This window comes from Yoonia sp. F2084L, from assembly GCF_023015625.1.
GTDB lineage: Bacteria > Pseudomonadota > Alphaproteobacteria > Rhodobacterales > Rhodobacteraceae > Yoonia.
In genome coordinates, this window is sequence record NZ_JALKAH010000001.1 from 450329 (window position 1) to 680360 (window position 230032).

Here is a 230032-nt window from a genome sequence, read left to right on the forward strand (position 1 = left end):
TAAAGCCCAGGAAGGGCGGGAAACCGGCCATTGAGAAGGCAGCAATCGCTGCTGCTGTCGCCGTGATCGGCAGCGCGCGTGCCAAGCCAAACAGACTGTTCGCATCACGGGTTCCCGTTTGCGCGTCCAGAATGCCGACGACAAGGAACAACGCCGCCTTGTAGAGTGAGTGCACAACAAGGAATGTAGCGGCCGCTGTGATCGTATACCCGCTCTCGTTACCCAGCAGCAGGGTCAGCGCACCAAGCGCCATCAGGGTGGTGTACGCCAAAGCAAGTTTCAGGTCGGTTTGGCGCAGTGCCATAACAGACGCGAACACCATCGTGATGGCGCCAAAGATGGTCAGCGTCCAAAGCCAGAAATCCGTGCCCGCCAGCGACGGATGCGTGCGCGCCATCAGATAGACGCCTGCTTTCACCATTGTCGCAGAGTGCAGATAGGCGCTGACCGGGGTGGGGGCCGCCATCGCGTTGGGCAGCCAGAAATGGAAGGGCATCTGTGCGGACTTAGTGAATGCACCGGCCAAAACCAAAAGCGCGATCGGCAGATACATGACGCTGTCTTTCAACACGCCGTCCATCGCGTTGATTTCGGACATCTCAAACGTGCCGGCGGTCGTGCCGATCAGGATAATACCTGCCAGCAGGGCCAAACCGCCGATGCCGGTCATCATCAATGCTTGCAAGGCCGAACGGCGTGCTTTCACGGTGTCATGGCTGAACCCGATCAACAAATATGACGTAATCGTTGTCAGCTCCCAAAAAACGAATAGGGCCAGCAGGTTATCGGATATAACTAATCCGATCATCGCCAGCATGAAGCTGGTCAAGTAAAGCGAAAACCGCGCCTGATGGACGTGCCCGGCCAGATAGCGCGCAGAATACAGCATCACCAGCGCGCCAATGCCCGTGATCAAAAGTGCAAAGGTCAGGCTAAGCCCGTCAATATATATGCTGACGTTGACCCCAAGGCTGGGCACCCACTCCCAGACAAATCGCAGTGTATCACCGCCCCCGATGACAGGGATCATCTGCGCGAACCATACAAACAGGCTGCCAGCAACAACGACAGGAAGAAGGCCAGCGAGTGTCATCCAGCGGGTAGGCGTTGAAGTATCCAATTTGGTATTCCGGTCAGCAAATAGTTGATGCGTTTAAGTGAGGTAGCGCCTTAGGTCGTTGAAGCAACAGACCCTTGCGGACCGGGTGGTTTTACAGCGATCACCGAACACCGGGCCTGATTCAAGATGACCTGAAACGTGCTTTCCTCTTGCGGTTTTGGGCCATCGTGCCCGAAGTCGGCCCCCACAACGATGGTGTCGATATGATTGCCTGAGACGTATTCCATCACAGCTTCGATGTCTAGTGTGTTGATATCCTGTATATTTGCGCCATCGACATCGGACATAGCATCGTCATCAAGGCGCGCCACCTCGAGAGCATGGCGCAAATTCACGATATGCAGATTGGCGCTGTCGATTTTGGCAAGGCTAGAGGCAAGTTGCGTGACCATTGTGTTCACCGCCGACTGCGCTGGCGTTTGCGGTCCGGCATCGACAGCGATCAGCACTTCGCGGGCGGCTGCCGCATCGGTATCTTTGATCAGCCACACAGAACAGGGGCTTGCATGCAATAACTCCACTTGATTGCTTTGGACAAGCAGTTCGACCATTGCACCGCGCCCATTCAGTGTTGCGAGCAGAAGGTCATAATTGGCGGTCTTAATATGCCGGATAAGTTCAGAGCGATCTGAACCGTTCAGCAGCATGATGTCCGTTTCCACACCAGCATCACGCAGCATGCCTGCAAGGTCATTTAATCTGCTCTCATGATACGTGCGCAATTGACCAGTGTTCGTGACCGTGCGTCCTTGGTGGATTGACGCCACGAGCCGATCAATCTCTTCCGGAGAGGGCGTCACAACGCCAAGCAATGTGACCTTAGCCAGATTTGCCTTTGCCATGCGCAGCGCGCGCAAAAGGGCAGGCCGACTGTCACTTTCCTCGTCGCATAGTACGAGGATATCTTTGAACCGTTGCATTTTGTCCCCCGGACCGTACCGATCAGTGCCGACGCACAAACAGATACGGGCGCAGCATTTTTGTATTTACCCTGCGACTGGATGTAGCACCTCTTTTACTATAGTGAAGGCAATGAAGTTGTAACTTTTGATAGGAAATACCTATCGACTAGAGGTGCCATGACGAAATTGCCAAGCTTGCGCCAGCTGCGCTATCTCGTGGCGCTGTCCGAGGCGCGCCATTTCCGCAAAGCGGCCGAGGCGATGGGGATCAGTCAGCCGTCGCTAAGCTTGCAGATTGGCAATCTGGAAGACCTGCTTGGCGCTCGGCTTGTCGAGCGGGGGCGCGGCCCGGTGACGCTCACGCCTGAAGGGCGCGAGGTTGTGGCGCGTGCCGCCCGCGTCGTCGATGAGGTGCGCGGCATTGCTGATCTTACGGCGTCGTTGCAAACGGGGCTGGCGGGCACAATTCGACTTGGCACGACACCAACGATTGGTCCTTATCTGATGCCTTTCGTGGTGGAACGGCTTCACGCCAGATACCCTGATTTGCGGCTCTACATTCGCGAAGTTGTGCCACGCGACCTGCGCGGTGGGCTTTTGGAGGGCAGTCTAGATGTGATCCTCACGCAATTGCCCGAAGGCGGGGCCGATTTGACGACGCAGCGCTTGTTTCGCGAACCTTTGGTGCTTGCCATGCCCGATGATCACGCGCTTGCCCAAAAGGCCGCAGTGACCGAGGCCGATCTGGCTGATTTGAATGTCCTGTCGTTAGGGCCCGACTACGCGATGCACGCCCAAATCGCAGCGCTTTGTCATCAACACGGCGGATTGATCGCGCGTGATTATGAAGGCACCAGCCTTGATGCGATCCGTCAGATGGTGGGTATGGGAATGGGCGTGGCGTTCCTGCCGCGGCTTTATGCGCGGTCTGAAATTGATAGCCGGTCCAGCAACGTCACTGTACGCCCGTTCCGGCGCAGTACTGTGACGCGATCAATTGGGTTGGTCTGGCGTAGTGCGGCGGGGGCGGGGATGTTTGAACGATTGTCCGATGTGATCAAAGATGCGGCGCGGGCACACCTGCAGACGGGGACATCGCCAGTGATCCTTGATTGATTTTGGATTGTTTAGCCGCGCCAGCTGCGCACTTGACCACAATCCATATGCACGAAATTCGACCGGCTGTAGCGACCAACACCACCAGCGCGACAGGCAAGAGCCGCATTCGCCATTTGGGCAGTTGTGCGGCCTGTCAGACGCAAATCAGCGGCCTGACCACGTATGTGCAGCGAATTGCGTGCGACGCCACCGCTGCGAGAGCGGAGCATTTGATTTGTTTGCGGTGACCGGTAACCAGAGAGCAAAAGATATGGCTCGGTCGTGTCCATCAGGTTCAATGCGGCCGACATGATATCTATTGTCCGAAGATCCATCTGGATCGCTTCACCTGTGCGCCAGTCGCGCATGTGCATGTTGATTTCGCGCACAGCTTCGGCGATATATTCGCCTTCGATCCAGTAGATCGTCTGCAACTTCTCACCGGTGCGGCCAGAGTGCATGCCGATGCGGCGGATGTCGCCAGCACCACGCAGAAAGCCTGCAGCGTTTGAATATGTTGGCGCGGCGGCAACGGCTGTTGCGGCGAATGCACCCAATAGTCCACGACGGGTTAATCCCGAGGAGTTCGTCTGTTTCATGTGTTTGCGCCTGTCCCGTAGCCCAACTGATGTGGCCGCTTCAGCGACCCGTTTTGCCCAATATCTCCCCAGATGTCATGTATATGGCACAATTCGAATCGGGGACCAAGAGGGTGTTTAAGCAATTTGGCTTAACAAGTGGGAAATCGCCGACTTTTTGCGCAGATGTGGCTTTGATGATTCTATACCACACGTATTGGCTGCATCTGGGCAACACGCTTTGATTGCTTTTGCACCTCGCGCTTTTGTCAATAGACACCTGTCTGGGTAGGGATAAGCATACTGTAAAGTAACAAAAGTCTGCCATATCATTGTTCAATAATTCTTTGAGGAGATCCTAGAAAGATGTCTGCTTACCGAGTTCGCTCGCGTCCACTCGCCCATATACTTGGCGCTGTGATGGCCATGTTTGTTTTCCTGATCACTGCGCCGCAATCACAAGCGCAGGTGACTGACTTCCGTCAGGCTGTTGCCCAAGCTGCTGCAAATGATCCTGATCTTGTCAGCTTTTATCGCGAGCGTGGTTTCAATGGTATTTGGAGTACGAGTGGCGATCGCAATCGCCGCAATGCTCTGTTCGCGGCTTTCAATGCAGCCGCTGATCACGGGCTGCCCGCCGATCTTTATGATGCCAATGGGTTGATGGCGCAATTGCAGGCCGCATCTACCCCGCAAGAACAAGGTCGGCTTGAGGTCGAACTGTCACGCAAGTTCCTTGACTACGCGCGCGACGTGCAGACTGGTCTTCTGATCCCGTCGCGGATTGATCCTGCGATCCATCGTCAGGTGCCTTTGCGGTCGCGTCTGGGTACTTTGCGTGCTTTTGAACAATCGAACCCGGCGGCTTTCATGCGTGCGTTGCCACCAAGCGCGCCCGAATACACCCGCCTGATGGCCGAAAAGATGCGCATTGAGCGCTTGCTGGCTGATGGCGGCTGGGGTGCTCAAGTGCCGGGCCGCAAGTATGAGCGCGGCGACAGTGGTGCGGGTGTTGTCGCTTTACGCAATCGCCTGATCACGATGGGTTTCCTGCCGCGCACAAATACGCAAACCTATGACGACAGCATCTTTGGCGCGGTGCAGCGGTTCCAGCAGGCGCACGGTCTGGCCATTGATGGCACGGCTGGTCCCGGCACGCTGGAGGAAATCAACGTCCAGCCGGAACAGCGGTTGCGGTCCATTATTGTTGCAATGGAACGCGAGCGTTGGATCAACCGCCCACGTGGCGAGCGCCATATCTGGGTCAACATCACAGATTTCACCGCCAAGATCATCGACAACGGGGTCGAGACATTTTCAACCCGGTCAGTTGTGGGTGCGCGTGACCGCGACCGCGTGACGCCTGAGTTTTCCGATGTCATGGAATTCATGGTGATCAATCCCAGCTGGTATGTCCCACGCTCCATTATCACGAAGGAATATCTGCCGCAGTTGCGCAATAACCCACGCGCTGTCCGTAATCTGGTGATCACCGATAGCCGGGGCCGCGTTGTGGATCGCAGCACAGCAGATTTCAGCGGCTACACCGAGGCGAATTTTCCGTATTCGATGCGCGAACCCCCAAGTCAGGGTAACGCGTTGGGTCTGGTGAAGTTCATGTTCCCGAACCGCTATAATATCTATCTGCACGACACACCCGCCAAAAGCCTGTTTGGCCGCGAAACCCGCGCCTACAGCCATGGTTGCGTGCGCCTGGCGGATCCGTTTGACTTTGCCTATGCGCTGTTGGCCGCACAGGTCGGCAACCCTCAAGAGGTATTTCAAGGACACTTGCGGTCTGGTCGTGAACGCCGTGTCGATCTTGAGGCACCGGTACCGGTGCACTTGGTCTATCGCACAGCGACAGTGCCTGCCGATGGCCGCGTGCAGTATCGCCGCGACGTTTATGGCCGTGACGGACGTATCTGGAATGCGCTGTCACGCGAAGGGGTGGCTCTTCGCGCAGTTCGCGGGTAAATCTGGCCTCGGAATATAGCTCCGGGGACAGAATGGCACATTCGGTTAAGGAAATCGCAGCGGCGTTGGGGGCAGAGGCTTTCGGCGCCGTTGATCTTTTGATGGATAGTGCAGCAGAGCCTGCGGCGGCTGGCCCACGCGACCTCGCACTCGCGATGACGCCGGCTTATGAGAATGCTCTGGCGCAAGGTCAGGCCCGTGCGGCTGTCGTTTGGCCCGGTGCGGATTGGCAGGCCTTGGGTCTGGAGGCGGCAATCATCGCACCGCGGGCACGTCTTGCTATGTCGGGGCTGACGCAATTGTTGGACCAACCATTGCCGGGAAGCGGCATTTCGCAGTTTGCCGCCATTGATCCAAGTGCGCAGATTGGCGCGAATGCTGTCATTGGTGCGTTCAGTGTTATCGGTGCTGGTGCCGTCATCGGTGACGAATGTTGGATTGGGGATCATGTCACTATCGCCGCAGGCGTCAAAGTCGGCTCTGGCTGCACCTTGCATGCCGGTGTGCGTTTACAGCGGCACGTCACGCTTGGACATGGCGTTTGCCTGCATCCGAATGTTGTGGTGGGCGGCGACGGGTTTTCCTTTGTCACCGCCGAACCCTCAAACGTTGAAAAAGCACGCGAAACATTGGGCGAGGTCGACATGCAACCCCCCACTGATCCGACATGGTACCGCATCCATTCGCTGGGCGGTGTGAGCATCGGTGATGATGTTGAGATCGGTGCCAATTCCTGCATCGACGCAGGTACAATCCGCGCAACCCGCATCGGCCAAGGGACCAAGATAGACAGCCTTGTGCAAGTGGGCCACAACGTCATTGTCGGTGAACATTGTCTGCTGTGCGCCCAAGCCGGTGTCGCCGGGTCCACCGTGATCGGGGACCGGGTTGTTGTGGGCGGTAAGGCCGGTGTCGCGGATAATCTGATTGTAGGTGATGACGTGGTGTTGGGCGGCGCTGCCGTGGTTTTGTCAAATGTGCCCAAGGGGCGCATGATGATGGGCTATCCTGCCACCAAGATGAAAACACATATCGAGGGCTATAAGGCCTTGCGCCGTCTGCCGCGTGTCTTACGTGATCTTGCAAAGCGTTAATCGCCCGTTTCAAAGAGTGGCAAGAGTGACTACATCCGCGTCAAGCAACGAAGGCACCGTCAAATGAGCATCAAAGAACAGGTCATCGCGATCATTGCCGAGCAAGCTATGCTGGAGCCGGGCGATATCGCCATGGACAACACACTGGAGGATGTGGGCATCGACAGTCTTGGGCTGGTTGAAAGCATCTTTGCGATTGAAGAAAGCTTTGACATCACCGTTCCCTTCAACGCCAACGATCCCGCTGCGGGCGATTTCGATATCTCTTCTGTTGCCGCTATCGTGGCGGCTGTTGAAAAGCTCAAAGCAGAGCAGGCCAAGTAAATGAACCGCGTGGTGATTACCGGGGCAGGGACGATCAACCCGCTTGGCGCTGATGTGGCCACCACCTTTGCCGCGATGCGCGAAGGGCGCTGCGGGATTGGCCCGCTTGAAATTGACGACGTGGATCGGTTGTCGATCCAGATTGGCGGCCAGATCAAAGACTATGATGAGGCCACGCATTTCAACCGCCAGCAAATCGCCCTTTATGATCGGTTCACGCAATTCACGTTACTGGCCGCCCGCGAAGCGATTGGACAGTCGGGGCTGACCTTTTCAGGTGCATTGGCGGATCAATCCGGTGTGGTTCTGGGTACCTCTGGGGGGGGGTTGAACACCCAGGATGAAAACTACCGCGCTGTCTACGAGGCCGGCAAGAACCGCGTGCACCCCTTTATCGTGCCCAAGCTAATGAACAACGCAGCCGCCAGCCACGTGTCGATGGAATGGAACCTGCGCGGCCCGTCATTTACCGTGGCCACCGCCTGCGCGTCGTCCAATCACGCGATGGGGCAGGCATTCAACATGGTGCGTTGCGGCATGGCCAAGGTCATGGTCACTGGCGGATCAGAGGCGATGTTGTGCTTTGGCGGGATCAAAGCATGGGAAGGGCTGCGCGTGATGTCGCGCGATGCTTGCCGTCCGTTTTCCGCCACCCGCAACGGTATGGTCCAAGGCGAAGGCGCCGGTGTCTATGTCTTTGAGGATTACGCGCACGCCAAAGCACGCGGCGCGGAGATACTGTGCGAGGTCGCGGGCTTTGCGATGACGTCTGATGCCTCTGACATCGTGATGCCATCCAAGCAAGGGGCGGCGCGCGCCATCGCAGGGGCCATCAAGGATGCGCGACTGAACAAAGAGGACGTCGGCTATATCAACGCACATGGCACCGGCACAGCGGCCAATGACAAGACAGAATGCGCAGCCGTTGCTGATGTCTTTGGCGCGCATGCAGATAAGCTGATGATGTCATCCACCAAATCCATGCATGGGCATCTGATCGGGGGCACGGGTGCGGTTGAGCTTTTGGCCTGCATCATGGCGCTGAAAGACGGCATCGTCGCACCCACAATCGGCTATCAGGAACCTGACCCGGAATGCGCGCTGGATGTGGTGCCAAACGTGGCGCGGGACGCACAGGTCAATGTCGCCCTGTCAAACGCCTTTGCATTTGGCGGTTTGAACGCCGTGATTGCGCTGCGCAAGCATTAAGCGCAGCGCGCCGTAGTTATTCTTGTGTCGCTTGATCAGAGCTGTCGAACCCGGCAGTAAACCCAGTGAGAGAAACCGTCAGCACGACCTCTTCTGTTGGCGCAGCGGCGGGGACCAATCGCACCGATGCATTCGCACCGCGCTTGAATTCATCCACTTCTTCCTGGGTGAAACCCAGACGTGCAACACAGCCCGCACGGTTGCAGAATGTGAACGGATAGCGGCGCGGGTTCGCCCCATCGACGGAAATGGTCAGCTGCTGGGTCAGCAGTGTTTCAAGTGGCACCACGATCGTCGCGCCAGCAACGGCGCGTTGGCCTTCGGGCAGGCGGAACATATTAAATTCGGCCACGGCCACGCCGTCATTATTGCTGAGCAGCTGATAAAGGTTGCAGGGATCGCGCGATCCCTCATCGGCCTTGATGCAACGTAGCGCCCAATCACCAAATTCTTCGCGCACGTAGGGCTCACCGACCTTGGGCCCAAGCGGTTCGCCTAAGGCCAGATCGTTTGGTGTTGCGTCCGCCGCAGGGGCTGCGTCTTCGGCGGGTGCTGCCTCGGTCGTGGTCTCTTGGGCCGCGACAACGCTGCCGTGCGCCAACAGGGCGGCAAGAAAAACGGATTTCAGGATACTGCGCATAGGTCTTTTCCTTATTTCTTTTCCGGCGACTTAACATGCGGCTGGCGGGCTGTCAGCGCCAAAAACATCTGGTTTGGCTGTCTTCCGCTCACATTTTCGAAGGCCCGGACGTGAAGAAGGGCCCCCGAAAGGACCCTGCTTCTTTTTCTCCCTGCCGGACTTGGCCGACTAATTGTTGGGCAAGCTACGCAAAGCAAAACTAAGCGTCAACCGGAAACTTTTGACATCTTGGTGATGCATGCACCTGCTGTCAGCGCAGAAAAAAACCGTGCCCAAAGGCACGGCAAGTCTAACAGGGAGGAAGTATGGCAATCCGCAGAAGACCTGCGAACAGCCGCGCTTTGTTGTGGCATGAATTGGTTAACAATGTATTTTGCTTGGAAAATATAAGCAGGGAACGGTACTTATGTCTGAGAACATCTTTATTGGCGGCGGCGGCGACGCGTACGGCGCAGCGCAGAACCTTTTGCTTGATAAGGCGAACCGCCACGGGCTGATTGCAGGGGCTACCGGCACGGGTAAGACCGTGACCTTGCAGATCATGGCCGAGGGGTTTTCTGCCGCAGGTGTGCCGGTGTTCTTGTCTGACGTGAAGGGTGATCTTTCGGGTCTTGCTGTCAGCGGTTCACCTGATTTCAAACTGCACGAGCCGTTTATGTCGCGCGCCGAGACGATTGGCCTTGATCTGCAATACGATAGTTTTCCGGTCACCTTCTGGGACCTTTTTGGTGAAAAAGGCCATCCGATCCGCGCCACTGTGGCCGAGATGGGTCCGTTGTTGCTTTCGCGGCTGATGGACCTGACAGATGTGCAGGAAGGTGTGTTGAACGTGGCCTTCCGCGTGGCCGATGAAGAAGCTCTGCCGCTGTTGGACCTTAAAGACCTGCAGGCCTTGCTGGTTTGGGTCGGGCAGAACGCGAAGGCGCTGTCATTGCGCTATGGCAATGTGGCGTCATCGTCCATCGGGGCGATCCAGCGGCAGTTGCTTGTGCTTGAAAACCAAGGTGGCACGGCTCTGTTTGGTGAACCTGCAATGGACCTCGCTGACATGATGCGCACAAAAGACGGGCGCGGTGAGATCAATATCCTGGCCGCAGATCAACTGATGGGCAGCCCACGGCTCTACGCGACATTCCTGTTGTGGCTTCTGTCGGAACTGTTTGAAGAACTGCCCGAGGTGGGCAACCCTGACAAACCCAAACTGGTCTTCTTCTTTGATGAGGCGCACCTGCTGTTTGACGACGCGCCCAAGGCGCTGGTCGATAAGGTTGAACAGGTCGCCCGCCTGATCCGCTCGAAGGGGGTGGGGGTTTACTTCGTCACGCAGAACCCGGGCGATATTCCTGACGACGTGCTGGGCCAGTTGGGCAACCGGGTACAACACGCTTTGCGGGCGTTTACCGCCAAGGATCGTAAGGAGTTGAAAACCGCCGCTGAAACATACCGTGACAACCCCGCGTTCGACACAGCTGAGGCCATTCAACAGGTGGGTACAGGCGAGGCCGTGACCTCATTTCTTGATCGCAAGGGCATTCCGCAAGTTGTGGAACGGACTTTGATCCGTCCGCCAGCGTCGCAACTAGGTCCGATTGACGGGCCCACGCGCCAGGCGATCATGCAGGCGTCTGACATGGCCGGGAAGTACGACAAAACCCTGGACCGTGACAGTGCGTTTGAAATGCTGTCCAAGCGGGCCGAGGCTGCTGAAAAGGCCGCTGCCGAAGCTGAGGCCGAAGAAGAGCGGCTTGAACAGAAAGAGCGCGAATTCAAAGCGGCGCGGCGCTATGAAGGCGGGCGCAGCGCGCGTCGTACAACCACCGCCCGCACGTCCAATGGCGGCGGGTTTGGCGGTGCCTTGGCCTCTGTCGTGGTGAAAGAGCTCAAAGGCACCACCGGTCGCAGGTTGGTGCGCGGCATCTTGGGCAGCTTTTTCAAAGGCCGCTGAGCCGCGCTGTGATCATTCACCTAGGGCAATACCCTCGCGACGCGGGTCCGCGCCACCTTGCAAGGTGTCCCCGATGCTGATGGCGTGCAGGCCGGATGTCAGACCTCGGATGTTCGTCTCATATCCCAGTGCTTGCAGCGGTTCCTCAAACGCTACCGCATCGGTGCCTTCCTCAAGATCGTAGGTGCCAAAACGGTTGACCAGATGCGGCATCGAAACCGCAGCTTGCACGTCCATATCCCACGCCAAATGCGCCATGATGGTTTTGGCCACATAACCGATGATACGGCTGCCGCCCGGGCTGCCAACGACCAACACGGGTGCACCGCCTTCGGTTACGATCGTTGGCGACATGGATGACCGCGGTCGTTTGCCCGGCTCAACCCGGTTTGCGATGGGATAGCCATCGGCATGTGTGGCAAAGGAAAAGTCGGTCAGCTCATTGTTCAACAAAAAGCCGCGCACAAAAAGCCGGGACCCAAAGCCGTTTTCAATCGTTGTCGTCATCGACAGCGCGTTGCCGTCGCCATCCACGATTGAGATATGCGAGGTCGACGGAAATTCGATGCTGACATCATCGCCCCAAAGCTGGGCGTGATCCCATTCAGGGTTGCCGGGGCTGACCTCGGCAAGTGCATTTGTCTCAGCTTCGATCAAAGCGGCGCGTTCGCTCAGATAGGTCGGATCAACCAGCCCTTCGGTCGGCATGGGCACAAAGTCGCTATCGGCCATGTAGCGACCCCGGTCCGCGAAGGCGAGGCGCGATGCGTCGCCGATCAAACGCCAAACATCCGCATCTGCCGGATCATCAAAGGCAAGATTGTCCATCATGCCCAAAATCTGCCCCACAGTCAGCGCCCCTGATGAGGGCGGTCCCATGCCGCAGACTTCGTAGCTGAGGAAATCGACGCAGATCGGCGGACGCGCGACCACATCATAAAGCGCCAAGTCCAGGGTTGAGAGGACACCGGGGTTGCCGTCCGCATTGCGCACAGTTGCCACGATGTCTTCGGCAATAGGGCCTGTGTAGAAGGCATCAGTGCCGTGCTGCGCGATCTGGCGTAGTGTGTCAGCATAGGCGGGGTTTTGCAGGGTTTGGCCTTCTGCCAACGGTGTGCCACCGGGAAAGAAATAGGCCGCTGTTGCCGGGAAGCGTTGCAAACGCTCGGCATCATTGGCGATTGAAGTCGCCATGCGTGGCGATACGGCAAAGCCGTCTTCGGCCAGCGTGATGGCGGGTTCAAGCAGATCACCCCAGTTACTGCGGCCCCACAAACGATGCGCTTCTTCCATCAGTTTTGGCGTGCCGGGTGTGCCAACGGACAGACCGCCAACAACGGCATCAAAGAACCCAAGCCGCTCGCCGTTTTCATCCTGAAACAAGGTGGGCGTTGCAGCAAGCGGGGCGGTTTCGCGTCCGTCCAGCGTGGTGATTTCGCCCGAGGCGGCATCGTACCAGACAAGAAACGCACCACCGCCCAAACCGGACGACTGGGGTTCAACCAGCCCAAGCACGGCCTGCACGGCAACCATCGCATCGGCGGCGGTGCCACCATTAGCCAACACTTCAGCACCAGCTTCAACCGCCAGCGGGTTGGCGGCGGCGATCATCCAGTCATCGGCAACAACCGGTTCACCGGCCTCTTTTGTGGCCAGCGCGCTTTGCGCGGCATCAGAGAGATTGGCAAAGGCGGACACGCCGGTGTCTGCCTCTGGTTCAACGGCGTCAGCCGCTTGTTGGGCAAAACCCGGTGAAACCAGAAAAACCGTAAACACACATGATGAGAGAAAATGGCGCAGCAGCATGGTTGTCCTCATTTGGTTAGGAATGAGGCAAGAGTTGACCTAACGTCAGGCGATAGCAAGCCCTAAAGCTTGCGAATTTTCAGGGTGGCAAGGCGATTTTCGTCCTTGGTCAGCACTTCAAACCGGAAGCCGTGGAAGGAAAAAACCTGACCTTCAATCGGGATCATCTGCGCCTCATGGATCACCAGACCCGCGACAGTGTTCGCCTCATCATCGGGCAGGTTCCAATCGTGGGCGCGGTTCAGGTCGCGGATCGTCATCACACCATCAACGATATATGCACCGTCAGAGGTTGCCTCGATTTGCTTTTCTTCGTGGGTGTCGAATTCATCGGCGATTTCGCCGACGATTTCCTCAAGAATATCCTCAAGCGTGATCAGACCCTGTAGGGCACCATATTCGTCAACCACCAGCGCAAAGTGCGTCTTGCGCTTAAGAAAGTTGCGCATCTGGTCGTCAAGCGTTGTGGTTTCGGGAATAAAATAGGGCGGCATCGCCACTTTGGTCACGTCAAAGGCCGCAAGCCCCTGCGCGTTTTCCGTACCTCCGCCAAGCAGTTTGTACATCGCCCGCAGCAGGTCCTTGGAGTGGATCATGCCAACAATGTTTTCCTGCTCATCGCGGTAAAGCGGCAGGCGGGTGTGCGGGCTTTGCAAGATCTGGGCCAAAATGTCCTGCGGGGGCAGTGCGGCATTCACCATTTCAATACCTGAACGGTGCAACATGATCTCTTCCACGGTGCGTTCGTTCAGATCAAGCGCGCCAAGGATACGGTCACGGTCTTCTTTTTCCACGATGCCTTCGGAGTGGCCCAACGACAGAGCGCCAGCGATTTCTTCGCGGACGGCCAGAATGTTGCTGTCAGGATCGGTGCGGACGCCAAAGACAAACAAGACACCCCGCACCAGATAGCGCACGGCGGCCACGATGGGTGAGAACATAACCACCACCAACCCAATTGGGCGCGCGACCCTGGAAGCCACCGTTTCAGGGTAGGTGATTGCAAGGGTCTTTGGCAGCACTTCGGCAAAGATCAGAACAAGAAGCGTCATGATCAGCGTGGCCGCAGCGACCCCGTTTTGGCCAAAGAGTTTGGTCAGAACGGCGGTAGCCAGCGACGTGGCAAGGATATTCACCACGTTATTGCCCAGCAGCACCGACCCGATCAGCCGTTCATTGTCTTCGGTCACCGTCAGCGCACGATCCGCCCCTTTGGATCCCTTGTCAGCAGCTGAGCGCAGCTTGCCCCGCGACGCGGCGGTCAGGGCCGTTTCAGAGCCCGAAAAGAAGGCCGAGAGAACAAGAAGAATTAAAATAGAGCCAGCCGTAACCCAAAAGGCGGCGTCGAGAGGTGCGGTTTCCATCAGGTGCTTTCAAGCAAAATCATATGCGTTATGTAGGGTCTGCGCGTCAGCTTCAAGGTTTGGCTGCTTTCGCGAGGGGATGATGGTCCAGCACCAGCTCTTTCAGGCGTGCGTCGAGTACATGTGTATAAATCTCGGTGGTGGCCACATCAGCGTGGCCCAGCATGGTTTGGATCGACCGCAGATCAGCGCCACCTGCCAGCAGATGCGTCGCGAAAGCGTGGCGTAGGGTATGGGGTGTGACCTTGGCAGGGGATACGCCAGCAGCGACCGCAAACTCTTTGATCAACCCAAAGAACCTATGCCGCGTCAGATGGCCGGATTTGCCCCGCGATGGGAACAGAAACCTGGACGGTGGCGTGCCATCTTTGCGGGCATCGTCTTGCGCGGCATCGCGCGCTGTCAGATAGGTGGCTAATGCATCGCGTGCGGGCGGGGATAGCGGAACAAGGCGTTCTTTCCCGCCCTTGCCGCGTACCAGCAGCATCCTTGGATCACCCCTTGCCGCTGAAACGGGCAGGCTGACCAGCTCAGTCACACGCATACCGGTGGCATAAAGCAGTTCCATCAGGCAGGCGTTGCGCAGCGCTTCGCGTTTGGTGGTGCGTGCAGCCTCCAGCAGTCGGTCAACTTCGGCAATCGACAGGGTTTTCGGCAAGCGCTGTTCGCGGCCCGGCCCCTTGATCTGGATCGCCGGGTTGTCATCGCGCCAGCCTTCTTCAAAGGCAAAACGATACAGCTGTTTGATCGCTGACAGGCGGCGCGCGCGGGTGGATTTCGCCAATCCTTCCGCTTCGCAATCAATCAGATAGCTTTCGACATGGTCGCGTGTGGCGCTGTTGAAATGGAGCGACTTTGGCGTCAGCCAGCCCGCGAAATTCTGCAAATCCCGGGCATAGGCCAATTGGGTATTGGTCGCGGCATCCAACTCGGCCGCTTGCGCCTCTAGAAACACCTGCACCCAGCGGGCCATCGGTTGATCGGTTTGGGTCATGTGGCCCGGTCCAGGATCATCAATTGCAATGCCGCGCGCCGTGCTACGTCTTCCAACCCGACGGAGCGGAACAGCGCCAGCGCATCGGTGACTGATCGCAAATCGCCTTCCGCACCTGCGTCGAACAGTGCGATGGCACGCAACAGCGCCTCGCCCAGTTTGCCGTCATCGACCAACTGTTGCAGTTCGGCAGGCGGTGGCGTGCTGTCAAAGGCCTCTTGAATAGCCAGGGTGCGCGGCGAGGTAGCGGGCAGATTTTGCGGTGTTCCGCGTGCAATGCCTATTAGGAAGGGATCAAACCCGGCGTCTGCTGTCTCCGCAGCAATGGCCACGGCCTCATAATCGGGTGATAGTAGGCCGACCTCAAAGGCGATCACCGCAGCCGCACCCGACAATGGCAGTTTTTGCAATTCGGCGCCGTAAAGCTTGGCAAACTGGATCTCGGCGCGCGCTTGGCGCATCGCGGCCCATGCATCGGGCAATGTGCGTGCCACGCTCACCGGATCGCGCGCTGTCATCGCGACATCAAAGCGCTGGATCGCTTCGGCCCGGTCCCAGATACCACCTGATGCAGCGGGCGTGCGGGCGGTGTAGTTCTGGATCAGGACGTTTTCGGACACAGCGCCATGGCGGGCCAATCGTTCTGTCGCCTCAAGCTGTGATTTCCATGCAGCCGTCGATTGTAAATCAGCATGGGAAAACGCAAGTGGCAGGTTGGCGGTGATCAGCGGTTCGCCAATCGCCGCATGCATACGGAATGTCAGTGGGCTGACACGGGCCGGGGGGGTGAGTGGTGGTTCGCCTTCAAATAGTTCGGGGTCCAGAAAGCGGGCCAGCAGCGCCTCTTCCTGTTCGGTGATGTCACGCAGCACACGGTGAGTGTTCAAGGTAAGGGCCGCCGCGGCCCAGTCGCCGTTACGGGCCAGACAAAAGATGCGGGCGGCGAATGTGGGTGCGATAGACGGCGTGTCGCGCATCGCTTCGCATGCGGTATCCTCAGTCCCGGTCAGCAGGGCCACGTCAAACCAACGCCGAAACAAAGGACCCGTGTCAGGAGCGGCTTGCTCAATCAAGGACTGCGCCGGTTCCAATGCGCCCAAATCAAGCAACTTATCAACACGCGCCAGGAACAGCGCGCCGGCGCCATCGGCATCAAGTGGTGGTTCAGCTTCGGCGAGCATCAAAACCTTGAGAAAATCCTGAATGGCGGGCAGCGCATCAACACGTTCAGCGCGCACCAGATCGACTAGAACAGCCTCTTTGCTAGATGACCAGATAGTGGGCGGCAGGCCCGTCACCTCGGACGGCAGCAGGCCAAAGGGATCCTTTGACGGTCGATCAAGCGGCGTGACTGTGACATTGGGGGATGTAGCATCGCCCACAGCAGGGGTTTCGAACAGCGGTGCAGTTTCCACGCTACGCGAAAGCCAGTCGATGGCCGAAAGCGGCTCTCCCTGTGCGGCACTTTGCGATGGCAGGGCGGACCCGGCCAGACAGAGTGCTGCTGTCAGTGCCTTAGTTTGTTTCCAGCGTAACAGGGCGTGTTACCTCTTGTGAGGGGGCGGCAAAATCGCCTGGGAAAAACAACGGACCAACGTAGGCATAGGCCACAAGACCCACCCCCGCGAGAATGATCAAAAACAATAGCGCTTTGATTAACCGCCACATGACTTGGCCCCAATATGTCTGTTCTGCCTCAATATGTGGGTTCTTGCCCACTTGTTGAAGGGATTATATATGGCCTTTCGCGCAAGATCACGGCATTCATTCATTAATTTTTACGTTCGGCACAGCTTGGCCGAGATAAAAGGCGACTTTGCATGGCCGACGGGCAGCAATATCAGTTGAAACGGACCGTTGTGCTGGTGGGTATGATGGGCTCGGGCAAGACCGCGATTGGGCGGGCCTTGGCCACGGCGCTGGATGTTCCTTTCGTTGACAGTGATGCGGCCATTGAAGAGGCCGCCGCCGCCACGATTGCCGAGATTTTCGAACGCGACGGCGAGGCGTTTTTTCGCAAACGCGAGGCTGAGGTGTTGCGCAGGCTGTTGTCCGGTCCACCCGGAATTGTGTCCACCGGGGGTGGGGCGTTCTTGTCGGCAGATAACCGCGATGCGATTGCCCAAATGGGTGTGGCCGTTTGGCTGGATGCAGACCTTGATATCCTGTGGGATCGCGTGCGCCATAAAGACACGCGGCCCTTGCTGCGCACGGCTGACCCCAAGGCGACACTGACGGCGATCTATAATGAACGCACCCCGATCTACAGCCTTGCCGGGCTGAAGATTACCGTGAAGCACAACGCCAGCATCGAACAAACCATGCAATCGGCACGTGCTGCGTTGGCAAGCCGCCCTGATATTCTGGAGACCATGTAGATGACCGCAAAAGTTCACGTTGATCTGCCGGGGCGCGCCTATGACATCCTGATCGGACCGGGGGTTTTGGATCAGGCGGGCGCGCAGATCGCGGCGATGGATGGACGCCGTCATGTGTGTATCTTGACGGATGAGAACGTCGCGCACCTGCATTTGGGACAGCTACAGGCGGTTTTGTCGGACGCCGGGCTTACATCCGAGGCGTTGGCATTGCCGCCCGGTGAAGCCACGAAATCCTGGGCGCAGCTAGAGCGATCGGTTGAGTGGTTGCTGTCCCAGAAAGTCGAACGCGGTGATGTGGTTGTGGCCTTTGGTGGTGGTGTCATTGGTGATTTGGCAGGCTTTGCGGCAGCGATCTTGCGGCGTGGCGTGCGCTTTGTGCAAATTCCAACCTCGCTTCTCGCGCAGGTCGATAGCTCTGTTGGGGGCAAGACCGGGATCAATTCACCGAGCGGTAAGAACCTGATTGGCGCGTTTCATCAGCCAAGCCTGGTTCTGGCCGATACAGCTTTGCTGGGCACGCTGACCGCGCGTGATTTTCTGACGGGCTATGGCGAGGTTGTAAAATATGGGTTGCTGGGCGACGCCGCGTTCTTCGACTGGTTGGAAGCTGAAGGGCCAGCACTGGCAGCGGGCGATATGGATGCCCGCGTGCGTGCTGTGACCCGGTCCTGTCAGATGAAAGCCGACATCGTGCAGCGCGATGAGACCGAGCAGGGGGATCGCGCGCTTTTGAACCTTGGCCATACGTTTTGTCACGCGCTGGAGGCCGCAACCGGGTATTCCGACCGGCTGTTGCATGGCGAGGGCGTCGCGATTGGCTGTGCGCTGGCGTTTGAACTCTCGGCCCGCATGGGGCTGTGTAGCCAAGAAGACCCAAGCCGCGTGCGCGCGCATCTGCGCGATATGGGCATGAAGATCGATATCCGCGATATTCCGGGCGATTTGCCCGATGCCGCCGGGCTGATTGAGTTGATGGCGCAGGATAAAAAGGTGCTGGATGGAAAGTTGCGGTTCATACTGGCGCGCAGGATTGGCGATGCGTTTATTACGTCTGACGTGCCGCGTGATACCGTGCTGGGCGTACTGGAAGATGCACTGCGCAGGTCTTAGGGCCGTCTGATCACCATTGCAGTTTTGTCTTCGGCGCGAAACCCGACCGCTTCATAGAAACCCGCCGCACCCCGCTTGTTGCCGGTCATCAGCATGATCTTGAACGCATCTGCCGCCCAAGCTTGGGCGATGGCATATTGCATCAACTTCTTGCCGATACCGCGCTTGCGATGGGTGGCAGTTGTAACGACGTTTTCGACCAATCCGTAAGGCCGTGCATCCCAAGTAACATTCGGCAACAGATGCAACGTCAGCATCGCGACCAGTCCTGTACCCTCAAAAGCGCCGTAGATCGTTGTGCCCGGATGCCGCAGCACCGTACGGAACGCTTCCGCGTCATGCGATTTCGGGCCGAAGGTCAGCGCATTATAAAGCGCTAGTGCCGCCGACGCATCGGTCTGTCCCAAAGGGCGCAGCTCGATGTCATCTGTCACGCCGGCCCGTCGCTGTCATCGCCGTTCAGTTTTATGCCATGCACTTTGGCAAATTGCAGGAACAATGGGACTTCGATCAGCGCAAAGGACACGATGGTAAAAATGAACCAGTTCGTGTCGAACAACAGTAGATTAAAGCGGATGTCGGACCCCCAGAACAGCGCGCCTGCAACGGTTAACGCAATCGTCGACAGAATCATATCAACCGCCATCATGCGGTTGAGCGTCTTTTGTTCCATGCTGGGAAAAATGCCAAGATAGGCGACCCCCAGAATGACGCCGACAAGGATCAAAATCTGAACTTCGGGCGCGAATTGCATGTTTTTAGAACGGGATTTCGTCGTCCATGTCGCTGCCGCCACCGCCGCCAGATGGAGCACCGCCGCTGCCACCGCCGCCATAACCATCGGATGAGCCGCCACCGTATCCGCCGCTGGATGATCCGCCGCCGTAATTACCGCCGCCGCCACCACCGCCACCGCCGTCGCTGCGGCCATCAAGCATTGTTAGCGTGCCGTCGTAGCCGTTCAGCACAACTTCGGTCGAATAACGATCCTGACCGGACTGATCCTGCCATTTGCGAGTTTGCAGCTTGCCTTCGATATAAACCTTGGAGCCTTTTTTTAGATACTGCTCAGCGATACGCACAAGACCTTCCTGAAAGATCGCAACAGTGTGCCATTCAGTTTTTTCGCGCCGCTCACCGGTGTTTTTGTCTTTCCAGTTTTCAGAGGTCGCGATGCGCAGATTGGCAACCTTGCCGCCGTTCTGGAACGTCCGCACTTCGGGGTCAGCCCCCAGATTACCGATAAGGATAACTTTGTTCACTGATCCGGCCATACTGGCACCTCCGACGATTCTGCTTTGCCGCTTCTGCGGCACCCGACACATGGCGTAACAAGGTTAACGGCAGGTTTCTAGGGGTTTAGCTTGGCCGTTGGCCACAAAAGGACTAAGTATGCGGGATCGAAATGCGAAAGCTGCTCTTGTGACCCGACTGATCCTCATAATTTGCCTGACCACGGTGCTTTCAGCGCCGCCTTCTGTCGCGCAAGAACAGGTTTCAACGATGTCACGATCCGGGCTGCTGCAAAGCCAAACCTCTGTTTTGGATGGCCGCGCGGCTGAGCAATATGAAAATTCTGTTCGGTTGCTGCCACCACGCGCTGAGGGGTTCGCGATCGCGCCGACGTATGCCGGGGGTTACACCGGACCCTACATGCGCTTGGCCCAATCGGCGGCGACCAAACATGGTGTCCCGGTGGGGTTGTTCCTACGATTGGTTGAGCAGGAAAGCGGCTGGAACGCCACGGCACGGTCCGTGAAGGGCGCGCTGGGACTGGCACAGTTGATGCCTGCCACGGCGCAGGCGTTGGGGGTTGATCCACTGGATCCTGTGCAGAATCTGGAAGGCGGCGCGCGGTATTTGCGTGCACAGTTCGAGACGTTTGGATCATGGCCTTTAGCGCTGGCAGCCTATAACGCGGGGCCGGGGGCTGTAACGCGCCATGGCGGTGTGCCGCCGTTTGCCGAAACCCAGAATTACGTGCAGGTGATTTGGGGGCAATAGTGGCCCTTGCCGAAGGCTTTGCAGCCTCCGGCGCAGGTCTGAAGCCTATTCTGCCGCAATCTGGATCACAGGTTCCATATCAGCGAGGTCTGCATCGCTGAGGTGGCATTTGATCTGGTGACCCTCGGCCAGCATCCGGACCGGTGGGACTTCCTTTTCGCAAAGCCCGCCTGCGACCTTTGATTTCCAGTTGCACCGTGTCTGGAACGGACAACCGCTGGGCGGGTTCATCGCGGATGGGATGTCACCTTCCAGCACGATGTGCTTTTTCTTAACGCGGGTGTCGGCGATTGGCACGGCTGACAGCAGCGCCTCTGTGTACGGGTGATAGGGGGGCGAGAACACCTGATCGGTGCTACCCAATTCGACCACATGACCCAGATACATGACCATCACGCGGTCCGACAGATAGCGCACGATAGACAGATCATGGCTGATGAACAGCAGTGTCGTCTTATGCTCACGCTGAATTTCCATCAGCAGATCGGTGACCGCAGCCTGCACTGACACATCAAGCGCCGAGACCGGTTCATCCGCCACAACAATCCGCGCATCACCTGCAAAGGCCCGGGCAATACCGACGCGTTGCTTTTGACCACCTGAGAGTTGGCGCGGCATTCGGTCGGCGAAGGCGCGGGGTAGTTTCACCAGATCAAGCAGGTTGAGCATCCGCTCGCGTCGCTCTGCATCATTGTTGCCGATGCCAAAGATTTCCAGCGCACGCATGATTTGGCGCCCGACCGTCATGGATGGATTGAGTGTATCAAAGGGGTTCTGAAACACCATCTGGATATCCGCGATCGTCTTGGTGTCGCGCTTTTCGATCGGGATGTTGCCAATGGATTTATTGTCGAGCAGGATTTCTCCTTCGGTCGCTGTTTCCAGCCCCATCAGCACCTTGGCAAACGTGGATTTGCCGCAGCCGGATTCGCCCACTATCGCCAGCGTTTCGCTTTCACGTGCTTCAAAGCTGAGGGTTTCATTGGCTTTCACGACCTTCTTGTCGCCACCGCCGAAGAGTGCGTTTGCTGCAACCTCATAGTATTTCTTGAGGTTGTCCATTTTCAGGACAACTTGCCCCGGTTCGGGCTTTTCGGTTTGCGGGCCTACGTCAATAGGGGCCTGCCAGTCAATTTCCTTGAATTTCAGGCAGCGCGACTGGTGGCGGTCATTGCCGGGGACGGGTTCCATCGGGATGAAACCTGCATCACAGCGCCCGGCCTCGAAATAATCGCAGCGCGGGCCGAAGTTGCAGCCATTGGGCCGTTCATGCGGCAAGGGAAAGTTGCCCGGAATAGCAATCAGGGGCCGCGCGTTCTTGTCTGCGCCGGGCAGGGGGATCGAACGGAACAGCGCCTGTGTGTAGGGGTGCTGCATTTCGTCAAAGACGTCTTCGATGCTGCCGCGTTCCACCGCTTCGCCCGAATACATCACGCAAATGCGGTCGCAGGTTTCCAGCACAAGCCCAAGGTTGTGGCTGATGAACAGCATGGAGGTGCCGTATTTCTTGCCAAGGTCCTTGACCAGTTCCACAACCGCGGCCTCCACCGTCACGTCAAGCGCAGTTGTCGGTTCATCAAGGATGAGCAAGGACGGTTTCGACATCAGCGCCATCGCGATGACGATCCGCTGCTGCTGACCACCCGATAGCTGATGCGGATAGCTTTGCAGCATCCGTTCCGGGTCGGGCAGCTTTACGTCTGTGACGACTTCCAGCGCGCGGGCGTAGGCCTCTTTCTCGCCCACGCCTTCGTGGATCATCGGCACTTCCATTAGCTGTTTACCGATTTTCATGGCCGGGTTCAGGGACGCCATAGGTTCCTGGTAGATCATCGCGATTTCAGAGCCGCGAATGTCACGCAGTTCCTCTGGACTCATTTCATTGAGTTCACGGCCTTTAAACTTGATCGAGCCGCCGACGATGCGCCCGTTCACGCCAAGATCTTGCATGACCCCCAAAGCGACGGTGGATTTGCCGCAACCGGATTCGCCCACAAGGCCAAGCGCCTCACCGGGCATGACGGTGGCTGAAAAATCCATCACCGCAGGGATTTCACGCAGGCGGGTGAAGAAGGAAATCGAAAGCTTGTCGATCTCAAGGATTGGTTGATCAGTCATGATTAGTCCTTCAAGCTTTCTTCACGCAGACCGTCGGCCAGCAGGTTGAGGCCCAAGACAAGGCTCAAGAGTGCAGCCGCCGGTGGCAGGGCAGGGTGTGCAAAAATCAACAAAAGCTTACGGCCCTCATTGATGGTCGATCCCCAGTCAGGGCTTTCAGACGAAAGACCCAAGCCGAAGAAGCCCAAGGTACCCAAAAGGATGGTGGTGTAACCGATCCGCAGGCAGAAATCGACGATTAGCGGACCGCGTGCGTTCGGCAGGATTTCCCACAGCATGATGTACCAGGCACCTTCCCCACGGGTTTGCGCGGCGGCGACATAGTCGCGCGTGCGCAGGTCCAGCGTCAGGCCTCGGACGATACGGAACACGGTGGGTGCATTCACGAAGACCACCGAGACAAAGACCACAAGGATCGAGATATCAAAGAGGTCCATCCATGCAGGTAGGAAGTCGATCACTGTGCCTTTTTGGTTGATGACCGACAGATAAAGCCAACCCAAGATACCCAGGACCGGGATCAGAATAGCATTCCGTTTCGCCGGTTGCGTGTAGTAGCGCGAGTTCAGCAGCACGCCAAAAAAAATCAGCGGGAAGATGAACAGGAACGCGGCCATATAGGATGGGATACCTGTTTCGACGATCTCTGGCGTGACCAGCAGGTAGAACAGTAAGATCACGGGGAAAGCCAGGATCAGGTTGGCAACGAACGACAGGAACGTATCCAATTTGCCGCCGTAGAAACCCGCAGGCAGGCCCAGCGTGATCCCGACCATAAACGCAAAGATCGTGGCCAGTGGCGCAATGGCGATGACAAAGACAGACCCTTGGACCACGCGGCTAAAGATATCCCGCGCAAGGTTGTCGCCACCCAGCAGGTAGTGCGGAATCGCGCCCGTGGTGCCTTCTGGAACAGGGACACCGGGGCCCTTGTTCTTGAGGCCGGACACCTGAGACAGGTAATCATGGGTCGCGATCATGTCGAACATGCCGACAAAAAGTGCTGTGAACACCCAGAACATCACCAGACCAAAGCCGATCATGCCGACTGTGCTGTCAAAGAGTTTTCCGTAGAGGCCCAGCTTGCGCTTATAGACGATTGAAAGGGTGAAAAGCGCGATGAGTGACACCCAAACCGGCAGGAACCGTTTGGACACTTCGCCGACGATCCCGGCTGATCCATAAGGCATGACCTGTGGCACGACGATATAGGCGACCACAATCGCCAGCACGCCAAGAAAAGCGTATTTCACGCCGGTTTCAGCCAGCCCCAAAGGGCCAGTGGTTGCCGCTATCGTGCCGTCAGGATTGGATTGCAGCGTTTGTGCCGGGGCAAAGAACCCCAGAATGAGTTGCGCGACGATCGCTACGGCCAGTAACGCCAGCAGAACCATAAGCGCAGGGTTGAGGATGGTGCCGAGGCTGCCTGTCCATGTGAGAGCTTCCATGTCCTGTCCTCCTTTATGAAATGCGAATGCGTGGGTTCAGGAACACATAGCCGATGTCGGATATCAGCTGTGTGATCAGGACCACGAAGACGGAAACGATGGAAACACCCAGCAACAGCTCGATGTCGTTATTGCCAGCGGCCTGCACCAGCACCCAGCCAAAGCCCTTGTAGTTAAACAAGGTCTCGACGATGACGACGCCGTTCAGCAGCCAGGGGAATTGCAGCATGATCACCGTGAAAGGGGCGATCAGTGCGTTGCGCAGGGCGTGTTTGAGGACGATCTTGGGAAAGCTGACACCCTTGAGCCGGGCAGTGCGGATGTATTGGGCTGTCATGACCTCGGTCATCGACGCCCGCGTCATCCGCGCAATATAGCCCATGCCATAAAGTGCAATGGTAATGACAGGCAGGAAGAAGTTTTCAAACGTCGCATCTTCCATCGCGCTGGTGGCGGTGCCTTTGAACCATTGCATCCCAAAGGTCGCGGTCGCAAAGACCGAGATGAAGACAACACCGGATACATATTCAGGCGTCGCCGTGGACACGATGGACACTGTGGAAAGGCTGCGGTCTGTGCGTGATCCTTCACGCATGCCGGCCAGGACGCCAAGGATCAGCGCGCCGGGGACCATGACCACCATCACCCAGAACATCAATTTGCCGGTCAGGCCAAGGCGGGTGGCGACAATGGTGCCGACCTCATCCTTAAATACTGTCGAATAGCCCCAGTCGCCTTGCAGGATGCCGCAGAAGGTCGAGGCATCCTCAACTGCGACACCGGGTCCGGCGCATCTTGCGCGCGTCTCTCCGTCAGAGCCTTCAATGACGTAACCGGGTAAAACCCCTAACCATTGGCCGTATTTCACTGGCAAGGCTTGGCTGTAACCTCGGTTGTCAAGCCAGCTGACCACAGCGTCGTCCGACATGCGGGCGTTGCCTTGGGTTTTGGCAAGTTTTTCAAGGTTCGGTGCAAGGTTCGTCAGCCAGAACACAATGAATGTCAGGCAGAGTGCCGTGAGGAGCATGACCCCAAGGCGGCGCAGAATAAACAATCCCATAAAGGTATGAGCCCCTGTTGGTGAGCAGCGTCAGGACTTTGCCCGACTTGACGTAAATTGTGGCCCCGATTTGCCGGTGGTCCACATGTGATCGAAAAAGGGCCGCCCCAGCGGTGGGACGGCCCTGATCGGTTTAGGCTGCGAATGCCACCTTATACATCTGCGGCAGGTATGCGATATTCATATCCCAACCGACGATGCCAGGCTTGGAGTGACGGTAAAGCGAACGCCAGTAGGGCTGGATCGTCACACCTTCGTCGGTCATGATCGCCTGCAGCTTGGCCATCACTTCGCGGCGTGCATCTGCATCCGCGATTGAGTTGGCTTCGGCCAGAAGTGCATCAAACTCGGCATTTGCAAAGCCGCTTTCGTTCCATGCTTCGCCGGAACGATAAGCCAGACCAAGGATCTGGGTGTCCAGAGGACGGTGGTTCCAGTTGGTGGAAGAGAACGGATACTTCGTCCAGTCGTTCCAGAAGGTCGAGCCCGGAATGATTGTCCGCTTCACGTTGAAGCCAGCATCACGCAACTGGGCTGCGACAGCATCAGTTGTGTTCTTACGCCAGTCATCGTCGATGGACACGATTTCCATCTCAAAGTCCTGCATGCCTGCTTCTGTTAGCAGGGCAAGTGCGCCTTCTGGGTCGTATGGCATACCGGGAACGTCCGCCCATGCAGGGTGCATTGGGCCAACGTGCTGGTTGCGCGCAACGGCACCAAGGTTGGAATAGCCCAACTCAAGGCAGACCGCGTTATCAACGGCCATGGCAATCGCCTGACGGACGCGCTTGTCTGCATATGGTGTGATGCCATCCACTTCGGCCAACTGGTTTGGACGGATCGCAATGGTTGCACCCGATGCGACTTCAGAGCGTTCCCAGCCGATGCCTTCGACGATTTCGACAAAGTCGCCGACAGTTTCGTAGAACATATCCACTTCGTCAGCGGCGGCCGCAGCAACCCATGCGGATGGGTCTGTGCCGTAGTCGATGTATTCGATGCGGTCGAGGAATGCGCCTTTGCCTTCGGCATAGCCCCACCACTCAAAACCTTCGTTGCGGACCAGCACGCCTTTGACACCCACTTCAAGGCTTTCTGGCAGGTAAGGACCGGTGCCGACAGGGTTGCCGACCATGTTTTCGGCATCAAAGTCAGCAGGTACGATTGCGGCAGGATAATCCGCCATACCCGCGATCAGCGAGATATCTGAACCCGGCAGGTTCAGGCGCACTGTCAGGTCGTCAACAACCTCGATACCGCCTTCAACGGCTGTGCCTGTGGCTTCGTCGACCAAGATCGCAAAACGGCCGGCCATTGAGTTGCCTTCAAAGTTCTTGTCGCACCAGCCTTCGATATTGCGAGCAACATCTGCGGCGGTAAAGTCGCTGCCGTCGTTCCATTTCACACCCGGACGGACGTTCAACGTGTAAACGGTTGCGTCGTCGTTCACTTCCCAGCTGCTGAGCAACATTGGCGCAAAGGAACCGTCGTTGTTGTATTCAACAAGGTATTCCAGCCAGCCGTGTGAGAAATAGGCGATCTGCGTCCAGTCGTATGTGCGCGGATCTTTCAGCGCGCGCACTTCCATTTGCATGCGGACCGTACCGCCTTGCTGTGCGTGCCCGGCGGCTTGCGCGGGGGCAGCGGCACCGATCAGCCCGTAGGCTGCGGTCGCTGTCACACCAAGCGCGGTTGTGCGTGCGAGGAATTCGCGGCGATCAATTTTGCCGGCCTTTTCTTCCTCTGCGTACATCAACGCCGCTGGATGGATTGATTTTTGTGAGTGCGTCATTCGTTTCTCCCTGTGACACATTATTATTCTTGCCGGGAAACCGAACTGACGCATGATCGTCCATCACTCGTCTATACAGTATCCCGCCCGAACGCCATTCGGCACAATTTTTCATCACAGGTCAACCGGACCTTTGGGAAATCATGTAACAATTACGACAGGTAACCTGCACAAAAACGACATTTCGGGATATGCGTTCAAACCGCTTTGATGCTGCGTCGCGGCATTGCGATGTCGCTATATTCGGGCAGTACCGCCTTTTGCACGCCGAAATTCGGATGGGGTTTGCCCTGCTTTTTCCTGAAAACTGCGCGTGAAATAGGCAGGTGATTGAAACCCCAGCGTTTGCGCAATCTCTTGAATGGGCTTGGCGGTATCGCGCAGCAGGACGCATGCCTCAAAGTGGATGCGATCGTTCAGTAAAGACAGGGCAGAACGGTTACAGGTTTTGCGGCAACTCCGCGTCAGATGCGTTGGTGTTACCCCCAAAGCGGCCGCATAACTGGCCACGCTGCGATCAGATTGAAAGTCCTGTGCGATCATCGTGGTATAGCGCGCGATCAGCTTGGCCGCGGCGCTGTTGCGACGTGCGTCAACTGTGGCCGGGTCGCGTTGGCGCAATTGCCGCTCAACAAAGATCGTCAGTAGCCCGAGGTGACAATTCGCCGCGCGCAGGTCGCCTTGGGGTTGAAGCTCTTTTTCAATCGCTTCGATCAGCGTGACCAGCTCTTTTTGCGGCACCACATCCAACAGCCGCAGGTGAAACGGTGAATCAGGCCAACCGTCCGCGTCAGGCAGGGTAAGCATCTGGCCAAATACCGTTGGCCCAACTTCGATGCCGTACATCGTGTGGGGTGGTACGTAGATCAGATTGTTGGGCCCATAGCCGTTCGTCAGCCCGGCAACGGTCACCCGCCCTTGACCTTTGGTGATGTGGATCAGGCGTCCGTGCGCATGGCTGCGCATCGCCTCGGTCCGCCATCGCGATGCGGGTCCAGCATAGCTAATTGTGGCCAGCGCAAGCGCCGGAGGGACAGGTGTCATCATGCTCATCAACTTTGCCTCAATGTTGATTTTTGACAAGTCTGCGCAGAATTGCCTTTGACATCAATCCACTGGATGATTCGCAAAGCGCAGTGTTGCAGATAAGTCAGGGCTGTCGGCGGCAATATGATGCCATGTTTTATGCCGTGCGCGGAACCACGTGCGCTGACGTTTGGCGTATTGGCGCGAGGCAGTGATAGCGGCTTCGCGTGCCTGGGGCAAGGTCAGCTCACCCCGCAAGTGCGCGATCAGCTCGGGCGCTCCGATCGCCTTTGAGGATAGATGATCCGGGTTCCAGGCAGGAAGCATGGCGCGCGCCTCACCCAACGCCCCATGCTCCAGCATCATGTCAAACCGGCGGGCAATCCGATCATTCAACCAGTCCTTTGGTGCATCGAGCGTGATGCAAATGGCGGCGTCTGTAGGCAGCAACGGGGGCGGTGTCTCGTCTTGCCAGGCTGCCAGCGACTTGCCTGTGCTTTGCAAAACCTCCCATGCGCGCTGTACCCGCATCCGGTTTTGCATGTCGATACGTGCCGCCGTCGCGGCATCGAGTTCTGCTCGCAGTTGGTCTAGCGACATCTCATTTGCGTAATCGCGCATGGCAGGCGGTGTCGGCGGTATCTCTGCCAACCCCTGTGTGAGCGCGTTGAAGTAAAGCCCCGTACCACCGACAATGATTGGTCGTTCATCGCCCGACAGGAACGGTTTCACCTCGCGCAACCAATGCCCGACGGAATAAAATGCGTCAAAAGGCACGTGGCCATAAAGTGCGTGGGGCGCCTTTGCCAAGTCGTCACTATCAGGCCGCGCGGTCAGAATGCGCCAGCCGTCAAACACTTGCAGCGCATCTGCATTCACGATCACACCGCCTTGCGACCGGGCGATCTGTAGCGCCAGCGCGGATTTGCCCGATGCGGTTGGACCCGCAATCAGGACAGGCGTTTGCGGCGTGATGATGACGCGCGGCATCGGATGCGCGATTAGCGCAAGACAGCAAAGCCACCTTCGTTATATTCGGGTGCTCCGTCGCCAAGGCTGAGGTCGGCGTCGCCTGCGATCGCCTCAATCGTATCTGTACCGTTGAGAAAATTACCCTCCAACGCCACATTCGCGGCAAAGGAATTGCCGCCATTTGATAGGGCTCCGGTCATTGCCATGTCAAAATGGTTATCGCCGCCTGTCACATTGCGGTCGATCACACCATTGCCGGTCAAGGTGCCGACATAGTCGCCATCTGTGCTGTGGATGAAATTACCGGCGGTGCCGGATACGGTATTGGTATCAAAGGCCACATCCAGCTGTAATTGGCCAATCATGCGATCGGTGGTGCCGGTCTGTGAGGCGATGATCGCACCTTTGTAGGCGACACTGCCTGTTGCGGTGGCACCGAAGTCTGTTGCGGTGGAAATGTTGCCTGCATTGACCAAAGCGCCGTCCGTATTCACCAATGCCGCCGTTTGCGCCGAAAACGCGCTGTTAATATCGGCGAAAGTGGCAAAGGTGGGATCGAACGCGAAAGGCTCGGATACTTCTTCGCATGCGGCAAGGCCGATGACGCCAAGACCAAGGGCGATTTTTGTGACTGCTACGTTCATTTTTTTGTCCTTCTTGCAGGTGCGACCCTGACGTGCTGTGCCCGGCCAAAGGTCTGATAAAGCGTGAGAAAAACTCTGGCACTGGTCACTGCGGGCACCATAAGTCGCATCGCGTTGATGGGTCAACGTCGCGATCGGCGTTTTGTCGCGACTGTGCCATTGAACCTATGCCCGTTTTCCGACATTTTGCGCGGAAATCAGACAGAAGGTGGGATACGCCATGAGCGATACGGGAAAAACGGCATATAAACGTGTGATGCTTAAGATCTCGGGTGAGGCGCTGATGGGCGATACTTCATTCGGTCTGCATCCCCCAACGGTGCAGCGCGTCGCACGCGAAGTGAAGTCCGTGCATGATCTGGGTGTCGAGATTTGCATGGTCATCGGCGGCGGCAACATCTTTCGCGGGTTGCAAGGCTCGGCGCAGGGCATGGAGCGGACAACCGCTGACTATATGGGGATGCTGGCCACGGTGATGAACGCGCTGGCGATGCAGTCTGCCTTGGAGGAACTGGGTATTCACACCCGCGTCATTTCAGCCATCACAATGAACGAGGTGGCCGAGCCCTACATTCGCCGCCGCGCCGTCCGCCACCTAGAGAAGAAGCGGGTTTGCATTTTTGCCGCCGGAACGGGCAATCCATATTTCACCACCGATACGGCCGCGACATTGCGCGCCAGTGAAATGAACTGCGAGGCGATCTTTAAAGGCACCAAGGTTGATGGTGTCTACGATAAAGACCCCGCAAAACACGATGATGCGGTGCGCTATGAACAGGTGTCTTATGACGAAGTGCTGCAAAAGCATCTGGGGGTGATGGATGCCAGCGCCATTGCTTTGGCGCGCGACAATGACCTGCCGATTATCGTGTTTTCTTTGGATGAACCGGGTGGTTTCAAGGGTATTCTGGCCGGTGAGGGCACCTACACCATCGTGAAAGATTAGGCCGGGTGCCGACACCGCACTTGACTGGTCGGTCAAAGGTCTGCGCTTTAACTGCACAAAATGGTCAGATTTGCCTGACTATACAACTCCATCCCTTTGGCATAAAACGATGAAAACCCGGGCAAAGCCCGACGAGGAAGAGCACCGCAAGATATGTCTGACGATTTTGAACTTGATACCGATGATCTGACCCGCCGTATGGAAGGCGCTGTTGCAAACCTGCGTGTTGAACTTGCGTCTTTGCGCACAGGCCGTGCGTCCGGCTCTATGCTGGAACCGGTCATGGTCGATGCTTATGGTTCCATGACTCCGATCAATCAGGTCGGCACTGTCAATGTGCCGGAACCGCGGATGGTAACCATCAATGTTTGGGATAAAGGCTTGGTCGGCAAGGTTGAAAAAGCCATTCGTGAGAGTGGTTTGGGGATCAATCCTCAACTCAACGGTACGATTATCATGTTGCCCATCCCAGAGCTGAATGAAGAGCGCCGCCGCGAGCTAACCAAAGTTGCTGGCCAATACGGCGAAAGCGCACGGGTTTCAATTCGCAACTTGCGCCGCGATGGTATGGACCAGATCAAGAAGGCCAAAGCAGATGGGTTGTCTGAGGACGACCAGAAGTTCTGGGAAGCTGCTGTGCAAGAAGTCACAGACGCGCATATCAAAATCGTTGATGAAACTGTCGAGACGAAACAAGCCGAGATCATGCAGGTTTAATCCCGAACCGCGAACCAAAAGGGGGCCACCATGCCCAAGGATGCAAACGCCAAGACTGCCCCCGCCCATGTCGCGATTATCATGGATGGCAATGGCCGTTGGGCCCAGAAACGTGGTCGCCCGCGGCTTTTTGGTCATCATGCGGGCGCGCGCCGGGTTCGTGAAATCGTGGCGGCTTGTCCTGATCTGGGTGTGAAATACCTGACGATCTTTGCTTTCTCGACTGAAAACTGGAAACGGACCCAGACCGAGGTTGCCGGTCTGATGACGCTGTTTCGCAGATATCTTGAGCGTGAAGCCAAAGAGCTTTTTGAAAGCGGCGTTTGCGTACGGTTCATTGGCGACCGCGTACGCCTTGACGATAAGCTGGTGTCTTTGATGGATGAGTTGGAGTTGCGCACGGCAGACAATGATCGTGTGCATCTGACAGTCGCGCTGAACTACGGTGGTCGGGATGAGGTGACGCGCGCAGCCAAGCGTCTGGCATTTGAGGTAGAGCAGGGTCGTTTGACCCACAAAGATGTGGATGCGGAAACGCTTGCGCGTTTTCTCGATACTCATGTGCTGCCCGACCCGGATCTGGTGATCCGCACCAGTGGTGAGGCGCGCATTTCCAATTTTCTGCTCTGGCAATCGGCCTATGCCGAATATGAATTCCTGGACACACTGTGGCCTGACTTCAGTGCTGCGGAATTTGCGAAGGTCCTGGACGGCTATGGTCAGCGCGACCGCCGCTTTGGAGCTGTCCGAGCCTGATAATGAACACCCCCGCACCACCACCTGCCGCCAAATGGGATGATCTGACAGTCCGCCTGATTTCCAGTGCGGCGATGGTTTTTGTCGGTGCGATTGGTGTGATCCTTGGCGGGGTCTGGTTCCAGATGCTGGTGGTGTTTGTCACCGCCGTCATGGTTTGGGAACTGTGGATGATGATCCGCCCCAAAGAGCCGACCAAAGGGATGCTTTTGGCCGCTTTGGTGGCTTCGATTATGTCGGGGCAACTGGTTGAGAATAACCCTTGGGGCCTGCTTTTGTTCTTGGTGGTCCCGCTGATCGGTGTCACCCAGCTAAAAACGGAAATCAAAACCTTTTTCATCTTCGCTTTGGGCATTCAACTGGCGGGTTGGGGTCTTGTGCATTTCCGCATGGATTACGGGTTTTTCTGGCTGCTGTGGCTGATGTCGGTCGTGATCGTCACGGATATCTTCGGGTATTTTGCTGGGAAGTCCTTTGGCGGCCCGAAATTCTGGCCCAAGATCAGCCCCAAGAAAACATGGAGCGGAACCGTTGCGGGTTGGCTGGGCGCTGCTTTGGTTGGGTTTATCTTTACGCTTTTCACCAATGCGGGCGTTTGGCTTATCGTGATCTCAATGGTGCTCAGCTTTGCGGGCCAGATGGGTGATATTGCCGAAAGCGCACTGAAGCGCCGGATGGGCGTCAAGGATAGCTCCACGCTGATCCCGGGGCATGGCGGTCTGTTTGATCGCTTTGATGCGCTGTTGGGTGCGTCGCTGTTCCTGATTGTTGTCGCCGATATTGTCGATGTGCCCGGGGTCGTTTGGTGAGACGGATCACGGTGTTTGGCGCGACAGGGTCGGTGGGGCAAAGTGCGCTTGATCTGATTGCACGTGATGCGGATGCTTACGATGTTGTTGCCCTGACGGGCGGGCGTAATCTGGTGCAGCTGGCCGCAGATGCACGGCGGTTGCGCGCTGATCTGGCGGTGACCTGTTATCCTGAATGTTACAGTGAATTGAAAGACTTGCTGAGCGATACCGATATTGAGGTCGCCGCTGGCCCTGATGCGATTGCACAGGCGGCGGCGCGGCCGGTGGATTGGGCGTTATCGGCGATTGTTGGGGCTGCTGGGTTGGTTCCGGGGCTTGAGGCGCTGTCGCATGGCACGACGTTGGCGCTTGCGAACAAGGAGTCGCTGGTGACTGCTGGTCCACTGCTTTTGGGCCGTGCCAAAGCGCATGGTGCGACCGTGCTGCCAGTGGATAGCGAACATTCTGCGGTGTTTCAGGCGCTGGTGGGCGAACATATGGCTGCGGTTGAGCGTGTGATTATCACCGCAAGCGGTGGCGCATTCCGTGATTGGCCAATTGAAAAGTTGGCAACCGCGACTTTGGCCGAAGCGTCCAGCCATCCGAATTGGGATATGGGTCAGCGGATTACGATTGATAGCGCGTCGATGTTCAATAAAGCGATGGAGCTTATTGAAACCAAAGAGTTTTTTAACGTCTCACCCGATATGATTGAGGTGCTGGTGCATCGCGAAAGTCTGATTCACGCGATGGTCGGCTTTAACGATGGGGCACTGATGGCGCATGTGGGTCCGCCTGATATGCGGCACGCGATTGGCTATGCGTTGCATTGGCCGGAACGCAAGGCGCTGCCGGTCGAACGGCTTGATCTGGCCAAGATTGGCAGCCTGACATTTGAAGCGCCTGATGATGCGCGCTACCCCGCACTTGGGATTGCCAAGCGCGTGATGAAAGAGGGCGGGCTGTCGGGGGCTGTCTTCAATGCTGCGAAAGAACGCGCCTTGGACGGATTTATCGCGGGCGACATCGGGTTTTTGGATATGTCGCGGGTCGTTTCCGCGACGTTGGACAAAATGTCATCACAAACTGGGCTGCAAAACGCTGCGATTACCCTAGATAATGTATTAGAGACAGACCGGCTGGCGCGTATCTATGCCGCCGAAACCTTTAGCCAATTGGGATAACACTTTGGATCTGATGCAATTTGTGCCGATGTTCGGCAACTTCGCCTTCATGATTGTGGCCTTTGTGGTGGCGTTATCCATCATCGTCGCGATCCACGAATACGGGCATTACATCGTCGGGCGCTGGTGTGGCATCCATGCGGATGTGTTCTCGCTCGGCTTTGGGCCGGTGATTTACAGCCGGGTGGATCAGCGCGGCACCAAGTGGCAGGTCGCGGCTTTGCCTTTGGGTGGCTACGTAAAGTTCATGGGCGACGCGAATGCGGCCAGTGTCGGCAGCGATGGCGAAGTGGCCGAAGTTGATATGCGCCGCACGATGCTGGGCGCGCCTTTGTGGGCGCGCACGGCGACTGTTGCGGCGGGGCCAATTTTCAACTTCATCCTTGCCATCGCGATTTTCGCAGGCTCGATCATGTATCAGGGTCGTTCGGCTGATCCGCTGACATTCGGCGAATTGCGCCCGCTGCCGCCAAGCTTCGCAACCGAACTGCGCGAAGACGACGTTATGGTTGCGGTTGAAGGTATCATCTTCAACGACCCAGAGCGGGCAGAATCGATCGCTGATCTGGTGCCGGTACAAGAGCGGCTGACCTACACCGTGCTGCGCGATGGCGATCAGATAGACGTCGAGGGGCCATATTACTTTCCTGCTTCTGTTCTCAGTGTCAGCCCACGCTCTGCTGCTGATGATGCTGATATCAAGATCAATGACGTGATCACAGCGGTTGATGGCACACCGATTTACGCATTCTCACAGGTGCAAGAGATCGTTTTGGCTGCGGATGGTGCTGATCTGCAGTTCAGCATTTGGCGTGATGGCGGCAGGCTTGAAAAAACCATTGCACCGCGCCGCGTGGACCTGCCCACGCCTGAGGGTGGCTTTGAAACCCGCTGGCTGATCGGGATCACTGGCACGATATTCTTTAATGAAAAAACCGAAAGCGTCGGCGTGTTTGAGGCTGTGGGTTTGGGCGCTGAAGGTCTTTGGAATACGGTCACGACATCGCTATCGGCCATGCAACATATTTTGTTTGGCCAGATCTCGACTTGCAACCTGTCTGGCCCTGTTGGGATCGCTGAAACCAGTGGATCAATGGCAGAGCAAGGCGCGCAAAGCTTTATCTGGTTCATCGGTGCACTGTCGGCTGCCGTGGGCCTGATCAATCTTTTCCCAATCCCGGTGCTGGATGGCGGACACCTTGTTTTTTATGCCTATGAGGCCGTTTCACGCCGCAAGCCAAGCGACCGCGCCGTACAGGTCTTTATGTTTGTGGGGTTGTCTCTGATCCTGTCGCTGATGATGTTTACGATCCTGAACGACACCATCCTCTGCCCCTAGGAACACGATCACGCCAGATGCCAAAATGACATGCTTGTCGTTTTGACATCTCCCATCATTGTCGGTACTCCGAAGGAAACAATGAACTGGGCACGGGCGGTCGTTATGAAGACAGGTTTGAGGTGCGTCTTGGCGCAATTTAGTGCAGCGGTGCGATTGGTCTGGATGGCGTTTTGCATCGTCGTTCTAACGTCAGGTGTGGCAAGTGCGCAAAGCGTTGCTTTCAGCACAATCGAAGTCGAAGGCAACCAACGTGTCGCGGATGGTACGATCCTGACCTTTGGCGGGTTGCAGCCCGGCACGCGTCTTTCGACCGCCGAGTTGAACACAGCAGGGCAAAATATCCGCGCATCGGGTCTGTTTGAAACCGTTGATCTGCTACCCCAAGGCAACCGTTTGCTGGTACGGGTCGTCGAATACCCCACAGTCAATCGGATCAATATCGAAGGCAACGCGCGGCTACGTGATGCGCAACTGCTGCAAGTGGTTCAATCACAGCCTCGCCGGGTGTTTACGCCCGAACAAGCAGAGGCTGATACCGCCGCGATCACGCAGGCTTACGCGCAGCAGGGCCGCATCAACGCAACGGTCACTCCGCGCATTATCCCGCTCTCTGAAAATCGCGTTGATCTGGTGTTTGAGGTCGTGGAATCGGCCGTCACCGAGGTTGAACGTATTTCGTTTCTAGGCAACCGCACCTATTCCGAGCGTCGCCTGCGCCGTGTGCTTGAGACCAAGCAAGCCGGTATATTCCGCTTTCTGGTGGGTCGGGATACCTATTCGCCTGAACGTGTGGCACGGGACCGCGAAGTCTTGACTGACTTCTACCAGTCCCGCGGGTATCTTGACTTTGTCATCCAGAATGTTGACGTGTCCCTGACACGTGAACGAGACGCATACCTTGTGACATATAACTTGCGGGAAGGGCAGCGGTTCGCCTTTGGTGAGGTCACGGTTTCAAGCGAAATCACTGGCGTGGATGCGGCCGATTTTCGTGATAGCGTGCGTGTGCGCGCCGGTGCGACATACTCTCCTGTGCCGATTGACAGCGACATTAACCGGATAGAGCGGCTTGCCGTCCAGCGTGGTCTGAACTTTGTGCAGGTCGAACCGCGCACAACCCGTAACCCTCGCGATCAAACCATTGATATCGAGTATGTGTTGGTCTCAGGCGAACGCGTTTTTGTGGAACGGATCGACATCGAGGGCAATGGCACAACGCTTGACCGTGTTATCCGCAATCAGTTTCGCACGGTTGAGGGCGACCCGCTGAACCCGCGTGAAATTCGTGCAAGCGCGCGCCGTATTCGCGGGCTTGGTTTCTTTGAATCTGTTGCGGTCGATACCCGCGCCGGATCGTCCCCGAGTCAGGCCGTGATTGATGTTGATATCGTGGAAGGGCCGACCGGCACGCTGACGTTTGGCGCCAACTTTAACACCGACACAGGTCCCAGTTTGCTGGCCGCCTACCGGCAAAGCAACTTCCAAGGGCGCGGCCAACGTCTGGATTTTGATATATCGACCGCCGAAACCAATCGCAGGTTCAGTTTCGGCTTCACCGAACCACAATTGCTGGGCCGCAATCTGCGTGGCTCGATTGATTTGTCGTATAGCACGACGGACAATGAAAACGCGCTTTATGACACCGAGACCCTGCGCATCAGCCCCGCGATGAGCTTTCCGGTAAGTGATGCAGGGCGTCTGCGTTTGTTCTACGCACTTGAATATACCGACCTGAATGACGTCTCTGATCTTGCCAGTGTCATCATCCAGAACGAAGGTGACGCAGGCGGCATTTGGACCAACGCACTTGGGTATTCCTACAGCTTTGACAATCGGCGCACAGGGCTGAACCCCAACGCGGGGATTGTTTTGCGGTTCGGGCAGGAATTTGGCTTTGGCGATACGCAATTCATCAAGACCACAGCACTCGCCGGTGCAGAGACAAGCATTCTGAACGAAGAAGTTACATTGCGCGCTACGCTTGAAGGCGGACTGCTGAGCTATCAGGATGGCGACAGCCGCGTGACAGATCGCTTTTTCCTCGGCAGCCGTTTGATGCGCGGGTTTGATCCAGGCGGCATCGGACCTCGCGATGATTTGACGGATGATGCTTTGGGTGGCAACTCTTTTGCCGTTCTGCGCCTTGAGACAGAGTTCCCGCTTGGGCTGCCAAGTGAATACGGCATCACCGGTGGGGCTTTTATCGACTATGGCTCTGTCTGGGACGTGGGGGAAACATTTGGCGAAGACGTGATTTCGAATGATTTTATCGGCCGTTCGGTCGCTGGTCTGTCGATCTTTTGGACGACGCCGCTTGGCCCACTTCGGTTCAACTTTACCGAACCCTTGAACGTGCAGGACCGTGATAAAACGCGAAACTTCGATTTGACGATCTCGACGAGCTTTTAAATGGGACTATTGCGGGCCTTTATCATGTGGCTGGTGCTGGCGCTTCCCGTGTCAGCCCAGCAATCTGGTCCGCCGATCCTGATTGTCGATCAGGAACGCTTGTTTGTTGAAACGCTTTATGGTCGCAGGTTATCGGCGGAACTGTCAGAGCAAGCCATAGAGCTGCAAGCCGAGAATGATCGCATCGTCGAATCGCTGACCAACGAAGAACGCAGCCTGACCATCCGTCGCCCCAACATGAGCCCCGAGGAATTTCGCGCCGAAGCCGAGGCATTCGACACCAAAGTCCAAGAGGTACGCCGCGTGCGTGACGCCAAGAATGTTGAGCTGCAGGTCGCCACAGCCGAGGCCCGTTCGCGGTTTGAACAGCGTGTGCAAGGGATTGTGGCGAACATTATGCTGGAACGCGGTGCGGTGATGGTCATGGAAGAACGCAATATCATCCTTTCGGTGCGTGCCGCAGATATCACGGATGATGCGATTGTGCGCATTGATGCAGAATTGGGAACGGGCGGAGAGTAAGCGGCGCTTGCCCGGGTACTGCGGCCTTGTTAATCATGATCCCAAGGCGTCCAATGGGCCCCACCAAAAAGAAGATAAGGAGCCGCCCGGAATGACCGAAGCCGTCACAACCGCCGACATTCAACTGATCCAGAAAATTCTACCACATCGTTATCCGTTTTTGCTGGTCGACAAGGTGCATAGCATCAATGGGACCACATCTGCGGTGGGCATCAAGAATGTCACGATGAACGAGCCGCATTTCCAAGGGCATTTTCCGGGCAATCCCATCATGCCGGGTGTCACGATTGTCGAGGCAATGGCGCAGACCACGGCTGTGATGGTTGGTGCGTCACTGGGGCTGACTGACGGCAATCTACTGGTGTATTTCATGGCGATTGATGGCTGCAAATTCCGCCGCAAGGTTGTGCCGGGGGATGTGCTTGAAATGCATGTCGAAACCACACGCGGCAAACCCGGTGGAAAGGTCTGGCGCTTTAAAGGCGTGGCAACCGTTGATGGCGAAATGGCCGCCGAGGCCGAGTTCACGGCGATGATGGACATGCAAGGCTGATGGGGGTTCATCCTTCTTGCGTGATTGCTGAGGGCGCGCAAATTGGCGCGGACTGCGTGATTGGTCCGTTTTGTGTGATTGGGCCAGACGTTGTGCTTGGCGACCGGGTTGAACTGAAAAGCCATGTGGTGATTGATGGTGATACCCATATCGGTGCGGACACGGTCATTTTCTCATTCGCGGTAATTGGTGAAATCCCGCAGGATCTTAAGTTTGATGGCGAAAAGTCCCGCCTGCGCATTGGTGCCCGTAACCGCATCCGCGAACACGTCACGATGAACACCGGCACAGCGAACGGTGGCGGTGAGACTCGCATCGGTGACGATGGGCTGTTCATGGCAGGCTGTCACATCGCCCATGACGCGCAAATCGGCGACCGGGTGATTGTGGTGAATTCCTCTGCCGTGGCCGGCCACTGTATCATCGAGGACGATGTGATCATCGGTGGGCTTTGCGGTGTGCATCAGTTTGTCCGCATCGGGCAGGGGGCCATTATTGGCGCTGTGACGATGGTGACCAAGGATGTGGTGCCACATGGTCTGGTGCAGGGTCCGCGCGGTGCGTTGGACGGGCTTAATCTGGTTGGGTTGAAACGCAAAGGCGTGGACCGTGCGGATATCACAGCGATGCGCGCCGCATTCCAGATGCTTAAGGATGGTGAAGGCACGTTTCAGGATCGTGCGCATCGTTTGGCCGAAGAAAACGACAGCCCCTATGTGCAGCAGATGGTGGCGTTTATCCTTGGTGACACCGACCGCAACTTCCTGACGCCGGGCTGATGCTTGCACTGATTGCCGGCACCGGTGATCTGCCGCCCGCGCTTGTCGCGCGTTTGCCTGTGCGGCCTTTGATTTGCGCGATGGATGGGTTTCGGCCGGCGATCACCCCTGACCTGACGTTTCGGATCGAACAACTGGGCAGCTTTCTTGCGGATTTGACCGCGCGTGGCGTCACCGAAGTCTGCATGGCCGGGGCTGTCACACGCCCCCCCATTGATCCCAGTGCTATTGACAATGCGACAAAGCCATTGGTGCCACGGATCATGCAGGCAATTGCACAAGGTGATGACGGTGCCTTGCGCGCAATCATCGCGATATTTGAAGAGGCTGGCCTGACGGTGCGTGCCGCCCACGCGATTGCCCCTGATTTGCTGCCGGATTCCGGTGTGCTTAGCCGCAAGCCCGTGACAATCGACAACCGACAGGATGCGGTGACGGCCGAGCAAACGATCGCAGAGATGGGCCGCGCCGATCTGGGGCAGGCGTGTCTGGTGCGCAACGGCCGCGTGTTGGCGCGCGAAGGGCAGGCCGGGACCGATGCGATGCTGGGGCAGTTTGCACCCACCGATGATCCTTTGTGGAGCGCGGTTGACGGGTTTGGCGCTGTGCTGGGCAGTGCCGCTGAGTGGCTGAGTGGCGCAGATGGTGAGCCGACGGACGCACGCGGTGCGATCCTGTTCAAAGCGCCCAAGCCGGATCAGGACCGCCGGGCGGATCTGCCTGTGATCGGACCCCAGACCGCCAAGGGTGCTGTTGCTGCGGGGTTGGCCGGAATTGTGATTGAACATGACGGTGTGATGGTTCTTGGCTTGGATGAGCTGTTAGTAACCCTTGATAGGGCTGGCCTCTTTCTCTGGGTGCGTCCCAAGGGGGGTGCATGAAGGTCTTTGTGATTGCCGGTGAAGCCTCGGGCGACAAGCTGGGGGCCGCTTTGATGGCGGGGCTGAAGACCTTGCGCCCGGATATGGCGTTTGATGGTGTCGGCGGGCCGTTGATGCAGGCCGAAGGGTTGGACAGCCGTTTTGCGATGGAAGAGCTCAGCGTGATGGGCTTGGCCGAGATTTTGCCAAAGTATCGTGCGCTCAAGGCCCGGATCAGGCAGATGGCCGATGCGATCCTTGCGACAAAGCCGGATGTCTTGATCACCATCGACAGCCCGGATTTTTGCTTGCGTGTCGCACGGTTGGTGAAAGCCGCCAGCGATATCCGCACGGTGCATTACGTGGCACCGACGGTCTGGGCATGGCGGCCAAAGCGGGCGGAAAAGATGGCACGCCACATTGATCATGTGCTGGCACTGTTTCCGTTTGAACCGCCTTTGATGCAGGCCGCCGGTATGGCCTGCGATTTTGTCGGGCATCCGGTGGTGGCAGAACCCGTGGCGACCGATGCGGAGGCTGCGGCTTTGGGCGAGGGGACTGTCGTACTGGTCCTGCCCGGTAGCCGCAAAGGCGAAGTGTCGCGGCTAGCGGATCGGTTTGGTGAGGCGGTGGCGAAGATTGCAGCGGCGGTACCAGACGCGCAATTCGTCATTCCCACAACGCGCGGTGTGCATGATCTGGTGCAAACACGGGTCGCGGCTTGGTCGGTGCCTGTTACAGTGCTTGCGCCGGGATCTTCTGATAAGGCGGCATGGTTCAAGCGGGCTGATGTGGCGCTTGCCGCCTCTGGCACCGTGTCACTGGAGTTGGCGGCAAGCGGGACACCCATGGTGATCGCCTATGATATGGCATGGCTGTCGCGGATCATCATTAGCAGAATGCTGATGGTGGATACGGTCACCTTGGTAAACCTTGTCAGTGACACGCGCGTGGTGCCGGAATTCATAGGTGCGGCCTGCCAGCCGGGGCCGATAGCGGATGCTGTCCTTGATGTTCTCGCAAATCCAGATGCGCAAAAGGCCGCAATGGCCCTGACGATGGACCGGCTGGGGCAGGGAGGTGAGCCGCCGGGGCTACGTGCGGCGCTTGCGGTGTTGGACCGTCTTGAACAGCCGCCCGTCTAGGACCAGCAACCCCAAGGCCAATATACCAAATCCGATATAGGCGCGCAGTGGCAAGGCTTCGCCAAGCACGACCGCGCCCAGAACAATCGCGACAGGTGCGACCAGCAACGTGCACAGCATCAGATTGCCGCTGCCTGCCATCGCGAGCACGCGGTAGTAAAGCATATAGGCAATCGCCGTGGCGACGATGGCGTAATAGCTGATCGCGGCCCAGGTCTGAGGCTGCAATGACAGGCTGATCGGGCCTTCAACGAACCACGCGGCAGGGATGGTCATCAGGCTTGCGCCTGTCAGCATGCCTACGGCGGCGACCTGTGGTTTCAGATGCCCCAGTTTCTTGCGCGCCCAGACGCCCGCCAGCGCATAGCTTATCGTGCCGCCAATGACGGCCAACTGCCCTAGTGAGCGGATGTCGAAGTCTTTGAACGCGGCCAGACCAATGGCGGTTGAAACGCCGATAAAGCCAAGCGTCACGCCGACTGCCTTGCGCGCCGTCAGGCGTTCGTCCGCGAAAAAAATCGCGGCGGCAATAACGCCAAAGATCGCCGTGGCTGCGTTCAGGATTGAGGTCAGGCCGGTTTCGATATGCAGTTGTCCCCATGCCATCAGGCTGAAGGGGATCACGTTGTTCAGCAATCCCATGACAAGGAAAGCGCCCCAGACACGCAGGTCAGTGGGCGCAGATAGGCGGCGGACCAAGACGTAGGTCCAGAGGATCACCATTGCCCAGCCTGTGCGGTGCGCGACAGCCGTCAGCGGCCCGATTTCGTCAAGCGCTATGCGTATGGATAGAAAAGATGCGCCCCAGATCAGCGAGAGCATCAACAGTTCAGCCCAAGCGCGAGGCGATATGGTTTTCTGGACGGGTGCCATAGGGCGACATGATCGGTTTGGCGCGATCTACGCAACCCGGATCATGCGAGAGGGCAAAGAAAAAGCCCCGCCGAAATGGGCGGGGCTTCGTTGAACAGAGTTTTGGACTGAACTTTAGAAGTTGAAACCAATCTTGAAGCCAACCGCGATTGCGGTGTTGTCTTCCATTTCAGCAATGGCTGTGTCGACACCTAGAGGTGTATCCAACTCAGGGCGTGCGTCACCAACAACAATGTAGCGGACACCACCAGACAAAGTGATGTTATCGTCAACTTTGTACTGGCCACCCAAACCAATGGAGTAGTTACCATTGGTTGGTGCGAGCGGAGAAACCAAATCATCCTCACCTTCAGTATCCAGTGTGGCGCTCAACGAGGCAGAGAAAACATCACTAAATCTGCGACCAACCCCCAGTGTATATGTGAAACCGTCCTCAATATCCGTGATGGATACAGGAAGCGGGTCAGGTTGGACTTTGACGACGCTGTATTCTGCCCAACGCACCGATCCAAACACAAGGGTGTCCGCTGCGATACCAGTCTGAAAATCAAGATTGACCGCTTGCGGGGTTGTCACCTTGGTCTCGCTTTCAACAACACCGCCGACCGTTGCATCGAATTCATGCTCGATCTCAGAGATGTAAGTCAGCGCAACACGCAACGCGATATCTGGCCGCTCATAAGCACCACCAATTGTGTAGCCAAACGCCAGACTGTCTTCCAGCTCAACTGTCGTTGCACTAGATGGCAAAGTAATATCTGCGCTGACATTCTGTGCACGAATGCCGCCGTGCACGCTAAAGTTCTCGTCAAGTTTATACCTTGCCAGACCAGTCAGCGCGATTGCGTTCAATTCTGCGGCGGTTGGTTGTAGTAGACCCGGGGTATCGGATGGGTAGTCAATATTCGCGCCATAGGGTTCATCGACGATAATTGCAAATGACCACTGATCGTTGATGTCGGTCTTATAACCCAAGCTAAACTGCGAATAATCATCCGCGACGTCGCCAATGGAGCCACTTGGTTGGCCAAGCGGTGCTAGGTCAATTGCGTCGCCGGTCACTTCCGGCATGACATAGCCAAAGCTGAATTCGGCATAGTTGCCTTCTTCAAAGATAATGCCAACTGGTTGCCCGGACCGGTCGAGTCCGACTGCGTGTGCCAGGCTCGTTGTCATCAGCAGTGCTGCGCCTGCCGTTGTTAGGTTTTTCATGTCCTCATCCCTGTCATGAATAAATTATGTGCTGTCCACCCTATGGAGTGCGTAAGGTTTACGTCAATTAATGACGCCGCGTCAGTTTCAATCCGCTCCGCTGCGTCACAAAATTGCAATAACACTTGTTAACATTTCGTTTTGTTTCGCTGGCTTTGCTGCAGGTCAGGTCTTAGCGCTCTTGTTCGCCTGCGTGATATTGATGTAATTGGCCGCAAAAATCAGGGCCGCTCCGGCAAAGATCCAGACCTCGATGGGTTCGTCATAGATTAACATGCCCACGACCGCGATCGTGGGTAGTCGCACAAAGTCGATCGGCATCACGATGCTGGCCGGTGCGATGCTGAGCGCTTTGGTCAGGCAGAAATGGGCCAGCAGTCCGGCGCAACCAATCAGGATGACCCAAGGCAGGGCCGCCTGCGATGGCACCGCGATGTCGCCGTCGATCCCGGCACAGATCAGCCCGAAGACTGCTTGCATAACGGTCAGATAAAACAGGATCGTGGTGATGTTTTCTGTCTGCGTCAGCTTTCGCGTAAAGATCGCCGTCAGCGCAAAGAAGACCGCACAGCTTGCCGCCGCGACAAGACCGGCGTTGATGTTGCTGGGGTCTGGTCGCGCCACCATCAAGATGCCAACAAAGCCAAGCCCTGCGCAGAACAGGCCGATGGACGTCAGCCGTTCTTTCAGCAACAGCGGCGATAACAGGATCACCCAGATCGGTGTGGTGAATTCTAAAGCAAAAACCTGTGCCAAGGGGATGGTGGTGATGGCGTAAAACCACAGATTTTGCCCGGTAAAATGGCAGATGTTGCGTGTCGTATGCAGGCCCAGCCTGTTTGCGCTGATCTTTCTCAACGTCCCCACGTAGCTGGCCACACCAATCACAATTGCGATGCCTGTCAGGCTGCGAAACAGCATGATCTCGAAGGTATCAAGCTCAATACTGACCGTCCGCCCGGCAACGGCCATCAGCGTGAAAGAACAGATAGCGCCGATCATCCAAAGTGCGGCTTGCAAGGTGGTATTCATCAGCGCAGTTGTCATTGCCGCGCGGCGCTTTGCAACCCCTGCAATGATATGATTGGCTGGTGCAAAGCGATGGAGCAAGGCGATGCGGTTGATCATAACGTTTACGATGGTGGCACAAATGGCGTTAGCCGATTCTGTTACGAACTTGTCCGTTGTTGCCAAAGCCGCTTTTGACCGCATGCCAACCGTGCAACGGGTTGATCAGATGGCCGGGCAATGCGGCGCGGATAGCAGCGTGGACCCACGCGTGACCTATTGCACGACCGCCAACCGCATTTTGGTGGCCGATGGTTTCTGGAATACCCCGCAAGCGCCCTATCTGGTCGCGCATGCTTATGGCCATGCGGTACAGGTCCAGCATGGGGTTGCCGATTTTGCTTTGCGCGAAATTCGCAACCGCCGATCCGAAGAAACGATGTTGCGGGGGCTGGTCGAACGGCAGGTGGATTGCATTGCCGGGTTCCTGCTGGCGCGCGCGGATCTGGGCGATGTCGCGCCCACCGCGCTTTTTGCAGACGATCCTTTGGACCGCATCCACTGGGGGCGTGACCCCTTGCGGTTGAGTCCGCAGGTCAGCGGTGATCTTGCCGCAAGAGCCGAATGGGTGGCTATCGGTCAAGCCGGTGATCTGGCAGCCTGTTCCCCCGGAGAGTTTACTGCCGACTTGCTGATGGATGCCTTACGTCCGTAGCGCAAAGACATTGCCCTGCAGGGCGTCTGGTGTCGTAAGCGGTTGGCCGTTTTCGTCGCTGAGGTGAAAGCCCGCTTCGGTCAGCAGCGCAAAAACCGCTTGCTTGTCACGCGCAACCTCAACCATCACCGCACGCACCTGGGGAAGCGTTCTGAGTGCCCCACGCAGCACAGCCAGTTCGGCACCTTCGACGTCAATCTTCAGAATATCGGGTGTGCATCCGTGGCGCAGCGCATAGTTGTCCAATGTGACCGTCCGCACGGCACGCGCCCGTATTTGCATTCTGGCGTGCTGTGATGCTGCCAGATCGCTGCCTTGCGCAAAACCCTGATCAAGTGAGTTCATGAAACCGCCAAGATTTTCTTCATAGAATGTCGCCTTGCCATCGCGGTCGCTGACAGCGGCGTCGATATGCACGCAGTTATCAAAGCGGCGGATGTTTTGGCGTAAGAAAGGCTTGTTTTGTGTGCCGGGCTCGAAAACATGAACAGCACCGGTATGACCCGTTTGTTTGGCAAAAAACTGCGCGACAAAACCGATGTGGCCGCCGACTTCGAATACCGTGTCACCGGGCCGCGTCAGTCGTTTGAGCCGCTGCATGGTGGCAGCCTCGCGCGAGCGTCCGTAGAACCAGTACCCTTTATGCGTGTAGCTTAGAAGGTCAAAGCGCACCCCGGCGTAAGGGTTCTTGATGGACATCCGCCAATCGCACAGGCGCAACAGTGGCAAAGCCAGCGCGCGTAGTGTTTTGTTGCCAGCAAGGCCAGCGCGCAGACGGGGTGTCGGGATATGGGAAAGGGAAGGTTGCATAAGAAGCGTACTCGCAAAAAACAATTCCCATACAACTTATAGGCGAATGTATTTACAAATAGTTAATTTATTCTTGTGTTAACTTAACGCGGGCTGGGCTGATCATTCCCACTCAATCGTTCCGGGCGGTTTGCTGGTGATGTCATAGGTTACCCGATTGATGCCCTGCACTTCGTTGATGATCCGCGTCGCAGTTTCGCCAAGGAACTCGTGGCTGAACGGATAGTAATCCGCCGTCATCCCATCAACCGATGTCACAGCACGCAATGCGCAGGCAAAGTCATAAGTCCGCCCATCGCCCATCACCCCAACGGTGCGTACCGGCAGGATCGCACAGAACGCTTGCCAGATGTCATCATAAAGCCCGTGCTTGCGGATCTGGTCGATATAGACAGCGTCCGCTTTACGCAGAATTTCCAGTTTCTCGCGCGTGATCTCTCCGGGGCAGCGAATGGCTAGGCCGGGACCAGGGAAAGGGTGGCGTCCAATAAAGGATTTGGGCAAGCCCAGTTCGACACCCAAGGCGCGCACTTCGTCTTTAAACAACTCGCGCAGCGGTTCGACCAGTTTCAGGCCCATCTTTTCAGGCAGGCCACCGACGTTGTGGTGGCTTTTGATGGTCACGGAAGGACCGCCGGAAAAGCTCACGCTTTCAATGACATCGGGGTAAAGCGTGCCTTGCGCAAGGAATGCGGCATCTTCGATCTGGTCGGCGTATTTCTGGAACACGTCGATGAACAGTCTACCGATGATCTTGCGCTTGGTTTCGGGGTCGGATTGGCCCTCAAGCTCGCCCAGGAACAACTCGCTTTCGTCGGCGTGGATCACCTTGAGGTTCATGTGATCGCGGAACATGCCAACGACCTCTTCGGCCTCGTTCAGGCGCAGCAAACCGTGGTCGACGAAAACGCAAGTCAGCTGGTCACCGATAGCTTCATGCAGCAGAGCTGCGGCGACAGAGGAATCAACACCGCCAGAGAGGGCGCAAATCACATGGGCATTGCCCACCTGTTCTTTGATCGCCTCAATGGCCTGCTCGCGGTAGGCACCCATCGTCCAATCACCGGTGAAACCAGCGATACGCACGAAGTTCTCATAAAGTTTCGCACCGTTGGGCGTGTGGTGCACCTCGGGGTGGAATTGCACGGCATAGAAGTTACGCGCGACGTCCGCAGTGATGGCATAAGGCGCGTTGGGTGACGTGCCATATACCTCAAAACCCGGAGCGATTTCAGAGACATGGTCGCCATGGCTCATCCAGACCTGCTCTTTATCGGTCGCGAACCAGCCGTCAAGCAACGACAGCTTTCCATTTGGCGTGACGAAGGCGCGGCCAAACTCGGCTGTGCCATGTCCGGTGGTCACTTTGCCGCCCAACTGCTCCATCATCGTCTGCTGGCCGTAACAAATGCCCAGCACGGGAACGCCAAGGTCGAAAACGGACTGCGGTGCACGGGGTGATCCAATGCGGGTGACGCTATCGGGGCCACCGGACAGGATTACCGCCTTGGGCGCGAAATCGACTAAAAACGCGTCATCGACGTTCTGATAGGGATGAATTTCGCAATAGACGCTGAGTTCGCGCAGGCGGCGGGCGATCAACTGGGTGACCTGGCTGCCGAAATCAATGATGAGCAGGCGTTCGTGGGTGCTTTTTTCCATGCCGCGTGGGTAATCGCAGGGCCCGATTTGTGCAAGAGGGGCCGCGATATTCGAAAGTGGAAATCTGTGTTATGCTGTCTTCATTGTTTAAGGAGATTTATGAATGCAGATTTTTGAACACACGCTCGCCCGCGTGGCTGTCTGGAACCTTGCTGGTTTTGGCGGGATAAATATCGACCGGATGAAGCGTCAGGCCGAAGGATTGGCTTTGCTGGATGCAGAATTGGTGACCTTGGTTGAAGTGAACCCGGTCAGTTATATTGATGCGTTGGCCGCTGAAATCGGCACCTATGGGCTGCATTATGATACAACAATCATTCCCCAGCCCGGCAATTTGCATATTGGGTTCCTTCACAAGAAAGGCGTCGAGGTGAAAAACGCGACGCTGGTGCCGGGATCAGAGGGGGCCTATGCCGCCGGCCGCCGTGCCGTGTCTGTTGATGTGAAAATGGGCAAGTTCTCGGCGCATTTGCTGGGGGTTCATCTGAAATCAGGGCGCGATAAGCCGGAACAAAAGCTGCGCGACACGCAGTGCATCGCGATTGGGAATTACCTGACAAACCTGCGCAACACCCCCGGTTTCAAGCGCAAGACGCTGTTGTTGATGGGCGATTTCAACATGATCCCCGGACAGGATGTCAGCAATTTTCACCATCTTGGCGGCGATGATCTGATGGATTTCGTGTCCTCTTGGGATTTGCAGGATCGGTTTAGCCATATCCTTGATAAAGGTCGCGCGAACCTGCTGGACGGGTTTGCCGTGTCACGCACTTTTGCCACCGACTATGTGCGTGGCTCTTTGCGTTTGTTCCCAATGCATTGGACAATGGATATGGGGCGCGAACGGTTCAAGGATGAGGTGTCCGATCACTTGCCGTTTGTCGCCAGTTTCAAGGTCTACTGACGACACATGTCGTTTTCGCGTCTCAGGGGCCGCTTCTTTGGTAAGGCGCGGCTGGTTGGGGTTGTAATAAACGTCAAGCAGTCAGCTACCTCAAGGGAGACGGATCATGACGGATGCACCAGCCAAAGCAGGACGCCGCGCGCGCGGTGGCGGTGGTGCAGCGCGCCGGGCCGAGCGGACGGCGGTCAGTGTCGAGACGGCCAAGTATATAGAGCGTAACATCCCGAACTATGAAGTCCTGACCGAAGAAGCGCTGGACGTTATCGAGGCGAATGCCGAAACCGTGCTGGCAGAGATCGGCGTGAATTTTGTCGATAACCCAGAGGCGCTGGAGCGTTGGAAAGCGGCAGGTGCCGAGGTTGATGGCGAACGTGTCCGCATCCCGCGTGGTTTGGCGCGCAAGCTATGCGCGACGGCACCTTCTGAGTATACCCAGCACGCACGCAATCCAGAACGGAACGTGGTTGTAGGTGGCAAGAACCTTGTGCTCGCACCCGTCTATGGGCCCCCGTTTGTGCGTGATGCCGTAGGCGGCCGCCGCTATGCGACGATGGATGACTTCGAAAAATTCGTGAAGCTAGGGTATATGTCGAAGTGGCTACACCACTCCGGCGGCACGGTTTGCGAACCGACTGATGTGGCAGTGAACAAGCGCCACCTTGATATGCTGCTGGCCCATATGGTCTATAGCGATAAACCGTTTATGGGGTCGGTTACCGAACCCAGCCGCGCGCAGGATAGCATTGAGATGTGCGAGATTCTGTTCGGTAAGGAATTCGTGCGGGACAACACCGTGATGACATCGCTGATCAACATCAACTCGCCCCTGACATTCGACAGCATCATGATGGGCGCGTTGGAAGTCTTTGCGAAAAATAACCAAGCCTCGATCATCAGCCCCTTCATCGTGGGCGGGGCGATGGCGCCGGTTTCTGTTGCAGGGACACTGACGCAGGTTCTGGCCGAAGTGTTGGCGGGCGTGGCCTATAGCCAGATCATCCGCCCCGGATCACCGGTAGTGATGGGCACCTTTGTGACGTCTATCGATATGAACTCTGGCGCGCCAACCTTTGGCACACCAGAAGCCAGCCATATCACCTACGGGGCAGGGCAGCTGGCCCGCCGTTTGAACCTGCCTTATCGGTCCGCCGGATCGTTCTGCGGGTCCAAACTGCCGGATGCGCAGGCGGCCTATGAGACGGCCAACAGCCTGAACATGGGGCTGCTGTCGGGTGTCAACTTTATGTTGCATAGTTGTGGTTGGCTTGAAGGGGGTCTTGTTGCATCCTTTGAAAAGTTTGTCATGGATGCCGACATGCTGGGCACGCTGCACCACTTTGCGCGCGGCGTGGATATGTCCGAGAACGGGCAGGCGATGGAGGCCATCGCAGAGGTGGGGCCGGGCGGCCACTATCTTGGGTGCGAACATACGCAGGCGAATTTCAAAACAGCGTTCTGGCGGTCAGACTTGTTTGATTACAAACCGTTTGAAACCTGGGACGAAGAAGGCGCCCGCGATACGCAAACGCTGGCGACCGCGCGGGTGGCAAAGCTGCTGGAGACCTACCAGCAGCCCAAGCTTGACCCGGAGGTCGAGGCAAAGCTCCGCGCCTATGTGGCCGATAAGAAAGCCAGCATGCCGGACGCGTTCACCTAAAACTCATACCAATTGCGGGGCCGTGGCGCGCATCAACTGCGCCTCACCCAGTATTGCGATCAGAACGTCAACATGGCGCGCAGGCCGATAGTTGGCCGACTGATCGGTGCGCAAGGCGTCAATCTCGGCTTCAATATCAAGCAATTGCATGATCGCGTGACCATGCCGGGGCAGGGTGTCGGACTGCAGAATGCGCCGCAAATGTATGCTGCGGCGATAGTCATCAACGCCAAAACGGGCGGCGCGGGCCAGCAGGGTTGGGCGGCTCAGGGTGGCAATACGCGTGTGTAGATCAAGCATGTGTCAATGTTCCATTACATCAGTAAGAGTCGACACAACATGACACAACCCAGACGGGTGTTGCGGAATCGCCATGAGATAAGAACGCTCTGGTTAGACTTGTTTATCTTTTGGAAAGAATGGTTGACGGGCAAATTGTACGGTTAACTACTAAGTAACTATGCACGCTCCGGTAGTATTTCGTCATGTCGTGGGGGGATGTGAAGGCTGCCTGATGCGTTCGGTTATTTCGGCAAAAGGATGAGTTACTATGACAGCACCACAAGGGCGAACTGCTTCGCCTGATCTCCCACGTTGGGTTCCGGATGCAGCCCGCCACTATCTTGTTCACACAGAAACTGGCCTTTCGATACGCGCACTTGCGCGGGCCAGCGACTGTCACCCGTCAACGGTTCTGCGGCAGGTACGTCGTTTTGAAGGACGCCGCGATGATCCGCTGATTGATGCGGCATTGCGGGCGTTGTCTGCGCAGGTCTCTGCGCGCGATATTTTAAAAAAGGGGAATATGAAGACCATGAATATGCAGTGCGTAAAGAGTGAAATTCACCAGCCAGCCGGCTTGACACAAACGCGGATTGACCAGGAAGCAAAGCGGATATTGCGCCGTTTATGCGAACAAGGTGCCGTGTTGGCTGTCGCCCGCGAAATGGAAACAGCCGTGGTGGTGCGTGTCACGCCTGAGGGCGAGCAGGTGCGCACCGGTGTTGTGGAACGCGAGATCGCGCAGGCGATGGCATTGAAAGACTGGATCACATGCCCCGAACCGGACGGGCGCATTGCACGCTATTTCATCACAAATACTGGCCGCGCAGCCTTGCGCCGCCTGACGGCCGAGGACGAAAACCGGGCCAGCGGCTTTGCCGAGCGCAGCCTTGATGCGGATGGTGATGCCGGTTGGGACATTGCCGCAATCGAAGGTGGCAATCGTCCCACCTACCGCGCTTATGCCACCGAAAGCCCATTGGTGGGGTTGTCCCGTCGCAAGGATCGCGATGGCAAACCGTTTCTGCCCCGCGATCTGGTCGCCGTGGGCGAGCGCTTGCGCGAAGACTATGAATTGGTCGAGGTTGGCATGAGCGCCAATGACGGATGGGAAGGTTTCATGGCGGGCGAAACGCTGGATGCCGTGAAAGACGGACCCAAAGGGGCCGTTGCAGCACATGGCCGGATAAAGGATGCTTTGGCCGAACTGGGGCCAGGCTTGGGTGATGTGGTGCTACGGTGCTGCTGTTTGCTGGAAGGGTTAGAACAGACAGAAAAGAAAATGGGCTGGTCGGCGCGGTCCGGCAAGATCGTGTTGCGGATCGCCTTGCAGCGGCTCAAACGCCACTATGAAGAAACGCAAGGACGCTATGGGCCGATGATCGGGTAAACGCGCGGCCATGCACGGGGTGCAGTCCCGTCATGCGCTAACCCCAGAACATTGGACAAATGCGGGGGGCGACGTTAGGTAACTGGCAACAAGACCGGAGCCTGATATGCCCACACGCGATCTGAAAATTCCTGCACAGCGCCACCCTGAAAAGCAGCGCCGCCCGGATGCACCCCAGCCGAAGAAACCGGATTGGATCAGGGTAAAAGCGCCGGTGTCGGAAGGATATAAGAAAACCCGCGATATCATGCGCGACAATAAATTGGTCACGGTCTGCGAAGAGGCAGGCTGTCCCAACGTCGGCGAATGCTGGTCACAAGGCCATGCGACAATGATGATCATGGGCGAGGTTTGCACGCGGGCCTGCACCTTCTGCAACATCGCGACGGGCAAACCGCCAGAGGCGTTGGATGTGTTTGAACCGGGCCGCGTGGCGGATGCGGTGAAAAAACTGGGCCTGAAGCATGTCGTTATCACATCCGTGGACCGCGATGATATCGAGGATGGCGGGGCAGAGCACTTTGCCCAGACCATTCGCGCGGTACGACGCCAGTCGCCCGATACGACCATCGAAATCCTGACACCTGATTTTATTCGCTGTGATCCCAAAGTATTAGAGGTCGTTGTTGAAGCCCGTCCTGACGTGTTCAATCACAATCTTGAAACCGTACCGGGCCTTTATCCAGAGGTGCGCCCGGGGGCGCGTTACTTCCATTCATTGCGTCTTTTGCAGCGAGTGAAAGAGCTTGATCCGACAATGTTTACAAAATCCGGCATCATGGTGGGATTGGGCGAGGACAAACAGGCCGTCACCCAAGTCATGGAAGACATGCGGGCCGCTGACATCGACTTTCTGACGATTGGTCAGTACCTGCAACCAACGCCAAAGCACCATAAGGTGGATCGGTTTGTGACCCCGGAAGAGTTCAAGACCTATGAAAAGGCGGCCTATAACAAGGGCTTCCTGATGGTCTCGGCGACACCGTTGACCCGATCATCTTACCATGCCGGTGATGATTTCGCACAGCTGCGTGCGGCGCGCCAAAAGAAGCTGGGGCTGGCCTAGCGTCCGCGCCGCAGATCGTTCGGCGTCAACCACTCTGGCCATCCCCAGAGTCGTTCAATGCCGAATAAAACAAGGCAAACCAGCAAAATGCCCGCCACAAATCTGATCTTTGCAGGTGAGGGTGGGTTTTGCGCCCATCGCTTTGCCCTGAGAAGCCAGCGCGGGTTCATGCCTTTTCAACAAATCGGACTTTGCCGATAAAGCCCAGGTTCCGGTTGCGCTGCGCAAAATCAATCCCGTAGCCCACGACAAACTCATCAGGGATTTCAAAGCCGGTCCAATCGGCCTTCAAATCCACTTCGCGCCGCGCAGGTTTATCCAGCAAAGCGATGGTTTTCATGCGTGCAGGTTTGCGCGACCCCAGAAACTTGGTGACATGGGCAAGGGTGTGACCTGTATCGACGATATCTTCGACAATCAGCACATCACGCCCTTCGATCTGGCCGCGTAAGTCTTTGAGAATGCGCACTTCTCGTGTGCTTTCCATGCCGTCCCCGTAAGATGACGCCTCAAGAAAATCGACCTCGACGGGCAGGTCCAGTTCACGCACCAGATCGGCAATAAACACGAAGGATCCGCGCAACAGGCCAACAACGACAAGTTTGTCGGTATCGGCGAACTCAGTGCGGATCTCTCTTGCCAAATCTTCGATCCGGGCGGCAATGGCTTTGGCGCTGATCATTTCGTCGATCACGTAGTCTTGGTGCGGCATAGGGGCCTCAGTTTGGGGAAATGGGTTGATTTTCACCGCCAAGTTTACGACATCCTGTGCCGAAGTCACCCGTGAAAGCCCCGGTATGCCAAGTCATTTTGAGACCAAGTTTCTACCTTATACAGCCCAGCAAATGTATGACCTTGTGGCAGATGTGGCGAACTACCCGAAATTTCTACCGTGGACGGCAGCAGCCCGTGTGCGCAGTGTCACGGACAAAGGTGATCACGCTGAAATGCTGGCCGATTTGGTGATATCCTTCAAAGTGTTCCGCGAAAAATTTGGCAGCCGTGTCACACTTTGGCCGGAGGCCATGAAGATCGACACAGAGTATCTGGATGGGCCGATCCGGCATCTGGAAAGCCAATGGAACTTCAAGGATGTGGAAGGCGGATGCGAGGTATCATTCGAGGTTGATTTCGAATTCCGCAGCCGTTTGTTGCAAGGGGCTGCGGGGATGTTCTTTAACGAAGCGATGCAGCGGGTGGTGCGGTCGTTCGAGCGGCGGGCAAACGAACTTTATGCATAAGCATTCACGCCGCATCCGGTCACTGTCGCCGGAGCCTCCGGCGGGGTCTTTCAGGCAAGATGATAATATATGGCCTTCCCCGAAGCGTGGTTTGCCGGGGGAAGGCGCATCGGTTTTAGCTGTTGAACTCGTAGGCGCGTTCACCATGAACAGCGAGGTCCAAACCTGTGGTCTCGGTCTCATCATCCACCCGCAACGACGTCACCGCCTTGCAGATAAAGATCAGCGCGATGGTGACAACAATCGTGTAGATGCCGACAATCACAAGGCCACCCAACTGCGCCGCCCAAGTGCCCGCCCCGAAGACGGCGATCATGATGGTGCCAAAGATGCCACCGACGCCGTGTACCGCGAAGACATCCAATGTGTCGTCAATCTTGAACGTGGTGCGGATCAGATTGACCGCCTCTTGGCACAGGATGCCCGCGACAGAGCCGATGATCAGCGCTTCAACCGGGCCAACAAAGCCGGACGCTGGCGTGATCGACGCCAGACCCGCGATTGTGCCTGTCACCATACCAACGAGGGATGCTTTGCCGAACTTCACGCGTTCCCACAACGCCCAAGTCAGCGAAGCGGCAGCGGCAGAGATATGTGTGACCGTAATCGCCATTGCCGCCCCGCCATCAGCCGCCAGTTGTGATCCACCGTTAAAGCCGAACCAGCCAACCCACAGCATTGCGGCACCAATCATGACCATGCCGGGGTTATGGGGTGGTTTCGATGGATCGCGACGCGATCCAAGGAAGATCGCAAGGATGAGTGCCGCAAGACCTGCGGTTTCATGCACAACGATCCCACCTGCAAAGTCGCGCACGCCCACAACACCAAAGATACCGCCATCCGCAAGCATGCCACCGCCCCATACCCAGTGAACGACTGGCGCATAGCACAGCAGCATCCACAAAGAAGAGAACAGCAGCACAAAGCCAAACCCGATCCGTTCGACGTAAGCACCGACGATCAGGGCAGGGGTGATGATCGCAAAGGTCATCTGGAATGCAAAGAACAACACCTCGGGCAGGGTGCCTGACAGCGTGTCAGCGGTGATCCCCGACAGAAACATCTTGTCCAAGCCGCCCCAATACCCGCTGGTCCCGGACCCAAATGCGATGGAATAGCCAAAGGCAAACCACAGCAGGCTCATCAAACAGGCGATGGCGTAGCAGTGCATGAACACGCTCAGCACGTTGCGTGCGCGCACCAACCCGCCGTAAAACAGCGCCAGTCCCGGCAGTGTCATGAATAAAACAAGCGCCGTGGCCACGATGATCCACGCAGTATCCGCTCCGTTCATTGTCCCCTCCTTCAGGTCTTTTTGTGAAGGGCGTTAGGGCGGATTTGGGCTGCTTGTTAAATGTGCAAACGCAACAGGGATGGCTGAAAATGAGGGCGATTTGCGATGTGCTTAATAATTCAGCGAAAAATACCGTAGATGTCTACGAATTGCGCGTCATTGAATCGACGGCTTTCAAAAATAGCGCAAGCCCATGATCCCGCGCCGCAGCGCGTACCGCATCACGGCCCAGCGCCCCGAACTCGACCGTTTCCGTGGTGACAGTTGCGCCTGTTGCAAGGCCAAAACACACCCGACCTTCGGGCTTATGGTCTGACCCGCCTGGCCCAGCGATGCCGGTGATGGCCACAGCGATGTCAGCGTCGGAGTTGCGCAGCGCGCCTGCCGCCATTTCTGCCGCGACCTGTTCGGATACCGCACCATAAGCATCAAGCGTGGTCGACTGAACGCCCAGCATCTGCATTTTGGCGGCATTGGTGTAAGTCACGAATGCTCGGTCAAAGATCGCGGAACTTCCCGGCACATCGGTGATTGCAGCGCTAAGCATGCCGCCGGTGCAGCTTTCTGCGGTAGCAAGCATGACGGCCTTAGCTTTCGCCTTATTCAGAAGGGTTTTTGCATTCATATCAGCACGATGTGATACAGTACGGCGAGCAGGGCAACGCCGATGGCTGCAAAGACCCCCGCGATGACATCATCCAGCATCACACCTGTGGGTCCATGCAGCCGGTCTGCCCAACCAACCGGCCCCCATTTGGTGATATCAAAAAGCCGGAACAAGGCGAAGGCGGCGATCCAGCCGGGCCAAAGAGCGAGGATATCAACATCCTGCCGGGCGGCGCCGAAAGCGAGCGGTAATAGCGCGATCCACTGGCCGCAGACCTCATCAATCACGATCTCTGAGGGGTCGTGATTGTCCTTGCCTTTGGTTTCGATACCCGTCGCCCAGACGCCGAAAGCGTAGGACAAGACGATCCCACCGATGAGCCCCCAAGGGCCAAAGAGCGTGTAAACCAGCCAACCGGCGGGCAGGGCGGCCAGTGACCCCCATGTGCCGGGGGCCGGCCTTATGTGGCCCACGTAAAAGAAGGTGGCGATCAGATGCGTCATGCTTTGATCAACGTCACTGTGGCGAGAGAGGCAATGCCTTCTTCGCGGCCGGTAAAGCCCAGTTTTTCAGACGTCGTCGCTTTGACGCTAATTCGGTCGCTTTCAAGGCCCATATACGCGCCCATCACGGCTTTCATGGCGTCCTGATGCGGGCCGATCTTGGGGTGCTCGCAAACCAGCGTGCAGTCGACGTTGCTGATACCGAAGCCCTCGGATTGGGCAAGGTCCACCGCATGCTTGAGGAAGATATGGCTTTCTGCCCCTTTCCACTGAGGATCGGAGGGTGGGAAGTGTTGGCCAATGTCGCCTTTGCCCAGCGCGCCATAAATCGCATCCGTCACCGCATGCATACCGACATCGGCGTCAGAATGCCCCAGCAGGCTGCTTGTGTGGGGGATTTGCACGCCGCAAAGCCACACATGATCGCCCGGCCCAAAACGGTGCACATCATAGCCATTGCCTACGCGGATATCCATTGTGTGTCCCATCAGTTTGGCGGCCCGGGCAAAATCCGCGGGCGACGTGATTTTTATATTGTCTTCATCGCCCGCCACGACAGCAACGTCCAGTCCCGCTGCACGCGCCACTGCAACATCATCGGTTTCTTGCCCGGTGCTGGCTGCATGCGCGGCGACGAGCGGCGCGAGGTGGAAGCCTTGCGGGGTTTGGGCGCGAAAAAGGCCCTCACGATCCTGCACACCACCGACCGTCCCGGCCGTTCCTTGCCAAAGTGTGTCGGTCACCGCAACGGCAGGGGCGGCCCCTGTGTGCGTCTTAAGCGCATCAAGCACCCGATCAATCAGCGCAGTGCTTACCAAGGGGCGGGCCGCGTCGTGGATCAGAACAGTGACGACCCCGTCGGCGACCGCATTCAGCCCCGCCTGCACCGATGCCGCGCGGGTTGCGCCGCCAGCAACTACGGTTGCTGCTGGCTCGCGCGGCCAAAGATCGGTTTCGATATCATCAGGGTGCAGTACCAGAATAAGCTGCGTGATTGCAGGGTGTGCCGCAAAACGCGTCATCGCGTGGGCCGCCACGGGCAAGCCGCCAAGTGCTTGCCATTGTTTAGGAATATCACCACCAGCGCGTGTTCCACGCCCGGCGGCGACAATGATCGCCGCTGTTGTCATTTCGGGTCCGTTGTCATTTGTCACAGGTGTAGGGTGCCGCGCGGCGCGACGCAATTCGTCAGTTTATCGGGCATACTGCACAATAATTAGGCAAATGCTGATTAATCGGGAGTGAAACCCCGGTGTTTCGTTGAGACAGGGATGGTTTGGCCCTAAATCATTGAGAGCGCATAACAGTTAAGCGAACGATTATTCCTTTGGCACAAACCGAATCCTTGGTTCTTGACGATGTGGTTTTGACGCCACCGGTCGCACTTGCCCCTTTGGCCGGCATCACAGACCTGCCGTTTCGGCAGTTGGTGGCGTCGTTTGGCGCGGGCTGGGTTGTCAGCGAAATGGTCGCAAGTCAGGAAATGGTGCAAGCCAAACCGGGCGTGCGCGAACGGGCCGAACTTGGCTATGATCAGGCCGGGACAGCGGTGCAGATCGCCGGACGCGAGGCCTATTGGATGGCAGAGGCCGCGCGCATGGCTGCCGGCAACGGTGCCGCGATCATCGACATCAATATGGGCTGCCCTGCCAAGAAGGTGACGAACGGCTATTCCGGCTCTGCTTTGTTGCGCACGCCTGATCACGCGCTAAGCCTGATTGAAGCGGTTGTTGATGCCGTTGATGTGCCAGTGACGCTGAAAACACGGCTTGGTTGGGATGATGACAGCCTAAACGCTGCGGATGTGGCGAAACGGGCTGAGGATGCGGGTATCAAGCTGGTCACGATCCACGGACGCACCCGTTGTCAGTTCTACAAAGGTTCGGCTGATTGGGCCGCGATCCATCGGATCAAGGATGCGGTGACCATACCCGTCATCGCGAATGGCGACATCGTGGATGCAAAAACGGCGCGGCAGGCCTTGGCACTGTCAGGCGCTGATGGCGTTATGATCGGTCGCGGCGCGCAAGGGCGGCCTTGGGTGCTGGCGCAGGTGTCAGCGGCATTGCATGGCACCGCCGCCCCGATGATCCCGCAAGGGGCAGGACTTATCGACATGGTTTGCCTCCATTATGAGGCGATGCTGTCTTTTTACGGGGCCGAATTGGGCCGCAAAGTGTCGCGCAAGCATCTGGGTTGGTACATGGATGATGCGGGCACAGGGCCTGCACTGCGCAAAGCGATCCTGACACACGCCAACCCGCGGGACGTTCTGCGGGACCTGCCTGACGCTTTGAACATGCAGGTGGCGGCATGATTTTGGGACAGGCGCTTTGGTCATCCTTGCCGGTGCCGTCCCTGATGCTGGACGGCGACGACGTCATCACCATGAGCAATCCGGCGGCAGAGAGCTTTCTGAACCTGTCGTCCAAGGCGTTGGTCGGCGAAAAGCTGTGGGAAAAGGTTATGATTGATGCGCCGTTGGAGGCGCCGTTCAGCCGCGCGCGTGAAAACCGCACGTCGCTTTTCGTGAATGACGTCGATGTCGGCAGCGGTGAACGCGCGCCGATGTTGTGCAACATCCAGTTTGCGCCGTTGCAGGGCACAGATGACACGATGATCGTGATGATCAGCCCGCGCGAGATTGCAAGCCGGATCAACCAGAACCACTCGTCAGGCAAAGCCGCGAAGTCCGCGATCGGCATGGCCGAAATGCTGGCGCATGAGATCAAGAACCCGCTGGCGGGGATTACAGGGGCGGCCCAATTGTTGTCGATGGGGCTAAGCCCGGATGATCAGGAAATGACTGATTTGATCGTCGAGGAAAGCCGCCGGATCGTCAAACTGCTTGAGCAGGTCGAGCAATTCGGCAATCTGCGCAAACCAGTGCTGAAGCCGGTCAATATCCACGATATCCTTGACCGCGCGCGCCAATCTGCGGCCGTGGGCTTTGGTGCGCATATGCTGTTTGTCGAAGACTATGATCCGTCCTTGCCGCAAACGCTGGCAGACGGTGATCAGCTATTGCAGGTGTTCCTCAACCTTTTGAAGAATGCGTCCGAGGCCAGCAAAGATGCTGGAACAATCCGCTTGCACACGTTCTATGACACGTCTCTCAGGGTTCATCGCTCGGACGGAACGCATGCGCGTCTGCCTTTGCAGGTTGAGATTATTGATGATGGTCCCGGCCTGCCGCGCGAGATCGCAGACGACATTTTCGAACCCTTCGTGTCAGGCAAGGAAAATGGCACCGGGCTCGGATTGGCCTTGGTGTCCAAGCTGATCGGCGATGCCGGGGGCTGGATATCAGTGGACAGTGTACCGGGACGCACGGTGTTTCGACTGTCACTGCCGGTCGTGCCGAAAGACTATGAAACAGGAGAAGATTGATGGACGGGACCGTACTTGTTGCCGATGATGACCGCACGATCCGAACGGTATTGACCCAGGCGCTGACCCGTGCCGGGTGCAAGGTGCATGCCACATCTTCGCTTGTGACGCTGATGCGTTGGGTGGATGAGGGCAAGGGCGATCTTGTTATCTCTGATGTGGTTATGCCGGACGGGAACGGGCTTGAACAGTTGCCAAGCATCGCCGAGGCGCGCCCCGGTTTGCCTGTGATCGTGATTTCCGCGCAAAACACGATCATGACGGCCATTCAGGCCGCAGAAGCCGACGCGTACGACTACCTTCCCAAGCCATTTGATTTACCTGATCTGATGAAACGTGCGGCGCGCGCGCTTGAGGTGAAACGCCGGGCACCGGTCACACGGACCCCGGATATCAATGCGACAGAGCAGGGTGGTGATCTGCCGCTTGTCGGGCGCACCCCTGTGATGCAATCACTCTATCGTTTGGTTGCGCGGGTCATGAATACGCAATTGCCGGTATTGATCACGGGTGAAAGCGGCACAGGCAAATCGCTGATCGCACGCGCTGTCCATGACTTTTCGGATCGGCGCAGTTTGCCGTTTATCGTGGTTTCAGCGCCCGATCTGGAAGGGATGGACGGACCCTCAACCGTGCTAAGCCGTGCCAAGGGCGGGTCGATCCTGTTTGATGAGGTCAGTGATCTGTCCGAGCAGGCGCAGGCGCGGATCGTGCGGATGCTTGATAGTCTTGGTGACAATGCGCCGCGCATCATGGCGACGTCACAATCTGATCTGATGGCGCGGATGGAAGACGGTGAGTTCCGCGAAGATCTGTTTTACCGGCTGGGCGGCGTGACGGTTGATGTGCCGTCTTTGCGCGAACGCGTCGATGATATTCCGCTGTTGGCCGCGCACTTCCTGGCGCGGGCCGAACGAGAGGGCGCACCATTGCGCCGCTTTGGTGATGCGGCCCTTGATCTGGTGCGTGCCTACAGCTGGCCGGGCAACGTGCGGCAGTTGGAAAATGCGGTGCGTCGTCTGGTCTTTACCGCCGCGGAAGAAGAAATCACGCGACCTGAGGTCGAAATGGTGCTGGGCAATCAGCCCGCGATTGAGCCTTTGCGATCCGGTGGCGAGGGCGAAAAACTCAGCGCCAGCGTTGGCAAGCACCTGCGCCGTTACTTTGATCTGCACGGGGGTGTTTTGCCACCGCCGGGCCTCTATAATCGAATCCTCAAAGAGGTTGAGGGCCCATTGATCGAAATTGCACTGGATGCGACAGGTGGAAATCAGGCGAAATGCGCTGATTTACTTGGGATAAATCGCAATACGCTGCGCAAGAAGATCACAGACCTCGATATCCGCGTGACACGCCGCCGTAAGTTGATGTAAAACCGCAACAGAACCGTGGCACTGCTACGTCAGCGTAGCAGAAAAACCACAGCGATTGGCGGTATCGTGAGGGCAACCTCACCACAATAACAGGGCTTTGCGCGTGCGGCGTACCCTCATGGGACTAGATGTAACGCGATTGAACCGCTGGTTTCGCCAGCGGCATGTGCAAAGTGCGTTCACGATGGGCCTTGTGTTGGCCGCACCTGTGCTGGCGTTGCTGACTTATATCGTGGTCGGTCCGTTGGATCGGGGCGCATCATCGACATCACTGCGTTTGGTTCTGCTGATGGACCTGATCTATGTCCTGATCGTGGCGGCGTTGGTGATGCGGCTTGTGGCGCGAATGGTCTCAGCGCGCCGGGCCAAATCTGCCGGATCACAGCTTAGCCTGCGCCTGACGGGTGTTTTTGCACTATCAGCCTTGGTGCCAATCGTTCTGGTCGCAGTGTTCTCGGTCACGCTGATCTCAATCGCACTGGATGGTTTGTTTTCAGAACCGGTAGGGAATGTTCTGCGGACCTCACTGACGACAGCACAGGCCTATGAAGAGGAACACCGGCGCGAACTGACGCGCGACGGGCGCAGTTTGGCCAGCTTTTTGAACCGGCAACGGCAGGCCAATCTGTTCATGGATGATGGTGAGTTGCGCCGGGTGTTGGGCGGCGTGCAGGCGCGGATTGAACGCGGCCTGACCGAGGCCTTTGTGATCGACGGGTTGGGAACGATTGCGGCCCGCGGGCTCAGGTCATATGAATTTGGATATGAACGACCGTCGCCCGCGGATTTCACGCGGGCGGAACAAAACGGTCTGGCGATCATTCAGGACTTTGCCAACAACGAATTTCGCGCACTGATCCCTTTGACGGCGTTTCGGGATCGTTACCTTTATGTGACGCGTCCGGTGGATGGTAACGTGTTGTCTTTGTTGGATGACACCACCGAAACAGTGGCGCAGTATGAGGAGTTGCAAAATGAACGCGGGCAACTTCTGTTTCAATTTGGCCTGCTTTACCTTGGCTTTGCGGTTGTCTTGATCCTTGGTGCCATCTGGGGCGGGTTATGGTTTGCTGAACGGCTGTCGCGCCCCGTGGGGCGCTTGGTTTCGGCCTCGCAGCGTGTCGGCTCTGGCGATCTGGATGTGCGTGTGATCGAGGACGATGGCGAAGATGAGATTTCGCAACTCGGTCATTACTTTAACCAGATGACCAGCCGCCTGAAAGGGCAGCGTGATCAGCTGATTGAAACCAACAAGGCAACCGAGCGGCGCGGGCGCCTGTTTGACTCTGTGCTTTCCTCCGTGACGTCGGGCGTTGTCGGGCTTGATGCCGGGGGGCGCGTGACCTTTGTGAACCCATCAGCCCGTGGTTTGCTGTCTGTCGGCGCACACCCCGAAGAAACCGCTATTTCGGTCGCAATCCCAGAGTTTGCAGATCTCTTTGGTAAGGTCTGCGAATCTGACAATGAAAGTGTGCAGGAACAGATTAATCTGATCCGCAAAGGCCAGCAGGAAAGTTTGCTGGTGCGTATGGCGCAACGCCGCAACGTGGATGGGACGCTGGAAGGCTATGTTGTCGCCTTTGATGATGTGACCGATCTGGTCAGCGCGCAACGGATGGCCGCATGGGGTGATGTGGCGCGCCGGATCGCGCATGAGATCAAGAACCCGCTGACCCCGATCCAATTGTCGGCAGAAAGGATCAAGCGCAAGTTTCACTCTCAGGTGGGGCATGACTCTGATAAGCTTGAACAGATGACGGATGTTATTGTACGTCAAACCAATGACTTACGCCGCATTGTTGATGAGTTTTCCAAGTTCGCGCGGATGCCCGAACCAGAGCTGCACCTGAATGATCTGACGCAACTGGTGCATGACGCGCTGTCATTGCAGATCGTCGGTCAGCCCGAGGTGCATTTCGCCGCTAGCATCCCTGATGAAGCCGTGTTGGTGGATATGGATGACACGATGATTGGGCAGGCTTTGACCAATCTGTTAAAGAACGCGGGCGAGGCGACGGAAACCTATATCAAACGTCACGCGCCAGAGGGTTACCGGCCCGAAATCCAACTGCGTCTGTCTTATGATCCACAAAGCGTGACGATTAAAATCTCGGACAATGGGATTGGCTTGCCTGAGGACCGCGCGCGGTTGTTTGAGCCGTATGTCACAACACGTGGCGAAGGGACCGGCCTTGGCCTGCCCATCGTCAAGAAAATTGTCGAAGAACACGGCGGTACGCTCATCCTGACCGATGCCGCCCCTTTCGCAGGCTACGACCACGCCGGGGCCTGCGCCATCATCCAATTGCCTGCCGCGACGCAAGCCGCCCGGGCACCAAAAATTCCAGCATGAGGTAACACATGGGCGATATTCTGATCACAGACGATGAACGCGACATCCGCGAACTCATCTCGGAAATCCTGATAGATGAAGGGTTTACGACCCGGCTTGCCGGCACATCTGACGAATGCATGGCGCAGATCGCGGCAGAGCAGCCCGCGCTGATGATCCTGGATATTTGGCTGAAAGACAGCAATATGGACGGGATTGATATCCTCAAATCCGTGAAGCGCGATCACCCTGATGTGCCGATTGTCATTATCTCGGGCCACGGCAACATTGAAATTGCCGTCGCCGCGATCAAGCAGGGTGCTTACGATTTCATCGAAAAGCCGTTCAACATTGACCAATTGCTGGTGGTTATCCGGCGCGCGATGGAAACCTCGCGCCTGCGCCGCGAGAATGTTGAGTTGAAACGTGGTGAAACCCATAGCGCCGAGATGCTGGGCGACAGTGCAGCCTTTCGCATGTTGAAATCACAGCTTGATAAGGTCACGAAATCCAATGGCCGGGTCATGCTGACCGGTCCCGCCGGGGCGGGCAAGGAAATCTCTGCGCGTTATATTCATGCCAATTCAAACCGCGCCTCGGCCCCGTTTGTAACGGTCAACTCGGCCTCGATTGAGCCTGACCGCATGGAAGAAGTGCTGTTTGGCCGCGAAGATAGCGGGCGCGGCGTTGAACCGGGCTTGCTGGAAGAGGCAAATGGCGGGATCGTCTATTTCGATGAAATCGCGGATATGCCTCTGGGCACACAATCCAAGATCCTGCGTGTGCTGGTTGAACAACGGTTTCAACGCGTGGGCGGCGGTGACAAAATTCAGGTTGATCTGCGCGTGATTTCCAGCACCAACCGTGACCTGCCCGCCGCGATTGAGGCCGGGACATTCCGCGAAGAACTGTATCACCGTCTGAACGTTGTGCCGATTGCCGTGCCTTCTTTGGAAGAGCGGCGCGAGGATATCCCGTTGCTGGCAGAGCACTTCATCGAGGCCTGCAATAAGGCGCAGGGTCTGCCGTTGCGCAAACTGGCCGAAGATGCGCGCGCCTTGCTGCAAACGATGCTGTGGCCGGGCAATGTGCGTCAGTTGAAAAACGTTGTCGAACGCGTTCTTATTCTTGGCGAAAATAGCGGTGATATCACCGCAAAAGAGCTGCCAACCAGTGAAGAAGGTGGCGGTGAAGAAGGCCGTATCGTCTTGGCGGGTGGGCTTGCAACTTTGCCGCTGCGCGAGGCGCGCGAGCTATTTGAACGTGAGTATCTGCTGACCCAGATTAACCGCTTTGGTGGAAACATCAGCCGGACGGCATCATTTGTGGGCATGGAACGCTCGGCCTTGCACCGCAAACTGAAATCACTGGGGGTCGTCACCACCAATAAGGCAGGCGGACGTGTCGCTTATGTCGAGGACGACGTCGAATGAAGGTCATTATCTGTGGCGCAGGGCAGGTTGGTTGGCAAATCGCCCGCCATTTGTCGGGCGAAAACAACGATGTGACCGTCGTTGACAACAACCCTGAACTGGTGCGCCGCGCAACGGACACACTGGATGTTCAGGGGGTTGCCGGCAATGCCAGCTATCCCGATGTGCTGGACCGCGCCGGGGCGTCAGATGCCGATATGGTCATCGCTGCGACCTACTCGGACGAGGTCAATATGGTCACCTGCCAGGTGGCACATTCGGTTTTTTCAGTTCAACGCAAGATCGCGCGTCTTCGGGCGCAGAACTATCTCGATCCGGCATATGCGGACCTGTATCGCCGCAATCATTTGCCGATTGACGTCGTGATTTCGCCCGAGCGCGAGGTGGCAGAGGCAGCTTTGCAACGGCTTGCGGCCCCGGCGGCTTTTGACACAGAGAGTTTTCTGGAGGGGCGTGCGCAGCTTTTGGGCATCACCATTGATGAACACTGCCCAGTGATCAACACGCCGCTGCGCCAACTGACGGACCTCTTTTCGACCCTGCGCGCGGTTGTCGTTGGTATCCGCCGGGAAGGCGCGCTTTTTGTGCCTTCTGCCGGCGACCAAATTTTCCCGCAGGACGAATGTTACATCTTTACCGATAATCAAGATATGACGCGCACGTTGGAGATTTTCGGTAAAACGCAATCAAAACAAGAACGTATTGTTATCATTGGTGGCGGCAATGTCGGCCTTGGCGTGGCACAGGCGTTGGAGGCGCGCACAGAACGCGTGCGCGTCAAGATGATCGAAAACCGCCGTGAATGCGCCGAACGTGCGGCTGATGCGCTTGACCGTACGATTGTGCTGAATGGCGACGGTCTGGACAGCGCGCTGCTTGAAGAGGCGAATATCGCGACAGCAGATGCGGTTCTGGTCGTCACCGACGACGACAAGACGAATTTGCTGGCCGCGGTCCGCGCCAAGGAAATGGGCTGTCCGATGGCGATTTCTTTGATCAACGATCCCACGTTGATCCCCCTGATGGGCCCGCTGAATATTGATGCCTACATCAACCCGCGTGCAACAACCGTCAGTTCGATCCTGCGCCATATCCGGCATGGCCGGGTCCGTGGTGTCTATTCGATTGGCGACGCTGAGGCCGAAGTCATCGAAGCGCAGGTGCTGGGCACTTCGCCGATCGCAGGCCAGAAAGTGAAAGACATCGATTTCCCCGAAGGCGTTTTGATCGGCGCGGTCATGCAGCAGGGCAAAATCGTGCGCCCAACAGGTGAGACGCGTATCGAGGAGGGCAATGTGATTGCAATCTTTGCAATGTCCGATGACGTGCCCGAAGTGGAACGCCTATTGCAGGTCTCGATAGACTTCTTCTGATGGGTTGGATCGTCCGCCTGCCATTCTTTGTGATCCTGATGGGTCTGGGCGCGATTGCGATGATCGTGCCTGCGACGCATGCGGCGGTCATGGAGGATTTCATGACAATGCGGGTCTTCTTTTACGGATTCATCCTGTTTTCGATCCTGACGTTGATGATTGGCTTGGCAACCGCAGGGTATGAACCTCGCAGTGTCGCGCGCAGCCAGTTGGTGGCACTATTGGCGGCCTTCAGTGCTTTGCCCATCATGTTCGCAATCCCGTTTCATGCGGCGGTTGGTAACACGACGTTCCTGAACGCCTGGTTTGAAATGGTGTCCAGTTTCACCACCACAGGGGCTACGGTCTATGACACGGCAGGGCGATTAACCCCGTCGCAGCACCTTTGGCGCGGGCTTGTAGGGTGGCTGGGCGGACTGCTGGTTTGGGTGACGGCGGTGTCGATCTTTGCGCCGATGAACCTTGGCGGATTTGAGGTGCGCGCGACCGGCAATGCAGGCAAAGGGGCGGCAGGTCGGTTTTCTCAGATCGCGCATATTGCCGATCCGTCCGAGCGTTTGGTGCGCTACACGCTGACACTCACGCCGATTTATGTTGGGCTTACGGGGCTGTTGTGGATCGGCCTCGTGATTGCAGGCGAATTTCCCTACATCGCGCTGGTTCATGCGATGTCCACGTTGTCGACATCGGGCATTTCACCGATTGGCGGGCTATATTTTGCCGCTTCGCGGTTCTGGGGTGAGGTGCTGATTTTTTGTTTCTTCGTCTTTGCCCTGTCACGGTTGACCTTCAGCCGTGGTTTGATTGGTGAACGCGACCAAGGATTGCGCCGCGACCCTGAATTCATCACTGCACTGGTCCTTATTGGAACCGTGACATCAGCGCTTTTCCTGCGCCACTTTATCGGTGCTGCCGACGGGGTCGAACCTGCAAACCTGCAAGAAAGTGCGGCAGCCTTGTGGGGCGCGCTGTTCACGGTGACATCTTTTCTGACGACCACAGGGTTCGAGTCCCATTTTTGGGATGGTGCTGCGGAATGGTCTGGGCTGACCACACCGGGCCTTTTCCTGATTGGCATGGCCCTCATCGGCGGCGGCGTTGCCACCACGGCAGGCGGGGTGAAGCTGTTGCGTATCTACGCGCTCTATCGGCACGGCGAACGCGAGCAGGAACGTCTGCTGCATCCGTCCTCAATTGGTGGCGGGGGCAAGGATGCGCGGCGGATCCGTAAGCAGGGGGCCTATATCTCTTGGGTGTTTTTCATGCTGTTCGCTCTCAGCATTGCCGCTGTCATGTTGATGCTGTCCCTGACCGGCGTACAGTTCGAAACCTCGATGGTATTGGCGGTATCAGCGCTTTCAACAACTGGGCCGTTGGCAGCGGTAGCGGCAGAAACGCCGATTGCCTATTCAGGGATTCCAGATGCCGCCAAGGTCATTTTAGCCTTTGCAATGGTGTTGGGGCGGCTTGAAACACTGGCGATTATCGCGCTCTTCAATCCGGAAATCTGGCAGCGCTAAGCACCTCATTTGAATTGTGTTTTTGGGGTGGAAAGTCCTGATCACCCACGACATACTGTTTCACAATAACTCTGGGGGGCCGGACTGCGGCCGTAAGAACAAGAAAAAGGGTGTCGCAATGGCCGCCGATAAAGCAAATTTGCAAGATGCATTTCTCAATCATGTCCGTAAGACAAAAGTTCCGGTGACGATTTTCTTGGTAAATGGTGTGAAGCTGCAAGGTGTGATCACCTGGTTTGACAGCTTCTGCGTGCTTTTGCGCCGTGATGGTCAATCGCAGCTTGTGTACAAAAGCGCGATCTCAACCATCATGCCAGCACAGCCCATCAGCCTTTATGAAGGCGAAGAGTAGTATTGCTTGAACACGACCGCCCCATTACGCGGGCCTGGGTGCTGCACCCTGATCTGAAGTCTGACTATGGACGCCGTGCGGCAGAGCCTGCATTGGAAGAAGGCGTGGCCTTGGCCGCGGCCTTGCCGGATTTGCAGGTTGTCGGTGCTGATGTCGTGCGTTTGCCGCGTATTCATCCCGGCAAACTGTTTGGCAAAGGCAAGATTGCAGAACTCAAACAGGTGTTTCACGACGCAGAGGTCGAACTGGTTTTGATCGACGGTCCTGTCACTCCCGTGCAGCAACGCAACCTTGAGAAAGAGTGGGGCGTAAAACTGCTGGATCGTACCGGGCTGATTTTAGAGATTTTCAGCGACCGAGCGCGCACATCGGAAGGTGTGTTGCAGGTTGAGATGGCAGCACTGTCCTATCAGCGCACCCGGCTGGTGCGGGCCTGGACCCACCTTGAACGGCAGCGTGGTGGATTGGGCTTTGTCGGTGGCCCGGGTGAGACCCAGATCGAGGCTGACCGCCGGGCGATTGACGAACAACTCAATCGGTTGCGTAAACAACTGGCAAAGGTCGTCAAAACCCGCGAATTGCACCGCGCGTCCCGCGCCAAGGTGCCGTTCCCGATTGTCGCTTTGGTGGGCTACACGAATGCCGGCAAGTCAACGCTGTTTAACCGCCTGACGGGCGCAAAGGTCTTTGCCAAAGACATGCTGTTCGCGACCCTCGATCCGACAATGCGCAAGATCGTTCTGCCCACGGGTGATGAAATCATCATGTCTGACACGGTCGGTTTTATCAGTGATCTGCCAACCGAACTGGTCGCGGCCTTCCGTGCGACATTGGAAGAGGTGCTGGACGCCGATCTGATCGTCCATGTGCGCGACATCAGCCATCCACAAACCGAAGAACAGGCGCAGGATGTGCATGCGATCTTAGCCAGCCTTGGTGTCGCCGAAGAAGCGCCGATTATCGAGGTTTGGAACAAAACGGACCTGTTAGAAGGCGACGATCGCGACGCGGTGCTCACACAGGCGGCCCGCATGGACGATCTATTTGCGGTTTCTGCGATCACGGGCGAGGGGATGGAGCCGCTCTTGGCCGCGATCCCAGATAAGCTGAAAGACCCGCGGACAGAGGAGCAACTGACGCTGAAATACGCAGAAGGACGCAAACGCGCGTGGCTCTTTGATGCGGGGATCGTGACCGAAGAGGCGCAGACCGAGACAGGCTATGACCTGACGGTGTTCTGGACGAAGCTGCAGAAAGAGCGGTTCAGGCGGTTGTAGATCGTAAGGTCGGCTGAGCGGACGAAGCTGCCTTCTGGCTTGCCCAATCTAATGGCTCCTTCGTGAAAACGGCTTAAGCAAATTTGAAGACTGCCCCAAGTTGGATTTTCGATGCAGACCGCCTGCGTTTCGCTTATGTGGTTTAGCATAGATAATCTGAGAAGAGGCAGACGGGCATGACAAAGGGCAACAGAACGGCAATCGTTACTGGCGGGCTTTCGGGCATGGGGCTGGCGATTGCACGTCGCCTGGCGAAAGACGCCACGACTGTTATTGTGGGTGCGCGTAGTGCTGCGGATACTGCGCATGTGCGCGACATCCTTGGGGCTGATCACACGAACATTCATGCAGCCGCTTTGGATGTGCGATCCAGCGAAAGTGTTGACGCGTTCGTGGCCGATGTCGCAGCGACCCACGGCAGCGTTGACATTTTGATCAACGCAGCAGGTGTGTACGACGAGGCGGCGATCATCGATCATCCCGACAAGGTTTGGGACGATCATATCGACACCAATCTCAGCGGGTCCTTTCGCACCATCCGCGCAGTGATGCCACATATGAAGCGCGCAGGCTGGGGCCGGATCGTCAACATTGCGTCTGTCGCAGCCCACAACGGGATGGCGAATAACGCGGCCTATTGCACATCCAAGGCGGGACTCTTGGGGTTGGGCCGATGTGTCAGCCTTGAGGGTGCCGCACACGGGATTACCTGCGTTTCAATCAGCCCGACATGGGTAGAAACCGAAATGCTACGGCGGTTCATTGACGCGGATATGGCATCGACAGGTCAAAGCCTTGATGCGGTGCGCGCCGAGTATGCCAAATCAAATCCGCAAAACCAGCTTGTGCAGCCCACCGAGGTCGCAGAACTGGCTGCGTTTTTGGTCAGTGATGCGGCCCGCGCGTTGACGATGGAAGACTTTCAAATCAACGCAGGCGCGCTTTGGTAGTCCAATCCGCGCCGCGCCAGAAGCATGTCGCTGTCACTAATGGCGCTGTAGGGGCGATCAGATATGCGGGCCCAAGCATCGCGGGCAGCGGTGTTAATAAATGACGCATCGGCCTGCAAGGTTTCGGGAAAACTAGCAATGACATTTGCGATGCCGGGATCAAGATCGACTTTGGCCAACCAATCGCGCACCGGCAATGCATCTGCGTCATTGGGCGTGATAAGCGTATCTGCCATCAGGTTATAAATCGGGCAATCTGTTGCCGCGATAGGGCCAAGCAGAAACGCCGCGGCGGCGGTGACGTCGGTCATCGGAAACGTCAGCGATTGCGGCATGTGACCGGCCTGCAAAGAGGCCTCCATGATGATTTCATAAATGTCACGCGGGTTCGGGGCGTCCAGATCATAAAGCGACGGCAGCCGCACAATCGCAGCGGGAATGCCCGAGGCGCGGATCGCTGTTTCTGCCGCAATTTTCGCGGCACCATAGCCTGTGATCTCGTCCCACGGCGATGCAGGTGTCTCAGGCCACGGTCCGCCACGATCCGGAAAAACCGAACTGGACGAGGTGAACCGCAGGTCGGCACTTGCATCGCGACAGAATTGCAAAACGGTGTCCATGCCGCGCGCCGACCAATCCAGCATTTCTTTGCGCCCAATAGCGAGGTTGACCATCGCGGCACAATGGATGACCTGTGTGACAGAGGCCGCCAATGCTTTGATCGGGGACGCATCAAGGCCGAAGTCGGGCGCATCCAAGGTGCCGGGGACCATCACGTAACGATCGCTGGCGATCCCATGGGTCACTGCGACTTCGTCCAGCCGATCACGCGCGCCCCGGTTTTTGTCACGGACAAGACAATAGATCACCTCGCCTTCAGGCAGATCACGGGCCGCTTGGGCAAGAACTTGACCACCCAGAAACCCTGTCGCTCCGGTCAGCAAAATGCCGGGGCGGTCAAAGGTGTCGGTGGGTGCAGGCGTGTCGGCTTCTTGGGTCATTAACTGGTCAAGTCTATGCAACGGCACATTCATGGCCAATTCAAAGTCGATGGGTCGTCTGTAAGCCTTTTCCAGCTCAAGCATCAGGGTGACGCACATCAAGCTATCACCTCCCTGATCATGAAAGCTCAGCGCGGGATCAATCTGTGACGGCACGCATCCCATCGCGGTCGCAGCGGTCGCAATCACGGCGTCTTCGGCGGCATTTTCAAACTCGGCGTCATCTATGACGACGGGCAGCGCGCGCATATTTGCCTTGCCAGAGACAGGATGCAGGGGCAGCGCATCCATTTGCACCAAAAACGACGGCACACAATAAGCAGGCAACACCTCGCGCAATTCAGCGGCGAAGTCGGGCGGTATGCGATTTGTGCCCGCAGTCAGTCCCCATTTATTCGCATTCGCCTGTGCCTGACTGGCATCGGCGGCATAGTAGAAGATCAGGCTTTGGCCACGCGTCCCGACATCCGCCACCCAAGGTGCGGCACTGGAAAAGGCCAGTTTGTCGCGCAAGGTGTCGGTCAGTTCCCGTGTTTGGATCGAAAACCCACGGAGTTTGAGCATATGGGCAATGCGCCCTTCGATATGCAGCGCGCCTGTGTCATCGACCCAAGCCTGATCGCCAGTATCATAAAGCCGTGTTTTGCGTCCTTCGATGGTAAGTTCGCGAAACCGTAAACGCGTTTCTTCTGGGCGATTGATATACCCGCGCCCCAGCATCCTCGGCCCTTCAAAATGCAGTTGGCCGGATGTGCCGATGGGGCACGGTGTATCCGTTTCATCCAGAATGATCGCCCGCAAGTGTTCCATCGGGACACCGACGGATACAGGGGCATCGCCCGCGGGTTCAGTTAATTGCGACATGCAGACATCGTGGGTTTCGCAGATGCTATAGAGGTTCCACAATGCAGTGCCCGGCAACTTCGCAAGCGATGTCGTGATCAGATCGTCGCCCACGACCTCTCCGTTCAGAACAACGCGGCTTAGCGGCAGGAGCGCGGCCTTTTGTGTGTCAAGCGCTGTGAGAAACGTGTTGAAGAACGACGGCGTAAACAGCATTTCATCGACGTTGTGTTCGATCAGAAAATCCGCCAACTCACCTGGACTGAACAGCGTGCTGGCATCAGGAAACCACAATTCGGCCCCTTTGCGCAGCGGGCGAAACATTTCCCAAATCGCGAAAACATAGATTCCCACGCGCATGTCCCGATGGTAGGGCGTAAATTCGTCGCGCCATTCATAAGACAGAAACGCTGCGTCCTGGGCCACGGGAATGCATTTGGGCCGCCCTGTCGTGCCAGAGGTTGCCACCAGATAGATAGGGTCATCAGGGGACACATGGGCTGCACAAAGCGGTTCGGTAAATGCAGCATCCCCTTGCAACAGACCCCTGGCATCGACGATTTTACAATCGCCCGGTAAATGGCGAGCGGCGACATCTTGGCACGCAACCACGAGACTGACCTGCAATTCGGAAATGATATTGTGCAGCACCATTTGCGGCATAGCAGGATCTAAATGCACAAAAGGCCGCCCCCGGATGACACAGGCCACGGCGCTTGCGGCCATTGCCACCCCGGGTGATCCAAAAACACCCACGATCTGCGGTGTCTCTAAATGCTGTCCAAGATCTTGGACATAGGCTCCAAGCCTGCCGTAGGATATTGTACGGCTCTGGTCAGACAACGCAGGCGCATCATTGAATGCGTCAATAGCACGGACAAGATCATCGGCGACTGTTTGAGATGAGGTCATGGCAACTGTCCCTTTTGCCTTAAAGCAACTAACAAAATTGATCCAAAATGAAACCGTGTTCTCATGACTTTTTTGCACAAGCCAAATAGAAATGCCTCGTATCGACGATTTGTGCGACCATGTAACCAAAGCGGTCGTTTATGACCTGCGCGGTAGCCGCAACACGCATGCAGCACAACAAACTGGGTGTGGCACTGGCAAATAACCTGGCCCGCATTGCGTGGAGCGTCCTCAACTCGGGCAAAGACTTCGATTGGAATGAAAAGGAACTAGCGACTGCGATCTGATCACAGCCGCACACGATGTTCGTAAACCTCAAATGCATGGAACGGAATAAGGCGCACCCAAAGTCTGAGAGCCCAGATGGTCATTATAGATCAGGTCACTAATGAGACAGCGGCGCGTGCGTACTCCCAACAGGGCCACGGCAAAACACTTAGGGTCATGACCCATTAAATTCACACCATCAGCGGCATTTTCACTTCATCTCTGCGGCTTCCTCAAGACGTGCAATTGAACTCTTGCGAACAGCAGCCGGTACATACATTCGGGCTCAAAGCAGTCATTGATCTAACGGCCTCAACACCGTCACCCCCACTGCCGCTGCCCGCGCCAGATCAGGATCAAGCGACATCGGGATATACTCGCCCCGTCGCCACAGCTCGCCCAGGTTATCATAGTGCCGTGAAAGCGGGTGCCCGGATTGTCCGGTGGATGTGATGAAGACCGAACTGTCGGGGTCTGCAAAGTCATAGACCCCCCGAAACCCCGCCGCATGGACGTTGTGGAACGGGTTGGGGTCCATGCCGGATGTCTTGGCCCGTTGCAGCGTATGGTCGCCGCCGCTGGTGGATTGGCGGATGTTGACCACCCATTCCAAGATGGGCGTGTTGCCCAATACCGGGTGATCATGGGTCGCGACATGGGCATCGCCCCAGCGCACGGCCTCAACTGCTTCACCGTGGTTTTCCGCGATCCAAAGCAGGGCGTCGTCAAGCGATTGCCGGGCGATGTCGGTGCAGGTTTCGACAGGGGCGGACTGGATCACATCGCACCAGACGCTGGCCCCGTCTATATCGCGAAACACCCTTTCGATGAAAACCGGATCGACATGGGTAAACTCGGCGGCCAAGGGCCCCAGCTCATCCCGGATCAGCCGTTGCTGGAACGCGCGGGCCCAGGCCGAATAGATCAGCGGTTCGGGTAGGTGTTCGTTCATTTCGCCGTTCCATGCCGACAGCAGGTTCAGCGCGATCTGACGCCGACGCTGAGGGGTCCCGTCAGGTGCGGCATCGCCGGTGAACCACAGATCAGCCCCCATCAGCGTCGACAGGGTACGGGCGGCAAAGCTGACCGTGTCCTGCTGGGCTTCGATAAAGCTGTCGCGGGTGTGCACCTCGCGCGCTTGCATCAGACGCCGCCAGCGGTTGATCCTTTGGGTGTCACCCCAGTTGTAGCTGACGTGGCGCGGAAAGGGTCGGTCGACTGTTTTATTGTTCGTATTGCCGATGATGCCTCCGGGCGGATCAAGGAATTCGGGATTTTCCGCATAAGGAAAGCGGCCTTGCCAGCGGTTTTCCGGCAGGTAGCCAAAGGCGGGCAGGCGGCCCTGGCTTTGGTGATTGGCGTCGCGTGCGGGCAATGCGCCGATCGTTTTCATCGCGATCCTGTTGCTGTCGGCAAGGGTCAGGTTCAGAGCGGGTGCGATGAAATCCTGCCCTGCCGTGATGGCCTCTTCCACGCTGCGGCTGTGGGTGATTGAGAAGGCCGCCGACATGGATGTGTCGCGATCCGACAGGGCCGTCCAAGACAGTGCCGTCACATGGCCCGGCGGTGTGATCGTGCCAAGGTCATATTGCCCGCGCGGCAGCACCGGGCCGTTGGCCGTCCAGCGCAGGCGCAGGGTCACGGCTGACCCATCTTTGACGTTGATGATACTGTCGCGGGTTGTGAAAGGGGCCCAGCCGTTTGGGCTGCGGTATTGCGCGGTGTCGTCGGGGTTGACCTCTTCGATCATGATGTCCTGATCATCAACATAGGCGCTGGTCAGCCCCCAACCGACCGCGTCACTGCGTCCTGTCAGCACCACAGGCATGCCGGGGATCGTGCCGCCGATGATGCCGCCGCTGTCCAGCTCAAGTCGTGCAAGATACCAGATCGACGGGGCCGTCAGTCCCAGATGCGGATCATTGGCCAACAGCGTGGATCCTGTGGCCGAACGTGTCGCACTTGCCGCCCATGCGTTCGAGGCACCCGCAAGCGCGGCCGGCTTGACAGGCGATAGCGGATCATAGGCAAGCCGCATGTTGGGGGTATACTCCGGAACGCCGGGCACCAGGCTTGCATATTCGGGCAATGCTGCCACGCCCGTGGTTGGATCATCTGGCAAGATGTCTTGCAGCCGATCATTTTCCAGCAGAAGCGATGTACGTGCCCGCAGCACTTCGCTTTCAAGGCCGCTGGTCAGATCCAGCGCCATCAGTTTCAGGATGGCTATGGAGTCGGCTGCCTGCCACGGCGCGATAGGATGGTTGAACAGCCACATTTCCGGCGCGCCGCGTCCCAACGCGCCTTTGTTCACTTCTGCCAACCATGCGTTCACACCACGTGCATAGGCGGATAGATAGCCCTTAGCCTCTTCGGTTTGCGCGTTTTGCGAGGAGACAGATAGTGTGTAGATGTCCAACCTGCGCATCAGTTCGTCAATGCCAACAGTGCGTTCGCCGAACAGCTCTGACAGCCGCCCTTGGGCTGTGCGCCGCAACATCGTCATTTGCCACAACCGGTCTTGGGCATGGGCATAGCCAAGCGCGAAATAGACGTCGTTGTTGGTGTCTCCGAAAATATGCGGAACGTTGGCGTTGTCGCGCACGATCTCGACCGGTGCGGTAATGCCCGCGACCTCGCTATCGGCGCTATAGTCGGGCAGGGACCGCGAGGCAAAGTAATAGGCCAGCGCAATCGCTGCCACGCAAAGCACAATCAAGCCAGAGGCAAGCCGGATAAGCCAGCGAAAGATCAGCGCCATAGGGTCCTCGGGATGTTGGGTCTGCCCCGTTTTAGCAGGGCAGACAGTAAGGACAAGCTAGCGTTCAGGTATTAGCCCGCGCGGGCTGAAGCGCAGCACGAGCAGCAAGACCACGCCCATTGTCAACAACCGCATATGTGCTGCAGAATCGATCATCCGATCTTTCAGCGCGCTGCCATCTTCTAACCCCATGCTCAGGATGTTCATCAGCCCAAGGCCAAGCGGTTCAACCTGCACCCAAAGCCACCAAATCAGCATGCCACCCAGCACCGCACCAAAGTTGTTGCCTGATCCACCGACAATCACCATCACCCAGATAAGGAACGTAAACCGCAGCGGCTGATAGGTGCCGGGGGTCAATTGCCCGTCCAGCGTGGTCATCATTGCACCCGCAATGCCGCAGATAGCAGAGCCGAGGATGAAGATTTGCAGGTGCCGTCCTTTGACGTCCTTGCCCATTGCCTCAGCCGCAGTTTCATTATCGCGGATCGCACGCATCATCCGACCCCAAGGGCTTTGCAGCGCTTTTTGGGCCAGCCAAAGCAAGATCAGCAGCACGATTGTGAACAGGATCGCATAACCCATTTTGGTGTAGAGTGTTGAGGCTGTAACGGGGTCCAGTCCCAAACTTGCCGCGCGTTCCACGAAACCGGGGTCTTGTTGAAGGTCAATCTCATACGGGACAGGGCGATCAAGGCCGATGACGTTTTTGACGCCGCGCGCCAGCCAGTCTTCGTTTTTCAAAACAGCGATAATGATTTCGGCAATACCCAGCGTGGCAATGGCCAGATAGTCAGACCGCAGGCCAAGCGCGGTCTTGCCGATGACCCAAGCTGCCCCGGCAGCCAGCAGGCCACCCACAGGCCAGCTGAGCAGGATCGGCAGGTTCAGACCGCCCAAGTTGCCGCTGACGGCGGGGTTCACCGCCTCAACCGCGACTTTGCCGGGATCAAACACGGCGCGGTACAGAAAGAAGCCCCCAACAAGGATCACCAATGTGGCGATTGTCTTGGTCCGACCCTCAAGCCGCTTTTGCGCTTGGACGGCCGCAACGACCGTCAATGCGCCCAGCACAAGGCCTGCCATGATGCGCAGGCCGCCAGCTTGCCATGCCTCTGGCACAGGTTCGGTTGAAACCAGCACGGCGGCCAGTCCCCCCAAGGCCACAAAGCCCATGACCCCGATGTTAAACAGCCCTGCAAAACCCCATTGCAGGTTAACCCCCAGCGCCATGATGGCCGAAATCAACCCCATGTTCAGGATCAGCAAGGCCGAGTTCCAACCTTGGATCATACCCGTCCCGATCAGCAGGACAGCGACTAGGCCGAACAGCGCGGTATCTCTGACTGTGGTGCTCATACGGATTGCCCCTTGAATAGGCCGGTAGGCTTGAACAGCAGCACGATGATCAAGATCGCAAAGCTGACGGCGAATTTATAGTCGGTGGACAGAAGCTGAACGAGGCCATCAGGCTCCAGACTTTCCGGCATGAGGTAGACCAGCACTTTCTTCCACGCATAGGTGATGGTGACTTCGCTGAAGGCGATGACAAAGCCACCCGCGATAGCGCCCAACGGGTTGCCAAGACCACCGACGATGGCGGCAGCAAAGATGGGTAGCAGCAGTTGGAAATAGGTGAACGCCTTGAAGGATTTATCGAGGCCGTAGAGGACGCCCGCGGTGGTGGCGAGGGCCGCGACGATCATCCACGTGACCTTGACCACCCAATCGGGGTTGATGCCAGAAAGCAGCGCGAGGTCTTCGTTGTCCGAGAACGCGCGCATGGATTTGCCGGTGCGCGTTTTGTTGAGGAACCAGAACAAAAGCGCCATGACGATGAAGGCCACGACGACCGTAATCGCTTGCGTCGTCTTGATCGCCAACCCTTCGTCCAGTCCGGTCATCTCGCGGAATTCGCGGGCCGTGATGATAAACCGCTCACCATCGGCAAAGCGGATATCGCGCACACCGATGATGAAACGGACGACGCCGTTCATCACGAACATCACACCCATCGACACGATCACAAGGATCACTGGCGACGCCTTTTGTTCGCGGTAGAATTTGTAGACGGCCCAATCGGTGCCCAAGAGCAGCAGGATGGTCGCGCCGATCCCAAAGGGCAGGGCGAGCAGGGCGGTCGGTAGCGGACCGAAGGTGATCCCCATGCCGATAAAGGCCGTGGTGAACAGGATCGTAATCGCGGTGCCAAAGGCCATTGTGTCGCCGTGGGCGAAGTTCGAAAACCGCAGGATGCCGTAGATCATCGTGACACCCAGCGCACCGATGGCCAGCTGTGCACCGTAGGCAAGGCCCGGAACAAAAACAAAATTCGCAAAGGCGACGACGGCGTTGAGGAAGTCCATGTTCAGAGATCACCCTTAGAAATCAACAGATTGTTCATTGCAGTGCTTTGCGAGTGCCGGTTGGGCGCTTGTCCGCGCCGACCGCCCATCTGCACGGTTGTGACCCGTCGGCGCTCCGGTTCGTTATTGTATGTGGTGAAAGCAAACTGCGTGCTGTCGCCGCTGAACCCGGCGGGGATGCCGGACAGAGGACAGATCACATTCTGCGCCTTCGTGCGTGATGCGGCGACGGCCAAGGAAGCGGTTGCAAGGCGTGTTTCAAGAAAAGCCACTAGAACAATCCCTTACAAGCACCGTTGAAAACCACGCGTTCGGTGGTTGCCGTTTCATAGTCAGTGTATTTGTGTGGTATATTCACCGATGTCACCGTGACGGTATCGGGCAATTGTGCAGGGACAACTGTCACTGATGCCCGGCCCTTGTTCGCGAAAATCATTGGGCCCTGCACATGGATCGTATAGGTCACATCACCGCTGCGCATTTCGTCTAGGTCGGTCGGTTCAGTGATCCATTGTGCGGGGATTGCCACGCCATTCACCAAAATCTGAGTGTTGTTATCGGGCGACCAATCCAGAACCATCTGCGTGTCTTCAGAGGCGAGCGTGCAGCGCTCAGACCACGCGGCAGTAGCCAAGCAGATCATAACGGCGGACGCCGCAAACCGGGTGAGAGGTTGCGATAAAAGCATCATCCGCCCAAGAAACTCCGCCGGACTTGTTCGTCGGCCAGCAGTTCTTTCCCGGTGCCGGTGTGCGCATTGCGCCCTTGCACCAGAACATAGGCTTTGTCAGCGATTTCAAGCGCTTGCCGGGCGTTCTGTTCGACCATCAGGATTGGGATACCTGTGCGGGCAACCTCAATAATCCGGTCAAAGAGTTCGTCCATCACGATGGGTGACACACCGGCCGTCGGCTCGTCCAGCATCAGCACTTTGGGTTGTGTCATCAGCGCGCGACCCACCGCAACCTGTTGACGTTGACCGCCCGATAGCTCACCTGCCGCCTGATGACGCTTTTCTTTCAGGATCGGAAACAGGTCGTAGACCTGTGCCATCGTATCGCGGAAGTCGTCGCGACGGATAAACGCCCCCATTTCAAGGTTCTCTTCAACCGTCATCGAGGTAAAGATGTTTGAGGTTTGCGGCACAAACCCCATCCCCTTCACGACGCGCTGTTGCGGGGAAAGGTGGGTGATATCCTCTCCATCCAGCCGCACAGCCCCTTCGTTGACGTTCAACATGCCAAATACGGCTTTCATCGCCGTGGATTTGCCAGCCCCATTGGGGCCGACAATCACGGCGATTTCGCCTTTTTCGGCAGCAATCGTACAGCCATGCAGGATATCGGGGCCTTTGCCATAACCACCGGTCATGGCGTCCCCGATCAAAAACGGTTCACTCACGGATTGATATACTCTTCCAGGAAGGGCGCGTAGGTCGTCAGCGTGTCGCGCATCAGCGCTTGCTCTGCGATGTCCGCGTGGTTGACGTAGATGTAATAGAAGGTCGCAGCCGAGCCGAGGATGGCCCCGATCAACAGAATAATGAAGGTTTTCATGTCGCACTTACCTTGTCTTTGTTTTTCAACCCGGTGCCGAGGTAGGCCTCGATCACCTGCTCATTGGCCTTGATTTCATCCAAGGTCCCTTCGGCCAAAACGTGGCCTTCCGCCATACAAATCACTGGGTCACACAGGCGGCCGATAAAATCCATGTCGTGTTCGATGACGACGAATGTGTAGTTGCGTTCTTTATTCAGGCGAATGATGGCATCGCCGATTGTGTTCAGCAGAGTGCGGTTCACACCTGCGCCGACCTCATCCAAGAAGACGATTTTGGCGTCGACCATCATGGTCCGTCCCAGTTCGAGCAGCTTTTTCTGTCCGCCGGACAGGTTGCCTGCTTTTTCTTCCTTCAAATGATCAATGGTCAGAAATTCGATGACTTCATCTGCCTTGGCCTGCAAAGCGCGCTCTTCATCAGCGATCCGCTTGCGGCCAAACCATGTGTTCCACAGCGTCTCGCCCGATTGTCCACCGGGAACCATCATCAGGTTTTCGCGCACCGTCATGGAGGAGAATTCATGCGCGATCTGGAAGGTCCGCAGCAACCCTTTGTGAAACAGCTCATGTGGGGGCAGGCCGGTGATATCTTCGCCCATCATCGTCACACGCCCGGAGGTAGGTTTAAGAACGCCCGCGATCACATTGAAAAGTGTTGTTTTTCCAGCGCCATTTGGGCCGATCAAACCGGTGATTGTGCCTTGCTCAATGGTCATGGACGCCCCATCGACGGCACGGAAGCCCCCAAAGGTTTTGACCACATCTTCAACGACAATCATGTCTTATCCCCTTGCGCACGTCTGATACGTGTCTTGTTTTGCAAAACGGCGCGGGGAAAACCCGCGCCGTTCCGTTGTTAACTGATCCGATTAACGGTAGTTGATTGTGGAATAGACGCCATCGGCGAATTCGATTTCCTGATAGTTCCCCGCGCTTTCGCCGGGTCCGATCAGTTCCACCGCAGAAGCACCGACATAGTCGATGTCGAAACCAGCCGCGACCAGTGTCAGGCCTTCGGCCAACTGACCGGGCATGATCTGAATGCCGGGTGCGTTGGCAACATCAAAGACGTGGTCTTTGAAATCAGCCGAATCTTTGGATTCTGCCGCCTGCATCGCCAGCATGATCAGTGCCGCCGCGTCATAGCTTTCAGGTGAGAACGCGCCTGTGCCGTCAAAACCGGCCGCTGCGGCCAGTTCAACGAACATGCCAGCACCTGCATTATCGGTGCCCGGGTATGCGCCAAAGGAGCCGTTCAATTCAGCACCGAAGTTGTCGTTGAGCACTGCACCGACCATGCCATCTGGCAGGTAGAATGTGTCGAACGCACCGCTATCAAGGCTAGAGCGGATGATGCCAGAGCCACCTTGGTCAACGTAGCCTGCAACAACCAGAACTTCGCCACCAGCAGATGCCAGCGCACCTACTTCAGCAGAATAATCTGCTTTGCCGTCTTCGTGGGCCGCAGAGATTGTGACTGTGCCGCCAGCTGCTTCGAATTCAGCCTGGAACGCATCGGCAAGACCCTTGCCGTAGTCGTTGTTTGTGTATGTCAAAGCCACTTCGTTCACACCACGATCCTGTAGGATCTCTGTGATGATGACACCCTGACGCGCGTCAGATGGGGCTGTACGGAAGAACAGACCGTCGTCATCTGCTGTGGACAGACCGGGGGATGTTGCGGATGGCGAAATCATCGCAACGCCGTTGGGACGCGCTACGTTTTGCAAGATCGCACCTGTCACGCCGGAACAGTCAGCGCCCATGATGGCATCAACTTCGTCGGATGTGACCAGACGTTCAGCCGCAGCCGTTGCTGCACCTGCGTCAATACATGTGCTGTCACCGCGTACGGATGTCACAGTTGCACCGCCCAGCAGCGCGCCGCTGTCGGTGACTTCCTGCATGGCCAGTTCAGCACCGGCCCCCATTGCGGGTGTGATGGACTCAAGCGGGCCAGTAAAGCCCAGAATGACGCCGATTTTGACTTCTTCGGTGTGGCCTGCAGCGAATGCGCCGCCAGCCATCATTGCGACAGCAGATGTCGCCATAATTAGTTTTTTCATTTTTTCCGTCTCCCTAGTGGATGTCTTTATCCTGCCGCGCAGATTAGCAGGACGTTTCCAAAAGGAAAGTCGGAACGAAAGGTCAATTCGCCTTTCAGCCGACGTTCCAAAGGCGGATTCACTTTATCGTTCTTAAGCGCGGTAAAATAGGCGGTTTTAGGGGCTATTGATCCGAGATCGTCATCTCAACGGCGTCCCAATTTTGCGCCAACAGGTCTTCATCCGTGATCCAAAGCTGCAACACGCCGGTGCTGCCCCACGTCCAGTTTAACAACTGATCTGAATGAAACTGCATTAGCATGTGATGGTGCGTATGCCCGGCGGGGGCGCCTGACAGCCTTGAACCAAGACCGAACATCTGGTGCCAACGTCCTTTGGACGCCAACCGATATTTGGCGTCGATGTCATCACGGACTTTTTCAGGCAAAGTGCCATAGATATCTGGTGCAGCGTTTGCAGCGGCCAGCAATGTGGCTTGCGCGGCTTCTTCAACGCTGAGCAACTCACCTGGGGTGTTCTTATAGAAAGGCTCAAACACTGCTTTCTGCGCAGTTGTTCCTTTGACGCGATCAAAGTAGCGATGCAGTTGTTCCGCATCAGCCACCGACATCTTTTCCCACGGCTCGCGCGTGACAGCCCAGATGCTGACCTCATCGACAAATTGGGAAAAGGCTGTCTCTTGGCTGGTCAGAACATCAAGGCTGGCTTGGTGATGCCCGCCGAAGTCCTGCAACCGCTTGCGCGTGTCGTGGATCGTTTGGGGCACGTCATCGCGTGCGGTGCGCAGGGAATTGGTAAAACGATGCGCGGTGTCCCAGAAGTAGGGCCGCGCAAAGTCCGGCAATTTATCACGATAGTTCATTGGCGACAGATGCGTATCGGTTTGTAGCGGTAGCAGGTCCGCCACGATTTCATGGGCGTCATCGTCCTTGTTCTGATCGGCCATGGGCAGCAGGATCACGTCAACCGGCCAACGCGGAAAGGTATTTGGCGCGCCATCACGGGCGTGTCCCTTAACATGCAATCCCCATTCGGGGCCGGCATAGATCGGTTGCAAGTCCTGCGGTGGTTCCGTGGCAGTATTGCCGATCTGCGGCAGATGCAGCACTTTTGATTGCCGGGGGCCATCGGTTGTTGTTGTCATGAAAAAGGCCATGGCACCGGTGCGCGGCATGCCCTCTGGCAAGATGGGATCAGGAATTGTGGACAGATCAATCTGTCCCAGATGATGCATCGCTCGGCCAAAGTCATCGCGGGGCCAAGGTGTATCGCTCAGTGTCGGCAGCCCGCCCAGCCAGCTGACGCCGGCGTAGTCTACGTCAATCTCAGCGCGCATCTGGCGCACAAAAGCGATCCCAGAGGTGCGGATGAATGATTGCCCGCGCAGGTCTTTGGCATCAATGCTAGCCGCCATGCGGTCGATATCGTCGGCGCTGAGCGGGGAAAGATCATGCTCTTCGATGATCGTGTCGATGCGCTGGCGAAAATCTTCGCCGGTTTTCACACCGTCCAACCGGGCGAACACCATATAAAGCTGGTCTTCTGTCGGGCCGACGACGGGAAGGTCGTCAAGATGTTCATCGCGCGGATCGGTAGTCGGGGCGTTTGCTGCCGTCTGCGCAGTCGCGCGTCGGAAGACACCCAAACGGACGGCGCCCAGTATCGCGATCGCCAACCCGAACAGCGCTAAGGCGGCGAGCGCGATATCTTGTGTCAGATACCCGTAGACCGCAACACCGATCGCCACAAGAACGAACCCTGCAACGACCCGCTGCACCACTTTAAGCATGATTGCCCCCAATCAAACTGACAAACGCGCCGCATGACTGCCGCGTTCTCTGTAGGGCGTTGTATCATAATGCGACCGATAGCATTTAGAAAAATGCGACGGTGACGCAAAACCGCACGCCAAGGCCACATTGATCACGGTCATGTCTGTCTGCATCAGCAGATTGCGCGCCTTTTGCAGACGCAGTTCCATGTAGTACCTCTTGGGGCTGCGCGACAGGTAGCGCCGGAACAACCGCTCAAGCTGGCGTGTGGACATGCCGACATCTTTGGCCAAAATCGCGGGGCTGATGGGTTCTTCGATGTTCTGTTCCATCATCTGAATGACGCGGCTTAGCTTGGGGTGGCGCACGCCGATCCGGGTCGGGATAGACAGGCGCTGTGTGTCCTGATCGGTGCGGATCGCGGAATAGATCAGAATATCTGCGACCGCATTGGCAAGGTCTTCCCCGTGGTCATCCGCGATCAATTTGATCATCAGATCAATAGAGGCCGTGCCGCCTGCGGTGGTGATCCGGTTTCCATCGACCACGAAAACCGATTTGGTCAATTCGACCTCTTCAAACTCTTCAGCAAAGCTGTCCTGGTTTTCCCAGTGGATTGTCGCTTTCTTGCCGTCCAGTAATCCGGCCTTCGCCATCGTGAAGCCAGCGGTGCAAAGCCCCGCAATTGTCACGCCGCGGCGCGCTTCGCGCCTGATCCAATTCAGCGTCCGTTTCGTTGTTGCCTGCTGAACATCGACACCGCCGCACAACATGATGGTATCGTCGCGATCAAGTTCGGCCAATGCGCTGTCGACCCGAAAAACGCAGCCGTTTGAGCAGGTGGCCTCATCCCCGTTTTCCGACATGATCTTCCATTTGTATAGTTCTTTGCCCGCAGTGCGATTGGCAATGCGCAAGCTTTCCAATGCCGCTGCAAAACAAAGCATGGTAAAGTTGTCCATCAGTACGAAAACAAACCGTCGCGGCTTTCCGGCGTGGTCGACTTCTACAATTTGTGGTTCGATTGACATCGCCTTGATCCGTGGTCACCTATTGCCGAAGAACCACATCAGGTTTGTAAACCGCGTTCAAGAGAGAAAGCATGTCTTACGACATGTATTGTCGCATACAGTCTTGGGCATTTTCCGATTGGCCTGCCCAGCACTGCACGTTATATGCAACCACTGATATCGCTAACTTACCCGCAAGATGGAGCAAGATGATGACTGACTGGCAAAAATCTGACTGGCGCAAAAAGCCCCGGGTCCAGATGCCTGAGTATACCGACGAAAGCGCATTGAACGCTGTCGAAGGTCGTCTTGCCAGCTATCCACCGTTAGTTTTTGCTGGTGAAGCACGTCGGTTGAAGTCGGAACTAGCCGCGGTCAGCCGCGGCGAGGCGTTCTTGCTGCAAGGTGGCGATTGTGCCGAAAGCTTTGCTGAATTCAGCGCAGATGGCATCCGCGACACGTTCAAAGTCATGCTGCAAATGGCGATGGTTTTGACCTATGGTGCCAAGGTGCCTGTGGTGAAGGTGGGCCGTATGGCAGGCCAGATGGCCAAGCCGCGTTCGGCACCGACAGAAACCGTCAATGGTGTGGAATTGCCAAGCTACCGTGGTGATATCATCAACGGATTTGATTTTACCCCTGACAGCCGCATCCCTGACCCTGAGCGGATGAGCCAGGCCTACATGCAGGCCGCTGCGACCCTGAACCTGCTGCGCGCGTTTTCCACCGGTGGTTTTGCGAATGTGCATGAGGTGCACAAATGGACGCTTGGCTTCACCGACAGCAACGAAGTGCAAAAGTACAGCGATATGGCCGAGCGGATCAGCGACACGCTTGATTTCATGGAGGCCGCTGGTCTGACCACCGAAACCAACCACGAATTGCAAACGGTTGATTTCTACACCAGCCACGAGGCGCTGTTGCTGGAGTATGAAGAGGCACTTTGCCGCTTGGATTCTACTTCGGGCAAATGGCTTGCAGGCTCTGGTCATATGATCTGGATCGGCGACCGTACGCGTCAGCCTGACGGTGCGCATGTCGAATTCTGCAAGGGCGTGCAGAACCCGATTGGTCTGAAATGCGGTCCTTCGATGACCAGTGGCCACCTGAAGGCGCTGATGGCGTCCTTGAACCCTGAAAATGAAGCGGGTCGTCTGACTTTGATTGCGCGTTTCGGGGCAGGGTCCGTTGGTGAGCATCTGCCACGTCTGATCAAGGCGGTTGCGGAAGAGGGTGCTAACGTCGTTTGGACCTGTGATGCGATGCATGGCAACACGATAAAATCTTCGACCGGCTATAAGACCCGTCCGTTTGAAAGCGTGCTGCGCGAGGTCAAAGAATTCTTCGCGATCCATAACGCCGAAGGGACTGTTCCCGGTGGCGTGCACTTTGAGATGACAGGTAAAGACGTAACCGAATGCACCGGCGGGGTGCGTGCTGTCACAGATGAGGATCTGTCCAGCCGCTACCACACTGCTTGCGACCCGCGTTTGAACGCATCGCAGTCACTGGAACTTGCTTTCCTTGTGGCCGAAGAACTGTCAGCGCGACGCGCCACAATCCGTCAGGCCAAGGCGGGCTGATCACCCGTTATTGACGACAAGCTTCAAAGCCGGGCGCGCTGTGTCCGGCTTTTCCATTGGGGCCGGTCCGCGCGGGATCAACTGACTGGTGGCAAGTTGCACGCCGATGGGTTCGTGTCGGATACGCGCGCTGTCTTCAATCATGAAACGCCGAGGGCGTGTGCCGGAATGCGGCCCAGTCACGAGTGCACCCAGAACCCGCGTCGGTTGATCGGCACTATCACGCATCGGCAACAAAAGCATTGTGCCGTGCAATACAGGTCGCATCAGCGTGCCCGGTGACACAAGTGGGATGCTGATGATCGCAGGCCCGATGAATGCGGCCTCAAGCAGGTCTTGCACCTGTTCGCGTGCCTCGGGCAGGAAAACGGTGCTGACGGGCATGCCGCGTGCATCCATTTTCAACAGATCATGCAGCTTTTGGCCTGCAACGCGAAATCGGGCTGTACCGGGGGCGACCCGTTGCAGAATGAAGGCGTAAGGCAACGCATCATCAAGCTTGCTGGGTGCAATGTCATTGCGGGCCGGAAGACGTTGTGCGTGGCGCAGTGTTTGCCAGTACTGTTCAAGGTTTTGCAAAATGGGGTCACTTTGACCGGGCATCTGGTTCTGTCTGCGCTCTTTTGAATACTCGTTAATGTCCATGACGTGTTCCTCGTGACCAGTCCCAAGCATTTTGGGAAAATTGTTTTCATCGTTTAACGAATCTTTAACAAAGTCTTGGCCGTTAACCATTTAACAAAGTGTTAAGTGGTTAATGGGATCGGCTGCGACCTCTTGCCCCAACTGGCAGAATTCCTTTAGGTGCAGTCAGTATAAATGACAGGCAGCACAGCATGACCCATTCAATGACAGCATTTGCAAGCCGCACTGGCACCGGTGATGGCGCATCGTGGAGCTGGGAAATGCGCGGTGTAAACGCGCGCGGACTGGACCTGCGATTGCGGATGCCCGAAGGGATCGACGGGTTGGAACCCGCTGTGCGCGGCGCACTGACCAAGGCTTTGGCGCGCGGCAATGTCACCGTGAACCTGCGTTTGCAGCGCGATGAGGCAGGCGGCGGCGTGAAGGTCGATGAGGCCTATCTTGATGAAGTTCTCAAAGCGCTCGATCTTGTGCAGGAACGTGCCTTTGCGATGGGCGTGACACTGGGGCAGCCCACCGCAGCAGATGTTTTGACCCAACGCGGTGTCATGGTCGCAGCCACGGCAGAGGATGACGATGGAGCACTGGCTGCGGCCTTGATGGCCGATGTCGCCCCTTTAGTTGCCGATTTTGTTGAAATGCGTGCCCATGAGGGTGCCGCATTGGCGAAGGTCATCAGCGCTCAGCTTGATCAGATCGCGCAATTGACCGACGCGGCTGCCGTTGCCGCCGAGGCCCGCGCGCCCCAGGTGAAGGAAAATCTGACGACCGCCTTGCGCCGTGTGATGGACGATGTGGCCGAGATTGAAGAGGGCCGGGTTGCGCAAGAACTGGCCTTGCTGGCGGTGAAATCCGATGTGACCGAAGAGATTGACCGGCTCAAGGCCCATGTTGCGGCAGCGCGTGCCCTTATGGCTGAGAAAAAGCCCGCAGGCCGAAAACTGGACTTTCTGGCACAAGAATTTAACCGTGAGGCGAATACACTATGTGCCAAAGCGCAGGCAAGCGCGCTGACGGCCATCGGCCTTGACCTGAAAGCTGTGATCGACCAGATGCGCGAACAAATTCAGAATGTGGAGTAACGCCATGACCCGCCGCGGCCTTTTGATTATCCTGTCGTCGCCATCCGGTGCGGGCAAGTCTACATTGGCTGGGCGTCTGCGCGCATGGGATGAAACGCTGCAATTCTCAGTCTCTGCCACCACACGCGCACCGCGCGAGGGCGAGGTGGATGGCAAAGACTATTACTTTGTGTCCGTTTCGGCGTTTCAGGATCAAGTTGCAAACGCGGGTATGCTGGAACACGCAAGGGTCTTTGGGAACTATTACGGCTCGCCCAAAGCGCCCGTGCAGACCGCCATCGAAAGTGGTCGCGATGTGCTGTTTGACATCGATTGGCAAGGCGCGCAGCAGATCAGCAACTCTGCCTTGCAAGAGCATGTTCTGTCCATCTTCATCCTGCCGCCGTCAATTGCAGAGCTGCATCGCCGCCTAGTCAGCCGAGGACAGGATGCGGCTGATGTCATCGAAGGGCGGATGCAGAAAAGCTGGGATGAGATCAGCCATTGGGACGGTTATGACTACGTGCTGGTCAACGACGACCTGGACAACACAGAGGCGCAGCTCAAAACAATCATTAGCGCTGAACGTTTGCGCCGCTCACAGCAACCGCAACTGGTCGACCATGTGCGCAGCCTGCAATCGCAATTTGGAGAGCGGACATGAGTGTTTATGCCCTTGGTGATGTCACCCCTGCTGTCGCAGATGATGCCTGGGTCGCACCCGGTTGCTATGTGATCGGTGATATCACGCTTGAGGCCAAAGCATCGGTTTGGTTTGGCAGCACGCTGCGTGGCGACAATGAGCGGATCACAATTGGTGCCGGCAGCAATGTACAGGAAAACTGCGTTCTACATACCGATATGGGGTTTCCGCTGACCGTCGGCGCGGGGTGCACTATTGGGCATAAGGCCATGCTGCATGGTTGCGTGATTGGCGAAAACACCTTGATCGGGATGGGCGCTACCGTTCTGAATGGTGCCATGATCGGCAAAAACTGTCTGATCGGGGCAGGCGCATTGATTACCGAAGGCAAAGTCATCCCGGACGGGTCGTTGGTCATGGGTGTGCCGGGCAAGGTGATCCGGCAGCTTGATGAAAGCGCAATAGACGGTTTGCGCCTGTCGGCACTGCATTATCAGGAAAATGCCGCGCGCTTCCGCAGCGATTTGAAAGCCGTCTAATTAGCCGTCATTGGCAACCGGCGACATCATCAAAAGGTCGAAATCAACCTCGGGTGCATGGTTGCGCACCTCGGCACGGATCATGTCGGCGTTCGGGATATTGCTTGTGATCGCCCGGTAGCAGCCACGATATCCCAAGGCATGAAGCCGGTCAGCCATTTCGACGACATCAAAATCATCTGCCATGAGCGGCGAGAGGATGATGTCGGGGTTGATGAAGTCTAACAATTCCTGCGTTAGATGTTCGAATTCGGTGAATTCGAACACGTCTGTCTTGACCGGTGGCCGCCCTTCCGCAGTCCATCGCGCAATGTTACCGACAACCAATGTCACATCAGCAATCGCCTGCTTTTCGCTCGCGTTGGGCTGGATCGCGTGCTGCTGGGCTTCATGAGCCATTTTTTGCCAATTCCTCATTAACGACTTGATTTCAGCAAATATGATCCCGTTCGGTTCCGAGGCAACAGATGCATGTTATAAAACTGTTACGACAGGCGAGACATTTTGTCCCAGGCTTTCACAGCTTGTTGAAATCACTTAGATAAAAAAAATGAAAACAGAAGACATCGCAGCAGTTATTGACGCTTTTCCGATACCTGTATTGCTCATTGGGCCAGATGAACGTGTGCGCGCAGCCAATCAACCGGTTGACGTGATTCTAGGTACGGACCTGATTGGCAAGCACTATATTACTGCCTTGCGGCAGCCCGCTGTGATTGCGGCGATAGCCGAAGTGCGCGCAACCCAAAGCCGAAAAGCTGTGCGCTACACCGCGCGCACAGGAGCCAAAGACAGTGTATTCAGAGTAAGTGTGGCCTCGGCTGACGGTGATATCGTCCTGACATTCGAAGATCAAACCGCCGCAGAGGATGCAGGCCAAATGCGCCGCGATTTTGTGGCCAACGTGAGCCATGAATTGCGCACGCCCTTAACGGCCCTTCTTGGGTTCATTGAAACGCTCAGTGGGGCAGCACGCGATGATCCTGCCGCCCGCGATCGCTTTCTTGGCATCATGTCCCATGAGGCGAACCGCATGACCCGGCTGGTTGATGATCTGATGTCGCTTTCGCGTGTGGAAGAGGATGAGCGTGTGCGCCCGCGTGAACACGTTGATCTGGGTGCGCTGTTGTCCTCGGTGATTAAGGGGCTTGAACCGCAAGCCGAAAAGGCAGGTGTCGCCGTCAGTCTTGATCTGATCGGTGTTGATGAAATGGTGCCCGGCGATGCGGGCCAACTGGTGCAGGTCTTTACCAATCTGGTCGAAAACGGGATCAAATACGGGGCGAGCGGTGGTATCGTTTCAGTGACGCTTATGCCGCGCGCGATGCATCCACGGGTCCGAGGTGAAGCGGTGCAAATCTGCGTCGCAGATCAGGGTGACGGGATCGCTGAACATCACATCGCACGGCTGACGGAACGGTTTTACCGGGTCGACAATCACCGCTCTCGCGAAGTGGGTGGTACGGGGTTGGGCCTTGCCATCGTCAAGCATATCATCAACCGGCACAGAGGCCGATTGCTGATCGAAAGCCACGAAGGGCAGGGCACAAAAGTATCGGTATTTTTGCCCACCGGTGCAGCGTCATAAAACTTTTACATAAGTGTCACAAAAGGTTCGGGCAGCAGGCTTAGAGAGGCTGCAATGGTGGCGCGGTTCGCGCGTCATCGGTGTTTGACTGACAGGAGTGATTTGATGTCGATCATGAAGCTGACCGCGACAACCGCGGCAATTGCCCTTACTGCCACATCCGTCTTTGCCCGTGACAACGTCCAGGTTGCCGGGTCGTCTACCGTGCTGCCCTATGCCTCAATCGTCGCCGAGGTTTTTGGTGAAAACTTTGATTTTCCAACACCCGTTGTCGAATCTGGCGGATCATCCGCTGGCCTGAAGCGGTTCTGTGAAGGTGTTGGCGCCAACACAATTGATATCGCAAACGCGTCCCGCGCGATCCGTCCCGGTGAAGTCGAAGTCTGTGCCGCAAATGGCGTTAGCGACATCATCGAAGTACGCATCGGTTATGACGGCATCGTCTTTGCATCCGACATCAACGGCAATTCCTTCGAATTTACGCCAACAGATTGGTACAAGGCGCTGGCCAACGAGCACTTCATCGACGGTGCGTTGGTTGCCAATACCTTTGAGACTTGGGATCAAGTGAACCCGGAGTTCCCCGCCCAGCCGATCCAAGCTTTCATTCCCGGCACCAAGCACGGCACACGTGAAGTGTTTGAAGAGAAGGTCATCCTTGCTGGTTGTGAAGAAGGCGGGTTTTTCCAGGCCATGCTGGACGCCGGCGTTGATGAAGACACAGCCGAACAAAAGTGTATGGCGATCCGTACAGACGGTCGTTCCGTCGATATCGACGGTGACTACACCGAAACACTCGCCCGGATTGAAGCCGACACAAACGGTATCGGTGTCTTTGGCCTGTCGTTCTATGAGAACAACACAGACAAGCTGCAGGTCGCGACGATGAACGGTGTTGTCCCGACAACCGAAAGCATTGCTGCGGCTGACTATCCTGTATCCCGTCCGCTGTATTTCTACATCAAGGCAGCGCATATCGGCGTGATCCCCGGGCTGAAGGAATTCGCGGAATTCTTCGTCTCTGACGACATTGCGGGCCCGGATGGTCCGTTGGCCGAATACGGTCTGGTGTCCGATCCTGAGCTGATGAAGGTGCAGGAAACCGTATCGCAAGAAATGGTGATGGGTTCCGGCTCTTAATCGCGACAATACCGGCTGGGGCGTCTGCGGGCGCCCCGGTCCCTCTTTGATGATGGAAAACATCCCATGCAATCGCTGACGACCCCGCTTCTTTTTGTTCTTGCGCTGGCCGTCGTTGGCTATTTTATCGCCAAGTCGCGGGCCTTGCATGTCGCGGGTGGCGACATTCGCACGCTGGTTTCACTGCCTAAGCAACATGCGCTGAACACGGTCCTTTCCACGGCCATACCTGCCTTTGGTGCGGTTTTGATGTTGGCACTTTATAGCCGCATCACAGGCACGACACCCGGCTGGTTCTTTTCTTTGGTGGTTCTTGGCCTCGGTATAACCGGCTTTGCCTTGTCGCTGATCGGGATCAAGACGCAGACCCGCGCACGCACCTATGCCGAGCGTTGGATCATGGGGCTTTTGATCTTTTCCTCGACCATCGCGATCATGACAACCGTGGGCATTGTCTTTTCGATGCTGTTCGAGACCTTCAACTTCTTCGGCCAATACGACTGGCGCGATTTCTTTTTCTCGACGACATGGTCCCCCAATTTTCGTGGTAATTCTGATCTTGGCATCATCCCGCTTTTGTGGGGCACGCTGTATGTCAGCTTCATCGCGCTGATCTTTGCGGTGCCGATTGGCCTGTTTGCCGCGATTTATCTGTCTGAATATGCGGGCCCACGATTGCGTGCGGTTGCCAAGCCCGCGATTGAGGTTCTGGCTGGTATTCCCACCATCGTTTATGGCCTTTTCGCGCTGATCACAGTCGGCCCGCTCCTGCGCGACGTGTTTGCAGAGCCGATGGGGCTGGGGCAAAGCGCGTCATCAGTGATGACTGCGGGTCTTGTCATGGGGATCATGCTGATCCCCTTCGTAAGCTCGCTTTCCGACGATATCATCAATGCAGTGCCGCAAGCGATGCGTGATGGCTCGCTTGGCTTGGGTGCGACCCATTCTGAAACCATCCGTCAAGTTGTCCTGCCAGCGGCTTTGCCGGGCATCGTCGGGGCCATTCTGTTGGCTGCATCCCGCGCCATTGGTGAAACAATGATTGTGGTTTTGGGGGCAGGGGCCGCGGCCCGCCTGTCACTGAACCCGTTTGAGGCGATGACGACGGTGACGGTCAAGATCGTCAGCCAACTGACGGGTGATACCGACTTTGCCAGCCCTGAGACGCTGGTGGCCTTTGCCCTTGGACTGACGCTCTTTGTGATCACCCTCGGTTTGAACGTCTTCGCGCTTTATATCGTGCGCAGATATCGGGAGCAGTACGAATGAAAAACTCGCTTCTTGTCAGTGACGCGCGCACCAAAAAGCGCAATGCTGCCGAAGCCCGGTTCAAGGCTTATGGTCTGAGCGCCATTGTTGTCGCGATGCTGGCCTTGGCCGTGCTGCTGACCTCGGTTCTGACCAACGGTTTAAGCTCGTTCCAGCAGACCTTTATCGCGCTGCCGATTGAACTGTCAGAAGACCGTGTCGACAAACAAGGCAACCGTGACCCGGCTGAAATGGCCAAAACCACGACGATTGGCTACGCACCGCTGTTGCGCGCCGCGATTGTGGCCGAAGTCGAAAGGCAAGGGCTGACAACCGCGCTTTCGGACAAGGACCTTGGCGAGCTGATTTCGAAAGAGGCCGCAGCAACAGTACGCGACCGCGTCCTTGCGAACCCGGATTTGGTGGGGCAGACCGTGACCTTTGATCTGCTCGCATCCGGTCGCATTGATGGCTATTTCAAAGGCCGCGTCACGATGGAAAGTGCGGCACTGGATGGCAACACCTCGCCCGAGGCGCTGATGATCGCGCAATCCCTGGCCGATGCTGGCGTCATAGACACCAAGTTCAACTGGAACTTCTTTACCGCACCGGACGCATCCGTGCAGCGGCCAGAGGCGGCGGGGCTTGGTGTTGCTATCCTTGGGTCGCTTTACATGATGCTGGTCGTGCTGTTTCTGGCGCTGCCGATTGGCGTTGCGTCGTCGATCTATCTCGAAGAATTCGCACCCAAGAACCGGATCACCGACATTATCGAGGTCAACATCTCGAACCTCGCGGCGGTGCCGTCGATTGTTTACGGCATTCTGGGCCTCGCGATTTTCATCAACTTCATGGAATTCAACCAATCATCGCCCTTGGTTGGTGGTCTGGTGCTGACGCTGATGACCTTGCCCACGATTATCATCTCGACCCGAGCCGCGCTGAAATCCGTGCCGCCGTCGATCCGCGACGCAGCATTGGGTGTGGGCGCGTCTAAAATGCAGTCGGTTTTTCATCACGTGCTGCCCTTGGCGGCACCGGGTATCCTGACAGGGACGATTATCGGCTTGGCACAGGCCTTGGGCGAAACGGCCCCACTGTTGTTGATTGGCATGGTGGCTTTTGTGCGCGAGTATCCTGCGGCCTATACGCCAGAGGCAGGGTTGTTTGGTGAGGCATCAACAGCGCTGCCCGTGCAAGTATTTAACTGGACCCAACGCTCTGACCCGGCCTTTGTGGAACGCGCGTCAGGTGCGATCATTACATTGCTGGTGTTTTTGCTTATCATGAACGCGGTCGCGATCTATCTGCGTCGCCGCTTTGAACGGCGCTGGTAGGAGGGCTGACAAATGGAAGATATGGCACAAATGGATCGCGCAATGAGTACGCAACACGACATCAAGATCTCGGCCAAGGGCGTGCAGGTCTATTATGGGGACAACCACGCGATCAAGGACGTGAATGTTGAAATTGACGACAAAACGGTGACGGCCTTTATTGGTCCATCAGGCTGTGGCAAGTCCACATTTCTACGTTGTATCAATCGGATGAACGACACAATTGATATTGCACGGGTCGTCGGTGACATTCGCATTGATGGCGAAGATATCTATGACCCCAAGGTCGACCCAGTACAACTGCGTGCCAAGGTCGGCATGGTGTTTCAAAAACCAAACCCGTTCCCCAAGTCGATCTATGACAATGTCGCCTATGGCCCTAAAATCCACGGCCTCGCGCGCAACAAGGCGGATCTGGACGAGATAGTTGAAAAGTCCCTGCGCAAAGCAGCGCTTTGGAACGAAGCCAAGGATCGGTTGGATTCGCCTGGCACCGGGCTTTCTGGTGGTCAGCAGCAGCGGCTTTGTATTGCGCGCGCCATTGCGACGGCCCCGGAAGTGTTGCTGATGGACGAACCCTGTTCGGCGCTTGACCCGATTGCCACCGCGCAAGTCGAGGAACTGATCGACGAATTGCGTCAAAGCTACTCGGTGGTGATCGTCACCCACTCTATGCAGCAGGCGGCGCGCGTCAGCCAGAAAACGGCATTCTTTCACCTTGGCAACCTTGTGGAATACGACGATACCGACAAGATTTTTACCAACCCGCACGACCCGCGCACGGAAAGCTATATTTCCGGCCGGATCGGGTAAGGAGCAGCAAGAATGAACGAACATATTTCGTCAGCCTACGACCGCGATCTAGAGGGCATCACGACCTTGATCATGCGGATGGGTGGCCTTGTGGAAGAGGCAATCATGAAGGCGGCCAAGTCGCTTGCTGACCGCGATGTCGAACTGGCCGAAGAAGTCCGTAAAAGTGACAAAGTGATCGACGCGCTTGAAATCCAGATCAACGAAGAGGCCGCGCGCACCATTGCGCTACGTGCGCCTGTTTCCAAGGACTTACGCTCTGTTCTTACAGTGCTGCGGCTGGCAGCGTCGTTAGAACGGATCGGCGACTACGCCAAGAATATCGCCAAACGGACGAGCGTAGTGGTTGAAATGAACCCCGTGATCGGGTCTGACGTTGCTCTGCGCCGGATGGCGCGCGAAGTAGAGCGCATGTTAAAGGACACGCTTGATTCCTACGTGCGCGGTGACGCGGAACTGGCCGAGGACGTCCGCCAGCGCGATCAGGAAGTGGATCAGATGTATAATGCGCTGTTCCGGGAATTCCTGACCTTCATGATGGAAGACCCGCGCAATATTACGGCCTGCATGCACCTGCATTTTATGGCCAAAAACATCGAGCGGATGGGTGATCTGACGACCAATATGGCCGAGCAGGTGATCTATCTGGTCACAGGTGAAATGCCCGATGAAGCCCGCCCCAAGGGTGACAAGACGGCATATGTGACAGACTCGAGCTAAGACAATGGCCCAACAACCCCATGTTTTGATTGTTGAAGACGAGGCCGCGCAGCGGGAAGTTCTCGCCTACAACCTAGAGGCCGAAGGTTTTCGCGTCAGCCGCGCCGAAAACGGGGATGAGGGGCTTCTTTGTGTTGATGAAGATGCGCCGGATGTGATCGTCTTGGACTGGATGATGCCCAATCTGTCGGGCATTGAAGTGTGCCGCCGTTTGAAAATCAAACCAGAGACGCGCGGCATCCCGATCATCATGCTGTCAGCCCGGTCTGAGGAAGTGGATAAGGTGCGCGGGCTTGAAACCGGCGCAGACGATTATGTCGTCAAACCATACTCAGTTTCTGAACTGATGGCCCGCGTGCGTACCCAGTTGCGTCGTGTTCGCCCGGCAACTGTCGGGCAGGTGCTGACCTATGATGATATCGTCCTTGATGCTGAAACGCATCGGGTCACACGCGATGACAACCCCTTGAAACTTGGCCCGACCGAGTTTCGCCTGCTTTCTACATTCATGGAAAAACCAGGCCGTGTTTGGTCGCGCGATATGCTGCTGGACCGGGTGTGGGGGCGCGATATCTATGTCGATACGCGGACGGTGGATGTGCATGTGGGACGTCTGCGCAAGGTGCTGACACAGCATGGCGGCAGCGACCCCGTGCGGACGGTGCGTGGGGCAGGGTATGCGTTGGGTTAACGCTTTTGCAAAAGTGCTTACCGTGTCGTTAGGCTAAGTGACTGGATTGCGCAGCGAGGGTCTTAATCTCCGATGCGCAATCCTCGACTGTTATTTTTTAAAGATGTGAATGTGGTTGCCGCGGCTATCAAGCGATGCGCAAGCCGCTAAGTGACAACGCATATCAGGATACAGGGTATCCTTAACCTAATATAACGCAGATATATTCGCTGCTACTATTGGAATGGCAAATCATCTCACCTTCATCACCCGCATCATCAGACCCGTCGGCGAAAGACGTTGATGGTATGCTAAGCGTTCCACATATGAACAAGAGCGTGCATAGTTTTTTCATTTGAAATCCTTTCGTGTTTTGTGAATGTAAACTGAAAATACTCTATACAATCCGTAACATACGGGGGTTCATGACGTCAGACATCAGATTTTGAACAGGACAGGCGAGAGTATGCCGATACCGCCACGCCCTGACAAAGCCAATTTCAGAAGCCGTCGACCACAGATAAAGTGGTTTTTAGGTTGGACCCGTAAGTTTTACTTAGGGCATGCACGCGGCCCGAATAGCATTGGTGACGATCAGCTCATGGTCTGAATATCTACGTTATAGATATTAGATCCTCAGGCTATGTTACAACCGTTGGACTTAAGTCCCCCATGGCCCATGATGCCCACTGCCGCCATCAACCCGCGCAAACCCATGTGCACCAAAGAAATCACGCTGGCCCTGAATCATATTCGCGGTGCCGCGAGCTGTGCGCATCGCGTCGAAATACGCCAGACCCGATGACAGCGCGGGCAGGGCCATGCCATGCAAGGCCGCCTGCGCCACGACTTGACGCAGCGCGCCATGGGATTTTTTCAACATGCCGGCAAAGCGGGGCGCCATCATCAAATTGCGATCGGGATCGTCGCGCAGTGCCGTCGCCATATCATCAAGCATGTCTGAACGGATGATGCAGCCTTGCCGCCATACTTCGGCAATGGCGGGCAATGGCAGCGCCCAACCGAATTCTTCTGACGCTTTTTCGATCATGCCAAACCCTTGCGCATAGCAGAGGATTTTTCCCGCGATCAGTGCTTCTTCCAGCGTTGCCAGCGGCAGGACATCATGTGCGATATGACGTGGGGCCGCACCAAATAGCGCCTCACCTGCGGCGCGGGCCTCACGCTGTGACGACAAGTTGCGTGCGACAACAGCCGCTTCGATTGCCGGAACGGGGGCCGCCAGATGCTGCGCCTCGATCACGGTCCACCGACCCGTTCCCTTTTGGCCCGCGGCATCGACGATGACATCAAGCATCGGTTTTCCGGTTTCAGGATCGGTCGCACCAGCCACTTTGCCGGATATTTCTATCAGATAGCTGCGCAGCGGACCTTTGTCCCAGCTTGCAAAAGTGTCAGCGATTGCCTTGTTATCAAGGCCCAGACCATCGCGCATGATCCCGTAGACCTCGGCGATCATCTGCATGTCGGCGTATTCGATACCGTTATGGACCGCCTTGACGAAGTGTCCTGCGCCTTCTTCGCCCATCCATGTCGCACAGGCTTTGCCCTTATGCTTGGCGGCAATTGCCGTGAGGATATGCGCAACCCGGTCCCAGTACGTCCGTTTGCCGCCACCCATGATGGATGGCCCAAAGCGCGCGCCTTCTTCACCACCCGAAACACCGATACCAAGGAATGGCATATCACCCGCCTCGGCCACGCGCCGGTTTGTGTCATGGAAATTGGCGTTGCCTGCGTCGATGATAATGTCGTCTGCGTCCAGCAGTGGACGCAGCGCCGCGATCTGATCATCGACAGCTTGGCCCGCAGGGACCATCAGGATGATCGCGCGGGGCGATTTGATGCTGGCAACGAGGTCTTCGAGTGTTTCAGTTGGGGTAACCCGCTTGGCCAGCGCCCCCGCATCTTTATGAAATGCCTTGGTCCTTGCAGTGGTCCGGTTCCAGACCGCAATATCAAACCCGTTGTCTGCAATGTTCAGCGCGAGGGCAGCCCCCATCGTTCCAAGGCCGATCAGCCCAATCTGTGCAGTGCTCATGTTGTGGGGGTCCTTTTGCCTGGCATTGTGATGGTCATATAGGCATGCCGCAGGCGATTGTCAGGTCACCATCTGCGGCTGCAGATACTGTGCTGCGATAAAGACGACGTACCCCAGCATCATAACGATCCCCACCGGTTTGGTGATCCTACCAACAACCAGCATCCAGACCGCGAATAGGACAGCGACAGCGACGGTCACCCAAAGTTCCATACCCAACAGAACGGGGTCCACATCCAAGGGTTTGATCACTGCAGTCAGTGCGATAATTGAGAGGATGTTAAACGTGTTTGAGCCGATGATGTTGCCCAAGATCAGTCCCACCGATTGCTTGCGTGCCGCCGCAATACAAGTGGACAGCTCTGGCAGGGACGTGCCGAATGCGACGACAGTCATACCGATCACTGCTTCGGGGACGCCGATGGCCGTACCGGTTTGCACAGCCCCTTTGACCAGAAGTTCGGACCCTACGGCAAGGGCGGCCAAGCCCCCCAGCAAGACAATAACGGCACCCTTCATTGTGGTAATCCCGAGGGTTTCTTCATCATCGTCATCTTCTTCAAGCACAATGCTATCGGTCTTGTATTGGTAGACAACGAAGGTCACCAAAATGGCAAACATGATCAGGCCGAAAATCTGACTGAAGCTGTCCGTAAGCATGCCGTAGACCATGATGGCGGTTGCCAGCAGCATCATGGCGAGGTCTTTCATCAGATGCTTGGGATCGGCTGTCACTTTGAAGATGAAAGCGGTCGCACCTAACACCAGCAGGATATTGGCGACGTTTGATCCCAGCACATTGCCCAGCGAGATGCCGGGGTATCCCTGCAAGTTGGCGTTTACGGATGTGAAAAGCTCCGGCACCGATGTGCCGAAGGATACGATCGTGGCCCCGATAAACAGCGGCGACAAGCCTGTGCGTTCAGCCACGAAGACGGCGGCGTCAACGGTCCAATCCCCACCTTTGATCAGCAAATAAAGGCCAAATGCCATAGCACCCGCAGCCAAGACAAACAGCTCGTAGGTGGTGAGTTCAATCAACGTGTATTTCCTGATTGGTGGTCATTGTCGCCAAGGCTTGCAGGCCGGGATACTGCATTTTGTAACGAAGTGTAATAGCCTTTGTTTGCGCTACAATTTGACCGTGCCTGTCCCGACATTTATGCCCTCCCGTCTTATTGTCCGGCTCTATGTAGCGCTGGGTCGGCGGGTTTAAAGGTGCGGTGCGAAAACGCAAAAAAGGAGCGCCGGTGTTGCGGCGCTCCCTCTAACGTCAAACGTCATTTTGTTATTGTGCTGCCACTTTCGGTCGCGTCATCTGGGCGATGAAGTACAGGCTGACAGCACCGGCGATGCCGATTAGGTCAGATACCCAACCGCCCTCGATCATGAAAAGTGCAACCAACAGCAGACCAATCCGTATCGGCCAAGCCGCCCGGTCACCAACCCACCAGCCTTGAACGCCAGACGATAGCAGGAAGACCCCAAAGACTGCTGTGATCCCGGCCCGGATCACTTCGAACCACGTGCCGTCCATCAGGATTGCGCCGTTGTAGAAGAACATGAACGGCACGATGAAGGCCGAGATACCGATCTTGAACGACGCCACGGATGTCGCCATCGGGTTCGCCCCTGATATGCCAGCGGCGGCATAACTGGCCAAGGCCACAGGTGGCGTCATGGCCGAGACAACCGCGAAGTAGAACACAAAGAAGTGCGCAGTCAGCATCGGGATACCCAGTTGGACAAGGCCCGGTGCGACAACCGATGCCGCAACTGCGTAGGCAGCAGTTGTTGGCATCCCCATACCCAACAGGATCGCGATGCACATGGCAAAGAACAAGGCCAGTAGCTGGTTTGCCTCGGCGATATTCAGCAACACAGAAGAGAACCGGGCGCCGACACCTGTAAGTGAGATCACACCAACGATGATACCCGCGCAGGCACAAACTGCGATAATCTGGATCGACATGATCCCCGCCAGCTCAAACGCTTTGGTAACGGAACGGATACCCATGCGGTAGGGTGTGAACCAACTGACCACAGCCGCCGAAGCCGTTGCCAAAGTCCCCGCACGGATCACCGAGTAGCCCATGAAAAGTGCTGCAATCAGAATGATAATCGGCAGGAACAAAAAGACGCGGCGGACCATGTCTTTCAGCTTGGGTAGCTCATCTTCGCGCATGCCGCGCATGCCCAGCTTGGCAGCTTCAAAATCCACCATGAAGTAGATTGATACGAAATAGAGGACCGCAGGGATAATCGCGGCAATCGCAATGTCCGTGTAAGGAATGCCCGTGATCTCAGCCATGATGAACGCACCGGCCCCCATGATCGGTGGCATGATCTGTCCACCGGTGGAGGCAGCAGCTTCAACCGCGCCTGCCGTCGTTGGCTTGTAGCCAACCTTTTTCATCAAAGGGATGGTCAGCGAACCTGTGGCCACCACGTTACCCGCAGACGTGCCGTTGATCATGCCCATCAGCCCGGAAGCAAAGATTGCTACCTTGGCCGGACCGCCGCGCGCGCGTCCGGCGCAGGCGAAGGCGAAGTTGACGAAGTAATCGCCAACTTTTGAGGCCTGAAGGAAGGCTGCGAAGATGATGAACAGGATAATATAGGTTGAGGACACAGCGGTCGTTGGCCCAAGAATACCCGCGTCTGTATAGACTTGGCTGAAGAAGCGCTGCCACGTGATATCAGGCGCGTTCAAGAACCCGGGCAGCATGTCACCGACGAAGACATATGTCAGGAAAACGCCAGCAATGATAATCAACGCCAGGCCAGCCACGCGGCGGGTCAACTCCATGATCAGTGCAGAGCCAGCGACGGCAGCGATGCTCATCCCAATAGGGGCAAACTGCGTGCCGGTTGAGTTGCGCATCAGCGTGCCAAAGATGGTGATCAGATAAACGGCTACCGCGATACCGCAAACGCTAAGAACCAGATCAGCAGGGGCGATTGTGCCACGCACACGCGCCCGGATCCAACCCAGTACAATCCCGGCGACGGTCGCGATGATCAGCGGATAGCCGTAGTGATAAATCTCGGCCGAACGGATGCCTGCGTCCATCCCGTTCCACATGACGCCATCGCGGATTTGTGCAGCGAAACCAAAGGCGGTGTAGCAGGCATAGAGTGCCGGAAGCAGTGCGAGATAAGCAAGATAGTCAAGCGGGCTGTGCTTGTCGGCCTCTTCATCGGGAAAGGCGCGGGCAGAATAAAGTGTGAAGCCGAGGATCAACGCACCGGCGATATGGACGATACGGAAGTTCCAGGTTTCCATTGGGAAAACCGGCAGGAATGGAATATCAATCCCGGTCCAACCACGGATTGACCAACCATTCAATGCAGCCATGTGGAACAGCGCATAAACGGCTGACATGCCAGCAATGACCAAATACGTCCGCCCGGTAAAGATGCGCCGGTTATGCTCAACCGGTTCTTCGTCGACACCGTCGGCCAGTACGGGGCCTTCGGTTTGGTCGTCTAATGTCTTGTCGGTTGTCATGGTAGTGTCCTCGCATGCCTACAGACGCGCCATTCTGGACGGCGAGCGTGCATCAATCGTGTCGGAAAAATCAAGGGTGTTGAGGCCGCGCGCATGACGCGACCTCACTGACCACGGCTTAGTTGCCGAAGATCTGGTCGGCAGGGATATCTGCGCCTGCGTTCTCGATGAACCATTCAGCCGCACCGGCGTGCCACGGCAAAACGCCTGCGTTCTTGTCCCAGTTTTCTGGCAGGGTGGAACGTGCTGCACGGTGAATGTTCACCATACGCTCGTTGTCGGACATGACCACGTCGACGGCTGCTTTCACAAAGGATGCGGGCAGATCACAGTTTGCGATTGCAAAGTTCCACATGGATACGGACCGCGCGTCGCTTTCCAGCGTTGTGTACGTGTCAGCTGCAATATCAAAAGATGCCACTGGGAAGGCTGCCTGAATTTGGGCCTGCTCTTCTTCTGTAAATTCGATGATGTTCACATCCGTCTGGACTTCCAGCTGGGATACAGCAGGCACCGGCACACCAGCCGCAAAGGCGATCACGTCCAGCAGGCCATCCTGCAACTGACCACCAAGGTCGTTCCAGCCACCGTTGCGACGCTCAAAGTTGACGCCAAGCTCTTCCATCATCCGTGGGAAGTATGTGTCGGATGTGGACCCGGCAGGGCCAAAGCCGATGCGCGCGCCATCAGGGATATCTGCGATGGTTGTGATGCCGGATGAGGCCAAAGCCGTGACCGAAAACGGCGTCTGATACATCGGGAACATCGCACATGCGTTGGTCATTTGCAGACCGGGTGCGATTGGGTTTGTACCGGCGATGGATTCAGCTGCCGGACCCATTGTTGTCATACCGAACTGTGCGTCACCTGTGTGCACAAGCGCCATGTTCTGCATCGGGCCGCCTGTGACTTCGCCGCCGCCTGTCAGGCCCAGCTCTTCTGCGACGAGGTTCGCCCAGCCGGAACCATAGGCGAAGTAAGTGCCACCTTGGGATGCTGTGCCAACGGTAAAGCTTTCTGGCCAATCGGCTGTGTGGCCGTCGGCGAATACTGTTGTGGCCGTCAGGGCCGTTGTCGCGATAAGTGCTGCGAGTTTCATATGGGTCGTCCTCCACTGGTTATTTGCTGATCCCTCCCGGATCAGGTCGTGACGTAATGCACTATGAATGCAGTTAGGCCGGATGCAACGCACTTCCACCGACCCCGGCTCTCAAGACAAGTGGCGTTCACACGTGTTTGCGATAACAGGCGGTATTTACGTCGGCAAATGGGTCGCAAAGGGAACAAACCACGCAAAGTGTGGGTCGAAAAGGGGACAGATCAGGCGTTGCTGTCGGCGTCTGCCTTGGAAATCCCATGTCTTTGCATCTTTTCGTAAAGCGCTTTGCGCGACAGCCCCAAGGCTTCGTAGGTATTTTTTAGGCTGCCACCCTGTGCCATGAGGGCCGCAAGGATCAGTGATTTTTCGTGTTCCGCCATTTTCTCGGCCAATGTCAGCGCCTCCGCATCTGAGGTGGGTTCGTTCGATGGGTTCAGCCCCAATACGAAACGATCCGCTGCATTGCGCAGTTCACGCACGTTGCCCGGCCAGTCCTGCGTTGCCATCTGCGAGAGTAGTGCCGCGGGCACTTCGGCCATTTGTTTGGAGTACCGCGCGGCGGCTTGGGCCGCGAGATTGAGAAACAGCGACGGGATATCGTCGCGCCGTGCGGTCAGTGGTGGCACATGCAAAGTCACCACGTTCAGCCGGTAAAGCAGATCGGCACGAAAGCGTCCCTCTGCAACCGCTGCGGCAAGGTCAGTTTTTGCGGCGGCAATGATGCGAATGTCGAGGGCAACCGGATCATTCGCCCCAAGTCGCGTGATTTGCCGCTCTTGGATCGCATGCAGCAGTTTGGCCTGCACACCCACCGGCAGGCTATCGATCTCATCAAGAAAAACGGTGCCTTGGCGCGCGAATTCGAATTTGCCGAAACGTGCGCGCATCGCGCCGGGAAACGCGCCTGCCTCATGCCCGAAAAGCTCGCTCTCGACCAGATCGACGGGCAGGGCGGCGCAGTTGATATGTACGAAAGGGTGCGGGCCACGCGCCGAAAGGTCGTGCAGTGCGTGTGCCGTCACATCTTTGCCAACGCCGGTATCGCCTGTGATCAGTACATCGGCATCGGTCGCAGCAATTGTGCGCACCTCTTTACGCAAGGCCACCATCGCATCGGACCGGCCAATAAGCCGCGCCTCCAATTTGTCGCGGCCACCGACCTCGCGCTTTAGCGCGCGGTTCTCAATCGTCAGGCGGCGCTTGTCCAAGGCGCGTTGGATTGTGGAGACCAAACGAGAAGGAGCAAATGGCTTTTCGATAAAGTCATAGGCCCCTTCGCGCATTGATGCGACAGCAAGGTTCACATCACCATGACCCGTCACCAGGATAACCGGGAATTCCGGATCAATCTCCAGTGCCTTGCGCATCAGCCAAAGCCCGTCATTGCCGGGCATCCGAATATCGGTGACCAAGACGCCGGGAAAGCCGCGGCTGATCTGGGCCAGTGCCAATTCGGCCTTGTCGAGGATGGTGGCAGGAATATCTGCCAGCATCAGCGTTTGAGTGGTCGCATGCCGCAGTTCTTCTTCATCATCAACGAACAGGACGGTTTGCTTCATTGAGCCGCAACCTCAACCGGCGTGGCGGGTTGCAATGCCACAGAGAAGATTGCACCGCCGTCAGGGTGGTTGGTGGCAGACAGCGTGCCACCAAAGTCGCTGACGATATTGTAGGAAATCGACAATCCAAGCCCGAGGCCCTTGCCCGGCGCTTTGGTTGTAAAGAACGGATCAAAGATGTTGGCAACCCGCGCGGGCGCGATGCCGGGTCCAGTATCGCGGACCCGCAATGTCGTGCCATCAATGTCGATCCTGACAACGGGCTTGGCCTGATCCTCCATCGCATCCAATGCGTTATTGATCAGGTTCACGATCACCTGTTGCAGGCGGACATGACCGCCAGTGACCCAGACTTCCGTTTTGGGTGGCGTATAGGCAATTTCGCCACCCTCGGAGGCCAGACGCATTTCAATCACAGCCAGAGCATCCTGCACCACGGCGTTCAACAGCAACGGACCGGTGGCCTGTTGCGGGCGCCGAGCGAAGTTGCGCAGGTGTGATGAAATCGTCGCCATCCGGTCTGCCATTTTTGAAATCCGGGCGATATTGTCTTGCGCCTCAGACAAGCGGTCACGTTCCAAAAACGCAGTGGCATTGTCGGCATAGGATTTCACCGCTGCCAGCGGTTGATTGAATTCATGGCTCAGTGCGGCGGACATTTGTCCCAATGCAGAAAGCTTGCCCGCCTGGATCAAATCGGTCTGGGTTTGGCGCAAGTCGCCCAATGCCGTCTCTAAGTCTTGTGTGCGCTCGGCAACCGCCACTTCCAATCGGCGTTTGGCATCCTGTTCCTTTGCGAATGCCTCATCCTGACGGGCTTGTTTCAGAAAATAGGCCAGCAATGCAGCAAGGATCAGACCTGCCGACAGACCTGCAATCAACAACGTGTTGAGCGCATTCAGCGTCGCGGGCCGCCGTGGTGACAGCGCGGACATGGTCCAGTCCAGATCAGGCAGGTGCTGCGATGTCAGCACGAAGCTCTCACGCGATGTGCCTTCGACATACACGCTTTGGGCATCCGCATTCAGCGGTGTGGATGTGATGGGCAGCAGGTCAATCCGGTCAATCGGGTATTGCAGGTTTTGCGCAATCAGACGCAGGGTTGCGTCACTCAGTGGTCGGATCGCTCGAAAATGCCAGTCAGGACGCGAGGACATAAAGACAAAGTCGTTGCGGTCGGTGACCATGAACTCGCTGTTGGCCCCGCGCCAGATGCTTTCAAAGGCCGCGACATTAAACTTGATCGCCAGCACACCGATGATGCGTTCGCCATCTTCTACGGGGGCCGCATAGAAATACCCACGCTCACCCGTCGTTGTCCCATAGACAGAAAAGCTCGACAGGTCGCCATTCAGTGCTTGGGTGAAATAGGACTGATAATTAAAGTTGCGCCCAAGATAGCTGCCAGGATCGCGGTAAGACGCTGCGGCAATCGTGAGCCCTGAGATGTCCATCAAATAGACGTCGGTTGCTTTTACCGTGGCGGCGGTTTGGCGCAGGTCCTCGTTCACGGCGGCGATGCGGCCAGCATCATTGGGGTTATTCAGCAAGCCGACCAATGGTGCGCGTTCGGCGATCAGCGCGGGCAGGGGGGCATATCGTTCAACCGTCGCACGCAAGCCTTCCACAGCGAGCTTCAGCGGTACGGCGTCTTGGGCTGCCTGTTGACGCATATAATGACGTTCGAGCGCCGGAAACGACAAAGCGCCCAGCAGCACGGTCACGATCGCAATCGTGGCGACAAGTCGGATGATGCGGCGGCGCGGCAAACTCATCCGTCAAGTATGGAGCAGAGGTCTGAGGATGCACAATCGTAATTTTGTGTTGGCATGTCTGAGGGCGGCCGTATCACCAGCAAACAAGAAAAAAATGCAACCGGTTGCAAAAAAATGAATCGCCGCTAAAGTGGTTGACGCCACAGGAGGGACTTCTGCATCCAATGTTGCCAATTGGACTAAACCACATGACGGTGCCAAACGCGTCGATGGACAAGCTTTTGGATATAGCGAAGGCTTTGGGTTGCGTCGGTGTGGAATTGCGCAACGATTTGGAGCGGCCGCTTTTTGATGGCGAAACCGCCGCAGGCGTTTCACAAAGAATGATCGCCAAAGGCCAACGCCTGCTCGCTTTGGCTGAGGTGAAGGCCTTCAATGTCGAGACCTTGGAGAAGTGCGATGCAGCAGAGGCATTGATCGTGACCGCGGCTGCCAGTGGGGCTGAGGCAGTGGCGCTGATCCCCGCAGTCGCAAAAGACCAACTGGATCGCGCAGATCAACGTGATGCGTTGCGCGCCCCCTTGCAGGCTTTGCAACCGATTTTAGAAAACCACGCGATATGTGGTCTGATCGAGCCTTTGGGTTTTGCCTGTAGCACACTGCGCTTCAAAGAAGATGTCGTCCGTGTTTTGGATGAAATGAACCGCCCTGCCTGTTTTGGCATCGTGCATGATACGTTCCATCACCATGTGGCCGGTGAGACGGCGATCTATGCAGATCTGACAGTTATCGTGCATATCTCTGGCGTCACCGACACTGCACCAACCGCTGATCAGATGACCGATGCGCATCGCGTATTGGTGGATGCCGACGACCGGCTTGATAACATTGGCCAACTGCGAAGCCTGTGCGCTGCTGGCTATACCGGCCCAGCCTCGTTTGAGGCTTTCGCCCCCGAAATTCACGACATGAAAGACCCGACCGCTGCTTTGGCTGGGTCAATCGCATTCATCGCATCGCAACTTGCCGAAGTGACGGCAGGGGCGGCGTGATGAACCAATCGCCTCAACAGAGGTCCCGGTTGTAGTATTGCGTGTGCCGGGCACGTTCCTTGGGAGGAAAACAATGAAGAAGATCCTTTTGGCCGCTGGCCTTTCAACGCTCATGATGGGCACAACTGCGATGGCAGAACTGCAAATCGGTGTGTCCGTTGCACGTTTCGACGACAACGGTCTGACCGTGATGCGCAATGGCATGACAGCCTTTGACGAGGCAAACGACGAAGTCAGCCTGCAAATGGAAGACGCAACCGATGATGTGGCCAAGCAGTTGGACCAGATCAACAATTTCATCGCATCGGGCGTTGACGCGATCATCGTGAACGCCGTTGACACCAACGCAACCGAGGCGATGTCGAATGCTGCTGCCGCTGCTGGCGTGCCACTGGTTTACGTCAACCGTCAGCCGGTGAACATGGACACATTGCCGGACGGTCAGGCGTTCGTTGCATCCAACGAAATCGAATCCGGTACATTGGCTGCATTCCAGATGTGTCGTCAGCTGCGTGCTGAAGGCAAAGCGGGTGGCGCACAGGCCTATGTTCTGGTTGGTCAGCTGTCGAACCAGGCGGCTGTGCAGCGCACAAAGGACTTTCACGACGTCATCGGCATGGACATGTGTAACTTCATCACCATCATTGATGAACAGACAGCCAATTGGTCCCGCGACGAAGCGAACGACCTGATGACAAACTGGTTGTCTTCAGGCGACGAATTCGACGCGGTCTTTGGCAACAACGACGAGATGGCACTGGGTGCGATTCAAGCGATGAAAGCGGCAGGCATTTCCATGGACGACGTGGTCGTCGGTGGTGTTGATGCAACATCCGACGCGCTGCTGGCGATGTCTGCGGGCGATATGGACGTCACAGTGTTCCAAGACCTTGCCGGTCAGGGTGCGGGATCAATTGAGACAGCAATGGCGTTGGTCAAGGGCGAAGAAGTCGACAAAACAGTCTTCATCCCCTTCAAGCTGGTCACACCAGAAAACCTGTCTGAATTCCAGTAAGTTGCTGACAATAAGCTAAAGTTACGGGGCAGCCTATGTTGCCCCGTATCTCAAACTGCACCAAAAGGGAGCTGGCAGATGTCAGACGCAAGCGAAGGCACAGGCGGCCTTACATTCGATAAATCAAAGCGCAGCTGGCCGAATGAGCTGAACGTCTTTGGCGCGCTGATCCTGATCATCGTCATCTTTGAAATCCTCGGTGCGATCTTCATGCAGCAAAGCCTGCTGTTTGATACCCGCGACCGCTTTGACAGCATTTTTAACGAAGCGCGTTTGCGGATCATTATTATTCAAGTCGCCATTATCGGTATTCTGGCCCTTGGCGTGACCCAAGTCATCATCACCGCCGGCATTGATCTGTCATCCGGATCGGTCGTTGGTGCGACCGCCATGATCGCGATGAGCTTTGCGCAGGTCGCCGAAGTGAACGGCGCGATGAACCCCAAAGCGATCTTTGGTCCCTCTTTTCTTGATCTGCCTGTGGTGATCCCCGTTATTGTCGGTCTTGCGGTGGGCACGCTGGCAGGGTTCATCAACGGATTGCTTGTGGCCTACGCCCGTATTCCCCCCTTTATCGCGACCCTTGGTATGATGCTGTTTGCGCGTGGCGTCGCACAGTGGTGGTCACTGGGCAACCCGGTGTCCTTTCCGACCGAGGGTTATGCCAAGATCGGCGCAGGCATGATGCCGGTGATCATCTTTTTGTCGCTGGCCGTCTTGTTCCATTTCATCATGAACTACACGGTGTACGGCAAACATACCTACGCCATCGGATCGAACGAGGCCGCCGCGCGCATGTCCGGCATCAACGTGCCGCGTCATCTGATGCTGGTCTACATGATCGCAGGGGGCCTCGCAGGTTTGGCGGCTGTCATCCTGACGTCTAAAAACCTGACCGCGCAATCTGGCATGGGCCTGTCTTACGAACTTGAAGCAATCGCGATGGCCGTGATCGGCGGCGTGTCTCTGTTTGGTGGGCGCGGGTCGATTATTGGCACGGTGATTGGCGCGCTGATCATCGGTGTGATTACCTCTGGCTTCACTTTCTTGCGCCTTGGTGCATTCTATCAGGAAATGGTGCTGGGTATGATTATTGTCGGTGCTGTTGCGCTGGATCAATGGCAACAACAACGCGCCGCTGCGCGGGCATAAGGGAGGGTCCGAGACATGTCAGATATCATTCTGGAAACCAAAGGGCTGACCAAACACTATGGTGGTGTGCACGCGCTTGAAGACGCGGACTTTCAACTGCAACGTGGCGAACATGTGGCGATCATGGGCGATAACGGGGCTGGGAAATCCACTTTTGTGCGCCAGATTACCGGCGTCGAACAACGCACCCGAGGTGAGGTGATTTTTGATGGTCAGCCGGTGTCCTTTGCTGGACCCTTGGATGCGCGTGAAGCCGGGATTGAAACTGTGTTTCAGACATTGGCGCTGGCCGATGATCTGAACGTGCCGGATAATCTTTTCTTGGGTCGCGAAAAAACCAAGTTCGATTGGTTGGGCCCATTCCGCCTGCTGGACTACAAAGCGATGCGCGAAGACACGATGGCGGGTTTGGTAAAGACGGGTGTAAAGATCCCAAACATCAAAAACACCATCGCCAATATGTCGGGTGGTCAGCGCCAATGTGTTGCCATCGCACGCACCGCGACCTTTGCCAGCAAACTGACGATCATGGACGAACCGACAGCGGCCTTGGGTGTGCAGGAAACGGCACAGGTGGAAAATATCATCCGCACGCTGAAATCACAGGGTGAAAGCCTGATCCTTGTGTCGCACAACATGCGCCAAGTCTTCGATCTGGTGGACCGGATCATCGTGTTCCGCCGGGGTCGGATTGTCGCCAACCTGAACAAAGAAGATACCGACGGCAACGACGTTGTGTCCTATATCACAGGTGCGAAAACCGGGGCGGAGTATGAAGGTGCCGCCTGACAAACCGCGCGCAAAGCTCTTTGATCTGGAAGTGCCCTTCTTTTTACCGATGTACCGGCGTGTCCTCGCGGTTGTTGTGCCGATTTTGTGGGCATTGTTCGAGTTCTCGAACAGCGCATACTTCTGGGGCTTGATCTTTATGGGACTAGGCGGCATCGCTGCATGGCGGTTTATGAATGCCGATTGGGAGGCCGTAGCGGCACAAGCTGAAGAGGATGCCAAAGGGGGCAAGTAGCGTGGCAGTGACGCTCAAAGAAGTTGCGGAACGTGCGGGGGTATCCCGTTCTGCTGTGTCGCGCACCTATACAGAAGGCGCGTCCGTTTCCGAAAAAACGCGCGCCAAGGTCGAAAAGGCCGCAGATGCTTTGGGCTATAGCCCTAATGCGCTTGCATCGTCTTTGACGACGGGGCGGACCAAGTTGATTGGGCTGGTGTCCAACAACTTTCACAATCCGATTTTCCTAGAGGTTTTCGATCTTTTCACCAAAGGTTTGCAATCACGCGGCTTGCGACCTTTGTTGGTTAATCTGACTGATGAAGTGAACCCCGAAAATTCGATCCGCATGCTGCGCGCCTATTCTGTCGATGGCGTGATCGTGGCGTCGTCGACATTGCCCGCAACTTTTGCCGAAGGGTTCAAAGAGGCGGGCGTCCCGGTTGTCCATTCGTTTGGCAGGCAGTCACCCAGCCCAAAGGTAAACGTCTTGGGTATCGACAACATTGAAGCCGGTCGCATGGCCGCGCAAACGCTGATTGATCGCGGATACAAGCGCATCGCGTTTTTGGGAGGGCCAAAATCGGCAACCTCAACGCAGGATCGCTTCGCGGGGTTTGCTGAGGTTGTGAATGCCTCAGATGTGGAGATGACCGTCAGCTATGCCAGCAACTATTCCTTTGATGCGGGGCGAACAGAGATGCAGCACCTGCTGCAATCCAGCCCGGCTGAGGCCTATTTTTGTGGTGATGATGTGCTGTCCATCGGAGCGTTGTCGGCCATCAAAGATGCAGATATGAATGTCCCGCAAGATGTTGGTATCATTGGACTAAACGACATGGAAATGGCGGGATGGGCCAACATCAACCTCACCACGATCCGCAACCCGATCAAGCAGATCATCGCATCGTCGATTGAGCTGATCGAAGCGTCCCTGAAGGACGACAACCGCTACCCGGAGGCGCGGTTGTTTGCTTGTACGATTGTGGAAAGGGGCACTTTGCGTCCTTTGCCGTAAGGTGGATTTTGATCCACCTTACCTGAACATCGGTGGGCGCGCGTCCAGCCACTTGCCCTCTGCTTTGCCAGACTCAGCCACCGCATAGACAGCCGCCATCGACCGCAACCCATCCTCGGCACGGGGGTATAGATTGGCCGCCGGATCCATAGTCCGGCCTTCTTTGCGTGCAGAAATCGCCTCGGCCAGATCGGTGTAGATATTGGCGAAAGCGAGCGGCATCCCTTCGGCGTGCCCGATGGTCACGCGGGTGGTCCGGTCCGCCTCTGGCGAAAGGTTCGCCTCGCCGCGTTCGATGATTTGCAACCGCTCGCCCAAGGGCATGTAGTACAGTTGGCTGGGGTGCTCTTGCGACCAACGCAGGCCGCCGGTTTCACCAAAGACCTGAATGCCCAGACCATGCTGACGCCCAATCGCGATTGAGCTGGTCCAGAGCCGCCCAACGGCCCCGCCATCCATGCGGAAGTTCACCATCGCGTCGTCTTCCAGCGTCCGTACATCAATGCAAGACACTGTATCTGCTGACAATTTCGTCACTTCCTGACCCGCCACAAAGCTCGCCATATGCATCGCGTGGATACCGCAATCGGCGAACTGTGCAGACACACCAGCCTGTGCCGGATCATAGCGCCAGCGCACGCGGGGGTTATCGGCATCAGTCGCATCCGCGTGGTGGCCGTGGGCGAATTCGGCGTTGACCAGACGGACCTTGCCGATGTCGCCGCGCGCGATCATCGCTTTCATATGGCGGACCAGCGAATAGCCGGTGTAGCCGTAGTTCACCGCGCAGATATTGCCGGTTTTCTTGGCGATCTCGACAATCTCTTCGCCTTCTTCGACGGTCATCGTCATGGGCTTTTCACACAGGACGTGAAAGCCGTTTTCCAAGAACGCTTTAGTGATTTCAAAATGGGTGGAATTGGGTGTCGCGACGGTGACCAGATCAACCCGGTCGTCGCGCTTTTTCTCGCCTTCCAGCATGTCTTCCCAGCCGCCATAGGCGCGGTCGCCAAGCCCAAGGCGTTGGCCATAATCAATGCCGTACTCCGGCCGGTGATCCAGCGCACCTGCGCTGAATTCAAACAGGCTATCGAGCCCTGCACCAAGCCTATGTGCCGGTCCAATTTGGCTGCCTTCACCGCCGCCGATCATGCCCCATTTGAGTTTTGTCATGGCGTTTGTCTTTCGATACGTAGGGCTTAAAAGCCGATTGATTCAAGATACTTACGGTTGCTCTCAGCGTCCTCTAACGGCGTGCCGGGCATGGACGGATCGCAGTCTTGTTCGACAGTGCACCAGCCTTCGAAACCGGCATCCAGCAGCACTTGGCGCACGGCAGGGAAATCAACATCACCCTGACCGAGGTTGCAGAAGATGCCCTTACCGCAGGCTTCATAAAAATCGGTACGCTTGGCGACGACATCGGCTTTGACCACGGGGTCAATATCCTTGAAATGCATATAGCTGATCCGGTCGATGTGTCGTTTCATGAACGCGACAGGATCGTAACCTGCGTAGGAATGGTGGCCTGTATCGAAGCAGATTTTCAGGATACCTTCATCCACCTCATCCAACAGCCGTTCCAGCTCAGGTTCAAAGTCGATGAACCCCGCAGCATGGGCATGCATGCCCACAGTCAGACCATATTCCTCGGCCCCCATCTTGGCGATGGTCGCGATGCGGTCGCGGAAGGCGGTCCATTCGGCGGTGTCCATTTGTTCGGCTTCATCGGCGCGCCCTGCGGTGGGTGCACGGCGCGGTGAGATGCTGTCGATCAGCACAAGGTGCTGCGCGCCATGGGCGACGAGCGCCTTGCAGGTGCGCACGGAGGCGTCCATGACCTCGTCCCATTTGGCCGCATCATGGAACGGGCGGAAAACAACGCCGCCGATGATGTTCAGGTCGTTCTTGGCCAACTCATCGCGCAAGATCGCGGGGTCTTCGGGCATGTAGCCGATGGGCCCCAGTTCGATCCCTTTGTAGCCCGCACCCGCACATTGGCTAAGTACCGATTGCCATGTGGGGTAGGCGGGGTCAGAGGCGAATTCGATGCCCCAAGAACAGGGCGCGTTGCCGATTTTGATGGTCATGACATGGCTTTCATTTTTGGGCTTTCTTTAGAAGTCGGAAACGGATTGCCAGCTGCGCGCGGCGGATGAGGCGTGACAGGCGGCGACGATCTGGTTCACCTCCATCCCGTCGCGGAACGTGGGCCAGATGTTTTGGCCCGTATGGATTGCGGTCAGGAAATCCTTGGCCTCAATGATGATCTGATCCTGATAACCAGTGCCGTGGCCGGGACCCAGACAAAAGGGTTTGTAATCAGGGTGTTCGGGGCCGGTCAGGATCTTGGTGAACCCGCGCTGTGCGGTCGGCCCTGTGATTTTGTAAAGATGCACGGCATTTTGGTCTTCGCCGTCGAAGTAGATCGCACCTTTGGTGCCTGTGATTTCGTATTTGTAGCCCATCTTGCGGCCCGTTGCGACGCGGCTGACGTAGATATTGCCCAAAACGCCCGACGCAAAACGGCACATGATTTGCGCATGGTCGTCATTGGTCACGGTCCCGCCGGGGCGTTCGGGGATCACAGTTTCAACCTCTGCAATCAGCTCCGTAATCGGCCCCATCAGCCGCAGCGCACAGTTGATCGGATGCGGGGCGAGGTCGCCCATGCAGCCGTTCGCCTGCCCCTGGCTGCGCCATGTGGCAGGCTCATCTGGGTCGGCCATGAAATCTTCGGTATGTTCGCCGCGAAAGCCAGTGATCTCGCCGATTTCGCCGGCCTCCAGCATCTGACGCACGAATTGCGAGGCGGGGGTGCGGATGTAGTTAAAGCCGGACATGTTGATCTGCCCGGATTTTTCTGCCGCCGCCACCATCGCGCGGCTGTCGGCGACATCGACGCCAAGGGGTTTTTCACAGAAGACAGGTTTGTTCAGGGCAAAGGCTGCTTCTGCAATTTCCCGGTGCGTGGATTGGGGTGAGGCGATGACGATAGCCTCGACCCGTGGGTCGTTTACCAATGCTTGCCAATCTGCGGTGCCGCGCGCAAAGCCATAGGCAGCACGATACTTCTCAGCCGATGCAGAGTTGGTTGCGCAGACCATCTCCAACCGTGGTCGCAGGGCCGTGTCGAAAATCGCACCCACGGCGGAATGCGCCACGGCATGCGCTTTGCCCATGTAGCCGCCGCCAACAATGCCGATGCCGATCTCTGTCACGGATGTCCCTCCCAAAAACCGGTTGCAACCGGTTGCAATTTTGGTATCGTTCTTTTAGGTCGCAGGTCAATAAGCAATCGTGACCAAAGCACAATTCGTGCGCATTGCCGGGGGGAACATCATGGGGCAAGCACCCGAAACTGTCACACTGACCACAGCGCAGGCGATCATTCGTTACCTATCAAACCAATGGATCGTCGCCAATGGCGTCGAGACGCGGGTGTGTGGTGGTGGCTTTGGTATTTTCGGGCATGGCAATGTGACCTGTCTGGGTGAGGCGCTTTATGAACACCGCGCGGAACTGCCGCTTTATCGTGGGCAGAACGAGCAGGGGATGGGGTTTGCGGCTGCGGGCTATGCCAAGGCGTATAAACGGCAGCGGTTCATGTTTTGCACGGCGTCGGCGGGGCCGGGGACCGCGAACCTGTTGACAGCGGCGGCACTCGCCCATGCCAACCGTTTGCCGATGCTGATGCTGTGCGGTGATGCGTTTCTGACGCGTCTGCCTGACCCTGTGTTGCAGCAGTTGGAGCATTTCGGCAATCCGACCTTTGGCGTGAATGACGCCTTCAAGGCGGTCAGCCGTTTCTGGGACCGGATCACGCATCCCGCACAGGTGATCCAGTCGCTGCCTGCCGCCTTGGCCACGATGCTGGACCCGGCTGACTGCGGGCCTGCGTTCGTCGGCTTGCCGCAGGATGTGCAGGGGTGGACCTATGACTATCCTGTTAGCTTCTTTGAAAAGCGCGTGCACCGTGTACGCCGTCAGGCACCTGATGAGTTTGAAGTCGCGCAGGCTGTCGCCATGCTGAAAGACGCCAAGCGACCGATGATCATTGCAGGCGGTGGTGTTCAATACTCTGCCGCAGTCGCTGAATTGACCACCTTTGCCGAGGCGACGGGCATCCCTGTCGTCGAAACGATCGCGGGACGGGCGAATATGGTGCATGACCATCCGCTGAATATCGGGCCGATTGGTGTGACGGGCTCGGATTCGGCCAACACAATCGCGGAAGAGGCGGATGTGATCCTGGCCGTGGGGACGCGGTTGCAGGACTTTACGACCGGGTCTTGGACCGCTTTTGCCCATGACGCCAAGATCATTGGTCTGAATGCCGCGCGCCATGATGCGGCCAAGCATCTATCGACGACTGTGGTGGGCGATGCCCGGTTGGGGCTGGTGGCTTTGACGGCTGACTTGGCCGGTCACCAAGCACCGGAGGGTTGGACGGCGAAAGCGCAGCAAGAGCGCGTCAGATGGAATGATTACGTGGCCGAGAATACCCGTGTGGGCAACGGCCCTGCGTCCTATGCGCAGGCCATCGGCGAAGTGAACCGCCTATGTGATCCGCGCGACCGTGTCGTTGCGGCAGCAGGTGGTTTGCCTGCGGAAGTGACCGCGAACTGGAAAACCCTTGATATCGGCACCGTTGACGTCGAATTTGGGTTCTCTTGTATGGGATATGAGATTGCGGGTGGTTGGGGTGCGCGCATCGCGCAGGCTCAGATGGAACCGGAGCAGGATACGATCGTCTTTACCGGGGATGGGTCGTATTTGTTGATGAACTCCGACATATATTCTTCTGTTTTGACTGAGAAAAAGCTAATTATCCTTTTGTTGGATAACGGTGGTTTTGCCGTCATCAACAAGCTGCAAAACAACACCGGCAACGAAAGTTTCAACAACCTGATCGTGGATACGCCGACTGCGACTGCAAAGGTGGGCGTTGATTTTGAGGCGCATGCAAAGTCGATGGGGGCAGATGCGGAAACGGTCAGTTCGCCGACAGAGCTTGAGGCCGCTTTCATGCGCGCAAAGGCCGCCACCAACACCTACGTCATCTGCATGAAGGTCGATCCCTATGAGGGTTGGACGACTGAGGGTCATGCCTGGTGGGAAGTCGGCACACCGCACATCACGAAGTCTGAGAAGGTCCATGATGCCCATGTTGATTGGGAAAGCAGCCGTGGCAAACAGCGGAAGGGTGTTTGATGCTTCGGTTTACGCTTGAAACAGTCGATCCCGACAAGATCGCGCATGAGCTGATGCATGGCAAAGGCGCTGTGCTGCTGTCCGGTTTGTTCTCGGATATGCAAATCGCCGAGGCGCGTCAGATCATTCACCAGCATTCGGCTGAGGCTGACACTGTGACCCATTTCCAAGGGCAAGCGGAAGAGGACGGCGCATTGCATCTGCAACGCCGTGTGTGGAACTTGCTGGCCAAGGGTGATGTGTTTGCGGATATGGCCGCTCACCCACTTATTATGCAGGTCCTGCGCAGGTTTTTGGGAACCGAGTTCATCATGGGCTCGATCGCGGCCAATCGTATTCTGCCCGGCGGACCGGGGCAGGAGCCGCATGTCGATTATCCTTATTGGGATATGTACAAGGCTGAAACGCATCCCATTGGGCTGAACGCGTCATTCCCGATGAACGCGCAGGTGTCCATATTGCTGGACCCGTTCACCGAAGAAACGGGTGCGACAGCCTATATGCCGGGGTCGCAAAAGGAACTGCGCTATCCCACTGAAGCGGATGATTTCTATGGAAAATGCGAGCGTATGTTGGGCGAACCCGGTGATGTTGCTTTGTTCTTTGGGGCCGCTTGGCACTGTGCGATGCCTAATACGTCACAGATCGACCGCAGTGCCGTCTTGATCAACTACGCCCCAAAATGGCTGACCCCGATTGAAGAAATGCATGCGGCATTGCCGGAAGGGTTCTTGGACGAGGCATCGGACGATTTGCGGCAGCTGATGGGGTTGAAATATCCACATCCGCAGGCGTTTGATCAGGCAGCAGCCCAAAACACGATTGGCCGCAAATGAGCAAGTTACTGGATGGGATCAAAGCGAATAACTTTGTCGTCTTAGGGCGGGCAGGCATTGATCTTTATACCGATCCGGGCGTCGCGACCGAGGATGCCGAAACCGTCACCGTAGGTCTTGGTGGATCATCCGCCAATATCGCCGCTGGCATTTGCAAGCTGGGTGGGCAGGCGTCTTTGGTCACGCGCGTGTCCGATGACAGCATCGGCAGCTACTGTATCGGGCAATTGAAGCGCTACGGCGTCGGCACTGAATATGTCACGCCAGTGGGCGGCGAATACCGCAACTCATTGGCGTTCTATGAAAGCCGCGTGGAAGGGCATCGCAATGTGATCTACCGCAACGCTGCGGCTGATTTTCAGATGGATGCCGGTAATGTGGCTGCCGTGGACTATGGCAAGTTCGGCGCGCTGATTACGGCAGGCACTGTTTTTGCGGCGGAACCTTCACGCTCGGCTACCTTTGACGCATTTGGGCGCGCCCAGATCGCTGGTTTGCCCATCATCTTTGATGTGGACTACCGCCCGTATTCCTGGCCTTCGCCAGAAGTTGCCGCAGATGTCCTGAGCCGTGCTGCGGCGCAATCAGACATGATTGTGGGCAACGACGAAGAGTTCGGCTTTATGGCCGGGGGCATCGACAAGGGCCTCGCCAAGGCCAAAGCGCTCGCCGAAGACACTGCCACAATCGTCGTCTATAAGATGGGCGAGAAGGGGGCTGTGACCTTCGCCAATGGCGAAGAAATCCACACAGGCATCTGGCCGGTGGAGGCGCTGAAGCCTACAGGGGCAGGGGATAGCTTTATGGCGGGCATGGTGACCGGGCTCGCCGAAGGGCAAAGCCTGCATGACGCGATCCTGCGTGGTTCTGCCTGTGCGTCCATCACCGTGTCACGCCCCGGCTGCGCACCTGCGATGGCCAACACGCCAACATTGACGAAATTCATGACCGATCACCCCGGCCCGACTGACGCTTAAAGGAATAGAGCCATGCACATTGCCCCATTTGACAACCAGAACAAACCGATCGTCGATGTGGATGATCCGACCGTGCCGCTGAACTATTTCAACATCGTCAAGCTGAAGAGGGGGCAGGCGTTCGAATACACTGTGCCGGGGTATGAAACCTGTATCGCACCTGCGACAGGGACCGTTGATATTGATATCGAAGGGTTCAAGGCGGATGGCATCGGCAATCGCGTCGAAGACGTTTGGGATGGCGAACCGGAAGGCGTATATGTGCCCGTCGGTGCAAAAGCGACGATGGTTTGTACGTCTGATGCGGCAGAGGTTTTTGTCTGCGGTGCGCGTTACGATAAAGTGCTGGATCCTTTTGCCGTTCGCGCGGATGAGTTAGACTTGGTGCAATACGGGTCCGACGACACGAAAACCCACCGCAAGATCAAGCATATTCTGGGCACCAAGTATCACGGCAAGGTCGGTCGCCTACTGGTGTCTGAGTTGTTTACCGTAGGCGAGGGTGGCTGGTCGGGCTTTCCGTCGCACAAGCATGACACCGATCGTCTGCCTGATGAGACGCGGCATGATGAGACCTATAACTTCCGCTTCAAGCCGAACCACGGATCAGGCGTGCAGATGCTCCAGCGCGAAGACGGCAAGGCAGGGGACGCCTATCACATCGTTGATGGCTCCACGATTTGTCTGGATAGCGGGTATCACCCCTGCGCGGTGCTGCCGGGTTACCAGATGTATTATTTCACCATTCTGGGCGGGCTGTCGCAGCGTAGTTTGATCCAGTACTTCCAGCCGAGCCATGCCTATCAGATTGAAACGATCCCGGGCATCAAAGACATGATCGCCAAGTTCAAATGACCTTGGTGACCCTGAAAGATGTGCTGCAACCGGCGTTGCAGGGCGGGCATGCCGTGGGCGGTTTGGTCTGCTTGGGTTGGGAAGATATGCGCGCCTATGTGGCCGCAGCCGAGGCCGAGAATTGCCCCGTGATCCTGCAAGCGGGGCCGGGGTGCCGGGCGCATACGCCTTTACCCGTCCTGGGCCGCATGTTTCGGCACTTGGCAGAAGAGGCATCCGTGCCAGTCGTGGCGCATCTGGACCATGGCTATACCTACGATGAATGTTCCGAGGCGTTGGATTCAGGCTTTACCTCATTGATGTTCGACGGGTCGCGCAAACCGTTTGCAGACAACATTAAAGAAACACTTCAAATTGCTGAAATGGCGCATAATTCAGGTATTTCTTGCGAGGGAGAAATTGGGTTTGTCGGCTACTCAGGTGGCGAACAATCGGCCGGTACTGATCCAGCAGAGGCTGCACAGTTTGCGGCCGAGACCGGTGTGGATGCGATGGCGATTTCCGTTGGTAACGTTCACCTGCAGCAAGACAAACAGGGTGGGCTGGATGAGCCGCGAATTGCAGCGATCCAAGCGGTAACATCGGTGCCTTTGGTCATTCACGGCGGATCTGGTGTGCCTGTCGCACAGCGTAAGGCATTGGCAAAGAACACAAATATCTGCAAGTTCAACATTGGCACCGAACTGCGGATGGCCTTTGGCGCTGCGATGCGTGAGGCTGTAAACAGCGACCCGGACCGGTTTGACCGGGTCAGTATCCTGAAGGAAACACATGATCCCGTGATGGCCGCAGCCCGAACGGTGCTGCGCAATTTGAAAGGCTAGGGCGTTGATTAACATTGGTATTTTGGGCTGTGGGCGCATTGGGCAAGTGCATGGTGCGACGTTGAGTGGCATGATAAACGCACGCGCCGCTGCCGTGGCAGACGCGATGCCTGAGGCGGCGGCGGCGCTAGCCGCTGTGACGGGTGCCAAGGTCATGGATGCGGACGCCATGATCAACGATCCGGGCATCGACGCTGTGATCATCGGTACGCCAACCACAACGCACTATGACTTGATCCATGCGGCAGCCGCAGCAGGCAAAGCGATCTTTTGCGAAAAGCCGATTGATCTGTCGGTCGCGCGTATCCACGATTGCCTGACTGTGGTCGAGAAGGCGGGCGTGCCGTTCATGACGGCCTTTAACCGGCGGTTTGACCCAAACTTTGCCTATCTACAAGGCCAGATAGAGGCGCAAGTCATTGGGAATGTTGAACTTGTCACCATCCTGTCACGCGATCCAGCGCCGCCGCCGATTGGTTATATCAAAACTTCGGGCGGTATTTTTCGGGATATGATGATCCACGATCTGGATATGGCGCGGTTCTTGCTGGGCGAAGAGCCGGTGGAACTGACGGCAACGGCGTCTTGTTTGGTTGATCCTGAAATCGGGCAAGCAGGTGACTTTGATACCGCTGTCGTGACGTTGAAGACGGCATCGGGGAAGCTCTGCCAGATATCGAACTCGCGCCGCGCGACCTATGGTTATGATCAGCGGATCGAAGCGCACGGCAGCACGGGGATGTTGCGCGCTGACAATATGCTTGAAAACACCGTTGAACTGTCCAACGGCCAGGGGATGCGTAAATCGCCCACGCAGCCGTTTTTTCTGGAACGTTATGCGGCGGCGTACAGGGCGGAGATGGCACATTTTGTGGCTGCTCTGGAAAGCGGTGCGACTGTGACGCCAACGGGTGAGGATGGTTTGAAAGCGCAAATACTCGCCGATGCGGCCGACGCGGCAGCGCGTGATGGACAGGCCAAGCCATTGCCCGTGTAGCGAGGCACGGCAGCGGGTCGTGGTGTGGTAGCCACGCAGAACCATCTTCCTACGATGTTATGAAAAGACGCATAATTGGTATTATGTTATATATCTATGCTAACCAATACGACGTAGTGTCACTCAGTCAAACGTAACTTCCCGTTTGTGGGTCACGGGCACAGGTGCGTTTTCCGCGGCAATACCGTGTTTTTTCAGTTGCTGCCCGACATAGCTGTCTGGTGGGCATAGCCCATCGAACCGATTGGCGGCGAGCTTTTTGATGGGCGCCCACATGTGGATCGTGACGCTGTCTTTTGTCAGATATGCGAGTGTCTTGCCGGGTCTTTTCAGCAAGATGCGCCGTTCTGGAAACGGCACTGGGTAAAGCACGTCGACGCTTTTGGCGTGTGAAACTTCGCCAGTTTCTTGTCCGAATGCTGTGATCGCCAGCGGTCCCCAAATCCCCCAAGGCAGCTCAGTCACATCCATTGGGTTGCCAGCCGCAAACCTTGCCTGCATTTCGGCCTGAAACCGACGCGGCACCCATGCGGGCCGCGGATGAAAATCTTCCATGAAATCCAGCATCTTATGTAGCAGCTTTGAGTCAGGTGGCAGCCGCAGTACAGCGCCGTTCAGCCGCCACGATTGCGGATCGCGATAGACTTCAAAGCCAAAGAGATATGGATCATCGAAGACCAGCGGTTTGAGACAGTACACGTCCGTATCGACATAGATGATATCGGGCATGGCCTTGATCATGTGAAACCGGAATAAGTCAGAGAACAGCGCCACGCTTTGCGTGCGTTCATGCAGGATGAAATGCTCTGTATCGACGATCTCGCGTCCGTCACAGACTTTCACGCCGTCTGGTACGTTTTTGACGGTGCCATATGTGAACAGCAAAACCTCATGACCATGTGCGATAAAAGACTTGAGACAAAGCTGTTCAAGCCACGTCAATGACCCGCCAATCCAAAGTGCGCCGATCGTTGGAAGTTTGGCCATGAGAGCTCCGTTCAGACAGCTTTTATCGCTTTTGGAAAGCCACTGCGGTAATGTCAAGCGACACGGGCTGCGGGCGTTGCAGGCACCTGCCCTTGTTGATGTATCATGCTAGCGTTCGGCGCTGAGACCCAGTTTGATCGCCATGTCCGGGTCGCTTGCCAGCACAGCATCACGTGCATCCGATATTCTTTTGCGATGAAACGCGATGCTTTGTTCATGTAATTGCGCCGCGAATGGGTGTCGCGTCTTTAGATCGGATAAGGCGCCCCTCAGGGTAGATACATGACGTTGGATTGATGTGTCGGACGTGTCATTGGCGTTGAACATGTCGAAGTATGAGAAATCTATTCGTTCCTGATCGGCGCTGTTGGCTGTGCCCCGATACCGTTTCATCAAGAATGCCTCTGACGACTTGATCATATAGTGGTTCATTGAGACGAGTTGGTCGCCGTAGCTTTCCTCAAAAAACCGCCAGCCTTGGGTCAGATACCTTGAGGGCATGGGTTCTCCCGATCCGTTGACCCAATTGCACGGGCGCAAACCGTCGCGAAATCGTGGCTTCAGGCGCGGTCGGTGAATGCTGGGACGGGCGACGAATTTCGGACGAAACAGCGTTTTGAAGGCTGTGTATCGCTGAATTCTGTGAACGCCCTGAGGTGCTGCCTGATCAAATTGAGCGATCACCGGCTCATCGACAAATGCGTTGATCTGGCTGTTTCCAAACACCCGCCAGACGGCCGAGATCAGGTCGGGTTGCCCCTGCCCCATGTCGGCGATCGCTGCAAAAAGCGCAGTCATCGTGCCGTCGCCTGCATGGATATTCAGAAACTCATCTGCGTCAGCGATCAGCACCCAGTCAGCATTTTGCACATCATCCAGCTGCCACGCGCGTTGGTAAGCCCGATTTTGCGGGTCCGCATGCGTACCTGCGGGCTGACCTGAGTTTTCGATATGCGTGATCTCACCCACGGTGTCGAGATAATCGAGCATTTGCCGCGTGCCGTCGCTGCTGTCATTTGACGCGATCACGATCTGGTCGAAGCCGATGAGTTTATAGTAGCAAATCCATTCGAGCAGATAGGGTCCTTCATCCTTGACCGTGCCGACAAGCGTGCATTGGGGGGCTTTGGTCATCAGGCGCTCTCTCAAAGATGTTGCGTTTGTAGCAGTATCGGACAAATCAACTGTCGCACAAGACGAGCGCGCGTGTTGTGTGCTTTTCGCAGAGGTCGTTTTATGCGAATGCTGCCCCAAAGCAAACGCGTTGAGGAAAGAAGACCACCGGATGCAGCACCCTGCCCCGCAGCCCTTTCATACATCTGATCGTGTCAAAGCGACCTTCCTGACCGGTGAAGACCCACGTTTGGTCGTGTCATTTACCGGTATCGGAAAACCAGAGACCCGCGCGCAGGATGAAGAATTCGTGGGCTATGGCACGCAAGGCGGGCGCAATCATGTGTTGTTCGTCGCGGATACACTGCGCAGTTGGTACAATGATCCGGGCATTTTCGATGAAATTGTGGCCGTGGTTGAACGGTATCGCGCAGCACATGGAATTGCCGAGACGGTGACGTTCGGCAACTCAATGGGCGGTCATGGTGCGGTTCTTTTTGCCAAGGCGCTGGGTGCGACCTGTTGTTTTTCAATCTCGGCCCAGTATTCGGCTGACCCCGCGGTCGTGCCCGAAGAAACACGCTGGCAAGAATACCGCGACAAGATCGCAAGTTTTACCACGCCTCCACTTGCGGACGCGATTACACCAGAGTGTTTGTATTTTATCCTGCATGGTGGTGGTGATCTGGAACGGCCACATTGGTCACGGTTTCCAAAGGGCCCCAACATCCATCACTACTTGGTGGCGAAAGCCGGCCATGCGGTTGGTCGCAGGTTGAAGTCAGGGAAGCTGATGGGCGTGGCCACGCGCTATGCGATTGCAGGCCGTCCACGGGCCTTTCGCGAGGCTTTGCAAGAACCACTGGATTTGCATCGGCCGGTTTGACACAAACGGCTGGATGCAAATGTCGCCATGTACCCCCGACGACAAGATAAGGAACAGGCCGATTTCGCAACAAGACATTCAGCGTATCAAGTTGCTTCGTGACTTGGTGAAACCACAGCGACTCACGCGGATCGTTGATGTTGGTGCAAGTCCCATTAACCCTGCCCCCTATGATATGCTGCTTGACGCAGGATTGGCCGAGGTCACAGGGTTTGAGCCGCAGCCCGACCCTTTTGAAGACTTGCAAAACAATCCTATCCCAAACCGAACCGTTCTGCCTTATGCGGTTGGGAATGGCGAAGATGGGATCCTGAATGTTTGTAGGGCCAGCGGTTTTACATCCCTGCTGAAAGCGAATGAGGATTTTTTAACATATGCCGGGCGATGGCGCGCAATGATGCGTGTAGTAGAACATATCCCGGTTCAAACCCAACGCTTGATGACATTGTTGAAATTCAAGATTTTGATATGCTCAAGATAGATATTCAAGGGGGTGAACAAAACGTCTTTGAAAATGGCCTGACCAAGTTGAGCAATGCAATCGTGGTTTATTCCGAAGTCGCGTTTGTTCCGCTTTATAAAGATCAACCACTGCTGGATGCGCAGATGCAAACGCTGCGACCGCTTGGGTTTGACCTGCACAAGTTTGTATCACTCAGCCAGATCATGTTGCACACAACGCTTTCAGCGCATCTCAGACCGCGCGGTCATCGCAATCAATCCGTTGATGGCGACGCCGTTTTTATCCGCAATCTGCTGGATTTACGCGCGCTCTCAGATGAACGCCTGAAGCACCTTGCACTACTGTCCGACGCCGTTTTCCACAGCCATGATCTCACCTTGAAGCTGCTTGAGATGCTTCAAGACCCTCTAAGCATTCCGGACGCAGGCATTTCGGAATATATCGCTCTTTTGCCTGATAGGGTTGACTGACCCTAGCGGATAGTCAGTTCATCGACTTTTTGCGGTGACAAAAATGCGCGGCTTATCTTGATGAAATCCTCTAGCGCCTTGGCCTCAATCGACCTGATCGTTTGAATCTCGCGCAAGTCTTCGACGATGCGCCTGATGCGGCTGAGCCGATCAAGTGATACCGGCACCATGACATCGTTTTTATTGTTGCGCCGCCAAAACTTGGAGTTCAGATGATAGCGCTGCGTCTCGCGCCCCATGCCATCGCCACGATTGTTTTTCATCAAAAAGACGTCCTCGGATCGTATCGCATAGTGAAAAATACAGGCGTTGTCCCAAGTGAAAAGTTCGGGCGGTGTTCGGCGGAACCGTGCATGGCGTGGATGGAATAGCGACGCGGTGGGCATGGGTTCGCCACGCGTATTGACCAGACTGACGTCCGGGGCGTTGGGTGCCTTGGGCATATGATCGGTTGCACGCTGAAAGCGTGATGGCTGGAAAAGTGATTTATGCACCGTAAAGCTTGGCCGCAGGACCGCAGCCGATTGCATGCAATTTTCTGTCACCAAACCGCCAGCCCAGCGTTTGTTACCCGCATCACCAAACGGGCGCCAGGCAAGTGCGATGCAATCAGCGTCACCCGTGGCGGCAATAAGATCAGCCACCTGCCCTTTCCCCACATCAATGTTGAGGAACTCATCGGAGTCGCAGTGCAGCAGGTAATCCACGTCGCCTATAACGGGCAGTTCAAAAACCTGCTCCATCCCTTTGATTTGGGGCGACTCTTCGGGCCCCAACGTGCTTCTGATATGGATGAAATCAGGATCAGATGCTGCGATCTGGTCACAAATGGTGTCGGTCCCATCTGTGCAGTCATTGGTCACGATGATGATCGTGCGAAAGCCACACAAACGCTGGTGCGCGATCCACTCAAGCACAAAGATCGCTTCGTTGCGCATACAAGAGGCGACGGCAAAGTGCATCTGCGATCCCATTCAACTGTTCGCAACAGCTTATGTCATTATGCTGTTTCACAGCCAATGGATAATTGCGACGAAGTAGGTCCCTGCCCCGGTATGAGCATGTCGCGCGCGCCTTGCCTAGCGCTTATGCACCACCAAGACCTGATCGCGGCGTTGCTTTTGATAGCGTACCTGAAAGACAAAACAGCCGGACATTTGATCGCGGAGCGCATCAAACTCAGCGCCAACCGATGGGTCGCTATGCGTAAACGCCCGATCTTGCAGGTAGGATTGAAACAGCGCGGCGGTTTTCGTGATACCACTTTGTTCATAAGGTGGCGGCTGCCAGCGCAAATCTTCAATAATATATAGCCCACCTGAACGCAGCTTTGGAAACAGGGTCAGAAAAGCGTTCTGTTGGTGGTGGGAGGCATGCGACGCGTCATCTATGATGATGTCGAGGTCGGACAGGTCTTTTGTTGCGGCCTCAATGTTGGGGCGGGTGTCCATATCACAGCGCAGGAATGAAAACCGCTCATGCTCAAACCATGAAAAGTCAGAGATATCCAAGCCAATGATCTGTGCTTTTGTAAAGTATTCCAACCACATACGGATCGAAGGTAAATCCTTTGTCTCGCGGTCTGCTGTGATCCCATGCTCAGGCCCGCCGATCAGCAAACCCATTTCCATGAACGTGATGGGACGATCCACGAAGGGCTGAAACAGCATGTGATACAGCTCAGTGTATCTGTGCTTTGTTGAACCTTTGTCAGATCCATATTTATCGGCAAGATCGGTCAGGTTCATCATGAGCTATCTCTTTAGGGGCTGTTGGGGCGCGTTGTCCCAACGCACAGCATAGTCGCCCTGCTGGACATTTTGCACCTTTTCGATGGCGTTTGCGTTGGGCGGTTTTTGGATGACGTAATAAAGATACCAGCGGCCTTGCATGTCACGTCCGCGAAACCGCGATCCAGCTTTGCCTGTGTCTGCAACCTGGATTGTGGGGGTCGCTGGGTTGATGGGGACAGCATCGCAGGTGTGAACAATGCACCGCCGCGTATCTTGCCAGTACCGCCAGACAAGCTCGGGGCTGAATTGGTAAAAGCCATGCCCGGCCCATCCGGTCATTCCGTTGACAGATATGAAAATGCCATCGTCCTTGAGCATGTGAAAGACATTGTCGAGCGCTTGGGGTGTGTTGAAAACATGCTCAATCGTACCGCCATCGACGATGACATCGAATTTTCCGCGTAACGCTTTGGGAAGCGGTTCGTTCAAGTCGTGGGTGTAATCGCATGCCTCATAGTCCGAATAATCCATGGACTTCATCGCGGGATACCCGATCTGCGCAAAAAACGTCTCGGAAAATCCGTCATCCTGCTGATAATGACTAAGATCAGTTGGAAGATCAGCGGCTTGCAGCGCCTGCCGAAAATAGCGTCGCCCGTTAGGTCCGATGTGCATGCCCTGTCGGCCCAGCATCACGCCTGAAGACTTGTTAGCTACCAACCCTGCGGTTTCGATGAGTTTAATGCCAAATGCGTTGTCAATTCCCAAATCACCGGCGTCCTTCTTGCAGCGTCATGCGTTTGCCTATCATGGTGCAGAGGTCTATCCTAGCATGACGACAGCAATTTTTGGGCCTTGAAATGTGTAGGACAGCAGTGCCACACAGCATGCAGGATTGCTGTTGATGACAACGGCTTACGGGACGTATTCACCGCATGACCACTGAAGACGACGGGCCAGAAACGCCGGACGCCGACACAGGCGGTGTGCTAGCGCAGATCACGCAGCCATTGTGGTTTCCTGAACTTGCCCCCGGCGGCGATGGTGAAGGCTTTTTTGAAAAGACATCGCGCCATTCGATGATGTTTGTGCGCCGCGTGCGCCCCATTCTGTTTGTGTCTTTCGACAATCTTTCAAACGTCAATGACCGCAGTGCGGAACGCGGGCCCTGGGCCTATAAGTTTGCGCAAGAGTTGGCGGTTTCGCATTTGGGTGTCATGGCGCACGGCAAGCTGTGGTACCGGGATGCAGACTTGATCGCCCGTATGGAAAAACTGCGGGATGAAGGGTTCTTTGCGCAGTTTGACCGTGTTGTCCTAAGCGGGTCATCCATGGGTGCTTTTGCGGCTCTTGCATTTTCCGTACTGGCCCCCGGCGCGCATGTGCTGGCGTTCAACCCGCAGTCCACGCTTGATCCCGACCTTGTTCCTTGGGAAGAGCGGTATTGGATCGGCCGCCGTCAGGATTGGTCGCTGCCTTTCAGCGATGCGAAAGACACCTTGGCAACGGCGGCCCGTGTCAGCGTGTTCTATGATCCATATTTTGAACCGGACCGGAAGCATTTTGAACGGATCGCAGGGCCCAATGTGACGGGGTACAAATGCTGGTACTCCAACCACAAATCCGCGGTTTTCCTGCGGAAGATCGAGGCCCTGAAGCCTATTATGACTGCCGGTGTGCTCGACACGCTGACAGAGGCCGAATTCTACAAGCTCTATCGCCGCAGGCGTGAATTGCGCTGGTATGCCGGGGCTTTAGAGGGCTATTTTCTGGATCAAGAGCGCCTGTCTATGGCGAAACGCACCCGCCTGAACTTTCGCCGCCTCAAGCGTGAACGTCTGGCGGAAGAACAGGTAAACGATGGCTGATCCCACCTATACAATTGTCACGACAATGAAGAATGAAGGGCCGTTCATTCTGGAATGGATCGCCTATCACCGGTCTATCGGATTCACCGGCTTTACCGTTTTCACCAACGACTGCGACGATGGCACCGACAAGATCATCATGCGACTTGAGGAGTTGGGCGTTGCAACGCATGTGCCCAATGTCCTCAAACCCGGTCAAAGCCCCCAGCGCAAAGCGCTAAGGCGGTCGCAATGGCATGCGGAAACACAGGCGTCTGATTGGCTCATGTCGGCGGATGTCGATGAGTTCCTGATGATCCGCGCCGGTGACGGCCACCTTAGCGACCTGATGGATAAAGTCGGCGATGTGGATGCCGTATCCTTTTGTTGGAAACTATTCGGTCACGGTCAAAACGACGGGTATGAACCCGGTTTCGTGACAGAGCAATTTCGATGGGCTGCGCCGGAAAACATGTTCCCAAGTGTGCAATCGTCGGGGATCAAGACCCTTGTACGCAACAACGAGAAATTCGTGCGCATCCGCATTCACCGCCCGCTGGTTGCCGAGGATGCTGAAGACCTGCGCTGGGTCGATGGTGGTGGTCAGCCCATGCCGCCGGTTTACCGCAAATCGCGGTGGTCGGCGCATAAGGATTTTTCACACCAATACGCCCGGCTCCACCACTATGCGGTGCGTTCCGTTGATAGTTTTCTGGTCAAACGGGACCGGGGCCGGACCAACCATATCAACACCGATCAGGGGTTGGAGTATTGGCGCGCGATGAACACGAATTTTGAATATGATGAAACGATCTTACCCCGTTTGCCAGCGGCCAAGCGTGTCTACGACGACCTGATCGCTGATCCGGTTCTGGCCGATCTGCATGTGCAAGCCTGCGATTGGCATGTTGCAAAGATCAAGGAACTGAAGGCGCGCGAAGGATGGCCTGCCTTTCGTGATGCGATTTTGGCGATTGATCCCGGCGCATCATGGCGAGATCAAAAGCAACATGACTGAACCCTACACAGTCCTGCATGGTGGTTTTCACAAAACGGCTTCGACGTTTCTGCAAAAATCGCTCCAGCGCAACAAGGGAAAGCTGGCCAAATCAGGCGTCCATTACGTGCCCCATCGTCACATGCGCAAACAGTACACGGTGCCATGCCAGCAAAACGCCTATCAGGCGATCGGGATCAGACGCCGCACTGTGGTTGAAGACGCGCAATTGCGCCAAATTGCATCCGATTTCTTTGAACCTGTGACGTCAGACCCGCCGCAACGCCTTGTCTTGTCTGACGAAAACCTCGCGGGGCACTGCGGCAACTGTGTGAAGACAGGGCAGCTTTACCGCTACCGCGATCCTTTTGTCGCGTCATTTGCCCGCAACATTCCCTACCCCGTCCGCGAAGTCTATCTTGCGGTGCGCAGCTATGCGGATTTCTTCGCGGGCGCTTATGTTGAGTATTTCCGGTCTCTGCAGGAAGACAGTTCGCATGTGACCACATCCCGCATGATGTGCACGCGGGTCTTTAACCATATGCCGGGCTGGAACGGCGCGATCAGTGTCATCATTAAGCGGTTTCCTGATGCGCGTATTTTTGTCTGGCAGTTTGAAGATTTCATCAAGCACAAGGATATGGCCCCGATGTTGCTGCAAAAGCTGGTCGGTGACAGCGTGGATGTGCAGACGTTCAAAGCACCCCAAGGCGATAGCCAGCGCGAGTCTGCCTCGGGGCGCGCGATGGAACAGCTTGAGCTGATGGCTCTGGTTGATGGGCTGCCGGATATGGTTGCGGCACGCCAGAAAGTGCAAAACCGGTTTCCCCGCAATAAGGAAAACGGCCGTTTTGACCCGTGGCACCCATGGGAACGCGCGCATCTTGACCGGCTCTATATAAAAGATATTGCAAGACTGCGCACAAATAGCGCTGTCACACTGTTGGATCCTTCTGTTATGAAACGGTAGAGTACCGGTGTTCCGTTCAAATATGAGCACAATCAAGGTACGGAAACTATTTTGACCAAATAGTAAAAACTGTTAGAGACAACCTATGAGCTGCTCCATCCTCATCCTTAACGGGCCAAACCTGAACCTGCTGGGCACCCGCCAGCCCGAGGTTTACGGACCGACGACGCTCGCTGATATTGAGGCGATGTGCAACGCTAAGGCGCAAGCTCTCGGGATTGATGTCGTTTTTGCGCAGAGCAACCACGAGGGCGCGCTTGTTGATATGCTGCATGCTGCACGCGGCGTGCATGCCGGTATCGTACTGAATGCGGGTGCATATACACATACATCTGTGGCGCTGATGGATGCGATTTCCAGCATCACGGTCCCGGTGATCGAGTTGCATTTGTCCAACATTCACGCCCGCGAGGCGTTTCGCCAGACATCCTACATCGCCCCGGTTGCCGTGGGTCAAATCTGCGGGTTTGGTGCTGCGGGCTATCCCCTCGCGATGGACGCAATCCTGTCGTATATCGGAGAGGCCCAATGACGGCCCTTGTGATACAACTTGATAAACTAACGAACGCACGCACGGTCGAAGAGCTGTGGGATGTACATACCCGTCAGATGGCGACCTATGGGTTTGATCGGTTGATGTATGGGTTTACACGGTATCGCACATCAAGCGGGTTGGGTGATCCGCAGGATTGGGTGCTTCTATCGACGCAAAGCCCTGAATATATGAAGGTTTTCTTTGACGAAGGCCTTTATTACCACGCCCCGATGCTGCAATGGGCACTGGCCAACAACGGTGCTTGTAGCTGGCGCTGGATGATGGATATGAACCGGATTGAAAACCTGACCGCAAGCGAGCGGCGGGTCATGGAATTCAACAAATCCATGGATGTGACAGCGGGCTATACGGTCAGTTTCCGCTCGATTTCGGAACGGACCAAAGGTGCCATTGCGCTGACCGCCAAAGCAGGTCTGTCGCAGGATGCGGTGGAACAGACTTGGGCCAAGCATGGTGAGGAAATCATCGTGATGAACAACGTCATGCACCTTAAGCTACTCACCCTGCCCTATTCGGGTGAGCGAAGCCTGACCAAGCGGCAGCGCGAAGTGCTACAATGGGTTGGCGATGGCAAGACAACGCAGGATATCGCATTGCTGTTGGGGCTGACGTCGGCAACGGTTGAAAAGCACCTACGCCTCGCACGCGAGGCTTTGGATGTGGAAACAACCGCGCAGGCCGTGCTGAAAGCGGCGTTCTACAATCAGATGTTCGTCGTCGACACCGAAGTCGTCTAGCGAAATCTTATTGCGTCTGACGCAAGGGCAAAAATCACTAAAATGCGCAAAGGGTCAGGTTTCCCTGACTTTCTGACCATCCGGTAAAATGTCACTCTATAGAAGTTCCGTGAGTGGTGGCCTTAGGCCTGGGAACGTGGGGTCATAAACCTTGATATTTCAAGGCTCTGTGATCTTTTCCGGGTAACCGGATGCTGACGTGGCGGGTTTGCCCGTTCACGTCAGCGCTAACGATCAGTGTCGGATCCTCGTCCCGAAATTGGACCGGCACATAAATCGTTGCGGCACCGCCTGTCTTCCATATGCGGTGCCGCGCTTTTCTCCCCAGAAAGGCGAAACGGCCCGCGCGCGCAACGCGGGCCGTTTTGCGGCGTTATGCGACTTCGATAAATTCGAAAAGTTCGTAACGCGTTACACCGTTGTCAAAAATTGCCTCGCGGCTCTCGATTGCGCCGTCCAGATCAATGCGAAAAACGAAACAGCCCGCCGGGCGCGCCGACGGGCTGTTTAACGTGCATTTGCAAGCGATTTAGCCGTTCAGCTTAGCCACCTCTGCTGCAAAGTCTTCTTCGACTTTCTCGATGCCTTCGCCGACTTCAAGGCGAACAAAACCGGTGATTTCCACACCCGCTTCGGTTGCCGCCTGGGCGACTGTCACGTCAGGGTTCACGACGAACTGTTGGTTCAGCAATGTGACTTCAGCCATGTATTTTTTCATACGGCCAACGATCATCTTCTCGATCACGGCTTCTGGCTTGCCGCTTTCGCGGGCGATATCCATCTGTACCTGCTTTTCTTTCTCGACCACAGCCGCATCAAGATCAGCTTCGGACAAAGACGCAGGGTTGGCAGCCGCGATGTGCATCGCGGCCTGACGGCCAAATGCTTCGTTATCGCCGTTCATTGCGACCAGAACGCCGATGCTGCCCATGCCGGGTGCCGCTGCATTGTGCACGTAGTTGACGACACTGCCGCCCTCAAGCGCTGCCATGCGGCGCACGGACATGTTTTCGCCGATCACGGCAACCGCGTCTGTCACTGTCTGTTCGACAGTTTTGCCGCCCATGTCAGTAGCTTTCAATTCATCAATGTTGGACGTGCCCAAAGCGACCTGTGCGATGCCGGAAACCATCTTTTGGAAATCAGCGTTCTTGCCGACAAAGTCAGTTTCAGAGTTCACTTCAACAGCGATCCCTTTGCCACCAGACACAGCAACGGCAACAAGGCCTTCTGCGGCTGTACGACCGGATTTCTTTGCAGCTTTCGCCAGACCCTTGGTGCGCAGCCAGTCAACCGCAGCTTCCATGTTGCCGTCGTTTTCTGTCAGCGCCTTTTTGGCGTCCATCATGCCTGCGCCTGTGCTGTCGCGCAGCTCTTTCACCATTGCAGCGGTGATTGCCATGTTACTTCTCCTTTGGAGGTATAATTGGGGTGTCGGGCGGGGCGCGTGTCCCCTACCCTGCATTCTTGTGACGCTTACTCAGCGGTGGCTTCGGCTGGTGCCTCTGCTGGTGCTTCTTCAGCAACAACGTCTTCGACCAGTTCTTCCATCTCGCCCATGTCGATACCAGCGGCACCCATCTGTGCTGTCATACCGTCAAGTGCGGCGCGTGCAGCCAAGTCAGTGTACAGCGCAATGGCGCGTGCGGCGTCGTCGTTGCCGGGGATGACATAGTCAACGCCTGCAGGTGAACAGTTGGTATCGACAATCGCCACAACCGGGATGCCCAGCTTGTTGGCTTCTGCGATGGCCAGGTCTTCTTTGTTGCAGTCGATGACGAACAGCAGATCAGGCACACCGCCCATTTCGCGGATGCCGCCCAAAGATGCTTGCAGTTTGCCTTGCTCACGTTCCATGCCCAGACGCTCTTTCTTGGTCAGACCAGCAAAACCGTTTGCGGAGGCTTCGTCGATCGCCTTCAAACGGTTGATGGACTGCGAAACTGTTTGCCAGTTTGTCAGCGTGCCACCCAACCAGCGGTGGTTCATGTAGAACTGCGCGGATTTCTCTGCGGCTTCCATGATCGGCTTGGCTGCCTGACGCTTGGTGCCGACGAACAGCACGCGGCCGCCTTTAGCGACTGTGTCACGCACAACCTGCAGCGCCTGATCCAACATTGGAACAGTCTGTGTCAGATCCATGATGTGGATGCCGTTGCGCGAGCCGTAAATGTATTGATCCATCTTTGGGTTCCAGCGCGCTGTCTGGTGGCCAAAGTGTACGCCTGCTTCAAGCAGCTGACGCATGGAGAACTCGGGTAGAGCCATGTCGTTTTCCTTTTCCGGTTTCAAGCCTCAGCGGGGGATCAGCGTCTTGCCAACCGGTGGATCCTTTGGGATGTCTCCCCATTGGACCCGCCCCCGCCTGCGGGATTTAGTAGCCGCCTCTTAGCGGGGGTTGATGCGTCGCGCAAGCCTAGGAGGTTTCTTTTTATCATTGTCTGGCTTTGCCATTGTATAAACCGCTACTATTCCGTGACGTTAACTATGTAACGATCAGTACACCTGTGTTGGTAATGAGGAACTTGGTTATGCATTCACGGTTTTTTCTGGGAACCGCGCTTGGATTGTCAATGATGGCCGTACAGGCATTTGGACAAGACGCACAAACCTACATTGTGACGACAAATGCGGACAGTGGCGCAGGTAGCTTGCGCGCCGCATTGGACGCAGCAAGCGCAGCAAACACGTCTGCCCGTATCTTGGTGGCTGTCGAAGGTGATATCGCGATTGCATCAAGCCTGACATACAGTGGCACGCAACCGCTTGATATCGCGGGCAATAGCAACCTGATCCACACAGACCTAAACGTCACGTTGCTGTCTGTGCCCAATGGTGCCGATCTTGTTGTGACCAACCTCGCGTTTCGTGGTCCCGGTGGGTTTAGCGTTGAAAACCGGGGCGATCTTGATGGCCCCGCCGGTAAGGGGATCGCCATCGCCGTGCCGACCGACAGGACCGGCGATGTCACCTTGGCTTTGACCAATGTGAGGGTGTCCGACGTTGCAGGGCACGGAGTTCACTTGTCTGACTGTTCTATTGCCGATGATTGCGGCAATGGGTCAGCCGCTGGGTTGGATATCACGCTCACCAATGTTGTGATCGAAAATGTAGGGCATGGCCGTTTTGATGCAGATGGGTTTCGTGCGGATGAGCGTGGCGCGGGCAGCATCATGTTTCGCGCAACAGGGTCTGATTTCAAAAGCGCTGGCGCGGATGGTGTCGAACTTGACGAAGGTGATCATGGCGACGTTAGCGCATTGATCAGCAATGCCAGCTTTATCGACAACGGGAACTATTGCGATCCAGCTGTCTTTGGCAGGTTCTTGCCTGCGAAGGTCGAAGATGAGTTTAAGAATGATGAAATGGCTCAGGATGCCATTCCCGGTCCTGTTACCAATGCCCCTGACAACCGGTGCATCGAGCGCGAAGTCGTTCTTTATCGCAGTGGGTTCGTCGCAGAATACGCCTTTGGGATTGATCTGGATGATGGTATTGATCTGGATGAAGCGGGTGCAGGGTCTATCGTGACATCTATGTTGAATGTCATAATTTCAGGCAATCGTGACGAAGGCGTCGACTGGGATGAAGACGGCCCCGGTGATATCAACGCAACCTTTGTCAAAACCGAAGCTTTCGACAATATCGACGATGGCTATAAGATGTCCGAAGCTGGCACAGGCAGTATCTTTGGTATGGTTGATATGGCAAGCGCGGTTACAAATGGCGGAAAAGGTTTTGTTTTTGAAGAAGAAAACAGTGGCAACGTCGTGGTCACTGTCACGCGAACCCGCACCTCTCAGAACGATGACGGTGATGATACCGGCCTAGAGGTTGTTCAGGACGACAGTGGCACTGGTCTTCTGACTGTCACGGATTCCCAGATTGCGGACGGCATTGATGCGGCAGGTGTCATCGTCAATTAGATGCGCGGCATATGACCTTAGGGTCAGGACCCTAAAGGAATGATCGTTCTATAAACCAATAAAGGCCCACCACCGCGATTGCGCATGAAGATGGGACCGCCACAAGGCGGCGGTACGCATCTTGTTGATCACGAAACTGGATTGCGGCGATGGACAGGACAAACACGCCAGCCAAGGGGCCCGCAAACAGCCAAACGGGGTTTTCCAAGGCCGCCACAAGAGCCGCTGGATTAAGCGCGATCAGGGCAAGTGCGGCAATAAGCAGAACGCTGTAAAGGGCAAACCCCTGCCCCACTTCGTTCGCGCCACGGTCGATACGCAAGACCTGCCAGACGCATAGGAACATAACCGCGATAACGGCCAACTGCCCCACCTCAACGCCCACGTTAAAGCCGATGAGTGCGGCCACAAAGGTTTCGTCCGGCAGGCCAAACTCGGCCAGTACTGACGCAAAACCCAACCCGTGTAACAGGCCGAAGATGAAAATCACGAAAGGCCGCCAGGGGCTGATCCCTTTCATAAAGATGTTTTCAATCGCGACATAGGCGATGGACAAGGCGATCAGCGGTTCCACGATGTCGATGAAGGCGATCCCAAATGTGCCTTGGGTGAAGTCGTCCATGAATGCGGTGTAGCCCAAAGCCGCCAGCGCCAAGGTGATCGTATGTGCGACCGTGAAAAGCGAAACCTGCAAGATCAGCGGACGCAACCGCGCCGCCAGAAAGAACAAGCCCAGCACAAACAGGATGTGATCCAGCCCTTTAGGCACAATGTGGTCAAAACCGACAGGGATATAGTCCACAAAGGTTTCCCATCCGGTCGCCTGACCACCGCCCGCCAGCGGGATCGGATCGGATAGCGCACCCGCCTCAAGGTAGCCATCGTAGGGTGCCGGCACATCCATCTGCCGCAAGACAAGAACACCGAATTCTGATGCCCACCCCATCTGAACGGTCTCTGCACCAGAGGGAAGCGGTGCCGAGAATGCCAAAACAGAAGCGCGCACAACCTCGACATCGCCGACAGGATCAACATCAATGCGGGTCAGCGTTGGCACCAAGGGAGCCCCATCGGCCGTCAGTGTAATGCCTTGCGCCATCTGGGGCCAGAACGCCTCAAACCGGGCGGCAAGCACGTCAGGCGCCAGCGCCCGCAATTCATCATAGGTGGCTGCCTGCGCGCTTTCATTGGTGTCGGACGTCTCGGTCAGGTCAATGCCTGCAATGAAGCTTTCAACGTTAGCGCGAATTTCAAACGTCACCTGTCCGTCAACCACGCGCATGTCGCCAATCGACGGGATCACCTCATGCGCTTGCGCCGGTGACAGTGTCGTGAACCAAACCAGCAGTGCGCTTGACAACATCCGCAGAAAAGCCACCCTTGTGGCAGTCAAAAAGGAAATCCCCATGCGCATTTTCGCCCTCGTTTTCAGTTTGTTTGCTGCACCGGTTGCGGCGCATGAATTCTGGATTGAGCCACTTGAATATCAGGTTCCAGCGGAAACTACCTTGGAGGCCAACATTGTCAATGGGCAGGAATTTGCGGGCGCGAAACTGGCTTATCTGCCGCAGCGCTTTGTGAACTTTGTGCTGTTTGCAGGGGATGCATCCGCGCGGGTTGAAGGCCGCCCCGGTGATACACCTGCCTTGCAGCAAAACCCCGTTGCCGAAGGGCTGAACATTGCCGCCTATCAGGCGAACAATGCGACCGTCGATTATGAGAATTGGGAGAAATTCCAGAATTTTATTGATCACAAGGATTTTGGTGACGTCCTCAGCCTGCATGAAGGCCGCGGCCTGTCGGTGAACGGTTTCAAAGAGGTGTATTCTCGCCACGCCAAGACACTTTTTGGTGTCGGCAACAGCGCCGGTGCTGACCGCCGCGTCGGGTTGGAGACCGAGATTGTGGCTTTAACAAACCCCTACACAGATGATGTATCAGGCGGTTTCAGCGTGCAGGTCTATTACCGCAATGATGTGCGCGCAGATACACAGGTAGAGGTGTTTGAAAAGGCACCCAATGGCCTGGTTGCCATCTCATTGCACCGCACAAACAGCGACGGCATCGCCACCTTTCCTGTCCGGCCCGGTTACCGTTACATGGCCGACGCCGTTGTCCTGCGCGAACCTAGTGCGGCTTTGGCTGAACGCACCGGAGCGGTGTGGGAAACGCTTTGGGCCAATCTGACCTTCGCGGTGCCCGAGTAACTCTTGCTCTCGCGCCGCTGCTCGGTCAGAACGCGGGTATGACAAAGACCCCTGATATCCTGTGCATTGGTTCCGTCCTGTGGGACGTGATCGGGCGTGCGGCCAGCCATATGCGGGTCGGATCGGATGTGCCGGGACGGATCACCCGCCTGCCGGGCGGTGTTGCCATGAACATCGCGATGACGCTGCGCCGCTTTGGCATGACCCCTGCTCTGCTGACCACCATCGGCCGTGACGCCGAAGGTGACGAACTGATTGGTGAAGCGATGCGGATGGGTATGATCTGTGATTATGTCTATCGGTCCGATGATTTGCCCACCGATGTCTATATGGCTATCGAAGGTGCCAACGGGCTGGTGGCCGCGATTGCCGATGCCCATTCGCTTGAGGCCGCAGGAGAGAAGATTTTGCGTGCGCTTGCCAATGGGACTTTGGGGTCAGAGGCTGCCCCCTTTGCAGGACCTGTCGCGTTGGACGGCAATCTGACCGAAGAGTTGTTACAGACCATCGCGACCTCGCCGCTTTTTGCCGCCGCTGATTTGCGGGTGGCCCCCGCCTCTCCCGGTAAGGCAGAGCGGCTGTTGGTACTGTTGGGCCATCCATCTGCGACCCTTTATGTGAACCTCGAAGAGGCAGGCCTGTTGTGTCAGACGACGTTTCACGACTCAGCTTCTGCCACCGCCGCATTGATCGCGCGCGGTGCATACCGCGTGCTTGTCACAGATGGCGGGAAATCTGCGTCTGAAGGCACCGCAGGCGACATCATCACACAAACCCCGCCTGCCGTCATGGTGACACGCGTCACCGGGGCCGGTGATACCTTCATGGCCGCCCATATCGCATCAGAGGCACAAGGCATGGACCGCGACGCGGCATTGGCCCGCGCCCTGAACGCCGCTGCAACCTATGTGTCCGGAGAAACCCCTTTATGATCCCCATCACCTATAGCGCCGACGTCAGTGCGGCGCGCGCCGCAGGCGAGGCCGTCGTCGCCCTGGAAAGCACGATCATTACGCATGGGATGCCTTTCCCGCAAAACGTTGAAACCGCAAGGTTGGTTGAAACGGATGTACGTGATGCAGGGGCTGTTCCGGCGACCATTGCCGTGCTGGATGGTGCATTGCATGTGGGGCTAGAGGGCGATGAACTCGACGCTTTGGGTCAGGCGCAAAACGTGGCAAAGCTTTCGCGCGCTGATATTGCCGCCTGCATCGCGACCGGCGGAACCGGTGCCACCACTGTTGCAGCCACAATGATCGCGGCGCATTTGGCCGGCATCAATGTCTTCGCCACCGGCGGGATTGGTGGTGTGCATCGCGGAGCGCAAGACAGCTTTGATATTTCTGCCGATTTGCAGGAACTGGCACAAACGCCAGTCACGGTCGTGGGGGCCGGAGCGAAAGCCATTCTGGATCTGCCAAAGACCTTTGAGGTGCTTGAAACGCTGGGCGTGCCGGTGATTGCCTATGGGCAGGACGCTTTACCGGCGTTTTGGTCTGCGACATCGGATATGGTGGCCCCGCTCCGGATGGATACGCCCGAAGATATCGCGAAAGCTCAGCAGACCCGCACCGCGATGGGATTGAAGGGCGGGCAGCTGGTCGCAAACCCAATCCCTCATGCGGCGGAAATTCCGGCGGATGTGCTCGCGCCCATTATTACCCAAGCGTTGACTGAAGCCGACGCGCAGGGCGTCAGCGCCAAGGCGGTTACCCCGTTTCTGCTGGGGCGCATTTTTGAACTGACCGATGGGCGCTCTTTGACGGCAAACATAGCCCTTGTGCGCAACAATGCGCGCCTGGCTGCCCAAATAGCCATCGCGATGGTGAAATAGGGGCACAACGGACCCAAGGCTGCTTGCTGTCGTGCAAACCAGCACATAGATGTGCATTAACGTGATTTTGAGAAGATTGTGATGCTTGATCCACAGGCCGACGACACAAAACGGCGCAGCAAGCCCGGTATCATCGCGCGGATGCGTGGTAATTTTCTGGCAGGTCTGATTATCGTCGCCCCTATCGGGCTGACGATTTGGCTGATCTGGACGGTTGTAGGTTGGGTCGATAGCTGGGTCTGGCCGTTTATTCCTGACGCCTATCAACCAGCAGCATTGCTGAATGGCCTTTTGGGGCGCGAGGCGGACAACCTGATCGAAGTGAACGTGCGCGGCGTCGGCGTCGTGATATTCCTTGTCTTCACGATGCTCGTTGGTTGGATTGGTAAGGGCCTGATTGGGCGGTCTTTTCTGGGTATTGGTGAACGGCTGGTCGACCGGACACCGGTCGTGCGCTCGATCTATAACGCCGCCAAGCAAATCGCCGAGACGGTGTTTTCTCAGCGTGAGACGTCATTTGATAAGGCATGCCTTGTGGAATATCCGCGCAAGGGGATTTGGGCGATTGCCTTTATCTCGATCAATGCCAAAGGCGAGATTGACGCCAAGCTGAGCGATGGCGAACCCTTTGTGACCGTCTTTCTGCCGACAACCCCAAACCCGACATCGGGTTTCTTGTTGTTCCTGCCACAACGCGACGTGAAACCCTTGGATATGACGGTTGAGGATGCAGCCAAACTCGTGATTTCTGCCGGTCTTGTTTATCCCAACGGCAAAGACGCCGTTGAGGTCGAAAACCCGACTGCATAATCCATGCTTATTCCTGCACTGACTGGTTTTTCGACCTCTGCTGCGTTTATTTTGGCGATCGGTCCCCAAAACACATTCATCTTGCGGCAAGGGCTGGCGCGATCGCATGTCTTTTGGCTGTGCTTATTCTGTGCGGTCTCAGACGCTATTCTGATTACGGCCGGTGTCGCAGGCTTTGGCGTGATCGTCGGGCTTTTCCCGTCGCTGCCCGTGATCATGACATGGGGCGGTGCGGCGTTCTTGTTTGTGTATGGTGTGATGCGGTTCTACGCGGCATGGATCAACAAATATGAAGTAGAAATCGCGGGAAAATCAGTTGGGCTATGGGCGGCCATTATGACATGCGCGGCGTTCACTTGGCTTAACCCGCATGTGTATCTTGATACGCTTGTGTTGCTTGGGGCGATTTCGACAGAATTCCCCGAACCGTCGCAAAAGATAGCCTTCGCACTTGGTGCGATCCTGCCATCATTCCTGTTTTTTTTCAGCCTCGGCTATGGCGCGCGCTTGTTGGCCCCCGTCATGCAATCTGCGCAAGCATGGCGCGTCTTGGACGTGTTGATCGGGGTTCTGATGTGGGGCTTGGCCGCCAAGTTACTTAGTTAAACATCTCGGTCAGATTGACCGAGCTACGTTTGCCAAGGTCCTTCTTATGATCCTTCAGGAACGTGTCCGCCGCTGCCTCGCCTGCTTCTTTCAGCCGGGCCAGGATAACTGGTGTCGGGATCGTCTTGGTCGCGACATTCAGATCATTCATCAAAGCGTCATCCGCGATCATATGGACAAGCACGTTTTTCATCGTGCCGGGCTTGATGGATCCATCGGCCAACAGGCGTTTAACAAAATCAATGGCGCGTAGCTCGCGCAACAGCGAGCTGTTAAAGCTGATTTCATTCACCCGGTTCTCAATAGACTGGGTGTCAATGGGCAGCTCTTCACGGTACAATGGATTGATATTCACAATAAGAAGATCGTCCGGCAAGTCATTGGCAAACAATGGATAAAGTGCGGGATTGCCTGTATATCCGCCATCCCAAAACGCCTCTACATTGCCAGTTTTCGGGTCTTCAAACTCCACCGCTTGAAACAGGCTGGGCAAACAGGCCGAGGCCATGATGACCTCTGGCATGATCTCATCACCGGTAAAGACCCGGATTTTGCCAGATCGCACGTTCGTGGCACAGATATGCAGTTCCGGCCCGTCGGTCGCGCAAACTGCGTCATAGTGGAACTTGGCAACGATTTTGGCCAATGGGTTTTGCATCGCTGGGCCATAGACATAGGGCGAAAACATACGCGTGGTCATGTCAAAGGCGGTGTATGCAGGCGAGTACTTCAGCGCCTTGGCCCACAGTTCAGCCGTTGGTGAGGCTGCTCCGATCCATGGTGCGAACATCGGATCTGTCACAGCCCCAACTTCTTTCCATAACCATTCAAGGTTCGCAATCGCCCCTTCGCGGCCGTTTGCCACCCACCCGGATTTGAGCGCGGCAGCGTTCAGTGCACCAGCAGAGGTGCCAGAGATCGCCGCAATCTCGATATCGTCCTCATGCAGCAAGCGGCAAAGCGCACCCCAGGTAAATGCGCCATGCGCCCCACCCCCCTGCAATGCGAGGTTGATTTTTTTCATAGCGCGGTCCAGCCGCCATCGACGCTGATGGTTGTGCCGGTGATCTGTGCTGCGGCATCAGACGCCAAAAACGCAACCGTTCCGCCAAGTTGCTCTACGGTCGCGAATTCCTTTGACGGCTGACGTTCCAGCATGACGTTCTTGATGACGTCTTCACGGGACATATTGTATTCTTTCATCGTGTCGGGGATCTGCGCCTCGACCAGTGGGGTCAGCACATACCCGGGGCAGACGGCATTGCAGGTGATCGGCTCTTGGGCTGTTTCCAGACCGATGGTTTTTGTTAGACCAACGATGCCATGTTTTGCCGCGACATAGGCGGATTTGTAAGGTGACGCGGTCAGCCCGTGAGCGGATGCGATATTGATGATGCGGCCGTAGCCTTTTTCACGCATTCCGGTAATGGCTGCAGCGGTTGTATGAAAAGCAGAGCTAAGGTTGATCGCGATAATCGCGTCCCATTTGCTCGCAGGAAATTCCTGCACCGGGGCGACGTGCTGGATGCCTGCGTTGTTTACCAAGATATCACATCCACCGGCGGCCACGATCAGGCGACGACAGTCGTCACCTTTGGACATATCGGCAGACACATATTTGGCCTCAACTCCTGTCACATCGGCGATTTCAGCGGCAAGCGCGTGATCCTCTTCGGTGTCGGTGAACGAATTCAGCACCACATTTGCCCCAGCTTTCGCCAGTTCGCGGGCAACCCCTAGGCCAATCCCTGAGTTTGATCCGGTGATGACGGCTGTTTTTCCTGCGAGTGACATATCTTTGCTCCGATTCTCTGCGTTGCGACTCACCTTATATGCTGCAACTGCGAATGCCAGACGACGGGCACAATCGCCCATAAAAAAACGCCCGCACAAGGCGGGCGTAAAGTTATTGAGGCAGGTTTCATACAGGCAAGAAACCTATCGAGCAGTGCCATACTTATAAGCAATCCCTCGCGCGCCTCCAAGCTAAAAGTTTGAAAAGGTTGATAACCCTGATTACGATCCCCGCATAACAAAGAACGAAGCAGCAGGAGGCACCTGAAAATGACTGGTCTATTCGGCAAAATAACGCGTATCGCGTCCACCGCCCTGATATTGGGGGTTGCCGGACAGATTGCTGCGGCTGAACCCCAACATGGCATAGCTATGTATGGTGAACCTGCCTTACCACCTGATTTTGTGTCCCTCCCCTATGCGAACCCTGATGCGCCCAAGGGCGGTCAGATCGTGACGGCAGAGGTCGGTAGCTTTGACAGCCTCAACCCGTTCATCCGCAAAGGATCGGTTCCGTGGCAGCTAAGATTTTTCCTTGGCGAAAGCTTTATGGGCCGTTCATTGGACGAACCGTTCTCGCTTTACGGTGTTCTGGCCGAATCGGTCGAGACAGGCCCAAACCGTGAATGGGTGGAATTCACCTTGCGTGAAGGTGCTGCATTCTCTGATGGCAGCCCCGTCACCATCGAGGACGTGATGTGGTCGTACGAGACTTTGGGCACCGTTGGCCATCCGCGGTACCTTGGGTACTGGTCAAAGGTCGAAAGCCTTGAACAAGTCGGCGACCGCACCGTGCGCTTCACCTTCAATGTCGAAGACCGCGAGCTTGCCTTGCTTGCCGGCCTCCGCCCGATCCTCAAAAAGGCCCAGTGGGACGGTGTGGACTTCGCTGAAAGCACGACAGAAATCGTGCCGATCACCTCGGCCCCCTACATCATCGACGATTTTGAGCCGGGCCGCTTTGTATCGCTGCGCCGCAATCCTGACTATTGGGGCGCAGACGTGCCGTTCCGGGTTGGGACGGCGAACCTTGATGAAGTGAGGCTGGAGTTTTTCGGCGACGAAACCGCCGCCTTTGAGGCGTTCAAAATCGGTGAGGTGAATGCAACGCGTGAATTCAACGTCGTGCGCTGGGATACCCGCTATGATTTTCCTGCCGTGCAAAGCGGTGATATCGTGAAAGAGGAAATCGCCCATCAGCGCCCTTCCGGCATGACCGGTTTTGCGATGAATACGCGCCGCGATCATTTGGCCGATTGGCGCGTGCGCGATGCGCTGATCCATGCTTTCAACTTTGAATTCATCAACGAAACGATGACTGGATCGGCCCAACCACGCATCACCTCTTATTGGTCAAATTCCCCCTTGGGCATGGACAATGGTCCCGCAACCGGTCGTGTGGCCGAATTCCTGGCCCCTTTCGCGGATGATCTGATCCCAGGCACCATTGAAGGCTACGCCCTGCCCGTCAGCGACGGATCAGAACGCAACCGCGCGGGTAGCGCTGCCGCCTTCGAGATGTTCGAGGCTGCGGGCTGGACCATTCAGGATGGTGCAATGCGTGACGCTGATGGCAATGATTTCGCGCTTGAGATTCTGCTTGATCAAGGCGCCACCGAGATGCAGTCGATCATTGATCTTTATACGGAATCCCTTGCGCGCATCGGCATCACCGCCGTCATGACAGTCGCCGACAGCGCACAGTTTAAGGAACGTACAGACGCCTTTGATTTCGACATGGTTTATTATCGGCGCGGACTGTCCCTGTCGCCGGGCAATGAGCAGTATAATTACTACGGCTCTGAGAACGCCAATGAGGTTGGGGGCCGCAATCTGATGGGTGTGCAGTCAGCAGCTGCGGACGCGATGATCGGCCGGTTGCTGACGTCGGAAAGCCAGGATGACTTTGTCGCCGCTGTCAAAGCACTGGACCGCGTACTAACCGCTGGCCGCTATGTCATTCCGATTTACCAGTGGAATATCAGCAGAATTGCGCAAGCCAAGGAACTCAAGCACCCAGAGTATATCCCGATCTTTGGTGACTGGCCGGGTTGGCAACCGGATGTCTGGTGGTACGAAGAGTAATCCCGTCAGGCTTCGCTTTGTCATAGACCCGTTACACAACGGGTCTAGGCGTGCCCGAACCACCAAAGGCCCAAGACCATGACACAATCCCAAAAACTACTTGCCGAAGGCTTGGGCACGGCTTTTCTTTTAGTCGGCGTTGTTGGATCAGGGATCATGGGGGCCGCATTGGCTGATGGGAACGTGGCGATTGCGCTGCTTGCGAACGCTATCGCCACGGGCTGCATTCTTTATGTGATCATTATGACGCTGGGCCCCGTTTCAGGGGCGCATTTCAACCCTGCGGTCACACTGGCTTTCTTACTACGCGGGGAAATCAACGTTGCAGATGCCATTCCCTACGTCATCGTGCAGATCATCGGTGGCATCCTTGGGGTTTGGGCTGCGCATGTGATGTTTGACCTCAGCATCTTGCAAGCTTCTACCACGGATCGCGCAGGGGTGGCGCAATGGTTCTCCGAGGTGCTGGCAACCTTTGGTTTGCTCTTTGTGATTTTTGGTGGCCTTAAAAGCCGCCCGGATGCGGTGCCGACTTTGGTGGCACTCTACATCACCGGTGCCTATTGGTTCACATCATCCACCAGTTTTGCCAATCCGGCGGTGACCATCGCACGCGGGTTCAGTGATACCTTTGCCGGTATTAACCCGGCCCATATCCCGATGTTCATTGGAATGCAGATTGTCGGGGTCGGTGTGGCCGCGCTGGTGCTGCCGCGGCTCTTTTCCAAGGACTAGCTAAGAGATGTCACCCAGAGGATGGTGGCATCCTCAGCACTGATCGACACCACGTTATGCCCCATCGCGGCATCATAATAGGCGCTGTCGCCGCGTTTGAGTTCAACCGGTTCGTAGAATTCCGTATACAGCCGGATTTGACCGGTCAGTACATAAAGAAATTCCTCACCGTCATGGCGCACCCAGCCGTCAAAATCTTCAATGTTGCGGGCGCGAACGCGGGTGCGGTAGGGCAGCATCTTCTTGGTTGTCAGCGTTTCGGCCAAGAGCGCATGTTCATAGGTCGTTGTGACCTTCGCGGCCTCTTCGCCGTTGCGGGTGACGGCCATGCGCCCATTCACCTGGCCTTTGGAAGGCGGCGTGAAAAGCTGCGGAACAGAAATCTCCAGCCCGACCGCAAGCTTTTTGAGCGCATCATAGGTTGGCGACATCTGCCCGTTTTCGATCTTGGACAAGGTAGACCGCGCAAGGCCCGCCTGTTGTGCCGCCTGTTCCAGCGTCCATTCGCGTGCTTTGCGCAACTCGCGCACGCGTGCACCAAGGTCAAGCGGTTGCGCGACGCTGCTTTCGCCACTTTCGCGGGCAATGCGGATCAGGTTATCGGGGTTGGTTTCAGCCATGTCCCGTTCATAGTCAGCCGCCTGCGATCTTGCAACCGGACCGGTGCGGCGCTAGCGATGGACCATGTTGTCACTTGTACAATCAGACGCGTTTCCCCCTGCCCCTGATGATTTCAATATGGCGGCGTATTTGTTGACTCATGCGGATGGGTTGAGTGACAAAACGGCGCTTCATATTATGGAAGCCGGGGGCGGCAGTGACAGCTTCGATTATCGGTTTCTGAAACGCGCTGTTCTTGGCACTGCCACCGGTTTGCTTTCTTTGGTGAAACCGGGTGAGCGGGTTGTCTTGCAGCTTGGGAATACGCCAGAGTTTCCGATCGCTTTTCTGGGGGCTATCGCGGCTGGAATCATCCCTGTTTCATTATCGAATATGCTGTCTGAACGCGAATACTTAGACGTCGTAAACACAATCCAACCTGCGTTGGAAATCCGGGCAGCTGGGGCACCGCAAACGCCCCGCAGTACACTACCTTTGGCAGCTTTGCGCGGGTTCTGGACATTGCCTCAGGCCGATTTCGCCTACGGTGACCCGAACCGCCCCGCCTATATCATCTACACCTCTGGCACGAGCGGGCGACCCACCCCTGTGGTCCACGCGCATCGTGCGATCTGGGCGCGCCGGATGATGTGGGATGGCTGGTACGGTTTGCGGGAAAATGACCGGCTGATGCATGCAGGCGCGTTCAACTGGACCTATACGTTGGGGACCGGATTGCTGGACCCATGGGCCATCGGCGCGACCGCCTTGATCCCTGATCAAGATGTCACTGCGGACCAATTGCCCGCCCTGATGGAGCGGTTCAAAGCGACGCTTTTCGCCGCCGCACCGGGGGTGTATCGCAGGCTGTTGCGCGCAGATATGCCGCCCTTGCCACACCTGCGCCATGGCCTTTCAGCGGGCGAGAAGATGTCACCGCACGATCACGCGACGTGGGAGCAAAAGACGGGTACGGTGGTCTATGAGGCTTTCGGCATGTCTGAATGTTCGACCTTTATTTCCGGATCGCCCCAGATGCCCACTCCCAAACACGCTGCGGGATTTGTCCAACCGGGTCGCAAGGTTGCACTTCTCGGACCGGACGGTCCCGTTTTGCGTGGCGAAATCGGTAACATCGCGATCCACAAGGATGATCCCGGTCTTATGCTTGGCTATCTTGATCAATCAAAAGAAACCGCTGCACGCTATCAAGGCGATTGGTTCATTACGGGTGATCTGGCCAAAATGGACGACGTAGGGGCCATCACCTACGCTGGTCGCGCCGACGACATGATGAACGCAGGCGGCTACCGCGTCAGCCCCATTGAAGTCGAAGAAGCGCTGACCGCATACCCTGCCCTGACCGAAGCCGCAACCTGCGCTGTGCAAATCCGCACGGATGTTTGGGTGATTGCGGGGTTTTACGTGGCCACAGACGTGATAGACGAAGAGGACCTACGCAATTTCTTGGCGAAGCGGCTGGCACCCTACAAAATGCCGCGCCTTTTCATCGCCTGCGACACGCTTCCACGCGGGGCCAACAACAAACTTTTGCGCCGCCAATTGCGCAACGAATGGGAGACCGCACATGGTCAAGCTTGATATCATCTCTGACCCGATCTGCCCGTGGTGCTATATCGGCAAAGCCAATCTGGACAAGGCGTTAGAACAGTTCCCCGATCACCCCTTTACGATCGAATGGCACCCATTTCAGCTGAACCCGGATATGCCCGCCGAGGGGATGGACCGCCGCGCCTATCTTGAGGGTAAGTTTGGCGGCAAGGCGGGTGCTGTAAAAGCCTATGCCCCTGTCGTTGAAAGTGCCGAGAAGTCGGGCGCGCATATCAACTTTGATGCGATCAAGAAGACACCAAACACTATTGATGCACACCGCCTGATCCATTGGGCCGGGATCGAGCAGCGCCAGTCTTTCGTCGTTGATCTGCTGTTCAAAGCCTATTTCATGGATGGGCGCGATATTGGCGACCACGAAGTGCTGGCCGATATCGCTGATACGGCCGAAATGGACGCTGCGATGGTCACCAAGCTGCTCGCCTCTGATTCAGACACTGACGACATTCGCGCCCGCGACAAGCATAGCCGCGAAATGGGTGTGAATTCGGTCCCGACATTCATTGTCGCAGGACAACATGCAGTACCCGGCGCACAACCACCTGAGATGTGGGTTGGCGTGATCAAGGACATCATGGAACAGATCGCAGCGGCGGAATGACAACCAAACCGCTGGGCCAAGGCGAATTTATTGCGCTGATGGCGATGGTGGCCGCAACGGTGGCCTTTTCAATTGACGCGATGCTGCCTGCCCTGCCCCAGATGGGGCAGGCTCTGACGCCCGGTGATCTGAACCGTGCGCAGTTGATTATCACCAGCTTTGTGTTGGGCATGGGGGTTGGCACGCTCTTTACCGGGCCGCTGTCAGATGCCTATGGGCGCAAGTCGGTGATGATTGGCGGTGCGGTCGTTTATGTCATCGCTTGTGTGGTTGCATGGCAGGCCCAAACACTTGAGGTCATGCTGGCGGCACGGCTGGTGCAGGGTCTTGGGGCGGCAGGCCCGCGCGTGGTGTCCATGGCGCTGATCCGCGACCTTTATGCAGGGCCGGAAATGGCGCGTATCCTGTCATTTGTAATGATTGTCTTTGCGTTGGTTCCGGCACTCGCCCCGACGATCGGCTACTATATCGTCGCGGCATTCGGTTGGCCTGCGATCTTTGTCGCTTTCATGATCTTCACGGTACTGACAACAGTTTGGCTTTTGATACGCCAGCCGGAAACACTGACAGAGGAAAATCGCCGTCCGCTCAGCGTCGCCGCCTTGTGGCGTGCCACGGTCGAGATGTTTTCGCATCCGACGGCGCGCCTGTCGATCCTGATCCAGACGCTCACCTTCGGCATGCTTTTCAGTATTCTGTCAGCCACCCAACAGGTGTTTGATGTGACTTATGGTCAAGGTGATGTCTTTCACCTTTGGTTTGGCGGTATCGCGATTGTGGCGGCATCATCAGGGTTTCTGAATGCGCGGCTGGTCGTGCGTTTGGGGATGCGGGCGATCATCAAGGCGATGTACACAGCGCAGATCGCCATCACCCTTTTGCTGATTATTATCCTGGCCGCGGGAAGCCCATGGGGCCTTGGCTTTCCGGCATATGTCCTTTGGGTGACGGCGAATTTCTTTCAGGCCGGTCTGACCATCGGTAACCTGAACGCACTGGGGATGGAGGAAATGGGCCATATCGCGGGCCTTGCCGCGTCGGTCATCGCAGCGGTGGCGACGATTGGCGCGGTAATTCTCGCGGTCCCTATAGCGTTGCAATTTGACGGCACGCCGATGCCAATGGCGATTGGCACGCTGATGATGGCGTCGGTGGCCTTGTGGTTGACGACAATGATCAAGCGCCCCGGCGAGGCCTAGCTCGTCTTTGCCTTCTTTTCTTCCGCCAGCTTTTGCGCCAAATCGCGGGCGATGTTGAACGCACCTTGGATCTTGTCGCGTTCCTTTGCCCAATCGCGGCGCACGACGATCTTGTTATCCTTGACCTTGGCAAGTCCCTTTTGCGCCTCGATAAAGTCGACCAACCCTTTGGGCGAGGCGAATTTATCGTTGTGGAATTGGATCGTGGCCCCTTTGGGCCCGGCGTCAAGCTTGGCAATGCCTGCGCGTTTGCACATCGCCTTGATCCTTACAACAAGCATCAGGGTGTTCACTTCGCGTGGCAGCTTGCCAAAGCGGTCGATCAGTTCGGCAGCAAAACCTTCAAGCTCTACCTTCGTCGTCAGTTCAGACAAGCGGCGGTAGAGGCCCAAACGCACATCCAGATCAGGCACGTAATCATCGGGGATCAGAACCGGCACGCCCAGATTGATCTGCGGCGCCCAATGCCCGTCATCAATAATGCCTTCGGCCTGACCCGACCGGATGGCGGCGATCTGATCTTCCAGCATTTGCTGGTACAACTCGTAGCCAACCTCGCGCATTTGCCCCGATTGTTCCTCGCCCAGCAGGTTGCCCGCGCCGCGAATATCAAGGTCCTGGCTGGCCAGCGTAAAGCCCGCCCCCAGTGTATCAATTGATCCCAACACGCGCAGGCGTTTCTGCGCAGTATCGGTCAGTTTCTGGCGTGGCTTCGTCGTCAGATAGGCATAGGCGCGGGTCTTGGACCGGCCCACCCTGCCCCTGATCTGATAAAGCTGGCTGAGCCCGAACATATCCGCGCGCCAGACGACCATTGTATTGGCTGTCGGAATATCCAGCCCGCTTTCTACAATTGTTGTCGCCAGCAGCACGTCATATTTGCCGTCATAAAAGGCGTTCATCCGGTCATCAAGTTCACCCGCTGCCATTTGCCCGGTCGCGGAAATGAACGTTACCTCCGGCACTTCGCGTTTGAGAAAATCTTCCATCTCGGCCATGTCGGAAATGCGTGGAACGACCAAGAATGACTGGCCACCGCGATAATGTTCGCGCAACAGTGCCTCGCGCACAGTAATGGTGTCGAATTCGCTGACATAGGTGCGGATCGCAAGACGGTCGATCGGAGGCGTGCCGATGATCGACAGGTCACGGACGCCGGACAGCGACAGTTGCAACGTGCGTGGGATCGGCGTCGCCGTCAGCGTCAGCACATGGACATCAGTGCGTAATTGCTTCAGCCGTTCTTTGTGCTGAACACCAAATTTCTGTTCTTCATCAATAACTAACAGGCCAAGGTTCTTAAAACGCACGCCTTTCGCCAGCAGCGCATGTGTGCCAACGACGATATCAACGGTGCCTTTGGTGATCCCGTCACGCGTCAGGTTGGCGTCTTTCGTAGATACAAATCGTGACAGTGGCCGCACATTGACCGGGAAGCCGCGAAAGCGCTCGGCGAAGCTTTGATAGTGTTGCCGCGCCAAAAGCGTCGTTGGCGCGATGATGGCCACCTGAACCCCGCTAAGCGCCGCAACAAACGCCGCCCGGATTGCCACTTCGGTCTTGCCAAAGCCCACGTCGCCACAGATCAGACGATCCATGGGTTTGCCGGACCCCAGATCGGTCAGAACATCCTCAATCGCAGTAAGTTGGTCATCGGTTTCAACGTAAGGAAAGCGCGCCAGAAACTGATCCCAAAGCCCATCTGGTGGGTCCAAGGCAGGTGCCGTGCGCAATTCGCGCTCTGCGGCGACCCGGATCAGGCGTTCCGCAATCTGGCGGATGCGTTCCTTAAGTTTGGCTTTCTTCGCCTGCCATGCGCCGCCGCCCAGCTTATCCAAAAGCCCGGTTTCATGCCCGTATTTGGACAGCAGTTCGATATTCTCAACAGGCAGGTAAAGCTTTGAATCTTCTGCATATTCCAGCAGGAGGCATTCATGCGCAGCGCCCAAGGCAGTCACCACTTCCATGCCAGTGTAGCGCCCTACACCATGATCAACGTGCACCACAAGATCACCTGGGCTAAGGCTGTTGGCCTCGCTGAGAAAGTTTTCGGCGCGCCGTTTGCGCTTGGTCTGCCGGATCAGACGGTCACCCAGCACGTCCTGTTCTGAAATCACCGTCAGGCCGGGGGCTTCAAACCCGTGGTCCAGCGCCCAAACGGCAAGATGCACGCCACGTTTTCCGATCCGGCTGAAATCCTTGATCGCGACTGTCTCAGTGATCCCCTCGTCCGCAATCAGCCCTTCAAGCCGTTCTCTTGCCCCTTCAGAGTATGAGGCAATCACGACCGGACCATCGGCCATTTTTGCCGTCACATGGTCCGCCAGAGCACTGAAAAGGCTGATGTGTTCTTGCTGACGCTCGGGTGAGAAATTGCGTCCGATACGTCCACCTGCATCAATGACGTTGACACCAGTGGCCTGTTTGAGTGGCGAGAGCTGTATCACGCGGCGGTCCGCAACCGCCGCTTCCCATGCGGCATCATCAAGATAAAGCAGCTGTGCCGGGGCCGGTTTGTAGACACTGTCCATACGCCCCTTTTGAGAGAGAGCATGCATCCGGGTGCCATATTGGTCTGCGATGCTGTCCCAGCGTGCGACACGCATCGGGGTCATCTGATCATCCAAAGTGACCGTTGCATTGGGCAAGTAATCAAAAAGCGTTTCCAGATCGTCCTGAAAGAAGCCCAACCAATGCTCGACGCCAGCATGTTTGCGACCAGCGGAGACGGCCTCATACAGCGGATCGTCCGTGCCGGCGGCCCCGAATTCAAGCCGGTAATTCTGGCGGAAACGTGTGATTGCGGCATCATCCAGTATCACCTCTGACACAGGCGCCAGTTCCACTTCGGTCAGCTTCTCTGTGGTGCGCTGCGTCGCCGGATCAAAGCGCCGCGCGCCATCAAGTACATCGCCAAAAAGATCCAGCCGAACGGGACCAGATTGCCCCGGCGGGTAGATGTCAATGATACCGCCACGGATCGCATAATCGCCCGGCTCCATCACTGTTGGGCTTTGCGTAAAGCCCATGCGCACCAGAAAATGACGCAGCGCCTCTTCATCCATGCGGTTGCCGACAGCGGCCTTGAACGCAGCTTCGCGCAAAAGACTGCGGGCTGGCACGCGCTGTGTTACCGCAGACAGGGATGTCAACAGAATGAACTGTTCTGGCATGCCATGCACAAGACCAGCCAGCGTAGCCATGCGCGCCGCAGAGATATCTGTGTTGGGCGAAACGCGATCATAAGGCAGACAATCCCACGCCGGAAACACAAAGACAGGCGTCTGCGGTGCAAAGAACGTCAAAGCCGCCTGCATTGCCGCCAGACGTTTGTCATCGCGGGCGACATGTATGACGGGCGCGCCTTTGCCAAGCTCGGCCAGAATGAGTTGGGCGTCATAGCCTTCGGGCGCGCCGCTGACTGTCAGGTGTTTGGGATCAGACATGCCGGTGACCTACCCCGCGCGCATGTGGTGTCAACCGGTTAGAAGAACACAGATGCGGAAATCGCCATATACATGCCATACATCGCGGTGAAGAACAGCGAAATCATTGCCACCACCTGTGTCCAGACGCGGACAACAAAGAGCCTGCGCACAAGGTCTGCCCCGTGCAAAGGCGCGTCGTGCAATTGATGCGCCAGTCGCATATTGATAATGACGACCAAAGTAAGCGGGGCGGCCAGTATAAAAATGCCCTGCGCCAGCTCCAGCCGATAGAAAAAACTGAGAACGCCAAGCACCGTCAGCGCAAACCCAATCAAACCGGTCAACGCCAGACCAAAGGTGGCGTTCGTCGCAACGATGCGCCGGACATTGATATCAACCAGCCCTTCTAGGTCTGCCAATGGCTGCGGCGCGCATTTGCGTGCCCGGAGAAGCACATCGAAGGGCACGCCAATCAACCAGTTGCTGGCCACGGCCCATGTGACGACGACTGCGAGCCAGTACCACACGCTGGTAAACGTATTCAGCGCGATAAGCCGCGTTATTGCATCGGTCCAGTCCAAGCTGCTCATTCCATTGGTGATTGTTTTCTTGTTCGGAACCTAGCGTGACGGATCGGGCTTGCCCAGCCTTGTGATGGCGCAAAATCCATGTCACCAAGAAATCTATCCTCAAAAGGCCTGTTATGATGAAACCGACCCTTGCCCCTTTCCCCGCCACGCGTCTGCGCCGGATGCGCCAAAGCCCCGCAATGCGTGCCTTAGCCCGACAAAACACACTGACCGTGGATGATCTGATCTGGCCGGTCTTTGTGATGGATGGCAAGGACGATGAGACCCCTGTCGCGTCAATGCCGGGTGTCGTGCGCCGCACTGTTGATCGTGTCGCAAAGGCTGCAAAGGAAGCGCAAGCCCTTGGCATTCCTGCAATCTGCATCTTTCCCTACACCGGGATGGAGGCGCGGACTGAGGATTGCGCAATGGCATGGGACCCAAACAACCTGACCAACCAAGCGATCCGCGCGATCAAGGATGCAGCCCCCGATATCGCGGTCATGACCGATATCGCGTTGGACCCCTACAACATCAACGGACACGACGGATTTGTCGAAAATGGCGAGATCGTGAATGACCGCACTGTTGCGGCACTCGTCAAGATGGCGCTGGCGCAGGCCGATGCGGGCGCTGATGTCCTTGGACCCTCTGACATGATGGACGGGCGCATTGGCGCGATCCGCACCGCACTTGAGGCCGAAGGGCATCAGAACGTCGCGATCCTGAGCTACACAGCGAAATATGCCTCCAGCTTTTACGGCCCGTTCCGCGATGCGGTCGGGGCCTCATCGGCGCTGACGGGCGACAAGAACACCTATCAAATGGACCCCGGCAATAGCGACGAGGCCTTGCGCCTGGTCGAACGCGACCTGCGTGAAGGGGCTGATATGATCATGGTCAAACCGGGCATGCCGTATCTGGATATATGCCGCCGCGTCAAAGACGCCTTTGGCGTGCCTACTTATGCCTATCAGGTCAGTGGTGAATACGCGATGTTGCAGGCGGCTGCCCAAAACGGCTGGCTGGACGGTGAAAAGGTGATGATGGAAAGCCTGCTGGCGTTTAAGCGTGCCGGCTGTGATGGCATCCTGACCTATTTTGCGCCAGCTGCGGCGCGAGTTTTGAATGGCTGATCGGCAAGGCGAGGTGTTATGAGCACACTTGCTGATTGTGTATCCGGCTCTTGGTCTCCGACGATCGGCGACCCGACGCTGGTTGGCTGGTTTACCGTTTTCTTCTATCTCTTTGCCGGGATTTTGTCGGCGGTCCTTTTTGCGCGCCAGTCCGGTCGGCAGCGCGCGTTCTGGCTGATCCTTGCGACCCTGCTTTTGCTTCTTGCAATCAACAAGCAACTTGATCTGCAATCGGCGTTGACCGCGACGGGGCGTTGCCTTTCGCAGGCGCAAGGCTGGTATGAGCAGCGGCGCACAATCCAGCTTGTTTTCATACTCGCAGTTGTGGGTATCAGCTTTGTTTTGGCGGTTGTCGTATCGTGGATGATGCGACGCGAACTTCGCTATATCTGGTTGGCCTTGACTGGGCTTGGCTTCTTGCTTGCATTTGTTGTGATCCGGGCTGCGGGCTTTCACCATTTCGACCGTTTGATAGGATCACAAATCGGGAGTGTTCGCGTGAACTGGTTTCTGGAGCTCGGTGGTATTGCGTTGATCATCGCCAACGCGGCTTATCTGCTTTTGCAAAAACGTCGCGACTAGCCTGGGTGCTTGAGTTGCCGGATTGTGAAGCCTTCCTACGTGACAGCGCGCATGCTCTGGCCTATAGTTGCACCATAAAAGGCGGCAAACGTCTTATCACAGGCAAATAGGCGGATATATCATGAAGAGTTTTTCAAGGCGCAGCTTTGCGTTGGGTGCTTTGGCAGCCACGTCACTGGCAGCATGCGGCAATGGGATCGGTGGTGGTGGCGCGGCCACGATTGATGCGCGTGTCGATAGCACGCTGAACGAAATGCACGCGCAGTTTCCCGGCACGCGTGACCTTGCCGCGCGGTCCGCAGGCGTGCTTGTCATGCCACTGATCACCGAAGTCGGTCTTGGGCTTGGCGGATCATATGGGCGTGGGGCGTTGCGCGTGGGTCCTTCGACGGTTGACTACTATGCAGCGGCATCAGGCAGTGCGGGCTTGCAGATCGGTGCGCAGCAATTCAGTCACGTGCTGTTCTTTATGACCCCCGAAGCATTGTTGGAATTCCGTCAATCTCCGGGCTGGGCTGCGGGTGCCGACATTGAATATGCGATCAGCGAACGTAGTGAAATGCTGCGGGCCGAGACGACGACCTCGCTCTCTCCGGTGATTGCTGTGGTCTTTGGCCAGACCGGCCTGCGCCTTGGCGCGACACTGGAAGGCACCAAGTACACGCGCATCATTCCTTAAGCGCGCAGCTTTGTTCCGGCGGGGTCAAACGGTGGCTCCGCCAGAACCACACCGCGATGTGGTTGGCCTAGGATCATGACATCGACGGCGGTTCCCGGGGCTATGCCTTTGAGGTAGCCAAGGGCAAGTGATTTTTCGACGCTATAGCCGTAGGTACCGGATGTAACCCGTCCGACGGGCGTGCCATCGGGTAGGAAAATGGGTTCGCCGCCGGTTGCGTCGGCTTGATCAATTTCCAGCACCTCAATCAACGACAAGACCTCCCTTGCAGGATTATCTTTGATCTTTAGGTAACCGTCTTTATTCAGGAAATCCTTCTCCAGCTTGATCAGGCGATCCAATCCAACCTCTTGCGGCCAGTATTCGGGCGAATACTCACGGCCCCAACTGCCGTACCCCTTTTCGATGCGCAGCGACATCAGCGCGCGCGACCCGACAGGGCCTGCATCGACCGCTTTGCCTGCCTCCAGCAAGGCTTCGTACAGCCGCAGCTGATCCGCTTCTTCGCAATGCAGTTCCCACCCCAGATCGCCTGTGAAGGAGACACGCAGGGCCACTACTTCCACACCAGCAACTGTGATGCGCTGTGAGCGCATGAAGGGGAACGCCTCGGTGCTCAGATCCGCATTTGTCAGCCGCGCCAGCAGCGCCCGCGATTGCGGCCCGGCCACGTTGAAGCCGCACATCGTATCGGTGCGGCTTTCGAATGTGGTGCCTTCGGGCAACGGCACTTCTTTCCAGAAACGCTGGTGATAACGTTCCGCCGCACCGCCCCCGATGATCATGAATTCATCCTCGGCCAGTCGGGTTACGGTAAAGTCGCCTGCAATGCCGCCATTCACGCCGATCAGCGGTGTCAGGCAAGACCGTCCAACCGCTTTTGGCATGTTGTTGGCGAAAACCGCGTTCAGCCAGTCGGCGGCACCGGGACCGTGCACGACGTATTTCGCAAAGTTGGAAATATCAATGATACCAGCGGTTTGGCGCAGCATCTTCGCCTCTTGCCCGACCGGTTCGAACCAGTTTTGGCGGGTGAAACCATTGGTGTCTTCGATGCCGGGGCGATCAGCAAACCAAAGCGGATGCTCCCATCCGTAGTTCATGCCAAAAACAGCGCCCATGCTTTTTTGCAGGTCATAGATTGGTCGTGTGCGCACCGGTCGCCCCGCAGCCCGCTCTTCATTGGGAAAGTGGATCGCGAAGCGTTTGGCATATTGGTCGCCCACGCGCGCCCTGGTAAATTTCGCATCCGCCCACGGGCCAAAGCGCGCCACGTCCCATGCGAACATATCGTAGTCGCTTTCGCCGTTGATGATCCATTGCGCGGCCATCAGGCCCATGCCGCCCGATTGGCTGAAGCCGGGAATGATTCCGTTGCAGCAGAAGTAGTTGCGCAAATCCGGGTGCGGGCCGTAGAGGACATTGCTGTCAGGTGACCAGATCATCGGACCGTTGATGACCCGCTTGATCCCCGCCTCGCCCACTGCGGGCACCCGGTCAATCGCGCGCATCATGTTGTCTTCGATCCGTTCCAGATCATCGGCGAACAGCTCGTGTCCAAAACCTTGTGGTGTGCCATCTTCGGCCCAGAAGCGGACGTCTTTTTCGTAGGCACCCACCAGCAGCCCCTGCCCCTCTTGGCGCAGGTAGTATTCGCCGTCGCGGTCTGCGATCGAAGGCAAGCGGCGGTCCATCGCTGCGATCTCTGCAATGGTTTCGGTGACGAAATACTGGTGTTCGGTCGGCAAAAGCGGCAATGCGATGCCCGCCAACTTTGCCACCTCGCGCCCCCAAAGCCCTGCGGCATTGATGACCCATTCGGTCTTGATGTTCCCCTTCGGCGTCTCAACGATCCAAGTGCCGTCAGGCTGCGGCACCGTCGCTGTGACCGGGGTAAAGCGGTAGATTTCAGCGCCACGCTGCCGTGCGCCAATCGCATAGGCGTTGGTCACGCCTGATGGGTCCACATTGCCGCCATCGGGTTCATACATAATGCAGCGAATGCCGTCATAATCGACCAAAGGATGCAGGCGTTCAGCCTCAGCCCGGTCTACCTCATAGAAGTTCATCCCGTAAAACTTGGCCTTTGCAGCCTGCAACCGTAGCTGATGCTCGCGCTCTTCGGTTTGCGCGAGATAAAGCGAACCGGGCTGAAACACCCCGCAGGATTGCCCCGTTTCCTCTTCCAGTGCGTTGTAAAGGTTCATCGTATAGTGCTGAATGCGGCTGATGTTCGTGCTGTCATGCAGCCCGTGGATATTGGCCGCCGCATGCCATGTGGACCCGGATGTCAGTTCGTCCCTTTCCAGCAGAACTACATCCGTCCACCCCAGTTTCGCCAGATGGTAGAGGATGGAACAGCCGATCACGCCGCCTCCAATCACGACGGCTTGGGCATGGGTGCGCATCTGGCAAAACCTTTCGTTTGATGACGCCTTCACCGTCTGCAATGGTGCAGCGATGTGATCGCCATTCACCGACATGTCATGTCGTATTCTGAACCGCTTGCCGGTTTTTCCGCGCCATAGTGACCGTAGGCCAAGACAGGAGAGCACCCATGAAAACCACCAGCCAAGTCGTAATTATCGGAGGCGGTGTCGTAGGCGCATCGGTGCTGTATCACCTGACCAAGCTGGGTTGGTCTGACGTGATGTTGGTGGAACGGTCAGAACTGACATCGGGGTCCACATGGCACGCGGCGGGCGGGTTTCATACGCTGAATGGCGATACGAATATGGCCGCTTTGCAGGGCTATACCATCAAGCTGTACCGCGAGCTGGAAGAGATCACCGGCATGTCTTGTGGGCTACACCACGTGGGCGGCGTGACCTTGGCGGACAATCAGGACCGGTTCGATATGCTGGTCGCCGAACGGGCCAAGCACCGTTATATGGGACTTGAGACCGAGATCGTTGGCCCCGAAGAGATTGCAAAGATCGCGCCGATTACGAACCTCGATGGGATTGTCGGCGGACTTTATGACCCGCTGGACGGGCATCTGGACCCGTCCGGCACGACGCACGCTTATGCCAAGGCCGCGCGCATGGGCGGTGCCACCATTGAACTGCACACGAAGGTGATCGAGACGAACCAGCGCGCCGATGGGACGTGGGATGTGGTGACTGATAAGGGCACGATCCACGCTGAACACGTCGTGAATGCGGCTGGCCTTTGGGCGCGCGAAGTGGCGGCGATGGCGGGCTCTTACGTCCCGCTGCATCCGATGGAGCACCAGTATATCGTCACCGATGACCTGCCCGAGATTTACGAGCGTGACGCCGAGCATCCGCATGTCATGGACCCCGCTGGCGAAAGCTATCTGCGCCAAGAAGGGCGCGGGTTGTGCATCGGATTTTACGAACAGCCATGCAAGCCTTGGGCGGTGGACGGCACACCGTGGGATTTCGGGCATGAGCTGCTGCCTGACAATCTGGATAAGATCACCGATTCCATTGAATTTGCCTATAAACGCTTTCCTGTTTTGGAACGTGCGGGTGTCAAATCCGTGATCCATGGCCCCTTCACGTTTGCGCCCGATGGCAACCCTCTGGTCGGTCCGGTTCCGGGCTTACGCAACTATTGGTCCGCCTGTGGTGTCATGGCGGGCTTCAGCCAAGGGGGCGGCGTTGGCCTGATGCTGGCGCAATGGATGACGACGGGCGAATGCGAGCGTGATGTGACCGCGATGGATGTGGGCCGCTATGGCAAGTGGATTACGCCCGGCTACACCCGGCCCAAGGTGATAGAGAATTACCAGAACCGCTTTTCCGTCAGCTACCCGAATGAGGAACTGCCTGCCGCCCGCCCCCATCGCACCACCCCGATGTATGATATCTTTAGCGATCTGGGGGCTGTTTGGGGGCATCAATTTGGGCTGGAAGTCGCTAATTACTTCACCCAAGGCGATGAGCCGGGTTATGAAACACCCACCTTCCGCCGTTCTGATGCATTCGCTGCCACCGCGCGCGAGGTGAAGGCCGTGCGCAATGGCGTGGGCATTAATGAGGTGCAAAACTTTGGCAAATTCAGCGTCACCGGCACGGGTGCGCGCGCATGGCTTGACCGCATTATGGCAGGGCGCATTCCGCAGCCGGGGCGCATGTCACTGACGCCGATGTTGTCGCCCAAGGGGCGGCTTTGGGGGGATTTCACTGTGTCCTGCCTGTCTGAAACGGACTTCCAGATCACGGCAAGTTATGGTGCGCAGGACATCCATCATCGCTGGTTCATCCAAAACGCGAGCGCTGATGCACATGTCGAAAACATCTCGGACCGGCGGACCGGGTTTCAGATTGCGGGACCGAAGGCGCGCGATTTGCTGGCTGCTTGCACGCGTGATGATGTTGTGGGCATCAGGTTCATGGACGTGCGCCGCATGACCATCGGTCAGGTTGCCTGCATCGTGCAGCGCGTCAGCTACACCGGCGATCTAGGCTATGAGATTTACTGCGACCCGATGGACCAGCGGCAATTGTGGTGGACGTTGTGGCAAGCGGGGCAGCCGAGTGGGATTACACCCTTTGGGATGCGGGCGATGATGTCACTGCGGCTGGATCGGTTTTTCGGGTCGTGGCTATCAGAGTTTTCGCCTGATTACACGGCCGCCGAAACCGGTATGGACCGCTTTATCAGCTTCAAGAAAAACACCGATTTCATCGGCCGTGCCATGGCTGAGGCGGAGCGAACCAATCCCCCTGCCCGCACGTCCGTGGTGTTCGAGGTGGATGCGGATGACGCCGATGTGGTCGCTTATGAGCCCGTTTTCATCGACGGCACCGTGCAGGGGTTTTGCACGTCCGGTGGATATTCGCACCACGCGGGCAAATCCATTGCACTGGCGCTGGTGCCGCGGGCTTTGGCCACTGATGATCTGGAAGCCGAGATTGAGATCATGGGGCAACTGCGCAAAGCCAAACGCATCACAACGCCACTGATTGATCCAGATGGCACTGCGATGCGCGGATGATCCCCATCCTGATCCTTGCCGCAGGTCAATCATCGCGCATGGGTGGGCGGGATAAGCTGCTTGAGGTTATCGGAGGTGAGCCTTTGCTGCATCGCCAAACCCGTCTGGCCGCCGCTACCGGCCATCCGGTCTATGTCGCCTTGCCCGATGCAAGACATCCGCGCGCCCGCGTGATTGCAGACCTGCCTGCGACGCTTCTGTCCGTTCCCGAGGCGGCTGAGGGTATGTCCGGCACGATGCGCGGCGCGGTCGCACAACTGCCGCAGGCACCGGCGTTCATGGTGGTTCTGGCTGATCTTGTTACCTTGGAACCGGCCGACATGATTGCCATTTTCAACGCACGTGACGCGCATCCTGATCACGTCATTTGGCGGGGTGCCACGGCAGAGGGTAAACCGGGTCATCCGATTATTTTCGATGCCAGCCTCAGGGCCGCTTTTGCTGAACTACAAGGTGATGGCGGCGGCGAAGACCTTGTCAAACCGTTACACCACAGGACCTATCTGCATAAACTGCCGGGTCAACGCGCACGATTTGACCTTGATACACCAGAAGACTGGGCGGCCTGGCGCAAGTCTAACCCGTGAAAAGAAGCTTTGCTTCACGCTTGTTCAGGGTTTGCCGCGCGGCACCATAAGCGGCTACACCCTCGGGCGTTTCAAGGTCCGGGAACAGTTGAAACAACTCTTCGCGCTGATCGGCATCAAATCCCTTGAGGTTGAAGTCCGCAGGTTGAAAGCTTTCACTCCAGGCGCCATCGGCCAGAACAATTTCGTGATTGGCGCACATGAAATGGATGTAGGTGATGTAGGGTTGATTGGATAACTCAACCCCGTCCATCGCCAGCATATGCTTGGCGCTGATCAGCACCTCGGATTGCCCAAAGTACAGTTCTGCGTAGTTTGAAACGATCAGCATCCGGTGGCTGGGCGAGACAAGCATATCGCGCTCTGGCAGCCCGTCACCGATGGCGCGTGCCTTAATCAGGATCGGCCGCAGTTGTGGCACGGCTTTCAATTGGGTGTGGTCCAGACGCTTTTGCGCGATCCATGAGATTGGTTGAATACCATTATCGCGGGTCAGAACACGGTCCCCGACCTTCAGCTTTTCAACGGCAACTTCGCCGTTTGGGGTCGCAATCCGGGTGCCGGGCGTAAAGCACGGGACAACGCTGTCAATGTCGGACAACGCCAGTTTGTCGCCATTTGCAAAACTGACGTGCCCTGCATCCGGGTCATCACCGTCGATGGTGATGAAATCAACATCCGCCCCAATCAGGCTAAGCACTGCCGCGCGCTTATGGTCAGCCTTTTGGGGCTGATTTTCGTTTTGCGCATTTGTTAGCTGTCTCTTTGGCAACGCTTCTTTCCAACTCTCACCGCGGTCTTGCACCCGGTAGCACTATTTACCCAAACGACTGCCCATAGCCTTATCATATATCCGCGTTAAACTTGCGATGATTTGCCCATACAGGCCGCATATCGAACGGAAAAACGGATTTCACTCCACAGTAGCGCGTGTTTTTCAAGCAGTGCATTATTTTGCAAGCGGAAAGCTGCTTTATATACACCTTTTGCTTTGCTTTCATTGTGATCGCACCGCAATGAGGCCAAATGCCGCCCATTTGGTGACTGGACGGGACATATATCGCGGTTTTTCTGAGGACTGTGCGAAAGGTTTGAAGCGCAAACCTTTGGTGCCGATGGAGAGACTCGAACTCTCACGATATTGCTATCGGGGGATTTTGAATCCCCTGCGTCTACCATTCCGCCACATCGGCAACAGCGCATCTGTTACTGTGCAACCCCGGGCGCGTCAATCGCGATTTACTACAAACGGTTCGTTGAAAACGTATCGCAATCAGCAAGGTTGCCGCTTTCCAATCCGCGGCGGAACCAACGCTGTCGTTGCTCGCTTGTGCCATGGGTGAATGTATGTGGTTGCACGCGCTGACCGGCGTTGCGTTGTAGGGTGTCGTCGCCGATCTGTGCTGCAGCGTTCATCGCCTCTGCGACATCACCTTGTTCAAGGCTGCCAAACTTTTGCTGCGCCCCACGGGCCCAAATGCCCGCAAAGCAATCGGCCTGTAGTTCAACCCGTACCGACATTGCATTGCTATCTGCTTCGCTCATTTGCGCGCGAAGCTGATTGACCTGACCCAGAATACCCAATTCGTTTTGAACATGGTGCGCCACTTCATGCGCGACCACATAGGCGGCAGCAAAATCTCCACGAGCGCCAAGCCTGTTTTCGAGCGTGGTGAAGAATTCAGTATCAAGGAACGCCTTACGCTCTGGCGGACAATAAAACGGCCCCGTCGCAGCAGAGGCACCTCCACAGGCCGAACGCGTTTGCCCTTTGAACAAGACCAGCGTTGGTGCCTGATAAGGCTCGCCCACCTGACGGGCGAAAACATCGGCCCAGACTTCTTCTGTATCGGCCAGCGTGACGGATACAAACTGGGCCGCGCGTTCGTCCGCGGGGGTCACTTCGGTTGATTGGCTGCTTTGGACGTCGCTGCTGCCCAGATCGACGAATTGGCTGGTATCGACACCAAAATATAGTCCCGCCAGCAGGATCAGCACACCGGCGATGCCGCCGATACCCCCTACTTTGCGCGTCCCGCCACGCCGCCGCCGGTCTTCGATATTGCTGCTGCCGCGTCTGCCCTGCCACTTCATGTCTCGCCCTCACCAAAATATTGCCTCAGTTTAAGCGCAACAGGCCGCAACACAAGCTTGACCATGGGCGCATCACATGGCCTAAGCAGCCCCAACAAAGAAGGCAGAGCATGTTACGCAGGCTGTACGACTGGACCATTTCGCTGGCGCAATCGCCGCACGCCTTGTGGGCGCTGGCGATCGTGTCATTTGTCGAATCGTCGTTCTTTCCGATCCCACCAGATGTTTTGATGATCCCGATGATTATCGCACGGCCCACACGGGCATTCCTGATTGCAGGCGTTGCAACGGTGGCCTCGGTCGCGGGCGCACTCTTGGGTTATTATATCGGGGCTTCACTGATGGAGACAGTCGGCCAGCCGATCCTTGAGGTCTATGGCAAGGCGGACAGTTTCGAAGAGATGTCAGCTGTGTTCAACGAATACGGCGCATGGGCCGTGGTGGTGGCCGGCGTGACCTTCCTACCGTTCAAGGTGATTACGATAGCCTCGGGCGTAACCGGCCTGCCGTTATCGGTGTTTATCATCTCGTCCATTTTTGCGCGGGCGCTGCGGTTTTTCCTTGTCGCGGCGTTGCTGTGGAAATTCGGCGCACCAATACGCGATTTCATTGAAAAGCGGCTTGGCTTGATGTTCATAATGTTTTGCGTGCTGCTTATCGGCGGATTTGCTATGATCGGATTGTTATGACCCGGAATTTGATGATCACACTGTCTGCGGGTGGGTCTGCCGCACTTTTGGCCGGGGCCTATCTGTTTCAGGCCTTGGGCTATCCCCCATGTGCGATGTGTCTTTGGCAGCGGTGGCCGCATGTTGCTGCGATTTTGATTGGCCTTTTGGCCCTGCGGATCAAAGGGCCGCTATTGCCCGTCTTTGGCGCGATCGCGGCGGCTACCACCGCTGGCATTGGCGTGTTTCACACGGGCGTTGAGCGTGGTTGGTGGGAAGGTCCAAGCAGTTGCACAGGTGGCAGCAGCCTTGAAGGTCTTAGCGGCGCTGATCTGCTGACGATCACAGGTCCGCGTGTAGTGATGTGCGATCAGGTGAGTTGGGAGCTGTTTTCGCTCTCAATGGCCAGCTGGAACGCGATAGCGTCCTTTGGTGTGATGATCGGGTGGATCATCGCCGTACGTCTTAGCGCCGGGTCGACAACAGCAAGTTCGTCTCGGACCGTGTGACGCCGTCCAACCGACGGATCGCAAACAACACCTGGTCAAACTGTTCCAGCGTTTTGGTTCCGATCTCTGCTATCAAATCCCACGTGCCGTTGGTCGAATGAACCGCTTGAACTTCGGGCATGCGTTGCAGTTGCTTCATCGTCTTTTCAGCACCGCGCCCCGCAATCTCTAGCATCATCAGCCCGCGCACCGCATCTGGCCGCACGTCTGACCGCGTAAGCACAGTGAAACCTGCAATCTCGCCGCCTTGCACCAGTTTATCAAGGCGTACGCGCACGGTACTTCGGGTTACGCCCAATTGCGCGGCAAGTTCTGACAATGACGCGCGCCCATTGCGTTTGAGCGCCGCGATCAAGTGACCGTCCAATTCGTCCATCAATATCATCCGTTTCGGGCAATCCATGATCATTTTGCACAATTTGACGGCTTAACCCACCCCCTGTTTTGCACAAGACTGCGCCCATGACACAAAAACACTGCATACTCGTGGGCGCACCTGTCGATTGTGGCAAACGCCGCCAAGGCTGCCTGATGGGCCCCGACGCTTACCGCACCGCCGGGATCGCCGAGGCGATTACCAAACTGGGACATACGGTTGAGGATTTGGGCAACCTTGCGCCCAAGGATGTCACCGTCGCTGAGCCCGCAAACCCGCTCGTGCACAAGCTGGCTGAGAACGTTGGGTGGGCACATACACTGATGGCCGCTGCACAAGACACCGCAAAACGCGGTATGCCGATCTTTCTGGGCGGCGATCATGCGCTGGCTGCGGGCACCGTTGCTGGAATGGCGGCTCACGCGCAAAAGGAAGGGCGTCCTTTCTTTGCCCTCTGGCTGGATGCGCATAGTGATATCCACACACCTGACACCACCGACAGCGGAAATTTGCACGGCACGCCGGTGGGTTATGTCACCGGACGCGATGGGTTTGAAGCCTTCCCACCCCTGCCCGCCAAGGTTGCCACACAGAATATCTGCATGATTGGCCTGCGTTCCGTGGATGCCGCAGAGCATGCGATCTTGTCGGATGCCGACGTCATGCTGGTTGATATGCGCCGGATTGACGAAGAAGGCATCAGCGCCCCGTTGAAAGCTTTCCTTGACCGTGTTGAGGCTGAAGACGGTATGCTCCACGTCTCGCTCGACGTCGATTTCCTTGACCCGTCCATCGCCCCTGCCGTTGGCACAACTGTTCCTGGCGGTGCGACTGTGCGCGAAGGGCATCTGGTGATGGAGATCCTGTCGGATAGTGATCTGGTCACCTCTCTCGACCTCGTTGAACTCAACCCCTTCCTCGATGATCGCGGCAAGACCGCGAACCTCATGGTCGACCTGACCGCCTCACTCCTCGGTCGCCGCGTGTTTGACCGCCCAACAAGGGACAAGCAATGAGCCTGAAAGCATCCAAACTGGCCATGGTGCCGTTCGTCAGCGTCGATAACATGATGCGGCTGGTACACCATATCGGGATTGAGTCGTTTCTGGCTGATTTGGCCCGCGAGATCGAAGCGGACTTTACGCGGTGGGAATTGTTCGACAAAACCCCCCGCGTTGGCAGTCATTCGGATGTGGGTGTGATTGAGTTGATGCCAACCTCAGACGGCGAACTCTACGGGTTCAAATACGTCAACGGCCACCCCAAGAACATGAAAGAGGGCCTGCAAACGGTCACGGCTTTTGGTGTGCTGTCTGACGTGGACAGCGGTTATCCGATCCTGTTCTCCGAAATGACTATCCTGACCGCTCTGCGCACAGGCGCGATGTCAGCCGTGGCAACCAAGCATCTCGCCGCGCCTGACGCCAAAACGATGGCAATGATTGGCAATGGCGCACAGTCGGAATTCCAGTGTCTGGCGATCAAAGCCGTCTGCGGAATTGAAAACATCCGCCTTTATGACATCGACAGTGCCGCGACCGAAAAATGCATGAAGAACCTTGCAGGATTGGGCTTTCAGATCACCCCATGCAGCACGCCGGAAGAGGCGATTGAGGGTGCAGATGTGATCACCGTCGCCACTGCTGACAAAGACATGCAAACGATCCTAACCGACAACATGGTCGGTGCTGGCGTCCACATCAACGCGATTGGCGGCGACTGTCCGGGCAAGACCGAGTTGCACCGCGATATCGTCGCACGTTCATCGGTTTTCGTCGAATACCCGCCGCAAACCCGGATCGAAGGGGAAATTCAGCAGATGCCAGAGGATCACCCGGTGACAGAGCTGTGGCAGGTCATCACAGGCGCGCAGACCGGGCGTCAGTCAGCCAGTGAAGTCACCCTGTTTGATGGTGTCGGCTTTGCGATCGAGGATTTCAGCGCGCTGCGCTATGTGCACCAAAAGATCAAAGAGACACCGTTTTACATCGACCTCGACCTGATCGCGGACCCTGATGATCCGCGTGATCTGTTTGGTATGATCAAGCGCGCACGGTAAGCGGAAGTCGGTGCCTAATTGTAGTTAAATTCGCCTGTCACATTGCGCCATTCGCCGGGGCTGATCATCTTGCGGTGCACAAAGCGCACCGAATGCAGCGGACCGTCTAACTCTTCGCGCCAAAAGCTTATAAAATTCAAAAGCTTATCGTGATCAGGCGCAAGGTCGTAATCTTGCCAGACAAAGGTATTCAGCACATGTGGATAATCTGGCATGTGGTAAAACATTTCCGCGGTGGTCAACCCATAGCCTTTCAGCATCAATTCGGTTTCTGATTGCATCGTTTCTCTTTCACTGCTGCGATACTGTCACCCATGATTACATTGTCTTATTTTATGTCAACAAAAACAGTATATTAGCAATGTATATCATTGGCTGCTAACGTGGCTCTGCATCCATCGTTGCACCCTACATCAAGTGTCTGATAGAGTGTTTACAACCAAATATAGCAGTCAAGAATTCAACAGGCGGATCACGTGAGCGACACCCCAGAAACACCTGAAAACGATGAAGAAATGCCGCCAATGCGCCCTGCGTATGACGGCCCTTCCGTTACAATCGAACACGAGCTGAAAACCAGCTACCTTGATTACGCAATGAGCGTCATCGTGTCGCGCGCCATTCCCGACCTGCGTGATGGGCTGAAACCGGTGCACCGCCGCATTCTCTATGCGATGCATGGCACGAACAACACACCGGACAAACCTTACCGCAAATCCTCGCGCCCTGTGGCCGAAACGATGGGTAAGTATCACCCTCATGGCGATAGCGCGATTTATGACGCTTTGGTGCGCATGGCGCAGGATTTTTCCATGTCGCTGGTGCTGCTGGATGGTCAGGGCAACTTTGGGTCCATGGACGGCGACCGTGCTGCGGCCTACCGTTACACCGAGGTTCGCATGGACCAGCCTGCGGTTTATCTGCTGGCCGACATCGACAAAGACACCGTTGATTTTCAGGATAACTACGACGGCAAGGACCGCGAACCCACGGTTCTGCCTGCCCGCTATCCCAATATGCTGGTTAATGGCGCTGGCGGTATTGCGGTGGGTATGGCCACCAACATTCCACCGCATAATCTGGGCGAAGTTGTGGATGCCACGCTGGCCCTGATCGACAGCCCCGATATGTCGATTGAAGAGCTGATCGAATACATCCCTGCCCCCGATTTCCCCACTGGCGGGATCATTCTGGGCCGCTCTGGTGCGCGCAAGGCTTATCTTGAAGGACGCGGTTCCGTCATCGTCCGTGCGAAAACGGCCGTCGAGGAAATCCGCAAGGATCGCTATGCGATTGTAATCAATGAGATTCCCTATCAGGTGAATAAGGCCGCGATGATCGACAAGATCGCTGAGGCCGCGCGCGATAAGAAGATCGATGGCATCGCCCATGTGCAGGACGAATCCGACCGCAATGGTGTGCGTGTCGTCGTTGAACTCAAGCGTGATGCGACGGCTGAGGTGGTTCTGAACCAACTTTTCCGCTTTACCCCGATGCAAACCTATTTTGGCTGTAACATGCTGGCGCTGAACGGCGGCAAGCCCGAACAGCTGACATTGCGCGCTTTCCTGACCGCATTTGTAGACTTCCGCGAAGAGGTTGTCGCCCGCCGCACCGCGTTTGAACTGCGCAAAGCGCGCGAGCGGTCGCATCTTTTGTGTGGTCTGGCTGTCGCCGTCACGAATATCGACGAAGTGGTCGCCACGATCCGGTCGTCCGCCGATGCAGCAACCGCGCGCGAAAAGCTGATGACGCGCCGCTGGCCAGCCGAGGCGATCCTGGAATATATCAAGCTGATTGACGATCCGACCCATCCGGCCAATGAAGATGGCACATATAACCTGTCCGAAGCCCAAGCGCGCGCGATCCTTGAGTTGCGCTTGCAGCGTCTGACGCAGATTGGTGTGAAAGAGGTCACAGACGAACTGCAGGAATTGGCCGGCAAGATACGGGAATATCTTGATATTCTGTCTTCTCGCGAACGCATCATGCAGATCATCCGCGATGAATTGACAGAAGTTCGTGACCTTTTCGCCGTCCCCCGCCGCACCGAGATTGTCGACTGGTCCGGCGACATGGAAGACGAAGACCTGATCGAAAAAGAGGACATGGTCGTAACCGTGACCTCTGGCGGCTACATAAAACGCACCGCACTTGCCGATTTCCGCGCGCAGCGGCGTGGTGGTAAGGGGCTGTCATCGATGGCGACCAAAGAAGAGGACGTGGTCACCACCCTCTTTGTGGCCAATACACATACGCCGCTTTTGTTCTTCACGACTGACGGAATGGTCTATAAGCTGAAAACATGGCGCCTGCCGCTGGGCAGCCGCACGGCAAAAGGCAAGGCGATCGTGAATATCCTGCCCATTCCGCAGGGTGTTTCCATTGCCGCCATCATGCCGGTCGACCGCCCCGAGGAAGAGTGGGATGACCTGCAAGTGGTCTTCGCGACCTCTGCCGGCACGGTGCGCCGCAACAAACTGTCAGATTTTGCCAACGTTATGCGAAATGGCAAGATTGCGATGAAGTTTGAAGATGAACACGCCGACACAACGCTGATCAATGCGCGGATCGCATCCAATGATGACGATGTGATGTTGGTCACGGACTCAGGCCGCGCAATCCGCTTCCCTGCGACCGACGTGCGCGTGTTCAATTCGCGCAGTTCGGTTGGTGTGCGCGGGATCAGACTGCAAGGTAACGATAAAGTTGTCTCCATGTCGATCATTCGCCACTTCAAGGCTGATGCCGAAGAACGGGCCGCCTATCTGAAAATGCGCCGCGCGATGGCCGGTCTCGCAGATGAAGCCGAGAATGAAGACGATGAAGACGTTACCGCCGGGGCGATCAGCCAAGAACGCTATGCGGAAATGTCGGCGGCAGAAAACCTGATCCTGACGATTTCGGCCAAAGGCTCTGGTAAGCTGTCGTCCAGCCATGACTATCCCGTGCGGGGACGTGGCGGCATGGGTGTCGCTGCCATGGATAAGGCGATGCGCGGCGGACCACTGGTGACGTCCTTCCCGGTCGAATTGTCAGATCAAATCATGCTGGTGACATCCACCGGCCAGTCTATCCGCGTCCCGATCGAAGGAATTTCCTTCCGCTCACGCGGGGCCGGTGGCGTAAAGGTCTTTGATACAGGCAAAGGCGAAACAGTTGTCAGCGTTGCGTGGATTGCTGACCAAGGAGACGAAGAAGACACTGTGGAAGAGTAACAGGCCTTCCACACAAAAAGGGTCAAAAAGGCCTAAAATAAGGGTGCCCAGCACTCCAACATAAACAAATGAGGTATCGAGATGTTAAAGAAATTGCTTCTATCGACGGCATTGGTCGCGGGCTTTGGCACGACCGGGTTTGCCCAAGGGTTCAGCGGTGCGGAACTCGGGATTGAATATCGTGACGTGACGGATGTTGATGGTTTTGGCAGCACGACGTATTTTGGCTCTGCCGAATTTGACGCATTTTATGGCGTTTCAGTTGCGGTCGATGCCACAACATATGACTTTGAGCTGGGCCCATCGGGTGTCGCCAATCTGACCACTCACGTCTTTTACCAAGTGAACCCATCAACCGCCGTTGGCTTCTTTGCCGGCGCTGACTTTGCTGATGGGGACAGCAGCAGCATGATTGGTGCCGAGTTCAAATATGATTTCGGCTTTGGTGATGCTGAAGGCTACTTTGGCAGTGCCGGAGACGGCATTGGCCGGGATCTGACGATTTATGGTCTGGGCGGAACATATGGCATCGCGGACGGCTTTGATTTTGCCGTGAACCTTGATGCCTACACTGGCGACGGCTTTTCAGCCGCGGCGCTTGAAATCGGCGGTTTTTACACATTGCCACAAGGACCGAAGTTCGGCGCAACGATTGGTTTGCTTGATATCGAAGAGCCGACTGGCGATTCAGAAGAAACCACTTTTGGCATTCAAGCCAGCATCGCGCTTGGACCAAATGGCGGTACGACCTTTGGCAGGCGCAGCGCGAACGAAGCAGTCAAGGCCAGCCCGCCCTCGCCATAAATATCAACAAAACATCCCGCTGTAACAGCGGGGTGTTCTGTAAAAATATGGTAAGTTGTGACGCCAAAAGTACAGTTTGGATATTTTGGATTTTGGTCATTTGCGTTTTGCGCAACCTCAGGGTTAATGGCGGTGGGTGGTTTTTTTGAGATGGGTAATAGGATGATATATAAGAGCATTTTGACCGCGTTCATCGTGGCAACGACGGCAACACCTCTGATGGCGCAAGGCATCTCTGGCATTTCCGTCGAATGGGGTTCGACCGTCTTGACGGAAGATGATCGCGACTTTGGTATGGGTGACCTGAAAGGGACCGCTGAAGTCAGCCTAGGCACGCAATTTGCCCTTGGCGCGAGCCTTGGGATCTATGCTTTCACTGGCGATGATATCCCGTTTGATGACGGCGAGTTGGATACAACCAGCTTTACACTTCACGGCCTGTATCTGCCCTCTCCTGACACTGCGTTCGGGCTTTTTGTGACATCGGAATCAGCTGATTATCTGGATGATCCGGTCAACGCCATCGGGGTGGAGTTTGGCGCGCTGACACAAACATCCAAGTTTGATGTCTACTACGGCATCACTGATTTGGAATTTGGCGATGACGAATATACATTCGGCGGCTTTAGTGCCGAGTTTGGAAGCGGCCAGGGATGGAATGGCGGCTTTACATATGACGCATTTTCACCGGTTCTGATTAGCGTCATCGAAACTGGTTCAATCATCGAAGGCCGCCGCACCAACTATGCATTCCATGCCGGTTATGACTTCAGCAACGGGGTCGGTATCACTGCATCCATTGGACGCATCGGACTTTCCGGCGAAGAGGACGACGTTGAAATCGTTGCCCAAGATCCGCAATCGTACTTCGGACTGCGCGTTGACTATAACTTCGGCCCCAAAGGCGGAACATTTACGGATAACCGGACATTTCTTGGTATCTTCTAAGCAACCCGACGCTATCGTAATTTTAAGACCCGCGGCATGTTGCTGCGGGTCTTTTCTTTTGGCCTCGCCCGGATTAGATCGACAGCATGCAACAGACATTGAACATCATTGGCGGCGGTATGGCCGGATCTGAGGCGGCCTGGCAGGCAGCAAACGCCGGGCTAAAGGTCGTGATCCATGAAATGCGGCCCAAGGTGGAAACCTTCGCGCATCGCACCGGGAACCTGGGCGAAATGGTATGCTCGAACTCTTTCCGGTCTGACGACCATGAGCAGAACGCCGTAGGTTTGCTGCATTGGGAAATGATGCAAGCGAATGGTTTGATCATGCAGACAGCCTACCGTCATCGGCTGCCGGCGGGTGGTGCTTTGGCAGTGGATCGTGATCCGTTTGCGGAAAGTGTGACTGCGGCGCTCAAGGCGCATCCAAACATCACGGTGTCTTATGACGAAGTGACGGAACTGCCGCGCGAAGGGCAATGGATTGTGGCAACTGGCCCGCTGACATCAGGTGCTTTAGCGGCGGCCATTCAGGCGGAAACCAGTGCCGAGGCGCTTGCCTTTTTTGATGCCATCGCCCCCATTGTCTATCATGACAGCATCAATATGGATACCGCATGGATGCAATCACGCTATGACAAAGGCGAGACTGAGGAAGAGCGAACCGCCTACTTGAACTGTCCGATGACCAAGGACCAGTATGAAGCGTTCATTGATGCCCTTCTAGCCGCCGACAAGACCGAGTTCAAAGAAGGCGAAACGGCCGGGTACTTTGACGGTTGTTTGCCGATTGAGGTGATGGCGGAGCGTGGCCGCGAAACCCTGCGCTTTGGTCCAATGAAGCCTGTTGGTTTGACCAACGCCAACGATCCCACCAACAAACCCTATGCGGTCGTGCAACTGCGCCGCGATAATGCGTTGGGTACGCTTTACAATATCGTCGGCTTTCAGACAAAGATGAAGTATGGCGCACAGAAGGCTGTTTTTAAAACAATACCTGGTTTGGAGGATGCGGAGTTTGCGCGCCTTGGTGGCATCCATCGCAATACGTTCATTAACTCACCCACGCTGCTTGACGATCAGATGCGCCTGCGTAGTCGCCCCAATATCCGCTTTGCTGGGCAAATCACTGGTGTTGAAGGCTATGTCGAAAGTGCTGCAATGGGACTGTTGGCAGGCCGTATGGCCGTGGCAGAGATGACAGGCCAAACGCTGAACCCGGTGCCAAATATGACGGCAATGGGCGCGCTTGTCACGCATATCACAGGCGGCGCTGAGGCGAAGACTTTTCAGCCGATGAACGTGAACTTTGGCCTGTTCCCCCCACTTGAGGGCGTCAAAAGCGGACGGCGCAACCGTAAGGATCGCTACAAAGCCTACACGGACCGCGCCAAAGCCGAATGGCAGGCCTGGCTTGGGCAGTCAGCACTGGACGCCGCCTGACGCCTGCTTCTAGATTGAGCGTATGACCAAGAAAAAGGAAGTCCTGCGCCCGTCCCTTTGGACCCCGCGCCCTGTCGATGAAACCATCGCTGTCTACGCTGACTGGGCGGAAAACTATGATGCGGAGGTTTCAGCACGCGGCTATCGCACCCCGGATCGGTTGGCGGCAGCATTGGCTGATCACGCGGCTTTGGACCAAGTGGTGCTGGATTTCGGATGTGGAACAGGCATCGGCGGTGCCGCGTTGCGCCGTGCTGGTTTTGAAACAATCGACGGCACCGATGTCACCGCAGAAATGCTTGAAAAAGCCGCATCGCGGGGGATTTACCGCAAAACCTGGCACAGCGCGCCTGACGATATGGGGTTTGCGGCTGGTACCTATCCGATCATCGCAGCCGTTGGTGTGATCAGCCTTGGGGCTGCTCCGGCGGGCGTTCTGGCCCCTCTCGTCGCGCAACTGGCTGCGGGTGGTTTACTGGGCCTGTCTTTCAACGATCCCACATTGGCCGATCCATCATACGCCGATGCATTGCAGGCAGAGGTCACACAAGGCCATGCCGAGGTGATCTTTCGCGAGCATGGTCCGCATCTGGATGATGTCGACATGGGCGCGGACGTTATCATACTGCGCCGCCTGTGATCACACGGTTTGCACCATCGCCCACGGGGCCGCTGCACTTGGGGCATGCGTACTCAGCGATGCTGGCGCATGACATGGCGATGGACGCAAACGGCACGTTCCTTTTGCGTATCGAGGATATTGATCAATCACGCGCACGGCCCGAATGGGAGGCGCAGATTTATGACGACCTGCGCTGGTTGGGGCTGTGGTGGCCGGAACCCGTGATGCGACAATCCGAACGACAGGCGGCTTATGAAACAGCGCTGGACCGTCTTTGGAACGATGTGTTGCTTTACCCGTGCCATTGTTCACGACGGGACATCGAAACAGCCGCCAGCGCACCACAGGAAGGTGCCACGATGGGACCCGATGGGATCGTTTATCCGGGCACCTGCGCTGGCAGCGTTGACCCTTATGACCCCGGTCCGCGTCCCAATGACGTGCCGCTGCGACTTGATATGACCAAAGCAACACGGTTGGTGTGTAAACATCGCGTCGTACCCGACGCGCCTTGGACCCATGTGCTTGGCTTTGAAGAAATGCTTCATGGCAAAAGGCGCATGATCACCGTAACCCAAGAGGAAATGCTGCGGTCAATCGGCGACGTGGTTCTATCGCGGCGTGATATGGGAACGTCATATCATCTTAGCGTGGTTGTCGATGATGCGGCGCAAGGGATAACAGATGTGGTGCGTGGTTCGGACCTGTTTGATGCAACGCCAATTCACGTTACCCTGCAAAAGCTGCTTGGTTTGCCTACCCCGCGGTATCATCATCACCGCTTGATCCGCGACGACAACGGCAAAAGGCTGGCAAAACGGGATGATGCGCGTGCCTTGTCAAAGTTTCGCGCTGAGGGCGCAACACCAAATGATATCAGGCGCTTAGTAGGGCTTACGGAAGTTTGACGACTTCAACTTCGTCGCCGCCTTGCACTTCGGTGTAAAAGCAGGTGCGCCGTCCGGTGTGGCACGCGGCCCCGGTTTGATTGACCGTGACCAGCAGGCAATCACGGTCACAATCCACACGGAAATTGACCAACTCTTGCGTATGACCGCTTGTCGCGCCTTTGATCCAGAACTCTTGCCGGGATCGCGACCAATATGTCACGCGGCCCGTTTGCAATGTCTGTGCAACCGCCTCCGCGTTCATCCACGCCATCATCAGCACTTCACCTGTTGTGGCATCCTGTGCGATGGCGGGGATAAGGCCTGCATCGTTATAGCGCAGTGTCGCGGGGTCAAACGGCATGTCGAAAACCTTTGCAAGCGGGTCGGTCGGCACTATCTAATGAAGGGCAAGCAAAAGGGCAACGCGATGTCGGCGGAAAACGATCTGATCAAACTCTACTCCGGGCGCATTCTGGCGCTGGCTGCTGACATGCCGCGCACGACACGGTTGGATCATCCGACCGCGACAGCCAAGAAACGTGCGCCCTTATGCGGGTCCACCGTTACGGTCGATGTGAACATCACCGATGGTGTAATCACCGACTATGGGCAGGATGTGAAAGCTTGCGCCTTGGGACAGGCAGCGGCGGCTGTTGTTGGCAAAAGCGTTGTGGGACTGACCCTGGAACAGGTTCAAGCCGGGCGCGATGCGCTTTATGCGATGTTGAAGTCAGACGGGCCTGTGCCGCCTGCCCCGTTCAGCGATCTTGAGGTTCTGCAACCGGCCAAAGACTACAAGAACCGTCACGCATCCATCATGCTGGCCTTTGATGCCACGCTGGATGCATTGCACACCCAACCGGCCTCTGCATAAAAAAACCGCCGCACATCCGGGAAGATGGCGGCGGCAGGTTTGAAACGATCCAGCCCGATCCAGTGTTCCTTGGGGAGAGGCAAAACCCCCGCATGGGACGTCAGACAGGCAGGTCATCAATCATTGCATTCTTGGGACAGGGCAATGTGATGGACCGGGCCGGGATCGTCCGGCAGGTCAGATCAGCCCGGGCAAGGCCAATCCAACAATCAGCATGACCATCAAAGCAGCTACGCCCAAAGCATCGGCGATAATCGTGTCGCGAGAACGCGCGATTACTGATTTAATCTCTTCTGCCATGATCGTGTTCCTTTAATGTTCTGTTGCCACTTTGTTCTCATATCGTTAACGCCGTGTAAAGAACTTTTGTGGAACATTTGAGAACATTTTGTGACGATAAAGGCTAACCCACTGATATCAAACGGATCGCCTTATCCTGTTCCATCAGCCAAAGCAGTGTTCTGGCGGCCTTCCCACGGTCTGTTTCCAGCTTTGGGTCTTCATTCAGCAGCGCGCGCGCATCTGTTTGGGCAACAGCCATCTGCCCTGCCTGCCGTTCCAGATCAGCTATCCGAAAGCGCGGGATGCCTGATTGGGCGGTGCCGATCACATCACCTGCGCCGCGCATTGCAAGATCTTCTTCGGATATGCGAAAGCCATCTTCTGTCTCACGCATGATCTCTAACCTTTGTCGGCTGGTTTCGCCTAAAGGAGCCTGGTAGATCAACAAACAAGTCGAGGCCGCAGCGCCACGCCCGACCCTGCCCCGTAGCTGGTGCAGTTGTGCAAGACCAAATCGCTCGGCGTGTTCGATCATCATGATCGACGCATTGGGCACGTTTACACCTACCTCAATGACCGTCGTCGCCACCAGAACTTTGGTTTCTCCCGCAACAAATCGTGCCATCGCGGCGTCTTTTTCGGCCGATGGCATTTGACCGTGGACCAATCCAACCACGCCTTCACCCAAGGTAGCACGCAATCGTTTAAACCGCTCTTCGGCGGCGGTCAGATCAATCACTTCGCTTTCTTCCACCAAAGGACAAACCCAATAGGCCTGCCTGCCGTCCGCGACCGCTTTACGCAGTTTTTCAATCACCTCATTCATGCGGGTGGCCGACACCAGTGCGGTTTGCACCGGGGTGCGACCAGGCGGCTTTTCATCAAGAACAGACACATCCATATCGCCATATTGCGCAAGGGCGAGAGAACGCGGGATGGGTGTTGCCGTCATCACCAGCACATCAACCGCCTGTCCCTTCGCCCCCAGCTCCATGCGTTGGGACACACCAAAGCGATGTTGTTCGTCAATCACTGCAAGGCGTAGGTCATTGAAAACGATATCCTTTTGAAACACGGCATGGGTGCCGACAAGAATGTTGATCTTTCCGTCAGCAAGCGCCTTCAGCTTTGCGGCACGGGCAGACCCCTTATCGCGCCCTGTCAGGATTTCCAGAACAACGCCAGCACTTTGCGCCAAAGGCTGCAAGCCCTCCAGATGCTGCCGCGCCAAAATCTCGGTCGGGGCCATCATCACGCCCTGCCCGCCCGCTTCGACCACATCAAGCAACGCCATCAGCGCCACCAAAGTTTTACCCGAGCCGACATCACCTTGCAGCAGCCGGTTCATCCGTAATGGCGTGGCCAGATCCGCCGCTATTTCGCTAAACGCCCGTTGTTGCGCGCCAGTTGGCTTGTAAGGCAAGGCGGCCAAAACCTTGTCGGACAATACGCCCGTTGCAACCGAAGCGATCCCCTTGGACCTGCGCGTGGCTGCCCGCGCCAATGCCAATGTCAGTTGATGCGCCAATAGTTCATCATAGGCTAAACGTTCCCGTGCGGGCGCATGTGGCGATAAATCAGAGGTTGCTTGCGGGGTATGGACCAGCCGCATCGCCGCCGCCCAGGCAGGCCACTTCTCTCTTGCTTTCAAGGCCGGATCAATCCATTCCGGCAAATCCGGCATCATTGCCATCGCAGAGCGCGTGGCCTTCCACATCGTTTTCTGGGTGATCCCGGCATGCAACGGATACACCGGTTCAAATGTGGGAATATCCTCAGCCTCGGCCACCGGAAGTACATGATCTGGGTGCACAATCTGCGCGATCCCATCGAAAATCTCAACCTTGCCGGACACGATACGCTTTTGTCCTGTCGGCAAAAGCCGCTGCAAATAATCACCGCGGGCATGGAAAAACACGAGTTGAAAAGAGGTTTCTGCATCCTCAACATGAACACGATATGGGCGCCCACGGGTGCGCGGCGGATGGTGTTCACCAACGATCACCTCGACCGTTGCGACACTGGGTGCGACAACCTCGCGGATGCTGGCGCGGCGATGCCGATCCACGCCCGACAGGGGCAGCGTCATCAAAACGTCCAGCGGTTTTGCGATCCCGACCCCATCAAGCGTTTGTGCCGTTTTCGGCCCGATGCCGTCCAGCTGCGTCAGCGCACCAAAGAGCGGGAAAAGGACCTCTGGCCGCCCACTCATGCGTCGCCGATCAGGGCAAGCCAGGCGTCTTCATCCATCGTTTCAACGCCTAGATCTGCGGCCTTCTTTGCTTTGGACCCGGCACCGGGGCCCGCAACCAGAATATCCGTTTTTGCACTGACGGACCCTGACACTTTCGCGCCAAGGCTTTCCGCGCGCGCCTTGGCTTCCGCGCGTGTCATACGCTCCAATGTGCCGGTGAAGACCACCGTTTTGCCTGCAACGGGGCTATCAGTCGCTCGGATTTCAGCATCTTGAACGCTCAGTTGCGCAATCAACCGGTCAATCGACGCACGTTCCGCCTCTTGCTGCATCGTCGTGACAACCGACGTCGCCATCACATCACCAACGCCGTCGATGCCAGTCAGGTCATCCCATATCGCGCCTTCGCCGATCCGGGCTGTCGTCATGGCCTGTTCGAACGCTGCCCAAGAGGTGTAGTGACCCGCCAAAAGTGCTGCACTGTTTTCGCCGACATGGCGTATGCCCAGCGAAAAAATAACCCGCGCCAGGCCGATACTGCGCTTTTCATCAATTGCATCAAAAAGGTTCGCGGCACTTTTCTCGCCCCAGCCTTCGCGGTTCTTCAGTTGTTGCAGCCCTTCGCCGAACCGTTCACGCAAAGTGAAGATATCCGCTGGCGTCGCAATCCAACCATCCGCATAAAACTGCTCAACCTGTTTTGCGCCAAGCCCTTCGATATCGAAGGCGGCGCGCGAGACAAAATGCTTCAGTTTTTCAACGGCTTGGGCAGGGCAGATGATACCGCCTGTACAGCGGCGGACCGCGTCGCCCTCTTCACGGATCGCATCAGAGCCGCATTCCGGGCATTTGGTTGGTAGCGCATAGGGCGTCGCATCAGCGGGTCGGCGGGCGAGGTCAACGTCCTTGATTTTCGGGATGACATCTCCCGCACGGTAGACCTGCACCCAATCGCCCACGCGAATGTCGCGCCCTTCGCGGATTGGCGCACCATTGCCGTCGCGGCCGGCGATATAGTCTTCGTTGTGCAATGTCGCGTTGGAAACCACGACGCCCCCGACGGTCACAGGACGCAGGCGCGCTACAGGCGATAATGCACCGGTGCGCCCCACCTGAATGTCGATCGCCTCCAACGTCGTCCACGCCAGTTCTGCGGGAAACTTATGGGCGATTGCCCAACGTGGTGTTGTGGACCGAAACCCAAGCCTGCGCTGTAAACTCAGGTCATCCACCTTGTAGACAACCCCATCAATGTCATAGCCGAGGTCCGCGCGTTGCGCTTCGATCATCTTGTAGTGGCTGATCATTTCCGTCGGTCCATCGCAGGTCTGCGTCAGTGGGTTCGTTGAAAATCCAAAGGCCGCCAGTCGCGCGATCGCACCTGATTGTGTTTCGGCAAGCGGCGCAGAGAGATCGCCCCAAGCATATGCAAAAAACCGCAAAGGGCGTGATTTCGTGATTTCGGCATCCAACTGGCGCAGTGATCCGGCGGCTGCATTACGCGGATTGGCAAATGTCTTGCCACCATTTTCGCTTTGCCGCGCGTTGAGTGCAGCAAAATCTGCGTGGCTCATGTAAACTTCACCGCGGACTTCCAAAACATCAGGTGCGTCTGAAATTTCATGTGGAATATCGGCAATGGTGCGGGCGTTAGCCGTCACATTCTCGCCTGTTTCGCCATCACCCCGTGTGGCGGCTTGGATCAGTTTGCCGTTCTCATAACGCAGCGACAAAGACAGGCCGTCGATTTTTGGCTCAGCGGTGTAGGCAAGCGATGTATCGGCAGCCCATCCAAGATATTTACGGATACGCTGATCAAACTCAACCACGTCATCATCATCGAATGCATTTCCAAGCGACAGCATACGCACCACGTGCTGCACCTTGCCAAAACCTTCGGCAATGGCCCCACCAACAAGGTCGCTTGGGCTGTCGTCCCGCTTGAGTTCAGGAAATTGCGCTTCAATAGCTGCATTTCGCCGTTTCAGCGCATCATAGGTCGCATCACTGATGTCAGGTGCATCGTCACGATGATAGGCGGTGTTCGCCTTGATCAATTGCTGTGAAAGCCACGCAAGCTCGGCCGCCGCCTGTTCAGGCGAAAGAGTTGCCGCGTCGATATCGCCAGATGTCGGCTGTTTCAGTTCTGTTCTTTCAGCCACGTTGGCCCCCGCATTCTGACGCCCCGCTTTCTGGGGTTTCACGTCATAATTATGCGGGCTGTTGCGCGGCGTCCAGCGTCGAGTTGCGGCCGGACGCATCGCACATCACATGGTTCCGTCTGACCAATCAGGCGTTTACAGCGATCTTTTCGGGCACCGTCACGGGTTCGGGATCGCGCAACACATAGCCACGCCCCCACACGGTTTCGATATAGTTGTCGCCCGTTGTTGCCTCGCTTAGTTTTTTGCGCAACTTACAGATGAAGACATCAATGATCTTCAGTTCGGGTTCGTCCATGCCGCCATAAAGATGGTTGAGAAACATCTCTTTCGTTAGGGTTGTTCCCTTTCGCAGGCTGAGCAGTTCGAGCATTTGGTACTCTTTGCCCGTCAAATGAACCGTGCTGCCTTCGACCTCAACCGTCTTGGCGTCCAGGTTCACGGCGATCTGCCCGGTCTTGATGATTGACTGCGCATGGCCTTTCGACCGTCGGATAATCGCATGAATACGCGCCACGAGTTCTTCGCGGTGGAAGGGTTTTGTCAGATAGTCATCTGCGCCAAAACCAAAGCCTTTTAGCTTGCTTTCTGTCCCATCGTCCCCTGAGAGGATCAATATAGGCGTATCAATACGGCTAAGACGCAACTGTCGCAGCACCTCGTGACCGTTCATATCGGGCAGGTTCAGATCCAGCAGGATCAGATCGTAATCATACAGCTTCGCCAGGTCGATCCCTTCTTCGCCCATATCCGTTGCATAGACATTCAGGTTAGCATGGGTCAGCATCAGTTCGATGCTTTTGGACGTTGTTGGGTCATCTTCAACCAGCAAAACTCGCATAGTACTACTCCGCTCTGAGTTCGGTGCAGTTAACCTAAACCAATAAAGGTTAACCACACGTTACCACCCCCGTACTATGTCGCACTTCTACCTAGGGTTGTCTATAGCGTTGCAAAGATGTAGCGCGCAATGCAGCTTCACCGTGTAAATCAACGGCTGTTTCCCACTCTGAGAACTCTTCATCGGACAAAGCATAACGCTCCAACGCGTCTTTACGCAGAATCAGCCCTGCCGAGACCGCGCGTACGACCGCCGCTTTGCGCGACGCAACCCAGCGCCGTGTTTTCTGACATGGCAGATCAGCACGTGTCATAATGGACCCATCCGCCAAGGTCACAGACCTTGGCCCTTCGACTTTTCGTAAGTACATGTTTTGCACCCCTTTCTTACACTCCACGGATATTTATGCCCCCGAGGGTTTAATGAGAGGTATAAGGCCCCCTTGAGAGTGCCTCGCATTTTCCTATATTTCATCGCGAAACCTTCCTTATTGGATTGACCCATGTCGCTTGATTCGCCGCTGAACTCGCTTGGCTTTGCAAAACCACCTGCGCAAACGCGCGTTGTTGTTGCCATGTCCGGCGGCGTGGACAGCTCTGTTGTGGCAGCAAAGCTGGCAGAAGAAGGTTACGATGTGGTTGGCGTAACCTTGCAACTTTATGACCATGGGGCCGCGCTGGCCAAAAAAGGGGCTTGCTGCGCTGGCCGCGATATCCACGATGCCCGCCGTGTGGCCGAGGAAATGGGGTTTCCCCATTACGTGCTGGATTATGAAAACACCTTCCGCGAAGCAGTCATGGATGAATTTGCCGACAGCTATCTCGGCGGCGCGACACCCGTTCCCTGCATCCGCTGCAATGAGCGGGTGAAATTCAAGGACCTTTTGGAAACCGCCAAGGACCTTGATGCCGACTGCATGGCCACCGGTCACTATATTCAACGCAAGATGGGCTTGGACGGAGCCGAGCTACATTCCGCCGCAGACCCGACCAAGGATCAAAGTTATTTCCTGTTCTCAACCACGCAAGAACAGCTGGATTACTTGCGCTTTCCGCTGGGCCACCACGCATCCAAAGAAGAGACACGCGCGCTCGCCGGCAAATACGGTCTCAGCGTCGCTGATAAGCCCGATAGTCAGGATATCTGCTTTGTGCCCAATGGCGACTACGCCGCGGTGATTGAAAAACTGCGCCCTGGTGCCGCCGCGCCCGGTGATATCGTCGATACCGAAGGCCGCGTGTTGGGCACGCATAAGGGTGTGATCCACTATACGATCGGTCAGCGCCGTGGGCTGGGCATCGGTGGGCTGGCTGATCCGCTTTATGTGGTCAAGCTGGATGTGGATGCCAAACAGGTGGTTGTTGGACCAAAGGACCTGTTGGCAACGCGCCGGGTTCCGATCCGCGAAATTAACTGGATTGGTGGTGGCAACCTGATGGACATCGGCGAACGCCAGATTGCGGTGCGGGTCCGTTCGACGCGCCCGCCAACCGATGCTGTGTTACGACCGATCTCTGACACAGAGGCAGAGGTGGAACTGCTGGTGGCCGAACAAGGCGTGTCACCCGGGCAGGCCTGCGTGTTCTACGACCCTGAAAGCAGCCGCGTTTTGGGCGGCGGTTGGATCTGGCGGGGCGCATAAGCGCTTTGCAACGAAAGGTCACATGTCTGTGTGGCCTCTAGCTTTTGCAGGCTCAGTTGCCCCATCTGGGATCAACGCAACAAAACACTGATCCTGGAGACTTGACCCATGACATTCACACGTCGTCACTTTTTCACCCTCGCCTTGGCCGTTCCTGCCGCCGCAGCACTGGCACCCCGCGCTATGGCCGCAACGCCAGAGGTCTACAACAACGACGGAGTCGCGGTTGATGGCTCGGATGTGGTGGCCTACTTCACCGAAGGCGCACCGGTTGCGGGCGACGCGGCCATCACCCATGACTATATGGGCGTGACATGGCGTTTCTCATCCGAGGCGAACCGCGATGCGTTTGCCGCCGATCCAGAGGCTTACGCCCCAAAATACGGCGGGTACTGTGCCTTTGCCGTCAGCCAAGGTTATACTGCATCAACAGTGCCGGAGGCGTGGACAATCGTCGAAGACAAACTTTACCTGAATTTCTCGACCAGTGTGCGCCGCCGTTGGGAGCGCGACATTCCCGGGCACATCATGGCCGCTGACGCCAACTGGCCCGGCGTTCTCAGCTAAGCAGATAGATCGCAGCAAGCTGGCGAATTTCTGTCAGCTTGCTGTCGGACACAGGCCTATTCTAAGGTCGCGCCAGTCCGCTTGTGGATAAGGCCTGCCAATGCTGACATCTTTTGCCGATGATATATGGATTGCGGACGGAAGTGACCTGAGTGTCATGGGTTTCACGTACCCGACGCGCTGCGCGGTGATGCGATTGCAGAGGGGTGACCTGCTGGTATGGTCACCTATAGCGCTGCATGATGTGCTCAAAGCACAGATTGATGCGCTTGGCACTGTTAGCCACCTGATAGCACCGAACATGTTTCATCACATGTTTCTAAGCGAATGGCAGGCCGCCTATCCCAAAGCACGGCTTTACGGGCTTTCTGGCCTGCATTCAAAACGGTCTGATTTGCGGTTCAACGGGGTGCTGGGTGACGACCCGGACGCTGCGTGGGCCAATCAGATCGACCAGATTGTTTTAAACAACAACCTCACTGACGAGGTGGTGTTCTTTCACCAGCTCAGCCGGACGGTGATCTTCACCGACCTCATTCAACAATTTTCAACCGGTTTTCACACCGGCTGGCGCGGCGTGATTGCCCGGCTCGATCTGATGGTGGGTGATATCCCCAATGTGCCGCGTAAATTTCGGCTCGGATTTCGCAATAAAGCCAAAGCGCGCGCCTCTGTCGAAAAAGTGTTGGATTGGCCGATTGAACGGGTCTTGCTGGCACATGGTACGCCAGTTACGGCGGACGGCCATGCGGTGCTGAAACGCACTTTCCACTGGTTGATCGGGTAAGTGCCGCAAAAACCACTGGAAAACGCGGATATCAGCAGCTACCCACGCTTTATGATTTATCCTTCCGCATCAGAATGGCGCAACGCCCCGCAGAAACGTGTTTTGCTCTTTGCTATGTCCGGTTTGGGCAAGACATACCTGTCGAACATGCTGCGCAGCACGGGCGACTGGTTTCATTATTCCATCGATTACCGGATCGGCACGCGGTATATGGGCGAGCTGATTGCCGACAACGCCAAACGCGAGGCCATGAAAGTACCTTTCCTGCGGGATCTTCTGCGCAGCGACAGCATCTATATCGGCTCGAACATCTCATTCAACGACCTGCGCCCGATGTCGTCCTATCTGGGCAAGCCGGGTGATGAGGCGTTGGGCGGCCTGCCGTGGGACGAATACACCCGCCGTCAGGACCAGTTTCAACAGGCCGAAATTGCGGCGCTGCATGACACGGGCCATTTCATCGAACGCTCCAGCAGGCTTTATCAATACCCCCACTTTGTCTGCGACACAGGCGGGTCGATCTGTGAATGGGTCGATGTGGATGACCCCGCTGATCCAATCATGACAGATCTGGCATCCAAAACGCTCATGGTCTGGATCGAAGGCACGGACGCCCATACTGCCGAACTGATCCGCAGGTTTGATCGCGAACCCAAGCCGATGTCCTATGACCCGACATTCCTGCTGGCCACTTGGAATGCCTATCTGGCAGAATTCAACGTGGCCCCTGACAAGGTGAACCCCGACGATTTCATCCGCTGGGCCTTTGCCAAGGCGCTGGCGCATCGTCAGCCACGCTACAAAGCGATGGCGGACAAATGGGGCCTTACCGTGCCGCAACAGGCCGTTGAGCAGGTCAAAGATACGGAGGGCTTTGTCGGCATGATCGCCGACGCCCTTGAGATGCGCAGCTAAGCCGCCTATCTCTGCCCTCCTATCAGGATCAAAATCATGCCGATTAAACTGCCCGCCGCCCTGCCCGCCTATAACGTTCTGTCGAACGAAGGCGTCATGGTGCTTGATGAAGATACAGCCGCCCGTCAGGATATCCGCCCGTTGCGGATCGCTTTGCTGAACCTGATGCCCAAGAAGATCCAGACCGAAAACCAGTTCGCGCGTCTGATCGGGGCGACGCCATTGCAGATTGAACTTTCATTGGTGCGGATGTCCGAGCATCAGACCAAAAATACCGCGGCTGAGCATATGGAAGAATTCTATCGCCCGTTCTCGGACGTGAAAGACGAGAAATTTGACGGGCTGATCATCACAGGCGCCCCGATTGAACATTTGCCCTTTGAGGACGTCACCTATTGGCAAGAGCTCACGCAGGTCTTTGATTGGACCCAGACCCACGTGCATTCGACCTTTGGCGTTTGCTGGGGTGGGATGGCGATGATCAACTACTTCCACGGTGTCAAAAAACACATGCTGGATCACAAGGCCTTTGGCTGTTTCCGGCACCGGAACACTGCGCCCGCGTCGCCCTACCTGCGCGGCTTCTCTGACGATTGCGTGATCCCGGTCAGCCGCTGGACCGAGATGCGGCAGGATGAGATCGACGCCGCGGGCGGGCTGACCACATTAATCACCAGCGACGAAGCAGGCCCCGCACTCGTTGAAGATAAGGCGCATCGCGCGCTCTATATCTTCAACCACTTTGAATATGACAGCGGCACGCTCAAGCAGGAATATGACCGCGACATCAGCAATGGTACGCCGATTAACGTGCCGATGAACTACTATCCGGGCGATGACCCAACGGAACAGCCGCAGAACAGGTGGCGAAGCCACGCACACCTTCTATATGGAAACTGGATAAACGAAATCTACCAGACCACACATTTTGAGTTGGACAGAATTGGCACTTAAGACGCTCACTGTTGTTATCGGACTTGGCGCGTTGGCGACCGGGCTGACAGCGCAATATCGCGCGTCTCAGGCCGAGACCGCCTTTCCCCCACTTGGGCAATTTGTCGAAGTGACCGGTGGTCAGGTGCACTATGTCCAACAAGGCACGGGGCCGCATTTGATCCTTTTGCATGGGGCCGGTGGTAATCTGCGCGAGTTCACCTTTGATTTGATGGGGCGCTTGTCGGACCGCTACACTGTCACCGCATTTGACCGCCCTGGTTTGGGCTATACTGACCGGGTGCCCGGCGTTGCCAAAGGCTTGACCGCGACCGAAGGCGACAGCCCGCAAGCACAAGCGGCAATGCTGCGAGAGGCTGCCGAAAGGATCGGCATCACCGATCCAATCGTTGCAGGCCACAGCTTTGGCGGCATCGTGTCTTACGCCTGGGCGGTTGCCGGACTGGACGAAGACAGCCCGGTGAATGCCAAAGCCGTCGTTTCATTTGCAGGTGTCACCATGCCATGGCCGGGTGATCTCGACCGGTACTATCAGATCAACGGCAGCGCGTTTGGCGGTGTTGTCACGATCCCTGCGATATCGGCTTTTGTGCCACCCTCATTGGTGGATAGCAGTATTCAGGCTACTTTTGCCCCACAAAGCCCGCCGGATGGCTATGCGGACTACATCGGTGCCGGCCTGACCCTGCGACCGGATAGCATGCGCGCAAACGCCCGTCAGGTGAATACCTCGCGCCCGCATGTGGTGACGCTGTCACAACGCTATCCCGAACTGACCCTCCCGATTGAGATCGTGCATGGTGAAGAAGACAAGACGGTCCCCATTCATATTCACGCCGAAGAAATTGAAAAAATCGTGCCACAGGTCAACACGGTGCGTCTGCCGGGCGTTGGTCACATGCCCCATCACGCCGACCCCGAAGCGGCCGTGGCGGCGATTAACCGTGCCGCACAAAGGGCCGGCATTTAGTCCGCAAGCATATCAATTGCGCTTTTTGCCAATAGCCCCCATATGTTGTGTAAGACGTTCGGGAGAGTTTTCATGAATTTACCATTTGATGGTGGGATCAGCCACTATTTTAAGGAAGACGCTCCCGAGGACGTGCGTGCAGCAGTAAAGGCCGCAGGCAAGGCCGATATCCTCAATGCTGATTATCCTTATGACCACCGCTGGAAGCGTAGCGAATACGAAGAAGCCTTGGCTGCCCTTCAGATCGAACTGGTGCGCATGCAGTCTTGGGCGCGTGACACAGGGCAACGGATTGCAGTTGTGTTTGAAGGCCGTGATGCCGCCGGAAAAGGCGGCACAATCAAACGATTACGCGAGAATCTTAATCCTCGCGGGGCGAAGCTGGTAGCACTTTCCAAACCCACGGATGTAGAGGCAGCCCAGTGGTATTTCCAACGCTACATCGCGCACCTGCCCGCGAAGGGTGAAATCACCATTTTTGACCGCAGTTGGTACAACCGTGGCGTGGTCGAGCATGTTTTCGGGTTTTGCACGCCTGATCAACGTGCCCGTTGGTTTGCACAAACCCCCGAATTCGAGGATATGCTGGTCAACGAAGGGATCAAGTTGATCAAGATCTGGTTGAATGTCGGCCGCGCAACGCAGCTGAAACGGTTCTTGGACCGCGAGAAAGACCCGCTGAAGCAATGGAAGCTAAGCTGGATTGACGTCGATGGCCTTGCCAAATGGGATGAATACACCGGCGCGATTGGCGAAACGCTGGAACGCACGCATACTGACGTGGCACCTTGGACGATTGTACGCTCTGACGACAAACGTCGCGCCCGCGTACAGGTTATCCGTCATGTGCTGAGCCAGCTTGATTACAACCCTCACGACAAAGCCGCGCTCGCCCCGCTTGATGACAAAGTCGTAGGAGGCCCCGACCTCTGGCATGCCTAAACGCGGTTATCATCACGGCAATCTGCGCGAAGCGCTGATTAACGGCTGCCTGACGCTGATTGAAAAGCGCGGACCGACCGGGTTTACCCTGTCCGAAGCCGCGCGCGAGGCTGGCGTAACCCCTGCCGCCGTTTACCGCCATTTCGAAGGGCGCGAAGACCTGATCGCTGCCGCCGCCCATCAAGGCTATGAGATGTTTGGCGACCTGATGGAGCATGCTTATGGCGGTGGTCAGCCATCTGCACTTGCAGCTTTCGAATCTACTGGTCGCGCCTATCTGGCTTTCGCGCGCAAATACCCCGGTTACTACATTGCCATGTTCGAATCCGGTATTTCGATCAACCGCACCCCGGAACTGAACGCCGTCGCCACCCGCGCCATGGGTGTGCTTGAAAAAGCCGCGGAAGAGCTCAGCCAGCATATACCAGCTGACAAACGCCCTCCGCCGCAGATGTTCAGCGCCCATATCTGGGCGATGAGCCACGGTGTGGTCGAACTCTTCGCCCGCTCTAACCCTGGCACGCAAAGCCCCTTCCCCCCCGAGGACCTGCTGGAATCCGGGATTGGCATTTACCTGCGTGGCCTTGGCCTGATCGCACCGGATACATAAAGGCAGATTATGGACAGCAGATTTGCGGTGTTCTTCTTTATTCTGGGCGGCACCGATACCTACCTCAACGATTGTCCGGCCGACTGCTTTTCGCAATCCCTAGCGCCCGAGCGTGTGCATGTCCAATATGGCGACACCTATTTTCAGGAAGACGATATCGGTGAAGAGCTTTTCATCAGCTACGACCTGCCCAAGCGCTATGGGGCGATACAGCCGACGGTCGGTGCAAGCCTGACGACAGACAACGATTTTTGGCTGGGTGCCGGCGGCAAATGGTCAACCGAACGCATCAGCGACAGCCCTATCTTTATCGAACTTTCATTGATACCCGGCCTTTACTTGCGTGGTGAAGGCCCTGACCTTGGATTTCCCGTGCAATGGCGCGGATCGCTTGGGGCTGGCGTAAACTTTGGGGATACGGGCAGCCTGTCGGTGTTCTTCGATCATCGGTCCAATGCCAATGCCACCGAGGTCAATCCGGGGATTGAGACGCTCGGCGTGAGACTGTCCTACCAACTGCCCTAGGGTCAGCAGATCAGCCTAACGGATATCATTCATCTCCAAAACATTGCCATGATCGTGGGTCAGCGCGCCACATTTTCGCACCTTTTGACATTCTAGATGGCGGCTACTGCATGGGGTTTTCAAGAACGGCATGCGGCACAGGTTAATGAGTTGTAGGAGTATATCGAAAATGAAATTTCTAAAAATGACAACCGCCGCGTGCGTATTGACTGCGGCACCCGCGTTCGCAACCGAGTGGACGTTGGATCCGGCGACATCATCTGTATCCTTTGGGTCCATCAAGAACGATTATATCGGAGAGTCGCATGTGTTTTCGCGGCTTTCAGGATCAGTTGGCAGCGATGGCACAGTCAACGTCGATATCGACCTGTCATCGGTCAACACAAACATCGACATTCGCAACGAAAGAATGGGCGCGCATGTCTTCAACGGAGCGTCAACCGCTGGCCTTTCTGCACAAATTGATATGGCCGCGTTGGAAGGGCTTGCCCCCGGCGAGAGCATGACACTGGCGGTCGATGGTGACCTTAGCTTGATGGGGCAAGATGTCCCGGTCTTTCTGGATATGTTCATTCTGCGGGTCAGCGACAATCAAGTGATGGCAAGCACAAACACAGCCACGTACCTCAGCACCGAGGAACTTGGCGTTGATGCCGGTATTGATGTCCTTCAAGGTCTGGCCAGCTTGGATTCAATCACACGCGTGACACCTGTCACTTTGCGGTTCATGTTCAACGCGATGTAAATCAAAAAGGGCGCTCCAATCGAGCGCCCTTTTTCGTTCTGTTCTGATAGCAGCGATTAACGCTTGGAGAACTGGAAGCTCTTACGGGCTTTCGCCTTACCGTACTTCTTACGCTCAACCACACGGCTGTCGCGTGTCAGGAAGCCAGCGGCTTTCAATGCTGCACGCAGTGTCGGATCGTAAAGTTGCAACGCCTTTGACACACCGTGCTTGACCGCACCAGCCTGACCAGACAGGCCACCGCCGGCAACTGTTGCCATCACGTCGAACTGATCGACAACACCGGCAACCTGAAACGGCTGACGCAGGATCATCTGCAAAACAGGACGCGCGAAATATGTGTCCATGTCCTTGCCGTTCACGACGACTTTGCCGGAACCCGGCTTGATCCAAACGCGGGCAACCGCATCTTTCCGCTTACCAGTTGCATATGACCGGCCCAGTTCATCACGCACAGGCTCACGTGTGATAGCAGTTTCAACCACAGCCTCTGGTGCAGCTTCGACACCTTCAGCGACTTGGCCCAGCTCTTCGAGCGAGTTTACTTGATCGGCCATTATGAGGTCCTCGTATTCTTTTTGTTCATGGACGCAACGTCCAGAACTTCGGGCTTTTGGGCTTCCATGCCATGCTCTGTGCCTGCGAAAACGCGCAGGTGAGTCATTTGCTGGCGGGACAGCTTGCCACCGGGCAGCATGCGCTGCACGGCTTTCATGACAACACGCTCGGGGTTTTTGCCCTCAAGAATGTCAGCCTTGGTTTTTTCTTTGATCCCACCGGGGTGACCAGTGTGCCAGTAGTACTTTTCTTCACGCTTTTTGCCGGTCATCTGGATTTTTTCGCAGTTGATGACGATCACGTTGTCGCCCATATCCATGTGCGGCGTGAAGGAAGGTTTGTGCTTGCCGCGCAAGCGCATCGCGATGATCGACGCAAGACGACCCAGAACAACGCCTTCAGCGTCAATCAGGATCCATTTCTTGTCGATATCCGCAGGAGTTGCGGTAAAGGTTTTCATATTACACCAAAAGTTTGGGGTGGTTTGCACCACGTGTCATTCGATTGGGGCGTTATAAAGGGGTGCACGACACAGTCAAGCGGTGTGAGAGCGTATAATATAAGCAAAAACAATATGTTACAAATTAGGTATTATTATACCCCATCAGCTTTCCATTATCGCCACAGGATTCCCAAGCAAGGCATTCATATCATCAAGCGCTTGTAGATAACGCGGCTCTGCCACGCAGGTTGTCGCCGCCAGACGCACCGCATTCGGGGCCCGTTGGTCCGACAAAACGAATTCATCCGCCGGTCGCACCGATATCCCCTTGCGCTCGCAAGCCAAGGCAAAGCTAGACGCCCGCCAGCCTTGCGGCAGTTGCAACCACAAGAACGGCGCATCTTCGCGCCAACGCAGGTCCCATCCACCCAGCCGGTTCACCGCCAGCCGGACGCGTTCTGCTGTATGTGCAATCACCTTATCCTTTACGCGACCCGCATCGCCAGACGCCATCAGATCAGAACAAACATCCAACATCGGCTGGGCTATCCCATGAAAAGAGCTTTGGGCGACCTGCCGCAACTCTTTATACCTGTTCACTGGCGTGACCGCATAGCCAAAGCGCAACGCCCCACTGACCCCCTTGGTCAGGGATGAAATGAAATACGATTGCCTTGGTAGGATCGCCCGATAGGCAGGCACCTCTGTCGGCGCGATGCTGTGGCAATCATCCTCGATAATTGTCAGGCCAAACCGTTCGGCAAGCGCTGCGATCTCTTTCTTGCGCGCGTAGCTGGTTTTGGTCGTTGTCGGACTATGCACCTCTGCGGAGGTCAAAAGCACCTGACCACCATGGGTGCGGTAGGCTTCGGCCAATGCCGCCGGAATGATACCCTCGTCGTCCATGGCAACGCCAACAACCTGCGCACGCAACAATCGCGCGGCGTGCCTGACACCGGGGTACGCTAACTCTTCCGTCAGGATCACAGGGTGCGCGCCATGCAGTTCGGCTTGCAACGTCAGGATAACACAATTCTGTGCCCCGTTCCCCAAAACGACGTGGTGGGCATCAAGGTTTCCAACCCGCACAGGCCCAATCCAATCCACCACCGCTTCACGTGCTTCAATGTCGGTGACCGGTGTCGGGTAGTTGATATGCCTGCGCCGATGCGATTGGCCAAGGCGCATCAACGCATCGTCAATCAACAGCCCCTGACCGACATCAGGCACCCGGCTGCTGCGGAAATCTGCTGTGCTTTCATCGACCAGATGGACAAGCGGCGGTTCAAGCGCTTTTTCCTTGCGTTTTGAACCCGCAACATAGGTGCCGCGGCCCACTTCCGCGTGCAACCGTCCTTCGTCTGTCAGCAGACTATAGGCCCGTGCCACGGTGCCCGGCGTCACGCCAACGCGGTACGCAAGGTCGCGTACCGTTGGCAGTTTGGACCCAGCCGCCAAATCACCAGAGGCAATTCCATCACGGATCGCCTGCGCAAGCGCTTTGTACTTCGATTTACCGACATTGGAGAGGTTCGGCTGCCAAATTGTATCGGATACAATCATTTCATAGACCCGCATCAAAACACTTTGTATCAATAAGTCATAGCATTTCGCTATATTGTGTCAATACAATTTAAGGAGTTGTCCCATGTCACACGCGCTCCACACCGCGCATCTGAATGCACTGAACGCCCAAGCGAACCTGCCACTTGTTGCAGACCTGGCGGTCAAATTCGCAGTCGCTGTGACACTTTGGGACACGCGTCGCAAAACGCGACATGCGCTTAGATCGCTCGAGGCGCATTTGCTTCACGACATCGGTTTGGATCGTCTCTCTGCCCAAGCAGAGGCCTCAAAACCGTTCTGGCAGGATTAATCCCCTCCTGCCTCTTCCTGACTGGGCCGGACCTGTTCCGGCCCCTTTTTATGATGGGGGGATAGAATAAGTCAGTGATGCGCGTGCCACCGGGGCCGTCTGGCCGTCACTGAAAATCATTGCATCGCCAACAGCCAGAACACGACCCAGTTTTAACAACCGCGTTTCACACAAAAGATCAGTACCGGCCGCAGGTTTGCGCATGAAATCAATGGAACAATTCGTCGTCACCGCCAAGGCAACCGGCCCGATACGTGCCAGAATGGCCAGATACATGCCCACATCAGCAAGTGCGAAAATCGACGGACCAGAGACGGTGTTGCCCGGCCTCAAATGATGATCACGCACGTTAAGCCGCATCGACACCCCATCTTCTGTCAGTTTTTCAACAGTAAAGTCATTGCCCAACTGCGGGAAATGCTGCGCGACGAACGCCTCCAGCCCCGCGATATCCATCTTTGGTTCCATCTTGTCCCGCTCTGCACTAGCTTTGCACCCAAGCAACACCGAAAGGGCCGAAATGACAATCCTGCTTCGTGAAGACAGCGACCACATCGCAACCCTGACGATGAACGCGCCTGAACGGTTGAACGCGCTGTCTGATGATATGCTCGCCGCATTGCACGATAGCTTTGACGATATCGCAGATGATGACACCGTGCGCGCCGTCATTTTGTGCGGCACAGGTAAGGCGTTTTGTGCAGGTCATGATCTGAAAGAGATGCAAGCCGGACGGCAGGCCCCTGATGGTGGTGCCGCGTATTTCAAGGACCTGTTTGATCGGTGTGCTGCTATGATGCAACGCATTCAAACCATGCCGCAGCCTGTGATCGCCCAAGTGCACGGCATCGCAACGGCGGCGGGGTGTCAACTGGTCGCAACCTGCGACTTGGCGATTGCCGATGATGAGACCCGTTTTGGGGTCAATGGCGTCAACATCGGGCTATTCTGCTCGACCCCGATGGTGGCCCTGACGCGGAACATCCATCGCAAAGCTGCGTTTGAAATGCTCACAACGGGCCGCTTTATCAGTGCGCGCGAAGCACAAGAATTGGGGCTGATCAACCGCGCTGTTCACACGGACGCCCTGCCCCGCGAAACAGCAGAGATCGCCCAAAGCATCGCCGGCAAATTGCCTGCAGCCGTAAAAATCGGCAAGCAAGCGTTCTACACCCAGGCACAAATGACGACCGCCGAGGCCTATGCCTATACAGGCGACATCATGGTGCAAAACATGCTGGTGGACGACACCAACGAAGGCATCAGTGCATTCCTTGAAAAGCGGGCGCCCGACTGGTCCTGAACTTTCTTCGTCCAATCAAACTTCCGCCGGAGGCAATCCCGCCCTTACAACCCATAAATGCCGTTGAATTTGTCCTCAAGATAATCCAAAAGCGGCCCCTCTGTCGGTGCGCTACCGGTTGCATGGGCAATCGTCTGAACCGGTGTCCGCAAACCGCCAAACTGCTGCACATTCGCGCGCAACCAGCCGGTTGCCTTTGATGTATCGCCCCGCGCCAGATCATCATCAAGACCCGGCACCGCCCCGCGCAACGCCTCGTGCAGACATCCCGCATAGACATTGCCCAAGGTGTATGTGGGGAAATAGCCAAACAGTCCTTCTGACCAATGCACATCCTGCAAAACGCCGTTGGAAGGCTTATCAACAGCATAGCCAAAGTCCGCAGCAAACCTATCATTCCACGCCGCCTCAAGATCAGTCACGGCCAAATCACCCGACATCAGCGCCCGCTCCAGATCAAAGCGCAGCAACACATGCAGATTATATTGCACCTCATCGGCTTCGGTCCGAATGAAACAATCGCTGACACGGTTTACCGTGGCGTAAAACGCATCCTCATCCGCAATCCCGAAATCGCCAAACTGGTCGCGCATCTGGCCGTAAAGCCAGCCGGTAAACGCACGGCTACGACCCAGCTGATTTTCATAAATCCGGCTTTGGCTTTCATGCACGCCCATCGACACCCCCGCCCCCAGCGGGGTTAGCAAATGCTGCGGATCAATGCTTTGTTCATAGGCGGCATGACCGACCTCATGGATTGTCGAGTAAAAGCAGTTGAACGGGTCGACCGCGTTGGTACGGGTGGTGATCCGCACATCCAGTCCGGAGCCGGACGAAAACGGATGCACCGCCTTATCAATCCGGCCACTTTCCAGCGCATAACCAAAGGCCAGTGCCAGCTTCTTTGACAATGCGAGTTGACCCGTCTCATCAAATGTACCTGACAAGGCCGCAGGTGCGGGTCGCTCTAGAATTGCGGCACGTAGGGCCACCAGACGTGGACGCAGTGCGGCGAACATCGCACTTAGGCTTTCACCTGTCGCACCCGGTTCATAGTCATCCAGCAGCGCGTCATAAGGATCACTATTGCCCGCAATCGCGGCCGCCTCTTCGCGCCGCAGATCAACGACCTTTTGCAGCATCGGCAAGAACCCGGCAACATCTTCGTCCGCGCGTGATTGTGCCCAGACCCGGTGCGCCAGCGATGTGGTTTTCGCCAGTTCGGCTGCCAATGCGGCAGGGACTTTCGCCGTGCGCTCATAGCTGCGTTTGATGTGGCGCAGATTGGCGGCAGCGACGTCATCGGCGGCCTTTGCCGTCTGCAACCATTCCGCTACACGCGGATCAATTCGGCGGGCATGAAGGATATTGGCCATTGCGCCATGCTCTTCGGCGCGTTGCGGTGTGGCACCTTCAGGCATCACGGTTTCCTGATCCCAACCCAGACGACCGGCGACCTGCCCGAGCGCTTCGGTCTCGCGCTGGAACGCCATCAATTCGGAATACGCTGTCATGGCTCAGGCCCCTTTGATTGATTGCGGAACAGGATATTGTGCCACAAAGCGCGCCCGCAGGATCAGCGCCCACAGGATGACGGCCCCCAGTTGATGCACAATCGCGATCTGCCAAGGTGCTGAATAAATCACTGTGACGATCCCTAAAACGACCTGCAGCAGCATCACCGCCATCACCGCATTAAAGATGAACCTTGTGTTTGTATTGGCCGACTTACGCGCACGCATCCACACGAAAATGGCAAAGAGAAACAGGATGTACCCCGCCATGCGGTGCATGAATTGAACTAGCCCTGCATCCTCGAAGAAGTTCCGCCAGATAGGGGTCAGCGACAACGGCTCGGGCGGTAAGAACCCACCGGCCATCAACGGCCAATCGGGGAACGCTCGGCCCGCGTCAATGCCAGCGACCAATGCGCCCAGAACGATCTGCAAAAATGCAAACCCAACCAACACAGAGCCCAAACGGGCCAACCCGGCATCGCCGCTGCGCCGCGCCTGCAACAGATCGGCCTGACTGCGCCCCAATTGATAGACATACCATGCGATGAAGCCGAAGATCACGAATGCCAGACCCAGATGGGTGGCAAGCCTGTAAGAGGCGACGTCCAACATCCCCTCTTCAAGTCCGGATGACACCATCCACCAGCCGATAAAACCTTGCAGACCGCCCAACGCGCCGATGAACAAAAGCTTGGGCGTCCAGCCTGCCGGGATCTTGCGTGTTGCCGCAAAAAAGACAAAACCCGCAGCCCAGACAAGGCCGATGAACCGGCCTAGCTGCCTGTGGCCCCACTCCCACCAATAGATCACCTTGAACTCGGCCATGGTCATGCCCTTGTTCTGCAACTGGTATTCGGGGATCGCGCGGTACTTGTCGAACTCTTCTGTCCAGGCTGCCTCGGACATCGGCGGCATCGCACCTGTCACTGGCTTCCATTCGGTAATCGACAGGCCACTATCGGTGAGGCGGGTCAGACCACCTACGACGATCATCACAACGACTAGCGCAAAAAGCGCCATCAGCCAGCCGCGGATCAACCCGCGCGCTCCGTGGCCGGCACGATCAATCCCGCCGGGGGCCGCAACCTGTTTGGGGGTGTCGCCGACGTCCTCAAAAATACTGCGTTTCGTCGCCATGCTTGGCCTCCGCTTGGTGTTAGCAGTTACCTAAAACCCGAAGCTGCCAATCGCAAGCGTCAGGGTGCCACATGTAAGGTGGATCATGATCCACCTTACGCGCCATCAACCGCGTTCTTTCCAGCGCACCATCTGGCGCATCATCCCGTGCAGCATTTGCACATCGGCGCGGGTCATCGGCATGCGTGACCACATATTGCGCAGGTTCATCTTCATGTTATCGGCCTTGTGGTCTGGATAAAAGAACCCCGCATCCTCAAGCCGCTGCTCATAATGCTCACTCAGCTTTTCCACCTCAATCTGCACGGCCCAATCGCCTGCGGCATCTACCCGCTCAGGTGCCATCTCAACCGCCTCGCGCCGCCACTCATAGCCCGTCAGCAACACGCATTGGGCAAGGTTCAAAGACGGAAACTCTGGGTTGACCGGAACAGAGATGATCGCGTTTGCCCGCGCAATATCATCGTTCTCCATGCCCGCGCGTTCAGGGCCAAACATGACCGCAACCTTCTGGCCTTGCGCAATGCGCGCGCGCGCATCCTGCATCGCAGCCTCTGGCGTCAGCACAAGCTTGGTCAGGCCACGCGGGCGCGCAGTGGTTGCATAGACATAATCACAATCGGCAATCGCCCCTTGGGTATTTTCAAATATCTGGGCCTCGTCCAGCAACCGCCCTGCCCCGCTGGCCATCGCGACCGCTTTCTGGTTCGGCCATCCGTCTCGCGGCGCAATAATCCGCATCCGGTCAAGGCCAAAGTTCCACATCGCCCGCGCGGCTGCGCCAATGTTTTCGCCCATCTGCGGACGGATCAAAACAAACGCAGGTTGAAGCTGGGTGCTTGGCATGGGTGTTCCTTTGCAAACTGGCCGCCTGATACGCTGCCATATTTGCCAAGGCAAGAACCGCAACCCCATAGCCAAGCTGCATTTTCCCCGCTAAAAGCGCCCGAACACTACTAGCAGACCGGAACGCCCCTATGTCGGACGCCCAAGATCACCCGCAAATCTATCTGATCACCCCGTCAGAGTGCGACCTGTCCACCTTTCCTGCACAACTCGCCGCCTGTCTGGACAGCACCGAGGTGGGCTGCGTGCGCCTTGCATTGGGCACAACCGATGAGGCACGCATCGCCAAAGCCGCTGACGCCTTGCGCGAGGTCACCCACGCACGCGATGTTGCCTTGGTCATCGACAGTCATCTGCAATTGGTCGAACGGCTTGGACTAGATGGCGTGCATCTGACAGATGGCGCGCGTTCCATTCGCCAAGTTCGCAAGGACCTTGGCGATGATGCCATTGTCGGGTGTTACTGCACCAACTCGCGCCACGACGGGATGACCGCTGGCGAACTGGGCGCTGATTACGTGAGTTTCGGCCCCGTCGGAGAGACCGCATTGGGCGACGGGCGCAAAGCGGAGCTGGAGCTTTTCGAGTGGTGGTCCATGATGATCGAGGTTCCGGTGGTTGCAGAAGGTGCGCTGAACGCTGATTTGATCCGCATGCTGGCACCGCACACCGATTTCTTTGGGATTGGCGATGAGATTTGGGCAACCGACAAGCCCGCAACAGCGCTTGGTGACCTACGCCGAGCGATGTTGGGTTAGGCCACCGCGCACCTGATCTTCCATCGCTTTCGCCAAAGTCTTGCGATCCGCGAAATCGGCCACTTTGACTGGGGCGTGATAAATCACATGCACACGACCCTGCCGTTTTGCAGCAAGCGTGGACAGCAGATGCGGGCCGAACTCCATATCGCCCCACCAGCCGTAAAACCGCGGATCAGTGCCTGTTGGGGCGATGTAGTTCACCGTTACCGCCTGCATCTGAAGCGTGTCGCGCAACATCGGATCAAAGAAGGCCGCGAAAAGTGCCGGTTTGAACGGCAGCACTTGCAGGCCATCGGTTGAAGTGCCTTCGGGAAAGAAAAGCAGCTTGTGACCTGCGGCCAAACGATCACGAAACACCATGATCTGACCGCGTACTTCGCTGCGATCACGTTGGATAAACACGGTTCCGGTCGCACGGGCCAGCCATCCAATGCCGGGCCAACCTGCAACCTCGGACTTTGACACAAAGTAAATCCGCTTGCGGGCATTCAGCGCAAAGATATCCAGCCACGAGGCATGATTGGCGACCACCGCACCTGCGCCTTGCATCGGTGCTCCTTGGGTCGTGTAGCGTATGCCCAGAATGATAAAAGCCACGCGGCAAACCCATTGGGTGATGAACGGTGTCACCGGGCGGCGCAGCCCGCAGATCGGACGCTCGAACAATCGGATGGCCAACAAAATCAGCAAGCCGCCAAACACAACGACGATGAGAGGCACGGCGCGCAGAACGATGCGTATCCAACCGGCGATACCCGGACCAGCCGTTGGTGGGGTCGTTTCGCTATACCAAGTGTCACCCACGCGCGACCCCTTTGGTCAAGAGTGTCTTGTGCAGCGCGCGGATCGCGTCACTTTGCAAAATCAGACAAATGTCGACGGTGTTAAAGTCATGGTCCACAAATGCACCTTCGCCCACTGTGCCACCCAATCGCAGATAGGCTTTGATCAATGCAGGGATCTGTCGCACCGCAGCGACACGGTCCAAACTATCGGCGCTGTGTATGTTCATTGGCACTGCTGTGGGGCCTTTGGCCGTGACGCGCAGTGCCGTTGGTGCCAAGTGACGATGATGCAGCAAGCTGAGCGGTGCGGCCAAAGCACGCACGTCGGTGCCATGAAACGACGCAACACCAAACAGAATTTCGATCTTTCGCGCCGCCGCATATTCGGCCAATGCCGCCCACATATGCAACATCCCCGCCCCGCCACGATAGTCCGGATGCAAGCAAGAACGGCCAAGCTCTAACACAGGTTTGCCACTGTTGCGTAGCAAGGTCAGATCATATTCGTTTTCGCAATAGAACTGACCGGCCTGTTCGGCCATGTGATCCGTCATTAAACGATACACACCAATGACTTGGTCGTCGGGCGCGCGGGCCTCATCCATGAGCAGCAGGTGGTCGGCGTGGTCATCAAAGGCGTCGCGCTCTCGCCGATTTGCGTGATCAACCATCGGACCATCGGCACCAAGTTCATGCACAAAGACCTCATAGCGCAGCCGTTGTGCGGCTATGCGGGCGTCATCCGTGCCCGCGACTATCGTGCGAAATTGAGGGGTATGCAGCAGCGTCATATCAATTGGTTTATTTTTCTGGCCGTGCTGCTGCAAACGTTAATCACTTGGTAACCTTTTTTCGATGGGATCAGTGATAATGATTGACAAAAATATACGTCTTTCTACTTATAGTTGTAATTAGTCACTCACAATAACGAGCATCACGCGTTTACCATCAATGACGACTTTCCCTTCCTCTCTAAAGTTTACGGTCACCTTACCGTCGATATTGGATTGCACCTGTCCGGTGCCCCAATCAGGCTGGCTTGGGTTGCGTACCAGCATGCCCGGCTCAAGGATCGCCGTGATATCAGACATTTTTTTCCTTTCAAAACGGAGGCTGCTTACATGCAACCTGATCTAGCGGCGCTTGTCGGCTCACGCATTTGCCATGACCTTATCAGCCCAATTGGCGCAATCGGCAATGGTGTCGAGCTTTTGGCGCTGACAGACGGTGATACCGGCGCCGAGATGGAGTTGATTAACGAAAGCGTGCAGAATGCCAGTGCCCGGATCAGGTATTTTCGGATCGCTTATGGGGCCGCAAGCGAGGAACAGCTCGTCAGCCGCTCTGAGGTGTTATCAATCCTTTCTGCTGTCGCACGCGGCGGTCGCATCAATTATATCTGGAAGATCGGGGGCGATCAGCCAAGGCGTCTGGTCCGTTGCGCCCTGTTGATGCTGCAAGCCATTGAGGCGGCGCTGCCAATGGGTGGTGATGTGCAAATCACGCAGGACGGTGACACCTGGGTGATGCGTGGCGAAGGCCCCCGCCTGTCGGTCGATGAAGAGCTTTGGCAAAACCTGCTGTCGCCACAAGTTGGCTTTCATTACACCGCAGCACATGTGCAGTTCGCTTTACTGCCAAGTGTATTGGCCGAAGCGGGCCGTGTCTTGCAATTCAAACATGGAACCGACCATCTGGTCGCCCGGTTTTAGGACCGCACGGCCCCGTCGGCTGTCACCAGATATTTAAAACTGGTCAGCTGCGCCGCACCCACAGGGCCACGCGCGTGCATTTTGCCGGTGGCGATCCCAATCTCGGCCCCCATCCCAAATTCGCCGCCATCGGCAAATTGGGTTGAGGCGTTGCGCATCAGGATTGCGCTGTCGAGTTCCTTGAAGAAATGCGCCGCGGCCTGATCGTCAGCGGTGATAATCGCGTCGGTGTGGTTCGACCCGTATGTGCGGATATGATCAATCGCTTCGTCAACGCCATCGACCAGTTTGGCAGCACAGATCATGTCGAGGAATTCCTTGCCAAAATCATCCGGCTTTGCGGGCGTCGTGCCATCAGTCTTGGCCAACTCACCGTCTGCGCGCACTTCGACGCCAGCTTTCACAAGCGCATCAATCAACATCGATCCATGCTGCGTGTAGAAACGCCAGTCGATCAACAAGCACTCCATCGCGCCGCAAATCCCTGTGCGGCGGGTCTTGGCGTTCAGAACTATCTCAAGCGCCATCGCAGGGTCAGCCGTCGCACCCACATAAATGTGGCAGATACCCTCTAGGTGCGCAAAAACAGGCACACGCGCTTCGCGTTGGACCAGCCCAACAAGGCCTTTGCCGCCGCGCGGTACAATCACGTCGATATGATCGGTTGCCGTCAGCATCGCCGAAACAGCCGCCCGATCGCGTGTTGGCACCAATTGAATGGCCTCGGCCGGTAGCCCTGCCTGCTTCAATCCAGTCTGCAAACATTGATGAATCGCTGTCGAGGAATGAAAGCTTTCAGACCCACCGCGCAAGATAACCGCATTGCCTGATTGCAGGCAAAGCGCACCGGCATCCGCGGTCACATTAGGGCGGCTTTCATAGATCACACCGACCACACCAAGCGGTGTGCGCACGCGCTGAATATGCAAACCGGTCGGCATGTCCCATTCGGTGATCACTTCACCCACAGGATCAGATTGCGCCGCAACATTACGCAACCCATCAGCCATCGCCCTGATCCGCGGCTCATCCAGCATCAGCCGATCCATCATAGCAGGGCTGAGGCCCTTTTCTTCGGCAAAGACCTGATCTTCGGCATTCGCATCAATAATCGCCATCCGGTTGTCCCAGATCGCGTCAGCGGCACCAATCAGCGCGGCATACTTGCGTTCTGATCCTGCGGTCGCCAGCACGGTTGCAGCGGCGCGCGCGTCAGCGCCGATCTGTGCCATCAGAGGCCCGATTGCCCCGATTGTAGCGTCGTGATCGTTCATCTTGTCGCCCTCTTACAGCACCATATCATCGCGGTGCACCAATGCAGCACGGCCTTCATAGCCCAAAACACCAACAATGTCAGCCGAGCGGTAGCCCATAATCTGACGGGCCTCTGCGCTGGTGTAACGGATCAGGCCTTGCCCCAGTTGCACGCCGTCGGCGTCGGCAATTGCGACGACTTCACCGCGACCAAAGCTGCCTTGGATTTGGGTCACACCGGCGGGCAGCAAGCTCTTGCCGCGTTTCAATGCATCAGAAGCGCCGCTATCCACCGTGACGGTCCCCTTTGGTTTCATTGCGGAAATCCACCGTTTACGGGCGGCTTGTGGGTCAGTTTGCGGCGTAAACCAAGTGGCAGGCGCGCCGTTTTCCAGCTTGCCCAATGGATAAAGCTCAGTCCCCAATGAAATCGCCATGGCACAACCCGCTTCGGTTGCGATGCGTGCGGCAATGATCTTGGTGATCATGCCACCCTTTGACAGGCCAGAGCCCGCATCACCCGCCATTGCCTCTATTTCAGGTGTTATTTTATCAACAGTTTCAAGATGTTTCGCGGCACTCTTTATCTTGGGGTTATCAGTATAAAGCCCATCCACATCCGACAGCAGGATCAGCTGATCCGCTCCGACCGTCACAGCCACTTGCGCGGCCAGCCGGTCGTTATCGCCGTAACGGATTTCATCCGTGGCAATCGTATCGTTTTCATTCACGATCGGCGTGACACCAAAACTTAGCATCGTTTCCATCGTCGCTCGGCTGTTCAGGTAACGTCGGCGATCTTGGGAATCTTCAAGCGTGACAAGCACTTGACCCGTTACAATCCCATGCGGCGTCAACGCCTCCTCATAGGCGCGCGCCAGCCGGATCTGACCCACAGCGGCGGCGGCTTGCGATTGCTCCAATGCCAAAGAGGTCAGCGGCAGCCCCAAAATACCCCGCCCCAGCGCGATAGAACCAGAGGACACGATAATAACATCCGTGCCTCGTTTTCTTATCCGGGCGACGTCACTGGCAAGCGATGTCAGCCAGTCCTGGCGCAAGGCCCCGGTATCCGCATCCACCAGCAAGGCAGAGCCGATCTTGACAACAAGGCGTTTGGCGTCGCTTAGGGCTGCCATGGCGCGTCCTCGCCCTCTTCCTCCTCCGCCGTTTTGCGGTGGCGCAGGCGGTTGTCGTCAATCTCGGACCGAAGCGCGCGCAAAACATCGGGAATGCCCTCGCGGCTGACGCCAGACATCATCATCACGGGGCCTTTCGCAACAGCCGCGATCTCGTCGCGCAGGAATACGCGTTCTTCATCGTCCAGCGTGTCGATCTTGTTCAATACTGTGATACGCGGCTTGTCCGCGAGTTCACCGCCATAAGCCTCTAACTCACCGATGATTGTGGTCAGATCACCAGCAGGATCGCCAGACGTGCCATCAATGAGGTGCAAGAGAACGGCACAGCGTTCAACATGGCCCAGGAACATGTCACCAAGGCCGCGGCCTTCGCTGGCGCCTTCGATCAGGCCGGGAATATCAGCCACGACGAATTCGACCTCATCAATCCCCACCACACCAAGGTTAGGGATAAGCGTCGTAAACGGATAATCAGCAACCTTGGGCCGTGCATTTGATGTCGCCGCCAAGAACGTCGACTTACCGGCGTTCGGCATGCCCAACAGACCCACGTCAGCAATCAGCTTCAGCCGCAACCAGATCGTGCGCTCAATCGCCTCTTGTCCCGGATTGGACCGACGCGGCGCTTGGTTTGTGGCCGTTTTGAACCGCAAGTTGCCCCAGCCGCCGTTGCCGCCTTTGGCAATCACGATTTTCTGACCGACCTCTGTCAAATCAGCGATAACAGTTTCTTCGTCTTCATCAATAATCTCGGTGCCCACAGGCACGCGCAAAACCTTGCTTTCGCCGTCTTTACCCGTGCGTTGGCTGCCCATGCCATGTTGACCGCTTCCTGCGAAAAAATGCTGCTGATACCGAAAATCAATCAGCGTGTTCAGGCCCTCTACAGCCTCAACCACCACATCGCCGCCCTTGCCGCCATCGCCGCCATCTGGGCCGCCATATTCCATAAACTTCTCGCGCCGAAACGAGATGCAACCCGCACCACCGGCACCGGACCGGATATAGACCTTTGCAAGATCGAGGAATTTCATGTGTGTAGCTTTCTGCGGCTGTTCATCAGCGCGATAAACTACTGCGACGTGGTTCTCAAGCCGTCCCATTTTGCGCGTGGCAGGCGGTATTGATGCACAAGCGACGGCAGGCGCGCGGGGCTGCGCGTATAATGGGTTTGCCAATGGATAAATCCACATTTGCGCAGGACAGCAGCGGAAGCCGGGTTATCGTGCCAAACAGAGGCATGAAGGACAGGCCAATCGTAGTCGGCAAAGGCCTTTGCAATCGCGTCGCCCGCTACCTTGCTTGCAAGGCCCTTTCCATGGACCTTTGGTGCAAACATATAGCCAAGTTCACCGCCAGTGACGGCCATCGAGCCGACAACGCGATCATCAATACAGACACCCCATACAAATCCTTGGCCTTCATAAGGTTTGCAGCGACCTTGCGTAAAACTCTGTTGCGGAGGCCATGGCCAGCGTCCCAGTTGGCGCACAACGGACCAATGCGAAACCATTGCGTGAACTTCTGAAAAGTCGTCGGCACGTAAGGTGCGGTAGGTCGTCTCAAGCATCGCGCGAAGCCTGCCATCCTTGACGTGTGAGCCGCATGCTGCGCCCCGCCACATCTTCACCACGCGCCTTTGAAAAATGCGCATGCGCGCCAACATCGGCAAACCCCAGCTTTGTAAGAACATTCTGCGATCCCTTGTTCTCTACAAAGTGGCTAGAGCGTACCTCGTCTGCTTCGGTCGTATCGAAGTGGTGCGCCAAAACTGCGCTCCCCGCTTCGGTCGCAAATCCTTTGCCCCACGCGTCTTGAGCTAACCAATAGCCAAGCTCACCGTCGATACCGATGGTCCCAACAAAATCATCATCGGCCCAGATAAACCATGCGGTGAAATTACCCCGGTGACACTCGTTGATGAACCATTCCGCGTCCGTCATCCCGTAAGGGAACGGAACTTGGGTCAACCAACGGCTAACATTGAAGTCATTCAAAGCCTTCGTCACCACCCGCACGTCCCGCAAACGCGGTGCGCGCAGCGTGAGCCGGTCGGTTCGCAATGTCGGGACGGTCATGACCCCAGTTTGAGCGTGTAGGTCCATGTGGGCACGGTCGCCTTGCGCGAGACAGAGAAAGCCTCAGCATCGCCGAGGTAGTCGAAACCGCAATTGGTCAGCACACGGGCAGAGCCGGGGTTGTCCTGAAACACCTCCGCAAAGATGCGATCTGATCTATGTGGGTTGGCTTCGATCAAGGTGCGCACCGCTTCGGTCGCAAAGCCTGTGTTCCAAAAGGCAGGTGCGATCCAATAGAAAATCTCAGACTGGGCGCGGTCCATCCGTTCCAGGCTGATCAATCCAAGTGCCTCGGCGTGGCCATGCGCTGACCCGTCGATAACCCATACATCTTCGCTGCGGACGGCCTGACTGGCGCGTTCAATCATCGCCTCAACTGAACCGGGTGGAAGCGGGTGCGGCATAGCGCGCGTTCCACGGGCCACACGGTCATCACCGGCATACATCGCAATCAAACCAGCATCAGACTTGCGGCAAGGCCTTAGGACAAAGCGATCTGCTTCGATAGTATCTTGAACGATGATATCCTCGTGTCGCATTGCTTCCCTCCCCGAAAACAACTTACCTCTTGCCGCCTTCTAAAATGACATGGTGGCAAAACTATGAATAAAAAAGGGGGACCGGTGAACACCGATCCCCCAAATTTGCGTTACCTTGGAACTATCGGCTTATTCAGCGGCCTCCGCCACTGGAAGAACCGAAATAAAGGTGCGGCCTTTCAGGCCTTTATGGAATTTGACGTTGCCATCAATGGTCGCAAAAATCGTATGATCCTTGCCCATGCCAACGCCCATACCTGGCCACATCTTTGTGCCACGTTGACGCATGATGATGTTACCGGGAACGACGACTTCGCCGCCGAATTTTTTGACGCCAAGACGACGACCCGCTGAGTCGCGTCCGTTACGGGATGAACCGCCTGCTTTTTTATGTGCCACTTGGTCTCTCCTTAACCTTTAGCGAATTCTGCGGCTTGCTTGAGCCACTCATCGCGGTCGATACGACCTTTGAAATTCAGTTTCTCGTCCATAGCAGCCACATCCTCCGGCGTCCATGCCGCGATTTGTGCGAATGTTGTCACGCCTTCAGCGTGCAGCTTCTTGACGATAACCGGACCAACGCCGCTGATTTTGCTTAGGTCATCAGAACCTGCAGCAGCTTTCGGCGCCGTCTTGGCTTTTGGTTCGGCTTTTGCTTTTGGCTCTGCCTTCGGCTTTGGTGCAGCTTTCGCCTTCTCAGCCTTTGGCTTTGACGCGCGCTCGGCCGCGGCAGCAGCCTTTTTAGATGTCGGCGCACCATTGGCACCCGTTACATAAGCAGTCCCTGCGCCAGACACTGCGGCCATAACGCCAGACTTGTCTGCACCTTTTTCAAGGATCTCAGCGATACGCACCAATGTCAGTTGCTGACGGTGGCCTTTGGTACGCTGGCTGCCGTGCTTACGGCGACGCTTAACGAAGTTGATCGTCTTTTCGCCTTTGATCTGGTCAATCACCTCAGCCTGCACGCCTGCGCCTGCAACTGTTGGCGTACCCACTGTGGAGCCCACCATAAGCACTTCGTTGAATTGAACTTTGTCGCCTGCTTTCGCAGCAAGCTTTTCGACACGCAATACGTCGCCAGAGGCCACTTTGTACTGCTTGCCACCGGTCTTCAGAACCGCAAACATTTGATATTCCTTTATCTTTCGCGTCTCTGAGGCCCCGGATCGGTCCGGCGTTTGATACCTGTGGACAGCGCGCCCTTGGGCGAGTTTTCGCTTTTACTCTACAAGTCACTTGCAGAGATGGCGGCTTATGTGACCAATCCCCTTTTAAGTCAACCCAAAAGAAGGTTCAAAAACCCATGCGCTGGCCAATCATTGCACTCATTCTCACAACCGCCTGTACACAAGAAGCCAACCACCTGGGCAACCCTTTGATGTTGCCCATCTCAGGGGTGGGCACGGTCATCGGCAATGCCGCCTATGAAAAACGACGCGGGCAAGTCGAACTAATCGTCAAATCAAACTACGAGGTCATCAAGACGGATATCCGTGCTGGCGGTGGTCCGGTGCTAACAAAAGCCATGGATGCCGCCGGAATTCCGGAAAGGGACCGCCCTGCCCGCATTATCCAACTGCAATCCGATATGGGGCTTTATCAGACTAGTCCTGGTGCGTTGGTCACTGCCCTGATGGTCTATGGTGTCTAGAAACCGGCCAGCAGACTGTCACGTTTTGCGACCAGATTCCAAAATGCTCGCGATTTCGAAATGTCGTCGGCCACGTCGGTTGGGATCCCGCGGGCGATCATGCGATCATACAATGTCTGTGGGTAACCTTGTGTCACAGGCGGCACACTGACCATCGCGTTGATGTCCGCCGACACCCCTGCTGCCTCAGGTGGGCAGCCGCGCGTTGGATTGCCGTCAACTTCGCGCCCATCGGCCTCCAGCTTGGCGACAGCTGCGAAATAGATGGTGCATTCTGCTTTCAGAAGCTCGGCCTGACGTGGATCATCAGGCGGCAGATCAGGTTGCGGGGCGATAGCTGCGGTTTGATCGCAAGCGGCAAGTAAACCAATGGCGAGGATGGCAGGTTTGAAAAAGTGCAATGAAAATGTCCTTGAAGGCGTTTGTTTCACGTCAGTGTATCGCAGCGCGGCCCGATGCCAAGGGGGCATCACAGTTCTTGGCTGATCATGAACCGCGATGACGCCAGCCCCAACGCACGCGAGATATCGTCAAACATCCCGTTGAAGGCCAAGAACAATGCGTCTGTCATATCTTGCCCCGCCTGCGTGCGCGAAAAGGCGATATAGTCATTCAATTCATCATCCGACAAAGGCTGATAGGCCATCAGCAGGAAAGAATAGACCCATTCTGTCGTGTCACCGCGCACATCAGGTTCCTGTGACCAGACATCTTGCAAAGCTGTTTCGGGCGTCACACCTGCGGGCATGGCACCCCCGTCGATCAAACCGATATAGAACGCATAGCTGGAATTCAGGGAACCGACGACGTTGGATTCAATCAGATCGTTCGCCTCGACAAATTCCTGCACCATCAGATAGCGTGGCGTTTCGTCCATCATCGCGATGGCCGCGGCTTCCTTGCTCGCCTCTTCGACCGCATCGTCAAGCAAGGCGCGGCGCGCACTGACTTCAAGTCCGATAATCTTTTCACCCTGCTCGGACGTAAAGAATGCCAGCATTGCGTCGATATCATCGCCCGCGATAGCCTCTCCAAACGCGCCGCGCACCTCTTCGTACATCATATCGGTGTCATAAATCGCCGACACAGCCTGATCCCATTGATCAGAGCGGCCGCCTGGCAGCATATCTGCGGCCAAAGTCTCACCATAAGACAGCCCCTCTTCGCGCATGATCTCGATCATTTCCGGCAGACCAAGCGCGTCAAACAAGCTATCGATTTTGTCGGCTTCAGCCGTTTGCCCCCATGCGGGCGTAAATGCGAAAGTCAAAGCGCAAGCAATCGGAGCAGCAAAGCGAAACATCGGATATCCCTATCATTGACGTGTTAGCCGAGAGTTATGCATTCCACCCCCAGTTTGCCAAGCCCGCGCACGCAATTGTCAGCGTCGCGTGCATTGCCTCTTGCACCACGAGGCACCGCACAGTAGGACGCGCTCACCCCCCGCGGAGAGGTGCCGGAGTGGTCGAACGGGGCGGTCTCGAAAACCGTTGTGGGTGCAAGCCTACCCAGGGTTCGAATCCCTGTCTCTCCGCCAGTAATTCGACCTAAAGCTTATAGGCTGGCAGTTGTTGAAATGCGGCTTTGAGTGCATCGCCCCAGCCAGCCGAAATCGCCTGATAAATCGGGTCGCTGTCGTCAATCCGTCGCGTTTTACCAACCTCAAAACTATCTGTGACATAGACTTGAAGGTCGAAGGGTAACCCAACGGAAAGATTTGATTTTATTGTTGAATCGAATGACACAAGAAGCAACTTCAGTGCATCTTCAAAGCTCATCTCGGGGTCGTAGGCGCGCACAAGGATCGGCTTGCCATACTTTGTCTCACCGATCTGAAAGAAGGGTGTATCATCTGTGATCTCGATGAAATTGCCCTGTGGATAGACCAAGAACACCGTAGGTTTCCCGCCTTTGATCTGCCCACCAACGATCACCGAGGCCGAAAACTGATCTTGCTTGAGTTGGCCATCGTTGGTGCTGTCGCCAATCACCTCTTTCAAGGTGGCACCAACAAGGCGGGCGACCTGAAACATAGTCGTTTCCTGCAAAATGCTGGGATCACGCTCTTCCATCGCTTTCGAGCGTTCCTCAAGCAGGCTGATCATGGACTGTGTTGTGGCCAGATTGCCAGCGGTCATGATTGTGATCATCCGCTCGCCCGGCACAGCCCAGGTGAACATCTTTTTGCTGACGGCAAAGTTATCCACACCGGCGCTGGTGCGCGTATCGGACATAAAAACAAGGCCGTGATTTAGCTTTAGCCCGATACAATATGTCATGTTGTGCAGATTCCAGATGTGTCTTGGAACTGCTTACTGCTGAACCTGCAAGGATACAATCATCTGCTCGACAGCATCACCCATACGCAGCCCTTCCGTTGGGGCAGCGTCGCGCGCGTCACGGCCCACGGCAATGCGCACATATTTTTCATCCGGGGATACACCGTTGGACACATCAAAGCCGACCCAGCCCAGCCCATCAATATGCGCTTCGGCCCAAGCATGGGTGGCTTCTTGATCAATCTGGTCGTTGATCATCAGATATCCGCTGACATAACGGGCAGGTATCCCTTGCGTGCGCGCTGCCGCGATGAAGATTTGTGCGTGGTCTTGGCAAACGCCGCCGCCCGCGCTCAGCGCCTCTTCAGCCAGTGTCCGGCTGTGTGTCGCACCGACCTTGTAAGGGGCCGCCTTCAAAATGCGCTCTGACAGGTCATGTAACGCAGCGATACGATCCTGTGCACCCGCTAATCCGGCCGCCAGTTTCATAATGCCATCACCCGGGCTGGTGGCCTCTGTTGGTTGCTGGAAATGCCATAGGGGCGCGCGGCCATAGATCTTGCCCAACACACCCGAGGCATCATTGGTCACGATGGTTCCTTGCGCGGTGATCGTTACTTCGGTCGCACCCACATCAACATTTACCAGATCGACGTGATTGCCATAATGGTCGGTATAATGTGTTTCGATCTGCCCGCCGGCGATCACGATATCCCAGTCGATGACGTCCTGCACAGCAACCCGTTGCGGGCGCAGGCGCACCTTTTGCAAAGCGTAATCAACGGGTTGGTCGTAGCTGTATGTGGTTGTATGACGGATTTGCAGTTGCATCAGTTATTGAACCTATAGTCTTGCTCGATCTGCTGTCCGATGCGGGCATTCTCATTAATCACGCTCAGCAGGAACTCGTGCAGACCTTCTTCAAAGATCGACGCAATATCGCGGTCTTTGAGGCGCGCACAAAGCCTTTCGGCCATCTGAAGTGACGGCTTCGGTGTATCATCCTCTAGCCCAAGATAACCAAGGTTATCGACAATCTTACCCGCGCAAAACCGTAGGGATCGCGGCATGCGTCCGTCCAAAATCAGAAAATTCGCGATAGCTGGTGCTGTAAAATCACCTTCCGCCGCCCAGCGGAATGACCGATGCGCGGACACCGAGCGAAGGATCGTTTCCCATTGCACGTTATCAAGGCGACTGCCTACGAAGGATGGTGCGGGCAAAAGGGAGTAGTATTTCACATCAATGATCCGCGCCGTACTATCCATCCGCTCCACGAATGTGCCCAGGCGACAGAAATCATAGATGTCATTGCGCAACATCGTGCCGTGCAAAGCGCCCCTGACAACCGCCGATTGCGCCCTGATCACAGCAAGGGCCGCAGGTAATTCGGTCTGCGGGATCGGGGATTTGAGCAGTTCGGTCAGCACCATCCATGTCTCATTTACGCTGGTCCACACTTCTGACGTCAACCCGGTGCGCACCAGCCGCGCATTGTCGCGGGCCGCTTTGATCACCGAGAGGACCGAACTGGGATTATCGGTGTCCTGCAACAGAAAATGCACGACGGATTCGCTGTCGTAATGGCTATACTTTGCCGTGTAGGCCGCTTGCGATGCTGACGTCACAATCACGGATTTCCACTCGGCTTCGGCACTTGTTGACCGGGTCAGCGCGATGCGAAACCCGGCTTCGACCAAACGGGCGGTGTTTTCCGCGCGCTCCAACGACCGGAACATCCAATAAAGACCACCTGCGGTTTTTCCCAGCATCCTAGTCTTCCAATATCCAAGTATCTTTGGTGCCGCCGCCTTGGCTTGAGTTCACGACAAGGCTGCCCTCGGTCAGGGCAACACGGGTCAGACCGCCGGGGGTGATATTCACCCCATCAGGTGAGACCAGCGCAAAGGGGCGCAGATCAACGTGGCGCGGTGCAAGCCCCGCTTCGGTGAATATCGGCACTGTGGACAGCGACAGCGTGGGCTGCGCGATGTAATTCGCAGGGTTCGCCTTCAGTTTGGCTGCAAAGTCCGACAGTTCCTTTTTGTTGGCCGCAGGCCCCACCAACATCCCGTACCCGCCCGAGCCATGCACCTCTTTCACCACCAGATCAGCCAGATTGTCCAGAACGTAGGCCAGCATATCGGGCTCTGAACAGCGGTACGTTTCGACGTTCTTCAGGATAGCCCGTTCACCGGTGTAGAACTCTACAATATCAGGGATATAGCTATAGATCGCCTTATCATCGGCAATCCCGGTGCCGGGCGCATTGGCAATCGTGATATTGCCTGCGCGGTACACATCCATAATGCCGGGCACGCCGAGCATTGAGGTTGGGTTGAACGTCAGCGGGTCGAGAAAATCATCGTCAACCCGGCGATAAAGCACATCAATGCGTTTGTAGCCGCGCGTTGTGCGCATCGCGATATGGCCGTCAACCACACGCAGATCGTGGCCTTCGACCAGTTCCACACCCATCTGATCGGCAAGAAAGCTGTGTTCGTAGTAAGCCGAGTTGTGGATGCCCGGCGTCAGCACAGCAACGCAAGGGCGGCCATCGCAGCCATGTGGCGCGCAGGCTGCCAAGGAACGCCGCAGGCTTTTGGGATAATCACTGACGGGTTGGACTTTGATCTTGCTGAAAAGTTCGGGAAACATCTGCAACATCGTTTCACGATTTTCGAGCATGTAGCTCACGCCAGATGGCGTGCGCGCATTGTCTTCAAGCACGTAGAAATCATCTTGCCCGGTGCGCACGATATCTGTGCCTACGATATGGGTGTAGACATCGCCTGGTGGGCTAAAGCCAATCATCTGGGGCAAAAACGCCTCGTTCTGGGCAATCAGATCAATCGGAACGACCCCTGCCCGCAGAATTTCCTGACGATTGTAGATGTCATGCAGGAACGCATTGATCGCACGCACCCGTTGATCAATACCTTTGGACAGCTTCGTCCATTCGCGGTTCGACAGAATACGCGGCACAAGATCAAAGGGGATCAGTCGTTCTTCGGCGTCCGTTTGGCCATAGACGTTGAACGTAATACCGGTACGCCTGAAAAACGCCTCTGCTTCTTGGGCTTTGTTGGCAAGCCGGGTGTTGTCCTGCCCGGCAAACCATCCTTGATACGCGTCATAGGGCGCACGCGCGCCGTCGTCAGACAGCATCTCATCAAAAAACGTCATACTCTTAATCATTCGTTAACCCTACAGCAAAGGACCGTGGCCGCAACGCCCCCATGACGGCACAGCAGATCTCAGAGATAGAACGGTAGATAATTGACTGTTTTTTATGCATTTCTTTAACGGGCCAGCACAACTTCGGCCTTCAGTCCACCCAAACGCTTGCTGTCACTCAGACGTAGGACGCCCCCATGGGTCCGGGCGATGTCAGCAACAATCGACAGACCAAGCCCAACACCGCTGCCCTTATCTTGATTGCGCGCGGGGTCGAGCCTGACAAACGGGCTCAGCGCCTCATCGTGGCGGTCGGCGGGAATGCCGGGGCCGTCATCCTCAACCCAGAAACGCACTGCGCGATCCGTCACACTGACCCCAATCTCGGCGCGTGTGCCATATCGCAAGGCATTGCCGACCAGATTGTCCATGGCGCGGCGGATCGCCAATGGGCGCAAACCGACGGGATCATCAGGTCCCTCAATCGCGCCCAAACTCACGTCTTGCCCCATCCGTTTTGCATCGTCCAGAACCGCCTGCACGATGGTTGACGGCGATGTCGGTTCTAAACTGTCGCCCGCATCACTGCGTGCAAAATCAAGGAAGGCATCCAGCAGCCGCTCCATATCATCCACATCATGCCCAAGTGGCTCTGCATCTTTCGGATCCAACATCGACAATCCAAGACGCATACGGGTCAAAGGCGTTCGCAAGTCATGGCTCACGCCAGACAGCATCATTGTGCGGCTTTGGGTTTGGCGTTCCAGCCGGTTGCGCATGTCAAGAAAAGCCATGCCGGCCGCACGCACCTCAACTGCGCCGGTGGGCGTAAATGGTGTTATTCGCCCCTTACCGTAATCAGCCGCCGCGCGCGCCATACGTTTGATCGGGCGTAATTGGTTGCGCAGAAAGATATAGGCAATTGCCGTCATCAACCCACCCAGCACCACCATGATCACCAAAAGCTGATGCGGGTTGGACGCCGACACGCGGCGCCGGCTCAAATCCATTTTCAAGGGGCCATGCCGGGTCTGCGCCCAAACGACAACGCGGCGCCTGTCGGCCAGCGACACGGCCAAGATGTCATCCACACCACGGCGCAGGGTCTCAATCACCATGGCACCCGTCAAATCCACGAACGGTTTGATATCCGCCGCCACAACATCATCGGCGGGCAGCGCCGTGGTGATCTGGAGTGGTGCATCAATCATCGCAATTGCCGCGCGTGCGTCATCCAATCCGGCCTCGGCGTTTGCCGTATCCACCAGAAAACGCAGTTCAATGTTCACCGCACTTGTCATCAGACGTGTCACACCGTCAAAGTGGCGCTGAATGAAGACAACCGAGACCAGCAATTGCAAAAGCAGAATTGGCAAAATCAGAATAAGCGCCGCCCGGGCATAAATGCCGCGCGGCATATATTTTTTGAGCCAACCAAAGAACATGGCGCTACGCTAACGGTCCCGACGCCAAACGGAAAGCACTTGCGATGACAGAATTTACGCCCATAGCAGGCCAGCCATTTGCCTTGGCGGAAGATCTGGCACTTGTGTTGGCACCTAATCCGTCACCAATGACCTGTCTGGGCACAAATACGTATCTGTTGGGGCGCGAAACCCTTGCCATCATTGACCCTGGACCAGACGACGCAGCGCACCTCGCCGCTTTGAAAATGGCAATCGCCGGACGCCCGGTGTCGCATATCCTTTTGACACATAGCCATCTGGACCATTCACCCTTAGCGGCGCCTCTGTCCGGGCTGACCGGCGCACCGACCTACGCCTTTGGTGATAGCGCGGCGGGACGCAGTGCAGTAATGGCGCGTCTGGCCAAGGCAGGTTTGGCCGGTGGCGGCGAAGGGATTGATGACGCATTTGCACCGGATCAATGCTTGCGTGATGGTGATACGGTCGCAGGATCGTGGGGGCGGGTGACGGCCCTGCATACACCCGGCCACATCGGGAACCATCTGTGTTTTGTTTGGGGTCGTGCCGTTTTTACAGGTGATCATATCATGGGATGGTCCAGTTCGCTTGTCTCGCCACCTGATGGAGATTTGACTGATTTCATGGCGTCATGCGACAAATTGAAGAATGTAACGGCTGATATCTACTATCCCGGACATGGTGCGCCTGTTCTCGATCCTGCGGCACGGCTGGCGTGGCTGATAGCACATCGCAAGACCCGCGAGGCCCAAATACTGGATGCACTTCAGGCGCAGCCGGCGACGGCGCAAGAGGTCACAAAAGAGGTCTATACCGATGTATCATCTGCCTTGTTAGGTGCGGCCGAGCGCAATGTATTTGCCCATTTGGTCGATCTGCATGAGCGGGGTAAAGTTACAGCTGAACCGCATCTGTCTGCAACGGCGCGGTTTGGGATAGCTGCGCGTTAGAACTTTCGCATAAACAGCGTAAATCCCTCTGGACGTCCTGAAATCTCGTTGCTATATGGGCGCGAGTGTTCCGACGTAGCTCAGCGGTAGAGCAGTTGACTGTTAATCAATTGGTCGTAGGTTCGATCCCTACCGTCGGAGCCAATTCTTCTTTTTGCTGTGACTTGGCATTTTTAGCCCGATAAATCCTATCAGTGAACCGAAAAAAGAAGGCCGCGTTCAAGTCGTTGATGTGCATGCAAGCATCAATCTTGGAACATGAGGCGTCGCGGGTTCTAAGTTGGATCACTTTGCCAATCAAACGACTTTAATAACGCGCCGAGCCCGACGACAAATGTTCAAAAGCACTGCGCGATAGGTGCATCCTCAATTGTCGGCTCAGTCCAGCATTTGGCAGAACTTACGGCGTAGTTACGGTTAAAAATCATGCCAGATGTTATCGCCGGATCTACCACCTGACGCCGCGCGAACGGGTTCGCTCACCGGAGTTGCCCGCACACTGTCGTGCAAAGCATCATTCGCTGGTTGAGGTACAAACTGTGCGACATTGTCAGGAATGGGTCGCGATGCACCAGCGGTTTCGTGTAACTGAAAACGGGTAACCATTTCGGCCAGTTCCGCTGCATCACCATTTAGGGCGTGGCTACCAGCACTGGCCTCTTCGACCATTGCCGCATTTTGCTGCGTGACCTTATCGAGCTGCGTAACGCCAATGTTAATCTCGCCCAAACCCACTGACTGTTCTTCTGCACCTGACGCGATCTCGGCCACAAGATCTGAGATATGATTGATGTGACCGGCGATTTTCGTCAGCACCTCGCCGGCTTGCCCAACCAAGCTGACACCACGTTCTACCTGACCAGAGCTTTCACTGATCAACCCTTTGATCTGCTTTGCCGCATCTGATGATCTTTGCGCCAACGCCCGAACTTCGGATGCGACAACCGCAAAACCACGCCCCGCTTCGCCGGCACGCGCGGCCTCAACACCTGCGTTGAGGGCCAGCAGGTTGGTCTGAAAGGCAATATCATCAATGACACCGATAATCTGCGAGATTTGCTCAGAAGATCCTTCGATTTCTGTCATGGCGCGCACAGCGCTTTGAACCACCGGTTCACTCTCAATTGCGTCCTGCCGTGCATCGCCAACGACGTCTTTCACTTGCCGTGCACCTTCTGCCGCAGATTTCACACTTGCGGTGAGTTCATCCAAAGCTGCTGCTGTTTGCTCTAGTGTGGCAGCTTGGTTTTCTGTGCGACGTGACAGATCATCTGATGATTTGCTCATCGAGTCAGAGCGTTGCCGAATTGATCCTGCCTTGATCACAACGGATCCGATCGTTTGGTTTAGATTTTCGACAGTGCGGTTATAGTCCTGACGAAGCTGATCATATTCACCGTGAAATGGCGTGGTGATTAACTGCTTCAGATCGCCATCTGCCAGTTTTCCTAGCGCAGTACTCAGCTTGTTGACCACCTCAACTTGTTTGGCTTGCAACGCTTGACGCTCTTCCTCAGCAATATCAGAGTTCCGCAGGCTATCGCGAAAGCTCTCAAGGCCTACAAACAGCTTACCAATTTCGTCACGACGCTTGGTGTCAGAAAGATCAATGTCATAGGTCTTTTCCGAAACACTTTGCATAGCATCACCCAACCGGGCCAAAGGTTGCACAACAGATCGCGCCGTCAGCCACCCCAGAAATGCACCTAAACCGGCAACGAAAAGTGTAATGACGATCATCTTGTTGCGCGCAGCAACGACGGGGGCGTTTACTTCGTCTTGGTCTTTCTCACCGACAACGACCCATTGCTGGTCAAAAACCTGAATAAGCGTTCCCTTGGTTTGAACACGCTGCCCCTGTAGCCCCAAGGCGTCACCAACAACAGGCGCTTGACTGGACAAGACTTCACCAGCTACGCCAATGCCAGCAACGTCCTGCAAAATATCATCATTTTCCTGAAATCGCGAGAGGCTTCTGGTCAACAGATCAGGACCGACAACATAAAAATCACCTGTCTGACCAAGTCCCGTTGCATTTGTCGTGATCAAATTCATCTGGTAAGCTGGCACTTGTACAGCAGCTACGCCAATCATCGCTCCGCTGCCGTCAAAGATAGGGGTCGCCAAAAATGCAGCGGCAGCACCATCGCTTGGTGCATAGGGCATGAAATCAGCGAAATAGATCTCGCCTCGCTCGCCTTTAACGGCTTGACGATAGGCTTCTGCAAGACCGGTGTCTGCAAATGGACCGCTGACAAAATTCGTTGCAAAGTCTACCTCTTTGAAGACCGAGTAAAGCATATCCCCTTCCAAATTGAACAAAAACAGATCGTAGTAGCCCGCGTAGTCCCTAATCTGTCTGAAATACGGATGAAATTGCCCGTGTTGAAAATGGTAAGGGATCGAACCTTCGGCTTGATCAAGCTGGTCCTTTTTCCCAATTGGGTTGGGGTTTTCAGTGATGTAAGCCGTTTGCAAACCTGCGCTGTCGATCATCAAACCATATGAGTTTGAGAATGCATTAACAGCGGACGCAAAACTTGGATCAGTTCCAAAAGTCGAAACATCCTTACCCAAATTATCAAACCAGGTAGCCAGGGCGTCACCCCGGCTTTGTGTTATGACACGCAGGTTGTTGCGCGCCTCCGCAGTAACCGCTGATCGAAAATCCATGTAGCCCACGATGGCGATGCTGACGCTCGCCATGATGCAAAGGGCCGCGATGATCGCGGGCAGCTTTCTGGACAGTAGAAGACCGTTCTTGAACGCCATGGGTGCCTCAATCAACAAAACAGATTGGGGACACCATGACCGTCAGGGTTTAATATCAACTTAAGCTGGACCATTTCGCTTGAACAACACACCAACTCAGTCGGTGTGCGGCAAAAAGTTGAAAATGCCTGACAATGTGGCGGACAGACAGGGATTCGAACCCTGGAGACGGTCTCCCGCCTACACACTTTCCAGGCGTGCGCCTTCGACCACTCGGCCACCTGTCCGTGGCGTGCGTTTAGCCCTTTCTACCCTGCCAATGCAAGACCCCAAACATATGTTTGTGAGCCCCCTTTACGGCAACCCCGCCTGCACCGTACAAACAAGACTTCGATGATAAGAGGCCTGACAGCAGATGCTGCATGATCCGCCAAAAACCGGCAAAGCTGAAAGGCCAAGCGAAACGACCCGCCTACAGACCGGCGCGCTGATTATTATTGCCTTCGCTGTTGTGCTTTTCTTGCTGGTCCAGGCCCGTTTCGTGCTGATTTCACTGGCTACGGCGATCATTCTTTTCAGCCTGACCAGTGATGTCATCAACTTTATCGCGCGCCAACGCATTGGACCATTTCGGGTGCCCAACACATTGGCCAGTATTGCAGCGATGGTTCTGATTGCAGCCGCCTTGCTCACCCTGACCTCTATTCTATTGGCACAAATCAATACGGTGCTGGTGACGACCCTGTCCTATGCGGAGCGCGCGCCTTCTGCTGTGGCCTCGCTCTTTGCATGGGCGGGCGATGACAGCCAGCTTGCGATTTCGAACGCGCTGCGCTCGGTGGACGTTTCAAGCTACCTGCGGGGTGCGGCCAGTCAGGCAAGCGGCGTGACGCAGGCCACTGTGCTGATTATCCTGTTCGTCGGTTTTCTTTTCGCCGAGCGGATCTGGTTTCAGACCAAGCTACACAGCCTTGTCGGCGATGAGGCACAGGCCGAACGCGTCGGCAAGATTATTCAATCCATCATCCATCGCGTGAACTATTACCTGCTGGTGAAAACAGTGATCAGCGCAATAACCGGCGCGATGATCTTCGTGCTGGCTCAGGCCTTTGGGTTAGAGCTTGCTACGTCGCTGGGCATTATCACCTTCGTGCTGAACTTCATCCCCAATATAGGTTCAATCGTTGCAACCGCCCTGATCGCATTGGTTGCGCATGTCGAGATAGGCGATCCAACGATCACCTTGGCAGTCTTCCTGATCGCGGGCGTTATTCAATTCGTTAATGGCAGTATCATTGACCCCATGCTGATGGGCCGCGCTCTGCGGTTATCATCCTTTGGCATCATTCTGTCGCTGGCCTTTTGGGGCGCTGTCTGGGGCATTCCGGGGATGTTTTTGTCGGTGCCCATCATGGTGATGATGATGGTGGTGTGCAGCCATGTGCCGAACCTGCGCCCCTTTGCAGTACTGCTATCGCGCGAAGGATTGCCTGAGTCCGAACAGATGCTGGATCAGCCGATTGAGCGTGATCTGTTTGGTCAGGACCTGAACCGCGACTAGCGGTTTGCGCGCGGTGCCGGTGGTGGTTTGTTGGCCAAGGGCTGTCGCGCGAAATAGGTCACATCTTCGGTGAAGTACTGGTAGCTGTCTGCGTTGTTGATCGCGCGGCGCGCATCATCCCGCGCCATACGCGCACATTCCGTGCGTGAATAGCAATGATCCAGCGTGTCCGCGACACGCCGGAAATGCGACACCTCATGCACGATTGTGCCTTCGCGGGTGCCATTATCGCTGCGCCTGTCACCCGGGCGTAGGGCCGTCAATGGCGGCAAGTCAAAAAACGAAGGGCACAGGTGCATTAAGTAAGGTTCGTCCAAAAGCACCCATGCGTATTCTCGACCGGTGCAGCCATCGTCCATGACCGTGTCGCATTGCGCAGTCACCCCACCACTGCGCAAGGCCGTGACCACCGCCTTCAGATTTGCCCGGACCTGTTCTGCATTCTGTCGAGAATAGTCGCCAAACCAGCGCTGGTAGTCGTTCGTGTCACCGACAGCGACGGCCGCTTTAAGCGTTAGGTCCTTTGCCGTCCGCAAAGCATCTGCAACGATCCTTGATTGTGCGGGCGAGCATCCTTCGTAATTCTGTGCCACGGCAGGCTGTGCAAAGCACAAAACGGCTGCGATCAAAACTGCCAATCCACGCAAAGCACTTACTCCAGATGCAAATAGACGCGTCGGTTCTGACGGCCTTTCTTTTCGATCTTACCCAAGCGCACCTGCCCAATCTCGCTGGTGTTCGCGACGTGGGTGCCGCCACAAGGCTGCAAATCGGCTGTCTCGGCCCCGACCCCGATCCGCACAAGACGTATCTTGCCGCTGCCGCGTGGCGGCTGCACAGACATCGTTTTCACCAATTCCGGCTGCGCATCGAGATCCGCGTCGGTGATCCATTCGTCTGTCACCGCCATGTTACAGGCGATCAGGCGATTGAGGTCGTCTTCCAGCGCGGCCTTATCCTCGGGGGCGTCGGGCATATCAAAGTCCAAACGCCCCTTCTCTGCCCCGATGGCCCCGCCCGAAACAGGCAGCGGGATCACAACGGATAGCAGATGCAGTGCCGTGTGCACGCGCATGTGCCGATAGCGACGATCCCAGTTGAGGATCTGCGTTACCTTTTGCCCCACGTTGGGCAGACCGGCAGGTTCAGCGGGCACCAGCACGACAGTGCCGCCGTCGCCCTTAACGGTTGTCGCGATCTCAATCTCTCTGCCATCCCAACGCAACGTGCCGCTATCGCCGGGTTGTCCACCCGACGTGGGATAAAAGACCGTCCCGTTCAGTACGATCCCCCCTTCCGAGGTGATGGCCGTCACTTTGCCAATGGCTTCCTTGGCGTAAGGATCATCACGAAACATTAACTCGGTCATTTGGCGGGCGTTTCCTTCAATACTTCGGGGTTACGCAACCAGATATCACGCTGGGCAAACGGTATTTCAATGCCGGCAGCGGCGAATTCTTTTGCAATCGCATGGTTCATCTCGGATTTCGTCACGAGCACGTAATTCACATCACGCAAGATCGCCCGGATCTCAAAATCAAGCGAATCCGCGCCAAACCCCTGGAACAAGATCGTAGGTGGCGGCGACATCACGACCAAAGGATGCGCCTCAGCGATACCGCGCAAAATCTCGGTCACTTTATCGACGTCAGTGCCATAAGCCACACCCACCGGCACGATCACACGGCCCACCAGATTGCCGCGGGTCCAGTTTGTCACCTGTCCACTGACCAGATCCGCGTTGGGGATGATGACATCGGTACGATCAAACGTCTCAATCCGGGTCGAGCGCACTGAAATCGCACGCACATAGCCCATTTGGCCACCCACCTCGATCCAGTCGCCTTCACTAACGGGGCGTTCGATCAACAAGATGATGCCAGAGACGAAGTTCGAGACAATGTTTTGCAAGCCAAAACCAATACCCACCGATAACGCACCTGCCACAATCGCGAGGTTCGATAGATCAATGCCCGCGCTGGTAATCGCAACAATCGCCGCAAGGATGATACCAACATAGCCAAACCCCGCGACAATCGCGTTTTGGCCGCCCAGATCAAGCCGGGTGCGTGGCAGAACCGATTTACGCAAGGTACTTTGGATAAAGCGGGTCAGTAAGTAACCCACGGCAAAAACGGCCGCGAAGGCCAGAAAATCAGTCGGTGAAATCCGCGTATCGCCAAGGGCGAACCCCTCACGGAACCGGGCCCAGAGTTCAGTCAGGTCATCAACGCGGGCGCCCCAGATTAACGCAAACACAGGCAAGCTCAGAAGATACAGGACAAAGCTGACAAACACGGGGATCAGCGCATAGATGCCGCGAAAATCGTCTTCGTTTTCCGGGGTGCGCGTCAGGTCATGCACGATACGCTGCAGCAGGAACAAAACTGCGATCAAAGCCACCGACAAGATTGACGGGATCAAAAGTGCTATCCCCGCCGCCGTATATCCGAAAGCTGCAATCACCGGGGCGGCTACGGCCACAACGGTACAGAAACGGCCAATAAACCCGCGGGTGCGTCCGGCCGATACTGCGCCATCCGCCCGCTCTTGCGGTTTGGTTGCGATGACCCGGCCCAGACGCCAGAACAGCAATCCCAATAGCACCAAGAAAGGCCACTCAAACGCAGCCTCCGCGCCTTCTGAAAGCTCCATGGTGCGCAACCCGGAGCCAACCAATGTGACGACCGCCAGCACCCATGCGATGGCACTGCTGTACCGCCTGCCCGATGCCCGTGTCTGATCATCATAACCCAAATAACCCGACTTCGCACCCATCGGAAACACATGACGCGACAGCCACCAGCCAAAAATGACAAATGCCCCCGCGACAGGTATCGCGTCCACAACGTCACCGCCGCGCAAGCCGAATATATCAAGGGACACCAAGGCCTCTGTCAGTGCCAGAAGCCCGATCAGCGGTACGACAATCTGTATCAGAGAGAGCAAGAACAGTGTCAGAGGACGCCAGCGGGTCGGACGTTCTGCCAAACGCGCACGCCAGCGCGTCACCAACCTTAGGCCTGCTCCCATTAAGCCAATACCGACGATCAGCAACACAAGCACACGTGGTAAGGCCTGCCAAAGCTGCCCTGATAGCAGTTTGACACCAAAACCTGCACCGATTTCAACGCCAATGACCTCAATCAACGCCCAAACGGCCGCAACTGCCGCGCCCAAATGCGTCGGGTTCAGCGGCGATGGTCCCCGCACCGTCAACTGATCGGTCTGTCGTTGCAGGGATTGCGCGTCAAATTCTCCGATCAACCCATTGGCACGCGCGAAAGCCTCTTGCGCCAATAAGCGCGGTGCCATCAATTCACGGCGTTGATTTTCCAAGGCGGCACGACGCGTCGCGACAGCGGGTGCGTCTTCACCGCCTTCTGGCACAGGCCCCAATGCGGCCAGTTGCGCATCGACCGTCGCCAACCGACCTGCGTTGACTTCTGATTCTGCCAAAAAACGATCACGCCAGACAACAAGTTCAGCCCGTAACCGGCTGATAGCGAACAAAGATGCATCGTCACGGGCAGCCAAGTCCTCGGCCCGCTGCGCAAGCCGCTCAAACGAGGTTTCCTCAGGCCCAGTCGCAACAGCATCCGGGATGGCCTGTGCGTGTAGCGCAAGAGGCATCCAAGCCGCGCAGAGCCCGAGCATCCAAACTGCAATGAAACGCCGGATCATTCGTCCTCAAAAACCGTTGGTACATCAACCTCAGCCTCAAGCCATTCTGGCACGGGCAGTCCCTTTTCGCGCAGGAATGCTGGATTGAAGATTTTCGACTGATAGCGCGTGCCATAATCGCACAGGATCGTCACAATCGTGTGCCCCGGCCCCATATCGCGGGCCAAACGTATCGCACCTGCGATATTGATGCCTGTTGAGCCGCCCATGCACAGCCCTTCGTGCTGCAGCAGATCAAAGATGATTGGCAATGCCTCTGCATCGGGGACCTTATAGGCGAAATCAGGGGTGAAACCTTCTAGGTTGGCGGTGATCCGTCCTTGCCCGATGCCTTCACTGATCGAATTACCCGCAGGCGGGACGTCATTGGTATATAGTTTATAAAGTCCGGACCCATCAGGGTCTGTCAGACCAACCTTGACGCCTTTAGGCTGTAACACCTGCCCCACACCAGCCAATGTCCCGCCAGAGCCACAGGCACAGGTGAAGCCATCGACCTTGCCCTCGGTTTGTTCCCAAATCTCGGGTCCCGTCGTTTCAATATGCGCTTGCCGATTAGCGGTGTTGTCAAACTGATTTGCCCAGACAGCGCCGTTGGGTTCGGTCTTGTTCAGTTCGACCGCCAAACGGGCCGAATACTTCACGTAGTTGTTGGGATTAGCGTAAGGCACCGCTGGCACTTCGACCAGCTGGGCCCCGGCCACGCGGATCATGTCCTTCTTTTCCTGGCTTTGCGTCTCAGGAATGACGATCACGGTCTTAAAGCCCATCGAGGCACCCACCAGCGCCAAACCGATCCCGGTATTGCCTGCGGTGCCTTCCACAATCGTGCCACCCGGTTTCAGATCACCGCGCGCAATGGCATCTTTGATCATGAAAAGGGCGGCCCGGTCCTTGACCGATTGACCTGGGTTCAGGAACTCTGCCTTGCCTAGTATGGTGCAACCGGTCGCTTCGGATGCGGCGCGTAGTTTTATCAAGGGCGTGTTGCCAACGGCATCTGCAAGGTCAGCTTTGATTGTCATGTCACGGCCCTTTCGTTCTTTTATAACTGTGTAGGACTGCACTGGCGCGACATCAAGGCATCAAAGGATCAGACCAAGGTCTGCAAACGCGCTTTGTGCCGCAAAACCCAGTAGAGCAGATAAAGCGCGGGGCCCGTGGCAATCTCACCACTGTCGGCCAATGTCATCGCATCGTCAAAGGACATCGGGTGCAGACGTAAATCTTCACCCTCATCAGGCAGCCCGCCAAGGTAGGGGTCTGTCTGAGGCAGATCGCAAAGGCCAACATAGGTATAGAAATAATCTGTCGATGCTCCCGGTGAAACATAGAATGACCCTGCCGGTTCCAGAACCTTAACGTCGAGCGCGGCCTCCTCGCGGCACTCGCGCAGGGCGGCCTGTTCAGGCGCTTCGCGGGCATCAACGATCCCGGCCACGGGTTCCAGCATCCAAGGGTTTGGATCATGACGCAGCCGCGGCCCAAGGCGCGCCTGTTCCACAAAAAGCACGCGGTCGCGCGCGGCGTCATAAGGCAGAACAATCGCGGCATCTATGCCGATAAAACCCTCACGTTCATGCGGCACAGACTGTCCGCTGGCAAATGTCCGATGCGAGACGTCAACATTTTGAAACCGAAAGAACTGACCGTGTGGTGGGCGTGCTTTCAGGATTGGGAAATCGGCAGGCTGCGCCTGATAGCGCGTGGTCGCCGGACCAGCCTTGGCACGGTGCTTTGACCATGCGCGCGCCTCAATCATAGGCCACATGGAGCGCAACTGCGCCTGCGATGGCAGCGGATCATGAGAGAATAGCTCTGTTGCCGCCAGTAACGCCGGGGCAAGATGATCGGCCTCCCAATCGGCCAAAGACCAAGGGGACGGGTCAGCCGCAATGTCGGGGGGCGGCATATAGCATTTAGCCGTGCGCGGCCCGCTAGCTGTTAAAACGGTGACATCTTCCAGCGTGTAGCCAAATGCGCCTTCATAGAGGTCGAGCCGGGCGCATTGCGCCTCTGTCACGTCTTGCCAAATAATCCCGTTAGCACCAGCACCCTGCTCGCGTGAAATGAACGGCACAACGTTATCAGCAACTGTATGAACGGCGAAATCTGGCAAGGATGCCGGTATCGCAACCCATTGCCCTGATCCCGCGACAGCCGTCATCAGATCACGTGCACGCAACGTCCCATAAACAAAAAGATCCATGATCTAGGGGTAACGCTGTCCAAAGAATTCAGTGAACCAGGCACAAATGACGCTGCCGACCAGCAAGGTCGCGATCAACGTGAAATCATAGAAATACACGGCGAATTCGAGCATGAGACTAAATATACCGACAATAGCGTCCATTGGCCCATCATACCGCAACCGCATCGCATTTGAGATCATCTGGTTAAATGCCACAACGAACAATGCGCAAAACCCCAAAGCAAATGCGCAGGTCAATCCGACACCCATAGCCGCGTTGTAGCCATTTCCTGCGCGGCTTCCGCAGATTTTCCAACCAATGATCAAACCGATGAAAGCATTGGCAGGCAGCCAAAAGTCCGGTGCATTGGCCTCAGGGAAAAGCTCGACCGAAATGCCACCAAGATACCACCCGAACAAGGCGAAAATCACGGCCCCGGCAAGGCGTCCTGCTGTCGGCATAACTTGCGTCCCTCATTTTGACGCGCGCGGCCTCGTTCAAGCGGTCCGCGTCACGGTAATCTGCGTTACGTCGCAGTTTCGGCTATCAAATGTCGCGGCACAAGAGGTCAGATAAAAATCCCACATCCGCTTGAAGCGGTCATCAAAGCCCAAGGCAGCAACCTGATCCCATTTTTCATTGAATGTCTCATGCCAGCGGCGCAACGTCAGCCCGTAGCTTTTGCCAAACTCGATAGATCCAGATACATTTAGTCCAGCCTTTTCAACCTCTTGCCGTAGAACGCTTGGGCTGGGCAGCATCCCACCGGGGAAGATATACTTCTGAATGAAGTCCACACCTTTGCGGTAGCTTTCAAAGCGTTCGTCCTTCACCGTGATAATCTGAAGTGTTGCGTGTTTGCCCGGTTTCAGACGTTCACGCACCGTTTCAAAGTATGTGGGCCAGTATTGTTCGCCCACGGCCTCGAACATCTCGATGCTGGCGATGCCGTCATAGACGCCCTTTTCATCACGGTAATCCTGCATCTTGATCTCAACCATATCAGACAGACCGGCCTTGGACATGCGTGCGACCGCATAGTCGTGCTGTTCCTGACTGATCGTCAGCCCGGTTACCTTGATCCCGCGCTCTTTCGCGGCGTATTCGGCAAAACCGCCCCAGCCGCAGCCGATTTCAAGCACATGGTCACCCGCTTTGGCCCCCATCTGGTCAACCATGCTGGCGTATTTTGCAATCTGCGCGGCTTCCGTGCTTTCCTGACCGGTTTCAAAAATCGCGGATGAATAGGTCATCGTGTCGTCAAGCCACAGGCCGTAGAATTCATTACCCAGATCATAGTGATAGCTGATGTTCTTGCGCGCTTGGGTTTTGGAGTTGCGCTGCATCCAAAACCGCAGCCGCTCATAGGCGCGGATCAGACGTTGCGCAGGAAACCCGTCATAGATGTGATCGGCATCATCATGCATAAAGTCCATCACGGCCATCAAATCGGGGGTGGTCCACCAGCCGTCCAGATAAGCCTCTGAAAACCCCATGTCGCCCTCACGCACCGTGCGCGCAAACAGATCATCATTGTGCACATGTACCTCAGCCACATACCCAGGCTCTGAGCCCTCTGCGCGAAAATGGCGGCCGTCGGGCAGAATGATATCCACCCGGCCTTTGCTCAGGTGTTTGATCTGATCAAAGACTCGCGCAAAGTATCGTGGCAACCCGGTTTGCCCGTCAGTACTTGTTAAGATCATCTGTGTTCCCGTTGTCATATCTTCCGTGGGACTTTGCAGCCCTCTACCCTTAAACCTTAATTAACTCTTGATACGTTGAAGTCACGGAAAACGTTCAAATTTTGCGATAACTGACCTTACGGCACCTAGAAGCCGCGGTTCTGATACGCGTCCAGCGCCCTTTGACGTCCTACATCTGCGGGTACAATCGGATCGGGATAGCGATCCTGCGCGCTCATTCCCCAGCTATGCGGGATCATATCATAATATGACAAGGCTGTCGCACTGGGGCTCTTGGTCCCTTCAGCAATCCATTTCTTGACGTAGGCGCGATCCTTATCGAATTTATCCAACTGTGTGACCGGGTTGAACACCCGAAAGTACGGCGTCGCGTCCGGCCCCGACCCTGCTGACCACTGCCAACCCATCGCGTTACTGCATGGGTCCCAGTCAATCAGGCAATCAGCGAACCAGTCCAGCCCGATCTTCCAGTGACACAGCAAATGTTTCGTCAGATAGGACGCGACAATCATGCGCCCACGGTTATGCATCGTGCCTGTCACATACATCTCGCGCATGGCGGCATCGACAAAACGAATACCTGTGCGGCCTTGTTTCCATGCCAGTACCTCGGGGTGGTGTTCATCGGTATTCCACGGGAAAGCATCCCAATCTTCCTTCCAGTTCCCGCTGACAATGCGCGGTGTGTGAAAGGCCAGATGATAGGCAAACTCGCGCCAGACCAATTCTTTCAAAAACGTCTCGGCGTCGCTTTTGCCGTCATGCAATGCCCGCCAACCCGCGTGCCAGCACTTGCGCGGGCTGATTTCGCCGTAGGTCAGGTTCTCGGACAGGCCCGAGGTACCGTCGACAGCAGGTAGGTCGCGGTTCTTAACGTAACTGGCAACGTCATTTGCAATAAACGCGCCCAACCTGTGCGAGGCCGCGCTTTCGCCGACAGTACAATGGCTTTTAAGGATGTCTGCACCACGTTGCATGGCGGCGTCCATCTGCCAGTCTGCAAGGTCGTCAGACGCCGGCCAAGCATCGGGCGCCGGGATGCTGCCCGGCGTCGGCAAGGCCGCAGGCACATCATTG

At 56.4% G+C, this 230032-nt stretch carries 222 protein-coding genes, 4 tRNA genes and 1 pseudogene (2 of these 227 cut by a window edge); 114 read left to right on the forward strand and 113 right to left on the reverse strand.

From position 1 onward, the window contains the following. Both mbhE and MWU60_RS02220 read right to left on the reverse strand, forming a co-directional pair. Positions 1 to 1093 carry the 5' end (the start) of a hydrogen gas-evolving membrane-bound hydrogenase subunit E gene (mbhE, locus tag MWU60_RS02215; RefSeq protein WP_247225412.1) on the reverse strand. Its footprint begins 1139 nt before the window's first position, so only the first 1093 of its 2232 coding nucleotides appear in the window; it begins with the start codon at positions 1091 to 1093; its stop codon lies beyond the left edge, outside the window. Between the two features lie 77 nt (positions 1094 to 1170). Continuing rightward, positions 1171 to 2040, reverse strand: coding sequence for a universal stress protein (locus tag MWU60_RS02220; protein ID WP_247225413.1), 870 nt, complete (start codon positions 2038 to 2040; stop codon positions 1171 to 1173). Between the two features lie 159 nt (positions 2041 to 2199). Between MWU60_RS02220 and MWU60_RS02225 the strand changes: the two genes are divergently transcribed. Further along, positions 2200 to 3138: a hydrogen peroxide-inducible genes activator gene (locus MWU60_RS02225; protein WP_247225414.1), complete on the forward strand. Its 939-nt coding sequence runs from the start codon at positions 2200 to 2202 to the stop codon at positions 3136 to 3138. 11 nt (positions 3139 to 3149) lie between these two features. Here MWU60_RS02225 and MWU60_RS02230 read toward each other — a convergent pair whose 3' ends face one another. Continuing rightward, positions 3150 to 3719, reverse strand: a complete 570-nt coding sequence (locus tag MWU60_RS02230) for a DUF882 domain-containing protein (RefSeq protein ID WP_247225415.1) — start codon at positions 3717 to 3719, stop codon at positions 3150 to 3152. Between the two features lie 399 nt (positions 3720 to 4118). On the opposite strand from MWU60_RS02230, the gene MWU60_RS02235 reads away from it, so the two are divergent. The 4 genes from MWU60_RS02235 (at position 4119) to MWU60_RS02250 (ending at position 8302) form a co-directional block, all read left to right on the forward strand. After that, a complete protein-coding gene (locus MWU60_RS02235; protein WP_247225416.1) occupies positions 4119 to 5675 on the forward strand; it encodes a L,D-transpeptidase family protein in 1557 nt (518 codons plus the stop codon). A 32-nt stretch (positions 5676 to 5707) separates the two neighbouring features. Further along, positions 5708 to 6769, forward strand: coding sequence for a UDP-3-O-(3-hydroxymyristoyl)glucosamine N-acyltransferase (locus MWU60_RS02240; RefSeq protein ID WP_247225417.1), 1062 nt, complete (start codon positions 5708 to 5710; stop codon positions 6767 to 6769). Between the two features lie 63 nt (positions 6770 to 6832). Continuing rightward, on the forward strand, positions 6833 to 7093 hold the full coding sequence (locus tag MWU60_RS02245; RefSeq protein ID WP_247225418.1) for an acyl carrier protein: 261 nt from the start codon (positions 6833 to 6835) through the stop codon (positions 7091 to 7093). Beyond that, complete coding sequence (locus MWU60_RS02250) at positions 7094 to 8302, forward strand: beta-ketoacyl-[acyl-carrier-protein] synthase family protein (RefSeq protein WP_247225419.1); 1209 nt, start codon at positions 7094 to 7096, stop codon at positions 8300 to 8302. It abuts the gene before it with no gap. Positions 8303 to 8318: 16 nt separating this feature from the next. Here MWU60_RS02250 and MWU60_RS02255 read toward each other — a convergent pair whose 3' ends face one another. Then, positions 8319 to 8942, reverse strand: a complete 624-nt coding sequence (locus MWU60_RS02255; protein WP_247225420.1) for an invasion associated locus B family protein — start codon at positions 8940 to 8942, stop codon at positions 8319 to 8321. 406 nt (positions 8943 to 9348) lie between these two features. On the opposite strand from MWU60_RS02255, the gene MWU60_RS02260 reads away from it, so the two are divergent. Then, positions 9349 to 10887 (forward strand): helicase HerA-like domain-containing protein, encoded by a 1539-nt coding sequence (locus MWU60_RS02260; RefSeq protein ID WP_247225421.1) that lies wholly within the window; start codon positions 9349 to 9351, stop codon positions 10885 to 10887. Between the two features lie 12 nt (positions 10888 to 10899). Here MWU60_RS02260 and ggt read toward each other — a convergent pair whose 3' ends face one another. The 5 genes from ggt to MWU60_RS02285 form a co-directional block, all read right to left on the reverse strand. Beyond that, a complete protein-coding gene (ggt, locus tag MWU60_RS02265; RefSeq protein WP_247225422.1) occupies positions 10900 to 12693 on the reverse strand; it encodes a gamma-glutamyltransferase in 1794 nt (597 codons plus the stop codon). Between the two features lie 62 nt (positions 12694 to 12755). After that, positions 12756 to 14057 carry an HlyC/CorC family transporter gene (locus MWU60_RS02270; RefSeq protein WP_247225423.1) on the reverse strand — a complete coding sequence of 434 codons (1302 nt, stop codon included), beginning with the start codon at positions 14055 to 14057 and terminating at the stop codon, positions 12756 to 12758. Positions 14058 to 14109: 52 nt separating this feature from the next. Then, a complete protein-coding gene (locus tag MWU60_RS02275) occupies positions 14110 to 15051 on the reverse strand; it encodes a site-specific tyrosine recombinase XerD (protein WP_247225424.1) in 942 nt (313 codons plus the stop codon). Next, positions 15048 to 16466 carry a hypothetical protein gene (locus MWU60_RS02280; protein WP_247225425.1) on the reverse strand — a complete coding sequence of 473 codons (1419 nt, stop codon included), beginning with the start codon at positions 16464 to 16466 and terminating at the stop codon, positions 15048 to 15050. Before MWU60_RS02280 ends, MWU60_RS02275 begins: the two co-directional genes overlap by 4 nt. 100 nt (positions 16467 to 16566) lie before the next feature. After that, complete coding sequence (locus MWU60_RS02285; RefSeq protein ID WP_247226188.1) at positions 16567 to 16770, reverse strand: hypothetical protein; 204 nt, start codon at positions 16768 to 16770, stop codon at positions 16567 to 16569. A 101-nt stretch (positions 16771 to 16871) separates the two neighbouring features. On the opposite strand from MWU60_RS02285, the gene MWU60_RS02290 reads away from it, so the two are divergent. Together MWU60_RS02290 and aroB are read left to right on the forward strand one after the other, a co-directional pair. Beyond that, positions 16872 to 17429, forward strand: coding sequence for a shikimate kinase (locus MWU60_RS02290; RefSeq protein ID WP_247225426.1), 558 nt, complete (start codon positions 16872 to 16874; stop codon positions 17427 to 17429). Next, complete coding sequence (gene aroB / locus MWU60_RS02295; RefSeq protein ID WP_247225427.1) at positions 17430 to 18542, forward strand: 3-dehydroquinate synthase; 1113 nt, start codon at positions 17430 to 17432, stop codon at positions 18540 to 18542. It abuts the gene before it with no gap. On the opposite strand, the gene MWU60_RS02300 is transcribed toward aroB, so the two are convergent. The 3 genes from MWU60_RS02300 to MWU60_RS02310 are packed head-to-tail and all read right to left on the reverse strand — an operon-like array spanning position 18539 to position 19816. Next, entirely contained in the window at positions 18539 to 18976 is a 438-nt protein-coding gene (locus MWU60_RS02300; protein WP_247225428.1) for a GNAT family N-acetyltransferase, read from the reverse strand. The genes aroB and MWU60_RS02300 overlap by 4 nt on opposite strands. Then, entirely contained in the window at positions 18973 to 19296 is a 324-nt protein-coding gene (locus tag MWU60_RS02305; RefSeq protein WP_247225429.1) for a hypothetical protein, read from the reverse strand. The genes MWU60_RS02300 and MWU60_RS02305 overlap by 4 nt, the downstream gene beginning before the upstream one ends. Before the next feature lie 4 nt (positions 19297 to 19300). Then, entirely contained in the window at positions 19301 to 19816 is a 516-nt protein-coding gene (locus MWU60_RS02310; protein ID WP_247225430.1) for a single-stranded DNA-binding protein, read from the reverse strand. A 118-nt stretch (positions 19817 to 19934) separates the two neighbouring features. Here MWU60_RS02310 and MWU60_RS02315 point away from each other — a divergent pair, with 118 nt between their 5' ends. After that, positions 19935 to 20546 carry a lytic transglycosylase domain-containing protein gene (locus MWU60_RS02315; RefSeq protein WP_247225431.1) on the forward strand — a complete coding sequence of 204 codons (612 nt, stop codon included), beginning with the start codon at positions 19935 to 19937 and terminating at the stop codon, positions 20544 to 20546. A 45-nt stretch (positions 20547 to 20591) separates the two neighbouring features. Here MWU60_RS02315 and MWU60_RS02320 read toward each other — a convergent pair whose 3' ends face one another. The 7 genes from MWU60_RS02320 to MWU60_RS02350 all read right to left on the reverse strand — a co-directional run bounded on the left by MWU60_RS02320 (position 20592) and on the right by MWU60_RS02350 (position 29606). After that, positions 20592 to 22664 carry an ABC transporter ATP-binding protein gene (locus tag MWU60_RS02320; RefSeq protein ID WP_247225432.1) on the reverse strand — a complete coding sequence of 691 codons (2073 nt, stop codon included), beginning with the start codon at positions 22662 to 22664 and terminating at the stop codon, positions 20592 to 20594. 2 nt (positions 22665 to 22666) lie between these two features. Next, on the reverse strand, positions 22667 to 24112 hold the full coding sequence (locus tag MWU60_RS02325; protein ID WP_247225433.1) for an ABC transporter permease: 1446 nt from the start codon (positions 24110 to 24112) through the stop codon (positions 22667 to 22669). 13 nt (positions 24113 to 24125) lie between these two features. Then, entirely contained in the window at positions 24126 to 25172 is a 1047-nt protein-coding gene (locus MWU60_RS02330) for an ABC transporter permease (protein ID WP_247225434.1), read from the reverse strand. 133 nt (positions 25173 to 25305) lie between these two features. After that, complete coding sequence (locus MWU60_RS02335; protein ID WP_247225435.1) at positions 25306 to 26964, reverse strand: ABC transporter substrate-binding protein; 1659 nt, start codon at positions 26962 to 26964, stop codon at positions 25306 to 25308. Positions 26965 to 27201: 237 nt separating this feature from the next. After that, positions 27202 to 28017 (reverse strand): AraC family transcriptional regulator, encoded by an 816-nt coding sequence (locus tag MWU60_RS02340; RefSeq protein WP_247225436.1) that lies wholly within the window; start codon positions 28015 to 28017, stop codon positions 27202 to 27204. Positions 28018 to 28071: 54 nt separating this feature from the next. After that, positions 28072 to 28980 (reverse strand): tRNA (adenosine(37)-N6)-dimethylallyltransferase MiaA, encoded by a 909-nt coding sequence (gene miaA, locus MWU60_RS02345; protein ID WP_247225437.1) that lies wholly within the window; start codon positions 28978 to 28980, stop codon positions 28072 to 28074. 11 nt (positions 28981 to 28991) lie between these two features. After that, positions 28992 to 29606, reverse strand: a complete 615-nt coding sequence (locus MWU60_RS02350; protein ID WP_247225438.1) for a hypothetical protein — start codon at positions 29604 to 29606, stop codon at positions 28992 to 28994. A 220-nt stretch (positions 29607 to 29826) separates the two neighbouring features. On the opposite strand from MWU60_RS02350, the gene pyrH reads away from it, so the two are divergent. The 12 genes from pyrH (at position 29827) to lpxB (ending at position 41610) form a co-directional block, all read left to right on the forward strand. Beyond that, positions 29827 to 30552 (forward strand): UMP kinase, encoded by a 726-nt coding sequence (gene pyrH, locus MWU60_RS02355; protein ID WP_247225439.1) that lies wholly within the window; start codon positions 29827 to 29829, stop codon positions 30550 to 30552. A 153-nt stretch (positions 30553 to 30705) separates the two neighbouring features. Beyond that, a complete protein-coding gene (gene frr, locus MWU60_RS02360; RefSeq protein ID WP_247225440.1) occupies positions 30706 to 31269 on the forward strand; it encodes a ribosome recycling factor in 564 nt (187 codons plus the stop codon). Positions 31270 to 31299: 30 nt separating this feature from the next. Further along, positions 31300 to 32025 (forward strand): polyprenyl diphosphate synthase, encoded by a 726-nt coding sequence (gene uppS, locus MWU60_RS02365; protein WP_247225441.1) that lies wholly within the window; start codon positions 31300 to 31302, stop codon positions 32023 to 32025. Positions 32026 to 32027: 2 nt separating this feature from the next. Next, positions 32028 to 32834 carry a phosphatidate cytidylyltransferase gene (locus tag MWU60_RS02370; RefSeq protein WP_247225442.1) on the forward strand — a complete coding sequence of 269 codons (807 nt, stop codon included), beginning with the start codon at positions 32028 to 32030 and terminating at the stop codon, positions 32832 to 32834. Further along, entirely contained in the window at positions 32831 to 34000 is a 1170-nt protein-coding gene (dxr, locus tag MWU60_RS02375; RefSeq protein WP_247225443.1) for a 1-deoxy-D-xylulose-5-phosphate reductoisomerase, read from the forward strand. The genes MWU60_RS02370 and dxr overlap by 4 nt, the downstream gene beginning before the upstream one ends. A gap of 4 nt (positions 34001 to 34004) precedes the next feature. Further along, positions 34005 to 35339: an RIP metalloprotease RseP gene (rseP, locus tag MWU60_RS02380; RefSeq protein WP_247225444.1), complete on the forward strand. Its 1335-nt coding sequence runs from the start codon at positions 34005 to 34007 to the stop codon at positions 35337 to 35339. A 165-nt stretch (positions 35340 to 35504) separates the two neighbouring features. Further along, a complete protein-coding gene (bamA, locus tag MWU60_RS02385; protein WP_247225445.1) occupies positions 35505 to 37751 on the forward strand; it encodes an outer membrane protein assembly factor BamA in 2247 nt (748 codons plus the stop codon). Next, entirely contained in the window at positions 37752 to 38273 is a 522-nt protein-coding gene (locus MWU60_RS02390) for an OmpH family outer membrane protein (RefSeq protein ID WP_247225446.1), read from the forward strand. Between the two features lie 91 nt (positions 38274 to 38364). Beyond that, positions 38365 to 38826: a 3-hydroxyacyl-ACP dehydratase FabZ gene (gene fabZ, locus MWU60_RS02395; RefSeq protein WP_247225447.1), complete on the forward strand. Its 462-nt coding sequence runs from the start codon at positions 38365 to 38367 to the stop codon at positions 38824 to 38826. Then, positions 38823 to 39605: an acyl-ACP--UDP-N-acetylglucosamine O-acyltransferase gene (gene lpxA, locus MWU60_RS02400; protein ID WP_247226153.1), complete on the forward strand. Its 783-nt coding sequence runs from the start codon at positions 38823 to 38825 to the stop codon at positions 39603 to 39605. The genes fabZ and lpxA overlap by 4 nt, the downstream gene beginning before the upstream one ends. Further along, a complete protein-coding gene (gene lpxI, locus MWU60_RS02405) occupies positions 39605 to 40486 on the forward strand; it encodes a UDP-2,3-diacylglucosamine diphosphatase LpxI (RefSeq protein WP_247225448.1) in 882 nt (293 codons plus the stop codon). The genes lpxA and lpxI overlap by 1 nt, the downstream gene beginning before the upstream one ends. Beyond that, positions 40483 to 41610, forward strand: coding sequence for a lipid-A-disaccharide synthase (lpxB, locus tag MWU60_RS02410; protein WP_247225449.1), 1128 nt, complete (start codon positions 40483 to 40485; stop codon positions 41608 to 41610). Before lpxI ends, lpxB begins: the two co-directional genes overlap by 4 nt. Here the strand turns inward: lpxB and MWU60_RS02415 are convergent. The 3 genes from MWU60_RS02415 to MWU60_RS02425 all read right to left on the reverse strand — a co-directional run bounded on the left by MWU60_RS02415 (position 41560) and on the right by MWU60_RS02425 (position 44727). After that, a complete protein-coding gene (locus tag MWU60_RS02415; protein WP_247225450.1) occupies positions 41560 to 42483 on the reverse strand; it encodes a DMT family transporter in 924 nt (307 codons plus the stop codon). The two genes, lpxB and MWU60_RS02415, sit on opposite strands and share 51 nt — an antisense overlap. 114 nt (positions 42484 to 42597) lie before the next feature. Next, positions 42598 to 43695, reverse strand: a complete 1098-nt coding sequence (locus MWU60_RS02420; protein ID WP_247225451.1) for an outer membrane protein transport protein — start codon at positions 43693 to 43695, stop codon at positions 42598 to 42600. A 165-nt stretch (positions 43696 to 43860) separates the two neighbouring features. After that, the gene (locus tag MWU60_RS02425; RefSeq protein ID WP_247226154.1) at positions 43861 to 44727 is read right to left on the reverse strand and encodes a DMT family transporter; all 867 of its coding nucleotides are present in this window, start codon (positions 44725 to 44727) and stop codon (positions 43861 to 43863) included. A gap of 82 nt (positions 44728 to 44809) precedes the next feature. On the opposite strand from MWU60_RS02425, the gene MWU60_RS02430 reads away from it, so the two are divergent. Further along, positions 44810 to 45418 carry a hypothetical protein gene (locus MWU60_RS02430; protein WP_247225452.1) on the forward strand — a complete coding sequence of 203 codons (609 nt, stop codon included), beginning with the start codon at positions 44810 to 44812 and terminating at the stop codon, positions 45416 to 45418. Here MWU60_RS02430 and MWU60_RS02435 read toward each other — a convergent pair. Both MWU60_RS02435 and guaA read right to left on the reverse strand, forming a co-directional pair. Then, positions 45407 to 46228, reverse strand: a complete 822-nt coding sequence (locus MWU60_RS02435) for an FkbM family methyltransferase (protein WP_247225453.1) — start codon at positions 46226 to 46228, stop codon at positions 45407 to 45409. The two genes, MWU60_RS02430 and MWU60_RS02435, sit on opposite strands and share 12 nt — an antisense overlap. Before the next feature lie 102 nt (positions 46229 to 46330). Beyond that, the gene (gene guaA / locus MWU60_RS02440) at positions 46331 to 47890 is read right to left on the reverse strand and encodes a glutamine-hydrolyzing GMP synthase (RefSeq protein WP_247225454.1); all 1560 of its coding nucleotides are present in this window, start codon (positions 47888 to 47890) and stop codon (positions 46331 to 46333) included. Between the two features lie 103 nt (positions 47891 to 47993). Here guaA and MWU60_RS02445 point away from each other — a divergent pair, with 103 nt between their 5' ends. Both MWU60_RS02445 and MWU60_RS02450 read left to right on the forward strand, forming a co-directional pair. Further along, the gene (locus MWU60_RS02445) at positions 47994 to 48794 is read left to right on the forward strand and encodes a GMP synthase (protein ID WP_247225455.1); all 801 of its coding nucleotides are present in this window, start codon (positions 47994 to 47996) and stop codon (positions 48792 to 48794) included. Positions 48795 to 48900: 106 nt separating this feature from the next. Further along, positions 48901 to 50451, forward strand: a complete 1551-nt coding sequence (locus MWU60_RS02450) for a trimethylamine methyltransferase family protein (protein WP_247225456.1) — start codon at positions 48901 to 48903, stop codon at positions 50449 to 50451. Between the two features lie 3 nt (positions 50452 to 50454). Here the strand turns inward: MWU60_RS02450 and MWU60_RS02455 are convergent, their stop codons facing one another. Then, on the reverse strand, positions 50455 to 50751 hold the full coding sequence (locus MWU60_RS02455) for a DUF6477 family protein (RefSeq protein WP_247225457.1): 297 nt from the start codon (positions 50749 to 50751) through the stop codon (positions 50455 to 50457). 250 nt (positions 50752 to 51001) lie between these two features. On the opposite strand from MWU60_RS02455, the gene MWU60_RS02460 reads away from it, so the two are divergent. Together MWU60_RS02460 and lipA are read left to right on the forward strand one after the other, a co-directional pair. Next, positions 51002 to 52123 carry a DUF6456 domain-containing protein gene (locus tag MWU60_RS02460; RefSeq protein WP_247225458.1) on the forward strand — a complete coding sequence of 374 codons (1122 nt, stop codon included), beginning with the start codon at positions 51002 to 51004 and terminating at the stop codon, positions 52121 to 52123. 106 nt (positions 52124 to 52229) lie between these two features. After that, entirely contained in the window at positions 52230 to 53189 is a 960-nt protein-coding gene (lipA, locus tag MWU60_RS02465; protein ID WP_247225459.1) for a lipoyl synthase, read from the forward strand. 166 nt (positions 53190 to 53355) lie between these two features. Here lipA and hpt read toward each other — a convergent pair whose 3' ends face one another. After that, positions 53356 to 53901 carry a hypoxanthine phosphoribosyltransferase gene (gene hpt / locus MWU60_RS02470; protein WP_247225460.1) on the reverse strand — a complete coding sequence of 182 codons (546 nt, stop codon included), beginning with the start codon at positions 53899 to 53901 and terminating at the stop codon, positions 53356 to 53358. Between the two features lie 85 nt (positions 53902 to 53986). On the opposite strand from hpt, the gene MWU60_RS02475 reads away from it, so the two are divergent. Continuing rightward, positions 53987 to 54430, forward strand: coding sequence for a type II toxin-antitoxin system RatA family toxin (locus MWU60_RS02475; protein WP_247226155.1), 444 nt, complete (start codon positions 53987 to 53989; stop codon positions 54428 to 54430). 115 nt (positions 54431 to 54545) lie between these two features. On the opposite strand, the gene MWU60_RS02480 is transcribed toward MWU60_RS02475, so the two are convergent. From MWU60_RS02480 to MWU60_RS02495, 4 genes are all read right to left on the reverse strand, one after another. Next, a complete protein-coding gene (locus tag MWU60_RS02480; RefSeq protein WP_247225461.1) occupies positions 54546 to 55727 on the reverse strand; it encodes an ammonium transporter in 1182 nt (393 codons plus the stop codon). 142 nt (positions 55728 to 55869) lie between these two features. Continuing rightward, positions 55870 to 56352 carry a CinA family protein gene (locus MWU60_RS02485; protein ID WP_247225462.1) on the reverse strand — a complete coding sequence of 161 codons (483 nt, stop codon included), beginning with the start codon at positions 56350 to 56352 and terminating at the stop codon, positions 55870 to 55872. Next, positions 56349 to 56837: a phosphatidylglycerophosphatase A gene (locus tag MWU60_RS02490; protein WP_247225463.1), complete on the reverse strand. Its 489-nt coding sequence runs from the start codon at positions 56835 to 56837 to the stop codon at positions 56349 to 56351. The genes MWU60_RS02485 and MWU60_RS02490 overlap by 4 nt, the downstream gene beginning before the upstream one ends. Beyond that, complete coding sequence (locus MWU60_RS02495) at positions 56834 to 57967, reverse strand: bifunctional 2-C-methyl-D-erythritol 4-phosphate cytidylyltransferase/2-C-methyl-D-erythritol 2,4-cyclodiphosphate synthase (RefSeq protein ID WP_247226156.1); 1134 nt, start codon at positions 57965 to 57967, stop codon at positions 56834 to 56836. The genes MWU60_RS02490 and MWU60_RS02495 overlap by 4 nt, the downstream gene beginning before the upstream one ends. 197 nt (positions 57968 to 58164) lie before the next feature. Here MWU60_RS02495 and dusB point away from each other — a divergent pair, with 197 nt between their 5' ends. The 10 genes from dusB (at position 58165) to MWU60_RS02545 (ending at position 70837) form a co-directional block, all read left to right on the forward strand. Further along, positions 58165 to 59154 carry a tRNA dihydrouridine synthase DusB gene (gene dusB, locus MWU60_RS02500; protein WP_247225464.1) on the forward strand — a complete coding sequence of 330 codons (990 nt, stop codon included), beginning with the start codon at positions 58165 to 58167 and terminating at the stop codon, positions 59152 to 59154. Continuing rightward, on the forward strand, positions 59151 to 60227 hold the full coding sequence (locus tag MWU60_RS02505) for an ATP-binding protein (RefSeq protein ID WP_247225465.1): 1077 nt from the start codon (positions 59151 to 59153) through the stop codon (positions 60225 to 60227). The genes dusB and MWU60_RS02505 overlap by 4 nt, the downstream gene beginning before the upstream one ends. Continuing rightward, positions 60227 to 61600, forward strand: a complete 1374-nt coding sequence (locus MWU60_RS02510; RefSeq protein ID WP_247225466.1) for a response regulator — start codon at positions 60227 to 60229, stop codon at positions 61598 to 61600. The genes MWU60_RS02505 and MWU60_RS02510 overlap by 1 nt, the downstream gene beginning before the upstream one ends. 118 nt (positions 61601 to 61718) lie before the next feature. Further along, the gene (locus MWU60_RS02515) at positions 61719 to 63953 is read left to right on the forward strand and encodes a PAS domain-containing sensor histidine kinase (protein WP_247225467.1); all 2235 of its coding nucleotides are present in this window, start codon (positions 61719 to 61721) and stop codon (positions 63951 to 63953) included. 8 nt (positions 63954 to 63961) lie between these two features. After that, positions 63962 to 65365 (forward strand): sigma-54 dependent transcriptional regulator, encoded by a 1404-nt coding sequence (locus tag MWU60_RS02520; RefSeq protein WP_247225468.1) that lies wholly within the window; start codon positions 63962 to 63964, stop codon positions 65363 to 65365. Then, positions 65362 to 66738: a Trk system potassium transporter TrkA gene (trkA, locus tag MWU60_RS02525; RefSeq protein WP_247225469.1), complete on the forward strand. Its 1377-nt coding sequence runs from the start codon at positions 65362 to 65364 to the stop codon at positions 66736 to 66738. Before MWU60_RS02520 ends, trkA begins: the two co-directional genes overlap by 4 nt. Continuing rightward, positions 66738 to 68258 (forward strand): potassium transporter TrkG, encoded by a 1521-nt coding sequence (locus tag MWU60_RS02530; RefSeq protein WP_247225470.1) that lies wholly within the window; start codon positions 66738 to 66740, stop codon positions 68256 to 68258. The genes trkA and MWU60_RS02530 overlap by 1 nt, the downstream gene beginning before the upstream one ends. A 118-nt stretch (positions 68259 to 68376) precedes the next feature. Next, on the forward strand, positions 68377 to 68610 hold the full coding sequence (gene hfq / locus MWU60_RS02535; RefSeq protein WP_007204924.1) for an RNA chaperone Hfq: 234 nt from the start codon (positions 68377 to 68379) through the stop codon (positions 68608 to 68610). 2 nt (positions 68611 to 68612) lie between these two features. Continuing rightward, complete coding sequence (gene hflX, locus MWU60_RS02540) at positions 68613 to 69887, forward strand: GTPase HflX (protein ID WP_247225471.1); 1275 nt, start codon at positions 68613 to 68615, stop codon at positions 69885 to 69887. A gap of 176 nt (positions 69888 to 70063) precedes the next feature. Continuing rightward, the gene (locus tag MWU60_RS02545; RefSeq protein WP_247225472.1) at positions 70064 to 70837 is read left to right on the forward strand and encodes an SDR family oxidoreductase; all 774 of its coding nucleotides are present in this window, start codon (positions 70064 to 70066) and stop codon (positions 70835 to 70837) included. On the opposite strand, the gene MWU60_RS02550 is transcribed toward MWU60_RS02545, so the two are convergent. Then, positions 70810 to 73593 carry an AMP-binding protein gene (locus tag MWU60_RS02550; RefSeq protein ID WP_247225473.1) on the reverse strand — a complete coding sequence of 928 codons (2784 nt, stop codon included), beginning with the start codon at positions 73591 to 73593 and terminating at the stop codon, positions 70810 to 70812. The two genes, MWU60_RS02545 and MWU60_RS02550, sit on opposite strands and share 28 nt — an antisense overlap. Positions 73594 to 73733: 140 nt before the next feature. Between MWU60_RS02550 and MWU60_RS02555 the strand changes: the two genes are divergently transcribed. Beyond that, on the forward strand, positions 73734 to 73880 hold the full coding sequence (locus tag MWU60_RS02555) for a hypothetical protein (protein ID WP_247225474.1): 147 nt from the start codon (positions 73734 to 73736) through the stop codon (positions 73878 to 73880). Positions 73881 to 74155: 275 nt separating this feature from the next. Here MWU60_RS02555 and MWU60_RS02560 read toward each other — a convergent pair whose 3' ends face one another. The 11 genes from MWU60_RS02560 to MWU60_RS02610 all read right to left on the reverse strand — a co-directional run bounded on the left by MWU60_RS02560 (position 74156) and on the right by MWU60_RS02610 (position 85415). Further along, complete coding sequence (locus tag MWU60_RS02560) at positions 74156 to 76621, reverse strand: penicillin acylase family protein (RefSeq protein ID WP_247225475.1); 2466 nt, start codon at positions 76619 to 76621, stop codon at positions 74156 to 74158. 57 nt (positions 76622 to 76678) lie between these two features. Beyond that, complete coding sequence (locus MWU60_RS02565) at positions 76679 to 77980, reverse strand: branched-chain amino acid ABC transporter permease (RefSeq protein ID WP_247225476.1); 1302 nt, start codon at positions 77978 to 77980, stop codon at positions 76679 to 76681. Next, on the reverse strand, positions 77977 to 78987 hold the full coding sequence (locus tag MWU60_RS02570) for a branched-chain amino acid ABC transporter permease (RefSeq protein ID WP_247225477.1): 1011 nt from the start codon (positions 78985 to 78987) through the stop codon (positions 77977 to 77979). The genes MWU60_RS02565 and MWU60_RS02570 overlap by 4 nt, the downstream gene beginning before the upstream one ends. A gap of 2 nt (positions 78988 to 78989) precedes the next feature. Then, positions 78990 to 79223 carry a hypothetical protein gene (locus MWU60_RS02575; protein ID WP_247225478.1) on the reverse strand — a complete coding sequence of 78 codons (234 nt, stop codon included), beginning with the start codon at positions 79221 to 79223 and terminating at the stop codon, positions 78990 to 78992. A 35-nt stretch (positions 79224 to 79258) separates the two neighbouring features. Further along, complete coding sequence (locus tag MWU60_RS02580; RefSeq protein ID WP_247225479.1) at positions 79259 to 79630, reverse strand: hypothetical protein; 372 nt, start codon at positions 79628 to 79630, stop codon at positions 79259 to 79261. 44 nt (positions 79631 to 79674) lie between these two features. Further along, a complete protein-coding gene (locus MWU60_RS02585) occupies positions 79675 to 80388 on the reverse strand; it encodes an ABC transporter ATP-binding protein (protein ID WP_247225480.1) in 714 nt (237 codons plus the stop codon). Next, positions 80385 to 80543 carry a hypothetical protein gene (locus MWU60_RS02590; RefSeq protein ID WP_247225481.1) on the reverse strand — a complete coding sequence of 53 codons (159 nt, stop codon included), beginning with the start codon at positions 80541 to 80543 and terminating at the stop codon, positions 80385 to 80387. The genes MWU60_RS02585 and MWU60_RS02590 overlap by 4 nt, the downstream gene beginning before the upstream one ends. Then, positions 80540 to 81325: an ABC transporter ATP-binding protein gene (locus MWU60_RS02595; RefSeq protein ID WP_247225482.1), complete on the reverse strand. Its 786-nt coding sequence runs from the start codon at positions 81323 to 81325 to the stop codon at positions 80540 to 80542. Before MWU60_RS02595 ends, MWU60_RS02590 begins: the two co-directional genes overlap by 4 nt. Positions 81326 to 81415: 90 nt before the next feature. Continuing rightward, positions 81416 to 82612 carry an ABC transporter substrate-binding protein gene (locus MWU60_RS02600; RefSeq protein ID WP_247225483.1) on the reverse strand — a complete coding sequence of 399 codons (1197 nt, stop codon included), beginning with the start codon at positions 82610 to 82612 and terminating at the stop codon, positions 81416 to 81418. 163 nt (positions 82613 to 82775) lie between these two features. Further along, positions 82776 to 84401: a DUF1963 domain-containing protein gene (locus MWU60_RS02605; protein WP_247225484.1), complete on the reverse strand. Its 1626-nt coding sequence runs from the start codon at positions 84399 to 84401 to the stop codon at positions 82776 to 82778. A 12-nt stretch (positions 84402 to 84413) separates the two neighbouring features. After that, positions 84414 to 85415, reverse strand: a complete 1002-nt coding sequence (locus tag MWU60_RS02610) for a GlxA family transcriptional regulator (protein WP_247225485.1) — start codon at positions 85413 to 85415, stop codon at positions 84414 to 84416. Between the two features lie 191 nt (positions 85416 to 85606). On the opposite strand from MWU60_RS02610, the gene MWU60_RS02615 reads away from it, so the two are divergent. After that, positions 85607 to 86977 carry a 3-deoxy-7-phosphoheptulonate synthase class II gene (locus MWU60_RS02615; protein ID WP_247225486.1) on the forward strand — a complete coding sequence of 457 codons (1371 nt, stop codon included), beginning with the start codon at positions 85607 to 85609 and terminating at the stop codon, positions 86975 to 86977. Here MWU60_RS02615 and MWU60_RS02620 read toward each other — a convergent pair whose 3' ends face one another. Beyond that, positions 86978 to 87622, reverse strand: a complete 645-nt coding sequence (locus MWU60_RS02620) for a PAS domain-containing protein (protein ID WP_247225487.1) — start codon at positions 87620 to 87622, stop codon at positions 86978 to 86980. Between the two features lie 203 nt (positions 87623 to 87825). On the opposite strand from MWU60_RS02620, the gene MWU60_RS02625 reads away from it, so the two are divergent. Genes MWU60_RS02625 through MWU60_RS02635 form a run of 3 tightly spaced genes read left to right on the forward strand, consistent with a single transcriptional unit; the run spans position 87826 to position 89865 of the window. Further along, positions 87826 to 88704 (forward strand): YicC/YloC family endoribonuclease, encoded by an 879-nt coding sequence (locus MWU60_RS02625; RefSeq protein ID WP_247225488.1) that lies wholly within the window; start codon positions 87826 to 87828, stop codon positions 88702 to 88704. Between the two features lie 4 nt (positions 88705 to 88708). Next, complete coding sequence (gene gmk, locus MWU60_RS02630; RefSeq protein ID WP_247225489.1) at positions 88709 to 89347, forward strand: guanylate kinase; 639 nt, start codon at positions 88709 to 88711, stop codon at positions 89345 to 89347. After that, positions 89344 to 89865, forward strand: coding sequence for a gamma carbonic anhydrase family protein (locus tag MWU60_RS02635; RefSeq protein WP_247225490.1), 522 nt, complete (start codon positions 89344 to 89346; stop codon positions 89863 to 89865). Before gmk ends, MWU60_RS02635 begins: the two co-directional genes overlap by 4 nt. Here the strand turns inward: MWU60_RS02635 and MWU60_RS02640 are convergent, their stop codons facing one another. Next, the gene (locus MWU60_RS02640; protein WP_247225491.1) at positions 89866 to 90264 is read right to left on the reverse strand and encodes a hypothetical protein; all 399 of its coding nucleotides are present in this window, start codon (positions 90262 to 90264) and stop codon (positions 89866 to 89868) included. It abuts the gene before it with no gap. A gap of 151 nt (positions 90265 to 90415) precedes the next feature. On the opposite strand from MWU60_RS02640, the gene MWU60_RS02645 reads away from it, so the two are divergent. The 7 genes from MWU60_RS02645 (at position 90416) to phoB (ending at position 97402) form a co-directional block, all read left to right on the forward strand. Further along, positions 90416 to 91453, forward strand: a complete 1038-nt coding sequence (locus MWU60_RS02645; RefSeq protein WP_247225492.1) for an ATP-binding protein — start codon at positions 90416 to 90418, stop codon at positions 91451 to 91453. Positions 91454 to 91558: 105 nt separating this feature from the next. Further along, positions 91559 to 92593, forward strand: a complete 1035-nt coding sequence (locus MWU60_RS02650; RefSeq protein ID WP_247225493.1) for a substrate-binding domain-containing protein — start codon at positions 91559 to 91561, stop codon at positions 92591 to 92593. Positions 92594 to 92659: 66 nt separating this feature from the next. Further along, positions 92660 to 93862, forward strand: coding sequence for a phosphate ABC transporter permease subunit PstC (gene pstC, locus MWU60_RS02655; RefSeq protein ID WP_247225494.1), 1203 nt, complete (start codon positions 92660 to 92662; stop codon positions 93860 to 93862). Continuing rightward, complete coding sequence (pstA, locus tag MWU60_RS02660; RefSeq protein WP_247225495.1) at positions 93859 to 95178, forward strand: phosphate ABC transporter permease PstA; 1320 nt, start codon at positions 93859 to 93861, stop codon at positions 95176 to 95178. Before pstC ends, pstA begins: the two co-directional genes overlap by 4 nt. A gap of 12 nt (positions 95179 to 95190) precedes the next feature. Beyond that, positions 95191 to 95991 (forward strand): phosphate ABC transporter ATP-binding protein PstB, encoded by an 801-nt coding sequence (gene pstB / locus MWU60_RS02665; protein ID WP_281493179.1) that lies wholly within the window; start codon positions 95191 to 95193, stop codon positions 95989 to 95991. 12 nt (positions 95992 to 96003) lie between these two features. Next, the gene (phoU, locus tag MWU60_RS02670) at positions 96004 to 96711 is read left to right on the forward strand and encodes a phosphate signaling complex protein PhoU (protein WP_247225497.1); all 708 of its coding nucleotides are present in this window, start codon (positions 96004 to 96006) and stop codon (positions 96709 to 96711) included. Positions 96712 to 96715: 4 nt separating this feature from the next. After that, positions 96716 to 97402, forward strand: coding sequence for a phosphate regulon transcriptional regulator PhoB (phoB, locus tag MWU60_RS02675; protein ID WP_247225498.1), 687 nt, complete (start codon positions 96716 to 96718; stop codon positions 97400 to 97402). A 640-nt stretch (positions 97403 to 98042) separates the two neighbouring features. Here the strand turns inward: phoB and gndA are convergent. From gndA to MWU60_RS02705, 6 genes are all read right to left on the reverse strand, one after another. After that, positions 98043 to 99443 (reverse strand): NADP-dependent phosphogluconate dehydrogenase, encoded by a 1401-nt coding sequence (gndA, locus tag MWU60_RS02680; protein ID WP_247225499.1) that lies wholly within the window; start codon positions 99441 to 99443, stop codon positions 98043 to 98045. 60 nt (positions 99444 to 99503) lie between these two features. Then, positions 99504 to 100484 carry a calcium/sodium antiporter gene (locus tag MWU60_RS02685; RefSeq protein WP_247225500.1) on the reverse strand — a complete coding sequence of 327 codons (981 nt, stop codon included), beginning with the start codon at positions 100482 to 100484 and terminating at the stop codon, positions 99504 to 99506. Positions 100485 to 100731: 247 nt separating this feature from the next. After that, positions 100732 to 102954: a TRAP transporter fused permease subunit gene (locus MWU60_RS02690; protein ID WP_247225501.1), complete on the reverse strand. Its 2223-nt coding sequence runs from the start codon at positions 102952 to 102954 to the stop codon at positions 100732 to 100734. 118 nt (positions 102955 to 103072) lie between these two features. Continuing rightward, on the reverse strand, positions 103073 to 104053 hold the full coding sequence (locus MWU60_RS02695; protein WP_247225502.1) for a TAXI family TRAP transporter solute-binding subunit: 981 nt from the start codon (positions 104051 to 104053) through the stop codon (positions 103073 to 103075). 221 nt (positions 104054 to 104274) lie between these two features. After that, on the reverse strand, positions 104275 to 105612 hold the full coding sequence (locus MWU60_RS02700; RefSeq protein WP_247225503.1) for a sigma-54 dependent transcriptional regulator: 1338 nt from the start codon (positions 105610 to 105612) through the stop codon (positions 104275 to 104277). Continuing rightward, complete coding sequence (locus MWU60_RS02705) at positions 105609 to 107387, reverse strand: ATP-binding protein (RefSeq protein ID WP_247225504.1); 1779 nt, start codon at positions 107385 to 107387, stop codon at positions 105609 to 105611. The genes MWU60_RS02700 and MWU60_RS02705 overlap by 4 nt, the downstream gene beginning before the upstream one ends. 188 nt (positions 107388 to 107575) lie before the next feature. On the opposite strand from MWU60_RS02705, the gene MWU60_RS02710 reads away from it, so the two are divergent. The 6 genes from MWU60_RS02710 to MWU60_RS02735 all read left to right on the forward strand — a co-directional run bounded on the left by MWU60_RS02710 (position 107576) and on the right by MWU60_RS02735 (position 112567). Then, on the forward strand, positions 107576 to 108379 hold the full coding sequence (locus MWU60_RS02710; RefSeq protein ID WP_247225505.1) for a TIM barrel protein: 804 nt from the start codon (positions 107576 to 107578) through the stop codon (positions 108377 to 108379). A 73-nt stretch (positions 108380 to 108452) separates the two neighbouring features. Beyond that, entirely contained in the window at positions 108453 to 109394 is a 942-nt protein-coding gene (locus MWU60_RS02715) for a sugar ABC transporter substrate-binding protein (protein ID WP_247225506.1), read from the forward strand. 78 nt (positions 109395 to 109472) lie between these two features. After that, positions 109473 to 110546, forward strand: a complete 1074-nt coding sequence (locus tag MWU60_RS02720) for an ABC transporter permease (RefSeq protein WP_247225507.1) — start codon at positions 109473 to 109475, stop codon at positions 110544 to 110546. Positions 110547 to 110561: 15 nt separating this feature from the next. Beyond that, positions 110562 to 111335, forward strand: a complete 774-nt coding sequence (locus tag MWU60_RS02725) for an ATP-binding cassette domain-containing protein (RefSeq protein WP_247225508.1) — start codon at positions 110562 to 110564, stop codon at positions 111333 to 111335. Next, a complete protein-coding gene (locus MWU60_RS02730) occupies positions 111319 to 111570 on the forward strand; it encodes a hypothetical protein (RefSeq protein WP_247225509.1) in 252 nt (83 codons plus the stop codon). Before MWU60_RS02725 ends, MWU60_RS02730 begins: the two co-directional genes overlap by 17 nt. 1 nt (position 111571) lies before the next feature. After that, entirely contained in the window at positions 111572 to 112567 is a 996-nt protein-coding gene (locus MWU60_RS02735; protein WP_247225510.1) for a LacI family DNA-binding transcriptional regulator, read from the forward strand. A gap of 18 nt (positions 112568 to 112585) precedes the next feature. Here the strand turns inward: MWU60_RS02735 and MWU60_RS02740 are convergent, their stop codons facing one another. From MWU60_RS02740 to MWU60_RS02750, 3 genes are read right to left on the reverse strand one after another with little or no spacing between them, the layout of a single operon-like run. Next, entirely contained in the window at positions 112586 to 113740 is a 1155-nt protein-coding gene (locus MWU60_RS02740) for a Gfo/Idh/MocA family oxidoreductase (RefSeq protein ID WP_247225511.1), read from the reverse strand. A 26-nt stretch (positions 113741 to 113766) separates the two neighbouring features. Then, positions 113767 to 114657, reverse strand: a complete 891-nt coding sequence (locus tag MWU60_RS02745) for a TIM barrel protein (protein WP_247225512.1) — start codon at positions 114655 to 114657, stop codon at positions 113767 to 113769. A 27-nt stretch (positions 114658 to 114684) separates the two neighbouring features. Beyond that, the gene (locus tag MWU60_RS02750) at positions 114685 to 115788 is read right to left on the reverse strand and encodes a Gfo/Idh/MocA family oxidoreductase (protein ID WP_247225513.1); all 1104 of its coding nucleotides are present in this window, start codon (positions 115786 to 115788) and stop codon (positions 114685 to 114687) included. Positions 115789 to 115909: 121 nt separating this feature from the next. Between MWU60_RS02750 and iolD the strand changes: the two genes are divergently transcribed. Genes iolD through iolG form a run of 6 tightly spaced genes read left to right on the forward strand, consistent with a single transcriptional unit; the run spans position 115910 to position 122270 of the window. Continuing rightward, entirely contained in the window at positions 115910 to 117781 is a 1872-nt protein-coding gene (gene iolD / locus MWU60_RS02755) for a 3D-(3,5/4)-trihydroxycyclohexane-1,2-dione acylhydrolase (decyclizing) (RefSeq protein ID WP_247226157.1), read from the forward strand. Beyond that, entirely contained in the window at positions 117781 to 118617 is an 837-nt protein-coding gene (locus MWU60_RS02760; RefSeq protein ID WP_247225514.1) for a phytanoyl-CoA dioxygenase family protein, read from the forward strand. Before iolD ends, MWU60_RS02760 begins: the two co-directional genes overlap by 1 nt. Continuing rightward, positions 118614 to 119594, forward strand: a complete 981-nt coding sequence (locus MWU60_RS02765; RefSeq protein ID WP_247225515.1) for a PfkB family carbohydrate kinase — start codon at positions 118614 to 118616, stop codon at positions 119592 to 119594. The genes MWU60_RS02760 and MWU60_RS02765 overlap by 4 nt, the downstream gene beginning before the upstream one ends. A 12-nt stretch (positions 119595 to 119606) precedes the next feature. After that, complete coding sequence (locus MWU60_RS02770; RefSeq protein ID WP_247225516.1) at positions 119607 to 120449, forward strand: 5-deoxy-glucuronate isomerase; 843 nt, start codon at positions 119607 to 119609, stop codon at positions 120447 to 120449. Beyond that, a complete protein-coding gene (locus MWU60_RS02775) occupies positions 120446 to 121273 on the forward strand; it encodes a class II fructose-bisphosphate aldolase (protein ID WP_247225517.1) in 828 nt (275 codons plus the stop codon). Before MWU60_RS02770 ends, MWU60_RS02775 begins: the two co-directional genes overlap by 4 nt. 4 nt (positions 121274 to 121277) lie before the next feature. Further along, positions 121278 to 122270, forward strand: coding sequence for an inositol 2-dehydrogenase (gene iolG / locus MWU60_RS02780; protein WP_247225518.1), 993 nt, complete (start codon positions 121278 to 121280; stop codon positions 122268 to 122270). 123 nt (positions 122271 to 122393) lie between these two features. Here the strand turns inward: iolG and MWU60_RS02785 are convergent, their stop codons facing one another. Beyond that, on the reverse strand, positions 122394 to 123257 hold the full coding sequence (locus MWU60_RS02785; RefSeq protein WP_247225519.1) for a hypothetical protein: 864 nt from the start codon (positions 123255 to 123257) through the stop codon (positions 122394 to 122396). Between the two features lie 108 nt (positions 123258 to 123365). Next, positions 123366 to 124391, reverse strand: a complete 1026-nt coding sequence (locus MWU60_RS02790; RefSeq protein ID WP_247225520.1) for a glycosyltransferase family 2 protein — start codon at positions 124389 to 124391, stop codon at positions 123366 to 123368. A 151-nt stretch (positions 124392 to 124542) separates the two neighbouring features. On the opposite strand from MWU60_RS02790, the gene MWU60_RS02795 reads away from it, so the two are divergent. Beyond that, positions 124543 to 125256, forward strand: a complete 714-nt coding sequence (locus tag MWU60_RS02795; RefSeq protein WP_247225521.1) for a hypothetical protein — start codon at positions 124543 to 124545, stop codon at positions 125254 to 125256. A gap of 175 nt (positions 125257 to 125431) precedes the next feature. Continuing rightward, positions 125432 to 126189: pseudogene (locus MWU60_RS19570) on the forward strand (FkbM family methyltransferase). Between the two features lie 2 nt (positions 126190 to 126191). Here MWU60_RS19570 and MWU60_RS02810 read toward each other — a convergent pair. The 3 genes from MWU60_RS02810 to MWU60_RS02820 all read right to left on the reverse strand — a co-directional run bounded on the left by MWU60_RS02810 (position 126192) and on the right by MWU60_RS02820 (position 128690). After that, a complete protein-coding gene (locus MWU60_RS02810; RefSeq protein ID WP_247225524.1) occupies positions 126192 to 127163 on the reverse strand; it encodes a glycosyltransferase family 2 protein in 972 nt (323 codons plus the stop codon). 105 nt (positions 127164 to 127268) lie between these two features. Continuing rightward, a complete protein-coding gene (locus MWU60_RS02815; RefSeq protein WP_247225525.1) occupies positions 127269 to 127940 on the reverse strand; it encodes a class I SAM-dependent methyltransferase in 672 nt (223 codons plus the stop codon). Positions 127941 to 127943: 3 nt separating this feature from the next. Beyond that, positions 127944 to 128690, reverse strand: coding sequence for a class I SAM-dependent methyltransferase (locus tag MWU60_RS02820; protein ID WP_247225526.1), 747 nt, complete (start codon positions 128688 to 128690; stop codon positions 127944 to 127946). Between the two features lie 167 nt (positions 128691 to 128857). Here MWU60_RS02820 and MWU60_RS02825 point away from each other — a divergent pair, with 167 nt between their 5' ends. The 5 genes from MWU60_RS02825 (at position 128858) to MWU60_RS02845 (ending at position 133029) form a co-directional block, all read left to right on the forward strand. Then, positions 128858 to 129790 (forward strand): hypothetical protein, encoded by a 933-nt coding sequence (locus MWU60_RS02825; RefSeq protein ID WP_247225527.1) that lies wholly within the window; start codon positions 128858 to 128860, stop codon positions 129788 to 129790. Next, on the forward strand, positions 129783 to 130787 hold the full coding sequence (locus MWU60_RS02830; protein WP_247225528.1) for a glycosyltransferase family 2 protein: 1005 nt from the start codon (positions 129783 to 129785) through the stop codon (positions 130785 to 130787). The genes MWU60_RS02825 and MWU60_RS02830 overlap by 8 nt, the downstream gene beginning before the upstream one ends. Next, positions 130780 to 131736, forward strand: a complete 957-nt coding sequence (locus tag MWU60_RS02835; RefSeq protein ID WP_247225529.1) for a hypothetical protein — start codon at positions 130780 to 130782, stop codon at positions 131734 to 131736. The genes MWU60_RS02830 and MWU60_RS02835 overlap by 8 nt, the downstream gene beginning before the upstream one ends. A gap of 85 nt (positions 131737 to 131821) precedes the next feature. Beyond that, a complete protein-coding gene (gene aroQ, locus MWU60_RS02840; RefSeq protein WP_247225530.1) occupies positions 131822 to 132268 on the forward strand; it encodes a type II 3-dehydroquinate dehydratase in 447 nt (148 codons plus the stop codon). Beyond that, positions 132265 to 133029 (forward strand): LuxR family transcriptional regulator, encoded by a 765-nt coding sequence (locus MWU60_RS02845; RefSeq protein WP_247225531.1) that lies wholly within the window; start codon positions 132265 to 132267, stop codon positions 133027 to 133029. The genes aroQ and MWU60_RS02845 overlap by 4 nt, the downstream gene beginning before the upstream one ends. A 529-nt stretch (positions 133030 to 133558) precedes the next feature. On the opposite strand, the gene tsf is transcribed toward MWU60_RS02845, so the two are convergent. Both tsf and rpsB read right to left on the reverse strand, forming a co-directional pair. After that, positions 133559 to 134431: a translation elongation factor Ts gene (gene tsf / locus MWU60_RS02850; RefSeq protein ID WP_247225532.1), complete on the reverse strand. Its 873-nt coding sequence runs from the start codon at positions 134429 to 134431 to the stop codon at positions 133559 to 133561. A gap of 74 nt (positions 134432 to 134505) precedes the next feature. Further along, positions 134506 to 135297, reverse strand: a complete 792-nt coding sequence (gene rpsB / locus MWU60_RS02855) for a 30S ribosomal protein S2 (protein ID WP_247225533.1) — start codon at positions 135295 to 135297, stop codon at positions 134506 to 134508. Positions 135298 to 135560: 263 nt separating this feature from the next. Here rpsB and MWU60_RS02860 point away from each other — a divergent pair, with 263 nt between their 5' ends. After that, positions 135561 to 136955 (forward strand): hypothetical protein, encoded by a 1395-nt coding sequence (locus tag MWU60_RS02860; RefSeq protein ID WP_247225534.1) that lies wholly within the window; start codon positions 135561 to 135563, stop codon positions 136953 to 136955. A gap of 31 nt (positions 136956 to 136986) precedes the next feature. On the opposite strand, the gene MWU60_RS02865 is transcribed toward MWU60_RS02860, so the two are convergent. Then, entirely contained in the window at positions 136987 to 138318 is a 1332-nt protein-coding gene (locus tag MWU60_RS02865; RefSeq protein WP_247225535.1) for a HupE/UreJ family protein, read from the reverse strand. Positions 138319 to 138361: 43 nt separating this feature from the next. Here MWU60_RS02865 and MWU60_RS02870 point away from each other — a divergent pair, with 43 nt between their 5' ends. The 5 genes from MWU60_RS02870 (at position 138362) to MWU60_RS02890 (ending at position 142412) form a co-directional block, all read left to right on the forward strand. Further along, positions 138362 to 139162 (forward strand): DUF4198 domain-containing protein, encoded by an 801-nt coding sequence (locus tag MWU60_RS02870; RefSeq protein WP_247225536.1) that lies wholly within the window; start codon positions 138362 to 138364, stop codon positions 139160 to 139162. Between the two features lie 38 nt (positions 139163 to 139200). Further along, positions 139201 to 140094, forward strand: coding sequence for a PfkB family carbohydrate kinase (locus tag MWU60_RS02875; RefSeq protein ID WP_247225537.1), 894 nt, complete (start codon positions 139201 to 139203; stop codon positions 140092 to 140094). Further along, entirely contained in the window at positions 140091 to 140996 is a 906-nt protein-coding gene (locus tag MWU60_RS02880) for a pseudouridine-5'-phosphate glycosidase (RefSeq protein ID WP_247225538.1), read from the forward strand. Before MWU60_RS02875 ends, MWU60_RS02880 begins: the two co-directional genes overlap by 4 nt. A gap of 81 nt (positions 140997 to 141077) precedes the next feature. Beyond that, a complete protein-coding gene (locus tag MWU60_RS02885) occupies positions 141078 to 141806 on the forward strand; it encodes a DUF502 domain-containing protein (protein WP_247225539.1) in 729 nt (242 codons plus the stop codon). Between the two features lie 3 nt (positions 141807 to 141809). After that, a complete protein-coding gene (locus MWU60_RS02890; RefSeq protein WP_247225540.1) occupies positions 141810 to 142412 on the forward strand; it encodes a LysE/ArgO family amino acid transporter in 603 nt (200 codons plus the stop codon). On the opposite strand, the gene MWU60_RS02895 is transcribed toward MWU60_RS02890, so the two are convergent. Next, positions 142405 to 143436, reverse strand: coding sequence for a patatin-like phospholipase family protein (locus MWU60_RS02895; protein ID WP_247225541.1), 1032 nt, complete (start codon positions 143434 to 143436; stop codon positions 142405 to 142407). The two genes, MWU60_RS02890 and MWU60_RS02895, sit on opposite strands and share 8 nt — an antisense overlap. After that, positions 143433 to 144206: a 3-hydroxybutyrate dehydrogenase gene (locus MWU60_RS02900; protein ID WP_247225542.1), complete on the reverse strand. Its 774-nt coding sequence runs from the start codon at positions 144204 to 144206 to the stop codon at positions 143433 to 143435. Before MWU60_RS02900 ends, MWU60_RS02895 begins: the two co-directional genes overlap by 4 nt. A gap of 270 nt (positions 144207 to 144476) precedes the next feature. Here MWU60_RS02900 and MWU60_RS02905 point away from each other — a divergent pair, with 270 nt between their 5' ends. Both MWU60_RS02905 and MWU60_RS02910 read left to right on the forward strand, forming a co-directional pair. Further along, the gene (locus MWU60_RS02905; protein WP_247225543.1) at positions 144477 to 146291 is read left to right on the forward strand and encodes an extracellular solute-binding protein; all 1815 of its coding nucleotides are present in this window, start codon (positions 144477 to 144479) and stop codon (positions 146289 to 146291) included. Positions 146292 to 146369: 78 nt separating this feature from the next. After that, positions 146370 to 147026 carry an MIP/aquaporin family protein gene (locus tag MWU60_RS02910; protein WP_247225544.1) on the forward strand — a complete coding sequence of 219 codons (657 nt, stop codon included), beginning with the start codon at positions 146370 to 146372 and terminating at the stop codon, positions 147024 to 147026. Here the strand turns inward: MWU60_RS02910 and MWU60_RS02915 are convergent. Beyond that, a complete protein-coding gene (locus MWU60_RS02915; protein ID WP_247225545.1) occupies positions 147023 to 147646 on the reverse strand; it encodes an XRE family transcriptional regulator in 624 nt (207 codons plus the stop codon). The two genes, MWU60_RS02910 and MWU60_RS02915, sit on opposite strands and share 4 nt — an antisense overlap. Positions 147647 to 147710: 64 nt before the next feature. On the opposite strand from MWU60_RS02915, the gene MWU60_RS02920 reads away from it, so the two are divergent. From MWU60_RS02920 to MWU60_RS02930, 3 genes are read left to right on the forward strand one after another with little or no spacing between them, the layout of a single operon-like run. Further along, positions 147711 to 149228 (forward strand): class I adenylate-forming enzyme family protein, encoded by a 1518-nt coding sequence (locus MWU60_RS02920; RefSeq protein WP_247225546.1) that lies wholly within the window; start codon positions 147711 to 147713, stop codon positions 149226 to 149228. Then, positions 149215 to 149859 (forward strand): DsbA family oxidoreductase, encoded by a 645-nt coding sequence (locus tag MWU60_RS02925; protein WP_247225547.1) that lies wholly within the window; start codon positions 149215 to 149217, stop codon positions 149857 to 149859. The genes MWU60_RS02920 and MWU60_RS02925 overlap by 14 nt, the downstream gene beginning before the upstream one ends. After that, on the forward strand, positions 149856 to 151058 hold the full coding sequence (locus tag MWU60_RS02930) for a multidrug effflux MFS transporter (RefSeq protein ID WP_247225548.1): 1203 nt from the start codon (positions 149856 to 149858) through the stop codon (positions 151056 to 151058). Before MWU60_RS02925 ends, MWU60_RS02930 begins: the two co-directional genes overlap by 4 nt. Here the strand turns inward: MWU60_RS02930 and mfd are convergent. After that, a complete protein-coding gene (gene mfd, locus MWU60_RS02935) occupies positions 151055 to 154504 on the reverse strand; it encodes a transcription-repair coupling factor (RefSeq protein WP_247225549.1) in 3450 nt (1149 codons plus the stop codon). The genes MWU60_RS02930 and mfd overlap by 4 nt on opposite strands. Before the next feature lie 38 nt (positions 154505 to 154542). Continuing rightward, positions 154543 to 155076 carry a hypothetical protein gene (locus MWU60_RS02940; protein ID WP_247225550.1) on the reverse strand — a complete coding sequence of 178 codons (534 nt, stop codon included), beginning with the start codon at positions 155074 to 155076 and terminating at the stop codon, positions 154543 to 154545. A gap of 116 nt (positions 155077 to 155192) precedes the next feature. On the opposite strand from MWU60_RS02940, the gene hemB reads away from it, so the two are divergent. From hemB to MWU60_RS02955, 3 genes are all read left to right on the forward strand, one after another. After that, positions 155193 to 156191: a porphobilinogen synthase gene (hemB, locus tag MWU60_RS02945; RefSeq protein WP_247225551.1), complete on the forward strand. Its 999-nt coding sequence runs from the start codon at positions 155193 to 155195 to the stop codon at positions 156189 to 156191. A gap of 18 nt (positions 156192 to 156209) precedes the next feature. Further along, entirely contained in the window at positions 156210 to 156773 is a 564-nt protein-coding gene (locus MWU60_RS02950; protein ID WP_247225552.1) for an isopropylmalate isomerase, read from the forward strand. Between the two features lie 121 nt (positions 156774 to 156894). Continuing rightward, positions 156895 to 157452, forward strand: coding sequence for a YSC84-related protein (locus MWU60_RS02955; RefSeq protein WP_247225553.1), 558 nt, complete (start codon positions 156895 to 156897; stop codon positions 157450 to 157452). Here MWU60_RS02955 and MWU60_RS02960 read toward each other — a convergent pair. Beyond that, a complete protein-coding gene (locus MWU60_RS02960; protein ID WP_247225554.1) occupies positions 157449 to 159860 on the reverse strand; it encodes an FAD-dependent oxidoreductase in 2412 nt (803 codons plus the stop codon). The two genes, MWU60_RS02955 and MWU60_RS02960, sit on opposite strands and share 4 nt — an antisense overlap. Before the next feature lie 149 nt (positions 159861 to 160009). On the opposite strand from MWU60_RS02960, the gene MWU60_RS02965 reads away from it, so the two are divergent. Both MWU60_RS02965 and MWU60_RS02970 read left to right on the forward strand, forming a co-directional pair. Further along, positions 160010 to 162418 (forward strand): FAD-dependent oxidoreductase, encoded by a 2409-nt coding sequence (locus MWU60_RS02965; RefSeq protein WP_247225555.1) that lies wholly within the window; start codon positions 160010 to 160012, stop codon positions 162416 to 162418. Beyond that, positions 162415 to 163005 (forward strand): nucleotidyltransferase family protein, encoded by a 591-nt coding sequence (locus MWU60_RS02970; RefSeq protein ID WP_247225556.1) that lies wholly within the window; start codon positions 162415 to 162417, stop codon positions 163003 to 163005. The genes MWU60_RS02965 and MWU60_RS02970 overlap by 4 nt, the downstream gene beginning before the upstream one ends. Here the strand turns inward: MWU60_RS02970 and MWU60_RS02975 are convergent. The 3 genes from MWU60_RS02975 to MWU60_RS02985 form a co-directional block, all read right to left on the reverse strand. Continuing rightward, a complete protein-coding gene (locus MWU60_RS02975) occupies positions 162995 to 163705 on the reverse strand; it encodes a Hint domain-containing protein (RefSeq protein WP_247225557.1) in 711 nt (236 codons plus the stop codon). The two genes, MWU60_RS02970 and MWU60_RS02975, sit on opposite strands and share 11 nt — an antisense overlap. Before the next feature lie 407 nt (positions 163706 to 164112). Beyond that, positions 164113 to 164198 (reverse strand) — tRNA-Leu (locus MWU60_RS02980). Between the two features lie 49 nt (positions 164199 to 164247). Next, positions 164248 to 165099, reverse strand: a complete 852-nt coding sequence (locus MWU60_RS02985; RefSeq protein WP_247225558.1) for a neutral zinc metallopeptidase — start codon at positions 165097 to 165099, stop codon at positions 164248 to 164250. Between the two features lie 110 nt (positions 165100 to 165209). On the opposite strand from MWU60_RS02985, the gene MWU60_RS02990 reads away from it, so the two are divergent. Both MWU60_RS02990 and MWU60_RS02995 read left to right on the forward strand, forming a co-directional pair. Then, positions 165210 to 165788, forward strand: a complete 579-nt coding sequence (locus MWU60_RS02990) for a YqaA family protein (protein ID WP_247225559.1) — start codon at positions 165210 to 165212, stop codon at positions 165786 to 165788. Then, the gene (locus MWU60_RS02995) at positions 165785 to 166276 is read left to right on the forward strand and encodes a disulfide bond formation protein B (RefSeq protein WP_247225560.1); all 492 of its coding nucleotides are present in this window, start codon (positions 165785 to 165787) and stop codon (positions 166274 to 166276) included. The genes MWU60_RS02990 and MWU60_RS02995 overlap by 4 nt, the downstream gene beginning before the upstream one ends. Here MWU60_RS02995 and MWU60_RS03000 read toward each other — a convergent pair. Next, complete coding sequence (locus MWU60_RS03000; RefSeq protein ID WP_247225561.1) at positions 166233 to 166652, reverse strand: Lrp/AsnC family transcriptional regulator; 420 nt, start codon at positions 166650 to 166652, stop codon at positions 166233 to 166235. The genes MWU60_RS02995 and MWU60_RS03000 overlap by 44 nt on opposite strands. Positions 166653 to 166738: 86 nt before the next feature. Between MWU60_RS03000 and rocF the strand changes: the two genes are divergently transcribed. Together rocF and MWU60_RS03010 are read left to right on the forward strand one after the other, a co-directional pair. Further along, the gene (gene rocF / locus MWU60_RS03005) at positions 166739 to 167668 is read left to right on the forward strand and encodes an arginase (protein ID WP_247225562.1); all 930 of its coding nucleotides are present in this window, start codon (positions 166739 to 166741) and stop codon (positions 167666 to 167668) included. Beyond that, positions 167665 to 168711, forward strand: coding sequence for an ornithine cyclodeaminase (locus MWU60_RS03010; RefSeq protein WP_247225563.1), 1047 nt, complete (start codon positions 167665 to 167667; stop codon positions 168709 to 168711). The genes rocF and MWU60_RS03010 overlap by 4 nt, the downstream gene beginning before the upstream one ends. Before the next feature lie 14 nt (positions 168712 to 168725). Here the strand turns inward: MWU60_RS03010 and MWU60_RS03015 are convergent, their stop codons facing one another. After that, on the reverse strand, positions 168726 to 168992 hold the full coding sequence (locus MWU60_RS03015) for an usg protein (RefSeq protein ID WP_247225564.1): 267 nt from the start codon (positions 168990 to 168992) through the stop codon (positions 168726 to 168728). A gap of 195 nt (positions 168993 to 169187) precedes the next feature. On the opposite strand from MWU60_RS03015, the gene gyrA reads away from it, so the two are divergent. From gyrA to gluQRS, 6 genes are all read left to right on the forward strand, one after another. Continuing rightward, entirely contained in the window at positions 169188 to 171929 is a 2742-nt protein-coding gene (gyrA, locus tag MWU60_RS03020) for a DNA gyrase subunit A (protein WP_247225565.1), read from the forward strand. Between the two features lie 81 nt (positions 171930 to 172010). Further along, positions 172011 to 172733 carry a hypothetical protein gene (locus MWU60_RS03025; protein ID WP_247225566.1) on the forward strand — a complete coding sequence of 241 codons (723 nt, stop codon included), beginning with the start codon at positions 172011 to 172013 and terminating at the stop codon, positions 172731 to 172733. A gap of 162 nt (positions 172734 to 172895) precedes the next feature. Then, positions 172896 to 173681 (forward strand): hypothetical protein, encoded by a 786-nt coding sequence (locus tag MWU60_RS03030; RefSeq protein WP_247225567.1) that lies wholly within the window; start codon positions 172896 to 172898, stop codon positions 173679 to 173681. A gap of 86 nt (positions 173682 to 173767) precedes the next feature. Next, entirely contained in the window at positions 173768 to 175123 is a 1356-nt protein-coding gene (gene trmFO / locus MWU60_RS03035) for a methylenetetrahydrofolate--tRNA-(uracil(54)-C(5))-methyltransferase (FADH(2)-oxidizing) TrmFO (RefSeq protein WP_247225568.1), read from the forward strand. Positions 175124 to 175145: 22 nt separating this feature from the next. Continuing rightward, positions 175146 to 175763, forward strand: coding sequence for a methyltransferase domain-containing protein (locus tag MWU60_RS03040; RefSeq protein ID WP_247225569.1), 618 nt, complete (start codon positions 175146 to 175148; stop codon positions 175761 to 175763). After that, positions 175760 to 176653, forward strand: coding sequence for a tRNA glutamyl-Q(34) synthetase GluQRS (gene gluQRS / locus MWU60_RS03045; RefSeq protein ID WP_247225570.1), 894 nt, complete (start codon positions 175760 to 175762; stop codon positions 176651 to 176653). The genes MWU60_RS03040 and gluQRS overlap by 4 nt, the downstream gene beginning before the upstream one ends. Here gluQRS and hisI read toward each other — a convergent pair. Further along, positions 176640 to 176996, reverse strand: a complete 357-nt coding sequence (gene hisI, locus MWU60_RS03050) for a phosphoribosyl-AMP cyclohydrolase (protein WP_247225571.1) — start codon at positions 176994 to 176996, stop codon at positions 176640 to 176642. The two genes, gluQRS and hisI, sit on opposite strands and share 14 nt — an antisense overlap. A 66-nt stretch (positions 176997 to 177062) precedes the next feature. Here hisI and MWU60_RS03055 point away from each other — a divergent pair, with 66 nt between their 5' ends. Then, entirely contained in the window at positions 177063 to 177509 is a 447-nt protein-coding gene (locus MWU60_RS03055; protein ID WP_247226158.1) for an iron-sulfur cluster assembly scaffold protein, read from the forward strand. Positions 177510 to 177686: 177 nt separating this feature from the next. Here the strand turns inward: MWU60_RS03055 and MWU60_RS19480 are convergent, their stop codons facing one another. The 5 genes from MWU60_RS19480 to MWU60_RS03075 all read right to left on the reverse strand — a co-directional run bounded on the left by MWU60_RS19480 (position 177687) and on the right by MWU60_RS03075 (position 183358). Further along, positions 177687 to 177809, reverse strand: coding sequence for a hypothetical protein (locus MWU60_RS19480; protein WP_281493182.1), 123 nt, complete (start codon positions 177807 to 177809; stop codon positions 177687 to 177689). Positions 177810 to 177912: 103 nt separating this feature from the next. Beyond that, positions 177913 to 180003: an ATP-dependent DNA helicase RecG gene (gene recG, locus MWU60_RS03060; protein ID WP_247225572.1), complete on the reverse strand. Its 2091-nt coding sequence runs from the start codon at positions 180001 to 180003 to the stop codon at positions 177913 to 177915. Next, positions 180000 to 182105 carry an NAD-dependent DNA ligase LigA gene (gene ligA, locus MWU60_RS03065; RefSeq protein ID WP_247226159.1) on the reverse strand — a complete coding sequence of 702 codons (2106 nt, stop codon included), beginning with the start codon at positions 182103 to 182105 and terminating at the stop codon, positions 180000 to 180002. Before ligA ends, recG begins: the two co-directional genes overlap by 4 nt. 169 nt (positions 182106 to 182274) lie before the next feature. Continuing rightward, positions 182275 to 182988 carry a response regulator transcription factor CtrA gene (locus MWU60_RS03070; RefSeq protein ID WP_247225573.1) on the reverse strand — a complete coding sequence of 238 codons (714 nt, stop codon included), beginning with the start codon at positions 182986 to 182988 and terminating at the stop codon, positions 182275 to 182277. Positions 182989 to 183079: 91 nt separating this feature from the next. Then, the gene (locus MWU60_RS03075) at positions 183080 to 183358 is read right to left on the reverse strand and encodes a DUF1153 domain-containing protein (RefSeq protein ID WP_247225574.1); all 279 of its coding nucleotides are present in this window, start codon (positions 183356 to 183358) and stop codon (positions 183080 to 183082) included. A 132-nt stretch (positions 183359 to 183490) separates the two neighbouring features. On the opposite strand from MWU60_RS03075, the gene mnmA reads away from it, so the two are divergent. From mnmA to MWU60_RS03125, 10 genes are all read left to right on the forward strand, one after another. Then, positions 183491 to 184630 (forward strand): tRNA 2-thiouridine(34) synthase MnmA, encoded by a 1140-nt coding sequence (gene mnmA, locus MWU60_RS03080; RefSeq protein ID WP_247225575.1) that lies wholly within the window; start codon positions 183491 to 183493, stop codon positions 184628 to 184630. Positions 184631 to 184738: 108 nt separating this feature from the next. Further along, positions 184739 to 185197: a YHS domain-containing (seleno)protein gene (locus MWU60_RS03085; RefSeq protein WP_247225576.1), complete on the forward strand. Its 459-nt coding sequence runs from the start codon at positions 184739 to 184741 to the stop codon at positions 185195 to 185197. 100 nt (positions 185198 to 185297) lie between these two features. Then, a complete protein-coding gene (locus MWU60_RS03090) occupies positions 185298 to 185984 on the forward strand; it encodes a DUF4336 domain-containing protein (RefSeq protein WP_247225577.1) in 687 nt (228 codons plus the stop codon). A gap of 51 nt (positions 185985 to 186035) precedes the next feature. Further along, on the forward strand, positions 186036 to 186899 hold the full coding sequence (locus tag MWU60_RS03095; RefSeq protein WP_247225578.1) for an ATPase: 864 nt from the start codon (positions 186036 to 186038) through the stop codon (positions 186897 to 186899). A 36-nt stretch (positions 186900 to 186935) separates the two neighbouring features. After that, a complete protein-coding gene (gene metA, locus MWU60_RS03100; protein ID WP_247225579.1) occupies positions 186936 to 187853 on the forward strand; it encodes a homoserine O-succinyltransferase in 918 nt (305 codons plus the stop codon). Further along, the gene (locus MWU60_RS03105) at positions 187828 to 188823 is read left to right on the forward strand and encodes an alpha/beta hydrolase (protein ID WP_348644664.1); all 996 of its coding nucleotides are present in this window, start codon (positions 187828 to 187830) and stop codon (positions 188821 to 188823) included. The genes metA and MWU60_RS03105 overlap by 26 nt, the downstream gene beginning before the upstream one ends. A 72-nt stretch (positions 188824 to 188895) precedes the next feature. Further along, positions 188896 to 189765: a polyphosphate kinase 2 gene (gene ppk2, locus MWU60_RS03110; protein WP_247225580.1), complete on the forward strand. Its 870-nt coding sequence runs from the start codon at positions 188896 to 188898 to the stop codon at positions 189763 to 189765. Next, positions 189758 to 190375, forward strand: a complete 618-nt coding sequence (locus MWU60_RS03115) for a TetR/AcrR family transcriptional regulator (RefSeq protein WP_247225581.1) — start codon at positions 189758 to 189760, stop codon at positions 190373 to 190375. The genes ppk2 and MWU60_RS03115 overlap by 8 nt, the downstream gene beginning before the upstream one ends. A gap of 9 nt (positions 190376 to 190384) precedes the next feature. Beyond that, positions 190385 to 190900: an acyloxyacyl hydrolase gene (locus MWU60_RS03120; protein WP_247225582.1), complete on the forward strand. Its 516-nt coding sequence runs from the start codon at positions 190385 to 190387 to the stop codon at positions 190898 to 190900. Positions 190901 to 191069: 169 nt separating this feature from the next. Beyond that, entirely contained in the window at positions 191070 to 191645 is a 576-nt protein-coding gene (locus tag MWU60_RS03125; RefSeq protein ID WP_247225583.1) for a YceI family protein, read from the forward strand. A gap of 56 nt (positions 191646 to 191701) precedes the next feature. Here the strand turns inward: MWU60_RS03125 and rpsI are convergent, their stop codons facing one another. The 3 genes from rpsI to MWU60_RS03140 form a co-directional block, all read right to left on the reverse strand. Further along, the gene (gene rpsI, locus MWU60_RS03130; RefSeq protein WP_247225584.1) at positions 191702 to 192202 is read right to left on the reverse strand and encodes a 30S ribosomal protein S9; all 501 of its coding nucleotides are present in this window, start codon (positions 192200 to 192202) and stop codon (positions 191702 to 191704) included. Further along, positions 192202 to 192663: a 50S ribosomal protein L13 gene (rplM, locus tag MWU60_RS03135; RefSeq protein WP_247225585.1), complete on the reverse strand. Its 462-nt coding sequence runs from the start codon at positions 192661 to 192663 to the stop codon at positions 192202 to 192204. The genes rpsI and rplM overlap by 1 nt, the downstream gene beginning before the upstream one ends. Positions 192664 to 192807: 144 nt before the next feature. Continuing rightward, entirely contained in the window at positions 192808 to 194208 is a 1401-nt protein-coding gene (locus MWU60_RS03140) for a PLP-dependent aminotransferase family protein (RefSeq protein WP_247225586.1), read from the reverse strand. 85 nt (positions 194209 to 194293) lie between these two features. Here MWU60_RS03140 and MWU60_RS03145 point away from each other — a divergent pair, with 85 nt between their 5' ends. After that, positions 194294 to 194521, forward strand: a complete 228-nt coding sequence (locus tag MWU60_RS03145) for a DUF1127 domain-containing protein (RefSeq protein ID WP_247225587.1) — start codon at positions 194294 to 194296, stop codon at positions 194519 to 194521. A gap of 48 nt (positions 194522 to 194569) precedes the next feature. Here the strand turns inward: MWU60_RS03145 and MWU60_RS03150 are convergent, their stop codons facing one another. Next, positions 194570 to 194989, reverse strand: a complete 420-nt coding sequence (locus tag MWU60_RS03150; protein ID WP_247225588.1) for a PaaI family thioesterase — start codon at positions 194987 to 194989, stop codon at positions 194570 to 194572. A gap of 22 nt (positions 194990 to 195011) precedes the next feature. Here MWU60_RS03150 and MWU60_RS03155 point away from each other — a divergent pair, with 22 nt between their 5' ends. Continuing rightward, complete coding sequence (locus tag MWU60_RS03155) at positions 195012 to 195824, forward strand: enoyl-CoA hydratase (protein ID WP_281493217.1); 813 nt, start codon at positions 195012 to 195014, stop codon at positions 195822 to 195824. Positions 195825 to 195868: 44 nt separating this feature from the next. On the opposite strand, the gene MWU60_RS03160 is transcribed toward MWU60_RS03155, so the two are convergent. The 3 genes from MWU60_RS03160 to MWU60_RS03170 all read right to left on the reverse strand — a co-directional run bounded on the left by MWU60_RS03160 (position 195869) and on the right by MWU60_RS03170 (position 199324). Next, the gene (locus tag MWU60_RS03160) at positions 195869 to 197338 is read right to left on the reverse strand and encodes a carboxypeptidase M32 (protein ID WP_247225590.1); all 1470 of its coding nucleotides are present in this window, start codon (positions 197336 to 197338) and stop codon (positions 195869 to 195871) included. Positions 197339 to 197341: 3 nt separating this feature from the next. Further along, positions 197342 to 198478, reverse strand: coding sequence for a heme A synthase (gene ctaA, locus MWU60_RS03165; RefSeq protein WP_247225591.1), 1137 nt, complete (start codon positions 198476 to 198478; stop codon positions 197342 to 197344). A 105-nt stretch (positions 198479 to 198583) separates the two neighbouring features. Beyond that, positions 198584 to 199324, reverse strand: a complete 741-nt coding sequence (locus tag MWU60_RS03170) for an RNA methyltransferase (protein WP_247225592.1) — start codon at positions 199322 to 199324, stop codon at positions 198584 to 198586. A 131-nt stretch (positions 199325 to 199455) separates the two neighbouring features. Here MWU60_RS03170 and MWU60_RS03175 point away from each other — a divergent pair, with 131 nt between their 5' ends. Beyond that, positions 199456 to 200082: a thiamine phosphate synthase gene (locus MWU60_RS03175; protein WP_247225594.1), complete on the forward strand. Its 627-nt coding sequence runs from the start codon at positions 199456 to 199458 to the stop codon at positions 200080 to 200082. On the opposite strand, the gene MWU60_RS03180 is transcribed toward MWU60_RS03175, so the two are convergent. The 3 genes from MWU60_RS03180 to MWU60_RS03190 all read right to left on the reverse strand — a co-directional run bounded on the left by MWU60_RS03180 (position 200059) and on the right by MWU60_RS03190 (position 201961). After that, on the reverse strand, positions 200059 to 200889 hold the full coding sequence (locus tag MWU60_RS03180) for a lysophospholipid acyltransferase family protein (protein ID WP_247225595.1): 831 nt from the start codon (positions 200887 to 200889) through the stop codon (positions 200059 to 200061). The genes MWU60_RS03175 and MWU60_RS03180 overlap by 24 nt on opposite strands. After that, complete coding sequence (locus tag MWU60_RS03185; protein WP_247225596.1) at positions 200882 to 201661, reverse strand: GNAT family N-acyltransferase; 780 nt, start codon at positions 201659 to 201661, stop codon at positions 200882 to 200884. Before MWU60_RS03185 ends, MWU60_RS03180 begins: the two co-directional genes overlap by 8 nt. A gap of 120 nt (positions 201662 to 201781) precedes the next feature. Continuing rightward, positions 201782 to 201961 (reverse strand): DUF3553 domain-containing protein, encoded by a 180-nt coding sequence (locus MWU60_RS03190; RefSeq protein ID WP_247225597.1) that lies wholly within the window; start codon positions 201959 to 201961, stop codon positions 201782 to 201784. Between the two features lie 30 nt (positions 201962 to 201991). Between MWU60_RS03190 and MWU60_RS03195 the strand changes: the two genes are divergently transcribed. Beyond that, entirely contained in the window at positions 201992 to 202582 is a 591-nt protein-coding gene (locus tag MWU60_RS03195; protein WP_247225599.1) for a histidine phosphotransferase family protein, read from the forward strand. Here MWU60_RS03195 and MWU60_RS03200 read toward each other — a convergent pair. The 8 genes from MWU60_RS03200 to MWU60_RS03235 form a co-directional block, all read right to left on the reverse strand. Then, the gene (locus MWU60_RS03200; protein ID WP_247225600.1) at positions 202579 to 203856 is read right to left on the reverse strand and encodes a glutamate-5-semialdehyde dehydrogenase; all 1278 of its coding nucleotides are present in this window, start codon (positions 203854 to 203856) and stop codon (positions 202579 to 202581) included. The genes MWU60_RS03195 and MWU60_RS03200 overlap by 4 nt on opposite strands. 12 nt (positions 203857 to 203868) lie before the next feature. Continuing rightward, complete coding sequence (gene proB / locus MWU60_RS03205) at positions 203869 to 204975, reverse strand: glutamate 5-kinase (RefSeq protein ID WP_247225601.1); 1107 nt, start codon at positions 204973 to 204975, stop codon at positions 203869 to 203871. Beyond that, the gene (gene obgE / locus MWU60_RS03210; RefSeq protein WP_247225602.1) at positions 204963 to 206012 is read right to left on the reverse strand and encodes a GTPase ObgE; all 1050 of its coding nucleotides are present in this window, start codon (positions 206010 to 206012) and stop codon (positions 204963 to 204965) included. Before obgE ends, proB begins: the two co-directional genes overlap by 13 nt. Positions 206013 to 206050: 38 nt before the next feature. After that, a complete protein-coding gene (locus MWU60_RS03215) occupies positions 206051 to 206548 on the reverse strand; it encodes a GNAT family N-acetyltransferase (RefSeq protein WP_247225603.1) in 498 nt (165 codons plus the stop codon). Continuing rightward, entirely contained in the window at positions 206541 to 207056 is a 516-nt protein-coding gene (locus tag MWU60_RS03220) for a GNAT family N-acetyltransferase (protein ID WP_247225604.1), read from the reverse strand. Before MWU60_RS03220 ends, MWU60_RS03215 begins: the two co-directional genes overlap by 8 nt. Continuing rightward, entirely contained in the window at positions 207053 to 207595 is a 543-nt protein-coding gene (locus tag MWU60_RS03225) for a GNAT family N-acetyltransferase (RefSeq protein WP_247225605.1), read from the reverse strand. The genes MWU60_RS03220 and MWU60_RS03225 overlap by 4 nt, the downstream gene beginning before the upstream one ends. A 129-nt stretch (positions 207596 to 207724) precedes the next feature. Continuing rightward, the gene (gene rpmA, locus MWU60_RS03230) at positions 207725 to 207994 is read right to left on the reverse strand and encodes a 50S ribosomal protein L27 (protein WP_008236907.1); all 270 of its coding nucleotides are present in this window, start codon (positions 207992 to 207994) and stop codon (positions 207725 to 207727) included. Between the two features lie 11 nt (positions 207995 to 208005). Then, positions 208006 to 208725 (reverse strand): 50S ribosomal protein L21, encoded by a 720-nt coding sequence (locus tag MWU60_RS03235; RefSeq protein WP_247225606.1) that lies wholly within the window; start codon positions 208723 to 208725, stop codon positions 208006 to 208008. 176 nt (positions 208726 to 208901) lie between these two features. On the opposite strand from MWU60_RS03235, the gene MWU60_RS03240 reads away from it, so the two are divergent. Continuing rightward, positions 208902 to 209249, forward strand: coding sequence for a hypothetical protein (locus tag MWU60_RS03240; protein ID WP_247225607.1), 348 nt, complete (start codon positions 208902 to 208904; stop codon positions 209247 to 209249). Here the strand turns inward: MWU60_RS03240 and MWU60_RS03245 are convergent. After that, positions 209246 to 209650: a hypothetical protein gene (locus MWU60_RS03245; RefSeq protein WP_247225608.1), complete on the reverse strand. Its 405-nt coding sequence runs from the start codon at positions 209648 to 209650 to the stop codon at positions 209246 to 209248. The genes MWU60_RS03240 and MWU60_RS03245 overlap by 4 nt on opposite strands. A gap of 68 nt (positions 209651 to 209718) precedes the next feature. Beyond that, on the reverse strand, positions 209719 to 210552 hold the full coding sequence (locus MWU60_RS03250) for a DUF2059 domain-containing protein (protein WP_247225609.1): 834 nt from the start codon (positions 210550 to 210552) through the stop codon (positions 209719 to 209721). Positions 210553 to 210696: 144 nt separating this feature from the next. Here MWU60_RS03250 and MWU60_RS03255 point away from each other — a divergent pair. Next, positions 210697 to 210786, forward strand: a tRNA-Ser gene (locus MWU60_RS03255). Between the two features lie 10 nt (positions 210787 to 210796). Here MWU60_RS03255 and MWU60_RS03260 read toward each other — a convergent pair. The 5 genes from MWU60_RS03260 to MWU60_RS03280 form a co-directional block, all read right to left on the reverse strand. Next, positions 210797 to 211528, reverse strand: a complete 732-nt coding sequence (locus MWU60_RS03260; protein ID WP_247225610.1) for a peptidase — start codon at positions 211526 to 211528, stop codon at positions 210797 to 210799. 33 nt (positions 211529 to 211561) lie between these two features. Further along, positions 211562 to 212359 (reverse strand): transglutaminase family protein, encoded by a 798-nt coding sequence (locus MWU60_RS03265; RefSeq protein ID WP_247225611.1) that lies wholly within the window; start codon positions 212357 to 212359, stop codon positions 211562 to 211564. Continuing rightward, positions 212359 to 213300 carry an alpha-E domain-containing protein gene (locus MWU60_RS03270; RefSeq protein WP_247225612.1) on the reverse strand — a complete coding sequence of 314 codons (942 nt, stop codon included), beginning with the start codon at positions 213298 to 213300 and terminating at the stop codon, positions 212359 to 212361. The genes MWU60_RS03265 and MWU60_RS03270 overlap by 1 nt, the downstream gene beginning before the upstream one ends. A 1-nt stretch (position 213301) precedes the next feature. Then, positions 213302 to 214726, reverse strand: a complete 1425-nt coding sequence (locus MWU60_RS03275; protein WP_247225613.1) for a circularly permuted type 2 ATP-grasp protein — start codon at positions 214724 to 214726, stop codon at positions 213302 to 213304. A gap of 104 nt (positions 214727 to 214830) precedes the next feature. After that, positions 214831 to 216150 carry an ATP-binding protein gene (locus tag MWU60_RS03280; protein WP_247225614.1) on the reverse strand — a complete coding sequence of 440 codons (1320 nt, stop codon included), beginning with the start codon at positions 216148 to 216150 and terminating at the stop codon, positions 214831 to 214833. A 44-nt stretch (positions 216151 to 216194) separates the two neighbouring features. Between MWU60_RS03280 and MWU60_RS03285 the strand changes: the two genes are divergently transcribed. Both MWU60_RS03285 and MWU60_RS03290 read left to right on the forward strand, forming a co-directional pair. Beyond that, positions 216195 to 217100 carry an MBL fold metallo-hydrolase gene (locus MWU60_RS03285; RefSeq protein ID WP_247225615.1) on the forward strand — a complete coding sequence of 302 codons (906 nt, stop codon included), beginning with the start codon at positions 216195 to 216197 and terminating at the stop codon, positions 217098 to 217100. Between the two features lie 69 nt (positions 217101 to 217169). After that, positions 217170 to 217244, forward strand: a tRNA-Asn gene (locus tag MWU60_RS03290). A 273-nt stretch (positions 217245 to 217517) separates the two neighbouring features. Here MWU60_RS03290 and MWU60_RS03295 read toward each other — a convergent pair. Both MWU60_RS03295 and MWU60_RS03300 read right to left on the reverse strand, forming a co-directional pair. After that, positions 217518 to 219872, reverse strand: a complete 2355-nt coding sequence (locus MWU60_RS03295) for a methyl-accepting chemotaxis protein (protein ID WP_247225616.1) — start codon at positions 219870 to 219872, stop codon at positions 217518 to 217520. A gap of 137 nt (positions 219873 to 220009) precedes the next feature. Continuing rightward, a tRNA-Ser gene (locus MWU60_RS03300) sits at positions 220010 to 220099 on the reverse strand. Positions 220100 to 220227: 128 nt separating this feature from the next. On the opposite strand from MWU60_RS03300, the gene MWU60_RS03305 reads away from it, so the two are divergent. Beyond that, on the forward strand, positions 220228 to 221373 hold the full coding sequence (locus tag MWU60_RS03305; RefSeq protein ID WP_247225617.1) for an AI-2E family transporter: 1146 nt from the start codon (positions 220228 to 220230) through the stop codon (positions 221371 to 221373). Here MWU60_RS03305 and MWU60_RS03310 read toward each other — a convergent pair. From MWU60_RS03310 to MWU60_RS03345, 8 genes are all read right to left on the reverse strand, one after another. Further along, positions 221370 to 222011, reverse strand: coding sequence for a M35 family metallo-endopeptidase (locus MWU60_RS03310; RefSeq protein WP_247225618.1), 642 nt, complete (start codon positions 222009 to 222011; stop codon positions 221370 to 221372). The genes MWU60_RS03305 and MWU60_RS03310 overlap by 4 nt on opposite strands. 14 nt (positions 222012 to 222025) lie before the next feature. Beyond that, positions 222026 to 222742, reverse strand: a complete 717-nt coding sequence (locus MWU60_RS03315) for an alanyl-tRNA editing protein (protein ID WP_247225619.1) — start codon at positions 222740 to 222742, stop codon at positions 222026 to 222028. Beyond that, entirely contained in the window at positions 222739 to 225006 is a 2268-nt protein-coding gene (locus tag MWU60_RS03320) for a DUF3772 domain-containing protein (RefSeq protein ID WP_247225620.1), read from the reverse strand. The genes MWU60_RS03315 and MWU60_RS03320 overlap by 4 nt, the downstream gene beginning before the upstream one ends. 47 nt (positions 225007 to 225053) lie before the next feature. Further along, positions 225054 to 226082, reverse strand: coding sequence for a cysteine synthase A (locus tag MWU60_RS03325; RefSeq protein ID WP_247225621.1), 1029 nt, complete (start codon positions 226080 to 226082; stop codon positions 225054 to 225056). Positions 226083 to 226150: 68 nt separating this feature from the next. Beyond that, entirely contained in the window at positions 226151 to 227266 is a 1116-nt protein-coding gene (locus tag MWU60_RS03330; RefSeq protein WP_247225623.1) for an NUDIX domain-containing protein, read from the reverse strand. Positions 227267 to 227269: 3 nt separating this feature from the next. After that, positions 227270 to 227710: a TrgA family protein gene (locus tag MWU60_RS03335; protein WP_247225624.1), complete on the reverse strand. Its 441-nt coding sequence runs from the start codon at positions 227708 to 227710 to the stop codon at positions 227270 to 227272. Between the two features lie 36 nt (positions 227711 to 227746). Beyond that, a complete protein-coding gene (locus tag MWU60_RS03340; protein WP_247226163.1) occupies positions 227747 to 228955 on the reverse strand; it encodes a cyclopropane-fatty-acyl-phospholipid synthase family protein in 1209 nt (402 codons plus the stop codon). Between the two features lie 125 nt (positions 228956 to 229080). Then, a protein-coding gene (locus MWU60_RS03345) for a deoxyribodipyrimidine photo-lyase (protein WP_281493183.1) crosses the window boundary here: on the reverse strand, positions 229081 to 230032 show its 3' portion. Its footprint extends 467 nt past the window's final position; 952 of the gene's 1419 nt are visible here — the last part of the coding sequence; its start codon lies beyond the right edge, outside the window; it ends in the stop codon at positions 229081 to 229083.

Coding starts and splice junctions, on each gene's coding strand:
- MWU60_RS02445 (WP_247225455.1), top strand. CDS start 47,994: ATGCAGATTTTTGAACACACGCTCGCCCGCGTGGCTGTCTGGAACCTT.
- iolD (WP_247226157.1), top strand. CDS start 115,910: ATGGGGCAAGCACCCGAAACTGTCACACTGACCACAGCGCAGGCGATC.
- gndA (WP_247225499.1), bottom strand. CDS start 99,443: ATGAGCACTGCACAGATTGGGCTGATCGGCCTTGGAACGATGGGGGCT.
- rplM (WP_247225585.1), bottom strand. CDS start 192,663: ATGAAAACCTTTACCGCAACTCCTGCGGATATCGACAAGAAATGGATC.
- lpxB (WP_247225449.1), top strand. CDS start 40,483: ATGAAGGTCTTTGTGATTGCCGGTGAAGCCTCGGGCGACAAGCTGGGG.
- ppk2 (WP_247225580.1), top strand. CDS start 188,896: ATGAATTTACCATTTGATGGTGGGATCAGCCACTATTTTAAGGAAGAC.
- MWU60_RS02610 (WP_247225485.1), bottom strand. CDS start 85,415: ATGTCAATCGAACCACAAATTGTAGAAGTCGACCACGCCGGAAAGCCG.
- MWU60_RS02325 (WP_247225433.1), bottom strand. CDS start 24,112: ATGGAAGCTCTCACATGGACAGGCAGCCTCGGCACCATCCTCAACCCT.
- ctaA (WP_247225591.1), bottom strand. CDS start 198,478: ATGGCGACGAAACGCAGTATTTTTGAGGACGTCGGCGACACCCCCAAA.
- MWU60_RS02450 (WP_247225456.1), top strand. CDS start 48,901: ATGACGGATGCACCAGCCAAAGCAGGACGCCGCGCGCGCGGTGGCGGT.
- obgE (WP_247225602.1), bottom strand. CDS start 206,012: ATGAAATTCCTCGATCTTGCAAAGGTCTATATCCGGTCCGGTGCCGGT.
- MWU60_RS03075 (WP_247225574.1), bottom strand. CDS start 183,358: ATGTACTTACGAAAAGTCGAAGGGCCAAGGTCTGTGACCTTGGCGGAT.
- MWU60_RS02270 (WP_247225423.1), bottom strand. CDS start 14,057: ATGGAAACCGCACCTCTCGACGCCGCCTTTTGGGTTACGGCTGGCTCT.
- MWU60_RS02320 (WP_247225432.1), bottom strand. CDS start 22,664: ATGACTGATCAACCAATCCTTGAGATCGACAAGCTTTCGATTTCCTTC.
- MWU60_RS02740 (WP_247225511.1), bottom strand. CDS start 113,740: ATGACAAAACTCAAATGGGGCATGATCGGCGGCGGTGAAGGCAGCCAA.
- MWU60_RS02985 (WP_247225558.1), bottom strand. CDS start 165,099: ATGAAGTGGCAGGGCAGACGCGGCAGCAGCAATATCGAAGACCGGCGG.
- MWU60_RS02645 (WP_247225492.1), top strand. CDS start 90,416: ATGAAAACAGAAGACATCGCAGCAGTTATTGACGCTTTTCCGATACCT.
- MWU60_RS02950 (WP_247225552.1), top strand. CDS start 156,210: ATGAGCACACTTGCTGATTGTGTATCCGGCTCTTGGTCTCCGACGATC.
- MWU60_RS02810 (WP_247225524.1), bottom strand. CDS start 127,163: ATGGGATCGCAGATGCACTTTGCCGTCGCCTCTTGTATGCGCAACGAA.
- MWU60_RS03070 (WP_247225573.1), bottom strand. CDS start 182,988: ATGCGAGTTTTGCTGGTTGAAGATGACCCAACAACGTCCAAAAGCATC.
- MWU60_RS02350 (WP_247225438.1), bottom strand. CDS start 29,606: ATGAACGTAGCAGTCACAAAAATCGCCCTTGGTCTTGGCGTCATCGGC.
- MWU60_RS02640 (WP_247225491.1), bottom strand. CDS start 90,264: ATGGCTCATGAAGCCCAGCAGCACGCGATCCAGCCCAACGCGAGCGAA.
- MWU60_RS02990 (WP_247225559.1), top strand. CDS start 165,210: ATGTTACGCAGGCTGTACGACTGGACCATTTCGCTGGCGCAATCGCCG.
- MWU60_RS02690 (WP_247225501.1), bottom strand. CDS start 102,954: ATGACAACCGACAAGACATTAGACGACCAAACCGAAGGCCCCGTACTG.
- MWU60_RS03030 (WP_247225567.1), top strand. CDS start 172,896: ATGATATATAAGAGCATTTTGACCGCGTTCATCGTGGCAACGACGGCA.
- MWU60_RS02220 (WP_247225413.1), bottom strand. CDS start 2,040: ATGCAACGGTTCAAAGATATCCTCGTACTATGCGACGAGGAAAGTGAC.
- mnmA (WP_247225575.1), top strand. CDS start 183,491: ATGTCGCTTGATTCGCCGCTGAACTCGCTTGGCTTTGCAAAACCACCT.
- MWU60_RS02835 (WP_247225529.1), top strand. CDS start 130,780: ATGACTGAACCCTACACAGTCCTGCATGGTGGTTTTCACAAAACGGCT.
- hpt (WP_247225460.1), bottom strand. CDS start 53,901: ATGCCGCACCAAGACTACGTGATCGACGAAATGATCAGCGCCAAAGCC.
- MWU60_RS02340 (WP_247225436.1), bottom strand. CDS start 28,017: ATGAGCATGATGACACCTGTCCCTCCGGCGCTTGCGCTGGCCACAATT.
- uppS (WP_247225441.1), top strand. CDS start 31,300: ATGCCCAAGGATGCAAACGCCAAGACTGCCCCCGCCCATGTCGCGATT.
- MWU60_RS02240 (WP_247225417.1), top strand. CDS start 5,708: ATGGCACATTCGGTTAAGGAAATCGCAGCGGCGTTGGGGGCAGAGGCT.
- MWU60_RS02940 (WP_247225550.1), bottom strand. CDS start 155,076: ATGAGCAGCTTGGACTGGACCGATGCAATAACGCGGCTTATCGCGCTG.
- MWU60_RS03010 (WP_247225563.1), top strand. CDS start 167,665: ATGAGCCTGAAAGCATCCAAACTGGCCATGGTGCCGTTCGTCAGCGTC.
- MWU60_RS03095 (WP_247225578.1), top strand. CDS start 186,036: ATGATTTATCCTTCCGCATCAGAATGGCGCAACGCCCCGCAGAAACGT.
- MWU60_RS02370 (WP_247225442.1), top strand. CDS start 32,028: ATGAACACCCCCGCACCACCACCTGCCGCCAAATGGGATGATCTGACA.
- MWU60_RS02995 (WP_247225560.1), top strand. CDS start 165,785: ATGACCCGGAATTTGATGATCACACTGTCTGCGGGTGGGTCTGCCGCA.
- MWU60_RS02955 (WP_247225553.1), top strand. CDS start 156,895: ATGAAGAGTTTTTCAAGGCGCAGCTTTGCGTTGGGTGCTTTGGCAGCC.
- lipA (WP_247225459.1), top strand. CDS start 52,230: ATGCCCACACGCGATCTGAAAATTCCTGCACAGCGCCACCCTGAAAAG.
- MWU60_RS02700 (WP_247225503.1), bottom strand. CDS start 105,612: ATGAAGCAAACCGTCCTGTTCGTTGATGATGAAGAAGAACTGCGGCAT.
- MWU60_RS03115 (WP_247225581.1), top strand. CDS start 189,758: ATGCCTAAACGCGGTTATCATCACGGCAATCTGCGCGAAGCGCTGATT.
- MWU60_RS02420 (WP_247225451.1), bottom strand. CDS start 43,695: ATGAAAAACCTAACAACGGCAGGCGCAGCACTGCTGATGACAACGAGC.
- MWU60_RS03015 (WP_247225564.1), bottom strand. CDS start 168,992: ATGCAATCAGAAACCGAATTGATGCTGAAAGGCTATGGGTTGACCACC.
- MWU60_RS02245 (WP_247225418.1), top strand. CDS start 6,833: ATGAGCATCAAAGAACAGGTCATCGCGATCATTGCCGAGCAAGCTATG.
- MWU60_RS03150 (WP_247225588.1), bottom strand. CDS start 194,989: ATGGAACCAAAGATGGATATCGCGGGGCTGGAGGCGTTCGTCGCGCAG.
- MWU60_RS02620 (WP_247225487.1), bottom strand. CDS start 87,622: ATGGACATTAACGAGTATTCAAAAGAGCGCAGACAGAACCAGATGCCC.
- MWU60_RS03280 (WP_247225614.1), bottom strand. CDS start 216,150: ATGTTCTTTGGTTGGCTCAAAAAATATATGCCGCGCGGCATTTATGCC.
- MWU60_RS02770 (WP_247225516.1), top strand. CDS start 119,607: ATGCACATTGCCCCATTTGACAACCAGAACAAACCGATCGTCGATGTG.
- MWU60_RS02520 (WP_247225468.1), top strand. CDS start 63,962: ATGGGCGATATTCTGATCACAGACGATGAACGCGACATCCGCGAACTC.
- MWU60_RS02305 (WP_247225429.1), bottom strand. CDS start 19,296: ATGCAATTCGCGCCCGAAGTTCAGATTTTGATCCTTGTCGGCGTCATT.
- MWU60_RS03040 (WP_247225569.1), top strand. CDS start 175,146: ATGACCAAGAAAAAGGAAGTCCTGCGCCCGTCCCTTTGGACCCCGCGC.
- MWU60_RS02715 (WP_247225506.1), top strand. CDS start 108,453: ATGAAGAAGATCCTTTTGGCCGCTGGCCTTTCAACGCTCATGATGGGC.
- MWU60_RS03085 (WP_247225576.1), top strand. CDS start 184,739: ATGACATTCACACGTCGTCACTTTTTCACCCTCGCCTTGGCCGTTCCT.
- MWU60_RS02825 (WP_247225527.1), top strand. CDS start 128,858: ATGACCACTGAAGACGACGGGCCAGAAACGCCGGACGCCGACACAGGC.
- mfd (WP_247225549.1), bottom strand. CDS start 154,504: ATGTCTGATCCCAAACACCTGACAGTCAGCGGCGCGCCCGAAGGCTAT.
- MWU60_RS03240 (WP_247225607.1), top strand. CDS start 208,902: ATGCGCTGGCCAATCATTGCACTCATTCTCACAACCGCCTGTACACAA.
- MWU60_RS02230 (WP_247225415.1), bottom strand. CDS start 3,719: ATGAAACAGACGAACTCCTCGGGATTAACCCGTCGTGGACTATTGGGT.
- MWU60_RS03315 (WP_247225619.1), bottom strand. CDS start 222,742: ATGACCGAGTTAATGTTTCGTGATGATCCTTACGCCAAGGAAGCCATT.
- MWU60_RS03270 (WP_247225612.1), bottom strand. CDS start 213,300: ATGCTGGGAAAAACCGCAGGTGGTCTTTATTGGATGTTCCGGTCGTTG.
- MWU60_RS02860 (WP_247225534.1), top strand. CDS start 135,561: ATGCATTCACGGTTTTTTCTGGGAACCGCGCTTGGATTGTCAATGATG.
- MWU60_RS03185 (WP_247225596.1), bottom strand. CDS start 201,661: ATGACGCTGCTGCATACCCCTCAATTTCGCACGATAGTCGCGGGCACG.
- MWU60_RS02335 (WP_247225435.1), bottom strand. CDS start 26,964: ATGACGCACTCACAAAAATCAATCCATCCAGCGGCGTTGATGTACGCA.
- lpxI (WP_247225448.1), top strand. CDS start 39,605: ATGCTTGCACTGATTGCCGGCACCGGTGATCTGCCGCCCGCGCTTGTC.
- MWU60_RS02315 (WP_247225431.1), top strand. CDS start 19,935: ATGCGGGATCGAAATGCGAAAGCTGCTCTTGTGACCCGACTGATCCTC.
- MWU60_RS02795 (WP_247225521.1), top strand. CDS start 124,543: ATGCAGCACCCTGCCCCGCAGCCCTTTCATACATCTGATCGTGTCAAA.
- MWU60_RS02815 (WP_247225525.1), bottom strand. CDS start 127,940: ATGATGAACCTGACCGATCTTGCCGATAAATATGGATCTGACAAAGGT.
- MWU60_RS02870 (WP_247225536.1), top strand. CDS start 138,362: ATGCGCATTTTCGCCCTCGTTTTCAGTTTGTTTGCTGCACCGGTTGCG.
- MWU60_RS02885 (WP_247225539.1), top strand. CDS start 141,078: ATGCTTGATCCACAGGCCGACGACACAAAACGGCGCAGCAAGCCCGGT.
- MWU60_RS02255 (WP_247225420.1), bottom strand. CDS start 8,942: ATGCGCAGTATCCTGAAATCCGTTTTTCTTGCCGCCCTGTTGGCGCAC.
- MWU60_RS03235 (WP_247225606.1), bottom strand. CDS start 208,725: ATGTTTGCGGTTCTGAAGACCGGTGGCAAGCAGTACAAAGTGGCCTCT.
- ggt (WP_247225422.1), bottom strand. CDS start 12,693: ATGCTGCTGCGCCATTTTCTCTCATCATGTGTGTTTACGGTTTTTCTG.
- MWU60_RS02830 (WP_247225528.1), top strand. CDS start 129,783: ATGGCTGATCCCACCTATACAATTGTCACGACAATGAAGAATGAAGGG.
- MWU60_RS02705 (WP_247225504.1), bottom strand. CDS start 107,387: ATGAGTTTGCCGCGCCGCCGCATCATCCGACTTGTCGCCACGATTGCG.
- MWU60_RS02430 (WP_247225452.1), top strand. CDS start 44,810: ATGCGGTTGATCATAACGTTTACGATGGTGGCACAAATGGCGTTAGCC.
- miaA (WP_247225437.1), bottom strand. CDS start 28,980: ATGCCGCGCGTCATCATCACGCCGCAAACGCCTGTCCTGATTGCGGGT.
- MWU60_RS02845 (WP_247225531.1), top strand. CDS start 132,265: ATGACGGCCCTTGTGATACAACTTGATAAACTAACGAACGCACGCACG.
- fabZ (WP_247225447.1), top strand. CDS start 38,365: ATGACCGAAGCCGTCACAACCGCCGACATTCAACTGATCCAGAAAATT.
- MWU60_RS03125 (WP_247225583.1), top strand. CDS start 191,070: ATGAAATTTCTAAAAATGACAACCGCCGCGTGCGTATTGACTGCGGCA.
- MWU60_RS02785 (WP_247225519.1), bottom strand. CDS start 123,257: ATGGCCAAACTTCCAACGATCGGCGCACTTTGGATTGGCGGGTCATTG.
- MWU60_RS02485 (WP_247225462.1), bottom strand. CDS start 56,352: ATGAATGCAAAAACCCTTCTGAATAAGGCGAAAGCTAAGGCCGTCATG.
- MWU60_RS02920 (WP_247225546.1), top strand. CDS start 147,711: ATGTTGTCACTTGTACAATCAGACGCGTTTCCCCCTGCCCCTGATGAT.
- MWU60_RS03190 (WP_247225597.1), bottom strand. CDS start 201,961: ATGTCTGATATCACGGCGATCCTTGAGCCGGGCATGCTGGTACGCAAC.
- MWU60_RS02600 (WP_247225483.1), bottom strand. CDS start 82,612: ATGAAAAAACTAATTATGGCGACATCTGCTGTCGCAATGATGGCTGGC.
- frr (WP_247225440.1), top strand. CDS start 30,706: ATGTCTGACGATTTTGAACTTGATACCGATGATCTGACCCGCCGTATG.
- MWU60_RS03325 (WP_247225621.1), bottom strand. CDS start 226,082: ATGACAATCAAAGCTGACCTTGCAGATGCCGTTGGCAACACGCCCTTG.
- MWU60_RS03275 (WP_247225613.1), bottom strand. CDS start 214,726: ATGATTAAGAGTATGACGTTTTTTGATGAGATGCTGTCTGACGACGGC.
- recG (WP_247225572.1), bottom strand. CDS start 180,003: ATGAGTGGGCGGCCAGAGGTCCTTTTCCCGCTCTTTGGTGCGCTGACG.
- pstA (WP_247225495.1), top strand. CDS start 93,859: ATGAAAAACTCGCTTCTTGTCAGTGACGCGCGCACCAAAAAGCGCAAT.
- MWU60_RS02875 (WP_247225537.1), top strand. CDS start 139,201: ATGACAAAGACCCCTGATATCCTGTGCATTGGTTCCGTCCTGTGGGAC.
- MWU60_RS02505 (WP_247225465.1), top strand. CDS start 59,151: ATGATTTTGGGACAGGCGCTTTGGTCATCCTTGCCGGTGCCGTCCCTG.
- MWU60_RS02775 (WP_247225517.1), top strand. CDS start 120,446: ATGACCTTGGTGACCCTGAAAGATGTGCTGCAACCGGCGTTGCAGGGC.
- MWU60_RS03120 (WP_247225582.1), top strand. CDS start 190,385: ATGGACAGCAGATTTGCGGTGTTCTTCTTTATTCTGGGCGGCACCGAT.
- MWU60_RS02555 (WP_247225474.1), top strand. CDS start 73,734: ATGACCTGCGCGGTAGCCGCAACACGCATGCAGCACAACAAACTGGGT.
- pstC (WP_247225494.1), top strand. CDS start 92,660: ATGCAATCGCTGACGACCCCGCTTCTTTTTGTTCTTGCGCTGGCCGTC.
- phoB (WP_247225498.1), top strand. CDS start 96,716: ATGGCCCAACAACCCCATGTTTTGATTGTTGAAGACGAGGCCGCGCAG.
- MWU60_RS02515 (WP_247225467.1), top strand. CDS start 61,719: ATGGGACTAGATGTAACGCGATTGAACCGCTGGTTTCGCCAGCGGCAT.
- MWU60_RS02905 (WP_247225543.1), top strand. CDS start 144,477: ATGACTGGTCTATTCGGCAAAATAACGCGTATCGCGTCCACCGCCCTG.
- MWU60_RS02695 (WP_247225502.1), bottom strand. CDS start 104,053: ATGAAACTCGCAGCACTTATCGCGACAACGGCCCTGACGGCCACAACA.
- aroQ (WP_247225530.1), top strand. CDS start 131,822: ATGAGCTGCTCCATCCTCATCCTTAACGGGCCAAACCTGAACCTGCTG.
- MWU60_RS02625 (WP_247225488.1), top strand. CDS start 87,826: ATGACAGCATTTGCAAGCCGCACTGGCACCGGTGATGGCGCATCGTGG.
- MWU60_RS03295 (WP_247225616.1), bottom strand. CDS start 219,872: ATGGCGTTCAAGAACGGTCTTCTACTGTCCAGAAAGCTGCCCGCGATC.
- MWU60_RS03025 (WP_247225566.1), top strand. CDS start 172,011: ATGTTAAAGAAATTGCTTCTATCGACGGCATTGGTCGCGGGCTTTGGC.
- MWU60_RS03215 (WP_247225603.1), bottom strand. CDS start 206,548: ATGCTTGAGACGACCTACCGCACCTTACGTGCCGACGACTTTTCAGAA.
- MWU60_RS02895 (WP_247225541.1), bottom strand. CDS start 143,436: ATGAAAAAAATCAACCTCGCATTGCAGGGGGGTGGGGCGCATGGCGCA.
- gmk (WP_247225489.1), top strand. CDS start 88,709: ATGACCCGCCGCGGCCTTTTGATTATCCTGTCGTCGCCATCCGGTGCG.
- MWU60_RS02460 (WP_247225458.1), top strand. CDS start 51,002: ATGACAGCACCACAAGGGCGAACTGCTTCGCCTGATCTCCCACGTTGG.
- guaA (WP_247225454.1), bottom strand. CDS start 47,890: ATGGAAAAAAGCACCCACGAACGCCTGCTCATCATTGATTTCGGCAGC.
- MWU60_RS02970 (WP_247225556.1), top strand. CDS start 162,415: ATGATCCCCATCCTGATCCTTGCCGCAGGTCAATCATCGCGCATGGGT.
- MWU60_RS02565 (WP_247225476.1), bottom strand. CDS start 77,980: ATGAGCACCACAGTCAGAGATACCGCGCTGTTCGGCCTAGTCGCTGTC.
- pstB (WP_281493179.1), top strand. CDS start 95,191: ATGGAAGATATGGCACAAATGGATCGCGCAATGAGTACGCAACACGAC.
- MWU60_RS02635 (WP_247225490.1), top strand. CDS start 89,344: ATGAGTGTTTATGCCCTTGGTGATGTCACCCCTGCTGTCGCAGATGAT.
- MWU60_RS02510 (WP_247225466.1), top strand. CDS start 60,227: ATGGACGGGACCGTACTTGTTGCCGATGATGACCGCACGATCCGAACG.
- MWU60_RS03145 (WP_247225587.1), top strand. CDS start 194,294: ATGTCACACGCGCTCCACACCGCGCATCTGAATGCACTGAACGCCCAA.
- MWU60_RS02930 (WP_247225548.1), top strand. CDS start 149,856: ATGACAACCAAACCGCTGGGCCAAGGCGAATTTATTGCGCTGATGGCG.
- pyrH (WP_247225439.1), top strand. CDS start 29,827: ATGAGCGATACGGGAAAAACGGCATATAAACGTGTGATGCTTAAGATC.
- MWU60_RS02965 (WP_247225555.1), top strand. CDS start 160,010: ATGAAAACCACCAGCCAAGTCGTAATTATCGGAGGCGGTGTCGTAGGC.
- MWU60_RS02545 (WP_247225472.1), top strand. CDS start 70,064: ATGACAAAGGGCAACAGAACGGCAATCGTTACTGGCGGGCTTTCGGGC.
- MWU60_RS03250 (WP_247225609.1), bottom strand. CDS start 210,552: ATGTTTCGCTTTGCTGCTCCGATTGCTTGCGCTTTGACTTTCGCATTT.
- MWU60_RS03305 (WP_247225617.1), top strand. CDS start 220,228: ATGCTGCATGATCCGCCAAAAACCGGCAAAGCTGAAAGGCCAAGCGAA.
- rpsB (WP_247225533.1), bottom strand. CDS start 135,297: ATGGCTCTACCCGAGTTCTCCATGCGTCAGCTGCTTGAAGCAGGCGTA.
- hisI (WP_247225571.1), bottom strand. CDS start 176,996: ATGCCGTTTGACCCCGCGACACTGCGCTATAACGATGCAGGCCTTATC.
- MWU60_RS02550 (WP_247225473.1), bottom strand. CDS start 73,593: ATGACCTCATCTCAAACAGTCGCCGATGATCTTGTCCGTGCTATTGAC.
- trmFO (WP_247225568.1), top strand. CDS start 173,768: ATGCAACAGACATTGAACATCATTGGCGGCGGTATGGCCGGATCTGAG.
- MWU60_RS03220 (WP_247225604.1), bottom strand. CDS start 207,056: ATGACCGTCCCGACATTGCGAACCGACCGGCTCACGCTGCGCGCACCG.
- MWU60_RS02260 (WP_247225421.1), top strand. CDS start 9,349: ATGTCTGAGAACATCTTTATTGGCGGCGGCGGCGACGCGTACGGCGCA.
- metA (WP_247225579.1), top strand. CDS start 186,936: ATGCCGATTAAACTGCCCGCCGCCCTGCCCGCCTATAACGTTCTGTCG.
- MWU60_RS02425 (WP_247226154.1), bottom strand. CDS start 44,727: ATGAATACCACCTTGCAAGCCGCACTTTGGATGATCGGCGCTATCTGT.
- MWU60_RS02925 (WP_247225547.1), top strand. CDS start 149,215: ATGGTCAAGCTTGATATCATCTCTGACCCGATCTGCCCGTGGTGCTAT.
- MWU60_RS02790 (WP_247225520.1), bottom strand. CDS start 124,391: ATGACCAAAGCCCCCCAATGCACGCTTGTCGGCACGGTCAAGGATGAA.
- proB (WP_247225601.1), bottom strand. CDS start 204,975: ATGGCAGCCCTAAGCGACGCCAAACGCCTTGTTGTCAAGATCGGCTCT.
- MWU60_RS02720 (WP_247225507.1), top strand. CDS start 109,473: ATGTCAGACGCAAGCGAAGGCACAGGCGGCCTTACATTCGATAAATCA.
- MWU60_RS03000 (WP_247225561.1), bottom strand. CDS start 166,652: ATGGACGAATTGGACGGTCACTTGATCGCGGCGCTCAAACGCAATGGG.
- hfq (WP_007204924.1), top strand. CDS start 68,377: ATGGCCGCCGATAAAGCAAATTTGCAAGATGCATTTCTCAATCATGTC.
- MWU60_RS02580 (WP_247225479.1), bottom strand. CDS start 79,630: ATGATCTGCTTGGCTACTGCCGCGTGGTCTGAGCGCTGCACGCTCGCC.
- MWU60_RS02900 (WP_247225542.1), bottom strand. CDS start 144,206: ATGTCACTCGCAGGAAAAACAGCCGTCATCACCGGATCAAACTCAGGG.
- hemB (WP_247225551.1), top strand. CDS start 155,193: ATGAAACCGACCCTTGCCCCTTTCCCCGCCACGCGTCTGCGCCGGATG.
- MWU60_RS02890 (WP_247225540.1), top strand. CDS start 141,810: ATGCTTATTCCTGCACTGACTGGTTTTTCGACCTCTGCTGCGTTTATT.
- MWU60_RS02530 (WP_247225470.1), top strand. CDS start 66,738: ATGGGTTGGATCGTCCGCCTGCCATTCTTTGTGATCCTGATGGGTCTG.
- MWU60_RS02480 (WP_247225461.1), bottom strand. CDS start 55,727: ATGAACGGAGCGGATACTGCGTGGATCATCGTGGCCACGGCGCTTGTT.
- MWU60_RS02390 (WP_247225446.1), top strand. CDS start 37,752: ATGGGACTATTGCGGGCCTTTATCATGTGGCTGGTGCTGGCGCTTCCC.
- MWU60_RS02880 (WP_247225538.1), top strand. CDS start 140,091: ATGATCCCCATCACCTATAGCGCCGACGTCAGTGCGGCGCGCGCCGCA.
- MWU60_RS02235 (WP_247225416.1), top strand. CDS start 4,119: ATGGCCATGTTTGTTTTCCTGATCACTGCGCCGCAATCACAAGCGCAG.
- MWU60_RS03285 (WP_247225615.1), top strand. CDS start 216,195: ATGACAGAATTTACGCCCATAGCAGGCCAGCCATTTGCCTTGGCGGAA.
- MWU60_RS02275 (WP_247225424.1), bottom strand. CDS start 15,051: ATGACCCAAACCGATCAACCGATGGCCCGCTGGGTGCAGGTGTTTCTA.
- MWU60_RS19480 (WP_281493182.1), bottom strand. CDS start 177,809: ATGGCAGAAGAGATTAAATCAGTAATCGCGCGTTCTCGCGACACGATT.
- MWU60_RS02760 (WP_247225514.1), top strand. CDS start 117,781: ATGCTTCGGTTTACGCTTGAAACAGTCGATCCCGACAAGATCGCGCAT.
- MWU60_RS02570 (WP_247225477.1), bottom strand. CDS start 78,987: ATGGACTTCCTCAACGCCGTCGTCGCCTTTGCGAATTTTGTTTTTGTT.
- MWU60_RS02595 (WP_247225482.1), bottom strand. CDS start 81,325: ATGATTGTCGTTGAAGATGTGGTCAAAACCTTTGGGGGCTTCCGTGCC.
- MWU60_RS02710 (WP_247225505.1), top strand. CDS start 107,576: ATGACGGTGCCAAACGCGTCGATGGACAAGCTTTTGGATATAGCGAAG.
- MWU60_RS02650 (WP_247225493.1), top strand. CDS start 91,559: ATGTCGATCATGAAGCTGACCGCGACAACCGCGGCAATTGCCCTTACT.
- MWU60_RS02490 (WP_247225463.1), bottom strand. CDS start 56,837: ATGACGCATCTGATCGCCACCTTCTTTTACGTGGGCCACATAAGGCCG.
- MWU60_RS03335 (WP_247225624.1), bottom strand. CDS start 227,710: ATGCCGACAGCAGGACGCCTTGCCGGGGCCGTGATTTTCGCCTTGTTC.
- MWU60_RS02250 (WP_247225419.1), top strand. CDS start 7,094: ATGAACCGCGTGGTGATTACCGGGGCAGGGACGATCAACCCGCTTGGC.
- MWU60_RS03265 (WP_247225611.1), bottom strand. CDS start 212,359: ATGCAACTGCAAATCCGTCATACAACCACATACAGCTACGACCAACCC.
- MWU60_RS03090 (WP_247225577.1), top strand. CDS start 185,298: ATGCTGACATCTTTTGCCGATGATATATGGATTGCGGACGGAAGTGAC.
- rpsI (WP_247225584.1), bottom strand. CDS start 192,202: ATGGCCGATCAAGTAAACTCGCTCGAAGAGCTGGGCCAAGTCGCTGAA.
- MWU60_RS02225 (WP_247225414.1), top strand. CDS start 2,200: ATGACGAAATTGCCAAGCTTGCGCCAGCTGCGCTATCTCGTGGCGCTG.
- MWU60_RS03330 (WP_247225623.1), bottom strand. CDS start 227,266: ATGGATCTTTTTGTTTATGGGACGTTGCGTGCACGTGATCTGATGACG.
- MWU60_RS02435 (WP_247225453.1), bottom strand. CDS start 46,228: ATGCAACCTTCCCTTTCCCATATCCCGACACCCCGTCTGCGCGCTGGC.
- rocF (WP_247225562.1), top strand. CDS start 166,739: ATGACACAAAAACACTGCATACTCGTGGGCGCACCTGTCGATTGTGGC.
- MWU60_RS03195 (WP_247225599.1), top strand. CDS start 201,992: ATGCAACCTGATCTAGCGGCGCTTGTCGGCTCACGCATTTGCCATGAC.
- MWU60_RS02910 (WP_247225544.1), top strand. CDS start 146,370: ATGACACAATCCCAAAAACTACTTGCCGAAGGCTTGGGCACGGCTTTT.
- MWU60_RS03200 (WP_247225600.1), bottom strand. CDS start 203,856: ATGAACGATCACGACGCTACAATCGGGGCAATCGGGCCTCTGATGGCA.
- MWU60_RS02915 (WP_247225545.1), bottom strand. CDS start 147,646: ATGGCTGAAACCAACCCCGATAACCTGATCCGCATTGCCCGCGAAAGT.
- aroB (WP_247225427.1), top strand. CDS start 17,430: ATGACCGCAAAAGTTCACGTTGATCTGCCGGGGCGCGCCTATGACATC.
- MWU60_RS02745 (WP_247225512.1), bottom strand. CDS start 114,657: ATGACCATCAAAATCGGCAACGCGCCCTGTTCTTGGGGCATCGAATTC.
- MWU60_RS02765 (WP_247225515.1), top strand. CDS start 118,614: ATGAGCAAGTTACTGGATGGGATCAAAGCGAATAACTTTGTCGTCTTA.
- MWU60_RS03055 (WP_247226158.1), top strand. CDS start 177,063: ATGTCGGCGGAAAACGATCTGATCAAACTCTACTCCGGGCGCATTCTG.
- MWU60_RS03160 (WP_247225590.1), bottom strand. CDS start 197,338: ATGACAGCGTATTCCGAATTGATGGCGTTCCAGCGCGAGACCGAAGCG.
- MWU60_RS02475 (WP_247226155.1), top strand. CDS start 53,987: ATGCCAAGTCATTTTGAGACCAAGTTTCTACCTTATACAGCCCAGCAA.
- MWU60_RS02415 (WP_247225450.1), bottom strand. CDS start 42,483: ATGGCACCCGTCCAGAAAACCATATCGCCTCGCGCTTGGGCTGAACTG.
- MWU60_RS02730 (WP_247225509.1), top strand. CDS start 111,319: ATGAAGGTGCCGCCTGACAAACCGCGCGCAAAGCTCTTTGATCTGGAA.
- tsf (WP_247225532.1), bottom strand. CDS start 134,431: ATGGCAATCACCGCTGCAATGGTGAAAGAGCTGCGCGACAGCACAGGC.
- trkA (WP_247225469.1), top strand. CDS start 65,362: ATGAAGGTCATTATCTGTGGCGCAGGGCAGGTTGGTTGGCAAATCGCC.
- MWU60_RS03260 (WP_247225610.1), bottom strand. CDS start 211,528: ATGACATATTGTATCGGGCTAAAGCTAAATCACGGCCTTGTTTTTATG.
- MWU60_RS03225 (WP_247225605.1), bottom strand. CDS start 207,595: ATGCGACACGAGGATATCATCGTTCAAGATACTATCGAAGCAGATCGC.
- MWU60_RS02495 (WP_247226156.1), bottom strand. CDS start 57,967: ATGACAACAGCGGCGATCATTGTCGCCGCCGGGCGTGGAACACGCGCT.
- MWU60_RS02605 (WP_247225484.1), bottom strand. CDS start 84,401: ATGCTTAAAGTGGTGCAGCGGGTCGTTGCAGGGTTCGTTCTTGTGGCG.
- MWU60_RS03340 (WP_247226163.1), bottom strand. CDS start 228,955: ATGATCTTAACAAGTACTGACGGGCAAACCGGGTTGCCACGATACTTT.
- bamA (WP_247225445.1), top strand. CDS start 35,505: ATGGCGTTTTGCATCGTCGTTCTAACGTCAGGTGTGGCAAGTGCGCAA.
- MWU60_RS02865 (WP_247225535.1), bottom strand. CDS start 138,318: ATGTTGTCAAGCGCACTGCTGGTTTGGTTCACGACACTGTCACCGGCG.
- MWU60_RS02960 (WP_247225554.1), bottom strand. CDS start 159,860: ATGCGCACCCATGCCCAAGCCGTCGTGATTGGAGGCGGCGTGATCGGC.
- MWU60_RS03170 (WP_247225592.1), bottom strand. CDS start 199,324: ATGCCAAGCACCCAGCTTCAACCTGCGTTTGTTTTGATCCGTCCGCAG.
- MWU60_RS03175 (WP_247225594.1), top strand. CDS start 199,456: ATGTCGGACGCCCAAGATCACCCGCAAATCTATCTGATCACCCCGTCA.
- MWU60_RS02310 (WP_247225430.1), bottom strand. CDS start 19,816: ATGGCCGGATCAGTGAACAAAGTTATCCTTATCGGTAATCTGGGGGCT.
- MWU60_RS02560 (WP_247225475.1), bottom strand. CDS start 76,621: ATGGCGCTGATCTTTCGCTGGCTTATCCGGCTTGCCTCTGGCTTGATT.
- MWU60_RS03140 (WP_247225586.1), bottom strand. CDS start 194,208: ATGATTGTATCCGATACAATTTGGCAGCCGAACCTCTCCAATGTCGGT.
- MWU60_RS02725 (WP_247225508.1), top strand. CDS start 110,562: ATGTCAGATATCATTCTGGAAACCAAAGGGCTGACCAAACACTATGGT.
- MWU60_RS02455 (WP_247225457.1), bottom strand. CDS start 50,751: ATGCTTGATCTACACACGCGTATTGCCACCCTGAGCCGCCCAACCCTG.
- MWU60_RS02290 (WP_247225426.1), top strand. CDS start 16,872: ATGGCCGACGGGCAGCAATATCAGTTGAAACGGACCGTTGTGCTGGTG.
- MWU60_RS03320 (WP_247225620.1), bottom strand. CDS start 225,006: ATGCCTCTTGCGCTACACGCACAGGCCATCCCGGATGCTGTTGCGACT.
- phoU (WP_247225497.1), top strand. CDS start 96,004: ATGAACGAACATATTTCGTCAGCCTACGACCGCGATCTAGAGGGCATC.
- MWU60_RS02330 (WP_247225434.1), bottom strand. CDS start 25,172: ATGGGATTGTTTATTCTGCGCCGCCTTGGGGTCATGCTCCTCACGGCA.
- MWU60_RS02590 (WP_247225481.1), bottom strand. CDS start 80,543: ATGAAAACCTTCATTATTCTGTTGATCGGGGCCATCCTCGGCTCGGCT.
- MWU60_RS02615 (WP_247225486.1), top strand. CDS start 85,607: ATGACTGACTGGCAAAAATCTGACTGGCGCAAAAAGCCCCGGGTCCAG.